Here is a 230,686-nt window from a genome sequence, read left to right as displayed (position 1 = left end):
TGCGCAGGTTTATACCTTTAACCTCCCAGCTATCCCAAGTTTGGGGACAGCCAGTGGTTTTGATGCTTATCTGGTTGACCGTGGTAACCAAGGTCATGAAGCTCTGCTCAATGCCCGTAACCAACTATTGGGTATGGCAGCGCAAAATGGTGACTTAACGTCAGTTCGTCCAAATGGTATGGAAGACTCGCCACAATTTAGAATTGATATCGATTACGAAAAAGCGATGGCAATGGGCGTCGCGGTGAGTGATATTAACTCGACGCTTTCAACCGCTTGGGGTTCACGTTATGTGAATGACTTTATCGATAATGGTCGTATCAAGAAAGTGTATGTTCAGTCTGATGCGCCTTACCGTATGGATCCAGAGGACATGAAACTGTGGCACGTACGAAATGCTGACGGCGAAATGGTTCCCTTTGAGGCTTTTGCGTCTTATCACTGGACTTATGGTTCGCCACGTCTTGAACGTTTCAACGGGTCGCCATCAATGAACATTCAAGGCTCTGCCGCTCCGGGTAAGAGTTCTGGTCAGGCGATGGAAGCGATTGAACGCCTCGTGCAGCAGTTGCCACCTGGTTTTGGTGTTGAATGGGGAGGAACATCGTTCCAAGAGAAACAATCGTCTTCGCAAGCCAGTTTACTCTACGGCATTTCATTGCTGATTGTATTCTTGTCCTTGGCGGCGCTTTATGAAAGTTGGAGTGTTCCATTCTCCGTCATGCTGGTTGTGCCACTGGGGATTCTAGGGGCGATTGTTGCTGCGACGTTGAAAGGGCTATCGAATGATGTCTACTTCCAAGTTGGTCTACTAACCACCATTGGTTTGTCTGCGAAAAACGCCATCTTGATTGTTGAGTTTGCGAAAGCGCTTTATGACGAAGGAATGGATCTGGTTAAGGCGACTATCGAAGCGTGTCGTATGCGTTTACGCCCGATCATGATGACATCGTTTGCGTTTATTCTTGGTGTACTTCCGCTGGCTCTAAGTTCTGGTGCTGGTGCTGCAAGTCGAAATGCGATTGGTTGGGGGGTTGTTGGCGGTATGTTAGCGGCGACCTTGCTGTCGATTTTCTTTGTTCCGGTGTTTTTCGTTATGGTCATGAAATTGTTCCGTACGCCACCGCAGAACCCGTCTTCTCAAGAGGAGAACACGGATGCAAACTAAGTTACTCTCTGTTCTCATTGCCGGCGCGCTCGCCGGCTGTAGTATGGCGCCAGACTACCAACGCTCATCGACCGATGTGTCGACATCAGGAGAAGGTTGGTCAGAGTCCACTGTTACGCAAGTAACCAACGAGACCGTGCTGCCCGAGTGGCGCACGTTCCTTGCGGATCCCAAGCTGCAATCGATTGTTGAGCTTGCACTTGAAAACAACAAAGACTTACGTCAAACGATTTTGAATGTAGCCGCGCTTCGTGCGCAATACCGCGTTCAAGATGCTGATCGTTACCCTGGGTTGGATGCAAATGCCTCGGGGAACCGTACCCGCTCGTCCGATGCTCTAACCGGAAACGGGGAGCAATACAGTTCGACTTACAGCGCGACAGTCGGCGTGACCAGCTATGAACTTGACCTTTTCGGGCGAGTAAAAAGTTTAAGCGATCAAGCGCTTGAAACGTATATGGCGGCAGAAGAAGGTCGTCGCAGTGCGGTGATTGCATTGATCTCTGAAGTGACGTCCAGTTACATGACTTTAATGGCGAATCAGGAGCTTCTTGCATTAAGCGAAGATACCGTCAAAGCCTATGAAGAGACATTGGAACTTGTCCAAACTCGTTATGATGCAGGTTTTAGTGATGCACTGACATTGGCGCAAAGTAAAACTGCATTACACAGTGCACAAGCAACCGTCTCTCAATACAAACTGGCGGTGGCACAAGGTTACAACACCTTACGCCAACTTGTTGGTGCTCCGATTAAAGCTCGTCTAGAAGGTAAGTTGCCGACAGAAGAGGGCAGCATCTTGTCGCAACTTGAAGTGGGAAGCACTTCTGCGCTGTTGCTGTCTCGTCCTGACATTATGGCGGCAGAGCATACATTAAAAGCAGACAATGCAAATATTGGTGCTGCACGTGCCGTGTTTTTCCCGCAAATTACTTTAACGGGTCAAGCTGGAATCAGCTCAAGTTCTTTGGATAGCTTATTTGGTTCTGATGCGACTTACTGGAGTTTCTCACCTGCGATCACAATGCCGATCTTCAACTGGGGAGCAACGTCTGCTCAACTAGATATTGCTGAAATCAGTAAAGAGGCATCGATCATTGCCTACCAACAAGCCATCGAAACGGGCTTTAAAGAAGTGTCGGATGCGTTGCTCGGCCAACAGTACTATATGGAAGAGTGGAACGCGCAAAAAGCGAACTTAGATGCAAACGAAGATTATTATCAGCTTGCAAAGTTACGCTTTGAAAAAGGCAGTGACAGCTACTTTGATTTGTTGGATGCACAGCGTTCACTGTTTGCGGCGCGTGAAAGTGAGTTGTCATCTCACCTTAACTTGCTGACTAGCCGCGTGAACCTCTACAAAGCGTTAGGTGGTGGCTGGCAAGCGGCCAATGAAGAGCAATCAACGTCTGTGAAGCATGCGCTTGAGACGATGGAAGCGCGTCAAGATGCTGATGATGAGTAATCTCGCTATATAAACGTTGAAGCCTCACTTCGGTGGGGCTTTTCTTTATTTTTTGCGTGTGACGTTGTCACTCGGGGTTGAGTAAACAAAAAAGCAGACCTAAGTCTGCTTTTGAAATGGCGGTTCTAATCGAGTTATTAAGCCCAGACGTCTTGGGCGATATCATTGATCAGACGAATTTTATCCCATTGGGCGTCAAATTCGATTTTATTGCCTTCCTGAGTCGAAGCAAATCCGCATTGTGGGCTAAGGCACAAATTATCGAGTGGTACAAAGGCCGTTGCTTCTTGAATTCGGTCCTTAATGTTTTGCTTGTCTTCCAACTCGCCAAACTTTGACGTCACTAAACCTAGTACGATTTTGCTATCTCGGTTTTTCCAGTGGCGTAGCGGAGCAAAATCACCCGAACGCTCTGAATCATATTCCAAGAAGAAACCATCGTAGTTGGTGGCAAACAGCGCCTCAGCCACTGGTTCGTAACCCCCTGAGAATAACCAAGAAGACGCATGGTTACCGCGACAGATATGCGTCGTGATCACCATGTCATTCGGCTTCACTTCCAGTGCTTGGTTGATGATTTGGGTACAAACTTGGGCAATACTGTCAGGGTCGATGCCTTTCTCTTTCAATTGTTCACGCTTTTGTGAATCAATGAGAAATGCCCAGTTGGTATCATCAAATTGTAAGTAGCGACAACCTGCATCGTAAAACGCTTTGATCGCATCTTGGTATGTGGTGGCAAGATCGGCGTAAAATTGCGTTAAGTCAGGATAAACTTCATCTATCTTGGATGTGCCATCATTAGCCAACACTTCTTGGCGAAGAATCATGGTTGGCGCAGGAATTGTCGCTTTCGCTACACTGCCATCGCCTGTCTCTGCGACTTTCTTTAAGTAGGCAAAATGTTCGATAAATGGATGCGACGAATCAAAGGAGACTTTGTCTACCAATCGAATGTTATACGCTGGCGCTGCTTTGCCTTGGAATTTTTGGTTGTAGCCTGTGTTTGGAACGTAGCCTTCTATGCCATTTAGGTTCTCAAGAAAATCGATGTGCCAAAAACCACGGCGAAACTCACCGTCAGTAATCACTTGTAGCCCAGCTTTCTTTTGTTGTTCGACAAGCTCGTTAACCGCTTTGTTTTCAATTTCTGTCAGTTGCTGCTTATTGATATTCCCTTGTGCAAAATCACGGCGCGCTTGATGCAGATAATCAGGACGAAGATAACTTCCGACAACATCGGAACGAAATGGAGGACGAATGGCCATGACAAAACCCTTTTAATGACGACTAAATTGAGAGTTCATAGTAATAGATGGCTAGATGTCTGTTAATGGAATTATATTCATCATTATCATGAATATAATTCAAGTTCGGATAATAATTCACCAACGGTGCTCAAGACGATAACAAAGATGGGTTTAATCCCATTTACCAAAGTAATATGGTTTTACCGAAGTAATAAGGTTTCAGGGGAGCGACCATCGCCACTGCGCGTTAGTATTTTAGTAATTCGTTGATTCTCATTTAAAAGATTATGAGAAAAACCAACAGGAACGAGTCTTAAAAAATCATACTTACAGAAAAGTACGTACTTATATTTTTTCAGTGCTGCTGGCAGACTGCTTCTACTCATCCTGATATGAGTATCGAACTTGAAGACCATCAGTGACTCTTGCCGATGATTGGTGGTTAAACTGAGGAATCCTATATGCGTAAAATGCTCCAACTCTTATTACTCTGTGTTGCACTTTTCCAACTCTCTACCGCGGCTTATGCTGATGAAGCACTGTCTCAAAAAGAGCAAAATCGTCAAACAGTACTCAATTTTTATGAAGCCGGACTCAACAAGAAGGACGCCGATGAGGCACTAAAATACGTCGGTGACGTTTATATTCAGCACAACCCTCATGCAGCTGATGGGCCTGAGGGATTTCGAGGTTTTGTCACCTTTTTACGCGAGAAGTATCCGCAATCGCATAGTGAAATTACTGCCAGCTTTGTTGATGGGGATTATGTCATTCTTCACGTTCATGCGGTGAGAAGCCCCGGAACAAGAGGTGTCGCGATTGTCGATATCTTTAGGTTGGATAATGGAAAAATCGTTGAGCACTGGGATGTAAGTCAAGAAGTGCCAGAAAAATCCGCGAACAACAACACCATGTTTTAACACTTGTTACCGATAAAATTAGCCAGCACATAGGTCTGGCTAATTTGTCGTTACTCGCTGTTGGTATCAATTACGCGTTGGCAAATAGATAAGTGCGGTAGCCTCCGATCAAATTACGGGCTTTGTAGCCGTTATTCACCAATTGACGATAAGCAACATTACCACGTAGGCCGACCTGACAGTAAATGATGATCTCTTTGTCTTTTGGCAGTTCGTGCATACGCTGACGTAGCTGGTCAACGGGAATATTCACAGCACCGTCTAAGTAACCATTTTTTAGCTCGCCAGGGTTACGCACATCGAGTAATAATTGGTTGTCGTTTAAATCATCGATTTGGTCAAAATAGATAGGCGTAGAATCGCCTTTAATAATATTATTTGCGACAAAGGCGGCTTGGTTGATGACATCTTTCGCACTGCCATATGGAGGCGCATAGGTGAGCTCAAGGTGTTGCAATTGTTCGACGGTCATTCCGGCGCGTTGTGCGACAGCCAGAACGTCGATGCGTTTATCGACGCCGTCTTTACCAACAGCCTGAGCACCAAGGATCTTGCCCGTTTGCGGCGTAAAAAGAAGCTTTAATGACACAACTTGAGCTCCTGGGTAGTAGCTAGCGTGGCTCGCGGTATGAACGTAGGCTTTTTGAAAATCAATGCCATCCCGAAGAAGTTGTTTCTCATTTTTACCCGTCGAAGCAACCGCTAAATCAAAAACCTTGCAAATCGCGGTTCCTTGAGTGCCTTGATAGGCTTCACTGCGGCCAAGCATGTTGTCTGCGGCGATTCGTCCTTGGCGGTTAGCGGGCCCTGCAAGTGGCACAAGTGTCGATTCGCCTGTCACGAAATCCTGCTCTTCGATTGCATCGCCAACCGCATAAATCGCTTCATCGTTGGTTTGCATATAAGCATTCGTAACAATCCCACCCAGTTTACCGATATCTAATCCAGCTTGCTGAGCGAGTTGAATTTCCGGGCGAACACCGATAGCCATAATTAAAATACCGGTGGTGATTCGTTCATCATTGCTTAATGTCAGTTCAAGTTGTTGCATAAATATGCATTTTGTTCTTGTTCACTGATCACATATATTTTAGATCTGTCCCATATTTTATCATTCTGAATCGATTAGAGTGGCATCTTTAAAGGCTACGATTAATTCATCTACGTGATAGTTTTCTTGCCCTCCTATTTTGTTGTAGAGATATATTTACAACACACTCATAATTTTTGGTAATTGTAATATTTTATTTCTTTTCTGTAGGGTGAACTCAAGAAGTATCGACTTGCGTCATGGTTTTCTAGCGATAAGAGATCATATGAGAGGGGTTTGTCACATAAATGATTTTTTAGTATAGAGCTTTATTTGTATTATTTTATTATTTATACGGTTGGGTTTAACGAAAGTTAATCATCACAAGAAAAACTACATAACAAACAATAATTACTAAGTGCTATGTATTTTAAGTACTTAGGTGAAAAACTGGATAAAATTATGAAGTATAAAAATCTCGCTTTAACGATCTCTGCTGCCCTTCTAGCAACTAGCGTATCTGCCGCCTCTTTGGATTTTAGACAAGAATATAAACATGAGTCTGAAAGTTACTCGAGTCGTGTAAAAATTGGCGGTGCAGCAGGAAACCACTATTTTGGCGTTGAAGCAAAGCAAAAAGGCAATCCTTTTGACGAAGGTTGGGAGTCTGGAGACAACGAGTTTGACTATGGTTATAAGCTAAAGTTGGATGAGCACTGGTTGTTGCAACCTGGAATGCCAGTTACTTTTGGTAGCGACAAAGTGACGTTCAAACCACAACTTCGAGTTCAGTATTCATTTGACTCAGGGTTAAAAGCGAAGCTTCGATACCGCCATGAGATCAGAAAATATACTGATGACGCTGGTACTGATACAGAGCAAAAAAGTAAATTAACAGCGAATCTTGATTATGGTTTTGAAAATCTAGCTGTGGGTTTGGAAGCCAATTATGAAAAAAGTTTAGATGACGTGATTTTCTTTGATAATAAAGATAGCAACTGGGATGTAAACATGAAGATCAGCTATAAGGAAGCTGATTGGGCATGGAAGCCGTATGTAGAGTTCGGTAACGTATCTGTTTCTTCAACGAGTGGAGACCGACAACTAAGAAGTCGTGTCGGTTTAACTTATAGCTTCTAGTTTTCACCTTTCAACAGTTGTTTATGCCCTTCAATAATCTGAAGGGCATTTCTATTTATAAGTTTAAATACTTAGACGGTACATTGTACCAATGGTCGAGTTGCCCTTAGGTGTCACTCTGGCTAGTTGTGCAAGCAATAATTCCGCAGTTGCTACTGCATCCGCTAATGCGTTATGGCCGTTGTACTCCGGAAGGCCATACCTTGAACGGGTCGCGGATAGTGTGACGTCTATTGGCTCTCCAGAGCTTGCAGTCTTTGAAAGGCGTTTTTCTATTGTTAGTGTATCTAGCCACATCAAAGGGGGTGGGTTAATACTGAATACACTGTGTAGATATTGATTTAGAAAATTCTTTTCAATCATGCTTCCATGCGCTACCAATAGCTTTCCCCTAGCGCTAGACAAGAAATGTTGAATGGCATCATGAATTGACACCCCATCAGAAAGCATCTGAGGTGTTATGTGATTAATAATTGCCGTCTCAGGTTTTATTTGAGAATCACTGTCGATGTACATGTGTTGAGATGTTGATAGATCGACTTGGTTACCGATGATTTCTACCCACCCAATAGATAGAATGAGGTCTTCTTCTGAATCTAAGCCGGTTGTTTCGATGTCTAAAACTATTAACGTTATTTCAGACAGGCATTGATTTACTGAGAAAGCATCGTACTTAATGAGATCTTTAATCGGGTCGGGTAAAACGTTTTGCTTCAGATAGTTAATACGTCTGCGATTTAGGCGGGCACATGGATGAAAATGATTGATTAAACACCTCATTGAGTCGCTCCGAATCGTATTTTTGCGGCTTCTTGCAGATCGGCGATGATGCGGAAAGCGTCCTTTAAGTGTTTACGTTCAAAACTTCCGAAGGAGTTTGGGTCGATATGATTGTCGGGAACGCCACCACTTTTAAGTGCCTCTAGTTGATGAGCAAAGCGAAATGATGAAATAAACTGGTACGCGTTAGTTATATTTTTATAAGCGTCATCACTTAGCATACCTTTTTCGTTGGCAGTTTTAAATCGTTCATCAGTGCCTGAAGAGTTGCATGCGACTGAAAGACCATAGATACGAGCTAGATCTATTATTAAATTGATAGCGTATTTCTTAACATTTAGGGTTTTCTTGTTCTCTCCTGACTTCTCCAACACTAGGCTGTTAAATATCCCTAAAGGAGGGTTTACTGAAACAGCTTCATTGACAAGCATAGATAAAAATTCTTTGTTTTCATTAATATCTGAATGAAGTTCATTTCGTAAAACTTGTTCGAAATTCTTGTTACCGAAAACTGTCCGAATTTCAAGAAAAACGGTTATGTTCAGCAAGCGCTCATATTCCGGGTTAGCGACCCATTTCTTGTAATAGCTTTTCCATACGTGTAATGGCTGACACCATTGAGGAGTGACAGCCATGAACTTTCCGGTACACAATGGGTAATCACAACTAGCGAGTCCTTTTGATACCATCATTGCTAAGTGCTTAAAGTAGATTTTATCGTTTGCCGTTGCGTTATCAGCTAGGACAATCGCACTATCTTGGTCAGACAACATATGAACTTCATTTCGCGCGTGCGAACCTGCGACTATCCAGGAAAAGTCACACGGGGGAGGGCCTAATTTATCAATGGCTATTTGAATGAGTCGACGAGTGTATGCATCCATGATCATTGTCATTACTCTTCCTATGATTTCTGGAGACACTTTGCCTTCAACTAAAGCCTCAAATATGGCCTGACGCTCTGGTGTGTAACTTGACAGCGACTTTACGCTACCAGCGTATTTAATTTTTTCTATTAGAAATACCGCTTGAACCCTATGATTTTGTACTAAGTGACTTGTCGTTAAAATTCCAACTACCTTATTGTCTTTTACGACAGGCAGGTTGCGAATATTGTGTTGCATCATGATGGAAGCTGCATGTAGCACCAAGTCCTCTGGATGGACAGTGAGAGGGTCTTTGGTTATGACGGTAGATATTGGATTATCAATGCTTACACGTTGTGATATTACTCGCTTTGTCATATCGCGATCTGTAATAACGCCTATGATGGTTTCATGGTCATAAACAACGGCGCAGGGAGAACATTTTATCATCATTTCAGTAGCAACAGCTTGAATCGATTGATTAGCTTGAACGACAGCAACTTGTCGGCTTGCGATGTCACTTACTTGTTTTATAAATAGCCCTTTTTCTTTATTCGACCATACAACATCTAAGGCAGATTTCAGGCGAAGTTGAGCTTGAGAAGCGAAATGCTCAGCAAGTTCCGGGTGAACAGAGAAAAGCCTCTGTAAAGCACTGTTAGGTACTACGTATACTAATGAATTTTCAATAGCGATTGCTTTATACTGCTTACTTGGTTCGATATTATTTCCTAGAAAAGTGAATCCAAAAAGATCATCTGCTCCAAGTTTTGCTCTTAGTACACCATTGTTTTTACGTTGTTCAATCGAACCTGTACGAACAACATAAAGACATTTTTCTTGGTCACAGACGTAAGGTTCAATTACTTCACCTTTTCTCAAGTATCTGATTTTGATATCTGATGCTAGGTTGCGTAGGGATTTCTTTGGTATTTTGTCGAAAGGATCTATTTGACTAATGAATTGTAAAATATTGGGTAATAAGGATTCAGTCATCAGGAAAGTCTCTCGCTTGTTAATTGTATTATTATATACTTAATTCAACGAGGTTTCTCTGAAGTAGGCTACATTTTTACAATTGGTGGACTATTGATACTGTTCGATTGGTCCAAATAAAAAAGCACGTGATGTCCACGTGCTTTTGCTATTTTTAAGTCTATTTAACCACCTTCCGCCAATCTGTGTTTTGAATCTAACAGATGGTCGATTGATGCCTGACGGGCTTTTTCAGCATTGCCTGCCATAATTGCTTCATAGATATTTCGATGCTCATTGATACAAGTGCTGCCTTCTTCAGAGGAATGGGCAATGAAGTTAATGAACATTGTTGTTAATACATGACCAAATGGTAAGAAGAAATCATTACCTGTTGAGTTAAAGATAATACTGTGGAATCGAATATCTACATTCATCCAGCGTTTTTTATCTAGCTCATCTTCATTGGCAACTTCTAACATGTCTTGAAATGCTTCTGATAGCTCAATACGTTGCTTTGCTGTCGCATTTTTAGCGGCCAGTGCGCAGGCTTCAGGTTCAATAGCACGTCTTAGACCAAGGAACTGATGACAAAATTGATCTATTTCAGTTAGGCCATCCATCCACTCGATGAGCTGAGGGTCAAGAAAATTCCAGTAAGCTCTATCGATAACGCGTGTACCTACTTTAGGGCGTGATTCCAATAGTCCTTTTGACGTTAACAGTTTTACCGCTTCACGAAGAGCTGTTCGGCTAATACCAAATTGTTCGCAAAGTACCATTTCACCTGGAAGTATGGAGCCTTGGGCAATTTTGCCAGATAAAATATTACGAGCAATTTCACGCGCAACTTGAACGTGAAGGCTACGTTTTGAACCGGATATAGAGTGGAATTCGCCAGACATAAAATCACTTTTCGCTAAATATGTATTATTTAAGCCGTAATATATCACTAGTGATAGAAGTCACCAAGCAGATGTTTGTGTTTCATGTAGCAAACAGAACTTAAATCTAGGTATTGCTTATCATGGTTGGCTATGCAGTTTAGCTTAGTCACATGGAATACGAGTCTAAATACTATAAATTTCACTAGGGAACATTTAAAACTAATTGCCAACTTCTGGTGTTATTGTATTATTTATTTAAATGAAAAAGAACTGATGTTTGAGCTTGAAACAAACATTTGGAGAGTGTTGGATGATCGAGTATTCAAGTTTAAAACAGTCGGGTTGCAAGCTTCATGTACAAATAGCCACAGAAATTGCGTGTAAAATTCTTTCTGGTGAGTTAACTCCTAACGAGAAGTTACCAAGTGAAATGGAATTGTGCAGCACTTTTGGTGTAAGCAGAACTGCATTGCGTGAGTCTTCTAAGTTGTTGTCTGCCAAAGGTTTAATTGCAGCTAAGCCTAAGATAGGCACGATCGTATTACCCAGACACCATTGGCACTTTCTGGATCCTCAGCTCTTAGAATGGATAAAAGGGCTTAACGATAATCAGAGGTTTTTGGCTCAATTTTTGGGACTCCGCAAAGCTATTGAGCCTGAAGCCTGTGCGTTGGCAGCAAAGCATGCAACAGTTGAGCATAGAAAAGAACTTTCTGTTATCTTTCAACAAATGGTGTTGGCTGCTGAACAATTTAACTATGATGAATGGATTAAAAATGATCATTTATTCCATCAAACCATATTCTTAGCAACTCAGAATCACTTTTTTCTACCATTTAGCAATATCCTTTCAACGATTTTTAAGCTGTTCATCAATCACTCATCAGAGGGCGGCCGCTTCTGTTTGGACGAGCATCGAGTTATATACGATGCGATTATGGCTGGTAACAGTATTCAGGCCAGGTTGGCGTCACAAGCGCTACTTCAAGATGATAATCAAAAGTTGTCCCGGCTAGGTGTCGTGTGACATATAGCGAAAGGATACTAACAACACTCAATGTAATCGCAAATAATTCTATAGGAAGATGTCTGTGCTCCTTTCTCCTTATGTGAAAAGAAATTTATCCTTAGCCTGGCCACTTGCGTTTAATGCATTATTGATGCAATCCGCATTAATGATTGATACCTATTTAGTGACTCCTCATGGTGAGATTTCACTTGCGGCTCTCGGAATTGCAACCACGATAATTTCATTCATTTTGGGTATTCAAATGGCGTTAGCTAATGGATCTCAATTGGTGCTAAGTCGTTCGGTTGGGGAAGGAACAAAAGGAGCAATAGATAAGGGATTTTGGGCCGCATTGCTTATCAATATGTCTATATCCGGCTTGTTCTACTTAATTTTAATGCGATATAGCGATGTTCTGATTAGTACTTTAACCAACGAAGCCGACATTCTTTCTGAAACGAAAAGCTACCTGAGTGTAGCGAAGTATATAGTCGTCATTAATGCAGCTACGCAAGTTATGATTGCATTGTTTAACGCTCTTGGCAGAACCAAAGTTCCTTTTAAAGGTTACTTATTTGAGCTTCCTGTTAATGTTATAACTTCTTACGTGTTAATTAACGGTGTCGGAAGCTTCGGTGGGATAGGCGTTACCGGTGCTGCCGCGGGTAGCTTAATCGCAATTGTTATCCGACTACTTTTTTTAACCACTTGTATTTACTTTGAATCGGCTCTGACTCTTCGCTTTACAATCATTAAAAGTGTAATGGGGTCTAATGTTGTTAGTCACTTTAAAGAGATCTTTCCTGTAGCAGCTAATGTAACCATGCTTCAAATTGGAGCGACGGTATATATGTTGCTGTACTCCCAATTACCGATAACATCTTATATAGCTATGACGATAGTGATGCCATGGATTAAAGTTGGTACGCAGTTCATAACAGCATGGGCGTTAACATCCGCTATTACTATCAGCCAAGCCATAGGCTCTCGTGACATTTCAGACTTACATAAAAATGTGAATGTAAGTATCAGGATGGCGGTTCTTATATCATGTCTTTCAGCTCTGTTTTTTTTGCTGCTTAGCATGTCGTTACCAAGTATTTATCCAGACTTAGATACTTCTATCTATGACGCTATTTCTATCATTGCACCATTATATATAGTTTTGCCGATTGTTCGGGGTTACAACACCGTGCATGGGCATGTGCTCAGAGCTTTAGGTAAAACAACGGAAGTTTTTAAGGTCAATTTCACTGGGCAATGGGTTATTTCAATCCCTTTGTGTGCCCTTGCTATCTTATATTTTGAACTGTCGATATTTTGGGCGTTTGCTGTTATGCCGTTGGAAGAAATCGTTAAGGCATACCCATTCAGGTATTTGGCTAGAAAAACTCTCAATGGTTTTACTTTAGAGCAAGCGGATAACCTTATGTATGATTAATTACTGTCATTGATATGATTTTTCTTACTTTTTAAAACCTATGCATAGATCGTAAAGGTTTATTTTGTATTATAAAATAAACCTTTTTTTGTTTTCCTGTAGGCTGTTTTGTTTTTTGTTTAGTTATTGTTTTTATTGTTTTTGTATTCTTTTTTCCTGATTTTTAACTAACTATTTATTCTTTGTTCCACCTAAGTTGTATGATTTTTTAGAATGACATAAATTTTACCCACATCACGAAATTGAAGTATTGTACTACAAATAGGCGATAGCCTTGGCTATTATCCATTTCGACATAAAACATATTTAAAAAGGTCGAGAATATGGAACTCAATACATTAGTTGTTGGCATCTATTTTCTATTCTTAATTGCGATAGGATGGATGTTCAGAACATTTACAAGTACTACTAGTGACTACTTCCGGGGCGGCGGTAGCATGCTATGGTGGATGGTTGGCGCTACAGCCTTTATGACACAGTTTAGTGCGTGGACATTTACTGGTGCAGCCGGTAAGGCATATAGCGATGGTATGGCTGTAGCTATGATCTTTGTAGCGAATGCGTTTGGTTACTTCATGAACTATGCGTACTTTGCTCCTAAGTTCCGTCAGTTACGCGTTGTCACAGTAATTGAAGCAATTCGTATGCGTTTTGGTAAGCACAATGAGCAGGTTTTCACTTGGTCAAGTATGCCAAATAGTGTTGTGTCTGCGGGTGTTTGGCTAAATGCGCTGGCAATTATTGCCTCAGGCATCTTTGGTTTTGATATGAACACAACCATTATTGTTACTGGTTTAGTTGTTCTAGTCATGTCTGTAACAGGTGGATCTTGGGCGGTTATCGCATCTGACTTCATGCAGATGGTTATCATCATGGCTGTAACTGTAACTTGTGCTGTAGTTGCGATTATCCAAGGTGGTGGTGTTGGTGAAATTGTGAGTAATTTCCCAGTCGATGAAGGTGCTTCGTTCGTTTCAGGTAATGACCTTAACTATTTGAGCATTTTTGGTATCTGGGCATTCTTTATCTTTGTGAAGCAGTTCAGTATCACAAACAACATGCTTAACTCTTATCGCTACCTTGCGGCTAAAGACTCTAAAAATGCTAAGAAAGCTGCTTTGCTAGCATGTGTATTGATGACAATGGGCCCAATGATTTGGTTTATGCCTTCTTGGTTCATCGCAGGTCAAGGTGTTGATCTAGCACTTCATTATCCGGAGGCTGGTTCAAAAGCGGGTGATTTTGCGTACTTGTACTTTGTTCAAGAATATATGCCAGCAGGTATGGTCGGCTTATTGATTGCGGCGATGTTTGCAGCAACCATGTCTTCTATGGACTCTGGTCTAAACCGCAACTCAGGTATTTTTGTTAAGAACTTCTATGAACCGATTCTTCGCCCACAAGCAAGTGAGAAAGAACTGGTTGCGGTTTCAAAAGCAACTTCAACCGTGTTCGGTGTGGCGATTATCCTAATTGCACTGTTTATTAACTCGTTAAAAGGGCTAAGTCTGTTTGATACCATGATGTACGTTGGTGCCCTAATTGGTTTCCCAATGACAATTCCGGCTTTCTTAGGCTTCTTTATTAAGAAAACACCTGACTGGGCTGGCTGGGGTACACTATTGGTTGGTGCTGGTGTTTCTTATGTTGTTGGTTTTGTAATCAATGCTGAAATGGTAGCGAGCTGGTTCGATCTAGAAACTCTAACTAAACGTGAATGGTCTGACTTGAAAGTAGCACTGGGTCTTATTGGTCACATTGTGTTTACTGGCGGATTCTTTATCCTATCAACGCTATTCTATAAGCCACTTTCTGAAGAGCGTCAGAAGAATGTTGATAAGTTCTTTGAAAACCTAGATACGCCGCTTGTTTCAGAGTCTAGCGAACAGAAAAAACTGGATAACAAACAACGTAAGATGCTTGGTTCCCTAATCGCTGTTGCAGGCCTAGGTATTATGGCGATGTTCTTACTGCCGAACCCATTATGGGGACGATTCGTGTTCGTACTTTGTGGTGCAATAGTTGGTGGTGTAGGTGTCCTACTGATGAAAGCTGTGGACGAGAAGTCTGAAGTAGCACAAACAGCTACTGAAAGCTAAGTTGGTGAGTAGTTATAAGCGGTCATAATTATGGCCGCTTTTTTTTGCTTTTTCGAATTTTAAGAATGAGAAGTGGAATGAATATGAAAAAGAAAAACACAAAAAGCGCTTTATCTTTAGCCATTACCTTCACTTTGATTGGTGCTGGTTGTGCAACCCCTGTTGATCATCAAGGACGAACAGAGATTCTTTCTCCAATAAATATTGAAGCAAGTGGACATGATGGAAATGGTCCTGAAAGGCTGTTTGATCAAGATATAAAAACGCGTTGGTCTGTAAATGGTGTCAATGAGTGGGCTATTTATGACTATGGCTCAGCGTATGAATTTAATGCGATTAGAGCCGCTTTTCATAAAGGAAATGAACGCAAGACTAAGTTTGATATTCAAGTCAGTACGGATGCGGAATCATGGACAACTGTACTTCAAGCTCAGGACAGCTCAGGTGGTGTGATAGGTTATGAGCGTTTCGAATTTGCCCCAATTAAAGCTAGGTATATTAAGTATGTAGGGCAAGGTAATAGCAAAAATAACTGGAATAGTGTCACTGAATTTGCTGCTTTAAACTGTGGTATAGATGCCTGCCCGACGGAACATATCATTACTCCAGAAGTGATTGCCGCTGAGCAAGATATGATCGCAAAGCTTAAAGCAGAAGCGAAAGCGAAAAAAGATGCGAGAAAAGACCTGCGTAAAGGTAATTTTGGTGTTCCTGCTGTTTACCCTTGTCAAACTACGGTGCAATGTGACGTTAAAAATGCATTAGTAACGCCAAATATTCCTAGTGAACCTAAATCCGGTAATGTACCAAGCGAGAATTTTGATTTAACGGAATGGTATTTATCTCAACCATTTGATCACGATGAAAATGGACGTCCAGATGATGTGTTCGAATGGGACTTAGCAAATGGTTATCAACACCCCGAGATATTCTATACTGCCGCTGATGGGGGACTTGTATTTAAGTCGTTCGTTAAGGGCGTTCGTACTTCTAAGAATACCAAATATGCCCGAACAGAATTGCGTGAGATGCTTCGTAAAGGTGACACATCGATATCAGTTAAAGGGGTAAACAAAAATAACTGGGTATTCAGTTCTGCGCCTGTTGAAGATCAAAAAGCGGCTGGTGGTATTGATGGTGTATTGGAAGCGACTTTGAAAATTGACCACACAACATCTACCGGTGAAGCAGGCGAAGTCGGTCGATTCATTATTGGTCAAATTCACGACCAAGATGATGAGCCAATTCGTTTATACTATCGCAAACTCCCGAACCGTGAAAAAGGTACGGTTTACTTTGCTCATGAGAATACTCTGAAAGGAACTGATACATATTACGACCTTGTTGGTGGAATGACAGGTGAAATCGGTGATGACGGTATTGCCCTTGGCGAGAAGTTTAGTTATCGCATTGAAGTTGTTGGTAATACGATGACCGTTACGCTCATGCGGGATGGTAAAACTGATGTTCAACAGATTGTAGATATGAGTGAGAGTGGTTATGACGTAGGCGGTAAGTACATGTACTTTAAGGCGGGTGTTTATAACCAGAATATTACTGGTGACCTGGATGATTATGTTCAGGCAACTTTCTATCAATTAAAAACTTCTCACGATACGTATTAATTCTCTCATTTAACTAATACTCCTTCATATTGTTGAAGGGGTATTAGTGTTTTTAAGCCCGACATAAAGATAGTAGGTAAATAAAATATGACAAATTTAAGTGAACAAGCGGCTTCAGAGTTATTAAACCGCCGTGTAGCAGGGATTAAAGCCCCAAGGCTTGATGAAAAACTTCGTCCAGCCTGTGTTGAAGATGCGGTTAGAATTCAATCTTCAATGATCGATTTACACTCTGATAAAGTTGGAGGATGGAAATGTTTGCAGCCGCTTGCGGAAGACAAATTTGTGTTAGCTCCAATTTTTTCTAATACCGTTCAGCGTGGTGATTGTTGCGAACTGTTTAAGGACAACGGTGTAGTAAGAATAGAGCCTGAAATTGCATTTGTTCTAGCTAAAACGTTACCAGCGAATGAAGAGGGTTATAGTGAAGAGCAAATTAATGAAGCTATTGGTTCTTGCCATATGGCTTTAGAACTCATGCAGTCACGATTTGCAGACGATAGTGGTGCCGAGTTTTTAGAAAAACTTGCCGATGGCTTGATGAACCAAGGGTTGTTCATCGGTCCTGAGATTGCTCGCGACAAGGCGTTCGATGCAAGTACAATTGATATTACCGTTGCACAGGAAGGAAATATTCAGAAATTCTCTGGCAAGCATCCTAATAACCTAGCGCAAACACCGATCTATTGGTTTATTAATTACATGACTCGCCGAGGTGTTGAGTTTCAAGCTGGGGAAGCGATTATCACAGGCTCATACTGTGGAATCGTTGAAGTTGAATTTGATAAGCCAACCACGATTATGTATGACGGTATCGGTGAATACACGGTAGAGTTTAAAGAAAAGAACGATTAATAAGCTTAATTTATAATCCAAACAGCAATGCCCACGATAGTTTCTTTCTATGGTGGGCATTTTTTATAGGTTAACTTTAAATCCAAACTATTGAATTAGGCCAAATGCTCGCGGCAAGCTTAAACTGATTTCAGGAATGAAGGTAATCAGTAGAAGCGTCACAATAAGTACGGCACAGAACGGCAAGATGGATTTAATCACATTTTCAATTCTGGCTCCGCTGACACTGCATCCGACAAACAGTGCTGTACCTACCGGTGGGGTGGCAATGCCAATACATAAGTTAAAAATCATCATCATTGCGAAATGGATAGGGTGCATTCCTAACTGGGTTGCAATTGGCATAAATATCGGTGTGAATATTAATACCGCAGGTGTTAAGTCCATAAACATACCGACAATCAACAAAATAATATTCATTAGTATCAAGATGATGATAGGGTTATCAGAGATAGAAAGCATCCAGTCACTGATCATGCCCGGTAAACCGGTGAAGGCCATTGCCCATGACATGATGGTTGAAGCGCCAATTAGAAACAGCATTATTCCGGTGATTTCCGCTGTTTCAACGCAAATTGTACGTAACGCTGAAGTATCTAACGAGCGATAAATCAGAGAAAGAAAGAATGCATATAGAACAGCAATACATGCCCCTTCTGTAGCGGTAAATATCCCACCAATAATTCCACCAATAACTACTACAACTAAGCCAAGACTAGGTAAAGCACGCCAAGTCGTTGTTAACGCCTCTGATAATGTTGTTTTTTCTGTAACGCTTTTATAGCCTTTTTTCTTGGCAATAAAATAAGCGACAATCATACAACTAATACCCATTAATATGCCTGGTACGTAACCAGCGATAAATAGGGCTGCAATCGAGGTACCACCACTCACTACGGAAAAAACGATCAGTGAGTTACTTGGTGGAATAAGTAGTCCAGCGGGACAAGATGCCACGTTCACCGCTGTTGAAAAAGATTTGCTATAACCTTCTTTTTCCAGCTCGGGTTCCAATGTTTTTCCTACGGCGGCAGCCGCTGCAACGGCAGAACCGGACACTGAGCCAAACAACATATTTGCGATTACGTTGACATGAGATAGTGAGCCAGGAAGGCGTCCAACTAATAACTTTGCGAAATCAACCAAACGTTTAGCAATACCGCCTCGGTTCATAATATTACCGGCCAGTATAAAAAACGGTATTGCGAGTAGACTAAAACTGTCGATACCTGTTACGATTTTTTGACCAGCGGTCATAAGTGCAATATCAAATGGCATGATGGTGCACATGATTACAAGGGAAGATAAAGCAATAGCTATGGCAATAGGAATACTAAACGCTATTAGAAGCATAAACAGGCATAATAGCCAAAAACCGACGGAGATATCCATACCGCTTATCCTCTCTCGTTAGTAGGTGTTGTTAATAAATTAGCGATATTAATGAGAATATAAACACACATCAGAGAGCCAGCTAACGGCAATATGAAATATACATATGACATTGGTATTTGCAGTGCAGGAGAATATTGCATTGTAGTTCTTCCCATTAATTGCATACCGCCTTTTATCATCGCTAAAAAAACAAAAGATAGTGATGTAAGGTGAATTAAAATATAACTAATTTTTTGAAATTTTTTGTTTATTGAGTGTATGAACAACGTAATAGCTAAATGTCCATTCTTACCAAATAAGTAACTAGCGCCGAGTAACCCAAACCAAATCATAAGATAACGAGCCAGTTCATCGGTAAACGAACTTGGATCATTTAGTACGTAACGACTGAACACTTGCCACGTAACTGTAATGACAAGGAGAACAAGAGAAATACTACAAAATGTTAGAATTACTTTATCTAATAAACTCTTGAATTTTATTATATTAGCATCCATTTTTTTGCCTTAGATAAACGTATTTATTAAAAGAGCTGAACTTGATAAGCTCTTGTTTTTGCTAATGAAATGATATTGCGACTTGATAATATTAAAGAATCAAGTCGCTATTTTTATTGATGGTGAATAGAGTTTAATTACATGTTCTGTATAGCTTCTACGTAATAGCTTAATTTTGGATCTTTCTGTGCATCTTCAATCATTGGCTGTACTTTAGCTCGGAATTTTGACTTATCGACCTCGACAAACTTCACGTCAAATTTTTTGGCTATTCCCATATTTTTGCTATCAGTTTCAGCCCAAATCTTAATTTCTTCTTCTCTTGATTCAGCAGCCGCTTCTTTAACGATAGTTTTTTGATCATCAGACAGACTGTTCCAAGTAGATTCTGAAATCATGATTAGATCAGGTGTCATCATATGTTGATCCATAGAGTAAAATTTGGCTACTTCGGAGTGTTTCATTTCAACAAGGCTAGAGATGTTATTCTCTGCTGCATCAATCACGCCTTGTTGTAACGCTGTATATACTTCTGTGAAAGGTACAGGCGTAGGCTTAGCACCCAGAAGACGAACCATTTCCATCATTGTTGGTGATTCTGGAACTCGGACTTTAAGCCCAGTTAAATCATCAGGCGTCTTGATAGGCTTTGAACTATAAAAGCTACGAGATCCTGAATCGTAAAATGTCACGCCAATGAAACCTTTACCTTTACTTGAAAGCAGAAGCTTTTCAGCCGTTTCACTACGCATGAATTCATGCATGTGGTTTGAGTCTCTGAATAAGAATGGAATTGAGATAGCTTTAAATGTTGGTTCAAATGATTCTGCAAGAGAGCCGTTAATCTTTGCCATATCAATGGCACCTGTGACTACTTGCTCAGCCTGATCTCTTTCAGAACCTAATACGCCATTAGGAAATATTTTTACGTTCATTTCGCCATTCGATTTTTCTTTTACTTTTTCGGCAAAAATTTGCATACCCGCATGCGCTGCACTTTCAACATTCATGGCATGGCCAAGCATAAGCGTTTTCGCATTAACGGAAAACGCCATCATGACAGAAGCCGCTGCAAGCGTAATTAGTTGTTTTTTCATGTTCTTCTCCAGAATCGTTGTCATTTTCCAAGGTACAAGCAGGATCTAATCATTTATCAACCCTGACTATAATTTTTACGCCTTGCTAATTTGTAATACAATAATTCAATAATCCAAATGTGGAGATCTGCACAGTTTATGTAACGAAATGTATATATTGTGTGATTGCCTTCACTTCATTGATACGGAAGATCAATATGTAATTTGACGCGAAAGGAACGTTAAGTTGGAGAAGGTTTTTTGAAGCAAAGAAAGGAGAATTATTTTAGGAAAAGGAGAGGTAGGGGACTTATTATCGCCCCCCTTTTGATAGTTATATTAATTTTCTAACATCAACCCAACGGTCATTTTTTCTGATTAAATCGATGATTAACTGATAACGGCAGCCATCTTCAAATGTTTGATAAGGTTCGACCTTCTCACCCGATAGATCTTTAACGAGTTGAGTGGCTAAATGAGTCCAGCTCCTTTGTGTATCACAGTCAATATCAGGTAATTGACTGGAGATCTCATCAGGAAGAGGAACTTCGTTCCATTCATTGTTTTTCCAAAGATAAAGTGGCCCGCTACCGTAATGTCCTTTGATGTAGATGGAGCCTTTTGACCCATGAAATACAATGTGGTCGTCATTGAAGCGTGGCGTTAATCCCCCGTGCTTAAATAGAACAGAGACGGGTTGTTGAGTTGGTATTTTGCTTTCAATCTGAGCGAGTACTGTATAAGACCATTCAACATCGCAATCGCGCCATTCTAAGCTTGGATCATTAATATCTTTTGGAATAAAGTTTCGACGCTCAGTAAAATTATGTACACCGTCTACAACCGGAGCTTTAGGCATGTCGTTACGCACTTCACCTGATACGGATAGAATATTTTCTCCGATAACTGACGTTACGATGGATAGCAAATGCGTAAAGTTGTTATTGAGGCGACCACCTCCTGCTTCACAAGTATGTGACCAGCCAAATGGAATATTTCTGTCTAAATTGAAGTGTGAAATACATTCAACTTCTGTAGGTTCACCGATAGCTCCCGACTCAACCAGTTGTTTTGCATGGATAATTTCTAGCATGTATCTGAAACTAGATGCAAATGCGGTTTTAACATTATGTTCTTTAGAGAGGTTGTAAACTTCTAGTGCCGTTTCTCCGTTATGTGTCAAAGGCTTGTCTGACATTACGTGGCAACCAAATTTAATAGCTTGTTTGATCGGCTCTAGGTGCGCACCACCAGGGGTGGCAATGGACACAATGTCAGGTTTGCATGTTTCTAATGCTTTTTGCCAATCGGTTCCCGCATAAGGTATTTTCAAGTCGTCAGCGACTTGTTTTACTACACTTTCGGTGCGTCCCACGATCCCTACTACAGTAGCTCCTGCATCTCGAAATGCTTTTGTATGCCCTTGTCCCGCAAAGCCGGTACCATGTATTAGAACTTTTTTCATGTTTCTGTTTTCCATTTTAGTTGTTATATGAGTTGCGTCGTGTTTACCAATGCCAAAGCGTTCCGTCTTCTAAACGGCTTACTGGCAAGTAAGACCGTTTATAACTGTATTTGCACGCTTGTTGCTCATCGAATTCAATACCCAATCCTGGTGCATCACTGACGACTATCATTCCGTTTCCTAGTTTCATATCGTGTTTGAAAATGCTTTTGCTTTCTTCATTGCCAAATCCGACAAATTCTTGAATACCAAAGTTATGAGTTGAAATGTTTAGATGCATATGTGCAGCGAAGCAGATAGGGGATAGATCTGGTGCACCATGTGGTGCAGTTCGAATATTATAAATAGCAGCAAAGTCAGAAATTTTTCTCATACCTGTTATGCCACCTGCGTGGGTGGCGGCTGCGCGAATGTAGTCTATCCACTGGTTTTGAATCAGGTCCTTACAATCCCAAACGGTATTGTAGGTTTCTCCAAGCGCTAGTGGGGTAGTGGTATGATGACGAATCAGCTTGTAGTTTTCTTGATTCTCAGCGATGGAGGCATCTTCTAAAAACAAGAGGTTGTATGGTTCGAGCAACTTACCCAGTTTCGCTGATTCAATCGGTGTGAGCCGGCTGTGTGTGTCATGCAGTAAATCGATATCATCACCTAAACGAGCTTTCGCTTGAGCAAATAATTCAGGAACGAGTTTAAAGTACTTGCTCGTTGACCATTCTTGCTCTGGGGGAAGAGGACGATTTCCCTGTAGTTCAAAGTAGTCTTTTTTATCGCCTAATACACCATAAGTTTCCTTTAGACCCGGAATGGCAGATTGTAGACGTATCGCTTTAAAACCCTGTTTCACAAGGTCTTCAGCCTTGCATAACGTATCGTCGATTGTTTCACCGTTTGCATGTGCATATAAGCTGACACTATTTCTACATTTACCGCCCAATAATTGGTAAACAGGTAACCCCGAGACTTTTCCTTTGATATCCCAAAGGGCCATATCGATACCTGCAATAGCCGCCATATTTATCGGGCCTCGACGCCAATAAACACCCATATACAGGTATTGCCAGATATCTTCAATTGCATGAGGATCTCGTCCAATAAGGCATGGGATAACATGCTCTTCTAAGTAAGTCACCACAGCCATTTCTCGGCCGTTGACTGTGGCGTCACCTAAGCCATAGACACCATTATCAGTAGTCACCTTAACAGTGACAAAGTTTCTTCCAGGGTTGGTAACAAAGACTTTTATATCTTTTATTTTCATTGAAATAATCTCTGATTAGCTAACAAGTAAATCGGTTTAGTAAATCGGTTTACTTGTTATGTTCTATGGATCCGAATAGAATGTCAACGATCCCATTTTGAAGTGGTTAACAGTTTTAAGAAGCCTGTATGAATAAAATTAGAATTATTGATGTAGCGACACACGCTGGTGTTTCTAAAAGTACAGTATCTCAGTACCTGAATGGTCGTTTTGGTCATATGTCTGGAGACACAAAGCAGAAGATCGAGTCATCGATTAAAGAGCTAAATTATGTACCAAACCACAATGCTCGTAGCCTTAAAGCTGATAAAACGAAAACGTTAGGTGTTATTGTGCGTGATGTTAGCGGATATAATACAAGCAGAGTTATCCGCGGAATTGATGATTATTGTAAGAAGCATGGATACAACGTTTTAATCTATAACAGCGATTTTGATGCGGAATCAGAAAAACAAGCCTTGTTATCTTTAAGCCAAATGCGGGTCGATGCTATCGTCATTGCGTCATCTGGCCATAATGCTGAGCTAATTAACCAACTTATGTCTGGTGGTACTCCAATTGTTCAGTTTCAATTAGAGTACTCTGAAACGCGAAGCCATATTGTGCTTTCGGACTACAGAGACGCGGCGTTTATAGCAACGGAGTATTTGATTAAACTTGGACATAAGCGTATTTGCTTTATGGGGCAGGATATAAAGCAAGACTTATCTCGTCGTTCTCGTTATCAGGGATATTGCGATGCTTTATCTAAGCACGGTATTGAGCTTGAAGACAGGTATGTCCAATATTGGAACCGAGAAAAAGGGTTCGAGGTATCTCCTGACGAACTCATTCAAAGTGAAAATGGCCCAACAGCAATTTTTACTCAGCACCTTGCAATCACTACCGATTTACTCACAGAGCTAAACTTAGCCAATATTAATATTCCAAAGCAGGTATCAATAATTGGCTTTGATGAAATCCCCATGGTTGAACACTTCAAAGTGCCTATCACAACGATTAAGCAAAATGCCCACCAAATTGGCATAGAGAGTGCGCAACTAGCCATTGAAGCTGTATTGGGTATATGTAATGGGATACAGAGACTCATTGTTCCCTCGGTGTTGATGGAACGAGATTCTTGTTCAGAGGTAAAGTAGATATAACTAAATTAGAATTAAAAAGCCAAGCAATTAGAAGCTGCTTGGCTTTTTTACTTTCTATTTCGTTTGTTCTAAATTCGCTTTCTTCTTCATTTTCATTGTTGAATAAACTGAGAATGCAGCTAGTAGGATAAACCCAAGAGCGATAGGTCTTTCATACAAGAATGACCATGAGTTCTCATACATCAGAAGTGATTTCCGCAAGTTAGTTTCTGCCATTGGGCCAAGAATAATCGCGAGAAGAATCGGGGAGGCGGGGATGTCCAGTTTTCCTAACACAAAACCCAGTATACCGAATGCGATAGCAATACCAACATCAAACATTGAGTTGTTGATTGCGTAAGCACCTACGACGGACAGGAAGATAATGATTGGAATCATTAGAAGCTTAGGCACTTCGATGATACGACAGAAGAAGCGGATTCCAACAAGACCCACAATAAGCATTACTACGTTTGCTACAAGCATTGAGCTAAATACGCCATAGACTACGTCAGGACTATGAGCAAACAGTAATGGGCCGGGAGTTAAACCTTGCACAATTAACGCGCCAAGCAATACTGCGGCTACAGCATCTCCTGGTACGCCAAGAGTGAGTAGGGGAACAAGCGCACCGCCGGTAACTCCGTTATTGCCTGCTTCGGCAGCAGCTAAACCACGGATTGATCCTTTACCAAATTCATCAGGATTTTTTGAAACTCGTTTCGCTTCGTTATAACAAACGAATGCAGAAATGTCAGCTCCCGCCCCCGGCACTGAGCCAATAGATGTCCCCAATACGCCACTTTTTATAGCCGTCGGCATCATGCCTTTTAGGTCTTGTTTACTGAGCAATTTGTGGTCAAATTTAGGAATCTCAGTGCGTTTTTCTTTGATTACCTTTTCTATTTGGTTAATGGCTTCAGAAAGTGCGAATAGACCGATAAGAACTGGAATAACATTGATACCACTGTAGAGATCCATAACGCCAAACGTAAAACGAGGAACACTACTGATAGGGTCTAATCCTACCGTTGAGATGAGTAGCCCAATAGTACCCGCTAGTAAGCCTTTCAGAATATTCTGCGCCGATACACTGGCAATGATTGTTAAGCCAAATAGTGCTAACGCAAAGTACTCTGGAGCATTAAATCGTAGCGCAAAGTTGGCTAATAGTGGGGCAATAGCAATAAGTACGATAGTACTAATTAGTCCGCCAACAAAAGACGCGACTGCCGAAATACTCAGTGCTCTAGCTGCTTGCCCTTTTGCTGCCAGAGTATGGCCGTCAAGAACTGTTGCGGCAGATGCAGGGGTTCCAGGTGTTTTCAGCAATATTGCTGCAATTGAACCGCCGTATATACCGCCGATATAAACACCAATTAGCATAACAAGAGCGGGTGTTGAACTCATTCCAAAAGTAAAAGGCAGTAATATTGCAACGCCCATGGTTGCAGTTAACCCTGGCAATGCACCAAGTACGATACCCCCGACAACGCCAAATATTAGTATTGGTAGAACTTCCGGGCTAAAAGCTGTCAGTAAGCCATTAAATAGATGTTCGATCATAATGCCTCTCTAAAACATAATGCCTTGAGGAAGTGATATGTACAACACTTCACCAAAGAGGTAATAAACAGAAAAGACGAATACCCAGGCAACCATATACATGAGAGGTTTTCGAACTTTGAAAAACAATAGATATCCAGTGAATGCGATCAGGCTAGCGAATAAGTAGCCTAATAAATGAATTAAAAGGGCGTAGCCAAATAGAAATCCAACAGCAAACCAAGCCATTTTAGAAAAAATACCTTCTTGCATCTCAGGATTCGATTTCAACTTGCTTTGAATAATAAGCGCAATACAGATCGCGATTTGAAAAATGGCAATGACGGCAGGGAAAAACTTGGCATCTACGCTTGCATCTTGGAAGCGTGGTTCGGCAAATTGAGAGACGACAACTAGCGTAATTGCACTGAGAATGATTATTAGAGATGGAAAGACCAAATTTCTATTGAACATATTGCTGTCCTATAAAACTTAGAGCACCCCTAAAAGGGTGCTCATAAAAGAACGATATTAATTAATGAGAGTGCCTAAGGTTTTAGCGTCTTGCTCTACAAACTTAGTAAATTCTTCAGCTTTCATGTTGTGGATAGTCATTGCACCTTTCTCCATGAAGCCTTTAAATTCTTCAGAAGCCATCGCTTTATCGAACGCTTCACCAAGAGTTTCAATAATTTCGTCTGGTGTATTTTTAGGAGCACCGATGCCACGCCATGTCCCTGTTACTACATCCACTCCTTGCTCTTTCAAAGTAGGAACATCTGGAATGTACGAAATTCTTTCTTCAGACATTACGCCTAGAGCTTTTAACTGACCTGAACGTAACTGAGAAATAGCTTCACCCGGAGTTACCATAGTTACATCAGTGTGCTTTCCAAGAACCGCTGGAATGGCTTCAGATGCACCGTTGTAAGGAATAGCATTCAGTTTGATGTTTTGATTCTTCTCTAAAGTCATCAAATAAAAGTTAGGGGCAGCCGTTGACGCAAATTTAACTACGCCATCGCCTTTTTTAGCTTCAGCAATAAGATCGTTGATGGTGTTGTATGGGCTGTCTTTGTGGACAAGAACGACCGCTGGGTCAAGGTTAACCATACGAATTAATTTAAAGTCGCTTGCGTCGTGTTGCATTAAGCCCATTTGAGGCAGTGAAGCAATTTCACGAGTAACAACGGTTAGCGTGTAGCCATCAGGTCGCTGTTGAGCGCCAAAGCTCATACCTACAGCACCAGCGCCACCTGTACGGTTCATCACTGAAATGTTCTGACCCAGGATATCTTTTGCAGAGTTTGCCAGAGTTCGACCTACTGCATCCGTACCACCACCGGCACCAAATGGCACAACAAGGCGAATGTTTTTAGTAGGGTAATCTGCTGACATTGCTGAAGCAGAAGCCATGATACCTGCACTAACAAATAGGGTTTTTAGTAACTTATTCATAATGTAGTCATACCTTTTGTTTTTGGTTTATTGTCTGAAAGTTTGTGTTGGGTTATTTATTTTGTTTTTCTGATATTCACTCATGCATAGCTGTTCTATAGCCACAGCAATCCAGCCACTGATAAGCATATCGAACCATTGCTCTACGCCACTGCATGCAACAACAACATCGCCGTAGGTGAATGAGCCATAGAACAACAAGTCATCTTCTCTTAATGAAGATGTATGCTGTGATTGGTTGATTAAGTTTGATTGGTTGTTTCGCCATGCCTGAAGTGCTTTTTTGCGAGCAAAATCATCGAAGGGAATAGTCCATTTCTCGGGAGTACCCAGTGATGCTTCAAATAGGATGCTTTCTTCAAAAGAGCTTTCCCACGGCTTCACGCGAGGATCCATAATGACGATATGAAGTTCTTGTCGGTTTGTTTGCTCAAACAGCTTATGAATTGATGGTGTTACCAATTCAATTGCTTCTTTAGCGATGTCCAAATGACTTTTCATTTATTGCTTATCCGTTTATCTCTGAATATTTTTAATAAATGATATTGTATGATTTATTGTTGGCTAGGTAGTAAGGTTTGGAATGTTACGTAGATCACTGTGAACGTCTCTCTGCTGTGCGCTGTCTCTTTATTTTGCTAGCTTCAGTGTGATTTTTGATATCGTTTTGAAAATTCAGGATTGACTTTATGTATTACAATATTGGTTTGGTTTTTCGGGGGGGGTTTGTAAGTTATTTGTGGGAGAGGAATTAAATTTTATACTAATTTGTACAACCGAATTTAATCGTGCTGCCGCTGAGTATTAAAGTATCATTCTGGTTGTTTTGACCATTAAACAGAACACGTTTCTGGACAAAAATGAGTTGGGTGATTCGGGCGGAATCTAACCATCGAATCACTTTTGATATCCCATAACGGAACCAGCCACCGCCTTTTGCGGGGACTGAGATGCACGGTTCTGGACATTTTCTGTCACCAGCGATCTGTCACACCAGACTGAGTTTATGCAGTGATTATTAGAAAGTATACAATAACTCATCAGCCCCGAAGCACTTCTGCCCCCATGTTTGTTCGCGTGGAGCTTTTTACTTTATGGGTTACCACTCAATCGAAGAACCATCAAATACGCGAAAACTTCCTGAAGTTTCTAGCGTCATAGATTCAGCAACATTAATGATTCCAGTAACACTTTCTTGAGGTGTGAATGTCGCGTCTTTGCCACCCATATCGGTTTGTATCCAACCAGGGTGAACTGCTACTGTTTTAACGCCTTGCTCGGCTAAGTTTTTCGCCGCCGATACTAGGATTTGATTAAGCGCCGCTTTTGATGTGCGATAGCTGTACATATTACCTGAACCGTTATCACCAATACTTGCAACTCGAGTCGAAATACCAACAATGGTTTTATGCTCACTAGCTGCTACATTTTCTCTTAACGCTTGAATAAGCAGAGCTGGTGCTACGGTGTTAATATTCAGAACTTCTAACCATTTTGATTGGGTCATTTCGCCCAGTTTTGCACAATCGTCACCTAGTACACCTGCATTTAGGATCAGGTGATCAATTGCTCTACCATCAAGGGTTTTATCGAGTGCGTTGATGTCTTTCTCTGAAGTCACATCAAGCTTTAGTAGCTCAACATGACCTGCATTCGACAGCTCGATTAACTCGCTCGCTTGTTGCGGATCACGACAAGCAGCCAGCACTTTCCAGCCTTTATCAAGGTACTGACGAACGAACTCTAAACCAAGACCACGATTTGAACCTGTAATAAGTACTGTTGACATTTTTCTTCCTCATCTATTTGGATGAGGCAAGTGTAGAATGCCTTACTCTTAATGGTGCATAATGAAGAAGAATATCCAACAAGATTCGACATTGTCGAATTTTGAGTTACTTATTGAGGAACACGGAAGCAAAATGCTCAAGGCGAGGTTGATTTAGCTCGTTTGCATGACCACTAACGCCCGCGACCGCGGCCAGACTACCATCAATGTATAACGGGATTGCTAAGCAATTGAGGTTAGCTTCTGCTTGCTCTAGATCAAGTGCAAAACCTTGTTGTTTCACTTTTAGTAGCTCTCGTTCAAGCGGATGATCGATTTGTTCTTTTGTACGTAACTCACGCAGCAGATCGTCATCGAATGCTAAGAACACTTTACCAATAGCAGAAGAGGTAAGCCCTTCACGCCGCCCTCGCGGGCTTCGTATAGTTAGCGGATTGTTTCGTTCTATAGCATCAATATACAAATACTCTTGTGCGCCACTTTTCACGGCTAGATAAGCGGTGTTATTGGTAAGGCTCGCCATACGATGGAGTAGATAAGAGAAGTGGGTACGAATCGCTTCATCGTTTTGTTCAAGCGATTTAGATAGCTCACGTAAACGTAGACCTAGACTGTAACCATGTTTGCTCTTTGTGACATACCCAAGCGAGCGTAGAGTTGCTAGTAGGCCATGAACAGTGGTCTTACTTAACTCTACTTGTTGACTAATATCTTGCAGAAAAAGGGGCTGATTATGCATAGAGAGCGTCTCGAGAATAGCAAAGGTGCGCTCGACAGACTGAATGTTACGGGTTTCTTTCGCCATGTGGTTACTGTGTGTTGGATAGAGACCTAGAGTATACCCTCGGTTATATGTACAAGCAGTATTTTAATAGTTGATGTATCGTTAAAGGATTCATTGGATGAGTGAAAATTTCACTAAACTCACGTGGATTGGTCACAGATATAGAGCCTTCCCATATATTTTCTCATCCTAACAGAGTCCATACGGATTACGTTCGTAACTTGAACTTGCCCCAAAAGAAGTTATAGCCATGTATTGTGACGAGAAAAGTTAGTCGAATTGGCCGAAGAAAAATTAATAGTACGGTCTATTAATGGAGATTTTCATGTTAGTTGTTTCAGCTAGGTATGAACTAGGTTACTAAAAGTATACTGATTGCATTCAATCTCTAGGTAACTAAAATATACCGCAAGACGCTCGCCATTAGGTGCCCACTCTTACACCTAAATTGCTGTGAGTATTCAATCACTATGAGTGACGTTTTTATTGTCAGAGCTGATTAGCTACGTTACTTCTCAAAATGACGCGGAGCTGTATGAAAGCAAAAGTTGAAGTTGATCCAAAAGGGCGTAAGAGCGTTGTCGACGCTTGTAACGAGCCTTGTGCGATCGAAAAAGGCATGAGGATTTTGGGCTCCAAGTGGAAGGGCTCCATCATCTACCATCTGAAAGATGGCCCTGTGAGATTCAATGATCTTTCCAGAATGTTGGGCGGTGCAAGCAAGAAGATGGTCGACCAGCGTCTAAAAGAACTAGAAAGTGAAAACATGGTAATACGTCGTGTGCTCAATGAAAAACCGCTGGCAGTTAGCTACGAACTCACCGAGTTTGGACGCAGTGCGTTAACGATTCTCGATGAGTTGAGAAAATGGTCTGAAAGTAACAATGTGCAGCTAAAATAGCGTGAGCAACATTCATCCATCTCCCTCTTTTACGTAACAAGGCAACCAATATGGTTGCCTTGTTGCCTTTCGAGCTGAAGATTCAATAATCTAGCGTGCCACGGATAGGGTAGTGGTTTTCTGGGTTACGAATCCATGCCAAACCTCGGGTCAGTGCACCGAGCTCAGGTCTGACAAACGGGTTGTTGGACAGGTCAACCACGTGTAAGTTGCCGTGTTCATTGATCACAAACAACCCCGGCTCTGAAAAGTTATGGTCGGTTTCAGCTTCGGAGCGTGGTAGCGATATGTAGAGCCCCAGAGTCTTCATTTGTTGCTCAGTAAGACCATAGGCGATTGGAAAACTGACATCGAGCTTTTCTAGGTGTTGCTCCAATTGTTGCTTCGAGTCAGCAGAGACAGCCAGAATATCAACGCCCGCCTCACTAAAGGCCTGCTTATAGGTCTCAATTTCATTGAGGTACTTGGTGCAAAGTGGACAGTGTTTGCCACGATAGACAAACACCGCTTGCCATGTTGCATCACCTTGAGGTTGACCTAGCTTGACTTTGGTTCCATCAAGCTTTGTTGCCTCTAATGTAGGAAAAGCGTCACCCGCTTTGAGTTTTTGTGAGTATGTCATCTCGGCTCCTGGGATTGAGGTCACAACGAGTTTAAAAAAGATATGCCACTAAAAAACAAGTTGCAACCAGTATACTTTTAGTAACCTAGCTTTGATTTGTCTGAGCCATTAACTCAGTTAAGATCTGTTTGTAGCCTTCTACGGGATGCGCCCCTGAAACACCATGTTCTCCATTAAAAATCACCGTTGGTACACTCGATACGCCCATTTTTTGCCATTGTTTCTCTGTACTACGGACTGAACTGCGTCGTTGTGCGTCATTTAGCCAACGCATTCCTTCTTCTGGGTCTAGGCCCACAGAAATTAGCGCTTGCTTAAGAACTTCATGGTTAGAGACGTCTTTCTGCTCACTGAAAAAGGCGGTAAAGAAATGCAATTTTAGTTCAGTTTGCTTGCCCATACTCTTGGCGTAATCAAGCAAAAGGTGTGCGTCAAAGGTATTCACCATCTTCATTTCATCAAAGTAGTTAAACTTGAAGTCATGTTCAGCGCCAATGCTGGCGATACGAATGCGCGCGTTTTTACTTTCCTCTGCGCTACTGCCATATTTACGAGCAACGTGATCTCGAAGGTTTTCACCTTCGGCTGGCATATCAGGGTTCAGTTCAAAAGGCTGCCACTCAATCTCGATGCGATCTTCGATGCCAAGTTGTTTGATAGCCGCTTTTAAATGGTTATATCCGATGATGCACCACGGACAGACAACATCACTAATAATGTCGAGCTTAATAGTATTATTCATATGAGTCCCCTACTTAAAGCACTGTGCTCACGCGGCAAACAGTGCTTTAAGTTGTGCTTGCTTGTTCTTGACGGAGTTTAACGCTCGCTAGGATGCGTCCACGCAAACTTCTGGAAGGGCACATCTGGCTGAGTATGTGCCAGTGCGTTAGTGAAGTTTGAGATAAGCTTAGCAGACAAGCCAGTCAGTACTTCCAGCGCTTGACGTTTGGTAAAACCGGCGTTGAGGAATGCTTGCAGTTTTTCATCACCGATATGGCCACGGTTATCGAGCAGTGCTTTGGTAAAATCATGCAGTACTTGCAGCTTTGCATCAGGAATGACAGTGCCTTCACGCAATGCTTCAATCACCTCATCTGGCATTTTTCCCGCCTTCATCATCCATGTATGACCGGGGACACAATAGTGACAGTTATTTTCAAAGTTTGCGGTCATAAAGACCACTTGCTGCTCCAATGGACTGAACGTTGTGTTTTTCATAAACAGGTCAAAGACCGTGTTGTAGGCTTCGTAGGTAGCCGGGGCTTCAGCAAGGACCGCGTGCAAGTTTGGTAGCATACCGAAGCCTTTTACTGACTGAGCGACCAGTTCTTTAGACTCTTCAGGAGCCGTTTCTGCAGTGTAATAAGTAAATTCAGTACTCATAAAAACCCCCTCAAAAGTGTGCGTCTAGGTGTGCTTCAAAGCGAGCAAAGTCGTTCTCAATGTCCGCGTTTTTCATAACGTCGTAACAAGCAAAGGTTGGCAGTGCCGACATGCCAAAGAAGCGGAAGTTGGTGTGCATGTGGAACATCAAGTCATCCACACTGCGACCTTGGAATAGGTACTCACTATCATCATTAAATGACTCTTCTGGCGCATTGAATGTCAAAGACAGCATGTATTTCGTATTGGTACGAGTACCGCCTGTTCCATAGTTTTTCTTTGGCTCTTCCGGCGTTCTGCCATCAAAGGCACACAGCGCCCCCCTCATCCCCGCCGTGAAAACATCATCCATGTACTTTTTGAAAGACCACGGAATCGTCATCCAGTTGACAGGCGATTGAAGTATTACTCGGTCTGCCCACTCAAAGTTCGCCAATTGTTCATCCACTACGATGTCGTCTCGCATTGTGACAACGTGCACTTCGTGCCCCTTTGATTGTAACTGGGTGCGAGCTTTCTCTACTAAAGCCGCATTGAGTTTTCCTTCAGAAAATGGAGATGGCTCGTGTGCGTTAATGATTAGAACGTTACTCATGATAATAACCCTTCAATATTTGGATGTTTACAGAGCGAATAATGATTTCGCTGTCTTGCGGTTTATTATGGTTACCTGCATTTCTAGTGCAATTAGTTAACTTTTAGTAACCACCATAAAGGTCGAGAGAAATGGCATTAAGCCCATGTTTAATGTGACTTTTATTTTTTACATTGGAGTGGGTATATGAGGGGATAGGCGGTTAAAGGTTACCAAAAGTATACTAGTTGATTAATGTCGTGTGGCTACCATAATACACCACAACATTGGACACCCTCCTAAGACTGTGCCGATGATTTTTTCTGAACTAACTCGGTCCCCCGAACATGAAAGCACCAATCACAAATCAATTAACCAACAACAGAAAGACGGCACTAGCCCTGGTCCCATGGATTTTTGTGTTTCTGTGGAGTACAGGTTTTATCGGTGCAAAATATACGGTTGCCTATAGCGAACCTTTCTATCTGCTGTTTCTGCGTGGAATGCTGTCTTGCGTAGCTTTCGCAACTTTAGCTTTTTTAGCCAAAGCTAAATGGCCAACAATAACAACAGCTATAAAACAATTAACAACCGGTCTGTTGATTCAGGCAATGTTCCTTGGCGGTTGCTTCAAGGCAATTGATCTTGGTATGCCTGCGGCATTTGTTTCGCTGATAACTGGAATGCAACCAATTCTTACTGCTGTAATTCTGACTTCACTATACAGAAAGAGATTTAGCACCATGCAGTGGATTAGTATGGCAGTCGGCTTTGTAGGTGTATTTCTGGTACTCAGCCCAGATAGGGAGCACGGCTCTTCCATTCAGATCACGGCCATTCTCGCTTCAGTTGTTGGTCTGCTAGGCATGACTATGGGTAGCATCTACCAAAAACGCTTTAAAGGGGACGGACATATTCTGACTCAGGTGTTCTTTCAATACGTCTCGCTAACACTGATTATGGGGATTCTGACCCTTGTGTTTGAGAAACAGCAAGCCAATTGGAGCATGAGCTTTATACTGGGACTTGGCTGGTTAGTATTTGTCGTCTCCGTCAGCGCGATCCTTCTTTTGATGTTTATGATAGAAAACGGAGAGTCTACCAAAGTTGCGACATATTTCTATCTGGTGCCTGTGTTTACGGCTATTGAGTCATGGTTGCTATTTGATGAAAGCATACCTGTAATGGCGCTAACTGGAATGGGTTTATCTCTTAGTGGGTTACTGCTATTCCTCCGATCTGCTGACTAGCTAGTTCCCCCCTAGTAGACATGATCTGCTTTAATCAAACCGGACACTTTGATAATGGAATATAAATTGTATTGGATGAGTGAATGTGGCCAACTACATTTAGGCTGGCCACATTGTTTTAATACTAAATGTAATCCGAAAAATTAGAATGTTCGAAAGGTCGTAACTCGGAAATGTCCAGAAACGTGTTACTGATCACCGAGCGATTCTGCCAGCGAACTTGCATAAAGATGCAGGTAAAAGTTATTGATTGAGAATCCCGTCAATGTAAGCTTTTGGGAGAAACCGTTCACCGAATCTTTGCTTCCATTCGCTCGGGCAGTGCCGATAAATCAGGGACAGAATTTATCGGCTTAAATTCAAGTTATCGCGGAAAGGGGCACAAATGAGTCAGCTCAGACCAAGCTGACTCGAAGATGAACATAAACGTTTTAGAAATGGCAGTTTAGCAATAAAGTCGCTGCTATTTTAGAGTGATATTTTAATACTCAGTTATTACTTTCCAAAAAAGCCGAACGCATAAGCGTTCGGCTTTAAGTGAGTTAGGTTTTAAGTCTGTACTAAATTAGCGCGAACGGGCCTTTCCAGCGGTAAGTAGTGCCGTTGAAAGTGACATCGTGGTCATTTTCGTGTTGTTCTTCATCTAAGTTGCATATTGCTACTTGATAGTTCTTGCCAGTCGTTGTTTTGATAGATACAACGGTTCCCACTTCATTGCTTCCAAGAACACTGACCGAATCAACCAAACCACGCGCTCCTATAGAGGCTTCTATCGACTCGTTGAAGTACCCATGTGTTTCTAGCACTGATGCGAATACCTGATTTTTACCAGTTTGGCGGACGATGAGTGCGGGTTCACTTTTTAGGTTAAAGTCCGGATCGTTTGCGCCTGTACGCGCAAATATTACTTCGCCACCGTTTTGAGCACTGGTTACTAGAGAATAGTAGCTAGAGTCATGTAGCCAGCTTACTAATGAACTGCCTGCTACTGTCCCTGAAGCTAAATTCCACAAGTGCTGATATCCGTTGTCTGATCCTAATGGTTTTAACGTGGTTTCCTGCTTGTATTCAAAATCTGTACGAATAATTTGGCCGGAGTAATGGAAAGGTAAGTCGTATTGGTGCTCTTGCTCTGATTCGATCTTGTAAATATCGATAATCAGTGGTTTCTCGAATTCTTCTAGATCAGCAAGAATAATGCTCCGTTGCATATCAACGCCTTCGTAGTAGCCGGAAATTTGGCCACTCATACCTTGTAATTTCTCATTCTCTGCATTGAAAAAGTGCTTTGTGCCAAATTTACTTTCTGCTAATGCGGTATTGAAATTATTCTGTGTTTTTTGATCAACCGTTACCGTATTGTGAGCAACAGTTTGTTTACAGTAGGATTTGTTTTCCGGGATGTAGCGTCCACCAAACTTTGGTTCTACATTAACCCAACGACCAAAACCGTAATCGTGAAGTACTTCATGCCCACGGTTGAATACACTAAGGTGCAGCCCATCGTAATGTCCATGGTCTAGTGCTGAGTGATATTGGTGATCTGAACCATGTTGTCCGAACCAAATTAGGGACATTGTGTCATCATCCTGATCATCACGATGACGTAAAATAGTCAGGCCACCTTTTTCACCTTTTGGTCCATCAGTAACATATAAACTTCCCCAGTTGAATGGTTTGATGTCATCTGTTTTTTCTACCGCATCAGAAAGCGTTTTCCCTGAAATATGAACCCATACATTTTGTTGGTGGTTTGCCATTCCTAATAATGTTTCTGCTTGCTCATAGCGATGGAAGCATACCGACGTAGCCATAATTACGCCTTCGTCATTGATTGAAATGGTTTTTGAAGAGTCATTTAGTGCGGGTAAAGTGCCATCCGGAAACGCTGTCTTAAATACCGAGTATGACGTTGTTTTAATCACTGAGTCATTGAACTCATAGATTTTCAATTCAGGTTGACGACGCTCGATTGCTTCTGCAAACAGGTAAATAGGGCGTAGTGAGAAACGGTGGTAGTAAGGCCCTTCCATGTAATAGCCATCAGGTGAAAACAGTTGGTCTAATTGCGCTAGAAAGCCACCGCTGACTTTATCTAATTTTAAGCCATAAAGAGCTTTGTCTACGGATTCTTGATCATTAATGGCATAGCCACAAATACCAACAGCGGCCACAGCCCATAAACCGTGATTGTGAACAATATCGAAATCATGGCCGTAAGTGACTACGAACAGTTCGATCATCCGTTTAAACAAGTCATTCTCAATTAGCGATCTTTGTTCTTTTTCTAACGTGTGATAGATACAACTGTAGGCACAAGAAGCGTAGAGCATCCACATATTTTCGTTAAGAGTCTGATGGAATATTTTGCCTGGAGGGTTTGAGTCTCTACTGGTGTTACTTTCTAATGTTGGGTACACCTTTGCATAGGCAGTAAGCATTTCAACAATGTAATTACGGTATTTTTGCTCGCCAGTGATCAGAAATAGTCTGCCTGCTAGATCCATATGAATGTAGTTTTGTTTGTGACGATTATGTTCATAACCACCGCCTTCACCATGGCCCGGAACTTCAATACCGATGTTAGTAATATAGTTGTCCGTTTGTGCGATATCACGAGAGAGAGCTTTTCCCAGTAGGCTATCTGTTCCCAGTGCGGTACTTAACTCTTTCGCCTCTTCAAAACTGATTAATAGTGGTTGATAGCTCATCGTTATTTCTCCTGCCCGTTTGGCTGAATTTCAACAGAATGCGAGCCAGTCCATTGATATGTTTTATTATTAATTTTCATTGTGTTATTCGTTTGATTATCAACGTATGGGTTATTGCTAACCATTACCGTAACGGTTGATTTTTCTGTTTGGATTTCGATAACACTTGCGGTTTCATCGTATCCAATGATTCGTATATCACTTACCAACCCTCTAGCATTGACGGATTGCTCAAACTCTTCGTTAAAATAGCCATGTGTTTCAAGTGTTGATACGAATAAGCTTGATTTCCCTAGAGTGCGTAAGATGAATGCGGGTTCACTTCTTAGATTGAAACTAGGGTCATTTGCACCCGTTCTAGTGAAGATTATTTCACTGTCGGTATTGGAACTTGTGCCTAACCAAGAGTAGTACGAATTATTTTGTAGCCAGCTAATGAGTGCTGTGCCTTCTGTTTTACCGCTTGCCGTTTTCCATAGGTGTTGATACCCATTTTGTGCACCTAAAGTATTTAGCTCGCTGTCTGCTTTATAGGTGAAGTTCGTACGAATCAGTTGGCCATCATATTGGTGTGAATAGTCGTATTGATGTTCTGTTTCACTATTTATTCTGTACAAATCAAGTAGCAAAGGTGCTTCCAACTCTTCAATATTCAGCATGAACACGCTTCGCTGCATTTTGATGTCCTTCTGGTGGTCATTGGCAAAAGCACTCATACCTTTGACCTCTGAATGATCAACCTGGAAGAAGTGTGGGGCGCCATGCACAGAATCAGCACGCTCTATATCAAAATTATTCTGGCACTGCTCATCAATAGTGATTGCATTGTGGGCAATTGTTTGACGTGCGTACGATTTGTTTTCATCTAGGTAACGTCCGCCAAATTTCGGTTCGACATTAACCCAGCGGCAGTAGCCGTACTCACGCAAAACTTCTTGGCCTCGATTGAAGAAGGTGATGCCTAAAGTATCGAAATGGCCATGATCCATACCATGTTGGCCATAATTCATAACGAGCTGAGAGACATCCCCGTTATTGTCTCGCATTCGAATAAATCCTTGAGCACCTTTGTCACCTTTAGGACCTTCACTGAGTTCAATACTCGGCCAGAAAGGCATACCGATCTCACGACTGTTGGATGCCTTGTCATAGGCATGGGATAGTTCAAGTCCACATGGGTGCATCCAGACAGAATCTTGGATCTTAGCCATACCCATAATATTGTCGTTTAGACCGTAATGCTTACTGTAAACACTAACCGCTATTTGAACACCCATATCGGTAATGCCCATCGTTTTTGAAGCATCGTTGAGAGCCGGAAATTGTCCGTTTGGATAAGCAGTAGCTAATAGAGCCTGAACAGTGTTACCAATGACCTTGTCTTTGTAGCTATAAATATCTATTTCAGGCATATGTCGATGCAAGACTTCAGCAAAGATACAGGTCGGCTGAATAGCATAACGATGATAGTAAGGGCCTTCGATGTAGTAACCGGAAGGAGAAAATAGTTGTGACATTTGAGCGAGGAAGCCGCCAGTGTCATTACGTTCCTGTCCGTACACTGACATCTCTAAGTACTCGCGTTTACCAACAACGAGACCACAAATGCCAACCGCAGCCACAGCCCAGATACCATGGTTATGGATACGGTCAAAGTCGTGGCCGTATTTTTCTATAAACATAGCAAGCATCGGCTCAAATACACCGTCAATCACTGTGTTTCTTTCCTGCTCAGTCATTGTTGAAGCAACGCAAGAGTACGCAAGGCTAGTGAACAATAACCAGCAGTGCTCGTTGAGTATCTGGTGAAATAAACGTCCGGTAGGGTTGGTGTTCTTTTGAACATGAAAGTCGAATGTTAAGTATTTATCTGCATAAATTGCTAATAAATCTCTAACAAATTTTGCATATTTTTTATCCTGAGTAATTAAAAACAACTGACCAGCGGTATGCATGTATAAGTAGTTTTGTTTGTGGCGATTATGTTCATAGCCGCCTGCCTCACCATGGCCTGGTACATCCAATGGTAAACGCATGAATGCATCTAACTCTTTGATGTTTCGGTCTATCGTTTTGCCCATGAGGCTTGTTGTACCAAATTCCTGTTGTAACTCCGCGATTTCCGCTTCATTCATGAGTATTGGTTTCGTCGTCATTTCAGTCACCAAGATTAAAAATAATGAAAATATCTTATCATAAAGTAATACAATATATTTGTGATTTTGGCATGTATTTGAAGAAAAAATCAAATCAAACTTGGTTGGTTTATCTAGTTTTAATTTAGGGTTTGTATAGGTTCGGCTTGTGTTTGGCGATGTTTTTTGCCCAGCGCTTTATAAAATTCATGATGATTAAATATGATTTTTATCACACTTATAAAGTTGTATTGTATGACAATTGAGTTAATTTAAGTATTCTAAGGCCATTCAAATAGAAAACAACATCAAGTAAGCGTATTTGCGATACCGTCTTAACGTTGAGCTGTACTTGCGTTTCTTTGATTTATTAGGAGCAAAAAATGAATCCATTCTTTAATGCAGATGAACACCCATGGGAAGAGCTAGGTGATGGCTTAAAACGCAAAATTATCGGCTATACCGATGACTTAATGGTGGTTCATGTTCAATTTGATAAAGGTGCTATAGGCCATCCTCATTCACATGAAATACATGATCAGATTGGCTACGTTGTTCAGGGCAGTTTTGAAGATGAAGTTGATGGTCAAAAGAAAATCCTAAAGCCTGGTGATGCTTATATCGCTCTTAAGCATTTTGTTCACGGAGCCGTGGCGCTAGAGCAAGATAGTATTTTGCTAGATGTGTTTAACCCTGCGCGTGAAGATTTTTTGAAATAATTTCTAAATGCAGTCGGATTGAAGATTAGGATAACTCTATGAAAACAATCAACATAGCCATTATTGGCGAGTGCATGGTTGAACTGCAAAACAAGAATGGTCAGATTCAGCAGTCATTTGGAGGTGACACTCTAAATACTGCTCTCTACCTTTCACGTTTGACAAAAAACTCGAATGTAAAAACTAGCTACATAACCGCTTTAGGTCATGACCCTTTCAGTCAAGAGATGCTTAATGCTTGGCAAGAAGAGGGTATAGATACTGGACTTGTACTCAAGTTAGATAATAAGCAACCGGGCATTTACTGCATTGAAACTGATAATACCGGTGAGCGCTACTTTCATTATTGGCGTAGTGACTCAGCAGCAAAATACGTATTTGAACAGCCAGAATCGGATTCATTGATTGAAAAACTGTTGTCTTTCGATGTTATCTATTTAAGCGGTATTACCTTAGCAATCTTAACGGAAAGCGGGCGTGCGGAGTTGTTCTCACTACTTGATAAATTTAAGCAGCAAGGTGGCAAAGTTGCTTTTGATAACAACTATCGTCCTAAGTTATGGGCTGATTCCGAAGCTGCAATGAAGTGCCATCTAAAAGTACTTACATATACTGATATTGCACTTTTGACTTTTGATGATGAACAAATGCTGTTTGGTGATGAAAAGCTTGAACAGTGTATTGAGAGAACTTCTTCCGCTGGCGTTAGCGAAATCATTATCAAGCGCGGCAGTGAAGAATGCGTTGTTGTATCTGAAAGTGACATTCAGCACGTAGCTCCGAATAAGATAGATAAAGTGGTCGATACGACAGCCGCCGGAGACTCGTTTAGTGCTGGCTTCTTAGCCAAGAGGTTAGTTGGTGGAACTGCTTGCGAAGCTGCACATGCTGGCCACTGTATGGCAGGTGCGGTGATACAGCACAAAGGTGCCATTATTCCTCAAAGTGCGATGCCTTTATTCACAGATTAATGCTTTCCAATCACTCTGGCGGCTTAGTTTAACGCCAGAGTAAACACCCAAATTTTATGAGATTGTATTTATGAAAACGCTTGATGAACAACTTGCTGAATTAAAAGTAATCCCTGTTATTGCAATTAATAAGGCTGAAGACGCGATTCCTCTAGGCAGAGCTTTGATGGAAAACGGCATGCATTGTGCTGAAATTACACTTCGTACTAGCTGTGCTATCGAAGCTATTCGCATTATGCGCAAAGAGTTTCCAGATATGCTTATTGGAGCGGGCACCGTCATAACGAACGAGCAAGTTGATGCTTCTATTGATGCTGGTGTCGATTTTATTGTTAGCCCTGGTTTTAACCCAAGAACGGTTCAGTATTGCTTTGAGAAAAACATTCCAATTGTTCCTGGGGTTAATAATCCAAGCTTAGTGGAGCAGGCAATGGAAATGGGGCTTCGTACGCTTAAGTTTTTCCCTGCTGAACCCTCTGGTGGTGTGGGAATGCTAAAAGCATTAACCGCGGTTTATCCAGTTAAGTTTATGCCAACTGGTGGTGTAAGTTTAAACAATGTTGACGAATATTTGTCTATTCCATCGGTATTAGCCTGCGGCGGAACCTGGATGGTTCCAACGAAGCTTATTGATGAAGGCTTATGGGAAGAATTAGGGAAACTGGTGCGTGATGCTGTTGAGCATGTAACGAACCTGTAGCGCAAAACTAGTAGTAGGCGAGCATGTGCTCGCTTTATCTCTTTCTATTATGCAATACGTAGCGTCGTTTAAATCAGGAAGAACTAACGGTGTGTCATTTGCTGATTTCAACAAAGTAGAACATTATGCAAAACCAAAAATCTCTTGATGCAATTAAAAAAATCAAGCTGGAGAATGATACTTCAGCCGGTAACTTAGTTGATTTACTGCCAATTAAAGTACAGAAGCGAGACTTTGATTTATCATTTTTGGATAACTTAAGTGTGGAGCGTCCACGCCTTCTAGTTCAAGCACAAGATCTTGAAGAGTTCCAAGGTAAAGTACAGAAAGATGAATCGTTCTGTATGTTTGACGATTTTTATGTCAATTCAACAGCTAAATTTTTAGATGTTGAACCTTATGAAGAACCGCAACCATATCCAGAAGAGACGGTTGGAAAAGCTTCATTATGGAGACCATATTGGCGACAAATGTATGTTGATTGCCAGATGGCTCTTAACGCAACACGCAACCTAGCGATTGCTGGTGTTGTTAAAAAAGATGAATCTCTTATCCTAAAAGCGAAAGCATGGACGTTGAAGCTCGCTTCTTACGATCCAGATGGCGTTACATCTCGTGGTTATAATGATGAGGCCGCTTTCCGTGTTATCGCTGCTATGGCATGGGGTTATGACTGGCTTCATTCATACTTTTCAGAGCAAGAACGTGAGATTGTTCAAACAGCACTAGTTACTCGCTTAGATGAGATTATGCACCACCTGAAAGTGACGGTTGATTTGCTTGCGAATCCACTAAACAGCCATGGTGTTCGTTCTATCTCATCCGCTGTTATTCCAACATGTATAGCTTTATTCCACGATCATCCTAAAGCTGGTGAATATTTGTCATATGCTTTGGAATATTACGCAGAACATTATCCACCATGGGGTGGTGAAGATGGTGGATGGGCAGAAGGTCCGGATTATTGGAATACTCAAACGGCATTCTTGGGTGAAGCATTCGATTTATTGAAGGCTTACACTGGCGTAGATATGTTTAATAAAACTTTCTACGAAAATACGGGCGACTTTCCACTGTACTGCATGCCTGTACACTCAAAGCGTGCAAGCTTCTGTGATCAGTCTTCGATTGGTGATTTTCCTGGCCTTAAACTGGCTTACAACATCAAGCATTATGCAGGTGTTAATCAAAAACCAGAGTATGTTTGGTATTACAATCAGCTTAAAGGTCGTGATACAGAAGCACATACAAAATTCTACAATTATGGCTGGTGGGACTTTGGCTATGATGACTTGCGTTTCAACATTTTATGGGATGCTCCGGAAGAAAAAGCACCATCAAACGACCCTTTGTTGAAGGTATTCCCGATTACGGGATGGGCTGCTTTTCATAATAAGATGACTGAGCGTGATGAACATATTCATATGATCTTCAAGTGTTCACCTTTTGGGTCTATCAGCCATTCTCATGGTGACCAAAATGCCTTTACGTTGCATGCCTTTGGAGAAACTCTAGCCTCTATTACTGGTTATTACGGTGGTTTTGGCGTAGACATGCATACTAAGTGGCGTCGTCATACGTTCTCTAAGAACTTACCGTTGTTTGGTGGAAAAGGCCAATACGGTGAGAACAAAAATACAGGCTACGAAGGTCACCAAGATCGCTTTTGTATCGAGGCTGGTGGCCGTATCGTGGATTTTGATACCGACTCCGAAATCAAAATGGTGGAAGGTGATGCGACCGATTCATATAAGCATTTTGTGCCAGAAATTGAATCATACAAGCGTAAAATTTGGTTCGTAAAAGGGAAGGTATTCGTTATTCAAGATAGAGCTGCTCTTTCTGAAGAGAAAGACATGACTTGGTTAATGCATACTACTTATACGAATGAAATTGCTGACAGATCATTCACTATTCGTGGTGAAAAAGCCCATCTGGATGTGAACTTTATTAATGAAGCACAAGACAATATTGTTTCGGTAGAAAACGTTGAAGGCTTCGGTGATGTTGACCCATATGAATACAAAGATCTAGAGGTTCACCGCCACGTTGAAGTGAAGTTTAAACCTACGAAGCTGCATAATGTGTTGACATTGTTAACCCCAAATAAAAATGAGGGAGAGCAACTGACTGTTACTTATGAAGTTGAAGGTAATACTTTGAAACTTGTTGTTGATGGTGATGCGGTTCAAATTAAATTGAACTGAGTTAATTAATTATTAAATAAATGCCCAGCTTCGGCTGGGCTTTTTATTACTAATACGAACATAAAGTTTGGTGTAAGCCACTTATGTGGTCAAGCAATAGGGAAATAACAAATCTATGTTTAATATCAAATCGCCACATTTACTCGGGTTTAAGAGCAAGTTAATTCTGGTTGTAACAATTGTAATTTCTTTAATTCTTATCAGTTCAAACTGGTATTCATTCGTTCAGATAAAACAAGTACACAAGCAACGGATTGTAGACAGAATTGAAGCATCGTTGTCCGTAGAAGCGAAAAAATTGAGAATGACGTTCGTCGAACTGTAGAAACGGTAAATGCAGTGGCAAACACGTTGAAGTCTCAAAATCTTTCTGTCCCGCAAGAGGAGCTAATGCGTTATGGGGCTACTTTTGGTGGTATAGCAAAAATTATAGTCGGCTATGATGATGGACGGAGCTATACATCTCGTCCTTCTGACTCATTTCCTGGTGGGGTAGGGATCCCCGAGAAGTATGATCCAAGAACACGCTCTTGGTATAAGCAGGCGAAACAAACTAATGGACTTTCTTTTAGTAAATTATTTTTTACCAAAAGCAATCAAACGCCAATGATTGGTGTTATGTATTCGCTTGGAAATAGTGTGGTTTTAGCTGATATTCGATTTGATAAACTGGGTGAACAACTTAGTGGTCTTGAACAAATCTACCAAGCTAAAGGAATAGTAGTAGATGAAAATGGTATGGTAGTTGCGTCCAACTTCGATGCAATACATTCGCAAGACCAAATAAGTTCATTGCCTCAAGAATACAATATTCCAAATATAATTGAACACATTGGAGAATTGTTTCCAAGTGAGGTTGGAGGACAACCAATCCTACTAATGGCAAAAGAAATCAGAATTAGCTCAGGTAAAAAATGGTCAATGGTTTCGTTTATCGATCCTAAGATCGCATATTCTGAAATGGACGAACTTATTGTTAGTGAAGTACTAAAAATAATATGTACGATTATTGTCTCAATAATCATTATGTTATTAGTGATGAACTATTTATATCAACCTATAAAATCACTTAGAACCATAGTCGATGAATTATCAAATGGTGAGGGAGATTTAACTCAAAGGTTAGTTGTAAAAAGCGATGATGATTTGGGAAAGATAGCGGATGGAATCAATAAGTTTATAGAGCAGATACAATTTTTGATGTTAAAAATCGAAAGCGCCTCTACATCTTTAAAGGAAAATGTACAGCAACTTGAAGTACAAGCTGATGAAACCAGCTACATATTAACTCAGCATTCGAAAGAAACAGAACAAATTGTTACTGCGATAGAAGAGTTGAATTCTACAGCCGAAACTGTTGCACAGAATGCAGAAACAACAGCTAATTCAACCAACTCTGCTTCAGAATATGGAAAGCTATCTAAGACGGCTGTATGCAGCACACAGGAACAAGTAAGCCAATTGGCTACTGAGGTAGAAAATACAGCAGCTAGCTTACAAAATATGAGCAATGAATCTAAAGAAATTAGTAATATTTTGACAGTAATTGGAGAGATTGCAGATCAGACAAATTTATTAGCACTAAATGCTGCTATTGAAGCAGCAAGAGCTGGTGAACAAGGTCGAGGCTTCTCGGTTGTGGCAGACGAGGTACGAACTCTTGCAAGTAGAACACAAGATAGTACGGAAGAAATAAATCAGACACTTAAACGGTTATTATCCATTAATGATGAAGTCGTGCGTGCAATGGAGAACACTAAAACCAAGGGTTTTGAATCTACGAATAATATTGTTAGTGTTGGTGCTAGTCTTGATAATTTAACGGAACAAGTCTCGTGTATTAACGACTTAATGGCTGAAATAGCTACGGTGGCTGAGCAGCAAAGTGGAGTTACCCAAGAAATTAGCCTAAATATGAATGCATTGAGTAGCTTAGTTGGTGCGTTATCTCAAAACGTAGAGAAAACGATGAATCAAGCTGGGTATATATCTCAAATTAATTCCAATTTAGTTCTAGTGGTAAATCAGTTTAAGTTGCGTTGAATTTGCTCTGTGTGAATTAAACAAACTTTGATGGAGTTGTTCGTAACATTCTTCATTATTGCAAACCCAGTTTAGGCTGGGTTTCTTTGTTACATATAAACTGTGGGGATAATGACTCTGGTGTTTTAAGAAAGGTGTATAGTATCCATTGATTAATTTCCAATTCACTAAATTGCTCTATATTGAGTTGAATTTCGAAATCTCTATTCATCAATTTCAAGTATATGCTCGATATTGAAGCAATATGCTAGTCCAATAGTACAAATTGATAGATTTTGCAATTTCCCCAATGAAAGTAGGTATTTATGAGTCGTAGGAAGTTAAAAACACCTAGCCCTAGAACGTTTATAGGGGGGAGATCCATTAAGGCTAGGTGAAAGAGCCAGTAATTTATCGTTACTGGCTCATAAACTGTCATGCGTTTTACGAGGACGAGACAGCTTAAATTTGATTATCACTTATTAATTGAGTGATTTATTTTTTTAGGTTCAGGAAATAGTCAAAGATTTCTGGTACGTTGCCGTTACCCATACCGGCTTCAAACGCCGCTTGTAGGTTAGCTGATGAACCTTCTGCAATTTTAGATTCTGTTCCAAGGTCAGAAACCATTTCTAAGAAGTAACCCAAATCTTTATTTGCATTTGCAATTGAGAAGCCTAGATCACTCACACCATCAACAGCGTAATTCTTACAGAAGTGCATAAATGGTGAGTTTGAAGGGCCAGTAGACATGATGTCGAATAGTTGCTGACGATCTACACCCGCGCGGTCAGCCACAGCAAAAGCTTGAGACATCGCACAAACGGTTGTCATACCCATAAAGTTGTTCACTAGCTTGGTTGTGTGACCAGCGCCTAGTTCACCTAGATGGAATACGTTTTCACCTTGCTCATCAAGAACAGGTTTAACTTTGTTAAATGTTTCGATGTCGCCAGCAGCCATGATATTTAAGAGACCATCTTTAGCGTGAGCAGGTGTACGGCCTAATGGAGCATCGATCATGCCAGCGCCTTTAGCCGCCAAATCTGCACCAATCTTACGAGTAGAAGCTGGGATTGAAGTACCGAAGTCGATTAATACTGAACCTTCTTTTATACCTGCCAGAATACCGTCATCAGCATAAACTAATTTTTCTACAACGGCAGAAGTGGTTAGACATAGCATAACAATATCGCTTGATTCTGCTAGCTCTTTAGCTGAACTCATTTTTTGAGCGCCACGGGCAACACAAGTAGCTACTGCTTCAGTGTTGAGATCCATAACGTTTAGCTCGTATCCACGTTTTTGTAGGTTTTCAACCATATTGCCGCCCATTAGACCCAGTCCAATGAAACCAATAACAGGTTTAGTCATATCTTACTCCAAATATACTATTGTATGATTATATGGTTTGATGTTATCGCTATATAAAGGATTTGGCAATGACTTAAGGACAGAGCTATTTCGGGTGGTGTATAAGTGTTATGTAACAAAAGTCGTTTATTATCATATATTTATATTTATTTTCTGGGATTGGTAGATTGATTTGAATATTTTAATTGTATGACAATTATGTGCGAGCGCTCACACAAATATCGCAAAAAATGATGTTATGGCTAGTCAAATAAAAGCCTGAGGCGCAGGTGTCACGTGATCAACTTCTGTTTGGATAGGTCATCGACCGCAGTAATGTGTTGATTTTGGGCTGTAGATCAGATTAAAAAGCCAATAAATGTGAGTAATCAAACAATTCTATTAGTTGATAGTACATCTAAAAACAAAACTGGATTATATGTATGACAATAATACATATAAGGAGTTGTTAGATGAAACAAATATTAGTTCTTACCAGTTCTCTTCTTTTGTCTGTGCCTGCTTTAGCTAACATTGCTAATAATGGTGTTGATTATCCAGTACCTGCCGACAAATTTGACATGCGTAATTGGAAAATTACCATTCCTTCAGATATCAATGAGGATGGTCGAGTAGATGAAATTGAAGGGGTAGCGATGATGAGCTACTCTCACTCAGATTTTTTTCATTTAGATAAAGACGGCAATATTGTGTTTGAAGTTCACAATAAAGCAATTACGACAAAGAACTCAAAGAACGCCCGTTCAGAGCTGCGTCAGATGGCTCGTGGTGCAGACTTTTCGATTGATACTCACGACAACAAAAACAACTGGGCGCTTTCTAGCCACCCTGATGCTGATTCCTTTAGTTCGGTTGGTGGAACTTTAGAAGCAACGCTTAAAGTTAACCACGTATCTTTACACGCTAAGTTTCCAGAGAAGTATCCGGCGCATTCTGTAGTTGTTGGGCAAATTCATGCTGAAAAAGACAATGCTCAAATAAAGGCAAAAACTGGATTTGGTCATGGTAATGAGCCAATTAAGATTTTCTACAAGAAATTCCCAGGCCATAAAATGGGGTCTGTGTTTTGGAACTACGAACGTAATCTAGAAAAGAACGATCCCAATAGAGCTGACATTGCTTATCCGGTGTGGGGACGTACATGGGAGAACTCAGAGGAGCCGGGTGACTCTGGAATAGCATTGGGTGAAGAATTCAGCTACAAGATTGATGTACAAGGTACAATGATGTACCTGACATTTGAGACAGAGCGTCATGACGCGGTGAAATACGAGATTGACTTAAGCAAGGGAGTTGACAGTAAAGATTCACCACAGGGATATGCGAAAGATGCATTTTACTTTAAGGCTGGCGCCTATGGTCAGTGTAGCGTTCAAGAATCTCACCCAGTCTGGGGGCCGGGTTGTGAAGGAACTGGTGACTTTGCCATTGATAAAAAGAATGGAGACTATAATAGTGTAACGTTCTCTGCTTTGAAACTGAATGGACACTAATCAGTCTTAAGCAACTAAGCCTCCAACTGCTAAATGTGATTGGAGGCTTAATTGTTTTGGTTATTTGCTAACTCGGCTATGGGCAATGGACAGATGCTTCACAGTTAGCGGCTGTAACTCGTCAGCATAAAATGACTTTGATAAAAGGGAGCTTCACGATTAGTAAACATATTTAACAGACTTGTTTTATTTGCGATGAACTCTGATTGCGTATTGTTAACTTGTCGCGTTGTCAAAATTGTACGTAGAGAGTACGTAACATCAACATACAAAGGTGCGAGTGATTCGCAATTAACAAACCACAACAAAGATTTTTACTTCCATCTTCGATGGCTGCAAGGAAGTCTGAATTCTCATTTGCAGACAACGCTGATGATGCAGTGTCGTATTTTGAAAAATCTAAATAGTGAACATCTATATTTTTTGCTTGGCTAGTAAGGTGACATTTTGAATAAAATCTGCGTGAAGTACGTCAGAATCAGCAACAGAAATTCTAAAGTCCATTTCCCACGCAAATCGCACGAAGTTATGGGGAGTTATATGCTTCTTGGCTAAGACGCTATTTTTACTATTGTTCAATATAAACTCCGAATTGCCTTTCAGGACCTTTTCTAACGAACTAACGCCATAATATATCAATGTACCATAATCACCTGATTGTTCAGTTCATCGTGTCTGTTATTCCAAGCGTAAATCATCCAATCTTTGTAATGCGCAATCAGAAGAAATACGCCTTAATACTCTACTTTTTAGGCAAAAAAAGGGTCTGTAATCTAATATCTTAGCCTTTCACTGAACTGTTTGACGCGATGCAGATGAAACTCTATATGAATCGATGATCTCTCTAAGCTATAGCGACTTAAAGCGTGGTTTTATCTATAATTAAAAAATTATCGAAAATGCATATATTAATAATTATTGGTTTCTAACTATGCTTAATCCTATTTGGCTAAACACTTTCAAAACACTGGTTGACGTTGGACATTTCACTAAAACGGCAGAGTTACTCCACATGACGCAACCAGGGGTAAGCCAGCACATAAACAAACTAGAAACTGCGTGTGGTTATCCTTTAATAAAGAGATTTAACAAAAAATTTGAGTTAACAATCTATGGGCGTAAAGTTTACGATTATGCTGTCAAACATTTTGAAGAAGAGTCTGAACTATTACAGAGTTTGGCACACGATGAACCTTTCCGCGGTCGCTGTACTATTGGCTGTTCGGGAACTTTCGCCTGGTTGATTTATTCAGAATTACTTTCTTTGCAAACGAGTTACCCAGACTTATCCATTGAGTTAGAAGCAACACCAAACCAACGTATATTTGATCAGATACTCCAGGGAAAATTGGACATAGGTTTAGTGACAAAAGCACCTAATCCTAAATATTTTTCGAGTCGTATTATTGGTGCGGAGTGTCTTGCTCTTGTACTGCCGCTTTCCGCAGACGAAAGCTTACCTATAAATGAATTGTTAATGGAGTTGGGAGTAGTCCGTCATCCAGATTTAGCTCATTATTTTCAAACTTATGTTAATCAAGCCTACAACGATTTGCTACGTTTGGTCGATTTAGAGGATGTTTCGACACAAAGCTACATTAACCAAGTGCATCAAATATTGGTTCCTATAGCTAAGGGAATAGGCTTTACGGTGGTTCCTAGATGGTGCGTTAACCTTTTCTCGGACAAAGATCAGCTAAAAATATTCGATGTTGCCACAAATATACAAGAACCTGTTTACTTGGTTAGCAAGCTGAATTCACCTCTTGCTAAGCGTTACGAACAAATTATTAAAGTTATCGAGCACTCTTTTGATATAGGTTGATGTGAGTAAAGAACAACTATTCAGAAGATATTAGCTTTTTGGGTCTTATATCTGCCCTAGGAATGAACTCAAAAAGGTTGGCATTAGAGCCAACCTTTTGTTTTATTTATTCATAGCCTGAAGAGTAAGTGTCTTCATAAGAATGTGAGTAGAACTCAAAAAGGTTGCCAAAAGGGTCTTCCAGATAAACCATTTGTGCTTGTTTTAGCTCCTCTTCTGGATGGTAACGCATGATGTCCATACGAACTTTACCGCCATACTCTTCGACACGCTTGATTGCTGTATCAAACTGCTCTTTAGGTAGCTGTAAGCAGAAGTGGAAAATACCCAAACGAGAGAAGTCTACTTCGTGACGTTCTTGACGATCTTTCATCTCAAACAGTTCAACGCCGATACCATCTGTTGTTACCAGATGAGCGATGTTAAAACCTTTAAAACCTTCACCGAATACCGCAATGCACATACGGCCAATCGCAGATTCTCGTTCTTCAATCACTTTAGTGTTGTTCATTACAATACGAAAACCTAACGCTTTAGTATAAAACTCAACCGCTTTGTCCATATCACCAACCATGATGCCCACGTGATTCATTTTCATAACTTGCTCCCAATAACTTTCATGTTGAAACTATCGTTTCGATGAAAGGAAGTATATGGGGCTATGATTATTAAGTTAAATTATCGATATTTATAAAAACAATAATTTTAAATTATAGTGGAGGTAAGGTGTGACATACCACCAATTCAGCGCGATCTAGGCTAGCAAGAAAATACCCCATTCCTTCTCAGCGCGAAAGTCTACTCACAATCTGTGATTGTACGTTTGCCTTACCTGTAGTTATTCGAGTAAGTGCCGAAGTAAGCTTTTTAAACATTATGCGTCATTTTGCATTTTAATACCCTAACATCTCATTAAACTATTGATTATTAATTGAACTGCGATTGGAAAGGCTGCATGATAGGAGTATGAAAAGCGGCTAAAAACCGTATAGAAAACGTTATGTTTCACTTTGAGTTAAAAGAAATAAAGGGTTTCTGGGCGCTTATTTCTTTGGTCTCTTTGGCAATTCGTTCGAGTTGCCTCAGCAGTTTAATATTGCCGTCCTAAGTTCTTGAATTTCTCAACTCGTTTTATGCTTCAAGGTTCGTGGGTTGCTTCAATTTGAAATTGCGTCTGCGTGTTGAAAATTGGTTTGGCTTAAAGTCGCTTTGGTTCTATTTCCCAATTAGCAAATCGGCAGCGGGGCTTTCGGCAATTTGAGTTTTGTTTTTCGCTGTTTTGAAAGGGATGCCGTCATTCGCTGAAAATCATCAGAGTTGCCTCAATCAAATTCCTGAGTATTACACGTTTTGTATTTATCGTTTTTGTCGGACTATTCCACAACGTCGTGTGACGCAAGTTAAATAATTCTTTATGCAATTCAGTTCTTTGCCAAGTATGCGAGTCAGTTGTGGTAAAACATAACAAAGTGTTTAAGAGGGATTCGTCAACGCGTGGCGATTTCACTTCAAATCAGTTTAAGTGATTAAGGCTGTTATATCCGCTTTGGTGGTAGCGTTGTCTCACCCCTTAACACGGCGTTAGTTTTGCCATGCAACTAGGATAACTCCGATGGTGATCAGAATAATTCCAAACCAGTTGGTTGTGCTTAGTTGCTCTCCTAATAGTATTACGCTGAACAGCGCAACTAAAACTACGCTCAATTTGTCTATTGGTGCTACTTGTGAAGCCTGACCAAGGTTCATTGCTCTAAAATAGCACAACCAAGACGCTCCTGTTGCTAATCCAGATAAGATTAAAAATGTAAGTCCCTTACCGGATACAGAGCTAATAGGCTGAAATTGCTTAGTTGCAAACGCTATGATTGTTACTAAAACAAGGATTACGCAAGTTCGAATGAAAGTAGCGAAGTCTGAATTAATGGTATTCACACCCAGCTTTGTAAATACAGCGGTTATCGCTGCAAACACGGCCGAAAGTAAGGCCCAGAAAAGCCATGAAGTATGTGTCATTGTATGTAATCCATGTAATTGTATGGGAAACAAGCGTATTTTAGATTACTAGTAAAATACGTGATACTTGATTAATGAATAGTTATTGTTCTCAATTGTAATGCAAAGCTAACAAAGCGTTCAAGATGGATTCTGAACGCTTGGCGGCTTCAGTTAAAAATTTAGCTTTTGTGTTTACGGTACAATGACTTAAATTAGGTGGCATCGCGGTGTCAACCGCTTAACATTGCGTTATATTCAAGGAGAAAAAATGAAAGGTTGGAGTTTACCATATACTTTTGAGTATAAAGATAGGGAAGTGAAATATGGGGTTGAAGGAAAGGGAGAACCTCTTGTCTTGGTTCATGGCACTCCTTGGTCATCATTCAATCTTAGACATTTGATTCAAGCGCTCTCGGGTCATTATACAGTCTACTATTTCGATTTATTGGGTTATGGTGAATCGGATAAAAGTGACGCGGATGTATCTTTAAAAGTACAAAATCAGTTACTGGACGCTTTGATAGATCATTGGCAATTGAAATTACCTTTTATTATAGGCCACGATTTTGGGGGAACAACAGTACTGAGAAATTACTTATTGAATCAACGAAAGTATAAAAAGATAGTACTAATTGACCCTGTAGCACTGTCTCCATGGGGCTCTCCATTTTTCAAACATATTGAGAAACATGAGGCAGCTTTTGCAGGAGTTCCCGATTTTATCCATTCAGCTATTGTTGAAGCATACATAAAAACAGCTGCATTTCAGCCATTAACTTCAGAAACAGTTGACGGTATTCTTGCTCCATGGTTAGGAGAACGTGGTAAAGCAGCCTTTTATAGGCAAATAGCCCAAGCCGATTCAAAATACACGGATGAGTTTCAGGATAAGTTTGCTAGCTTTAATGTGCCGACATTAATCCTGTGGGGGGAAGAGGATCAATGGATTCCTGTTGAACAAGCTCACGTTCTCCATAGTAAAATTAAAGGCTCTAAGTTAGTTACTATCCCAGAATCTGGGCATTTAGTTATCGAAGAAAAACCAGAAAGATTGGTCAAAGAAATCCGAGCGTTTATTGAAAATTGAATATGACACGAGACTATAGCCTCAGCATACTTTTTCTAACATGATAGAAATTCTGTCAAGCATAAGCTCCGAAACTCTAAACAGCTTTTGTCCAAATTCTGTTAATGGATCAATATGTCTAGCGTTGACCATTCATTAGATATATGTGCATCTAATGATTCAGTGGTTATTCACTTACGAAATCCAGTGTCTAAAAAAACGCGTTCCATTTCCCCGTATTTTCATCAAAAATTATCACTAGCGATACTTATGATTGATTTCAGGTCGTCTGCGTTTGGAATATACTTATACTAAATTTAGTATTAATTAGTCGGTAATTCTATGAAGAAACAAATGATTTTGGCATCCATATGCATTTTAATTTTTAATATCTCAAATGCGGATGAAGTTTTGGTTGGAAATCAGAAAAAACCAATTACCAAATCACAGGCAGAGGAAGCCGCAAAACTACTTATTTCAGCCAGAAAGCAGAATGAACTTATTGAATTACCAAACATGGTAAAACCGAACACATTAGAAGAAGGTTATATAGTTCAAGACCAAATTATTAAAAATATTGGTATTCCTCTTATAGGCTGGAAAATTGCGATTACCAGTGACGATCTCATGAAAAAGGCTGGTGTTAGTGAGCCAGTTTCAGGACCACTATTCTCACAGTGGGCATATCCTGAACCCCAGACCATAAACAATGGTTTTCCAACACTGTACGGCTTTGAGTTTGAATTTGCTTTTAGAATGGCTGAAACACTACCGTCTCGACAAGAGCCTTATAGTAAAGAAGAGGTAAAAGCAGCAATCGGTAGCATGCATTTAGCGATAGAACCTGTTGGTACGCGATATACCCAAGGCCCAGTTAAATCTGGTTTACCTCAGTTTGCAGCAGATCATGGGGGTAACTTCGGTTTTGTTTATGGTCCTCCTATAAAAGATTGGCAAAGTATAGAACTGGCAAATGTTATGGTAACCGGATATATGAATGATAAGAAAGTGGGTGAAAATTTAGGTAAGAACGTAATGGGAGATCCGCTCAATTCGATAACTTGGCTCGCGAATCATTTGCAAAAGCGAGGTTACGCTTTAAAAGCTGGTGAATGGGTGACGACAGGGGCTGTAGTTGGACCTGTACCGGCTGCACCTCCAATAAAGGTTCGTGGTCATTTCGGTTCGCTTGGTAGTGTTCATGTAAATTTTGAGGATTAGGAAACGAATTGACAGTTGTAGATTTGATTTATTCACAAAAGGACCATCTGTTCAGTTTAAGTACGACACCAAATTTGGGGATCGTGTTACGAAGACTACAAGCTTTTCCAATACTGAGCTGTACCACTTAGATTGAACACTTCATCTAGCGAGTTTGCTATACCTGACCTAATTCATAAATTGCTAATTTAGCAAAGTCACTGACACGTTTCTGTCCAAAAGTGTTTTAAGTAGTAGTTGAGACCTTCAGGTCTCACTTGTCGGTGATATCAAATTTATCCATTAGATTTTGAATTAAATCAGGTGAAACCCCTCCGATTCCAGCGTCAATGAAACGTTCGGGGAATTGAGGTTCTATGAATGCTTTGTCGTAATCATCACTTACAAAGTACCAATCCGCATCAATTGCGTGCGCATGCGAAATTTTATGGTTCACTTCATTAGTGTCGCCGTACCTAACGGTATATGAGGCGTCTGGAGCCAAGACCGACTCATCAAATCCTTGTTCGATTAAAAACTCTCGATTAAAGCGTTTCTGTATAGGGTAAAGGAGAACATCAGCTTTTTGGCTAAATTCAGTTAACAATTCAATTGCCTCTTTGTCTAAAGAGATATAGTCAAAGAACTCTGGACCAAATTGACTAATACAATCGAATGTTTGTTGCACGTTTGGTGAATGTTCTCTGTAAGGGACAGACAGCAAAAGGCTACTGACATCAAAATACAATACGCGATTTCTCAAACTTTCTCCCTCCAAGATCATTACACATTCAATACATATTAGATAAATCCATTATGGCGACTGTGCAAGATATATCTATCCCTAATATAAAAAAAGACCAGCACATGTGTGCTGGTCAATTTCTAGTTTATAGAAGCTAGTGTTCTATTACGCTTTAGCAAACAGGTAAGTACGGTAACCACCGAGTAGGTTACGTGCCTTATAGCCGTTGTTCACTAGCTGACGGTATGCTACGTTTCCGCGTAGACCAACCTGACAGTAAATGATGATCTCTTTGTCTTTTGGCAGCTCATCCATACGCTGACGCAGCTGGTCAACTGGGATGTTAACCGCACCAGATAGGAAGCCATTTTGTAGCTCACCCGGGTTACGTACATCAAGCAAGATTTGATCGTCAGTTAAGCTGTCTAACTCATCAAAGTGAATCGCTTTGGTATCGCCTTTGATAAGGTTGTTCGCAACAAACGCCGCTTGGTTGATTACATCTTTCGCACTGCCGTATGGTGGCGCGTAAGTTAGCTCTAGATGCTCAAGTTGATCAACGGTCATACCTGCACGTTGAGCAACAGCCATTACGTCAATTCGCTTGTCGATACCATCTTTACCTACGGCTTGTGCGCCGAAGATTTTACCGGTTTTAGGGGCGAACAACATTTTGAACGAAACGACTTCCGCACCAGGGTAGTAGCTAGCATGGCTTGCGGTGTGGACATAAACTTTTTGGTATTCCACGCCATCACGTTTCAGTTGTTTCTCGTTCTTACCGGTTGATGCAACCGCTAAGTCGAAAATCTTACAAATCGCTGTGCCTTGCGTACCACGGTAAGTTTCTTTACGACCAAGCATATTGTCTGCTGCCATACGGCCTTGACGGTTTGCAGGACCAGCCAGAGGAACCATTGTTTGCTGACCGGTCACGAAGTCTTTCTCTTCGATAGCATCGCCTACTGCATAGATGGATGGATCGCTGGTTTGCATGTATTCGTTAGTGCAGATACCGCCTAGCTCACCAATTTGTAGGCCAGCTTCTGAAGCTAGTTTGGTTTCAGGGCGAACACCGATAGCCATGATTAGGATATCAGTGGTTAGTGTGTCACCATCGCTTAGAGTAAGTTCAAGCTCACCATTAATATGTTGGTGCTCTGATTGGCCTGAATCCATGCTTGCAAGTGCCGTTGTTGGCTTAAACTCAACAGATTGAAGGGCAGTGCTTAAACGTAAATCGATACCTTTAGCTCGAATTTCTGCATGAGCAAAACCTGCCATTTCACGGTCAACGGGCGTCATTACTTGATCAGCCATTTCCAGCAATGTGGTTTTAATACCTAGCTGATGGAAGGCTTCCATCATTTCCAAACCGATAAAACCACCACCCACAACTGTTGCGTGATCCACTTGGTTGGTATTAATGGTTTGGATAATCTTATCCATGTCTGGAATATTACGCAGTGAGTGCGTTAATGGATTATCTAGACCTGGGATAGGGGGAACAACAGGTCCAGCACCAGGGCTTAGAAGTAGGAAATCGTAGCTTTCTGTGTATTCACTTTGGTCAAGAAGGTTGCGAACTGTGATGGTTTTTTCTTCACGGTTGATGGTCAGAACTTCGTTCATCACGCGAACATCAACGTTAAAACGCGCTAGGAAACTTTCAGGTGTTTGTAGAAGAAGATTACCACGCTCTTTGATGTCTCCACCAATGTGGTACGGCAACCCGCAATTAGCAAACGAAACGAAGGGACCCCTTTCAAACATGATAATTTGTGCATCTTCACTAAGACGTCTTGCGCGAGCTGCTGCTGATGCGCCACCTGCAACACCGCCGATAATTACGATTTTGGTCATGTTGATCTCCATAAAATCAATGACATAGATGAATTAAAAAAGAAAATTTAAAAAAGTGGTTAATCATCTATTTCACTAACGACACAAAAGGCCCGCGCTCAAGCATGATGATTTCTGCGTCTTCACTTAAACGTCGCGCTCGTGCAGCGGCTGATGCACCGCCAGCCACGCCGCCTATGATCACTATCTTCGTCATAATTTACTCCAAGTTTCTGCCTATCACATTGCGAACTTTTACGCGGGTGTGAAGGAGGGGCTAATTTAAATCCGTTGGTAAAACATACTCTGCTGGGCGGACGCTAATTGACACTCTTCAGTGATGATTAACATCGTCAACGCCGCTAATTGGAAAAGGGCAGAAGATAAAAACGCGTGATAATACAGTGACTAGGTTTACGCTTCCAGCATTGACGCCTATCTTTCGTCCGTACAGATTCATGCTTATACCAACGACTATAAAACTTTAAATTAGCAGTGTCTAATGTTAAATGTTCTAAATTTATAATCACTAAATAAGCATTGACTAATTTAGATTAATTAGTAAGCTCTAATGTGTTTGGTGGCAAGGAGATCTTAGGTGCATACAACAGACATGAATACCATGAGAGAAAATGCGGCTGAAGTCGCTGACTTACTAAAAATTATGGCTCATCCAGAGCGATTGATGGTGTTATGCCAGTTAACTCAGGGGGAAGTTGGTGTTGGTGTGCTTCAACAAGGTTCGTCACTGAGTCAATCCGCCTTTTCGCAACATTTAACGGTTTTACGTAAGTACGGAGTCATTCGAGCGCGAAAGGCATCGCAGCAGGTTTTTTACTCCCTTGCCGATGGGCGCATTGCCTCATTGATTGAGACGTTACAGACGCACTTTTGCCGTTAATTTGTGGCATTTATGAGCGTATTCCATTTTTATTTTCAGAGGTGAATTATGACATTCTCCATACCTTGGGCATCACTAGCAGGCGGTATCTTACTGGGCCTTTCCGCCATTTTGATGTTGTTACTTAACGGCAAAGTTGCCGGTATTAGTGGTATTTTGGCTGGTCTCTTAAAACCTAAATCGGCGGATTTTAGCTGGCGGTTGTTATTTGTTGTTGGATTGATTTCTGGCGGCATTTGGGCCGCGAGTGTCTACACCACCGCGGTGCCAATTGTCTATTCAAGTTCAATGATGATGCTGGCCGTTGCTGGCTTTTTGGTTGGCGTTGGTACTCGTTTAGGGAATGGGTGTACGAGCGGTCATGGCATCTGCGGTATAGGGAGATTGTCAAAGCGTTCTATCGTTGCAACTTGTGTGTTTATGGGCGTAGCGGCGTTGACCGTTTTTTTTCGCCTCCATGTCATGTAGTGGTTCGAGGTATTTTTGATGAGTAATTGGCTGTACAAAATCACGGCGCTGCTTTGTGGCGTGCTCTTTGGTGTTGGTTTAGTGATATCGGGTATGGCAAACCCTGCCAAAGTGATTGGTTTTTTGGATGTTGCTGGGCAATGGGATCCTAGTTTGATGTTTGTCATGGGTGGCGCGTTGTTGGTATTTATGCCTGGGTATTTTTTTATTATCAAGCCAAGAGTTAAACCGTTGAATGGCGATGAATTTTGCCTAACCACGAAGCAAACTGTTGATTGGCGTTTAATTACTGGCGCGGCGGTTTTTGGTTTAGGTTGGGGGATTGCCGGTATTTGTCCAGGGCCCGTAGTGGCAAGCCTGGGGTTAGGCAACCTCGGTGCTTGGCTATTTTTTGTTTGTCTCATGCTTGGATTAGCCCTTCCCAATTTGTTCGTAGCAAGCGCAAGCAAGGCTTAACCTGCAACTATTGCTATAGCATAGGTTTTTACCACTGAAACTCAGAGCGAACAGGGCAGTGGTCGCTCAATTTATAAGTGAGCACATCTTGTGACGTATAGAGCAACTGCTCCGTATTTTGCGCTGTTGTAGCTAATTGTTTGCTGGCAACAATATGGTCAATTAACGAACGAAATTGGTGAAGCTGATTCGGTTTCTTGTTTGAACGGACTTTGCACTTGGCTGGTGCCGTCTGGGTGAGCAGCTGTGCTTGGCTATTCGCACTCATGGCGCGCCATAGCCAATCACCGGCATAGGCAAGGTTGTGGTTGAAATCGCCCATGATCAAATACTGATGGCCCGCCGCTTCCTGCTGTAATATCCAAGCATTAAGGTACTTTGCTTGTTCGAGTACTTTAAGGCATGAACGTTTTTGTCGATATGCGCCGCTACAGCCGGCTTTTAAATGAATGGATAGTGCATGGATGGCTGGCTTATTTTCGGGTTCGAGTACGATATAAGTGGCAAAGCGTAAACGACTATTTTTGTCTTGTTCAAGTTTAATGTCGGCAGGGTCGTTCGTCGAAATCGTCGATTTTATTGCAAAGCCAGTGTATTGGTTTGCATCATCAAATTGATTGAAGTGGAATTGAGGTTTGGCGCGATCGGAGAGAATGATTTGGTATTTATCGCCAAACACGCGCTTTGCCAATGCGACGGATTCCACTTCCTGAAAAGCAACGACATCGGCATCGAGCTGCTTTGCGTAAAACGCTAATCGTTCCAAGTCATCATTGTGGCGTGCGGAAGTGGATGATTTTGGTATGGGTTGCTCGGTTAGCCACTCAATGTTCCAAGTTGCGACGCGATATTGGGCAATTTGCGCAGCCTGTGAACACACAGAGCTAAGTAAACAAAATGCTGCGATACACAACCTAAGATTAACATTCCGCATGACGTCTCTCTCCTCATCCTCATTCAGCCTTTATCCTACAAGACTCCAAAAAAATTCAAGTGGTCAATGCGGCTTTTTCAACATTTTCACCTTTTATTTTCTATCTGAGATCAATCCCCATAACTTCACGATCTTATTAGTGAATCACCTAACTTTGTTGATCTAAATCAATACTCTCATTTGGGTGTTTTCGTTAAATACGCCACAATATGTAGTGTCATAAGAACAAAAAATAACCCTATATAGTGTATTTGTGGATAACTCTGTGAGTATCGTTAGGGTAAGGAGAAACAGTGAAAACTCGAGTAATTAAACGTGATGGCTCTAAAGCCCCGTTTTGTCGTGATCGCATCCAAGCGGCCGTTGAAGCGGCTGCCGATCACGTGGATAAAGAAACCGCCATTTATGCTCTCAATGTGGCGTTGGCCGTCGAGTTAAAGTTAGCCGAACAGTCGGAAGTTCATATTCATGAAATCCAAACGTTGGTCGAAAACGAACTGATGCAAGGGCCTTTCAAGTCATTGGCGCGTGGCTATATTGAATATCGCCATGACCGAGATATTGCACGTGAAAAGCAGAGTGCGCTTACGCGTGAGATTGAAGGCTTAATTGAAGAAAGTAACGTTGAACTGATTAACGAAAACGCCAATAAAGATGGCAAAGTGATTCCAACTCAACGTGACTTGCTGGCGGGTATCGTTGCAAAACATTACGCAAAAACTCATATTTTGCCGCGTGATATTGTCAATGCGCATGAGCAGGGTGACATCCATTATCATGACCTAGACTACGCGCCGTTTTTCCCAATGTTTAACTGCATGCTTATCGATCTTAAAGGTATGCTTACGCATGGTTTTAAAATGGGTAACGCAGAAATTGACACGCCGAAGTCAATTTCGACGGCGACGGCCGTCACAGCACAAATTATCGCTCAAGTGGCAAGCCATATTTATGGTGGGACCACGATTAACCGTATTGATGAGATTCTTGAGCCTTATGTTTTAGCCAGCTATGAAAAGCATCTGGCTGTGGCTCAAGAGTGGGATATCCATGATCCTGAAGCGTTTGCGACTGCGCGCACTGAAAAAGAGTGTTATGACGCATTTCAATCACTGGAATACGAAGTGAATACACTGCATACGGCGAACGGACAAACACCGTTTGTTACCTTTGGTTTTGGGTTAGGTACTTCTTGGTCATCGCGTCTGATTCAAACTTCTATCCTGAAAAATCGTATTGCGGGGTTAGGTAAAAACCACAAGACAGCGGTGTTCCCGAAATTAGTCTTTGCGATTAAAGATGGGCTGAATCACAACCCGAGCGATCCAAACTACGACATTAAACAACTGGCTCTCGATTGCGCGTCTAAACGCATGTACCCAGATATCCTCAATTATGACAAAGTGGTTGAAGTGACTGGTTCATTTAAAACGCCTATGGGATGTCGTAGCTTCCTCGGTACCTATGAAGAAAATGGTGAACTTGTTCATGATGGGCGTAACAATTTAGGTGTCGTTAGCCTGAATTTGCCGCGTATTGCTATCCAAGCGCAAGGGGATGAAGTTCGCTTTTATCAATTGCTGGATGAAAAACTGCATCTGGCCCGCCGAGCACTCGAGACGCGAATCAGCCGCCTTGAAAACGTCAAAGCACGTGTTGCGCCTATTTTGTATATGGAGGGAGCGTGTGGTGTACGCTTGAAAGCCGAAGATTCTATCGCAGATATCTTCAAACACGGCCGGGCTTCAATTTCTCTGGGTTACATCGGGTTGCATGAGACGATCAACGCGTTATTTGGCCATCAGGTTCACCTCTATGATGACGGTGAATTACGCCAAAAAGCGGTAAATATTGTGGCGCGCCTCAAACAAGCGGTCAACACATGGACCGAAGAGTCAGGCTATGGATTTAGCCTCTATGCCACACCAAGTGAGAATTTGTGTAACCGTTTCTGTCGTTTGGATGCAAAAGAATTCGGCGTTTTAGAAGGGGTAACGGATAAAGGCTATTACACCAATAGCTTCCATTTGGATGTTGAGAAAAAAGTGAATCCGTACGACAAAATTGATTTCGAAATGCCTTATCCAAGTTTGTCGAGTGGTGGTTTTATCTGTTACGGCGAGTTTCCAAACATGCAGCGTAATATCGAAGCGTTAGAAAATGTTTGGGATTACAGCTATAGCCGTGTGCCGTACTACGGTACCAATACACCGATTGATGAGTGTTACGAGTGTGGTTATACCGGAGAGTTTGATTGTACCAGTAAGGGCTTCACCTGCCCGGCGTGTGGTAATCATGATTCAAGTAAGGTCTCGGTAACTCGAAGAGTATGTGGCTACTTGGGGAGCCCAGACGCAAGGCCGTTTAACTTTGGTAAGCAAGAAGAAGTTAAACGCCGAGTCAAACACTTATAAACCGACAACATCAAGAGCAGTTTCGGCTGCTCTTGCCTAAGAACACTATGAATTTTCATCAATATTATCCCATCGATGTTGTTAACGGCCCGGGGACTCGCTGCACCTTATTTGTGTCTGGGTGTGAACATCAATGCCGAGGCTGTTATAACCAATCGACGTGGCGCCTCGACTCTGGCTCACCATTCACTCAGCAAGCCGAAGATAGAATTATCGCAGACTTGAACGATACGCGAATCAAACGCCGTGGGCTTTCACTCTCAGGCGGTGATCCGCTTCACCCGGCCAATGTCGAAGCCGTATTGAAATTAGTGAAACGTGTTCGTCGAGAGTGCCCAGGGAAAGATATCTGGCTATGGAGTGGTTATCGTATCGATGAACTCTCAACACAGCAAAAGGAAATCGTCAGTTTGGTTGATACATTAATAGACGGAAAATTTGAACAAGCTTTGGCAGATCCTCGTCTCGAATGGCGTGGAAGCGCGAATCAAATCATTCATTACTTTGAACATCACACAATTAAATAGCCATACTCAAAACGCAAAATAAAAACTGGTCAAAAAGTGTTCTTATCCTGGGTGGTTTTGTTGATCAAGCTAACAACCTGTTGGTTTTTTAGGCGAACAAACAACCAAAACATCAATTTTTGCCGTGTAGACTAAAAAGACGTTTCTTTCTTGAGAACTATGGTGTTTACTTGAGTTTCCTCATCTTGAATTTCAAAGGGTTGTGACTTTCATGTTCTCTCGTTTACCTGCTCCTGCTTTAGATCCCATTCTGTCTCTTTCTGCTGCTTATCGTGTTGATGAACGCCCCAACAAGGTTGACCTTGGTATTGGCGTGTATAAAAACAGCCAAGGTGAAACGCCTATTATGCAAGCGGTTCAACGTGCGCAAGATAGGGTGGTGGCGAGCCAAAAAACCAAAGCGTATGTTGGCTTAGCTGGCTGCGAGGAGTTTAACCAATCAATGGTGGATCTTCTTCTAGGCGGCACATCGGTTACTGACCGTGTTTCTGCAATTCAGACGCCTGGCGCCAGCGGTGCGCTGCGTATGCTGGCGGATTTATTAAAATTTGCAGAGCCAGAAACCACGGTTTGGATTTCCAACCCGAGCTATGTTAACCATAAGCCAATCATGGAGGCCGCAGGCCTTAAAGTTCGCTATTTTGATTATTTTAGTCCAGTAACCAAACAAGTCGATACCGAAAGAATGTTGAGTTCGCTTGCCGAAGCGGGAAGTCAAGATGTCGTGTTATTACATGGCTGCTGCCACAATCCAACGGGGGCGGATATCGATTTCGATACTTGGAAAGCGATTACTGAATTGTCACAGAAAAACGGGTTTACTCCGTTTGTCGATATTGCGTATCAAGGCTTTGGTGATGGTTTAGATGAAGATGCTCGCGGGCTACGTCATATGGCAAGTCATGTTGAAGAGATGCTTATCACTACGTCGTGTTCTAAGAACTTTGGACTCTATAGAGAGCGAACGGGTGCTGCAATTGTGGTTGCGAATACGCTTTCTGATGCCAACAATGCCAAAGGCAAATTGCTGACTCTGGCGCGTGCGACGTACACAATGCCACCGGATCACGGCGCAGCGTTAGTCAAAACTGTGTTGCAAAATCAAGAGCTAACGGCGATCTGGAAGCAAGAATTAAGTGAAATGCAGCAGCGTTTGTTAAACCTTCGTCAAACTCTTTGTAACGAATTGAGAAATAAACACAATACTTCACAATTCGACTTTATCGCGAATCACAAAGGGATGTTTACTGTGCTAGGATTTAGCCCAGAACAAATGACCCAACTTCGCGAGCAATATGGTATTTATGGTGTTGGCGACGGGCGAATTAACATCGCAGGTCTAACGGAGAAAGATATTCCGTATGTGGCTCAAGCGATGATTGCAGTCAGTTAGCGCACCTTTCAACAGAGTGAGTAAGGCATGAACAAGAACTGGAAAGTATTGATTCCTTTGATCTTAACAAGTGGTCTCGCAGCCTGTTCCACAACACCGGAAACCACAGGCAGCGAACAATCACCGGAAAAAACCACAACAACGGAACAACCAACACAGCCTGAAACGTCTTCTGCGACTCAAGAGGCGGAGCAAGCAAAAGAGACCAGTTCAAGTTCAAAAACGGGTGTATCAGAACAAACGAAGTTGAAACTTAAGGCTAAGAAGACGGAAGATGGTCGGCTTATTCTAGGAGCTCAAGAGTGGGTATATGTGCCAGGCCTTGAGCAAAATTTTGATGCGCGAGTCGACACTGGTGCGACGACCTCTTCAATCAGCGCGGTTGATATTGAGCCGTTTGAGCGTGATGGCAACGATTGGGTTAAATTTAAAATCGAGCATGAAGGGGTTAAAAGCCGTGATATTGCTTTGCCAGTCGAGCGTTGGGTGAAAATTCGTCAGTCGAGCAGTAATGGTACTGACCGCCGAGCGGTTGTTATGGCGTGGATTCAAATTGGTGATTTAAAAGAAAAGACCGAATTTACTCTCGCGGATAGAACCCATTTATCTTTCCCATTGTTACTCGGACGTAGTTTCTTTAAAGATGTCGCCGTTGTCGATGTTAGCCAAAAATACATTCAAGACAAGCACGACAGTCAATAATCACATCGAAGATAAAAAAAGACCGCACAATGCGGTCTTTTTTATGCAAAGAGATAGTGAGAATCAACGATCCCAGTATGCTTCTTCAAGGCTATCTTCTCGTTCTGGTAGTGCACGAGATAGGCGAGGAGAGTGCTGTGTTAATACTTCATAACTGACGCGATTGGCGTACTTACAGACTTGCGATAGCGATGAATAAGTTAAAAATGGTTGAACGTGTTTTGCTGAGTTAGGCACATTTTCCGCGTGATAACGATTTGCCGCCATATCATGCAGCAACGCAGAAAGCGCACCATCGGTGTTTTTAATTTCCAGCGGACCGCCTAAGTAAGGGCCAATATGCGAGTAGACTTTGAGCGGCGTTTGGCAGTCTTCACGGCGCATTGCTCGGCTAAACTCATACTTGTTAAATTCAGCGATATTGCCGGGTAGCAGCGGCAGTTCGGTTTCACGTTTGGCTGAGTCATCAGTGTAACCTGCCATATACAAGCCAATTGGGCCGGCAGTGCAAAGTACCAAATCGACCCAATCTAAGGCTTTATTGGCGGCAACGAGTGGGTCACTTTCGCCAGTCAGCGCTTGGCCTTCTTCTTCGTTCATGGCGACCACCGTAATGTTTTGTTTTAAGTAGTCTTGCCACCATGATGCATTTCCTTCAATGACCCATTTGGTTCCTAAGGTCAGGACCACAGGAACATGGTGCTTCTTCGCCAATTCGACTGCGCGAGCCACCGCTTTCGGCATCGGGTCTTCAGGTTTACCACGCATCAAATAAGAAGAGACGACCAACGCGGATGCTTTCTCAAACACGTTTTCAGGGATGCTATCAGGGCGTAACTGATTCATATCACCTTCATTAATCGCAAACGTACGTTCGCCATCTTGAGAGATGAGGGTGTAACAGCGACCAATCGAACCCTCAACGGTTTGCAGGTGATTGAGGTTCATACGTGAAGAGGTGCGACACAAATAGCGATAGGCGAACGAGCCAACTTCGATGTTGCGTGACATCACACCAAGTAACACAGAGTTGCTGTCTGCCAGTACCGAATAGTTGTGTAACGTGTTGCCAATCGTATCCCCAGGGTGCTGGTGGGTAATCAGTTGGCGATCAACAAGTTCTTTATAAAGTGCGTTGGCTTTACTCTCTTCCAGTACCAAAGAGTGGCCTTTACTCAATTGGTATCGCTCAAGGAAGTCATCATCGACACGAGCTTCTATATCAACAATGGTTTGACCAATTCCGACAATCGTAGGACGTTGCAGCTTTGGCGTTTGCTGGATTTGATTAACAAGTGGATCGCGAGCATGGGTCGGGAAGTAGTGCTTGGATTTGCGCTGGCCTGGAAATTTCATTAGCAGTGATCGGTGAAAAATTTTTTAGAATAGTATCACATTTGCTGCGACGCTATTGCATTTTATTGCAGGGAATAGCGCGTCCATTGAGAACGCGCTCAGGCACAAATTATGCCCTTATTCTGCGGGAATCGCTTGGTTATAAGCTTTGGTTCCCCATAATGGCACCGTTGATAAGCTATGTTTGAAGCTACCGTTGGTTTCTTTCGTTGAGTAGGAGAGATAAAGCAGAGTTTGGTTTTCTGAGTCATAAATTCGGCGCACTTTCATTGACTTAAAGAAAATGCTTTTGGATTTTTTAAACACCACATCACCAGATTTACTCTTATCAATTTTACTGATCATCTCTGGTGTAATATCTCCAGTTTGTCGACATGAAATAGAGCCATCACTTGGGTCGGAAAAACTTAAATCAGCTTCGATCGATGCGATATGGCAGGTGACACCCGTTACAATTGGATCCTTCAGTGAACCAATTTTTATGTCGTTCATGGTAAACATACCAAGTGATACATCACCGACTTCGTTGTTATCACAAGCGGTTAAGCCAAGTGCAAGCAATAAGCTAACGGCCAACTTTTTATACATAGTTCTTTCCTCTAACGATTTCGCTCGCATGATAACAGGTTTAGTGTCGCAAAACATTGACCAACCAACGCCTAGTGGTAACTGTCCGTTTTACAACATATTATTTAAATAAACCTTGTTACGCCTATACGGTGTGGGTATCCTAGCGACAACGTCATACCAAGGAATTTGTCATGTCTCCATCTTCTCACCCACTGATGGCTGCTAAGCAGCAATGGTTGTTTCAACAAGTGGAGGTTGAGTTTCCCACTAAAGAAAGCCTAGAAGGTAGGGCGTTGTATCTTGAAAAAGAAGCGGATGTCACTATGTGGGAAACCTCTTCTATGGCATCGACCTTTGCCAGTGACGATATTTTTTTGGTCGATTTTCATCGATTGACGATCCTATTTGCTCAATTGCAATCAATGCGTTGGTCGGATGCCGAGCATCAAGCTTTGATCATCGAGTTTTTGACTCAAATTATCTACTCGCCACCTTGTGAGTTATATTTGGCCTGCCAGCAAGGCAGACCGTTAGCTGGAGCAATCGTTACTCGTTTAGACAACGAGGTGCTCATTTCAGATTTGGCGTTTGCACAGCCAAAGACCGAGCAGGTGAAACAAGACTGGGTGCAAGGGCTCATCCATCGCTTAGGCATCGACTGCCAGTCTTCGACAATCTATATTGCGGATTAATGTCATTCATGCTTTTTTGCTACGTTATTCGTAACCTGCTAATTCTTCGTTATTTTTAATACTTTTCTTGATCTTGTTCTCATCAGCGCTGATCACCAAGTGCTGAGTGACCCAGTCGATATTTTTGCACTTTAATCTGGTTAAAGTGCACGCTTTCCGCATTTCATCCTCATTAGCCTGAAAATCGAAATATAGTATTTGTAAAAGCAAATACAAAAAACAAAGAGTGGCAATGAATCAAATCCAATGTGTGATCTTTGATTGTGATGGGACATTAATTGATAGCGAAAAATTGTGCTGCCGTGCCTTAGCAACGGTGTTTAACCATTATGGCGCACAAATGAGTGTTCAAGATGCCTTGGCCCATTTTGAAGGCGGTAAGCTTGCGGATATCCTATTCACGACAGCGGAGCGTTTAGGCATTAGCGTGTCGCTCGACGAACTTGAGCCTTGTTACCGACAAGAGGTCGACCGGCTGTTTCGTCAACATTTGAAACCGATGTCAGGCGCCACCGAGCTTCTTATTGAGCTCAAGGCTAGAGGGATTGAATATTGTGTGGCGTCGAATGGTCCGCGAGAGAAAATTGAACGTTCACTGTTTTTAGCCGGATTATTACCGTATTTTCAAGGGCGTATTTTCTCTGCGTTCGATGCAAACAGCTGGAAACCAGAGCCCGATTTAATCCAATACTCAGCGATGAATATGGGATTTTCTTTGTCCCAATGTTTGTATATCGATGATACGGCGAAAGGGCTTGAGGCAGGGCTTCGTGCTGGGGTCGAGACGATTCAACTATTAGGCATCAACTCTCAGCTTTATTCCAAAGACGTCACCGCCATTGGCAACTTAAAAGAGTTGAATGCCTTAATTCCCGTTTAGTGACACAAACTACTGGTCATGATTGGCGTGATGCGAGTAAAGCGTTTCGCGTTGGCAACATCGGTGACGGCTTTGGATACATCATCAAGAAAAGTGCCGCAACCTGCGCACAAAAACTGATTTTTGTCCGACAATAGATATTCATCGCTACCGCATAGCGGACAGCATAATGAGCTTTGGGTGTCTGTCACTGGAGTCTCCGTTAACAAGCGAAAAAAGAGTAGGGTGTGATTTATTTTTTATAGTTAGGCTCATGATGTTGTGTATTGAGCTCATTGCCAGTGTAGCGTAAATTGATTTAGCAAGAAGTAGGATAATGATTTTCCGACTAAATAGTTCGAGTTAATTATCATTTTTCGCTAAGGAGTGTTTATGTCGTCAGGTTACTGCATCGTGTTAACCACCACCAACGATCAGCGAAATCGTCAGCTGATTATTGATTCCGTTTTACAGGAGAAATTGGCTGCATGTATCCAGGCCATGCCAATTGAAAGCAACTATCTGTGGCAAGGTGAAACTTGCTGTGATCACGAAACCTTGCTGATTTTCAAAACCACCGACCGATGTTATCAAGAATTGGCAGATTTAATCGCCCAACTGCATGATTATGAAACACCTCAAATTGTTAAAATCCCGTTTTCAGATGGTGCTAATCCTTATCTGCAATGGCTTTCTGCCTCGACAAAAGCTTAAGTTAGGTTGTTTACCTTTTTCTAACTTTCTTGAAAAGTGAAACGTACACACAGTTCTCGAACGCTCACTATAGTTTGTAGCGCAAATGTTTGCGTTGGTTTTACAAGCTGATTACAATTCTACGCCTAACGATTACTACGATAAAGTCACGCCATGGAACTTAAAACAGTCGATTTTCTTGCTGAAGATGCTGCTGAGCAATTTGTTAAATCACTTCACGAAACCGGGTTTGGGGTCCTTAAAAACCATCCTATACCGAAATCACTTGTTGAATCGATTTACCACAATTGGCAGGGGTTCTTTCTGTCAGAGCGTAAGCACCAATTTCAATTTAATGTTGATACACAAGATGGTTACTTTCCTCCCAGTGTATCTGAAGTGGCAAAAGGCCACTCGGTAAAGGACCTCAAAGAGTACTACCATGTCTATCCTTGGGGACAAATTCCTCAAGAGTTATCGGAGCAGATTTTAGATTACTACCAACAAGCTAATGCGTTTGCAGAAACACTGTTAGGCTGGGTTGAGGCGTATTCCCCACAAGACGTACAAGAGAAATTTTCAGTACGTTTATCACAGATGATTCACCAAAGTCATAAAACGCTGCTGCGTATCTTGCACTACCCGCCGATGACGGGCAGTGAAGAGCCTGGAGCGATTCGAGCGGCCGCACACGAAGACATCAACTTATTGACGGTCTTACCAGCGGCCAATGAGCCTGGCCTGCAAGTGTTAAGCAAAGATGGCACCTGGCTTGACGTACCGTGTGATTTTGGCAATTTGATCATTAACATTGGCGATATGCTGCAAGAGGCATCTGGCGGCTATTTTCCATCAACGACTCACCGGGTCATTAATCCAAGCGGTGAGCGTCAAACCCATTCACGCATTTCATTACCGCTATTTTTGCACCCCAAGCCTGAGGTTGTGTTATCTCCGCGCTATACAGCACATGACTATCTAATGGAGCGCTTACGCGAGTTAGGCGTCATTTAATTCGGCCCGCGTTTTATAAACCGATGAAAAGAGCGGTCTCGGGCTGCTCTTTTGTCGCAGAGATCAATTCCTACGCTCTTTTATGGTCTCGTTTCTCGACAAATCTCCAACAATAGATTTGAATTATATCCATGGGTCATCATTTAGTATGAGCAATGGAAGAGCAAAACGCGGTTCGCGCACAATTTCAGTCTTACATGGAGAATCCTTTGGTTTGGCCAACACTTGAAGTGTTGCGTAAGCAGCCCAGAGGATGGAAAGTTCACACGCTCGCAGCTCATTTACGTGATATGGAGCTAATTCCGGTTTTAGATGAAGCCGCGGATAAAGACCTTTTCAAGCGTAACTTTCTGATAATGAATGCACTCTATCAACTTCAAGAAACCTTGTATCCTGATAACTGGGTTCAGGTCGAAGCCATGGATATTGCGTTGTTACCGGTTCATCATGTTCCAGGCCATTCCATAGATAACGAAGACCCGCTTCGTGACTATTACACCCATTGGGAAAATTACGAAGCTGAAGAAGGCGAAGTGAAACGGTTGCTCAATGAGTTTTGGACGCGCTATCACGATTTTGTTGGTGGCAGCAGTAATGTCGTGAGCATTGATCGGCATCGTGCTTTGAGGTTATTTAATTTACCTCAGGATGCCAGTAAAACTGAAATTCGCAGAACATGGCGCAAGCTGGCTTTAAAATGGCATCCAGACAGAGATAACGGTGACAGTGAACGCTTTCGCGTATTGTGTGAAGCATGGAATGTGCTTCGTCAATGTGAACATATTTAATGAACATTGGTTAAAAGTAAAAAAGCGCCATTAGGCGCTTTTTTTGTTATGTATTGAGTCGTGTCTTTAACACTTTGACGCTGAAAACTGAGCTTTGCGCATACGATTTAACGTGGCGAGTACATCGAGTACACGCGGCTTTGCCAGGTCACCTTGTTCAGGCATCTGATGGTGCCATTGCTCGTGCAGCTGGCGCTCAACAAATTCAGCAGGATTTTGTGTCCAGCCCGGTTGCTGCGCTATCTGGAAGCAGAGCCAACCGATCGCATTGACTTGATTTGAGGATTCTAACTGTTCCAATGCACTTAAATCCGTAAACTCTTTACCAAGCCTTAGCGACTCCTTTCCTTTTGCCGTCACGCGATATTTACCGTCAACCAAGACTTTCTGAATGGCAGCGCCATTTAACGCTCGTGGCGTAAAGTCCAGCAGTGGTTTTTCACATTCATTATGGCGTTGCGTCGGATGCTGAGCGATGACTTGCTGCGCTTTCTCCGTGACATCAATGGCTTGATAATCGTGCATTTGAATCACAGTATCGGCGACATCAAGGTAGTCACCTGAGCCTCCCATAACAATAATGGAAGAGATATCGAATTGGTCACGCAATTGACCGATACGATCCACTAGTGGAGTAATGGGTTCATCAGACTTGGCAACTAACGCCTGCATGCGTTCGTCGCGAATCATAAAGTTGGTGGCGGAGGTATCTTCATCAATCAGCAGAGCCTTCGCGCCGGCCTCAATCGATTCTTGTAACCAAGCGGCTTGCGATGTAGAGCCTGAAGCATCCTGAGTGGAAAAGTCATCGGTTTGTTTATTATGAGGTAAGTGATTGATGTAATTTGATAAATTGAGGCGGTGAACACAGCGTCCATCTTCCGCGCGAATTTTCATCGCTTGAGAGTTGGTCACAATCGCTTCTCGACCATCACCGGGAATATGGTTATAGATTGAACGTTCAATCGCGGTCAGCAATGTCGATTTACCATGAAACCCACCACCCACTACGAGAGTAATCCCTTTCTTGATGCCAAGCCCCGTCACCGGGCCTTGATTTGGGGTATCCAATGTGGCCGATAAAGACTCAGGCGCGTTAAACGCGATCGCGTCTTTCATTGGTAAGTCGCTGTTACCAGCAGCTCGTGGCAGTATTGAACCGTTTGCGACAAACGCGGAAAGTTGCAGTGATTCAAGTTGTGCACGCATTGCTTCTTGATCCTCGATCACTTCACAATGGTGTTTCAGCGCCTCAATATCGAGCTCTCGTTCGATGGTGCAGCGACGGATGAATTTAGGTAAGTGGAAGGTTAAAAGATTAAGCGCTTTTTTTCCGAGTACTGAGCGACCTTCGGCAGGCAGGTCGACTCGAAAACGCAGCTCTATTCCCGACTCCTGAAACAGTATCGCTGTGTTATCCAATACCGTTTGTCCTGTGGTCGCGATATTAATGTGGTTGTCTTGCTTGGCAAAGTTTGCAAATTGGCGTGCGATAAAATCACGTGCCGCCACTTGGTAAGCGGGAGATTTTTCTTTGAGCCAAGCGAGGTCGGTCAACGGCCAGGGGCGTAAGGCGCGTAAACGTGAGGAAGAGGCATACGGATCGCCTTGGACATGATCAATAAAAAGCGTGAAATCTTTAAAGTCATACTGACCTTTGATCTGCTGATATGCGCGATAATTTTGTTTTTCGATTTTTTTCAAAATCGCAGTAAGTTGATCCATAAAAGGTTATCCACTTTGAACAGAAGTCGAGGATTATAAGAAGCCAATCCACTTCCGTAAAGCATACATCACGATTCAACCATCGGTGGTGCACTCTGGTGCTGAATTTGATTGAGCAGGGAGTATTCAAACTGTTCCGCTGTCATTGGTTTGCCATAATAAAAACCTTGCCCGTATTCGCAGCCTTGTTGAATGATAAAGTTCTCATGAAATGCGCTTTCTATACCTTCAACGGTCACCGCTAAATTGAGTTTTTTGGCCACATAGATGATCGAATGGACAATCTCTCTGTCGTTGTCACTACTGTCGAGATGCTGGATAAAACTTTTATCAATTTTTAGTGCATCAAATGGGTATTTTTTTAAATAGTTGAACGTTGCGTAACCGGTACCAAAATCATCTAAAGACAGCGTGACTCCAAGTGTATGTAAAGCAGTCAATGTGCTGTGTGCCGCGTGCTCATCGGCTATCAAGCTGCTTTCTGTTATTTCAAGCTCGAGGTTTTTAGCGGGAAACTGATGTTGTTTTAGTATCGATTCGACATGTTCGGCAAATTGGGGGTTACGTAACTGCACCGCAGAGACGTTGACGGAGATTTTAAAATTCGGGCGTGAGTTTATCCATGGCGCTGATTTTTTTATCGCCGAATGGAGCACAAAAGTGCCAACTTCAAAGATCAGCCCGTTTCGCTCGGCGATATGGATCAGCGACTCGTTGGAAAAATCACCTAATACAGGATGACGCCAACGCAGCAGGGCTTCTGCTCCTATCCACTGTTTTGTGGTTGGAGAGACCTTGGGTTGAAAGTACAGTAATAGATCTTCGTTACGTAATGCTTTTAACAGATAACTTTCTAGATGGTTCAGTTCTTGTTGAAAATCCGCCAGTGCTTGGGAGTGATGATTAAATTTATGACCCAAATCCTTACAAGAACGCATGGCTTCTTGTGCTTGTTTGAGCATTTGCATTGGGTTATTGCTCATTTCACTGGTGGTAATGCCAATATAAGCATGCAAATGAATGCGCTGCCCTTCAAGTTCAAATTCCGATTGGCTGACATTGATAACGTGGCGACATACTTCTTCGGTGAGGCTGTCGAGTTGATTCGTCGCGACAGTGACGGCGATGACTAAATCATTACTGGCAGGGCGAGCGGTAATAAAATCAAGATGGGATAAATTGTTTAAGCGCTGACGAAAGTGAATCAGTATCTGCTCCCAAGCAACATATCCATGTTTGGATTGCAATGTCGCGCCATTGGCAAAGCCGATATAGAAAACCAATATCGCGCATTCCGGTTTTTTGTGATCAAGAAAGCTTTGCAAACTCTGCTCTAAACCCGGCCGGTTAAGAAACCCAGTGCCTGAGTCATGATGATTTTGATAACGTACTTTTTCTTCAGCAGCAATACGTTTGCCGATTTCTTGATTGAGTGAGTAATTAAGCTCAACAAGGTCTTTGGTGCGAGTTTGAACGCGATTACTCAGCTCTTGATTAACTGCTGTAAGCTGCTCTTTTTGGTACAGTGTGGTCATTTGAGACTCGATGGCATCACGAAAACTTTCCATCAAGTTTTGAAAGGTGGTATCAAAGTTGTTTGGTGATGTATCTAATAGACATAACGTGCCGAAAATATCACCTGTAGGCCAGCGAATAGGAATACCTAAGTAAGCGATATAGCCTTCTTGCTCTAAAGGCGTTTGACGCCAATATAAATCATCACGTGCGTTAGCTATCTTAAGCGTCGTGCGCTGGCTTATTACATGCTCACAATACAGCCCTGAGCCTAAATTGTGCGTATCTCCGACCTGAAATTCACTTGGCGAGCCATCGCTGCAGCAAAAAATTTCCAGATGTTGTTTATGAGCTCGAACAATCATTGCAGCAGGGACAGAGACTAACTCAGTGAGCAAGTTGGCAATGGTTTGCCAGCCACAAACAACTTCGATAGGAATATTGATTTGGTTTACATTTACTTTAGGCATCATAAATCGAGTCAGCTCACTACTGATGCAACTTGCGTGTTGCAGCGAATTAATAATCTGACTCAATGTACCAAAGAACCGCGTGTTGACCACGCAACCGCGGTTCCATTCAGTGCAGCTGTCTCACACTTGACACGCTCTACTTATGAAAAACACTCAAATCAACGGGCGCTGAGTAGTCTATGTTGTCAAAACCGAACCCATTAAGGTTTAGGAACTCGGTTTTTACGCCTTGGTAGTCAGCCAGCTGCGCAAAGTTATCTTTATTCAACTGAGCGAGTAAGGATTGAACACGCTCCTGCGTATCAACATTCATCTCCCAGTCATCCATGCGCACTAAACGCTCAGCATCAACAGGAACACTGTCTTGCGCATAGAGTTTATCGCTGAATAAACGTTGCATCTGCTCGATACAGCCTTCATGCGTTCCTTTCTCTTTCATCACTTGATATAACGCGGTGAGGTAGGGGGTTAAACCCGGAATAAACACGCTGGCTTTGGTGACTAACGCTTTACACACAGTGGCGTAAGCATTGCCCTGATAATTGGCGAGTTTAAGGTTAAGAGAGTGGCTGGTTTGATGTAAATCGACCTTGGCTCGGCCGAGAGTACCATCTAGGTATATCGGATGGGTGACTTCCGATCCAATATAGGAAAAGGCAATGGTTTTACAGCCCTGCGCGATGGACTCTACATTAATCAGTGCATCGACCCAGGCTTCCCAATCTTGTCCGCCCATAATTTGTAAGGTTGCGTCAATCTCTTCTTCAGTGGCTGGAGAAATCGTTTGTTGTTGCCATTGGTCATTTTCTAACTGAATGGTTGCGCCAGAGAACGATTGCCCTATAGGTTTGATGGCAGAGCGCAGCATGTCGTCACTGCCTTTCGGATCTGGCCGCACGCCTGCGGCAACACTATAAATAATCAGATCAACTTCACCTTCAAAGTAAGTCTCAATCGCTTCAATGACCTCTTCTTTAGTTTGATCAGAAAAGGCGTCGCCTTGAATATTGACAGCAGTATGGCCTTCACGGTTGGCATATTTCTTAAAAAAGTGGTTGTTATACCAACCCGCAGAACCGGTTCCTTTATCGCTGGGGCCACGTTCAAAAGACACACCAATGGTGTCGGCGTTGCTACCACCAAACGTTAATGCGATGCGCGCAGCGAGTCCAAATCCAGATGAAGCTCCGATGATCAACACACGTTTTGGACCAGCTTGGATCGATTTTGCTGATTTTACGTAATTAATTTGTTTAAGGATGGATTGTTCGCATCCGTAAGGGTGAGAGGCGCGAGCAACAACCCCTTTAATCACCGGCTCTATTATCATGTTATTTTCCTAGTTTAGCCAAACTAGGAAATAGAATAACCGAAAAGAGCTTGCCAATTATTGAGCTACGGCAATTGAAGGTGAGTTATTAACTGATCAGCAACAAAATTTGCTATCCACGGTTGTGCCTCTGCTCTTGGGTGTAAGCCATCGTCTTTCATCCACTCAGGACGCGTAATGACATGCTCAAGAAAAAAGGGAATCAAAGGCAGGTCATGGCTGTCTGCAAGTTTGGGATAAATGGCTGAAAATGCTTCGGTATAGCGTTTACCGTAATTAGGCAAAACGTGTATTTGCATCAAAACTGGCGATGCGCCGTCTTGCTTGATCAGCGAGATCATCTCTGTGAGGTTACGTTCTATTACATTGGGTGGGAATCCGCGTAGGCCATCGTTTGCGCCTAATTCGATGAGCACATAATCTGGGTGATGTTGACTTAATAAACTGGGTAGTCGCTCTAGACCATTGCCGCTAGTGTCACCGGAAATGCTGGCGTTAATAACTGTAACATCATGATTTTTATCAGCTAAAACATCAGGCAACAAAGTTGGCCATGCTTTTTCGATTGGCATTTGATAGCCTGCACTTAAGCTGTCGCCAACAATCAATAACTTAGTCGCATAAGCTGGTGCTGTTACTAGGAAAATTACAACAAGGGAAAAGAGTCTAAACATGCAAACATCCGTAATTAAAGCCGTTTCTTTGTCTAAAACAGTCTCTACCAAAGAAGAGCAATTGACAATCCTTGAAGACATTTCTTTTGATGTGAAGGAAGGGGAAAGCATCGCGATCGTCGGGACATCAGGCGCGGGTAAGTCAACATTGATGACCTTATTAGCGGGCCTCGATGTTCCATCGCAGGGCGTGGTTGAATTGCTTGGTAAAGATTTGGCGCAACTTGATGATGAGCAGCGTGCGGCCATTCGCGCTGAATCAATTGGATTTGTGTTTCAAAGTTTCCTTCTTATACCCAGTTTAAGCGCCATTGATAACGTGACTTTGCCTTGTTTACTGCGCGGTGAGAAAGAGGATAAAGCGAGAGCCTTAGGGCTGCTTAAATCTGTTGGTTTAGAACACCGTGTTGAACATTCACCCGCTCAGCTTTCTGGTGGTGAGCAACAGCGAGTAGCGATAGCGCGCGCATTTATGATTCAGCCGAAAATTTTGTTTGCCGATGAGCCAACGGGGAATCTTGATGAGCACACGGCAGAGCGTGTCATTGAACTTCTTTTCGAGCTCAACAAACAACATGGAACCACCTTGGTGTTAGTGACGCATGATATGGCACTGGCAGACCGCTGCGATCGCCGCTTACATATCTCAGCAGGTCATTTGGAGGAAGCGTAATGTCCTACAGTACGTTTGCATCACCAAAGCTCTGGTCTTGGAGCTGGAACGAAATTCGTCATGGCCAACTTTGGCCAGTGTCTGTTGCGTTAACGTTAATTATTACCTGCATCTTCGCGTTGACCGCGCTTACCGAGCGTATGGAACAAGTCATTGTGAAACAAGGAAAAGAAGCGTTGACGGCCGATTCAGTGTTCACGTCCAATAATCCGCTGCCTGCGCCTTTATTAACGACAGTTAAAGAGAGTCAGTTAACCTCAGCTCAGCGCGTGCGTTTTCAAACGATGGCATTTAGTGATAATGGGATGAAACTGATTACCGTTAAAGCGGTGACCAATAATTATCCACTGCAGGGCGACATGGTGCTCTCTGACGGGGAGTCACGTTTTCAACATGTTGGGCCGGGGCAGTTGTGGCTCGATGAGCGTCTGTTCAGTCAACTGGATGTTGAAGTGGGTGACGCTGTCACAATTGGAGATGCTGATTATACGATTACCGGAAGTGTTCTTGAAGAGCCGGGCCTGAGTTTTAATCCATTTCGACAAATGCCTTCGGCCTATATTCATATTGGTGATGTAGACAAAACGGGCGCGGTGCAACTTGGCAGCCGAGTACGTTACGATTTGTATCTCAATGGTGAAGACGCGCAGCTTAAACCCGTTCAAGAATCGATTGAGTTGACACCGAGTGATCGCTGGCGGAATGAAGATACCGCGAGCCGTACCAGCGATGTGTTTAGCCGTACACAACAATATCTGTCTCTCAGTGTTGCGATTGTTATCATTATGGCGGCAACGACTTTGGTACTCACATGCCAACATTATGTTTCTACACGTATTCGTACCATTGCTATGTTGAAAAGTTTGGGGGCAAACAAACAATGGGTCACGCGCTGGTTGCTGCTTCAGTTACTGATTTTATTTGTTATTGCATCCGTATGCGGGCTAGGGCTAGGGTTATTGCTCGAATACTTACTACGTATTCCCCTCAGTGACTTATTACCCAACCCTTTGCCAAGTTTTGGGATTAAACCGTATTTGTTTGCCATTTTTACGAGTGTTCTGATCACTATTCCGGCTCTAGGGATGCCACTGCTTGGGCTTATCAATGTCAGTGCTGTCAACGTATTGCAGGCACAAAATAAACCAGTTGCGGTAAAGAAATACGTATGGTTATTGCTGTTCCCCTTGATTCCGATGCTTATTCTTTATTGGGATAACAGTTTGGTGTGGATGATGCTTGCTGGGATTGTCGGGTTATTTGCCGTGTTGGCGATAATCAGCCTTCTCGTTGCGAAGTCTTTGACTCGCCTGCCTTTATCCACGGCTTTTCAGTTGGCGCTAAGTCGCATTAACCGCTCGTCTTGGAACACTGGCATCCAATTTGGCGCATTAGCATTGTCGTTAATGCTGTTAGCCACTATGTGGCTAGTTCGAACCGACCTGCTGTCTGATTGGCAAAGAACCATTCCTGAAGATGCTCCTAATGCATTCTCACTTAACATTGCGTCTTATGAAAAAGACCAATATCTCGAAACGTTAGATAACAATAATATCGACCGTTCTGAAGCGTATCCGATTATTCGGGGCCGAGTCAGTCAAATTAATCAACAAGATGCGAAGCAATATGCCGGCAATTCAGCTGATACTGATGCGTTAAGCCGTGAGATTAACTTTACTTGGAGCGACCACATTCCCGATTACAACCAGCTTATCGATGGGCAATGGACTCAACGTGATGGTGTGTCGGTTGAGTCTGAAGTAGCGAGTGAATTGGGGCTAAATGTTGGCGACTCTCTGACCTTTGTCATTAACAGCCAACAGGTGACCGCTACCGTGAACTCAATTCGTGATGTTGAGTGGCGAGATATGAAACCGAACTTTTATTTCATCTTTACGCCAGATGTGCTTGAAAATATACCATCGACATGGCTCGTGAGTTTTCGATTAACGGATCAAGACGATGCCTTGGTGAATCAGCTATCTCGCCAACACCCGACGGTGAGTTTGCTTGATATTCGTTCTATGGGAGCAAAAATTCAGGAGTTGTTAACTCAAATCGTCTGGGCAATTACGTTGTTGGCTGCATTGGGAGTGTTGGCTGGGCTATTGCTTATCTTCACGCTACTCAGATTAAGCCTGAGCCAGCGCCAGCAAGAAATCCAACTATATCGTACGCTAGGAGCAAGTAAAAAACGCGTGACAGCGACGGTCTGGGCGGAATATGGATTGATGGCATTGATCGCTGGTGTGGTGGCCAGTTTTGGTGCAGAAACGGTCGTTGGAGGGATCATGAAATATGGATTTGATCTCGCGCCTAGCTTCCATTTTGAGCTTTGGCTGTTACTGCCGATCATCACTTTTTGCACACTTTTTATTGTTGTAAACAGTCTGATTAAAAAGCTGTTAAGGCCTATAAATAAAGCGTTTATATGAATTTATGACGCTTTATTGATTCAGTTATCCACAAAATCAGTGGATAAAGTTTGGGATAACTTTGCCTGTAGATAACTGGCTAAATCGGTCGAAGCCATACAAGACATAGGATTGGCAAAAATGGTTATTCACAATCGACCGATTAGCGGTTTTTGACAAGAATTGAGTCAAGCATTTTTTTGATTTTTTGTTCTCAATTTTTGCGTGCGGATTTTCAGTGTTACGACAAGGATTTGGAAAAGGCCTTTTCCGGTTTTTTTGAGCCTGAGAGTTCGAACGACTCGGTCTGTCATTGGTTTCAAGCGCACATCAATTTATTCTCTTTTACGATCTTGATATGAGATCGTCACTGCACCAAGTTAGCACGCAGATAGCGTGCTTTTGGTGCTAATTGGATTTTGGCTAGCGCTTTTATGGAAATAGTCGGGAGGTTTTTCGTTAGGGTCTATCTATAGGTCTTTGTAATATATGGATTTGCATTCATTATCATCGTAATCGTTATGTGCGTTGGTAGAAAACTTGCTGTAAAATAAGCATCTTGGTTGATACGTATGATCTTGGCGTTCGTAAGATTAACGCGAGATAGTTTAAAACCGGATGAAAAATGTGATTTTTTTAACAGTTTTAAATCAGTACACTTATTGATGTTTCATTGGGGAATATAGCGGGTCACATTAATGTTATTGAAAGAATTCACGCACGAACCCAAATCTGTCGCCATTATTGGCGGTGGTGTGGCAGGCGCAACGGCGGCTGTCCATCTGGCTGAGCTTGGCTTAAAGGTCACTTTGATCGAGCGCGGTGAAGGGCTTGTGAATGGACCGCCTATTTGTCACTTGCATGCTGGGGGAAACCTATATCGTGAAATCTCGACCCAGCAGTGCATTGAACTTCTTAAACAGTCGATTGAAACGGTTAGACTGTACCCGCACTCTCTTAACGTTCGTCCAACGGTCATAGCGGTGCCGCAGTCGGATGCGGGAAACCCTGACGATCTCTTACCTCGGTTGGAAATCATTAAACAGTGTTATCAAGAATTTGTCGAAGCGGATTCAGCGAATAAGGTATTGGGTGAACCGGGAGACTATTATCAGTTGTTTTCAAAGCAGCAGCTCGAAGCGTTGGCGAATAAGACCCAGCCAAGTCATCCCAATACGATAGAACACTGGTTAATACCATTTGCAAAGCACAGTGACCTCGATGCGTTAAAATATCCGGTGATTGCGGTTCAAGAGTATGGTTGGAGCGTATTTCGTCTAGCCTCAAGCGCGGACTTAGTGCTTGAACAGTTACCAAATAGTCAAACTTTGACCCAAACAGAGGTCTATGCATTGGAACGTGCAGGGGAACAATGGGTAGTTGGGTGCCGACGTCAAGATGACAGTCGCTTTGAAGTTCATGCCGATTACCTGATCAATGCCTGTGGCTATGAGACGGGTATGATTGACGATCTCGTCTCTGAGCATCGTACTCGCCTAGTCGAATTTAAAGCGGCCTATGTGACGCACTGGGATTGCAATGAGCAGTGGCCGGAAGTCGTTTTTCATGGCCCAAGAGGGACTGAGCAGGGCATGGCTCAGCTAACGCCATACCCAAATGGTGTATTTCAGCTGCATGGCATGACCAAAGATATTACGTTATTTAATAATGGCCTCGTTGGTTCGACGCCCGAATCCTCTCAACCTAAGTTACCTTCCGAGTTGGAAAGTAAAATTAAGCAAGGGTGGCTTGAATCTGAGCGCATTGAACGCACGCATAAAGCGATCAAACACATGAGCCAGTTTATTCCTCAGTACCAAACTGCTACTGAGTTAGGAAAGCCGCTGTTTGGCGCCCAGCAGATCCCAGGTGAAGATGACACACTACGAGCTGCAGACGTGACATTTGCCGGAGACAATTACGCGAGGGTGGAAATTGTTAAAGGTTCTTCGGCATTAGAAGCGGCACGTAAGATTGTTGAGCAGTGGGCTTTATATGAATATAAGGGTCAGTCAATAGAAGCGCTTCATCCACAGAGTATGACGTTATCGGCGCAAGCCGTTGAAACACGCGCCGAGCAAATGGCAGTGGCTCGAGAATATCCGATCGAGTTAGCGCAGTATTTTGGTCAATAACATACGATATTGCGAAATAGCATCAAATGATTCTAGCAACAAAATTCTTCTTGCAACAAAGCGCTGAACTTCAGCGCTTTGTGTCGTTGAGCACACGACGCAGCTTATGGATAATATCTACAGCGTGTTGACTGTCGCCATGGACACAGATGGTGTCGGCTTCTAAGGCAAGATCGGAATTGTCGATGGCTTTTAAAATACCGAAATGAGCGAGCAGGTAAGCTTGGTTGAGAATATCATCTTCATCAGTAATGATTGAGGCGGCTTCGCTGCGAGAGACTAACTGACCATTAGGTGAGTATGCTCGGTCGATGTATGCTTCAAATAGCAGTGGTAACTCGTAGTGATCAGCGATGTCTAATACCATTTGATTGTCTGGTTGTGCTAAGACCATTAAAGGGACATTAAAACAGGAAACGGCATCAGCGATAGCTTCAAACACATTCATATCGCTCATCATATCGTTATAAAGTGCACCATGGGGTTTGACGTATTCTAATTGTGTATTTTGACTCTCACACATTGCATTCAACGCGCCAACTTGATAAATAACCATTTGAGTGATTTCTTCAACGTTCATCGTCATATGACGTTGCCCAAATCCCTGCATGTCAGGATAACTCGGATGAGCACCAATTTTTACGTTGTGCTGCATCGCCAGCCCGACGGTATAACTCATTATCATCGGATCCGAAGCATGGAAGCCACAAGCGATGTTCGCCATATCAATAGCAGGCATCACCTTGATATCGTTACCCATTGTCCAAGGGCCAAAGCTTTCACCCATATCGCAATTGATGGTAATTGTCCGTCGTGTCATCGTCTTGTCCCTAATTTGCGAAAATCATTAGTAAATTCAATAAATAGTGATCCAATTCATTGTTTAGGCTTAATCGCATTATCCACCCTTATCATTTCTATACATTTATATACCCAAATGAAATAATGCTTCATTATATGAATTTGGGTTCACTTAATGAAAAAGCGTCGTTATCTTTTACCATCTTTAGTTTTAGTCTGCGGAAATGTCTCTGCATCTGATGATATTCAACACCTTATGTCGATGTCACTCGAAGAGCTTTCAATGCTGCAAACTGAGATGCAAACGGCGTTTCGTTCTAGCCACAAACTAACGGATACTCCTTCCTCAGTTTATGTACTAGGTTCAGAAAGAATCAAGCGCAGTGGCGCACGCTCTATAGCAGAAGTGCTGGCATTGGTTCCAGGTATTACAGTTACCAATGTGTCTAATACCCAGCAAGTTGCGTCAATTCGTGGCTTTCACGACGGTTTGTACAACAAAATGTTGGTACTGCTTGATGGGCGCAGTCTGAATAACTCAGTATATGGTGGTATTTACTGGCCAAGTGTGGATTACAATTTGGCTGATATCGAACGTATTGAAGTGCTACGCGGCCCTGGAGGGACGATGTGGGGAGGCAATGCACTCAATGGTGTGATTAATATCATTACCAAATCGGCTAAGCAAACGCAGTTCTCGATGTTAAATGCTACCTTTGATGAACACGGTGACTATATTGCAAGTGGTCGAACTGGCCTTAAGTTAGATGATGATATGTATGCACGTGCCTTTTATAAACGGCGTGATGAGGAAAACCATCATTCAGGGCGTTATCAGAATCGTTGGCTGCGTCAAACCGCGGGCATGGTGGTTGAGTCTTACGAAGGCGATGATAAATGGACTCTGCGCTTGGGAGGGCATCGTAGTCAATATCGAATCAATCACTCTAATTATAGGATTGATCGTATTGTTGGTGCTGTCGATGACATCAGTGAGCAGGCGACGACCATTGATAGCCATGGTGAATACTTTCATTTCGATTTTGATCAAACCATCAACAGTGAGTGGCAAGCGAAATATGCGGCTTGGTACCAGCACAGTCGAGACCAACGGTTTGATGCTCCAGCCGAATACTCGGATGTGAATCTCGAGGCTAATTTTAATTACGGGTTAAGTGACCGTGTCACATTTTCATTTGGTGGAGGGGTTCGGCGCTATGATATCGATTTTTCGACAACCCACTCGCCGGAATCGCAGTACATATATCCGTATATTCTGCGTACTTATGATGTGAATAAAGTGGATGATGTGATCAGTAATGGCTATGTTCAGGGAAATTGGCTCCTTACAGAGCAGTGGTCGTTATGGGCTGGCGTTAAAGCCGAATACTTTAGTGCGACTGGAGATACGGAATTTTCGCCACAGCTTCGCGCGTTGTATCATTTCGATGATGGGCGAAATACGCTTTGGGCAGGGGTAGCTCGCGCGGTAAGCGCGCCTTCGTACCTTAGTCGTAACAGCGATTATTACTTGACGATTGATGACCCCCAACAGAATCGAACTGTATTTGTTAAACGCGATTCAAACCCTAACATGGATATAGAAAGTGTAATTACCAGCGAAGTCGGGCATCGTTTCGTGGGGGAAAACATTGAACTGGATACGACGGTATTTTTCAGTGAGCACCATAATGTTCGCGGGTCCCAGTATAAAGGCGCAATTGAAGGCGTAAACAGCAGTTATCAGTTTCAAATCAGTGATGACTACAACATGAAATCTTATGGCGTTGAAGTCGCCGCGAGGTGGCAATTCAGTTCCACATACGATATTTATGCGAGTTATAGCTATTTGCATACGGACTACTACTTGCAAATGGACACTATGCAGCAAGTGCAAACCACTGATGCATTTTCTATTGAAAATCAACATAATATTAGCCTGCAAAGCCTGTGGGATATCAATGAGCAGTGGAGCTTCGATGTAACTGCGATGGCTCAATTACTGGAGTACCCCCCAGATTCAAACTATTCCATTCCAGATTATTTAAGTTGGGATGCGCGATTGGCGTGGCAATATAATACTCATTGGCCAATGGTCGAGTGGATTATCAAAGATATAGGTCGGCATGGATATTATCAAAATACCCTTCAACAATACCCAAGTGAGCAACAAAGTTATCTAAGGATTTCGTATGTTTTTTAAAACGCTTGGCTTACTGTTTTGGTCAACGTTATTTTCTTATTCTGTGTCAGCAGCCTATACCCCTGAGCAGGTAAAGGCCGTTTATCTGTTTCGTATTGCCAATTTTATCTATTGGAAACATGAACCTCAGATGAAATCAGTAGAGTTTTGCCTGCCAGATAGTCCGGAAGTTAAGAAAATTTTACAATCAATTGTCACGAATAAGACCGTGCGCCATCTTCCATTACATATCGCTGATAGTGACTGTGATATCTTGTTTGTGACTAAACAGGAGAATCTTCACTACGTTGAAGCCGCAGGAGCGAATACGGTCACAATAGGGGATCTCGAACAATTCACACGATATGGTGGAGTGATAGAGTTGTATAACGAAGATGGACGAATCAAACCCAAAATTAACCTAGACAATATAGGTGACTACTCTGTTTCATCAAATTTACTGCGTATCGCGAAAATCGAGGGCAATAAATGATGAGATCTGTAGGTTCAATATCGCTAAAAACAAAGTTGATGCTGCCGATCATCTTTTTTACGACGTTGATCTTTGTTGTTTCGCAGTTGTATAGCTTTTTCTTGGCCTATGAAACGCAAAAAGAAAACCTACTAGGGCGAGTTTCCGTTTTAGCTAACGGCGTTGCGTATAACCTGCAAGCAGCAATTATTTTTAATGACAGTCTGGCGGCCAACGAAGTGTTATCGGCCTTTTCTGCAGATGAAGAAATTTCGCGCGTTAAGCTCTATACCAAAGAAGGACAGTTATTTGCAATGTATGAGCGTGAAGGAGCGAACGCGCCCATTCCTACCGTCAGGCAACAAGAGCAGATGGAGTCGCAGCAGTACGCTTTTGCCGATAAGCACATATTCCTTAATATTCCGGTTAAAGTTGAAGATGATGTTATCGCCAAGCTGAGAGTCACCATCTCCAAATCCTCATTAACTCAGCTTTACGAAAAAGCGCTCAATAATGCGTTGATTTACTTTTCGCTGTTAGTGGTTGCGGCCACCATTTTGTATTTAACAATACAAAAATTCATCATTGTCCCGGTATTTTCCCTTAACCAAGGGATGCGCAGTTTCATTAGTCATAACCAGCAGATGAAAATTAAGCCGGCAGCCTACGATGAAATTGGTGATTTGGTGGATGCATTTAATACCATGATTGAACGTTTGCGGCTTCGTGATAAGCAGGTTTCGTACACCCTAGATAAACTTGAAGAAGAAAAAGCCTTTGCGAATGAAGTGGTCGAAACGGTGCAACACGCGCTTATCGTTGTCGATAATGAAGGTGCGATGGTGCACTTTAATGTTGCGGCCTGTGATATTTTCAAATGTACGAAAGCGTACCTGAAAAGCTCAAAAATCACCGATATCATTCGTACGGATGACGAGCTGTTTAACCAAGCATTTCGCAATAATTCCGAATTCTTTGACCGCAAACTGTGGATTAAAGACGCGTTTAATTGCCCTCAATTATTAGAAATTACCAGTACAACGTTATCAAAAGCGGGTCAAACTCTGTTTGCTATCCAAGATATCACTGAGTTTGAAGCCGCCCAAGGGCGTCAACGGTTGGCGGCAGGCGTATTTGAAAATAGTCATGATGGCCTAATGGTTATAGACCATAAAGGTTACATCACGATGGTCAACCCGGCAGTGACGACACTACTGGGTTACTCACAAGAGTTGTTACTCGATAATCAACCACAAGATATTCTTGATTGGAAGCAATTCTCCTCTTTGATGCCGGCAATTAAAAATAGTGTGTTCAAGTTCAATCAGTGGCAGGGAGAGATCTGGGAGAAACATCTTGATGGCCACATGGTGCCAATGTTCGTCAAAGTGAGTTGTATACAGAAGCAAGATGGTGAGCCCGGATATGACCTAGTGTTTATTCTGTCTGATCTATCCAACAAGAAAGAAATGGAAAGGCTAGACTATCTTGCCCATCATGATTCATTGACTGGGCTTGCAAACCGAGCGAAGTTATATCGTATCTTGGATGATATGTTGGAGACTGACGCCTACCTCAATGGTGCCGCACTGCTGTACATTGATTTAGATGGTTTTAAAGAGGTGAACGATACCTATGGTCATGACGCCGGTGATGAAGTGTTAAAACAAGTAGCGGAGAGACTGCTATCACAGGTGCGCTCGATTGATTTAGTGGCTCGTCTTTCTGGTGATGAATTCGTTGTTTTAATTCGTTCGTCAGAGCCGGGTGATGCAGAACTTCTTGGTAACCGGTTGATAAATCTCATTAATCAAGATGTCGTGTACAAAGGACGCATTCTCAATGTTGGTGCGAGTGTTGGGGTTCATCCGATCATTCACAAGCAAGAATCGCTTGATACCATCTTAAAATCGGCAGACACGGCAATGTATAAGGCCAAAAGTTCTGGCAAAGGACGAGTGGTTGTCACATAAACACTTGGCTCGTTGTCTCAAAAGTTATCCTATATTTTTATATTGCAACTCAGTAGCATAGATATAAATTTATCGTTAAAGGTTAGAAATGATGAACGTTTTAGTGACTGGCGGCATGGGTTACATCGGTAGCCACACTTGTATCCAAATGATTGATGCGGGAATGAATCCTGTGATTTTGGATAACCTCTACAACAGTAAAAATACAGTACTCGAACGTATTGAAAAAGTGTCTGGCGTGAAGCCAACGTTCATTGAAGGTGATGTACGCAATAAATCACTTGTTGTTGATGTATTGAAGGCACACAACATTGACGCAGTTATTCACTTTGCAGGGCTGAAAGCTGTTGGCGAATCGGTGCAAAAACCGCTTGAATACTATGACAACAATGTAAATGGCACATTGGTTTTAGTTGATGCTATGCGAGATTGTGATGTCAAAACCTTAGTATTTAGTTCTTCAGCGACGGTATATGGTGATCCAGCATCGGTGCCGATTACGGAAGATTTTCCGACCAGCGCAACCAACCCATATGGGCGTAGTAAGTTGATGGTCGAAGAGTGCTTAACGGATTTCCAAAAAGCCAATCCAGATTGGAGTATTACGCTACTTCGCTACTTCAATCCTGTTGGTTCTCATCCAACAGGCGAGTTGGGTGAAGACCCTCAAGGGATTCCAAATAACCTAATGCCATTTGTATCGCAAGTGGCCGTTGGACGACGTGAATTTCTATCGGTCTTTGGTCACGATTACCCAACCAAAGACGGCACGGGTGTCCGTGATTATATTCACGTGATGGACTTGTCAGATGGACACGTTGCTGCGCTGCAAAAAGTGGGTAGTAAACAAGGGCTACATGTCTATAACCTAGGCACTGGTAATGGCTACAGCGTGTTGGATATGGTTAAGGCATTTGAAGCCGCGAGTGGTAAAGAGGTGCCTTATCAATTAGTGGACCGCCGCCCTGGCGATATCGCTGAATGTTGGGCTGATCCGGCTAAAGCAACAAAAGAGCTGGGTTGGCAGGCCATTCGTACGCTCGAGGAAATGACTGCAGATACCTGGCGTTGGCAATCAAAAAATCCACAAGGTTATCCTGAGTCGTAATTATTACGATACGTAGAAGTAAAAAAGCAGCCATTATTGAATGGCTGCTTTTTTATTGGTTAAATTTCTTCACCAAATACCACATTTTAGTGCTAGATTCCAAGGCGTATTCTATATTCATATTATGTTAGACTTAGCTTATTCGATATTTTTAAACTCTATAAACAGCCAGTTAGAGCTAAGAGTAGAAGGTTAGTCAGCCTCATCGAATAACTTTTGTCATACCTGGAGCAGTAACAAGTGATGTCAGATCGCTCGGTTATTGCGATACCTAAAGGATATCAATAGTTATGAGTATAAATCGTAAGTTTATCGTTGCTATATCAGCGTTAATCTTGGTAATGGCCATTGCGCTCGCATCCATTCAAGTTTCCTCACAAATCACTCAGATCAATCATCAAGTCACAGAACAAAGTGATGATGCTGCTCACGATGTCATTAGGCTGCTTAATGTAACCAACGGCATTATGTTGGAGCGAGTAAAAAGCAGTATGAAACTGCTCAAAGAAAGGGGGCTTGCTATTGGTAATCCGACGTTAGGTGAGCGTGTGGATGTGGGGAGCAGTTCAGCGCCGAACCTAATTTTGGGCGATAAGCCTCAAGCCAATCAATTTGAGCTGGTGGATAATCTAACGAAACTTGCAGGTGGCACGGCAACGCTGTTTAGCCGGGATAATAGCGACTACATACGTGTCTCGACCAATGTAAAACGTAATGGCCAGCGGGCGATAGGCACTAAGCTTGCGCCTAATGGCAAAGCGATGAAGGCGATCCAGCAAGGTAACGCCTATTATGGCGAAGTTGATATTCTTGGAAATCCCTATTTAGCGGGCTATGAGCCGATTCAAGGTGATAATGGGACGGTTGGTATCTGGTATGTGGGTTACTCAGCGGATCTGAGTGAACTGAATGATGCCGTCTCGAATGCCAGAATTTTGGATAATGGGTTTGTGGCTTTGCTCGATGGCAAAGACCAATTGCGCATGCACTCGACGAATATCGAACGTTCTGCGGTTGAAAATGCCATGACCAGCGATGAATGGGACATAATTAAAACGCCATATGAAGCATGGGGTTACACAGTCGTTGTTGGTGTTTCTAAGCAAGAAGTTAGCGACTTGGTGTTTGGGGCGGCATTAAAAAGCATTAGTTTTGTCATTGGCATGGGCGCAGTTATCCTTTTGGCCATCTCTTTATTGATAAAAGTGCTCGTGGGGCGTCCTCTGGAGACTTATGTCAAAGCGATTACCGATATTGCAGAGGGTGAAGGCGATTTAACTCAGCGATTTACTCAAAAGTCGAATGATGAACTCGGACAAATGGCTATAGGATTTAACCGGTTGCTTGATCGTATTCACGAGACGATTAAACAAGCGAAAATCTCTGCAGAGAATGTTTCCGTCGCGGCAAACGCGCTGTCCAGTTTAGCGACCAATTCGAGTCATTCAGCGAAAGAACAGAGCTTAAAAACCGAGCAAGTTGCCTCTGCGACACATGAGATGTCAGTGTCAGCGCAAGAAGTCTCGCGTAACACAGCGGAGGCAGAGTCCTACAGCCATGAAGCCAATGAACAAGTAACCAAAGTGGGGACAACACTGAACATCACCATTACCAATATCGAGCAGCAAGCGACGACCATCGAAACATCAAGTACAGTCGTACAGGAACTGGTTGACGCGAGCTCGAGTATTAGCAGCGTCCTTGAGGTGATCAGTGACATTGCCGACCAAACAAACTTGTTGGCATTGAATGCAGCGATTGAAGCGGCTCGAGCTGGAGAGCAGGGGCGTGGCTTTGCGGTGGTGGCCGATGAAGTTCGTTCATTGGCAAGCCGTACTCAGGTTTCTACCGAAGAAATTCGTAAAACGGTCGCGCGTTTGCAAAGTAGCGGGAAGGAAGCCTCTAAACAGATGGATGAAAACCGTAAAGTGGCCCTTAATAACCTGGAACATGCCAAGGTAGCGGGTGAGGCGTTGCAAGATGTGTTGGCAGCTGTTCAGAATATATCTCATCGCAATACCGATATTTCCAGCGCTGCAGCTCAGCAGCATCAAGCGTGTTCTGAGGTGAGTGAAAGTATTGAAGGAATCAAAGATATTGGCTCTCAAAATACCAATTACGCTCAGGAAACATATGATGCGTGCTATAAACTAAGCTCCATGGCGCAAGAGCTATCTGATAAATTGTCGCATTATAAAATTTAAGGCATTTATAACGTAAAAGGCGGCTGTGAATAACAGCCGCTTTTTTATGCTAACGGGCAACTTTACTTTATTAGGGCTGTTTGTCTTTAGTTAAAGATAAAAGCCACACCGAGACAATCGCCACGCCGAGAAATCCACCAAGAATGATCACTGGCATCGCACTGTAACCTAAAATATGCCAGATGACGGACTCTAATGTACTCATAGTAATGCTCCTTATTGCCAGCCTTCAACGCCATGCATGTCAGGTAAGTTATGTGCAATTCCTTTGTGGCAGTCGACACATGTTTTATCTCCAGAGGCTAGAGCTGTGGAGTGTTGCCGAGCACTGCGAGTCGCTTGCTCTGAAAAATCCATGTACTCAAATTCATGACAGTTGCGACACTCAAGTGAGTCATTTCTTTTCAATCTAGCCCATTCCCGCTCAGCTAAGTGCGAACGACGCGCCTGAAATTTTTCTGGCGTATCGATAGTTCCCATAAAATGGAACAACAATTCTTTTGACGCTTGTACTTTACGTACAATCTTATCTGTCCATTCATGCGGAACATGGCAATCTGAGCATATCGCTCGAACGCCTGAGCGGTTAGAGTAGTGAATGGTTTCCTGAATTTCAGCTACGATGGGTGCATGACACCCAGAGCAAAATTCTTCAGTGTTGGTGGCTTCCATTCCAGTGTTAAATGCGCCCCAAAAAAGAAGACCACCTGCAAAGCCCATGAAAAGTACTAAGCCAACGGCGGCTTTACTTGGGCTTGTTAATCGTTTCCAAAACGCTTTGAGTAATTTCATAATTCGCCTCTATTTAATATCTAAGCGCTTGACTAACGTAGTGAATCAACACTTTCGTATTCGTTCTCAACTAATGGCTTTGCATCGGCCTGAGGCACGTGGCATTGCAAGCAAAAGTAACGACGTGGGGAGACGTCGGCAAGAACCGCATCTTGACGGTTGATAAAGTGCGTTACACTGATTTTGGTGGCGCCCATCTGCTTGGCGTTTTTCCAGCTGTGACATGAAAGGCATTTGTTGGCATTCAATGACACTTCATAGTTACGGATGTTATGAGGGATAAGAGGAGGCTGATAGACAAAATCACTATCAAGAGCCTGCTCGCGTGGGTATTTTTTCATGTTGTCACTAGCGCGCGTGTCCTCGATAGGCGTTGTGCCTCGCAATGATTCAAGGCCGCCAACACCACCAGGATTGTCAAGCTCAGCTTGAGCGAGACCAGTCACCAGCGCACCGATTGATAGTAATGCAACGAGCAATTTTTTCATGAGTAAATTCTCCGCCGTCATGGCTTAATTCGTTCACAGGGCAATCGAAGAGATTGCCCATTAATACAGTGATAACTAGGCCTGATTTACCTTAGTGATTTTTACTGGGCACTTCTTGAAGTCGGTTTGCTTAGACAGTGGATCCGTTGCATCGAGAATCAGTTTGTTGATCAAAATACGAGCATCAAAGAAGGGAACAAATACCAAGCCTTTTGGCGGTTTGTTGCGCCCACGTGTTTCTACACGCGCTCGTACTTCGCCGCGTTTATTGGCGATAACGATTTCATCGCCGCGACGTAATCCTCGTGATTTTGCATCCTCGTGATGCATAAAGCACACGGCATCTGAGAATGCTTTATACAGTTCAGGAACACGTCGAGTCATGGTGCCTGTGTGCCAGTGTTCAAGTACGCGTCCGGTGCAGAGCCATAGATCAAACTCTTCATCCGGGGACTCTGGTGGGGCTTCATACGGCGCGGAGATAATCCATGCTTTACCATCGGGCTTGCCGTAAAAGTCCCATCCTGATCCTTTCTTAGCGTAAGGGTCGCTGCCTTCTTTATAACGCCAAAGTGTTTCTTTACCGTCGACAACGGGCCAGCGTAACCCTCGCACTTGGTGATAGGTATCATAAGGAGCGAGGTCATGACCATGACCTCGACCAAAGCTGGCGTATTCTTCAAATAAGCCTTTGTGAACATAGAAACCAAAGTGATGAGCATCGTCATTGAGCTCACGAGCTTGTTCCAATGGGAACTGGTCGACTTGTCCATTTCGATACAGCACGTCATAAACCGTTTTGCCACGATATTCTGGCATTTTGGCAATCAACTCTTCAGGCCAAACCTCCTCTACTTTAAACCGCTTAGCAAACTCCATAAGCTGCCAAAGATCAGATTTTGCCTCGCCTACAGTACCAACCTGTTGGTACCAAGCTTGGGTACGACGCTCTGCGTTGCCGTAAGCCCCTTCTTTTTCTACCCACATTGCGGTAGGAAGAATCAGATCCGCGGCTTGAGCGGTGACTGTCGGGTAAGGATCGGATACTGTGATGAAGTTTTCAGGACGGCGGTAGCCTGGCAAACGCTCAGTGTTGATGTTTGGACCTGCTTGCATGTTGTTATTACATTGCACCCAGTAGCAATTAAGGACTCCATCATTGAGCATACGATCTTGAAGTACCGCGTGGAATCCGGGTTTGGGAGGAATTGTGCCTTCTGGCAATTTCCAAATTTGTTCGGCGATCGCACGGTGTTTTGGATTGGCAACCACCATATCTGCTGGAAGACGATGAGCAAAGGTACCCACTTCACGGGCCGTTCCGCAAGCGGATGGCTGGCCGGTCAATGAAAATGGACTGTTACCTGGTGTCGCAATCTTACCGGTCAGCAAATGCAGGTTATACACCAAACTTTGCATCCATACGCCGCGCGTATGCTGGTTCATTCCCATGGTCCAAAGTGACATCACTTTGGTATTTGGGTCGGCATATTGTTTCGCAAGCGTGATCAGTTTCTCTTCTGAAACCCCAGATAATTCAGAGGCTTTTTCAACAGTATATTCTGCGACTGAGGCTTTATAAGCCTCAAAATCGATCGCATCCATTTTGCCAGAATTGGCATTTTTCGCTGCTTGTTGCAGTGGATGTTCGTCACGCAATCCGTAGCCAATATCAGTGACAGCTTGTTTAAATTTTGTATGTTTATTAACGAAATCCCAATTGACCGCATTGTTTTGAATAATGTAGTTGGCAATAAAGTTCGCGATCGCAAGATCAGATTGAGGATGAAAAATGTATCCGTGATCTGCCAGTTCAAACGAACGATGGTAATAAGTTGAAAGGACGTTGACTTTAACATGAGGGTGGCTTAAACGGCGATCCGTTAAACGTGTCCATAGCACCGGGTGCATTTCGGCCATATTCGACCCCCAAAGCACAAACGCATCAGCGTGTTCGAGATCGTCATAACAGCCCATGGGTTCGTCGATACCAAATGTACGCATAAAACCAACCACGGCAGACGCCATGCAGTGGCGCGCATTTGGATCAATGTTATTTGAACGAAAGCCAGCTTTCATTAGTTTAGAAGCCGCATAACCTTCCATAACCGTCCACTGGCCAGAACCAAACATACCGACGCTGGTCGGGCCTTTTTTGGCCAGTGAGGCTTTCCATTTTTCAGCCATGACATCAAAGGCTTTATCCCAAGAGACGGGTTGAAAATCGCCATCCTTGTGGTATTCACCATTTTTCATTCTTAGTAAAGGCTGAGTTAAACGGTCTTTGCCGTACATAATTTTTGATAGAAAGTAGCCTTTGATACAGTTTAGGCCTTTATTGACCGGAGCTTCAGGATCACCTTGTGTTGCGACAATCTTGCCATTTTGAGTACCAACGAGTACCGAACAACCGGTACCACAAAATCGGCAAGGTGCTTTGTCCCACGTTATTTTGGTTTGATCTGAGGTGGTAATTAAGTTCGCGGCACTGGCTGGCAGTGTTACGCCTGCAACGGCGGCGGCTGAGGCTGCTGCGTTTGCTTTCACAAACGCTCGTCTTGTCATTTTCATACATCGCCCTCAATATGCGAGTTAGTCGTTCCAGTGTTATTGTTATTTTCGTCGTCGAGTTCAGTCTCGATCTGGTGGTAAACCAACACCGTACTCAAGACGTTCGGAAAATTGTTAATTGCATCAATGGTATCGGTAATAAAACCCTGATTTTCTGTTTCCAATACCACAATGATCTTGCCTTCTGGGCTGTCACCGTAGATTTCGGCGTTCTCAAATTGGTCAATTTGCGCTTTTATTGATGTTAAGTGTTCAGGTAACACATGAACGACTAAACTAGAAATGTGCACTTCATTCAGTGACATAAAGTTCCCTCTATGGGTTGTGAACCAAAATCGCTGAGGTAGGGCAAGTGGAGACACATGCTCCACAACCCGTACACTGCTGGGTGTTGATGGTCGGCTGAGCAACTTTGCCAACCATCAGCTGAAATTGAATTGCCATCACTTCGCAACTGTCTGAGCAACTTCGACAATCGATGTTGCTGAACGCGAGACATGCGTTGTTAATATTGGCCTTAGCTCCCCAGGGAAGCTGGCTTTGTTCAGCAAATAGTGACTCTGGGCAAACTTCGGCGCACTGGTAGCAAAAGCTGCACTCATCAATCGAGAAATCGATGCGTGGAAAGCCACCATCGCTTTTTACGATGATTTGGGTGTCGCAATGCGCAATGCACTTACCACAACGTGTGCATTGGTCAGTAAACTGTTCTGGTTGTTTCAACCAGGGAAGACGTGGCGATTTATCATCGGTTTGAGTTCGACTGAATAAGCGCCTTCTCTTAAAATCAACCACTTAACACCTAGTTTATGAGCTTTGTTTTATAAATTATGAGTAAAGCGTAGTTTAAAGTCGTTAATCTGTAAGGTGCTTTACCCATAGAGAAATTGTAGTTTTTGTCTCAATGGGATAAATACCCCCTTAGGGGTAATGAAAGGTCGAGTTGTTTTAGATCAATAAATGACTTGGTGAGTGATCACATATTGTTATTTGTCTGGGTTGGAAGTCGCAGCTGAGACGGCTTTTTCGCCTATAAGGAATAGATTTGCATACAAAAAATCAGTCAGTGACGAAAACAATCGCGTTATCACTGCTTTTTATTCTACTGTTTTCGGTAGCAACGACAGGCTTTGCTATTTTTACTTTGGCGTCGAGTTTGGATGATGCGGAAGCGGTAAATGTATCTGGCTCTATGCGTATGCAAAGTTACCGTTTGGCGTATGACATAAGGAGCGAACTGCCTGACTATTTACCTCATGTAGAGATGTTTGAACAATCCATTTTTTCTCCATCAATGAAAGCACTGAATCATTGGTCGGTGCCCAGTGACATTACTGAGGACTATCAAAGCTTGATTAAGCGCTGGTTTGAATTGAAATCAGTGATTTTAAGCGACAATCAAAAGCAATATTTGGCATTGGTTGAAGGATTTGTCGATCAAATAGACGACTTTGTTTTTAAATTGCAGCAATATTCAGAGTTAAAGTTGATCAAGCTTGCCTGGATTGGCGGAATAGGCCTTGGGGTTATCTTCTTGATTAGTGTGTTTGTGGTGCGATTTATACGCAAAGAGATTGTGAGTCCTCTCAATGCGTTGGTATTAGCCAGTGAACAGATTCAATCCCGCTCCTTTGATATTGAGCTGAGTGTGAATAGTCATAACGAGATGGGGATTTTAACGCGCACGTTTAATAATATGGCGAGCGATCTTGGTAAGCTTTATCGAGGTTTGGAGCATGTGGTGAATGAGAAAACACAACGCCTACAAATCGCCAACCAGTCTCTTGAAGTGTTATACCGCTCATCACAACAACTCACCGCATCATTGATTACCGCTGAAAATTTTCAAGCGATTTTGGAAAATATGGTGAGTTTGGAAGGCATTAAAGCCGCAAGATTAAAAATTGCAACGCCAGAAGAACGTCCGTTAATTTTTACTCAAGGTGATATTCAGCCTAGTGATGAGATTCAATCCAAAGCATTGGTGTTAGACGATGTGCAACTTGGCACATTATTTTGGAAACCAGGGTTACCTTGTCCCGATCCAGAGTTGATTGATAACTTTGTACAAATCCTTTCTAGAGCGATTTACTACAATCATGCCCAGCAACAGGCAAGTCAGCTGTTGCTTATGGAGGAACGGACGACCATTGCTCGTGAGCTTCATGATTCGCTCGCCCAATCCTTATCTTATTTGAAGATCCAAGTTGCGCTTTTGAAAAAACAGCTGTCGTCGTTTCCATCGACAGAGACGAGTGCGCAAACAGAGCAAGTCATTGCTGAGCTCGATACAGGCATATCATCGGCTTATATCCAATTGCGCGAATTATTGACGACCTTTCGATTGTCGTTAAAAGAGGGGAGTTTCGGCGCGGCGTTAAGTGAAATGGTTCAACAACTTGATCAGCGTTCATCCAGCGTTTCCATCGTATGCCAAAACCAGCTGTCTTCCATGGAGCTCGATGCCCATCAGCAAGTTCATTTACTGCAATTAATCCGTGAAGCAACGCTTAATGCCATTAAGCATGCCCAAGCGACCAAAATCGATATCAACTGCTATGAACAAGACGATCTGATCGTGATGTCAGTCAAAGATAATGGTATTGGTTTCGACGAGTTGGAGTTGAAACAGGATCATTATGGAATGAGCATTATGCAGGAGCGCGCCTCACGCTTAAATGGTCAGTTGAAGGTGACATCCTCTGCTGATCATGGATGTGAAATCGTCTTAACCTATCCAAGAGTAAAGGAATAATATTTTGTCTATATGCCGTGTTCTGTTAGTCGACGATCATCCTTTGATGCGTCGAGGATTGAATCAGTTATTAAGTTTCGAGCAAGATTTTGAAGTCGTGGCCGATGTCAGTAATGGCAGCGATGCAGTGGCGAAAAATCATGAGTTATCACCAGACCTGATTCTGCTTGATCTCAATATGAAAGGAATGTCGGGTTTAGATACGCTGAATGCGCTACGTGCGGATGAGTGTGATGCCAAAATCGTTATCCTCACCGTATCGGACAGCCCTGCGGATATCGAAGCGATCATCAAAGCAGGTGCCGATGGATACCTACTAAAAGATACCGAACCGGATGAACTGATTCGGCTACTTCGTGGCTCATTACAAGGAGAGCAGGCATATAGCCGTGAAGTCGCCCAATATATGCTGACACGTAGTCATCAGCATGATGTGTTTGAAGAGCTTACAGAACGTGAAAAGCAGATATTAAAAGAAGTGGCTCGAGGGTATCGCAATAAACAAATTGCGGATCGATTGTTTATCTCGGAGTCGACGGTGAAGGTTCATATGAAAAGTTTGCTCAAAAAGCTGAGAGTGCCATCAAGAACGGCCGCTACCGTGCTGTACTTGGCTCGCTACGGTGATGTTAAATAAAAAGCGCCTGCTATGGCGCCTTTTCTGCCTTGATCCGCAGAGCTAACTTGCTTCTACAAAGATTTTCGATTGTAGCGCCTCTGGAACCCCAAGATAATAACCTTGGAACATATCGATATCCAATTCATGCATGGCATCATATTCATCCAAGGTTTCTATGCCTTCAATGACGGTCTGCGCGCCAACACGCTTAGCGAGACGAAGTCCATCAAGTAATCGAAAAGGCTTACCGCACATGTACTCAGCCAGCAAGCTGCGATCCAACTTCATGATATGCGGCCTTAGCATTTCTACTCTTCGCTGATTAGATGCTTCACTACCGAAATCGTCAATCGCGATATTCACCCCGTATACGCTTAAGCGATTCATACCCACTTGCAATAGTCGTTCGTCTTTGGCTTGGCTCTCAACGACCTCCATGACTAACTGATCACTTCTAAGGTGCAAATTACGTAAACGTTGATACAAATGATCTTTATTTAAGCCGTTTGTTGCGTAATGTTCACCGACGGTTGGAAGCAGATTGAGAAACAATTTTAAATCACGAAACTTAGATAATGAGAAGTTACGTAGGTGGATAGCTTGGCTTAACCGTTCGACGTTTTGTTTGTCTGCTTCTTGAGTGGTTTTTGAATGGAAGAAATGATCGGGCTGAATAATCTGTCCTTCCAAATCAGTAATACGCACTAATGCTTCAGCACCAATGACATTGTCTAATTTATCAAAGATAGGTTGGAAAACGCTGGTGAGTTTCCATTGCTTGTAATTAGCAATAAATTGCAGATTGCTATTAATATCAAGCCATTGTGTACATTGGCTGATGTCGTGTATCGCCATACTGAACCCACCTTAAACATTTGTTTGTTTATGCTTGTTCGTTTCCTGACATTTTATTGACAGAAACCTGTCAAAGTCAATTCACTGACACTTGAATCTTGATGCACGCTTACAAATTGGTAAGTATAACTAATTGATTTATAACATTCGAAGAATCAAAAGCCGTTTAGGCTTTTTAGGCGACGTCCTAAACTTCTGCATTAAATGTCAGTTATAGACTACTGTACGATATGAGTTGCCGCTCATATTTAATGAAATGTTAACTTAGTATTTTCAGTATAGGGTGATATTAGGCAAGGTTTTGAACTTTACTTCAACGTTCGTCAAAAAAATCCTTATTTCGAATATATTTGCTCATTAGGTGATAAGAAAAAGGGCGAATCACCCAAGAGGTGAGTGAACGCCCCAAACGTATTAGCGTTGAGGTATTTTCATAAATACGTCCGTTATACAGCCAAAGAATTTTACCGATGTGCCAATAGACAAAGGGCAGAGGAGGAAGGAAGGTGACGACATCCAAATCGCAACAGACGCGATAAGTCTTATGCCCAAGTTGATAATGACGTTTCATGCTCCATCCACCAACCGCGGGTTGCCCAAACGTCACCACGCGTTTCACTGAGCGTGGAAAATGCGCTTCTATCGCGTCTGCGAGTACACATGCTACTGCGCCTCCTGAAGAGTGGCCGGTAAACGTAATGCGTTTTTTCTGCTGGTTAATTAATGGGCTAAGAATCTCAAGCAGTCTCTCAAATACGTTAATGCCCAGATGATCATGTTTATGCGACGGCATGCTCTCTTGAGAGATCAACTTGTGGTAACCGCTGTGAATTGAGTAGTTCAATCCCCACTCTCGACATGAGGTAAACCAGCAATGTCCATTTAGCAACCAATCCCAAACGTTATGGGAGCCTTTGATAACCACGATAACTTCATCATTATGGTGCCCCCAAAGTACTCGAATCATCGGTTGTCCAAATCGATTCGCAATCACTCTTTGACCATTTGGAGCAAAGCCGTAGCGGGTTTGTTTTAAGACTCTTTGATAAGCCAAATTACACAACACGGCATAGCGTTCATATTGATAACGTTTAAGCTTTTTCACGTCGTTCGATAACAGATGTAGGCAACGTTCAGCATAAGACAGTGGGATGAACAAAAGATGACAAGTTTAACTGAGTTGAATCACCGAATACAGTTGCAGGTATTTGCGTACCAATTGTTGGTTGGTCGAGCGTTTTAGTGGGTGAGTAAACTTGACATAATAAGGGCTAAGCCCGAATTGTTTTTCTAACGTCGTTGATAATTGCGAGTCACTTTCATAAAGGCTGATGCCTTGTGCGTTGTACTGATCAATTTCATCGGGAAGATGGCCTGTCCACCAGTGAAGTAGCTCCCGGCTTTGTTTGCTACGAGATATCCAATGATCCGTGAGAAGAAGCAAAAGATCATTTGGTTGAATGGCATAACTGTACTCCGATTGCCATTGGGCAACCGATTTGAGCAACTTATTTCTATACGTTGCATTGGCACTGACGAGGTGACCCGTAAGTATCCATACAGTACCCACATCGGAACTGACTCGGAAATGATGAGGTAGATCACTGGGCTGAAGGGCACTTTCGATCGATGTATACTCACATTGATGCCCAAACTCCAATAACGTACGAGCAAGTCGCCGCGCAAACGCAAGCCCCAAATGATGTTCGCTCATTCCTTTATTATGAATGGTTGGGTAGTGTTTTTCACACAGTTTCATGCAATCTGCTTGAAACTCATTGACACTCTGAATGAGCAGGTCGAGTAACAATCAATTTCTCCTTGTCGATAAAAAGCCCGCTAAGCCTACCACAATCCTTGTTATCTCCCATTGAATATTAACAACTTCATGATCCTGACCACTTTTCTCAATGCTACAGCCCAAGGCTCAGTTTAACTTGATAAGATTTGTTACACATTAAATAGGCCTTCTTTTACCTCAATTTCATGCTCAAATACGGTATTTGTCCCCATCGCTTATGAGGAAGTGTTAGTGGGTTATTCATCAAATAGCGTCGGAATATAATGGGTTGTGTATCAACTTTTGGAAAAGAAAATCATTGTTTAACAATTGGTTAACCTAATGTTCGTGTGGAGCGATTATACTCTCATAATGGTGGGTATATTAAGTTTGCGTAGCGCTACCGGCAGTGGAAACCATTACGTATTAATGCATGTTGTTCAAATTTTTAGAACAACATGAACAGTTCTATCACGGTGGTCGCTGAACGATTCTTGATAACAATTATTTAAATTCTACGCTGATGTTTCAGCTCTGGACATAGATACAAGTACTTGGTTGAGGACCAAAATGGACACAGAAATTAAACGATACAACCGTACAGCGAGGATGATTCACTGGTTATCTGCCATTATCATCATTGGTATGTTTGCTGTCGGACTATGGATGGTAGACCTCAGCTACTACAGCGAATGGTATCGAACCGCGCCACACTGGCATAAATCAATCGGTCTATTGCTGACTGGATTGACGTTATTCCGTATAGTTTGGAAATTTGTGACAACGTCACCAGAGGTAGAAGGCGCGTTGCTTGAAAAGCGCCTGGCTATTCTTGCTCATGGAGCGATTTATCTATTATTGCTGACTATATTCACCTCAGGGTACTTGATTTCGACTGAAGATGGACGCGGAATTGATGTTTTCAATTGGTTCTCCATTCCAGGCGCTGGCGCATTATTTGATGGCCAAGCTGACAAAGCCGGTGTGATTCACAGTTACGCCGCATGGGGACTCATCATCTTGGCTGCAGGACACGCTGCAGCTGCTTTGAAACACCATTTTATCAACAAAGACAACACGCTACGCAAAATGATAGGAGCTTCAAAATGAAAAAAACGTTATTGGCGACAGGACTAGTAATGGCAACAATGATGCCTTTGGGCGCCAGCGCAGCGGATTATGTGATTGACACGAAAGGTGCTCACGCTTCCGTTAACTTTAAAGTGAGCCACCTTGGGTACAGTTTCATTAAAGGTCGCTTTAATACCTTTGAAGGTAATTTCTCTTACGACCCTGCGGATGTTGCAGCATCTAAAGTGTCAGTCACTATTGACACAACAAGCTTAGACTCAAATCACGCTGAGCGTGATAAGCACATTCGTAGTGGTGACTTTATCAATGCCGGTAAGTTCTCAACGGCGACGTTCAATAGCACCAGTGTGAAGGACAAAGGGGATGGCCAGCTGGAAATTAACGGCGATCTCACTTTGCACGGTGTGACGAAACCTATCACGATTGACGCAGAACTGGTTGGTGCAGGTGAAGACCCATGGGGCGGTGAGCGCGCTGGATTCACGGGAACAACTCGTCTTGAACTGGCCGACTTCGATATTCCAGTCATGGGCGCGTCAAGCTATGCTGATATGGAATTACATGTTGAAGGTGTTAAGCAGTAACGCTTAGACGCTATAGTCTATAGTTCGAAATACGAGAAGCGCCTCTGATGTCGATCAGAGGCGCTTTTTTCGCAGTAATGACCATCAAATACTGTTGTTTTATCGCTTGCATCACATTATTTGTGAAATTGATTGTAATTATAAATTCCAAATGTGACATAAATCACTAGATAATTTCCTCCAGATCGCTAATATCACGCCCTTGATTTCGTGCGGTATAAATGGCCGCCAAGCTGACGAGGAAACCATGAGTACACTTACTGCTATTGCATTGACGACAGGTATCTTATCCGGCCTTTGGGGTTGGATTGCGGTTTCTCTCGGGCTATTGGCTTGGGCTGGTTTTTTAGGCTGCACCAGTTACTTTGCATCACCTAGAGACGGCGTTCGAGGACTAATAGAAAGTCTTGTTACGAATCTAACCGGTGTGTGCTGGGCTCTGGTTATTATCGCCAGTTCACAATACGCTGCGCTGGATATTGTTGGTTATATCATCACCGGTTTAGTGTCTTTCTTTATGTGCGTTCAGGCGAAAAAGGCCTGGCTATCCTACATTCCTGGTACGTTCATCGGATGTGGTGCGACGTTTGCCGCTAGCGGTAATTGGCAACTTGTAATTCCATCTTTGCTCTTTGGTGGCGTTTTTGGGTACTTAATGAAAAGCTCTGGTTTGTGGTTAGCACAGCGTAAAAAACAAAGCCCAGTGAACGCATCACAGCAGGTTGTGAATCGCTCTTAGACCACTATGTATTGGCGTTGGCCATGGTTACAATGCGCTTGAGTGTCCAGCGAAGCAATAACGGAATACATTCCTTACCATAGGATTCACAATGTTCCACAATGGCCAAGGCTAAATCGGGTTTAGCGTATTTCTTAAGTACTCGGTTCACCACTTTTTTGGCTGGAATAGGGTGGTCATGGGGGACTTTCACCATATCTTTAAAGAAAAATTCAAAGCCATTATTGTATAGATAATGCTCAATATCGCGGTCGGGAAGCTCGGTTAAACGATGATTCTCTTGTTCGTTATCTAATTGACTTTTCACGGTCGCCGCGTATTTTTTGCCAGCTGCGTCGCCATCCGTTACAACATGCCAATCGATACCAAACGCTTTGGCTACTTTAATTAAAGCTTTTAATCCCGATTGAGCAAATTCAATAATATGTACACCTTCTGCTGTTAGGTTATAGCCACATTGGTTAGCGAGTTCATTAAACAGCCATACCTCAGTTTCTCCCTCAACAAACAGCCAGCAGCGGGCAAACAGTGCACTCGAACGATGAAATCGAATATGAAAGCCAATACGTCGCAATTCGTCGTGTCCCAACATGTGTTTGGGTAAATAGTTGGCAACCGTTTTATCCGAATGTCTTACTAAGCGTCGTAAGCTGTGCAACGGAACTTGACCGAGAAGATCGCCACTATTGGTCGTTAGGATCTTTTGCATGGGCAGCAGTTGCAGTAAGCTCCAAGCCCTTGCCATATGTGTGGGATGAAGACGCCCTTCGGGATCTTCAATAATCAATAGTGGTCTAGCGCAGCGGCGCAGATCACTATTGCCTTTGGCTTGCAGATAAGCATTAAGTAACCCCATAAACAGCAACTTGGTTTGTCGACTACGAGTTTCCTCCATGGCCTCCAATACATTCTTATCACTACCAGAATTAGTAAAAAAAATGCCGTCTCTTGGTGTTCTGGGATTATTTTTTGATTTGGCACTGCCTTTGAAAGAAAAATAGTGTTGGATAAGCGTATGCATTGAATTCAAACTGCTGCGCATTTCTCCTTTATTAACATGACCAGGAATGGCCATCAGTCGACGGCAGGTATTATTGATCCGCTTTTCAGTACGAGTGCTTAAAGCTGGGTTCTCTTTTGGTTTATCGACCCGTCGCGAGTCTTTAATTCGAATCACCGGATGCAATGCCATCAGTTCTTGAGCAAGCTTTTGAGAGTGATGAAGAGCAAGAGGGTTACCCTCGGCATCGAGAAATGCATAGCGAGTAGAAATATCATAGCGCTCACGAGAGGCGCTTAATCGGTAATATATTTTTTGGTTACCTTGAGCATCACTAATCCATACAGGCTTTATTTTTCGATAACGGCCACTCTTATGTTCATGTTTATCTGAAGCGCCAAACGTTAGAACGATTTGCAAGTGTTGAGTTTGTGGATGAGATATCGCGTAATCGACGTGGAAATCCAGCATTTCAAATTGATACGGTATGCCGTCAGATGGCAGTGCTACAGATAATGCGTCAAGCAGAGAAGATTTGCCCCATGTGTTTTCACCAATGAGCGTTGTTAGCTCATCAAAGGCGAGAGACAAGCGCTTAATACCGCGAAACCCTGAAATCTCGATTCGCTCTAAATTCATAGGCACACTCCCAGTTGAGCCAGTTCAAACCGCCGTATGCTAAGCATAAACGATTATTGGCGATTGAGATAAACGCTAACTCACAGTAATTCTTTAGAAAAAAACATGGGATGGCTCTTTGGTTATAAAATGATCAGCCTTATGTGTGCTTGAAGCATCGAACCAGAAATTCGTCTTTCAAACGTATTTCATAAAAGTAACGAATCTGTCATCATTTCCAAGCTACAATGAAGTATGGAAAGAGATGAAGACATAATGAAAAAGCACAATAACAGACCAGTGAAAATTACACTGGCACATATCAACGATACCCATTCCTACTTCGAGCCAACGTCATTACCTTTAAACATTGAACTTGATGGCAAATCGGTTAACCCGTTCGTGAGTGCGGGTGGATTCGCACGGATAGCAACTCGAGCCAAGCAACTTCGGGAGCAAGCTAAAATGGCATCCCGTGGCTTTTTGTTTCTTCATGCTGGCGACTGTTTTCAAGGCACATTGTATTTTTCTATCTTTAAAGGTGAAGCTAATTCTGAGCTGTTAAACGCGCTCGAAATAGATGCGATGGCACTGGGCAACCATGAATTAGATATGGGTAACTTACCGGTGGCACAGTTTGCGCAGCGCATCGATTTTCCGCTGTTGGCAGGCAACTGGGATCTAAGCCAAGAGAATGGTGAAAAACCAGTGACACTCAGTGGCAATGCTTATGTTAAAAGCTACAGTGTCACAAAGTCCTGTGCAACTTGGATTACCAAAGAATTTGATGGTGAACCCATTGCGATATTCGGTTTATCGCTCGATAAGATGACCGATATCGCCAATCCCGATAGCGATACACCCTTTGTCGATGCGCTGACAACGGCTAAAAAGACAGTGCAAGACATTCAACGAACGGGCATCAATAAAGTGATTTTGCTCAGTCACTTGGGCTATGAAATGGATCTCGAAGTCGCCGAGAAAGTCGCTGGTATTAGTCTTATTGTTGGCGGTCATAGTCATCGCTTGCAGGGCGACTTCAGTTCTCTAGGGTTAGAAAAAGACGATCCTTATGGCGTGTGCATTAACGATACTTACGTTGTTCAGGCCGGTTTCCATGCCTTGAGTTTAGGTCATGCGGATATTCATTTTGCGGCTAATGGAAAAATTACGCAGTTTGAAGGACGGAATGAACTGTTGCTCGGCAGGCGGTTATTCTTAGATGCAAGTATGAGTGAAACTGGCGAGGGTCAGCATCATCGTCAGGCTTGCGAGTTTATCCATCAGCACCCTAATGTTGTTGTATGTAAAAAAGATCCTCATGTTCAAAGTATTCTCGCGGATAAATACATTCCTCAAGTGAGAAAGCTGCAATCAGAAGTGGTGGCGATTTCCGAGCAGCCGCTTCGTCATATTCGTGTCCCGGATGAAAAAGGTCCTAGCCAAGTAGCGCCTTTAGTAGCCGAGTCGTTTGTTCACGCGTTAAATAAACGGGGTCATGAGGTGGCGTTTGCGATTCATAATGCCGGAGGCGTGAGAACATCCATTCGAGAAGGGGAAGTGTCCGTTGCTGATGTTGCCGGAAAACTGCTTCCGTTTGTGGTTCCGATTGGCCACTATGATGTAAAGGGGAAAACCATTGCCGCTATTTTAGAAGGGGCAATCAACAACGCAACCAACAATGATGTTCAGGGCACAGGGTCAGGATCCTATCCTTATACCTACAACCTTAAATTTGATTATCAGAGCGATGCGCCAATGGGCAGTCGAATCACCGGGTTGTCTATTTTTACTCTCGAGAAAGGCTGGCAACCTGTTGAAAATGAAAAAATTTATCGAGGCACTTCATCGGCTTATACCATGAAAGGTAAAGAAGGGTACGAAGCGATACTGAATATGGTCAGTGACGGTTTTGTCTCCCAGCTATCGATGGCAGATTGCTTCATTGAGTTGCTCCAAGAGCGCCCTGGCTTACTGACCAAAAGACATTTGTTACAAAACCAAATCTAATGGCATAAAGGTTGCTAAATCTTCTAAGTATTCGGTCGCATTTATAAACTGATGCAATCACTTAGGGGAACAAATATGTGGAGTAAAGATTGGGCCGATGTGGCAATCGTTCTATGCTGGGTCGCGATTTGGGCCGCGTTAGTTTACTTTACACCGATTAGCGGTGTATGAGATGCGAATGAAAGGAGCGACAATGAGACTATCGCTCCTTTTGTTTATTTCCATTCGCAGGACTAATAACGTTTGAGAGTCCAGACGTTTAATTTTATAATTAGCTTGTTTTGGGGAGTAGTCGCCTCAGTTTATTTGTCGTCATCTCGTTAGGTTGTTTCCTATCCGGCAAATAAGAGTCAGTCATCGCCTTGATGTTTGACTTCGACGAGACCAACGCGCACAAAGCCATCTTGTTTGATGGTGTTATTTGTATGCGAAGGTCTATCTATTTGATTCTTACCTTCGCTATGGAGGATAAGAATGCCAGCAACGACTTATTTTGCTTTTTTCCTTGGGACTGTCCTTATGGTTTGCCTCGATATTTGGCAAACACGCGGTGGCGTCATTAGTGTAAAAAAAGCAGCCTTATGGAGCGTGTTTTGGGTTGTGCTAGCGGCGCTATTTGCTGCCAGTATTTACCAGTTTTGGGATTTCTATGCCCCTTATAGCCCGTACACACCACACCAAGCCGCGATGGCATTTACCACAGGGTACCTGCTTGAAAAGTCATTAAGTATTGATAACTTATTTGTCTTTGCGATTATTTTTTCTCAATACTCGGTTCCAACCAATGTGAGACCAAGGGCACTATTGTATGGTGTCATCGGAGCATTGGTGTTGAGAATGATGATGATCGTACTCGGTGCCGAGTTACTTAATCGCTATCATTGGACATTATACCTATTTGCCGCCTTCCTAATTTGGACCGGGATATCCCTGTTTAGAGAACAAGACCAGCAAGAAGAGGTCAACCCTCTGCCTGAAAAGCTGATACGGAGCTGGTTACCAATGACTCGAGATTTTCACCAACATCACTTAACAATGCGATTGAGTAACGGGAAGCGCATGGCGACGCCTCTGGTGGTTGTCATTGCGGTTATCGCATTTATGGACGTGTTATTTGCGTTAGATTCCATCCCCGCTATTTTTGCTGTGACCAGAGAGCCTTTTTTGGTTCTTGCGGCGAATGTCTTTGCGCTTCTTGGATTAAGATCGCTGTATTTTGTCCTAGAAGGGCTAATCAGTCGCTTCGTCTACCTCAAACCCGCACTTGCGGTCATCATGCTATTTATTGGTGTTAAAATGCTTCTGAGCACCACGGCGTGGGCAATCGAGACTCAGTGGTCATTAGGGTTTATTGCTTGCATCATGATGCTCGCTGTCATTGCCTCTATTTTAAAAGAGCGCAAGTCGTCTGATGTTGAGCACAAAGAGAATCAAACCAATCAAGTATGATCTTGGTCTGAAAAACGCGTTGTAACTGATTTGTTATAAGTGGTGGCGGGTCTGGTAGTCTAATGAGAAAGTATTCAATAAAGTGCATTTAAAGTAGTTAACCATGCACTGCAACAATGCATTTATATTTTAAAGTGTTATCGAGTTGTTTCATTAGTTAATCTAATCCAAATGGAAAAGATTTGTCATTAGGGGATTGAGTTTGATTCACCTAAACTCTGCGCTGTAAATACGTTTAACCCTTTATTGAGAGAGGCTGCTGTTATGGCTCAAACACTTCAATTTGATTCAGTTGCAACAACCCACTCTATGGATAGAAAAACCTATTCGGTTAGCGTCAAAGGATTGATTGCGCACCTTATGGATATTTTATTTACTGACACTACTCCTCGATCTTATTACACGAATGAGTTGTCTGGACATATGCAAAAAGATATCGGTGTTTACCGTTAAGTGCTCATGTAAAAAAAGCGCCTTTACGGCGCTTTTTTGTTACTTTTCCAATCAAAAGGATTAGATTAATTTATTTTTTTCGACAGTATTCAGCAATAACGTACATCGCTTGCCCATTCACTTTGCCTTGAATGTGAGTCGGGTCTGTGTCTGATACGTTGATATTGCGAACCACCGTGCCTTGTTTAATGACCTGGCTAGAACCTTTGATGGGTAGATCTTTAATGACGGTTACGTCGTCACCTTTTTTAAGTTCAACACCATTAACATCTAGTGGCTTGTCGGCGTCATCATCCATACCGATTTCTGCCCACTTTGCTGTCTCTTCTTCCATGTACATCATATCGACAAGATCTTGAGCCCAGCCTTCTGACGCTGAAAGTTTTTTCAGTTGACGCCATGCAAGAACCTGAACAGGTGGCTCTTGACTCCACATACTGTCATTAAGACAACGCCAGTGATTTACATCTACGTTTTCTGGATTTTCGATTTGATCTTTGCAAGTACTGCAAATCATGACGGCATGGTCAACGGTTAGCTGGGTATGAGGGCTAACAACAAATGGCGCTAGAGAGTTTTCAGAGCCGCATAGTTCGCATTTTGATTGGCTGCGTTCAAGCAAAGTTGCTTCAGTAGACATCGTTCTCACCTTAGGAAAAATTGTGAGCGCGTATTATCCACTTTATACACAGAAAATAAAGGGATTAGCCCCAATTACCAAAGAAAGAGTGGGGTTTTTGTGCCTTTTACACAAAATGCGGCGTGGGGTAACGAAAGAAGACGGTTAAGCTTAGGCGCCATTTTAGCGCCTAAGCCTCCGACACACTATGACTGACATGTGGGATGGGGCACGTTGTAGCTCGGCATCGCCTTCATTTTATTGGTTAGATCTTTAATTCGAGTCTGATGTGAAGGGTGAGTAGAAAGTAATTCCGGTGGTTGTTGTCCTTTTGATGCCGCTGCCATGTTTTTCCATAACTCAATACTTTGTTGAGGGTTAAATCCGGCTTGTGCCATTAAATCTAAGCCCAGCATATCGGCTTCGGACTCTTGAGTTCGTCCATAGGGGAGCATGACGCCGTATTGTACACCCAGACCAAGCGCCGCCATGGTCAGATCAGAGTATTGCGCATAATCAGAAGCGCCAATCGCGACATTCGTGATTTGTAAGCCCGCATTGGTGATCTGATTTTGTGATAAACGCTCGTTACTATGGTCCGCTAGGACGTGCGCAACTTCATGGCCTAACACGGTAGCCAATTGATCCTCATTTTCAGCAACATCTAACAAGCCAGTATAGACACCGATTTTACCGCCGGGCAAAGCAAAAGCGTTGACCTGTTCACTGTCAAATACCACCACTTCCCATTGCTGAAAACCTTTACTTTGAGGTACATGGTCGGTGATATGCTTTGCGACACATTGTACATACCGATTCACGCTCGGATCCTTTTCAATCTTCAATTGTTGCTTCATCTGCTCGAACGATTGTGAACCCAAGTTATTCATATCTGAATCTGAAAAAAGAATCAGTTGGTTGCGTCCTGTTGGGGACGAACTGCACGCCGCTAAGCTTAATAATACGGCTGAAACCCATGACGTTGTTTGCCATGCTCGCATAGCATTCTCCATTTATTTGATGTAAAACATCTTGTTAAAATTACTTTGCCTAACTTGTTAAAATTACTTTGCCTAACTTGTGGAATCCTAATATGGCTATATGGAAACGTCCAATTGATCTGGATACGTTAAATCGTACTTCTGAAAATACATTAATTTCCCACCTCAATATCGTTTATAGCGACATCGGCGACGATTACATTTGCGCGACCATGCCTGTGTGCCATTTTACTCATCAGCCACTTGGAATGCTACACGGCGGTGCTTCGGTGGTGTTGGCGGAAACCTTAGGGTCGGTTGCGGCTAATTTTGCAGTTGACGATGATTGTTATTGCGTGGGATTAGATATTAATGCAAACCACATACGTTCCATGCGTAAAGGTACCGTTACCGGCAAAGCAAGTCCGATTCATCTCGGGGTGTCGACGCAAGTGTGGCAAATCAATTTGAACGATGAGCGAGATCGTTTGGTGTGCAGCAGTCGGCTGACCATTGCGGTCAAACAAAAGCGGAATCAACAGCATGCTATCAAAGGGCTGCAAGCATGATCATTCCTATTAGCATTGGGAAAGTGATTGTGACCCCGTTTGAAGTGGTGATAAAGCTTGAAGGTAGCCAAATGGTGACGCTGCAAGCAAGCCGTGACACCTTAAACTTAATTGGTCGCGGTGCAAATGTCGTTGCGTGTAATACAGGTGAAGCAAAGTGGTCAATTAAACTCGATAATGAACAGCAATTACAGGTACTGTCCCAAGAAATTGGTGTTGAAATAGACTAACTGCAAGATGAGACTTGCGCTTTGCCAGAAAATACGGAAACTTAGGGGACGTGTCGTTTTAGAAAATTTCCCCTTTATGAGTAGCCCACGTTTACGGTCACAATTTGAAACCTTGTTCGAACATTACCATGGCAAAGATTGTGGTGTTCAATTGGATGAGATTACAGACATTCTATTTTGTACTCGGCGTAATGCTCGTATCGTACTGAATAAACTTGAAGAAGAAGGATGGATTGAGTGGCACCCAGCGCCTGGGCGCGGCAAATTGTCTCAACTCATCTTCAAACGCAGTCGTAGTGATGTCAGTGAGAACCTCGCCCGGCGTTATCTCGAAGATGGAAAGATTGCTCAAGCACTCAATGCTTTAGATGGTGATACCAGTAAACTCGCCCAAGTGATCGAGAGTTACTTAGGTGTCGTGCAGCGAGAAGGGCAACATGTTATACGCTTACCATATTATCGCCCTCTATCAATGCTTAATCCGCTCAAACCCATGCGTCGTTCAGAACAACATATTGTGCATCAAGTCTTCAGTGGGCTTACGCGGCTTGATAGTCAGGAGCAATTACAACCTGACCTCGCTCATACTTGGCACGCACTCACTCCGCAGGTTTGGCGTTTTTATCTACGCCCGGGTGTGCGATTTCACAATGGTGACTTACTGACAACTCAAATGGTGGTTGAATCATTACTCGCTTTGAAGTGTAAAGCGTTATTTGATCATATCGCGTCGGTGACGTCGCCAAGTGACCTGATTGTCGATATTCAACTGAGTAAACCAGACACTAAATTGCCGTTTTTCTTATCGGAATCATGCGCAAAAATTTTGCCAGCGGCCTCGCTAAGGGGGGATGATTTTGATTTGCTGCCAATTGGGACTGGACCTTATCGCGTTGTGCGTAACGATGAGCAACGCTTGGTACTCAGTGCGTTTGATAGCTATTATGGCTTTCGTCCTCTGATGGATAGTGTGGAGGTCTGGGTTATTGACGATCAGCATTCATCGTTGATTTTTCCAAGCTTGGCTAAACCCATCAAACATACGACCACAGGCTTGGTTCACGACGACGTTGAGCTGGACCCAGGTTGTTCGTATCTGTTGCTCAATCGGTCTCACGGTTTACCAAAAGATCCCGCTTGGGCTGAATACTTCTCCCACACTCTCAGCTCACTGAATATCTATGGGCAATTGCCGCAAGATAAAATTATTGAACTTGGTGTATTGCCAGCCCACGGCTTAAAACCAGGCTGGTATCAGCAACAACCTTCCGCTAAGGCGACTCATCCTCCGCATAGTGGCCGAGTGAAAATTGCTTGCCACGCGCAGCACCCGATGTTTGCGACGGTAATGAAAGCGATGAGCAATCTGCTTAAGGCTGACGGTTTGGATGTGGAAGAAATTACTTATGAGTTGGCGCCTGAACAGCTAGATGATATCGATATCTGGATCAAACCGATGGGAATCAGTTCAAATCGTGATGATGCATTGGCGGGATGGTTATTAAATACCAGTGATATCGAGCAGTTTAGTCCGCAAGCGGATTTTATTGAGTGGACGGCGCTGGTGGAAGATTGGATGGCAGATGAGTCTAATGAGTTTCCCGCTAAACACCTCAGTCGCTCGTTAATCGAGAGTCGACAAATTATTCCTCTCTTTCATTGCTGGCTAGGGATCAGTAAAGATCAGTGTGGATCGCTGCAAAATGCCAAATGCAACGCTTTAGGTTGGTTTGACTTTAGCCAAGTGTGGGTAAAACCAGAAATATTAGAGTCAAGCCATGGCCAAACCCAATAAAAAACTGCCGACAAAAACCGTCGCTATCTACTGCTCTCAATGCCGCGCGCTTTTGTATAAATACGCAAAAGGAGGAAAGGGGGCGTTGGTCAAATGCTTTAAGCAGAGAATTCTTGACGATCACACTCAGACACCGTGTATATGTCCTAAATGCCAGAATGTTTTTGCTCGTGACACTCTCGTCCGCGGGACGCCCGCGTATAAAATCATTGGCGGCAAAGTCGTGGTGAAATAGAGAATGTGATGACGACTTTATAAACTGCGGTTAGTGGTTAAAAACATTTCGTTAATCTCACTATTTAGCACCGGGACAGAGTTGATCTAAGTCGATAAAATGTACGAAATTCGAATAATTCACTATCAACTTGTGCGAACACTGGTACAATTACCGTGCTTAAAGTTCACTTTTTCCTTAAAGAAGCTAATAGAGGTACTTCATGGAACTCGCACTCATCGTCGCTTTTATCGTTGCTGCAGCAGTAATGGTTAAAAAAGAGATGGCAACAAACTAAAAAGCCAACACCGTATTCATTCGTGTCTTTTGCTAAACCGTTTTTGAATGAATGACAGTAAAAAGCCAGCGTATGCTGGCTTTTGTCGTATTGGTCAGATTTAAAATTGATACATCACAGACAACGAGTAATTGCGCTTCGCTTGTGAGTCATCTTTGAACAGGTCGCTATCACCGCGTACATCATTCCACAAGTAATATTCCTCATTGGTGAGGTTGAATACACCTGCACGAATCGTTACGTCTTTGATTGGCTTGTAGTAAGCCGTTAAATCGATAACCTGTGAGCTTGGTAAGGCGGTTTGACTTGAGCGTGCACTCTCACTGATATCCTTACTTTGCTTACTGGCGGTATAGTTGAATGTTAAGCTTGTTCCCCACAGACCTTGGTCATCATCATAGTTAAGTGCGATAACACCATTCCACGGATTGACACTATCGATCGGGCTACCATCGCCATCTTCGCCTTTGGCATAGGTCGCCGCTACGCGGGTAGATAGGCCCGAATCATACCATTGGATACTGTTGGCTAACTCAACGCCTTTTATCGTCGCTTTATTGAGGTTGTCGTAATACATATTTTGAATGCCTGAAGGCAGGACTTCTACGGTTCTCTCAATAAAGTCATCATAGTCACTGTAGAACATGTTGAACTCTGTTGAAGAGAGAGCTCCACGGTAGCGATAACCCAGTTCGTAAGCGATACTTTTCTCTGCGTTTAAATCAGGGTTAGGAGTATTGATATAACCGCGAGTGGGGTTATCGTACGTATAGTACAGTTCGTCAAACGCAGGCGCTCTAAACCCTTGGCTTATCTGCGCATAAACAGAGTTTTTCGCGTTCAAAGCGTAGTTAGCACCAAGACGAGCGGTCAAAGCCGAGTCACTACTATCTTCAAATGATTCGGTCGCGGTAGGTGATGGTTCAGTCGAATAGTAGTCGTAACGAAGACCAGGAATAATTTTCAGCGCATCATCAAAGAGATAGATCTCATCCTGAATAAACAGTCCAGCCGTTTGCTCTTTTGCTTTTGGGGTATATATCAGCTGTTGATCAGCAGAAGAGGTGTTGTATTCGTTATTGGTGTTATCAATGTCATTATGTGAGTAGCTAAATCCGTAAACGATGTAGTGATTATCCAACGCTTTATCAAATTGAGATTCGACTTCTATCTTACGCTCTTTGTAGTAATAATCTTTACGCTGCGTGTTAGAGCTATTACTTCTATTTGTAACGGCAGACTGATCTCTGTCCAGCCATGAGACTTGCGTGTCGATGGTATCTGCAAACGCGTAGGGTGTTTGCCAAATGTGCTTCAGGGCCAAACGGTATTGTTTGGTTTCATCATCGCCCTGATACTGAGGGTAGAAGCTGTTTTGTACGTCGCCAGTGCTGTCATTATGGATAGCTTCACCGGTCCACTCTAAGCGATGACTTGGGTTGACTTGGTATTGGAGCTTGACCAAAAGATCATTGTTTTTCGTGTCTTTTGATTTCAACGAATAGTTTTGAAGATCGTTGTTATCAGCAAAGTTATCTGTTTCTTCCCCGTCGCGACGGGTATACGCCACCAATGACTCGAGATCACCCGAGCGGTTTGCTAATGCAACGTGTTCACTGAAAGAGTTGTCTTCTGACGAGTAGGCCAGTTTAGCCTGACCACCAAAGGTTTTGTTACCCGCCAGGAAGTCACTTGGATCTTTGGTCTGAAATGCGACCACGCCACCCAAAGCGTTGCTTCCTTGCAAACTTGATGCAGAGCCTTTTACCACCGTAACCGATTTAACCATATCGGGGTCGATAGTGACGGCGCTTGAATTGATAAACTCATAACGTCCGCCATCAAATTGGCTTGGTTGAGAGGTTCCATCAACAATAATCTTAACGCGCTTGCCTTCCATTCCGCGAATATTGATACTTTGAACACCTTGTCGACCTGCATTGTTTAAAGTAACACCTGGTGTATAGTCAAAGAGGTCGTTAAGATCTTTCGCCATCCGTTTTTCAATGTCTTGGTCGCTAATGATGGCGACGGACGCGGCGGCGTTATCAATGGTTTCATTTGAACGAGTGGCAAATACCACCACATTTTCAGCGTCGCTGTTTGAGTTTTCTTCCGCCAGCGCAGGGAATGATAGCGCAGCGACAATCGACGCAGAGAGTAGACTGACTTTATACATAGACAACATACCTAATTATGTTTTTGATTTATTGAACTATTTGAGCAGCACGGATTCTAGTGGATACAAATGATAATTACTATCATTTGTATTAACAAATAAATTGTGGTTAATCGTATTGAATGCTTGCTTTTTATTATTGTTTTTCTTACTTTACAGTTAGTTAACTTGTTTATGGCTCGGCTAACTGTTGAGTTTGTAGATTAAAATTTGTGAAGCGTGTCACGTAAATTACTCAACTAAGGAGCATTTGAGTGCAAAGTCCAATCACACTAGAGGCGTTACATATTCTCGATGCCATTGATAGAAGAGGCAGTTTCGCCGCCGCCGCCAATGAGTTGGACAGAGCGCCTTCATCGCTGAGCTATCAAATTCAAAAGTTAGAGCAAGATTTAGATTTGATGATTTTTGACCGTTCTGGTCATAAAGCGAATTTTACTGATGCAGGAAAGCTTATTCTTGAACGTGGTCGGGCGATTTTAGTCGCCACCGAGAAGTTGGTGAACGATGCAAGTTTACTCGCTAATGGTTGGGAGTTAGATATTACGCTCGCTTTTGATGGTATTATCCCGATTGATAACTTTTTCCCGATGATAGATGCCTTGGGTAACGTGAGTTCAACGCGCGTCAGGCTGCAGGAGGAAATCCTCGCTGGCTGTTGGGAATCGTTGGCAGAGGGAAGAGCTGACTTGTTGGTGTGTCCAAAACCAGAAAGTTACCCGCATGATGTCAAAGCAGAGTCGATTGGGACCATGTCGATGGTTTGGGTCGCGGCAAGTGACCATTACGTCCATAAGCGGACCGGGGTTTTTGATGAAGCAGCGCGTGAAAAATATCGAGTGATCGCTATCGCTGATACGGCGCGTGAGCAACCTTCACTGAGTGTGAACATTCTCCACAAGCAGCCTCGACTGACCGTCACCAATTTTAGCGCCAAATTAGAAGCGTTAAAACAAGGTTTGGGGATTGGTACATTACCAAAACAAGTGGCTGATCCTTTAATTGAACAAGGCATACTGAAACCCATTAAAGACACCCAACTTACGGATATGGAGATAATCCTAGCTTGGCGACGTAATAAGTTGGGCGAAGCAAAATCTTGGTGTATTCAATATTTGAAGAAAAACTGGAAACTTAAGTGACAATGTCACTTAAGTGTTGGTGTTGACTCGTGAGGCGGCGTTGTAAGCAAGGGCAACACCATGTCTGCAACGCCATCTTCAAATTGAATATCAACCTTAAATCCTAACTTTCGAGCCAATCCGAGCATGCCGCTATTACTCGGCATGGTCATTCCTGACATTTGTCGAGTTCCTTTCTGTTGGCAGTAATCAATGATTTTACGCATCAACAATTGACCAAGGCCTTTCCCTTTCTGATCAGTTTGAATCAAAATGGCAAATTCAGCGTCAGTGTTGTCTGGGTTAATCAGTGCGCGCGAAACCCCAATAATGGAACGTTCACCGCCTAGATCGGCAATCGCAACAAAAGCCATTTCCCGGTCATAATCAATTTGGGTTAAATTCGCGAGGGCTTCATGATTGAATTCTCCCACTTCCGTAAAAAATCGGCGATAGAGATCTTCTTTTGATACATGATGAATAAAATCGGCATGTTTGGGCTCATCTTCGGGCAAAATCGGCCTGAGTAGAATTTGTTCATCGGAGCGTAATGTCACCACCTCTTCATACTCGACAGGATAGGGCCGAATGGCCAGTCGTTGATGCGCGTCCCCTTGATAAGCATGAAGAATTAAATCGGCATCCAGAATAGTAAACGCCTTGCCATTGACTAAGAGTGGATGAATATCCAGTTCATGGACTTGAGGAACATCAATGACCAGTTGGGAAATGCGCACCAGAAATTCTGCAAGCCCGTCGATATTTAATGGCTCTGGCTGTTTATGGGGGCGAATGTGTCCTTGTTTGATGGCGCGAACGATCAGATAGCGAGCAAGTGTCATGTTTAAAGGAGGAAGTGCTGAGCTGGCATCTATGGATTCATTCCATTCGGAGCCACCTTGTCCAATTAATATCACGGGGCCGAACAGTAAGTCGGTTTTTACTTTGATGCGGATTTCTTCGCCTCCGGCGGATTTTGCCATTCCTTGAACCAATAAACCGTGTATGTTGGCAGAAGGATAGGAGAGGTGAGCTCGGTCTAATATCGCTTGAGCTGCATTGGCAACTTCGTGGCTGTTTCTGAGGTTGAGCATGACACCGTGGATATCCGATTTGTGTGCGATATCAGGTGAACGAAGTTTGACGGCAACGGGATATCCGATCTGTTCTGCGACATGGACCGCTTCACTTGGGTCAGAAGCGAGCCAAGTAGGCAGTACTTTAAAATCAAAGCACTTCAAGAAATTACCCAACTGATGTGTATCCAACGCGATGTGGTCACAATGCGCTAATGCTTGATTGACCCAATGTCTGGCTGCATTGAGTTCCGTGCTTTGAACCGGTTCTGCGGTCGTTGGTGTTTCCATTAACTGCTTCTGGTTTCGTCTGTACTCGACAAGATGCATGAATGCCACGACCGCACTTTCAGGAGTGCGGTAGGTTGGAATGCCAGCTTGAGTAAACATTTGTCGAGCAGGGCGGGCGGTTAACTCGCCGCTCCAGTTGGTCAGTAGATTGAATCGGCGGTGTCTCGGGTGTTTTTTGAATGCTTCTATCACCGCGTTCGCGGTTTTCTCAGATTCAGCGACCGCGGATGGGCTATGCATGACCAAGATCGCGTCTGCGCAGTCATGATCCAAAATCGCGTTTAAGGTTTTAACATAGCGGTCATCACCAGCATCGCCGACCATATCGATGGGGTTACCCCGGCTCCAGCTCGATGGCAAAAATTGGTCAAGTTGTTCAGTTAACGCGTCATCAAATTCCGCTAATTTTCCGCCACGTTCAATCAGTGTATCCACTGCCATGATGGCAGGCCCTCCACCATTAGTGACAATGGCAAGACGCTCTCCGCGAAGCGGCACCGAATGCGTCAATGTCTCTACAGCCGCAAATAATTCATGAGTATCGTTAACTCTCAGCATGCCAGTACGACGAATCGCCGAGTCATAGACCACATCAAGGGTGTTGTCTCCACCAGTATGGGCATGGGCAGCCTTGCGTCCGGCTTCGGTTTTCCCGCCTTTTAATACGAGAATACGTCGGTTGCGTGATGCGGCCCTTGCAGCGGACATAAAACGCCGAGCATCTTTTATCGTATCGACGTACAGCAGAATTGCATCGGTGTGACTATCTGTACTTAAACAGTCGAGTAAATCGGCAAAATCGATATCGATGGCGTTACCGAGTGAAATAAAGGCTGAAAACCCGATATCTTTGTCGTTCGCCCAATCAAGGATGGTGGTACATACCGCCGCCGATTGTGAGATAAAGGCGATCTTTCCTTTACGTGCGGGAGAGGGGGAAAAGGTCGCGTTTAAGTTGATCCATGGCAGCATGATCCCCAAGCTATTCGGTCCAAACATTCGGATATTGGCTTGTTTAGCGATTTCGGCGCATCGCTGCTGTATCGATGTGGTGTTGTCTTGTGAGGTGGCGTACATATCCGATGACAAGACGATGGCGCATTTGGTTCCTTTTTCTGCCAGTTGTTCAAAGATTTCGATATTTCTGGAGGCGTGAGTACAAAGGACGACCATGTCTGGCGTTGCAGGGAGTTCAGCAACACTTGGATAGGCCAAAACCCCGCAGACCGAAGAGTATTTGGGGGTGACCGGCATGATAGCGCCCTCAAACCCGCCTTGAAGCAGGTTTTTCATCACCACATTGCCTGCTCGCAATGGCTTGGTGGAGGCACCAATGACCGCTATAGAGCGAGGTTTCAATATTTGAGTTAAGCTATTCATGCACGAGCACCATTAAAATGCGAAAAGACAGAATATGTAATAATAAAGAGTATTCAAAATTATCGGTTTTGACTGTGACAAATTGAAAGCGTTTGAGCGAACAAACAGTGAGAAAAGAGACTTTGTGCCTCAAATCACAATGTACTGACATATAATTAACCTGTTTGCTTGATTCTGAGCCTCTCTAACGGCATGATTTACAGTAATTTCTACATAAGGCGTGTGATTACCCATGAAAAAAATAGCAATTGTTGGCTTATCGGCTCTACTTTCTGCATGTGTCTCATCAGACTATGTCACAGATGTTACTTCGGAGAGTTACCAAGAAGATTATCAAACCGCAGACAGCACAATTGAACAGCCAGTGGTTTCCTCTCAAGGCACAGCGGATGGCATTTCAGAACAAAATGTTGAACCGACGGTTGTTGCTATGTCGCCTAAGTCAGATACGATTAACGTTAAGAAAGAGCCTAAACCAGCGGTCGCCATTTCCGCGCCTTCAGAGAAGCAAGTCGCAATGAACCCACGATTTGGTTATACCATCCAAGTGGTCGCGGTAGGCTCGCAAGCTAAAGTTGATCGTTTTGCTAAAAAATTGCCGGCGAATGGACAGCCAATTTGGGAAAACTACAAAGTGATTAATGGCACAAAATGGTATACCGTCCTATTCGGTGACTATGCATCGCGTACCGAGGCTAAGAAAGCGATTTCTCAACTTCCAGAAGAATTTCAATCACTTAAGCCTTTTGTCAAAAGCATTGATAAAATTAAGAATTCTGAATTCCCAGCGCTTAATAAGCTAAATTAATTTGAATTTGAATGAAAAAGGGGGCGAATGCCCCCTTTTTGTATTTTTAGTGTCAAATTCGTTTATTTCCCCACCAATTGGTATCCACAACACGTTTTTATCAGCTCAAACTCGTGTAACTTTCACGCTTATTGATTATGATTGACGTATCGTTTTTAAAATCCAGTTTCATGGAAAGCATTCAATGACTCAAACTACCATTCTTTTATTATGCGGCGGCGGTTCCTCGGAACACGAAGTCTCACTAGTTTCTGCCGATTTTATCCAACAACAACTTGAACTGACTAATGGCTTTGAGGTTGTGCGTGTTGAGATGAAAAAGGATGGTTGGTATACCCAGCATGGCGAACTGGCTTATTTGGATACAAATAGCGGCAGTCTGAACTTCGCCGACACGTCATTACACATCGATTTTGTTGTGCCTTGTATTCATGGTTTCCCTGGTGAGACGGGCGATATTCAATCGATGCTCGAGTTAGCTGGGATTCCTTACCTAGGCTGCAGAGCCGAAGCCAGCACCAATAGCTTCAATAAAATTACGTCCAAACTTTGGTACGATGCGATTGGTATCCCGAATACGCCTTATCTCTTTTTGTCACAAAATAGCCAGAACGCATTTGAGCGCAGCCGCGATGCATTGAACGAGTGGGGCGCGTTATTTGTGAAGGCTGCTTGTCAGGGATCTTCGGTTGGGTGCTATAAAGTGACGAATGAGCAACAATTGAAAGATGCCATAGACAGTGCGTTTGGTTTCTCTGAGCAAGTGTTGGTTGAAAAAGCGTTAAAACCACGTGAACTCGAAGTGGCCGCATATGAGATGAATGGCGAATTGTTTGTCACCAAGCCTGGAGAGGTCAAGGCACCAGCTGATGCGTTTTACACTTATGAAGAAAAATACAGTGCAGACAGCCACTCAACAACGGATATTGAAGCTCAAAACCTCACCGAGCAACAGGTCGAATTGATTCGTCATTACAGCCAACGCGTTTTTGAGCAAATGAAGCTTCGTCATTTATCACGTATCGATTTCTTTATGACCGAGAAGGGTGAAATTTACCTGAATGAAGTCAACACATTTCCTGGAATGACGCCGATTTCGATGTTCCCTAAAATGCTTGAAAACAATGGTCATAAGTTTAAAGACTTCCTTGCAGGGTGCGTTACGTCGTCACTTTAACCGAGGGGTTTAAAACGTTTAAAGACCATTTTCTCGAGTTCTGCTTTGCCAATATTACCGAGGTATTGGTTTGGCATCGCAGGGCTTAGCCATCGTCCGTAATGTTGAATGTCTCTAAGCGTCATTCCTTGCTTTGCTAAATCCTTTACTTTACCAACTCTTGACGATTGACCGGAAAACCCGACTTTTAATCCCAGCAAATCACTTGCATAGCGTTGAATGCGATAAATCGATGAATCGTCGAGTGGGGCTGAGTTAATATTGCCATGACGATCAATGGCTGAAAATAATGGGAGATAGTTTTCTATGGAAGGTAATAAACTCATCCACTGTTTGAGTGAACGCTGAGCTTGTTCACTCAAGTCATAACGCTGAGCACCGATATACACAGCCAGCTGTTCATTGCCTGTATCGAAGATAATGTCGTTAACCGTAAGCGATTTTAATTCTGAACGTTTCAGAGCACACTCAAACATTATGTAATAGACCGCTAAGTTGCGTCGCTCAATCGGGTGCGCCGAGTCCATTAGCTTAGCGCTAAGCTTTTCTAGGTGCAGCTTTTCGAATGCCACGGTATCTTTGGTATCATTTTTCTTTTCAACTTTAAAAAAGTTCATAGTATGAATAACTTGAGGATTGGCAGTGGGGTCCTTTAACGATAAAATACGGTGTACTAGTCCGATTGTGACATTGTAACGCCTAATGGTGGCAAATTTACGGCGAGCCGCTTCATGTTCGATAAATAACCGAACAGCGGTAACGGAAGCGGGAAGAGAAGACACGTGTTTTTGTGTGCAAAACTCAATGAACAAGTTCCAATCTTTAACCATCGCCAGAAGCGAATTTTTCGAATATTGACCATCGGTAAGTTCATCAAGAGTATCGATTGTGGCCTGTTTTTTAAGTTGTTTGATAAATGTCGCGATGGTCTTTTCATCGCTGATTTGTAAGATTTTTTTTCGCATGGCGCTGTAATCGCTTTTCACAATTGCTCAGATAAACTTGATAACACATAATATCGAATTATTATTAAAATTAACCTTTGATTTAATTGATTATTACTATGCCTGTTGCAACATACCGAGGTTTTACCCTCTCTACAGCCGGATCATCCACTGATGTATGGCAAGTTAAAATCAAGAAACATAAGCTTTCTGGTAGCATGGCTGCGGTTAAAAAAAGTATTGATTGGTTTTGTGATACCGCCAGTATTATCGACCCCAAAGAGTTCAGCTCTTTGGAAGCTAAGCGTCAAGAGCCTTCTCAGCCTGCTCAAGAAAATTTTCACGGTCATGTTTTAAAAAATGACACGGGAGATCCAAAAGCTTGGTACTGTTTTTTTAACGGTCGATTGCTTAAAGGTAACAAAATCGCAATTCAAAAACACATCGAACAGCAGTTACTTGCTCAGCAGGCTGCTGCGAAACAAATGAAGAAGTAGTACGGTTATGGCATTAGTTTACTCTACCGAAACTGGGCGCATTAAGCCCGAAGAAGAGAAGGTCGAACGTCCGAAAGGCGATGGTATCGTTAGAATACAACGCCAGACAAAAGGCAGAAAAGGCAAAGGTGTTTCCATCGTTACTGGTTTGGATATGGATGATGCACCATTAAAATTACTTGCAGCGGAGCTTAAAAAGGTATGCGGCTGTGGTGGTGCTGTGAAAGAAGGCACTATCGAAATTCAAGGCGATGCCAGAGATAAGATTAAAACGCATTTAGAAAAGAAAGGGTTTACGGTTAAATTAGCAGGTGGCTAATTCTGTCTAAACTCATCTCATCCTGAGTAGCGCGGTTATCTGATACCGCGTTGCTCATGTTCTTCTCGTTCTTGTATTCTCCCCATCTATCACATGTTTGATTGTGGCACTGAATTCCAAACTGTTAGGAATGCTGGTCACTTTATTCTTGATATCAAAAGTTTCATAGTAACTGTAAAGCTTTACACGACAATTGGTTAGCCAAAGAGTACCGTTATTATGTCTTCTCTATTTTCTCCTATTCAATTAGGCCATCTGCAACTTAATAATCGCGTCGCCATGGCGCCAATGACTCGCGCTAGGATCCAAAACGCGCAAGACGCTGCCGATGAAAACACTGCAATCTATTATCAACAGCGAGCTTCAGCCGGACTTCTGATCACTGAGGGATCGCCGATATCCCGTCAGGGGCAGGGATTCTTGTATATTCCGGGGATTTATAATCGCCAACACGTGCACGGATGGCAACAAACCACAAAAGCCGTGCATGAAAAAGGAGGAAAAATTTTTATCCAACTTTGGCATGTTGGTCGAATGTCGCACACCAGTTTGCAACCGGAGGGGCAATCTCCCGTAAGTTGTGTTGATACTCAAGCAAATGGTACATGTTTTGCGTTCGATGAGAATGTTGAAGCAGGGCGTGTTGCGGTGTCTCGTGCGAGAGGACTGACGGTAGCTGAAATTAAAGATGTCATTGCGGATTATGTGAAAGCGGCGAAGTATGCGATAGAAGCCGGGTTTGATGGCGTCGAGATTCATGCTGCTAACGGCTATCTGATTGAACAGTTTATCAACGCAGGTATTAACACTCGTTCGGACTCGTATGGCGCTCAGACGATAGATAACCGATTAAGGTTCGCACTTGAAGTCACCGATGCTGTATGTAATGCAATTGGAAGCGACCGTACCGGTATTCGAATTTCGCCTTTTGGCCGTTTTAGTGATATGCCTGCTTTCGATGATGAAGAGCTTACATGGACGACTTTAGGGCAAGAGTTAGCAACACGAAACCTCGCTTATGTCCACCTTAATAACCAAGATGTTCCAGACGGCTCAACGACGTTACCAGATGGGTTTGTAGAAAAGTTCCGCGCTGCCTACAAGGGCGTGCTAATGATTGCGGGAGGTTTTGATAAGTCGTCTGCTGAACGGTATCTGTCTTCGGGGATGGTTGACATGGTGGCCTTCGGACGTCCGTACATTGGTAATCCAGATTTAGTTGAACGTATGGCCAACGGTTGGCCTTTAAATGAATCGATCAGAGAGTTTTTCTACGGTGGTGATAATCGTGGATACATCGACTATCCATACTATCAACAAAAATGAACCAACTATTTTAGTTATATAGAGGTATCTATGAATCGAGTTGTGATTGTTACTGGAGGAACGCGGGGAATCGGTTTGGAAACGGCGAAAACGTTTCTCAATAACGGCGATAAAGTGGTTGTTGCCAGCATTGATTCTCCCCAAGTGATCGAACAGGCGATGAGTGAGCTAAAAGCAATCGGAGACGTGATATTTACGGAGTGTAATATTGCTGATCCTGCTCAGTGTGAATATGCGGTAGAGCAAGCTGTTGAACAATATGGACAGCTTGATGTTGTCGCCAATGTCGCTGGTGTGGTCGGTAAGCGTGAAGAACTGATTGAAGCCGACCTCGATGATATATTTAACACCATAAACATCAACCTGATGGGCACCATAAATTTGGGTAAGTTTGCAGGTAAAGCGATGGTCGAGAAAAAATCAGGGGTGATTATTAATGTCGGCTCTATTTGTGGCACGATAGCAAATACTGAAAATATGGGCTATCACGCCAGCAAAGGTGGAGTGAAAATGGTGACTCAAGCGTTAGCACGTGAATTATCTCCCCATGGAGTTAGAGTGTTATCCGTTGCGCCTGGCTGGGTGAACACCGACATGATCGACGCGCCCATTGCCGAAATTGGCGGAAAACTGCACATGAAAGGCCGAATTATTGAACCAATGGAAATTGCCAACGCGATTTACTTAATGTCGCTGCCGGAAGCCAGCGCGATTAACGGAACGACGGTAATGGTTGACGATGGTTATTCCGCATTCAAAGGTGTGGATGGTTACCAAGCTTAATTTGCTCATTATTTTTTGTGACTGAGTTAAAGCCGGTTTGCTTATAAATAGATAAGCCTATAGAGATACGACACCTAATAATCAGGATGAGATTCGAAGATTAACACACTGGTTATTAGGTATTTTATGGTAAATAGTTATGTTTAACGCACATAGTATTTACCAATTTTCAGACATCAACCAAGAAGAGGGAACAAAGACAGCGATAAAGCCGCTTATTAAGCCTTTATTTAACATAATATATATAATGCGTATTTAGGTGTTTTTGTTAAATGTCTATAACGACTTTGTGCTCATCGACATTATTCTGTTTGTGTTAGCGATATTTTAAATATCGATGTCTTTTAAACATGAGCAGCTTGAGCTTGATAAACGGTAGTTTAACTTAAGAGTTCATCGTAAAGCGATATCATTCGATACAAATAATCCGTTTCCTCTGGCAACTCCATTCATTGCGCTTGAACTCAAAACTAACGCAATTGTGCGTTGCATTGATGCTCTGACATTTCGCGTCTACAAAACAGAATCGACCCAATCGTCTACTTGAGCGACTGTAACTGCCATGCATTTAGGTTTGGCGCAAACCTGTCATATCGAAAGCGTGGATTCGACCCGCATCCTAACAGTGACACTGTCACTAGAGTGAATTACTAATCACGTTTCAAGTTTCTTACAAAATAAGCCGTATGAGATTAATGTGCCGGCGCCATATTGATGAGTTCTGTATAAAAAGAATAATATTCTGCGTCTTACAGGTTGCAATACCACCATCATATAAACTGTAATTTTATTACAGTTTATTCATCATCGATAACCTCAAATATCAGCCTTTAGCACAAAACTCTAAGACAATTATTTGATTTTAAATGAATATTTAAATTGCCATAGTACTCTGGGTGTATTTTATGCGTCTTTATTTTTAGGTTTGTAAAGGTAGTATATTATATTGTTCATCATGAATTTTAGTTATAGTGCATTATAGGTTATAAAAAAGGACCATGTTGATTCATGGACCTTTTCTTATCTCACTATTGCTCGTTTTGAGCTCGTTCTCTTATCCGTTCAGCGACAACTTTTATCGCTTGGGCCGTACTCATACCTTCAGCCATGAGCTTTTGGATTTCTTCTACAGCCTCTTGTTGCTCTTGGTGAGAAAGAGTCGGTAAATCATCAAACATAGTCACCTCTTTATTTTCAATCGGCGACTATATTATGAATCGTTAATAGCTCGCAAGGAAATTTATGTACCCGCCCATCGCATCGGCGCTTGTATAACTTGCTCCGACATCTAATTGCATCAAACCAAGTAAATTTAATCCTATACCTGCGGTGAGCGTATCTTCACTGTCACTGTAAGCTAGGTTTCGATTCCAACCAGCTCGAAGCTTTAATTGACGGAGCAAATCTAATTCCCCCCTACCCTTAGCATCTGTTTGTTATCGTTAAAGTTCGTAAAACGATCTTCTTCTCGTAAATCATAGTCCACACTCAAAGTGAAGTAATCTGCGACAATGCCAGCCCCCAACGTGAATTGTGGCCGCATTTTGTAAGCGTAAGAGAGGTCTAAACTACGTGATTGGCTGTTATCTAAGCTTGAAGTGAGTGTTTCGGTAACACGCTTCGTTTCTATATCACGAGAAAATAGGTTTTTGCCGGAAACCCCGACGCGAAATGGACCATAAAACCAGATCATACCGGCGTCCATGTTAAACATAGTTTCGCCTTTTTGGTTTTCTCCAAGGTCGGAAATATCGTAGTTATTGAGGTTTGCTGAATAAACAAAGGTGTATATGCGTTGAAGCTTAGGTGCGATGCCCAAAGCCATGTGTTGGCCTAGAAAAGTTTGGTATTTGGCTAGTGATATCCCTGCTTCTGTCACACCGAGCGAAACTGCATTCACCGCACTTAATTCAGCATTTACCGCAGTATCAACTTGCGCGTTACCGGTATTTGCTCCGTCATAAACGTCCGCTTGCACAACCGATTGGGCATAGGCTTTACCAAATATATTCATAGAAACAAATTGGTTTGGTATCGCGAAGGATACAACACCGCCAAAATCTAAGCCAATGGTATCACCATTGATATCATCAAGGTGCTGCTGTAATTGGCCAACATTACTGTAATTGCCATCAGATGCTTCAGAAATCAAATCGGAGATGGCGTCGATGCCGTCAACCATCTGATCCTCATCGTTATAACGGACACCAACACTTGGCAATATCATGCCCACGTCGTCATTACGTCGATAAATGGCGGTTAAAGCGGGATTATAAAATGGTGCGGTAAGAAAACTGCCGGAAACAACACCAACACCACCCATCGCATCGCCTCGAGCTTCGATTGAATAATTGGTGGCGTAGACACTAGAACTCGCAAGCGCGAGTGCAAAAGTAAGATGTTTTAATTTTAGTTGGCTCATGTCGCTATAGTTCTGTTAATTATCTCTTTAACTATAACGACATAAAACACGGTAACTTTAACTATTCATCCGCAGATACATCGTAGGTTTTACTGATTATTTGAGATTCCTCAACAATTATCGGCCCTTGCCAACGTTGGTGAGTCATCGAAACCGCTAATACATAACGATCAGGTGGAATGGCGCTGGTATCTAAAGAGGTGGGATATTCCGTTTCATAGTTGTGGCTCCATACCTGATTATAACGACCATCAACATAGTCATAGACGGCTACATTGAGCTTTGGTAAGGGGCAGGTTGGATTAAGTAACGCCTTTTTTTCTACTTGCCACTGATCTTTGGTTGCCCAGCGTACGGTTTGCTTGGCTTTTTCCTCACCAATCACCAGCCAAGAACTCCAAGAGGTTTGGTCTGCTGCGGTCACATCAATACGATACAGCCCCATAGGCATTCGGCTGTTGAGGTTGTAGCGTTTAATGTATTTTACCTGACCTTCTTCATCATTAAGTGGCTGCGAAATCAAAGAATCATCACTAGATAGAGACTTAACAATCCAGCGAGTCAATGACACATCCACCAATTCCTTGGTTGAGTTAACTTCAACCACTGCTCGGTAGGCGTCGCGTCCTGGACTTTGAATGTCAGAGCGTCGAACGGTCACAGACTTTAACCACAGAGGGAGCGCTTTAGTATCTAACCCTTTTCCGCAATCGGCTTCAAGGGACATTAAGAACAGGTCATTAAGGTGTGGCGTAAGGTTTTCGTTTTTTTCTAGCTGCCAGACTTCCACCAACGATGAAAACATCGCTGGTAAATTGCCGTTGAGCAAATTTTGGTGCGCTTGAGTTAAAGGCGTATTGCTTTCAAACCAAGGCACATTTGCTGAAAAGCAAGGCGCACTGCTAACAAGCAGTGCCCCTAGAATAGAAACCGTTCGCTTCATTATGCTTTCATTTTGTAACCAACGCCGCGCAAGGTTTCGATCTCAAGCCCAGGAAGCTTTTGACGAAGTTGCAAAACGTGGGTATCAACAGTTCGAGTGGTCGGGAAATGATTATATCCCCATACGTGATCAAGCAGTTCATCACGAGTAAACACACGCCCTAAGTTGCTAGCTAAAAACAGCAGCAAGTCGAACTCGGTACGGGTTAAGGTAATGGACTCTTCTTTATAAAACACTTCTCGTGTAGATTTATCAATCACAAGGTGTTCAGTACGAACCTTGGAGTCATCTTCCATATCAAGTTCAGGTGCGCGAAGTTGTGCTCGAACACGGGCAAATAGCTCTGCTTCGGCAAATGGTTTAGTTAAATAATCATTTGCGCCAGCATCAAGCCCCATGACTTTATCTTTCACTGTCACTAACGCAGTGAGCAAAATAACCGGTACGTCTTTAAGTTGTCGCCACTCTGGTAAATGTACGACTGAATCGCCATCGGGCAATTGACGGTCCAAAATGACGAGATCCGCTTTTTCCCAATGCTGAGCAACTTCAGCAATTGTTTCAGCGTGAAAACATTCATATCCCGCTTGTTCAAGGCTTACTAGTAAGCCATCCGCTAAGTTTTTATCATCTTCAACGAGAAGCAACGTCTGTTTCACAAGGTATCTCCAATATAAATGTTGTCGGTGGACCAATGAGGGACATTTTTCCGCCCATCCGACCAACCATTGATTCAACGATCGTTAAACCTAAACCAAGTCCACTTTTACTCACGAATGGCTTACGAACGTTTCGCCAATCTTTTTGAGTCAGTTCCCCTTGGTCGATCACTTTAACCGTGAGGTTTGTTTGTGTTGTTGTTACATCAATCGTAACGGGAGCAACGCCATATTTCATCGCATTGCGGATTAAATTATCGATACATGTACCTAACCAGTACACATTCAACTTAGCAGCAACATCTTGATTTATCTTAAATTCGATGTCACCTACAAATTCTTCTTCTACTTTAAATGCTAACCATTCTTCAACCGAGGGCACCCATTCCGTTGCCAAAGGTTTGTTGTCTGATTGCAAATAGTCCTTACTGGCTTCTGCAAGTTGTCTCAATCGACGGGAATCTTCACATAAACGTCGAAACTCGTCGTATACCGATTCCGGAAGATGTTCGAACTCACGGCGAAACCCTTCCACGGTCAATGACAAACTTGCGATTGGCGTTCTCAACTCGTGAGTCAAGATTTGAAGGATTAACATACGGCTCCGCATCTCCTGCCGTTTGCTATTCCATCGATAAATTGACCAACCAATCACCAATAAGATGTTGGCGATAACCAACACGACCATACTGATTCTTAACAAATCAGAGTGGTCTTCTACGCCCCAGCATAAGTTACCGCGCTGAATAAAACAGGTACTTGCCTCACTCTCTAGTTGATAACTTAGCCCTGCTTCATCTTTATTTGCTTGCCAAACGCTTTCCGGAAAAACGTAGTAACTGTCGTTTTTTCTTAACCAGAACTCATCATCTTCAAGGAACATACTTGAACCTGCGATTAACGAGTTCATTGATTCTTCACTCATGCGTTGCAGACGACCGAGTAACGAGTTTTCTGACGCAACCGGACGCTCTTTGACATGCATGTACTGCTGAAGTTCAATCGCCTTATCAGGATGAACTAAAACATAACGGTGCGCGTAAGAACCACCACCTGGGTGAATCAATGCGCTTCTTGCAAACCATCGTTGAGACAAAGTTGTCCCGTTACATATGGCGCGAGTGAAAACCAAAGGCTCTGTTACCAATGGGTTCAGAGGCAAGTTTCCAGTACAGTTCTGTGCAAGTTGATACAAGCGCTGAATATCTCGCAGTGGATATTCTGCCGTCTGCGGCAACATTGAACTTGGTTCGATAAGGCGCGTCGGGTAGTCCGATTGTAGCGCCCTGACGTCATACGAAACAATGGCATTTGATGTATCAAACAGATCGATAAATAGATCAATTCGCTCCGGCAACGAATCCGCTCTTGCCAGCGAAGACACCAGTAGACTGCAAGTTATCAGGGTTCGTAATACTTTAGTAATCAATGTATTTATTCGTCATATCAGTAATTTATACAAAACTTGGCGCATTATGACAGAATGAGGTTTCTCAAATGTAATATAAATGTCAACAAGACCGTTCTCGAAATAAAAGAAGCCAGCATGATACCATGCTGGCTCCATTTATAAACTAATCTTAAAGTTTATAGCGATTTAGAAATCGCGTCGACGCTATCTTTTGCATCCCCAAACAACATATGCGTATTTTCTTTAAAGAATAGTGGGTTTTGAACCCCCGCATAACCAGTGTTCATTGAACGTTTAAATACAATCACATTTTGTGCGTTCCAAACTTCTAACACAGGCATTCCAGCGATTGGGCTATTCGGGTCTTCTAAGGCCGCCGGGTTGACCGTATCGTTAGCTCCAATGACTAACACGGTATCGGTACTTGAGAAATCATCGTTGATCTCATCCATCTCCAATACAATGTCATACGGGACTTTAGCTTCTGCTAACAATACATTCATGTGTCCAGGTAAACGACCAGCTACTGGGTGAATCCCGAAACGTACGTCAATCCCTTGCGAGCGAAGCTTTTCAGTAATCTCATAAACCGGGTATTGCGCCTGGGCAACCGCCATTCCGTACCCTGGCGTGATGATCACGGATTTAGAGTTTTTCAACATGTCAGCCACATCTTCCGCGCTGATTTCACGATGTTCACCCTGTTCCTCATCCCCTGAAATAGAAATTTCTTGGCCAAACCCGCCAGCAATAACACTAACAAACGAGCGGTTCATCGCTTTACACATGATGTACGAAAGTATCGCACCAGAAGATCCAACCAACGCACCAGTTACGATAAGCAGGTCATTAGCAAGCATGAAGCCCGCGGCTGCGGCTGCCCAACCTGAGTAAGAGTTCAGCATTGACACAACTACAGGCATATCTGCACCACCGATTGATGCAACCAAGTGATACCCAAAAGCAAATGCAATTAACGTCATCACAATCAAGGCAAACATGCTGCCGTCAGCACTGACAAAGTGGTACATCAACAACAGAGAAACCACAATCGCGAGAAGATTCAATTTGTGCTTATGAGGAAGGTTAAGCGGAGATGAAGAAATCACCCCACGTAATTTTCCAAACGCAACAATGGATCCAGTAAACGTCACAGCACCAATAAACACGCCGAGGAAAACTTCAACTAAGTGAATCACATGTTCCGCGTGCATTCCGGCTAAGTCAGTTGAAACGGGTACTGGCGGTTCTAAAAAGCTGTTGTACCCCACCAACACTGCGGCCATCCCGACAAAACTGTGCAAAACGGCCACCAACTCTGGCATTTCGGTCATTTCAACTTTTTTCGCGTAGTAGATACCGATGGAACCACCGATGATCATCGCTAAAATGATCCAACCAAACCCTTGTGCTGATGGAGAGAAGATCGTCGCGATCAGCGCAATGGTCATCCCTGCGATGCCGTAATAGTTACCGGACTTTGCGGATTCCTGTTTTGACAAACCCGCCAAGCTCAAAATAAAAAATAGCGCAGCAACAATATATGCCGCCTGTACTAATCCTGCAGACATTCGTTACTCCCTATTAATTTTTTCTAAACATTTCAAGCATACGTTTCGTGACAGTGAAGCCACCAAAAATGTTTATGCTTGCGATCAACACCGCGACAAAAGACAACACTGTGACTAATCCGTTGCCTTGACCAATCTGCAATAACGCGCCCACAACAATAATACCGGAAATGGCATTTGTAACCGACATTAACGGCGTATGCAGAGCATGAGTTACGTTCCACACAACGTAATAGCCGACAACACAGGCAAGAACAAACACCGTAAAGTGCGCAAGAAACGCAGCTGGCGCGACAGACGCAACCCATGCAAATGCCCCAACAGCCACGACAAGCCCAGCTAATTTCTTAACTGGCGAAACTGGCTGTTCAATTTTTTGCTCAGGAACTGGCGCTGATTGTGGTTTGGCTTGTGGCTGCGCCGAAACTTGAATCGGCGGCGCAGGCCAAGTGACTTCACCGTCTTTCACCACCGTGATACCGCGTAACACCACATCGTCAAAATCAATATAAATGGTACCGTCTTTTTCTTTACACAGCAGTTTGAAAAGGTTAACTAAGTTTGTCGCGTATAACTGAGACGATTGGGTGGGAAGGCGACCAACCATATCTGTGTAACCAACCACTTTAACACCGTTGGGTGTCGTGATGACTTTATCAGCTTGAGTATATTCGCAGTTTCCGCCGTTTGCAGCCGCAAGATCAACGATGACACTCCCCGCTTTCATGCTGTCGACCATCTCTTTGGTGATAAGCTTCGGTGCGGGCTTACCAGGAATCAGAGCCGTGGTAACTATGATATCGACATCTTTTGCTTGCTGGGCATACAACTCAGCGGCTTTGCGGTTAAATTCATCAGACATTTCTTTGGCGTAGCCATCACCAGAGCCTGCTGATTCTTGATAATCCAGCGTTAAAAATTCGGCGCCCATAGATTCAACTTGCTCTTTGACCTCAGGACGAACGTCAAAAGCACGAACAATAGCCCCTAAGCTACCTGCCGCTCCGATCGCTGCAAGACCAGCCACACCGGCACCTGCAACGAGCACCTTGGCTGGTGGAACCTTACCCGCGGCGGTAATTTGACCTGTGAAAAAACGGCCAAATTCGTGTGCCGCTTCAACCACCGCGCGATAACCCGCGATGTTGGCCATTGATGATAATGCATCTAACGCTTGTGCACGTGAAATTCGTGGCACGGCATCCATTGCCATGACATTAATTTTTTTGGTTGCCAGCGCTTCCATGAGTTTCGGGTTCTGCGCAGGCCAAATAAAACTGACTAATGTTGCGTCATCTTTAAGTAGTGCTATCTCTTCTTCTGACGGCGCATTGACTTTGAAAATAATGTCACTTGCCCAGACTTCTTCCGTTGAAGCGATAGACGCCCCCGCTGTGACGAAAAGCGTATCGTCAAAACTGGCAAGAGAACCAGCACTTGACTCCACGACCACCTCAAACCCTAGTTTGATTAATTGCTCCACTGATTTAGGCGAAGCAGCCACCCGCGTTTCTCCCGCAAGTGTTTCTTTTGGCACACCAATTTGCATAGCTATTCCTTGACGATTGGCACAATGAATCACTTTTTTAACTAACCATTACTGCAACCGCAAGCCCTTCACCGCATAAATACGAAATATCATTACTTATAACTTTAAAGTATGAATAAACATGCGCATATTCACGATTGTAAGACAAGCCCAATCGTAATTCAGAGGTCAAACCAGTTGCTTGTTTTTTCTTTCTAAACAATACATTAGATATAAAAAGAGCTATAAGCATAACGTCTTATAGCTCGATAAAATATGATAAGAATCAAGAAGCATTAGGATGTGCTAGAAAATTTTCCCACCCATTTGGTCGATAAACATTTGTGCCTTTTTCAGCATTAAATCGTTTGCATCAGTTTTGGATGACAACACGTCAGAACGGATAAACTCGTGCGTCTTGAGCTCGCCTTCGACTTCTTTTGTTATTCTTCCCGCAATACGATATTGCCCTCCCTCCGCAATGGCGGAAGGATAGATATGAAACCCTTTATATTCTTCTGGTTCTATTTTTTCTGGTTCGCTTTTGCTACCACCAAATAAACGCGAAAATAAACCCACTTCAACTCCTTAAATTACTTTGACCCAATGAGCGGCTTTTCATACCACTCTAATTCACTGTCTTCTTCAGCGTATTGGCTACCGTGTATCACTTCTATGCCGTCATCATCGCGATTTTTACGGCGATCATCAACGATCATTTCCGTCGCTGCCGCAATCGCCTTATCGACATGCTGCTTAAGGACGACAAGACGCTCTTCTGGTAACGCAGAGAGAAAATCGATGTCGTACCTAATATACACAGGTCTAACCCTATTTAATGCGAGGCATGCCAAATCAGACAGTTGTTCATGAGTAAAGCGCAGAACATAGTCGTCACCAGCTAACACTTGCCCAACTAAAGTTTCCATATAATTGTGAACGTCAGAACCAATTTGCATACGCTTTTCCTTTGACTAACAATGAATAAACATCACAACCTTGTATTGAGTATAGGATTAAATTTGATGGAAAAACTAGCGACTGTTTTGCAAAATTTGCGCTAGCGAGTCCATATTCGGGGCTAGACTCCATTTTTCATACTCAAGTATGGTAAAAAGCTTGGAAATTCATTAAATCGCGTTATTCTTGTCTTCCTAACAAAATTATGAAAAGTTATTAAAGTCACGCCTAATACATGTCTTACTCAATAGTTACCTCATACTGGTTTCGACTCACATTTCCAATCTTGCTGCTTTGTCTAGTGACGCTGGGAATGAGTAACGTCATTATCGTGACTCAAGCCAATTTAGGATTTGCATCTAACCTGCCATTTGTCCTATTTGCTGCTGTTATCGCGCTTGGACATGCTTTTAAGCAAAGTCGTATCGCCATGATATCCACGGCTATGTTAGTGGCGTATTGGGTCATTCAGTGGCGACTCCAGGTCCCACTCGCAACAGGCACCACCTTGCTTGAATTGGCGTTGCTTGCGTTTCTGTTCCCCATCGCGGCCATGTTAGTGTACTCGATGCGAGATACCAGCCTACTCTCAAAAACATACGTTGCGTTTTTAGTGACGCTGTCACTATTTTGCGGCTGGAGTTATCTGATTCTCGACTATTTTGCCGCTGGTGGCTTTACCAACGTCAATGAAACCTTTTTATATATCGAGCCCGTCATATCAAAACTGCCACTGATTCTTGTGCTCTATTTATGTGCGGTCATTGGTATCGCAGCGATTCTGCTCCTGAAACATAACCGTATTATCGACGCTGTTGCTTATAGCTCTTTAGTGCTAGCCAGCACAACATTTATCTTTTTTCATGTGCCCTATATTTCAGTCACGATGTTTTCTATTGCGGCGATCGTTCAGATTATTTATCTATTGTCAGCCAGTTATGAGCTTGCATTTAATGATCGATTAACCAATATTCCCGGGCGATTGGCGCTGGATTCAGACCTCAAGCACTTAGGGCGAAAATACGCTATCGCAATGGTTGATATCGATCATTTTAAAAACTTTAATGACTCTTATGGTCATGATACGGGGGATGACGTCCTTAAGCTGGTTGCAGCTAAGCTACAAGAAGTCGGAGGGAAAGCTCGCGTATACCGTTATGGCGGAGAAGAGTTCACGATTTTATTTAAGGGCAAAACAGTGAAAGAGGCAAAGCCTCACCTAGAAACGTTAAGAGAAAACATCGCGGGTTATGAAATGACGCTACGTGATACCAATGCTCGCCCTAAAAACAATCGACAAGGCACCCGCCGCAGAGGTAAAAACGCTAACAATCAAACGGTAAATGTTACCGTGAGCATTGGTGTTTGCGATAATCGCAAAATAAATAAAGTCGAAGACGTGATTAAAGGCGCCGACCGCGCCTTATATAAGGCCAAAGATGGGGGACGAAATCAGGTTGCTGGCAATTAGTCTTGATTGAAAAATAAGACGATACTGCCCCCTTTGATCGCACTGCCGTAATTTATACTTAATCCCAAACCGATGTTATCAATCCAACGACGCAAAAATGGCGAGTCCATTAGCCAACCAAACGAAGATTCATAATAATAATTCGTCCCAAACGGTTGGCTCGGGTCTCCTCCTATATCAACTCGGCGTAACGTTCCATACAGTGAGTGAACTGACCCACTCCACTCTTTTAAGTGATACATAGCCTCAACACCGTTAGACAAATACCAGCCTTCAGGGTTACCAACATCGCCATCATTGGCATTCCCCCAACCAAACCCGTAGAAGTAATGCGCGGTACTGTTAAGGTTCCATTTCCCCCAAGCTTCATTGGCTTGGTATTTGATTTTAATCGTTGGCTCCAACGTTATCGCGTAGGCATCTGTATTATAGATAACGCCGTCTAGAAGCGGTTTAACTAAACGCCGAGACAACTCACTTCGGTACTCGTGGTGATTACGATAATATTGAAGATGCGCGGCAAGCCCCGGCGTCAATGACCAGTGTGGATCCGCTCGGTAGCGTAATTGATAGCCGCTCATAGCGCCTACTATTAGTTGATCTTGTTTATCACGTTGAGGATGTTGGCGAATACGCACCGAATTATCACCAGATAGAAGCGAAAAGCGCGTGGTGATCTGGTGTTGAATTTGATTACTGCGATCATTGAGTTCGAATGTGTAGGGTAACGACGTTACCGCCAATTGCTGACGAAGTTGTAACGCTTCTTCTGAGCCAATGTTGTCATTATGAATGTTAAATAATTCGTTCGGGTCGAAGTCATGTAAACCGAAACTCAGAACTTCACTATCTGAAAGGATAATCCCCGTTGACAACGCCCGCTCAAGATATTTTTCTGCAGGCGGATAAGACGCAGCCACTGCCGGAGCAACAATGATGAACTCAACGATAAGTACGCTTTTCACCCCTAATCGCACTAACTTAACCTAACTAATCGATTGAACCTGTCTATTGGTTAACAATTAAACGTAAAATAACCAAGCGCTTTATTCACCATCGAGTGAAAGGTCACCAAGATGATACAGTTTTTTTGTATTTTCACACGATTTGGCGATGGCGCACAAACCATACAGTGACAACGTAACTCAATCGGCAAATAGCGATGATAAATAATCTATAGTGTTCATATTGAGCGAAATTGAGTACAGACCCGAAAAAGCTTTATACAATAAACAATATGCTAAAAAAGGCTTGAATAGCAGTTGACTTTCAACACGTTTTTTTTAGCATATCGGCTCAATTTACTATGAGAATTATCAGATGACTGACTCAAATAATCCTGAACAAATGGATATTACTCTTGACCAACTATCAGCCGAACTTCGTCAAGTGGTTGAGTTCGATGATGTGCCAGAGTCCATGTACAATATGGTTGCTTCCATTCACGAAGTAACAGAAGAGTCGGTTCGTGAAGCTTGGGATTCCCTTCCAGCAAGCGCTCAGAATATCGTGGATAGCTTCGAGCAATTTCATGCTCTTATTTCCGTGAGCCAATCTTTTGCCGGCATCAATGTGATGGAGGAATTTCCAAATTTGAATTTGCCAGAATCAATGTCTGACGATGAAAAAGAGCAGTATCGTGCAGAGCTACTTGATAAAGTACTGCATGATTGTATTAAAGACATGGTTAAGCAAATCAAAAAAGCGCGCCGCGACCCATTACTAAAGAAAGACTTTCGCGACGTGTTTGCGAGATAATCCCGCAAACCATTCCGTCATAGTCAATATAACGACGATCAAAAGCCGCATCATGGGCGGCTTTTTTCATGGAGCAGACTAATATCTTGTTGCGAGATGCTCACACCTTTGATCTGAGCAAAGACAAGATCGCCCTTATTAAGGACGAGATCATCAACAGCCCATTTCGTTAACCTCGCCCATAAATAACTCTTAGGCGCTAATTCAACCTTAACCGCGACGCTCTGGTTATCTTCAGCGGATTCCATCGCCTCAATCTCTAGTACCGTTGCAGGGATCACATTTCGAATGGACGTTTGGTTGGGCTCCGATTTGGTTAATGACACATCATTAGCACGAATTTGTACTCGAACAGATGATTGCAGCGGCATATTTATATGCTGAATCCACAGTGACACACCGTCGCTGATCATCACTTTACTCAGTGCGTATTTTTCCCATTGCTCAACCAAGGTGCCGTCAAACAATGAACTCTGTTCTGAGTAAGATTGCCAAGGCCTCATCGCAGCAGACGCCCATACGTCTTCCAAGCGTCCATTGACAGCGACCTTGCCATTATCAATAACAACAAGGTGCGAGGCTAAGCGTAGAACCTCATCAAGACTATGTGATACGTAGATGATTGGTAATTCGACCCGTTCAGCGAGTTGCTCTAAAAACGGAAGCACTTCACGTTTGCGAGGTAAATCTAATGACGCCAACGGTTCGTCCATCAGCAGAATATCAGGTTTACTCAACAACGCTCGCCCAATAGCAACGCGCTGTTTCTCACCTCCCGAGAGTTGATGTGGGTACCGTGAAAGTAAAGGCTCTATCGCAAGCAAGGATATCACTTGCTTAAAATACTCTTCGTCTTTTTGTCTTACTCCGTAGAGTAAGTTTCCTTTGACACTGTAATGAGGAAACAGTCGCGCCTCTTGAAATACATAGCCTATTTTACGCTGATTAACGGGCAAGTTGACCCGTTCTTGACGACTAAACAGTGTACGCTCTTTAAATACAATGTGACCAGAGTCTGGGCGTACAAGCCCGGCTAATACATTGATGATAGACGTCTTTCCTGCGCCCGAGCGTCCAAAAATCGCAGTGACACCTCGGCCAGGTATCGTTAGGTCAACATCGATGTAAGTATCACCTAATTGCTTCGTAAAGCAGACAGCAAGTTGATTCATCGGGTCACTCCTAACCTGCTGATCATGCGGCGTGAAATCCACTCAGAGGTCATCAAAGACCCTAGAGCGATAACAATGGAAATCACGCACAACCGCGCAGCCTGCGCCTCTGCGCCTGGCGTTTCGATGAAGCTGTACATCGCCAAAGGGATGGTTTGTGTTTCTCCAGGAATATTCGAGACAAAAGTAATGGTGGCACCAAACTCACCCAGAGAACGAGCGAATGATAACATCGCCCCGGTAATCAAACCGGGGATCGTCAATGGTAATGTGATGGTAAAAAACACCTTCACATTTGATGCACCAAGTGTTTGAGCGGCCTGCTCTAGTTTTACGTCCACATTTTCTAGGCTCAAACGAATGGAACGTACCATCAAAGGTAAAGAGACAACAACACATGCGATCACTGCCCCTTTCCAGCTAAAACTGAAAACTAAACCAAACTGTTCATACAGCCATTTGCCTATAATGCCCTGCCTGCCCATTGTCACCAGTAATAAATAGCCGATGACAACCGGAGGCATAACAAGCGGTAGATGAATAATACTGTCCAACAAACTCTTGCCAACAAACTGAGTTCTGGCCAATATCCACGCTAATATCAACCCCAAGGGAAGCAGCCATACAAGTGCGAACAACGCAACTTTAAGGCTGATAATAACGGCTTGGTATTCGTAATCAGTAATTAAATCCACGTTAAAACTCAGTTAAATCCGTAGCTGGCGAGTACTTCGCGCGCTTTTGGGGTATTTAAAAATTCTTTAAAGGCGTTCGAGGCATCTTTATCATTTAACGTCGCCATTGGATAACGAATTGGAGTATGTAATTGGTCATCAAACTCAGTCACGACGCCAACATTTTTCGATTGCATCGCATCGGTTTTGTAGACAATGCCGAGCTTTGACTCACCGCGTTCTACCAACGCAAGCGCGATGCGCACATTATTGGTTGGTGCAGTGTGCTTTTGGACTTCAGCCCAAACGTTCAGCGCTTCCAATGTTTCTTTACCATAAATGCCGGCGGGAACCGCTTGAGTGTTACCAATAGCCAAACGCGTTCCCTCTAAAGCCGAAACCCAGGCATTAGCATCCTCGAAATCAAACGCTTTCTCTTCACCCTTTGGGGAAATGAGTACCAATTTATTGGTGGCCAGTAATCCAACATGGTCAGGTTCGATGATCGTTTTATCTTCTAGGTATTTGACCCACTTTTCATTTGCTGAAATGTAAATATCAGCAGGTGCGCCATTTTCAATTTGACGAGCGAGGGAAGACGAACTGGCGTAAACCGGTACGATATGGGTATCTGGATACTGAGCTTCAAATTGCTCTGCCAGTTCGCCAACCGCATTTGTCATTGAAGAAGCAGCGTATACGTTGAGATCAGCGGCGAACGCTGACATAGAACTCATTGCGATAGCAATAACAAGGCTGTGTTTGATCATGGTAAATCCATTTGTGGTTGAGTGGGCCAAATAAGACTCAGATCGAGGAATTCTTCAATCGCATCGGCAATTTGATTAATGGCGCGTTCTTGAATCTCGTGATGGGATTGATTACTAATATCACAATGCCCAAGCCATTGACAAATCAAATGAAAAGCGTCGCTGTTATCAAACAAACCATGTAAATAAGTCCCAAAGACCTGATTATTGCTATCAATCGCACCATCCAATCGTCCATTTTGTAACTCAATCGGAGGCATGTTTGTCTCATTGATGCAGGTTTGACCGACATGAATTTCATAGCCACTTACATCAACCGTTTGCTGGTTTAAAGTAAGTCGCCCATCAACATTGGTTAACGCCTTCTCTTGAGTCAAAACCGTTTCGAGATTGAGCAGGCCAAGGCCTTGTGAGCTTCCAGCACTTCCTTCCACCCCATCAGGATCGGAAATAACGCTTCCGAGTATTTGATACCCGCCACAGATACCAATAACCTTCCCACCATAACGTAGGTGACGGAAAATATCCTGATCCCAACCTTGCTCACGGAGAAACGCTAAGTCAGCGCGAACAGATTTAGTGCCAGGTAAGATGACGACATCAGCATGATCAATACGCTCGCCTTTACGTACATATCGAAAATTGATGTCTGGGTTATGGCGAAACACATCAAAGTCGGTGTGATTACTGATACGCGTCAATACAGGGACGACAACGTTTAATTTGCTTTCCCCTTGCAGCGTCTGTTCTGACGTGATCGCATCTTCTGCTTCAAGCTGGAAACCATGCAAGTAGGGCAATACCCCAAGCACGGGTTTGCCCGTTTTTTGTTCTAACCAATCTAATCCAGGTTGTAAAATGGTGACATCGCCGCGAAAACGGTTTATCACAAAGCCCCGCACCCGCTTTTGTTCTGATTCGGACAACAACGCCAACGTCCCATAAAGATGGGCAAAAACGCCGCCACGGTCGATATCAGCGACAATAATCACTGGGACATCTGCTGCCTCGGCAAACCCCATGTTTGCGATGTCGTTATCTCGCAGGTTAATTTCAGCTGGGCTCCCCGCGCCTTCTATCATCACACACGTATAGTCACGGCTGAGTTGATTAAAGGATTCAAGCACGGAAGGGAGCACCACCTGTTTATAGCCGTGATATCCCCAAGCCCCCATATTAGCGACCGCTTTACCTTGTACAATCACTTGGGCCCCAGTATCCGAATTCGGTTTAAGCAATACTGGATTCATGTGTATCGTCGGCTTTATTCCACAAGCCTGAGCCTGAACAGCCTGAGCACGCCCTATTTCTCCACCATCTTCCGTGACAGCGCTATTTAAAGCCATATTTTGTGGTTTAAAAGGCGCGACGTTAACGCCTTGTCTTTGAAGCACTCGGCACAACCCTGCCACCAAAGCGCTTTTGCCTGCGTCGGATGTCGTCCCTTGCACCATCAAATGGGTCGGCTGAAGCGTCATAAAATTCTCGAATCAATAGTTGATACGCTATCATACTCCTTCTTTATCGCTATCCTCAATAAAATGAACAGGATATGAATAGTAGGCTCATCAAAGGTTCAAGCCCAAGTTGGTTTAATAACACTCGCAAATCAGGAGAAAGTTATTAAGCAAAACAAGAGAGAGACAAGCGATGAAAAAACTATTTGTTGGCGTAGTTACTGTATCAATGACGTTACTTCCTGCACTCGCTTTAGCTGATGACAAGCAACAGCAAGTTAACCGTGGCATCCAATATAACGGAGATATGCAAGTTGAACGCTTATCTGATTTAGTCAGTGAAGCCCCGAATCATATAGAGCGAGATGTGATTGTGGAAGGCATTTTGGTCAGACGGATTAGCGATGAACGTTTTGTCTTTTCTGACGGAAAAGATCAAATTGAAGTAGAACTGGATGACGACATTCATTTAGAGCAACCTATCGATAATAAGACCAAGGTTCGATTATTTGGTGAATATGAAAACGAACATCAGCCTGAAATTGAGGTCGACCACATACAAATCATATAAAAACTTCGCAAAACCGCGCAACGAAAGTTAATATATGGCTTGCTATTTGCAAGCCTTTTTTATTATTTAAACCCGTTGTTATCGGAGTCGATTTTGAAAAGAACACTCGTTGCAGGTCTTCTCGCGTTCAGTTTTCTACCCAGTGCCTATGCGAACAATTTTAATTACAACTATTTCGAAGTAAGAACTGCTGTCAGTCCCGAGACCACAGGACTTGAGTTGAGTACCTATTTAACCGATAACTCACACCTTTTGGCTCGAGTCGATAGTGGCTTTAATGGTTATTATGATCTTGCGGCTGGTATCGGCTTTAATGGCCCGGTCACCGATTTTGCAGATGTGTTCGGCCAATTTATCTTTCATGGTATCCGCTATTCCGATGAAGAAGACAATAAAGACGATGAAACCAAAAAAGAGATGAATATCGGCGTTCGACTGTGGTTAACCAATCAAATCGAGGCGGAAGTGTTGGCTGGGACGAATGATGATAACTCAGTGTTCCGTGCGGGGGCTCGATTCCACTCAACGGATCAATTAACCATTGCGGCGCAAGCGCGTAATGATGGTACGCTCGGCCCGCAAATTGTTATGTCGGTACGTTTCCAGTTTTAATCTTTTCACTGAAAGCCTCTATCGAGGCTTTTATCTCACCACTAATTTCCTTGGTATTAACTCAATCCCCGATTGATACCGTTTCGCGGCCGCATTCAGCGCATGCTCTAAGGCACTTTCGGCAATAATCTCAAACTGTTGTGGAAGTGAGTTAATTTTGATCGGGAGAAAATCGAGCAACCGGTTATCACCAAATGTACCGAGCCGAATCTTATTGGTTAACTCAGGGTATTGAATCAACACATCCAGCACACCTTCAAGTAAGGTATACGACGTGGTGACAATTGCTTGAGGCAGTACTTTTCCGTCTACCCAGCTTTTGAATATTCGGCGCCCTTCTTCACGATGAAAGTGATGGCCATAGTCAACCTGTAAGCTGCCTTTGGCTTCCTTAACTGCTGATTCAAAACCAAGCTGGCGCTCACGTGACACGTTAAGCTCAGGGAGCGCACCAATCAACCCATAGCTGACGACATCTTTAGTCGTTAATGACTGTGTTAATTCGTACGCGCCACTAAAATCTTCGCTGATAATGCATGAAAAGTGTTCGTCATCTAGCGGGCGGTCTATAGCGATAACTGGCGTACCTTGTTGCTGCAGTGATAGATAAAAGCTATTCGCATCTAAAATACAACTTGCGACAAACAATGCGTCGATTCGTCGGCTTAGTAGCGCATCAACCACACTTTTTTCCGTGTCCGGATTGTCATCTGAACATCCGATAAGAATTTGATAACCCGCAGTCCGAGAGTGCTGTTCGAGGAGCTTTGCCAAACGTGCATAACTGGTGTTTTCCAAGTCGGGAATGATCAAACCAAATGAACGACTGCTACCTGCACGTAAAGAACTCGCCGCTAAATCAGGGCGATAGTTGTACTCCTCAACCACAGCCATCACTTTTAGCTGAGTCTTCTCGCTGATGCGGTATTTCTGTGATTTGCCGTTGATCACATAACTCGCTGTAGTCTTAGACACGCCGGCTAAACGTGCAATTTCATCTAGTGTCATATCTCCACCATCAATATGTGCTGTCGATCAAATATCCCTAACTTTGATCATTGATTTGTTTGCATTATAAGCTGAAACGTTTCAGCATTGAAAGCTGAAAGGGTTCAGCAAAATGAGACTTATAAAGCAGATTGAGATATTTGCTCTAAACTTACAGCAATAGGATGAGTAATTTTCCTTTTGCTGAATTTTTTAAACTTTAGCTGAAACGATTCAGCTAGCATCAAATAATAAAATTATCGATGGCATCATCGTTAGCACATGAAGAGGCACTTATGCTCCAGTTAACTACGCAAGACATCACACTCAACCAATCGTATCAATCCAAGCAAGATGCGATTCGCTCTTTAGCTTCACAACTCGCGAATAAGGGTTTAGTTAAAGAGGGTTATGTGGAAGGCATGCTTAACCGTGAACAACAAAACTCAACGTTTCTCGGAAGCGGTATTGCGATTCCACACGGCACTACCGACACTCGTGACCAAGTCAATGAGACCGGTGTGACTGTACAGCATTTCCCAGAAGGCGTTAATTGGGGCGATGGAAATATTGCTTACTTAGCCATTGGTATCGCAGCAAAATCAGACGAGCACTTGGGCATTTTGAAGCAACTGACCAAAGTGCTGTCTGCTGATGGTGTTGAAGACAAGCTAAAGCAAGCAACCAATGCCGAAGATATTATTGCCCTACTCAACGGCGATGTTCAGTTCGAATGTGATTTTGATGCTTCATTGATTCAACTAGACTTTCCAGCCAGCGATATGGTGCAAATGGCCGCCGTTGCCGGAGGCCTATTAAAAAATACCGGCTGTTGTGAAGCGGAATACGTCGGTGACCTTGTCACAAAACAGCCCACCCATGTTGGCAATGGCCTCTGGGTTGTTAGCTCAAATAAGTCTGTGAAACGTACAGCAATGTCGTTCGTTACCACAGCAAACCACTGTGAATACGAAAACCTACCTGTGAAAGGTTTAGTCGCGTTTGCTGCGTGTAACAATGCGCACCAAAAGACGCTGGCGATATTGAACCAAATTATTTTTGATGGCCAGCAAGCCAAGCTGCTTAACGCTTCGGTAGAAAACCTGATTGCTCAATTTACTGGCGAAGAAATCGCGACGACCCATTCAGATAACGCCGAGCAAAGTGATAGCAATACTGCAGTATTTAAAATTAAAAATGCCCACGGTTTACATGCCCGCCCTGGAGCGATGCTGGTTGCAGAAGCGAAAAAATTTGATAGCACAATTAAAGTGTCAAACCTTGATGGTGACGGAAAAACGGTTAATGCAAAAAGCTTAATGAAAGTGATTGCGCTTGGCGTTAAGCATGGACATCAATTGCAGTTCACCGCGGAAGGTGCGGACGCAGAGCAAGCTCTCGCTGCTATTGGCGCGGCTATCGAGTCTGGCCTAGGTGAAGCTTAAGGAGCCGAAGATGACCAATAAAGTCGTAACGATTACGCTAAACCCGGCATTGGATCTCACCGGCAGTGTCGACACGTTAAATGTTGGCTCAATTAGCTTAGTGAACCACAGCTCACTGCATGCCGCGGGTAAAGGCGTCAACGTTGCTAAAGTGCTCTCTGAGCTTGGAGCAGAGGTGACAGTAACGGGATTTCTTGGCGCAGATAACCAAGAGATGTTTAGTCAACTGTTTAGCGATATGGGCGCCAATGATCAGTTTATTCGTGTTCAAGGCTCAACACGAATCAATGTGAAATTGGTGGAGGCGTCGGGTGACGTCAGCGACATTAATTTCCCAGGTATTCATATCGATCAATCTTCAATCCAAGCATTTGAAGCGAAATTGGATGAGCTGTGCCAGCAACATGAATTTTTTGTCTTTGCCGGCAGTCTTCCTCGAGGCGTTTCACCTGAGCTATGTGCCCAGTGGATAGAGCATCTACATAAGCAAGGTAAAAAAGTGCTTTTCGACAGCAGTCGCCAAGCTCTAGCCGCAGGCATTGACGCGAAGCCTTGGTTAATTAAGCCCAATGATGAAGAGCTCTCTGATTTTGTGGGTAAGAAACTCACCACGCCAGAAGAGTGCCAATCCGCCGCTCAGACACTCGCCGACAAAGGCATCGATAATATCGTTGTATCCATGGGAGCTGATGGCGTTATGTGGCTTAATCAAGACCAATGGTATCGAGCCCAACCTCCCCGCATGGAGGTAGTGAGTACCGTTGGCGCCGGAGACACTTTGGTTGCCGGTCTATGTTGGGGGCACATGCAGCAGCTCCCGAAACCCGAATTATTGTCATTTGCTACCGCTTTATCTGCGCTCGCTGTTACGCAAGTCGGAGTCGGTATTAATGACATTAACGAAGTGCGAACCCTACAAAAACAAACCACAGTGGAACAACTTCCTTAACAAGAAAGCCAATAAAGACAAAGGTTAATACTATGAATATTGCAATTGTTACAGCCTGCCCAAGCGGTGTTGCAAACAGCATCATCGCTGCTGGCCTACTCGAAAAAGCCGCTGCCGCTTTAAACTGGACTGCTCATATTGAGTGCCAATCCAGTGTGCTTGACGGAAGTCAATTAACACAACAGCAAATTGATCAAGCTGATGTTGTGATTATCGCAGCAAACAGCGACGTCGACGATACTCGTTTTATTGGCAAGAAAGTATATCGCTCTGATATCAATGCGTGTACCCAAGATCCAAAGGCCTACCTAGAGAATGCCGTTACAGGTGCAACAGTGCTTGAATCGGCATCAGCACCGGCCACTACCAGCGTAGCCCCTTCTGGTGCGAAAAAAATTGTTGCGATTACTGCTTGCCCGACAGGTGTCGCCCACACGTTCATGGCAGCAGAAGCGTTGGAAGAAGTCGGCGGTCGCCTTGGCCACCAAATTAAAGTTGAAACTCGTGGTTCAGTTGGTGCAAAAAACCAACTAACCGCCCAAGAAATTGCCGATGCTGATCTGGTGATTATTGCAGCGGACATCGAAGTGCCACTCGACCGTTTTGATGGCAAACCCATGTACCGTACCAGTACAGGTTTGGCGTTAAAGAAAACAGAGCAAGAGTTCGAAAAAGCGTTTGATAACGCGAAAACGTACCATCACAGCGCATCGCAAAATACATCTGACTCATCAGGAACAGAAGAGAAGAAAGGCGTGTATAAACACCTAATGACCGGGGTATCTCATATGTTACCCGTTGTGGTTGCTGGTGGCTTGATCATCGCCCTATCCTTCGTATTCGGTATTGAAGCGTTCAAAGAACAAGGCACACTTGCGGAAGCACTAATGACCATTGGTGGTGGTTCAGCATTTGCGTTGATGATTCCCGTGCTCGCAGGTTTTATTGCATTTTCAATCGCAGACCGTCCTGGTCTTGCTCCTGGTTTGATTGGCGGTATGCTCGCAAGCTCAACAGGTGCGGGGTTCTTGGGTGGTATTGTCGCCGGTTTCCTTGCCGGTTATTCAGCAAAACTGTTGTCCGATAAAATCCAACTTCCGCAATCAATGGAAGCCTTGAAGCCGATTTTGATCATTCCGTTTTTGGCAAGTTTGATCACGGGTCTAGTGATGATTTATGTCGTGGGTGGCCCTGTGTCCGCGATCATGAACGCACTAACCACATTCCTTGAAAATATGGGGTCGGCCAACGCAGTTCTACTTGGTGTTATCCTTGGTGCGATGATGTGTTTCGACCTTGGTGGTCCAGTAAACAAAGCCGCTTACACGTTCGGTGTTGGTCTACTCGCATCACAAACCTACGCGCCAATGGCTGCGATTATGGCTGCAGGTATGGTTCCTGCGTTAGGTATGGGGCTCGCAACCTTCCTTGCGAAAAGCAAATTTGAAGCGAATGAACGTGAAGCGGGCAAAGCCTCTTTCGTACTTGGTTTATGCTTTATTTCGGAAGGTGCAATTCCATTTGCCGCGAAAGATCCGGTTCGTGTCATTCCGTCTTGTATGGTTGGTGGTGCGTTAACAGGTGCACTTTCAATGCTGTTTGGTGCCAAACTCATGGCTCCTCATGGTGGTTTGTTCGTATTGCTTATTCCTAATGCGATTACACCGGTATTCATGTACATCATTGCTATTGCTGCAGGTACAGCGGTCACCGGCTTTACTTACGCATTTTTAAAACAGCGTGCAGTTAGCGATAAGCAAGCGGCTACCGCTTAATTATTTATGCCTCACCCTCAATTTGGCATTTGGGCCCTCCATTTCGGAGGGCTTTTTTATGCCATAGAACTAGTTGCATATATTTACATTCAATAATTTGCGCTGTTACACCAAGTTTTACAGGACGACCTACGTAAAAAAAAGATAATGTAGAAATACTACTAAGGGATTATAACAAGACGCAGAATGTCGAAAAAAGAGTATACTTTTATCACTGAATTTACGCTCGTATTCTTAGTGCTGGCGCTGCTACCTTCTTTATATTTTCTCAAAGCAGAGTCACGAGTTAGTGAACAGGTCGAACAAAACGTTAAACAACAAACTCAAAGTCAAATTGCATTTAGCCAGCGAGCATTAACGGGCAATTACGAAGCGTTTTCTCAGACATTTAATCGACTAGCGCACAACGGCTTTGTGCATAATGCTCTTCAAACTCCCTCAAGTAACACCCTTAAGATGGTCGAGGATGTTTGGTTATTGGCCATTCGCAACCAATCCTTATACACCAACATTCGTTTGTTAGACGAGCATGGTAATGAATTGGTCGGTATCAATAATCACAATGGCTACAGTATCGTGGTTGCACAAACACAACTCGAAAATCAAAGCCACACGACTTTTTTCCAAAAGGCGCAGCAGATTAAGCCGGGAGACAGCAGCCTTCACGCTTTAAAAGCTGACGATTCGCCAACAACCAACAATCGCGGCCCTCTACTCCAAGTCATTACACCGATCGATTTTATGCTCGAGCGCAAAGGCTACGTATTAGTCAACTTGCAATTTAGCCATTTATTGGAAAGTGCCATGTTTGCTCAGCAAGGAGCAACTCGTCCTCATGTGGTGGCAGACGATGGCTTGAATTTATTCATACACCAACTGAATACAACGGAACTCAACGCAGATCTCAACTCATTATCCACTCGCTCTCCCCTGCTTTGGCAGGCGATGCAACAAAAAGCAATGGGTATGGTGTATGAGCATGGTTTTTGGACCATGTTCCATCAAGTAAAATTAGACCAATTTTCACCAGACATTACGCTGTATTTATATGAGAGTGTTGGCGCTAACGATTTAGCACCACTGATCAAATCAGAAGTCTCCGATTTAAAAATTCAGGCGACAGGCATCTATACATTGATCTTTATGATGTCCTTAGGCTTTGTTGTCTGGCATGCGCATCATGAGAAAAACAGTTTAGATAGCCGTATCGCGCGTGCCACGATGAATGGTATTTCCGCCGTAATCATCACAGATCGAGCCAATCGCATCGTGTCTATCAATGATGAATTCACCAAACTCAGTGGGTTTTCATTGCAGGAAGTGAAAGGACGACGCCCCTATATGTTTGCTGCCAGTAAATACCCCCAAGAATTGTATATTCAAATCTGGAAAACACTCAAAAGGCGTGGGCTTTGGCAAGGCGAAGTCGTTAATGTCAAAAAAGATGGCTCGCTACTCACTCAAATTATGCGAATTCAGTCAGTTAAAGACTCCAACGATACCGTGCAATTCTACGTATCTTCGTTTGTTGATATCTCAGAACGTAAAGAGCTGGAACTCCGGCTTAGAGATCTTAGTGAAAAGGACACTCTTTGTAACCTATGGAATCGACGGAAATTTGATACTCAGCTTGATGACCATTGCCAAAGAGTCAAACGTTACCCGGAAAAAGAAACAACGTGCCTTGCATTATTCGATGTCGACAATTTTAAAAATGTAAACGATGAGTTTGGTCACGATGAGGGTGATAAAACGCTTCTTTACATTGCACAAATGTTATCCAAACACAGTCGTAAAGCCGATTTCGCAGCTAGAATTGGTGGAGAAGAGTTCGCGTTAATGATGCCTTATACCGATCTAGAGACCGCTTGTCGCGTGGTTGATCGAATTCGTCGCGTGATTCAAGACAACTATGTCAGAGAGACAACAGTCAGCGTTGGTGTCACGCAACTCTGTGTGTCGTCAGCTCATTCTTATAAACGAGCCGACCAGGCGTTATATCATTCAAAGCAGAATGGAAGAAATAAAGTGACATCTATAGAAAATGACACTCACTTGGTCACGGAACAGAGCCAAATATTGAGTGCTTAAGTTGTTTAAATCCCCCGCTGTTGATTGGTTAGAAAACCAATGGGGCTACTAGAATAAAGTTGTATCGGTAACACCCATATTTTGCTTTCCGCCCAGCAAACCATGCATCGTTTCAGGGAGAATACTATGCAAGATACATTGACCGTCTTACTCGCCGGCGGCGTCGGCTCAAGATTGAGCCCGCTAACGGATGACCGAGCGAAACCCGCAGTCCCCTTTGGCGGTAAATACCGTATAATCGATTTTACCCTTACTAATTGTCTTCACTCAGGCCTCAGGCAGATCTTAGTCTTAACGCAGTACAAATCCCATTCGCTTCAAAAGCACTTGCGTGATGGCTGGTCTATATTCAACCCAGAGTTGGGGGAATACATTACGGTGGTTCCGCCACAAATGCGCAAAGGGGGTAAATGGTACGAAGGCACCGCTGATGCCATTTTCCATAATTTGTGGCTTTTAGAGCGCAGCTCAGCGAAGTACGTGATTGTCCTTTCAGGTGACCACATATACCGCATGGACTATGCCGCCATGTTGGAGGCGCATAAAGAAACAGGCGCTGAAATGACTGTCGCCTGTATGGATGTCGCTCGCGAAGAAGCGACAGAGTTTGGCGTTATGGCAGCCGATAGCGAAGGTCGCATTTCATCGTTTGTTGAAAAACCCGTTGACCCACCGTCAATGCCAAACAACCCAGAACGTAGCTTGGTCTCTATGGGTGTTTATATCTTTAATATGGACGTTTTAACCTCTGAACTACGCCGCGATGCCAAAGTAGAGAATTCAAAACATGATTTTGGTAAGGACATCATTCCCAAGCTACTGCCAAATGGAAAGAGTTTTGCCTACGAATTTGCCAGTGATAGAGGACGGGTTGCCAAAGACAGCTATTGGCGGGATGTGGGCACCATCGATGCATTTTACGAAGCCAATATGGACCTACTTGAACCCGTGCCACCAATGAACCTTTATCAAGCAGATTGGAAAATACGGACTTACGCCTCTCAAAATCCCCCTGCCCGCACAGTCTCCTCGGCAACCGGAAACGAGGGAATTTTTATTAATTCGATCATCTCCAACGGTGTGGTCAACTCTGGTGGCTCCGTTCAGCATTCTGTGATTTCGTCAAATGTACGTATCAATGACAGCGCAACCATCGTCGACAGTATTTTGTTTGATGATGTAGAAGTCGGTAACGGATGTCAGTTAGTGAATTGCATCATCGATAAACATGTAAAAATTCCGCCCCACACCCAAATCGGTATCAATCGAAACGAAGACGCAAAACGGTTTCATGTCTCAGAGAAAGGCATCGTTGTCGTTCCTGAAAGCTACAAGTTCGATTAAGCCAACAAAACTTAAAAAGGCCTTAGTTCAATACTGAGGCCTTTTTATATTAGTGCCGACGGCGAACACGATAGACATAGACCAGTTCATCGTGCCACTCACCACCTATTTCAAGGGATAAAGGCTCGACATCTTCAAGGTCAAATTGCGCTTTGTCTAAAATCGCACATGACGCTTCATTACCATCAGTCACGACTGCTCTGACTTCCATAACCGGCAAATAGTGTTCGATATAACTGACTAACGCCATCAAAGCTTCGGTCCCCAACCCTTGATTCTGAAATTCTTCCAGTAGTAAATAGCCTATTTGGACGCTGGTTTGATCATCATTTAATTGCAGTCCACATATACCTAGCCACTCCCCGGTCAATTTGTGGCTGATAACAAGACATAACCAATGCCCGTCTCCCCAATGCCATTCCACTAACCGTTCATCGAATCGAGCTCTAATTTCGACAAGGTTTGGTTTGTCAGAGATATAACGAATAACCGCTTCGTCTTGATGCAAGCGTCGAAATAGCGACCAATGGTCCATTCTAATGGGGGACATTCTCAGACGTTGAGATTCGATATAGACCATACTTATCACTCTTATCTAAGTCTGAATTGTAAAAAAAACACGTTATATCAGTAAGTTCTCATATGAGTAATTACTCAATATTAAGAACGATTAACTCTATTTATTGGATAAAGGTCAATACATCAGCTCAATTTAATTACCCGTATGTGTAGTAAAATCACATAATGCATGATGTTTTGTATATAAAACAAACCGATAGATAAGCAGATTCTTAATAACGATGGATAAAAACCATTGTGTTTGGTTTAGTGATTATTTTGAAAATAATCTAAATTCATTATCACAAACTCGATGAAATGCGTATGCGAAACAATACGTTTAATGTCAAAATAGTCGTCATTATTGATGTCGACTTTCTAGGGAAAAATAATGAAAAAGACGAAGCGGACAATGCCGGCTCATAAGCACATTGCGCTTGTTGCTCACGACCACTGTAAATCCGAGCTGCTGCGTTGGGTAAATGAAAACATTGAAAAGCTACAACGTCACTTTCTGTATGCTACAGGAACGACAGGGCATATGCTGAGCAAAGAAACGGGCTTAGCGATTAAAAGTATGATTAGCGGCCCTATGGGCGGCGATCAACAAATTGGCTCACTGATCTCTGAGGGAAAAATAGACGTGCTGATTTTCTTCTGGGATCCATTGAATGCCGTGCCTCACGACCCAGATGTTAAAGCGTTACTGCGAATCGCCAGTGTGTGGAATATTCCCGTCGCCACTAACCGAGCGACCGCTAAGTTCCTATTTGCTTCTGACCTCATAGAACAAGAAGTGGATATTGAGATCCCCGATTATCAATCGTATCTATCTGAGCGCATCTAAACGTCACAGTGTGTATGTGTATCGATAAAGATAAGAAAGCCCGCATAAAGCGGGCTTTCTTATCTTTGTTTGCTCACCGGATAATTTTCCTCAAGCAGTTCTTTCACAAACACTGAACCAGACCCATTATACGTTACCCAAGCACGTTGTTTAGCTCGAGTTAATGCCACATAAAATAATCGACGTTCCTCAGCGAATTCGTAGTCGTCATTTCCTTGAGTTAAGGCGCCGTCCATATGTACGTTTTTGACTTTAGATGGAAATTGCCCTTCATCAACGGATAACACAAACACGTAATCGGCTTCTTTGCCTTTACTCGCGTGACAGGTCATAAACTCAATGCTCAGCTTAGCAAACTGTTTTTTCCAATCAGAAAGTAGATCCGGCTTATGGTAGTGATTTCTGCCAAGAAGTAATACGCTCTTATCGTCTTTCGCTTTACGGTTGAGTTGGTCCAATACTTTTTCGATGCTATTTGTCGGCGTTAAGCATACCGATCGCTGTTTCTGCTGTTTATGACTCTTGAGTTCTTTAGGTAACTGATGCGGGTTGCACTGAATAAACCGGTTGGCGACTGCGCCAAGCTGGTCGTTGAACCGATACGTTGTATCCAAGTAATGAATGGTTGAATTGGGGAATCGGCGTGCAAAACCCGTTGTCAGGTCCACGTCCGAACCTGCAAATTGGTAGATAGACTGCCAATCATCACCGACGGCGAATAATACACAAGGCGTCTGTTGCTTTTTGTTTCGTTCACATAAGGCTTCAACCAAAGCCAGACGCTGAGGAGAAATATCTTGATACTCGTCGATCATGATAAATGTCCATGGCGGAATGAACTTACCACGCTTAACGTACTGGGTGGCACGAGTAATCATCACATTAAAGTCGATATGACCCGTTTCTTTTAGCATTTGCTGCCATGCCTGATAACATGGCCAAACCAAAGAAAGCTCACTATTTAAGCGCGTGTATTGGTCATGATTAACCAATTTCTCCTGAAGATCTTTTTTTCCTAGCCCCATCGCCGCGAGTTGCATTAGTTGGGTGTCAAGCCAGGCAATTAGTTTTGGATTTTCGACTTGGCTGCCGAGCTCATCATCGCCAGCAAGGTACGCAATCGGCCATTTCGCCAAATGCTTTTGCCAACGTTTGAAGTTCGTTGGGGTCATCCAATGCTTTTTAAGCCAATCAATACACCAAGCATGCCGCTGATTATCATCAAGCGCGAGCGGTGAAATTGTGACTTCTGGTCCATCCACATGTTTTAAAATACTCAAACCAAGCTGGTGGAACGTATTGACGGTAACCCCTTCCGCACTCATACCGATACGCTGTTGAAGACGATCACTCATTTCAGACGCAGCATCTCGACCAAAGGCAAGCATTAAAATTTGGTTCGACTGAGCGAGGTGACTTTGTAACAGATAAGCGACGCGCGCCATCAGCACGCTGGTTTTTCCAGAACCTGCGCCCGCGAGTACAAGGTTGTTATCGTCGTTAAGTAACACCGCTTGTTGCTGAGAAAGATTAAGTGGCGAAGACTCGAGCTGGGAAAACAACACTTCCCAGTTGCTGCGCTCACGCTCTATCCACTCGTCATTGCGGGCTTTCAGTGTTTGGTCTGTATGCTCTATCCAAGGCAACATTGGCGTAATACGTTCAGGAATACGATTGCAAGCTTCTTCGAGTGACATATTCATCAGTTCAAAGTCACGGTATAGCAGCTTAAGCCATTTCTCTACCTGTGAGTGCGATAGAAAAAACGGCAGGCGACGCAAACGGTAAAGCTCTTGCTCCCACTCAGGTAAATATTTATTGAGTTGTTCGCATTGGCGTGTATGCCAATGCTCATAACGTTCCAACGCATACTGTGCGAAGCGTTGACTCTCTTCCCAATTAAAACCTTGTGCCATCCAAGCACGCTGAGTGTTATTGGATTCCGTATTGGCAAAAAACTGTAATCCCGTCCATATTAAACCGCGTTTTACCTTAATTTTCCCATTCCAGACATTAAATGGAATACGTTCTTCATAGCGGTCGGAAGCAATAACCAGTACATCATGATCAAGCTTGACCTGATGGTACTCATTTTGAATGAAAAACTTTGCAGTCTTATTGGCACTTAGCTGCATTGTTACTAGCCTTTGTTTGCAATTATGGCCATCATAGCCTAACAAAAAAATAATATGAAAAATTTATGTCAATCATTGACTGAAAATTCATTCCACTTACAGTATTGTTTCTTTATCTGGATCAGAACGTTACTATACAACTCAAGTAATATCATTGATTGCCCATTTATCACTTCAAGAAGCTAGCGACGCGTGCAAATATCCAAACAAATTCGTCTTTACTGGTCAAACCGAGCCGTCAACTACAGTATTCTGATACTGATTACTTTAGCGGGTATTGCCATTCCTGCTTGGTACTTCCAGCTTAATTCACTGATCATCCCGTTGCTGCTGGGCGTGATCGCGGCGGCTTTGGCTGAAAGCGATGACAGCTTCACAGGTCGGCTAAAAAGCATCACCTTAACGCTACTTTGTTTCGCTATCGCCACATTTTCTATCGAAATTCTTTTTGATCATCCGCTGCTATTTGCGCTGGGATTGGCCGTTTCGACTTTCGGGTTTATTATGCTTGGCGCCATCGGCCCACGCTATGCAAGTATCGCTTTTGGCTCGCTTCTGATCGCAATATATACCATGCTTGGGGCTCATCAGAGCACAGATTTGTGGGTCCAGCCAACGATGCTATTGATTGGCGCTGGGTGGTACTATTTAATCTCGATGATCTGGTACCTAATTTCTCCACTCCAGCCAGTGCAACAAAGCTTAGCTAACGTCTATTCTGCGTTGGGCGATTATCTGGAAGTAAAAAGTGAGCTATTTCACCCGGTAACTAACTTGACGCCTCAGCCTCTGCGTTTAAAAGAAGCTGCACTCAATGCTGCGACCGTCACTGCGCTTAATTTGTGTAAAATGACCTTTCTCAATCGCTCTAAACGGGGCCACGTTGATAGCACCAGTGACCGGTTTCTATCCATATATTTTCTGGCTCAAGATATCCATGAGCGAGCAAGCTCGACACATTACCGTTATCAAGAGTTAGCCAATCACTTTGAGCGCTCTGATATTCTATTCCGCTTCAAACACTTAATGAGCTCTCAAGCGCAAGCTTGTCGTGATATTGCCGCATCAATTCGTTTAGGGAATGCTTACGAACACAGTGATGTCAGTGCGCTCGCTCTCGAAGAAGTACACAACGCTTTAAGCCACCTTCAGCAGCAACATAAACCTGAATGGCGTCAGTTGTTGGCTCAGCTCGGTTATCTGTTTAACAATTTAAGTACCGTTGAGCGTCAATTGAGTAACGTCAACAATCCGGATGTAAATCAACTTGAAGAAGGTCAACTTGACGATACAGAAGCACATACACTCAAAGTGATGTGGGGGCGAATCCGAGCTAATCTCAATAAGCAATCGTTACTCTATCGTCATGCTGTAAGGTTATCCTCGGCATTAGTTGTAGGGTATGGAATCATTCAAGGCTTTGGATTAGAACGCGGCTATTGGATATTACTAACTACCCTGTTCGTTTGCCAGCCGAACTATAGCGCTACGCGGCAAAAGTTGGTCGCACGTATTATTGGCACCTTGGCGGGCTTGCTGATTGGTGTACCACTGCTGACGCTCTTTCCTTCCCAAGAAAGTCAATTGGTTTTAATTGTTATTTCTGGGGTTTTATTCTTTACAACTCGGTTAAACAACTATGGCTACGCCACAGGGTTTATTACGGTCTTTGTTCTATTTTGTTTCAACCAGTTAGGCGAAGGATTCGCGGTCGTGTTGCCCCGTTTAACGGATACCTTAATTGGCTGCGCACTGGCAGTTGCTGCGGTGGTCTATATTTTACCTGATTGGCAATCAAAGCGGCTACATAAAGTCATGGCCGACTCTATACTGACCAATAAAGATTACCTAGCTCACGTTATTGGCCAATACCGTATCGGTAAAAAAGACAGCTTGAGCTATCGTATTGCTCGTCGTCATGTCCATAATTCTGATGCTAACTTAACGACAGCAATCAGCAGTATGTTGGCAGAACCGGGGCGATACCGTTCAGCGGTTGAGGAAAGTTATCGTTTTCTTTCACTTAACCACGCTCTGCTAAGCTATATATCCGCGATTGGTGCGCATAGAACTCGCATTGATGATAAGCAAACCCATCAATTAGTATTAGATACTCATCGAGTTATCCATCACCATTTAGACATCTTGGGTCAACAATTAGAGCAGCACAGTCCCGATTGCGATACGAGCGAGATTGACGACCCTGGTTTGGAAAGTCGGTTGGCCGAATGGCGCGATGACGACGACAGCTCAGCACGGATGGTACTTCAGCAACTCTATCTCATTTATCGTATGTTACCGGAGCTGCACTCTTTGGCCAGTAAACTCGCTGCACGCGTCGAACAATCTGAAGAAGAAAAGGCTAAAAAACGAAAGTATGAGTCTTAAAATTAACATTACCAAAGCCTTACAGTGATTGACATTGCCCAGACAATTGTAAATAAGACAAACCTTACACTGAGTTAAGTCATTCATTGTAAGGTACACAATATGGGTCAGGCATATTCAATTAGTGCAGATTACCACACCAAAAATGTGGATCCTGCTTTGATCAATGGTTCTCAAATGCTTGAGAAGCTTAAATCCCAACTCAAATATCTTTCGCCATCTCAGCTAGAGTCTTTAAAAGGTGAAATTAATCATCAACTTAAACCAGAGTGTGATGAGTTGTTATCATCAGAAGAACTCGATTTAATCAGAACGCTGTTTGCTTAACGGTTCACTGATAATGGATGAGTGAAACCGTTGGCTAGATTTTATTGATTATTTTTTCACCACAAAGTACACTCTAATCAATTAGGAGTGTTTCTATGTCGATATCATCTATCCCCGCCGGTTATTCAATTCTTGAGCAGTCTAACAAAATGGCTGAAAGTGCTGCGCGTGATATTCAACAAATCGCTTCGACTTCCCCCTCATCTAAAGACAGCGAATCGCTCACCGTTACAGCGCCGGAGCAGGACGCAGCTCAAGACAAAAAACCGTCGATGACAAGTTCATATACTGATCCCCTCATCGAACTCAGTCAGGCATCCCAATATAGTCGTGTCGGTACAAATGTCATGCAGCGAGATCAAGAAATGCTCGGTAGCTTATTAGATATTCACATCTGATTGACACTCTGTATTAATGTCCAACTCTTTCCTGGCTGATTCATTATTACTTCGTAAAATATCCCAAGCTTGAAGTAAATGGCATTGCGATTTCCCCCTTAGCCGTTATTATCCCTCGATGCTGTTTATAAACCATTTTCTATGCCTAAATTAAATCTGTCTCACACTGCTGAATATCCGATTTGGGATGCTCAACATACACCCCGTTACGCGCCTGACCATGAAGATTTTCCACCCAGCGCCACCACAAACTTAGCCATGATTGAAAAACGCTGGCAAGCGCTCAGCAGTAGCGTGGATAAGCGGATACTGCTTGACACACAAACTGAGCAAACACACGGGCTGTATAAACGAAATATCGAACATTTTATTGGGACGGTAAAAGTCCCGGTGGGTATTGCAGGCCCGCTACGTATCAATGGAACACATGCTCAAGGTGATTTCCGAGTGCCTTTAGCTACTACAGAGGCTGCGTTAGTTGCGTCCTATGCTCGCGGCTCAAAAATAATAACAGCCGCTGGCGGTACAAATGCGATGTTGATCAATGAAGGGGTTACTCGCACTCCCGTATTTAGCTTTGAAAACGTTTCTCAGGCTGGTCAATTTGTTGCCTGGGCTGTCACCCAATATGAGCATTTTAAACAGCTTGCTCATAGCACCACACAACATGGTCAACTAAAAGATATCAATGTTCACATCGAAGGCAATCGTACCTATCTCGTATTTGAATACTTGACCGGCGATGCCAGCGGTCAAAATATGGTCACCTTCGCCACCAACGCTATCTTTGAATATATTGTCAGCCACAGTCCAATCGTTATTTGTTCGGCGTATCTTGATGGCAACTTATCTGGAGATAAAAAAGCCAATAGTCATACTATGCGTAGCGTACGCGGTAAAAAGGTAGTCGCAGACATCACCCTACCCGCAGATTTTATTAGCCGTTATTTGCATACCTCGGTGGATGAAATGGTTGAATTTGGTCAAATGACGACGACGGGAGCGCTAATGAGCGGTGGTATTGGCGTAAATGCGCACTATGCCAATGCGCTGAGTGCGCTTTACATTGCCTGCGGTCAAGATGCTGCCTGTGTCGCGGAATCAGCAATCGGCATCACACGAATCGAAAAAACAGCCAAAGGTCAACTTTATGCCTGCGTAACCTTACCGAACTTAATGGTGGGTACCGTTGGCGGTGGAACCGAACTTCCTAGTCAAAAAGCGTGTTTAGATATTTTGGGGCTAGCGGGTAGCGGAAAAGCGAAAGCGCTCGCTGAAGTAGCGGCTTCGTTGTGTCTTGCTGGCGAATTATCTATCGTCGGCGCGTTTTGCGCAGGTCATTTTTCTAAGGCTCATCGCAAACTCGCTCGCCGCTAATCTTAATTACTCACAAAAAACCGTAAAGCTCACGTTGTAATCGTGAGCTTTTTTGTATCTAACGAAAACATTTGATGATCAATCTCAAATTTAACGAACAAATTTATAACATTATTGGCTATATTTTAGTTACAGTGAGCATATAAATAGCGCGAACGAGCATAAAGGAACAAAAATGACCAATTCAAAAACATCCCCTTTGCATCATGAAGACGACACGTTGCTCGACCTCATTGTGGTCGGCGGTGGTATTAACGGTGCTGGTATCGCGACCGATGCGGCTGGTCGCGGGCTTAGCGTTGGCCTGTACGAGGCGCAAGATTTCGCGAGTGCAACGTCATCAGCAAGCTCTAAACTCATTCATGGTGGGCTGCGTTATCTTGAGCATTATGAATTTCGTTTGGTCAGTGAAGCGCTTGCCGAGCGCGAGACTTTACTGGCTAAAGCCCCACACATTGCTTTCCCAATGCGTTTTCGTCTCCCTCATCAGCCATACTTGCGCCCCGCTTGGATGATTCGTATCGGTATGTTCTTATATGACCATCTTGGTAAGCGTACTTCACTTCCGGCAAGCAAAAAGGTTAAGTTAGCCGCAGGCTCAGTCACCAAACCTGATCTCAAAATAGGATTCGAATATTCTGATTGCTGGGTCGATGACGCTCGCCTTGTCATGCTCAATATTATGCAAGCAAAGCAGCAAGGCGCAGAGATCGCAAACTACTGTACGGTTGAATCAGCAACGCGTGTCGGTGACCATTGGCAGGTGACCCTTTTTGACCATCGCACTCAAACACAGCACACTCGTCGTAGTCGAGCGCTGGTGAACGCGACAGGCCCTTGGGTAAAATCATTCATTCAAGATTCTATTCAAACCACGTCACCTTATGGTATTCGTCTGATTAAAGGTTCACATATTATCGTTAACAAGATTCATGATGAGCCACAGGCTTATATTCTGCAAAACGAAGATAAACGCATTGTCTTTGCGATTCCTTATTTAGATAAATTCACCATGATTGGCACAACAGATTTGGAATACCATGGTGATCCAAGAATGGTCACTATCGACAGTCAAGAAACTCAATATTTGTTGGATGTGATTAATAGCCACTTTATGAAACAGTTGACTGTAGATGATGTCGTCTCAAGCTTTAGTGGTGTGCGCCCACTGTGTGATGATGAGTCAGATTCACCGCAAGCAATTACTCGTGACTATACGTTGTCTTTACAGTCAGAGCTGGATGAAGCTCCCCTGCTTTCCGTGTTTGGCGGTAAGCTTACAACGTATCGTAAATTGGCCGAATCGGCCATGAAACAGCTCAGCCCATTCTTTACCAACATGAAACCAGCTTGGACAGCAAACTCTGTATTGCCCGGTGGTGAAAATTACGATCCGCAACGCTTACTCGCAACTTATAGAGCGCGCTTTCCTTCCTTAGATGTCTCCCTGATTAAACGCTGGATGCACAACTACGGAAGCAATATCAACAAGCTGCTAGAGCACGTTAGCAACCAAAGCGAGTTGGGGCACAAATTCGCAGATGACCTTTACCAAGTTGAAGTTGATTATTTAATCGATCATGAATTTGCATTGAACGCCAAAGACATCCTTTATCGCCGCAGTAAATTACATTTACTGATCAACGATGAACAAGTTGAAGCTGAGCTGCAACGCTATATTGAAAGTCGTGATAATCATAACGTCGAATCGATGCAGCAGTATGCTTGATAGAAAAAACCATTGAATACTAAAAAGGAGCCTAAAGGCTCCTTTTTAGTATTCAATGAATATCCCCACTAATGGGCTCGATTTTCAGAGGATAAAAACGTGTGTTTGTAATGGACAAACGCCTGATTCAAAGCAACTTCTTTAATCGGTTTGACCAACACATAATCGGCCCCAACGGCGAGAAAGGCTCTTTTTGTATCTTGCATCCCATCAGCCGTGCATGCATAGATCGGCACCGATAAACCGAGATCTTCGCGAATGATTTTAGTGGTTTCAATACCACCAAGCTGTGGCAGTTGGTTATCCATCAAAATCAAGTCGATGTGGGTATCTCGCTTGAGAAAATCAATGGCATTATAGCCATCCTGGACCCAATGCACTTTCATGCCATACTTTTCGCAAAACGCCTTAGCAATAAACGCATTGGTGTGATTATCTTCGACCAATAGCACTTGTAACTCATCATCAAACATCAACGCAGGGTCTGATACCAAATTGTAACTGTTTGATGTCTGCTTATCCGGTTTGACTTCAACAGGGATAAGCACGTCAAAGGTCGCACCATGGCCGGGACGACTCTGCAACGAGATGTGACCATTCATTAAGTCGACCAAGCTTTTCACGATGGCAAGCCCTAGCCCACTCCCGCCATATTCTCGCGTAGTCGTTGATTCAGCTTGAACAAATGGCTCAAAAATCGTTTCCTGCCGGCTGTAGTCGATACCAATCCCGCTATCCTTTACCGCAATATGCAAGGTAGCATCGTTTCCATCTGGTTCTTCAATACATTCTATAACGACTCTAACTTGACCTTTACTGGTGAATTTCACCGCGTTACTGACTAAATTAAACAAAATTTGATTAATACGGACTAGGTCACTAAACACAATAAACGGGTCATCTAATTTGCTCACGACATCAAGCGCCACCGATTTCTCATCACACAATGGGCGATAGATTTTATCAACCGTTGTCACGAGTTCAGTTAAGTTGAAGTCGGCGCATTGAATTTGAAATTTACCCTGTTCAATCTTCGAGAAATCAAGAATATCATTCAGTACGGCGAGAAGATGTTCGCCGCTGTGGCAGAGAATGTCGATGTGCTCTTTGGTATTTGGATCCACCATTTTGTCACGGAGTAATTGTGATATGCCTAGAATGCCATTAAGCGGTGTTCTCAATTCGTGACTCATTTTCGCCAGGAAGTCAGCACGAACACGGGCTGACTCTTCAGCTTCTTCGCGGGCTAATGCACTCTGACGCTGCGCTTCAATAAAGCTCGTAACATCTTGTCCTTGAGCGATGATGTTGCGAATTTCGTTATCAATAATGATGGGAGATAAATTCCATCGATAGGTCGTTTCACCAATAGGAATCGTTACGCCAGTAATTGTCGCACCGTGCGCGCACATATGGATTTGTGGAATGAGCTTTTCAACTAAGATACTGAAGCCGTTGTCATCAAGATTTCCTGTTTTAAAACTGCGCTCAGCAGCAGGATTCATCTCAATTAATTTGCCTTTGTTGTCCCACAACGTAATGGGCGATAGCGAATAGTTAAAGAGATCGACAAACAGCTTTTCTTGCTCCTTAAGACGCTGAAAGGCAGTTTGGAACGATTCTCCGATCTGATGAAATTCCTCAATCGAAGAGCCACAAAATTCACTGTCTTTCTGCTTTTCTGCAGCCACGGTAGTGTATTTGGTTAAACGTAATAATTCTTTCGAGACGCGCTGACCTAGCCAATGGCGACTAAACAGTGCAATCAATAAAATACACACCAAAGCAATAATCACCCACATATAATGGCTACGCATCATCGTCACGATATGAGCATTATTTTGAATGGTGTAAACCGAAAGGAAGGTTGGATTGCCGTTAATCGTCAAATCAGTACGAGAGACCATGTACTCGTGATTTTTGAGCACTGAGGCATATTCATCCAGCCATTTCAAATGACGAAAGTCATCGGTTTTTGTCGTCGCGGCGATAATATTCGATTTGGCGGCCAACAAGATGTGGTCGACATTGGCGCCTTTGAGCAGCGAACTTACCAAAGAAAAGTTACTATTGAGAACCAAACCGATATGGATGTACCCCAAGACTTCGCCGCTGTCTAAATCAATCACCGGAGTTCTTCTCAGTAGTAAATAGCGTGGCCCCATCATGGATGAAACCTCCTCCACATGCCAATTGGTTCCCATCGACATGTTATGACCGATTTCAAGTAATGCCTGTGGTTCAATACCATAAAATTGGGCATTAGCGTCTTCCCACAGCAGCTCTTCGTCGTCAATAATGAAACGGAAATCGGGAGTGACGGCCGGGCTGACTTGATCAACGCCATTAAAAAAAGCATCGATATCAGAAGCATTTAAAGACATCAACGCACTGGTTAGCGACAAGTTTCGACTGTAGCTATCCTGCTGAATTTCAAGAGATTGAAGACGGTAATTAAAAATTTGCTGAACAAGACTGGAGGTTTGAAGTTTAGAACGGGCCGCTTCTTGAGCAACAACCTGCTGATTAACCTGATAATTTTGAAGTAAGACGATCACCGTCAGCACACTGATGGTGATAAATATAGAACGAGTAATAAGCGACGCCAGACGTCGCCGACTATATTTTTGAGTCTTTGTCATAAGCTTAGTTGTCTGAGTACCTAAATGCCCGCTGTTTTAACGCATTAAGCTTTTGTTGGTCATCGCTAGACGTAACCAATTCAAAGTCGCCTGAAAATACCGTTGGAACCTCTTTCCCTTCAATATCAAGCTTAATCGCCTCTGCCATCGCAATCCCCGTATCATCATTCATACGCATAACGGTTACACCCAAATCGCCATTTGCGATCGCCTCTAATTCAGCCGTTCCACCGCCCCAACCATTGAGCAAAATATCTTGGCGTCCGAGCTCTTTTAATGCTTCCGCAGCACCTAATGCAACATCGGTAGAACAGGCATAGATAAAATTAATGTTTGGATCATTTTCAACCGCTTGTAGTGCGGTTTCATAACCAGAGCGGCGAGTCGCTTTGGTATAGTAGGCAGAAGCGAGCTTGTAATCGTTTTTATGCGACATACTTTCTATAAAGGTATTTCCTCTCGCATCACTGACATAACCTTCTGAAAAATAGAGAACCGAATAGCGGCTCTCGGGCGGTTCATGTTCTAGGTAATACTGACTTAAAACTTGCGTCCCTTTAATATGATCGAAACCAACATACATAAATGGCTGCTGCCCATCCCATGCTCTCACCGGGGTAGTAATGTTTTGCAAAATAAGTTTGGTATCGGTTGAACTCAAAACATGTTCAATAAATTTGCGATGACGCGTGGTATCCAAGGTGAAAATTAAATAATCCGCTTTGTTATGAATGGCATCAAGCAAGGACACACTCTGCTGGCGGAAATCAATATTAGGGCGTGTAAATACCTGGTTAATTTCATAAGCGATCCCCAGCTTTTCTAGCCGCATTTCAAATGCTTTAATATTGCGCACCCAGTAGTCTGAAATTTGTTGTCCTGGATAAACAACAGAAATGGAGATCGGCGGCTTGGGAGAAGAAGAGAGACGGACAGGATTTCCTCGAACTAATTGGGCTAACTGCTCTGTTAAGGCCTTCTGCTTAGGGTGTGTAGATAGATATTCATCATACTGCCAGTATCCACTGAGCAGTTCACTTGAATAAGCCAGCAGCGGCACCAACCAAAGCGTTACTATTCCGAGCAAAATTTTCATTGCTGTTTAAAGCCCTTTTTTGTTCTTTACATAAATAATAGTATGGCTTGGGAAGGAGTACGATAAAAGAAAAAGATCTTTTTTTTTAATAGGTTGAGCATAAATTCGGCATAACCCCAAAGCCTAGCCCGACATTATGCTCAACCTAATGTTTTTAACCGATGATTTAGAAGGTTAAAGCGAGATTCACTGAAGCACCAAACTCATTCTCGCCGGCATAAGCAGCGGAAACGTCTAAGCTCACCACATCAGCAGGGCTAATACCAATACCAGCCGTTACCGTGTTATCTAAGGTATCTTCGGTATCAATTTGATAACCCGCACGCAACTGCGCCCAACCCCATGCGTTTCCTTCCACCCCAACTCTCAAGAAGCGGGTATCGTCATCAACGCCAGAGAACCGAGTTTGCTTGGTTAGATCCCAATCAAGCGTGGCGGTGAAAAATTCACTAACGTACGCACCAGATATCGTCACTTGAGTATCTAACTTATACTGATTTTGCTTATCGATAGTGTCGATCTCTTGCGAGAATAAATCTTTGACGGCCAGGCCCGCACGGAATTCATCGAGTAACCACACTGCGCCCAAGTCCATATTAAACGCAGACTTTGACGTTTCGCTTTGGTCGAAATCTTCGATGTCATAGTCTTGAACAGAAATATCTTCTTTGTAGGTTTTCATTTGTTGGTATTTCGGCGCTACACCGAACGAGAATTGCTGCCCAGCAATCATAAATTGCTTGGCCATGGCTGCGCCAAACTCACCGTAGCCAAACGCAATGGTTCGAACTGACGAGCTTTCGTAACGAGTTCGCACATTGATTGGGGTATCGCCTAGGTCAGCCGTGATATTGGGAATCGCGATAATTTCAGCGTAACCACGAGCAAACAAGTTGACCGACAGCATGCGAGTAGGAACGGCTACCGCCACACCCGCGCCGACACTCGCATTCAAAGCGGAATCATCTTCGAGCTGATTTAAGTAATCGTTAAGTGTCGCTGCGTCAGAGGGATCAACACTGCCTGAATTTTCAAAGGCATCGATCGTATCTTGCAGATCATCTAAGGTGCTTAACGTATCATCACTGTCCCTGACACTCGCCCCGACAGCCGGCAATAAAAGACCAAAGTCGTCGTTATCCCGGGATACAGCGGTGAGCGCTGGGTTGTAGAAAGGCGCGAGGAGAAAATCGGCGGTGGTAACGCCAGTGTTCCCCATCCCGTTACCGCGCGCGTCAGCGACGGTCGATGCAGCCATTACCGAGAGGCTCGGTAGTGTTGCTGCCACTGCTAAAGATATTTTTGTTAGTTTGTTCATGGCTGAATAGACCCTTTTTATTATTTCCACAAAAAAGGTTAATACAGTTTTTTATAACTAACACAAAAGAACTAAACTTCTTATACTGAAATCACATCTTGAAGTTTCAGTTTATGGCTTATTAGCATTTCCTTACTAAACTTGGGCAGTTTTTTAAGTCGAAGCTCTAATTTGGACGCTAAACTGCGTCCACCATCCACTTGTTGATACCAACTCAACTCAAGCGGACCTTTTCCTCTGAGTGCCTTTGCCCCCTTACCTGTCTGATGCTGCTTAAAACGTCGTTGAACATCAGTAGTGATTCCACAATAAAGCGCACCCTTATGAGTGCGCACTAGGTAGATAAACCAGACTTGGTCGATATCGCTCATTAATCTAAAAACTGCTCAACGCGTTCGCTTAACGCCGCCAACTGCTGCTTCAAATTTTCTACTTCTTGTTCGAGCGCTTCGATGCGCTCCACACTTCCGCTCGAAGCACTGACTGGCGCTTGTGCAAAGCTTTCTACATCCACCTCACCCGAGAAAAGATGTTGGTAGCGAGACTCTCGCTTGCCCGGTACTCGAGGTAGCTTCACCACGAGAGCCCCATCTTCACGCGCTGCCATGCTATCAAGAGTTTGCTCAACTTCTCTCACATCATGAAACTCAGCAAGGCGATTGGTACGGGTACGAATTTCACCGGGTGTTTGTGGACCACGCAATAATAAGCAACATACAATCGCTTTTTCCTGGGGCGTTAGCTTTAAATCACCAAATTCAGTGTTACAGAAACGGTGTTGAAACTTACTCACTCGACTATTAAAGCTGCTTTCATCGCTGACAAGGCGGCGAGCAATTAAACCATCCACGGCTTGTTGGACTTCACTATCTTCATACTCTGTCACTGGATCGCGATTGCTCTTTTGATTGCAAGCGGATGTTAAGCTATTGAGTGTTAATGGGTAATAATCTGGCGTGGTCACTTCTTTCTCAAGTAGGCAGCCGATAACTCTCGCTTCGATGGGCGTTAATTCAATGTTCATCTTGTATCCTTAGCGTGTGTTGCTGAAGTTAATGCTCAGACAGCAACGAAACCCGTTTAATATTACCATCTTGGTCAATCATGAAAATTTTCGAACGGTTTAATTCTACTTCAGTTAGTTCAAGCTTTTTGCGTTCGTTTTGATAAGCGTGACGAAGTCGCTGACTTTGTGGGTCACCACTAGGTTCTTCCTGCGCTTTTGAAACAACGATTTGAGAAGGTTGCATGTTCAAATCAATAAAAAGTCCTCAATAATCAAATATTATCCCTATATCTGTCGAGGACTCAACTTCCTGAGCACAGTCTGGCTATAAAAGCGTCAACAGTATGTAATGATTGATTTTAAGACTGTAAAGCCAAGGAATGTTGTGTTTTAATCGAGTTAGTTAACGTTAGAAAATAGGACAAGAACTCTATGAGTGGTGTATTCGAAATCGTGGCAAATGCACGCCGCAAAAACAAATTGAAACGTGAATTGCTAGACAACGAAAAGAAAGTTCGTGACAACCGCAAGCGTGTAGATCTACTCGACAACTTACTTGATTACATCAAGACTGATATGTCACACGATGAAATCGTAGAAATCATTAAAAACATGAAATCAGACTACGAAGATCGCGTTGATGATCACATCATCAAGAGTGCCGAAATTTCAAAAGAGCGCCGTGAAATTTCACGCCGTATCCGCGAACTGACTGAAGCCGAAAAACAGCACGTTCAGACCAAAAAATAAGCATTCCAGCCTCCTATTTTAAAGCCCACATTATTGTGGGCTTTTTTGATCAATACACTTTCCATAGGTTGTCGAGTATTAAATTTCGTCGCTAAACGATTGCGTAATCGCTAACCTTCTCCCTTCATTAATTTGTGCTTTTCTCGCTATACATGGACTGATATATTGCCAGCCGTTGCTTAATTTAGACCATTCGAGGCAAGGAGCTTCCTCACTAATCTCACGATGAGAAGTTTGGTAACGCACATAACGTGCGCAAATGATAGAGGGTCAAATTATGGACATGAATATGGTTGAAATGATCGGTTACGCTGCATCAATCATGGTGGCACTTTCGCTCACAATGAAAGACATTAAAAAGTTGCGTGTCATCAACTTTATTGGCTGTGCCTTATTCGCAGCTTACGGATTGATGATTGGTGCTTGGCCAGTCGTGGTAACGAACGGATTTATTGCCTGCGTTAACGTGTACTTCCTAACCAAAATGCAGCAAGAGAAAAAAGCGCAAAGCAAGCTGCAAAACAGCGCCGCTTAAACCAATAACTCGATAAAAAGCCCCGAAATTTTTCGGGGCTTTTTTGTGTTTAGCGTAATTTAGTTATTAATCATCGTCTTGACACTCCGCCCAGTATTGCGCGCATTTCACCGCACGCTTCCAACCACGGTAGCGACGATTTCGTTTCTCTTCGTCATGATGAGGAACGAAAGTACGGTCAAGTTCCGCTTTATTTTGTAACTCGTCTAAGCTGTCCCAGAAACCGACGGCCATCCCAGCTAAATACGCCGCGCCGAGAGCGGTGACTTCAGTGACTTTAGGACGTAGCACTTGTGTATCAAGGACATCTGCTTGGAACTGCATCAAAAAGTTATTTGCCACAGCGCCACCATCGACACGCAGTGCTTCCAACTTGATTCCAGAGTCTGCTTGCATCGCATCAAGTACGTCACGGGTCTGATAAGCAATACTTTCAAGTGTTGCGCGGATTAAATGGTTGGCATTCACGCCGCGTGTTAGCCCAACAACCGTACCGCGTGCATACGCATTCCAATACGGCGCACCAAGGCCAGTAAACGCAGGCACAACATACACGCCATTTGATGTATCCACCTTAGTCGCAAAGTATTCCGTATCATGGGCATCGTCGACAAATTTCAGCTCATCACGTAACCATTGCACAGATGCTCCGCCCATAAAGACCGACCCTTCCAATACGTAAGCTGGCTCGCCGCTTGGCCCACACCCAATGGTGGTGACCAATCCATTATGAGAAGTGACTTTCTCTTGACCCGTATTCATCAGCAAGAAACACCCAGTACCGTAGGTATTTTTGGCTTGGCCTGGTGTCACACAAAGCTGTCCATACAGCGCAGCTTGTTGGTCACCGGCAATACCCGCAATCGGAATACGTGTCCCGCCCTTACCACCAATATTGGTCTTACCGTATACTTCAGATGACTTACGAACTTCAGGCATCATGCTAAGTGGAATATCTAGCGCTTTGAGCATTTTTTCGTCCCACTCAAAGGTATTGATATTAAACAGCATAGTGCGCGATGCGTTCGTGTAATCAGTAACATGCACACGCCCTTGAGTCATTTTCCAGACTAACCAAGTATCGATGGTGCCAAAGAGTAATTTACCTTGATTGGCCGCTTCTCGCGCCCCTTCAACATTATCCAGAATCCATTTCACTTTGGTTCCGGAGAAATAAGGGTCGAGGACTAACCCAGTATTTTCACGAATGTAATCTTCAAGACCTTTATCTTTCAGTGATTTACAAATATCGGCAGTACGGCGACATTGCCAAACAATGGCATTGTATATGGGCTTTCCGGTTTCTTTATCCCACACCACCGTGGTTTCACGTTGGTTGGTGATGCCTATCGCGGCTACTTCATCACTACGAATTCCGGCTTTACCCAGCGCTTCGACGAGAGTTGAGCTCTGCGTTGCGTAGATCTCCATTGGATCATGTTCTACCCAGCCATCATCCGGATAGATTTGAGTGAATTCGCGCTGCGATACACTAATGATGTTCGCATCATGGTCAAGAACTACAGCTCTAGAGCTTGTCGTTCCTTGGTCCAAAGCAACAATATATTTCTGTTCACTCATGGTGTATTCCTTATTCTTTCATCGTCAATTGAAGTATGGCTTTAACTTAAACGTGTGCTTCTTGGTTTTCGTTGCTATCGTCACACTGATTTGGAATGGTGCATCCTGTACCCACTGTTGGCAAATATGCACCGATAAATTTTGGATAAACCCAAGCACCAAAACACGCACCGCAGATGGGCGCCAAAATCGGCACTATAAAGTATGGAATGTCACGTGCGCCCGTTAAGGCATAATCCCAGCCAGCTAAGTAAGCAAAAAGCTTGGGTCCGAAATCACGAGCAGGATTCATTGCAAATCCAGTTAATGGGCCCAACGAACCACCAATAACGGCAATTAAAATGCCGATCAACAGTGGGCTCATAGCGCCCCTTGGTGCACCATTGTTTTCATCGCCCAGCGCTAAGATCGCAAACATCAGTACTGCGGTGATGACAAATTCAACTGCAAAAGCGCCAAAGAATGAAAGCGCAGCGTTAGGGTAAGTAGAAAAAATACCTGCCGTTGCTAATGCCTCTGGGCTACTGCGTAGCATATTGTGGGTCACTTCATACTCGGTAAACAAGTTACTGTATAGTCCGTAGATTAACGCTGCTGAGCAAAACGCACCTAACACTTGAGAAAAGATGTAAGGTAACACTTTAGATTTATCAAAACCGTGAAAGGTGGCAAGCGCAATGGTTACCGCTGGATTAATGTGAGCCCCAGAAACGCCAGCGGTACAATAAATCGCGATAGCGACACCAAAGCCCCACATAATACTGATTTCCCACTGACCAAATTGCGCTCCCGTCAGCACAAGTGCAGCAACACACCCGACACCAAAGAAGATCAGTAGTCCCGTTCCTATAAACTCAGCGATGCACTCGCCAAGTAATGTTGGCCTTTTAGTTCGCGTCATGTTCAAAGTCCTTTGTATTCACGTTAATGGATTATGTTTTGTTGTTATTCAAACTGGATTTTCCATAAATTTACGTTAACGAAAACTCAACATGAGCATAAATGAGCGTTCGAGCACATTTTGTTTATAAAATGGTTACCTTTTTGTTAATCAAATCAGCTTTTCAGTGATTTATAATTAACACATATTTAGCCAAGAATAAAAACAAACGTAATATTAATAGGTTAAATAAACTTAAGAATGAATGCCGATTATTCGCTTTGGTAAAAATGTTCGTTTCTGCGCGTTTAGCATTTCGGTTAACGGACGTTGGATATAAAAAAAGCAGCTCTAAGAGCTGCTTATCAGACGGTGGACTTTGTTAATCATCGGGTAGTGTCGGTAACTTTGTTGTCCCACCATGGATTTTCTCTCGCCAGTGTTGAACCACGTTAAACAGCCCAGGTATCAACATGGTTCCGGCGATGAGTACACACAGTAGCCCACCAATTAGAGCAATTCCCAATGAATTTTGACTAATATGCCCAGCACCTGACGCCACCACCAGCGGTATCATGCCAAGAATAAACGACCACGAAGTCATATTGACGGCACGAAAACGCAGCTTACCACCGAGAATGGAGGCAGTTTGAATATCTTGCTCACTCTCTTCTCGCTGATTTTTGGCAAATTCAACGATTAGAATGGCATTTTTCGCCGCCAAGGCAATCAACAACACCAATCCTATTTGCGCGTATAAGTTGAGCGGTGTTCCTGTCAGGTTTAACGCCAGATAAGACCCTAGGGTCGCAATCGGAACCACCAATATAATGGCGATAGGCACACTCCAACTTTCATATTGCGCCACCAAAAATAGGTAGATAAAAATCAGCGCCAGTGCAAAGGCATATACGGCTTGGTTACCGGCAAGAATTTCTTGGTAAGCCATCCCGGTCCACTCATACTGATAGCCATGCGGGAGTACTTGCGCAGCCACACGCTCCATCGCATTAATCGCGTCGCCACTTGAATAGCCAGGCGCTGGTTGACCTTGAATCACCGCACTGCGATACATGTTGTAACGCCATGCAACATCTGGCTCAAAGACCTGTTGGTAAGTCACCACGGTACTCAGTGGAATCATCTCACCCGTTTGTGAGCGTACATGAAAGCGTTCAAGATCATCGATGCCTTGACGGTATTCACCGTCTGCTTGCAAAGTCACTCGGTAGCTCTTACCAAGCATGGAGAAATCATTAACATAAATAGAGCCTAAGTTACCCTGTAATGTTTGGAAGACTTCCCCCAATGACACACCCAACTGCTTAGCTTTCTCACGATCAATATCCAGATAGTAATGCGGAACGTTGGCTCTAAAGGTACTGAAACTGGCTGCAATTTCAGGCTGCTGGTTTGCCGTTGTAATTAACTGGTTCATCACATCCGCAAGCTCGGTGCGACTTCGCCCTAAAGTATCTTCTAATACAAATTCAAATCCTGAAGCTGCTCCCATTCCTGGCACCGCTGGCGGTCCCATCGTAAAGACAACCGCCTCGGGTAAACTGACGGCGGCCCGCTGGTTGATACGCGTCGCGATAGCATTGGCACTATTATCACCTTCAAGCGCCTGACGGTATTGCCAGTCATGCAGCTTAATAAATAGCGATGCACCATTCGAGGCTGCCGCGCCCGTCATAAACGCAAAGCCATTTGCCACGCTCACACCATCAACCCCTGGCTCTTGTTCAACTAACGCCATTAATTGCTGTGTGACGTTTTCGGTACGATTCAGCGAGGCAGAATCCGGAAGCTGAACATTGGTTAGCAAAATGCCTTTGTCCTCTTGGGGCACAAATGCCGTTGATGTCGTTTTTGCAAAATAACCAATGGCGCCCACTGAAACGACTAACACACAGCCCAGAACCACAACCTTCTTCACTAAAAAACCAGCCAAGGTGCCATAGCGCTCCGTCAAGCGACCAAACATTCGGTTAAATGCGTTAAACCAACCCGCTGTATTGCCACCGCCACGTTTTAATACCAACGAACACAGTGCCGGAGACAATGTCAGTGCATTCACCGACGAAATGATTACTGAAATACAAATGGTCAACGCAAATTGGCGATACATGATGCCAGTGATACCGGGTAGCATTGAGACTGGTATAAACACCGCCAAAAGGACCAGAGTCGAGGTAACTATCGGACCGGTAACCTCTTTCATGGCCTTTAAGGTCGCTTGCCGAGGTGTGAGGTCTGGGTGATTAGACATGGTTGTATCAACATTTTCGATGACCAAAATCGCATCGTCCACAACGATACCTATCGCTAGGATTAAGCCAAATAGGGTAACGGTGTTGATGGTAAACCCAGCTGCCAACATAATGGCAAACGTCCCAATCAAAGAAACCGGAATGGCAACCACGGGGATTAAGGTTGAACGAAAACTGCCTAAAAATAGATACGTCACCGCAATAACCAATAATACGGCTTCAATCAGTGTCTTAACGACACCTTTAACGGATTCAGACACAAATACCGTCGTGTCATAACTGGTCTCATAACTCAATCCTTGTGGAAAATTCTGACTTAGGGACTCAAGTAAGGTCATCACAGCTTGGCCACTCTCGAGTGCATTGGCATCCGATTGTAACGAAAGCGCGACAATCGACGCATCCTGTCCTCGAAACTGACCATTTCCGTCATAGAATTTTTTACCTAACTCGACACGTGCAATGTCTTTCAAATACACGCTTGAACCATCTGAATTCGCTCTGAGAACGACATGCTCAAATTCACTGACCGTTTCTAAACGCCCTTTCGTCACTAGGTTGAATTGCATTTGTGAATCGGTATGAAAAGGCGCAGAACCAACGCGCCCTGCAGCCACTTGAACGTTCTGCTCTGCTAACGCTGAATACACATCGGATGTGGTCAATTTAAGGTTGGCCATTTTCTCAGGGTCGAGCCAGACACGCATCGCGTATTCCCCTCCCCCTATGACATTCACTTCACTGATCCCCTTCACGCGAGCCAATTGATCTTTAATATTGAGATTGACGTAGTTGATCAAGAATCGGTCATCGTATTTCCCCTCAGGCGAATAAAAGTTCAATACCATAAGCATGTCTGGCGACCGTTTTTTTACCGTGACGCCAACCGCTCTTACCTCTTGAGGAAGCTTGGCTTCAATTTGCGCCACGCGGTTTTGCACATTCACTTGTGCCATGTCGGGATCGGTGCCAACATCAAACGTTACATTTAAGCTATAAGAGCCATCATTAGCACTTTTTGAAGACATATAAATCATGCCTTCGACCCCATTCACCGCGGTTTCTATTGGGTCAGCAATCGCCTGCTCGACAACCTCGGCACTTGCCCCTGTGTAAAATGCAGAAACACTCACTGAAGGTGGGCTAATTTTTGGGTACTCAGCTACCGGTAGCTGTGTAAGCGCAATGCCACCAGCCAGCATCAAGATAATTGAAATGACCAAGGCAAATTTGGGGCGCTGAATAAAGAAACGACTTAGCATACCTGACTACTCCTGATTAGGCTGAATGGTGACAGGCATCCCATCTCTTACACGCTGAAGCCCCTCAGTGATAACCTGCTCGCCGGCCTTAATACCGCTGCGGACAATAATGCCCTGTGGTGAAATAGGCCCAAGAGATACAAGACGGCGATGCGCGTTGCCATCGGAGTCAACGACGAGAACAAAACTCCCTTCTAAGTCCCTTTGTACTGCCTTTTCTGGTACTGTCAGTACCGAACTTGGCTCTGCTTGTTTAATAATCACCCTTGCATGTTGACCGGGTATTAAATGATGCTGATGATTCGCAAAGCGCGCCCGCATGGCCAACGTACCCGTGGTCAGGGAAATACGGTTATCAACAAATTCAATATCGCCCTTTTCGGCATAACGTTGGCCGTTTTCCAATTCGAGCTCAACAGTGGTGTTTCGATTCGCACTTTGAGTTTCGCCTTCAATCTTGAATTGCAAACGCTCACGTTCGCTGATGTTGAAGGCGGCAAGCACAGGATCAAGACTTACGATTGTCGTCAACACGCCCATATTGGGGGAGAGTAAGTCCCCTTTACTGGCTTTGCTGGCGCCGATACGCCCACTGATAGGCGCCACTATTTGCGTATATGAGAGCTGGGTCTTTGCCAAATCTCGTTGTGACTGTGCGGCTTTTACCTGAGCTTGCGCACTCAGCAATGACGCAGAGAGCGCATCAAATTCGGCTTGTGAAATACTGCCTTGAGGAAGAAGTCGCTTTCCGCGCTGGTGATCGAGCTCAGCTTTCTTTAACGCTGCATTTGCTTGCGCAACCGCCGCTTCCGCGCTGGCAACTTGTGCTTCAAACGCTGACGGCTCAATGGAGTAAAGCCGCTGACCCGCTTCTACGATTTGCCCTTCTTTAAAATGACGTTCGGTCAAATAACCGGTTACCTGGGCACTAATATCGGTGTCTTCAACGGCTTGAATGCGGCCGGTATAGGCTTTTTGAAAGGCATAGGTTGAGGTTTGAGCAGTGCTCACAGTGACAACTGGCGAAGCAGAAGGTGACATGGTGCGCTGTTCACCGCACCCTGTGAGCACAAGCACGCTCGACAGAGTAACGGCAGCAAGTCTGGCGTTCATAAAATACCCGCTATTAAAGTAAGGCTTTAAAGGATGCTCAATCTAAATAACGGCTTGCGGAGGAATGTCCGGACAGTGTCAATCCGGATTTGTTCTTTGTATCAAGGTGTTTCTAATGATAAAGAATCATGTAGACCCAACTTTTGCATCAGAAAACACGGCGACTTCCAAGCGTAAATCAGTTCTTCGACAACCGAACCACATGGTGCTGTCCATTGACGTGACTGGGAGAACTCTCCACCAATATGCTCATAAAATTCGATGGCTTGCTGGTTCTTCGCCAACACTTCGAGATAAACGCCTGAATCTTTAAAAAAATGTTCCAGCCATTCCGCCATGGCCGTAAGTAATGTTGTAGCGATGCCTTGATGTTGATAATCAGGATCAACGTGAAGCGCATCCACCATGCTGCCACGTAAAAAGTCATGATTGCCAAACACACAGACAAAACCACACAATTTGCCGTTATCTTCGAGCTTAAGTATATGTTGATTAAATGGGGGATTAGTAAGACGCGTCTGCCAAATTGCTCGGCGTTCAGAGAGAATCTCATCATCGAGATAGTGTTGCTTAAGTATGCCCTTGTAATATTTCTGCCAGCTTCGAGTATGCAACTGGGCGATGGCTTCAAAATCGTTATATTCGGCTACATTTATTTCCATTCTTAGTTCCTTATTACTTCCTGTAAGGATAACTTGCTTATTCATACTATTCATTTGTTAAGCAAAAGCCAAACAAACTTAGTGTTTATCACTATATTCATTTGACTTAGTGATAAGCACTGATATTCTAGCGCACACTTGTAAGCCCAAAATTAACTTTTATGACGACTTCGACCAACACTAAGCCGCCGATAATTTGGCAAAACGTGATACTGTTTACTCTGTTGTTTGCAATCAGCTGTGGTGTCGTACCTTGGTACGCATACCAATATGGCATCGATGCGAAACACTGGGTTTGGTTACTCATTACTTTTAGCTTTTGTAATCTCTCGATCACGGCCGGATATCATCGCTTGTGGTCACACAAAACCTATGAAGCCCATTCGGCACTCAAGGTTATCTTCGCTTTAGGTGGGGCTTTTGCCTTACAAAATAGTGCGCTGCACTGGAGCTCTGATCACCGCGTGCATCATAAGCACGTCGATAATAATGATAAAGATCCCTATTCAGCCGGACGTGGTTTTTGGTTTTCCCATATTGGGTGGATGCTAAGAGAATACGCGACCAATCAACATATTGATTACACCAATTGTCGAGATCTACAAAAAGATAAGGTTGTGATGTGGCAACATAAATACTATCTACCACTGGTGCTACTTACCAATATTGGTATACCGCTATTACTGGGCATTATTTATCAAGATATTTGGGGGATGTTACTGGTTGTGGGCGTTCTGCGTTTATGTCTCAGCCATCACTCGACATTCTTTATCAATTCGTTGGCCCATGTTTGGGGGTCACAACCCTATACAACAAAAAACAGCGCCCGTGATAACGCCGTACTTGCCGTGTTTACTTTCGGTGAGGGTTACCACAATTTCCATCACATCTTCGAAAACGATTATCGTAACGGCGTTCGTTGGTGGCAATACGATCCAACCAAATGGTTGATTAAAAGTTGTTCATGGGTGGGGTTAACGACAAAGCTAAGAAGCGTTTCTGATTTGCGGATTGAACTGGCGAAAGCCAAGGCCAAGCTTCACTATGCCCAGACGCGATTAAGTGCCGATCCAACCCAGCAAGAACACAGTGCAAAGCTTGCCCAAGAGTTTGAGCGTCTAACCCAAACGTTAAATGACTACTATCAAACACAAAAGCAGCTACTGGAAAGTAAATACGATACCGTCATGAAACAGTACGAGCACTCGCTGTTACAAATGAAATATACGCAGCTCAAGCAAGAGTTAAAACAGCAAAGACGCAATTGGCATCTCATGACAACGCGTATTGCCTGAGACAGAAAAGCCCCGCTGATTAGCGGGGCTTAATTTTTTAGCACTGACATTGTTATTCGTTGTTCAACGTTTTAATCCACACATGCATTAAATACCTTGGTACATGTGTGATCGGTAATTTGCTTATAGACTTCAATCAAGGACGCGGAGATTTCAGAGCACAGACCATAGAGATGCTGCTGAAATTCGACGCTGCTCCCCATATTTTCAATTTTGGTGTAATGCTCGAGTTCAATCATGCACTCTTCCAATTTGCGGTGATATCCTTGGTAGCATGAGCTGACTTTGACCATTTTTTTGTGCAATAGCTTAGCGCGATTAACCAACATATCATCACGCGGATCAAGGTGCATAGCGACAATCGACAAGCGATATTGGGTAAGCGCTTCAACAGCGCTCATTACACTTTGCCACTGATCGTTATAGTCCCCCGCCATATTTAACTTATTGGCTTTGGTCATTGCGGTTAACATCTGCTCATCAATTTGGAAAATCATTTCACGGATGACTTTGCCATGCACCACCAAACTCTTAGGAAGTGAAAGCTCACCGATGGAATCAACAAGATGAAGCATGTGGTTTTTTATCGCGATACGGTCAACCTTTTTACCGATGACTCGGTTTTTGACGATATCTTCTGCGCTACGTTTGAGGTTGCCTTGCAAATGGTTCAGCGCCTTACGACTGTATGCCTCACCACTTAATGCTGCATGCGTTAAAGCACGATGATGACGTACATATTCGATCGCCTGCGTTAATTGGTTGATCGAACCTTGGTACTTCATGATGTCGTGTTTGCTGCTTGTATACAGTAATGCCGAAACATCACCCACCAAATGATTAAACGAATGATAGTTGAATGCATCCATAACATTCTCTCCTCTATACCCACCTACCTATGCATACAGCACAATATATGCCACTTATTTAAGCAGTTGATTTATTGAGAAAAGAACATCTCAGCTTCACAAAAACACGCCTTTTTGTGAGCTATGTGCACTTTTTTGGCGCTATATATGAAACCAAATCGTAGTTTTGGTGCATACCAGCGCCAATGCCAATACCAATGAATAAATTTACCGAGCGTTACATCACATTTTGATAATCCTAGAAATTAGAAAAGAGATATCAGTCACTTAGGCGTACATAATAAACCGCTGCGCTTTAAACGCTGATATTAGTCTTAATTAAATAAAAAAGCCCAAGGCCAATCGGACTTAGGCTTACCCATGCACGATGCAAGCACGGCTGTGCTCTAGGGGGTACGCTCAATGAATATCGCGTTAGAGCGGCAAACGCCTTTCATACGTCCATCGGATAGGTGATTACTGTTCTGGGACAGTGACAAAAGAGCTCGCTTCAACCCCTTCAGGTAATGCAAACGCACCAGGCGTCGTATCACTGACGACAATTTCACTCGCTACACTAAACGTAATCGGCGCGACATCGGTGATATCAGACGATGGTGCGACATACACCGAATAAGTGCCTGGCTCAACGATCCATTGGTTGTTCTCTGGATCAAAACTTGCCAATACACTCGCCGGTACGTTAAAGCTCAATGATTGTGATGCGCCCGGAGCCAACTCATCGGTTTTAGCAAAATCTTTAAGCTCGATAGTCGGTTTCATTAATTTCACTTCTGGCGCGCTGACGTACAGTTGGGCGGCCTCTTTACCTGCTACGGTGCCAGAATTGGTGATGGTTGCAGTAAAAGAAATCGCACCATCCGACCCTGAAGAAAGCGTATTTTCGACAATCGTTGGCTGACCATAATCAAAGGTGGTGTAAGATAAACCATACCCAAACGGATACGCCACATCGACGTCAAACGACGTGTAGTAACGATAGCCGACATAAATACCTTCATTCATATGCGTTTCATCGATCACACCATCATCATTGGTATCAAGCCCGCTGAAGGTTTCTGATGAGGGAACATCGCTGTACGCTTTTGGAATCGTTTGCGCCAATTTACCGCTTGGGTTCACCGCACCGCTGACCACATCCGCAACGGCATTTCCTGCTTCTTGCCCCCCCATATACGGCAATAAAATCGCATCGGCTAAGTCCGCCCAATCACTGGTATCAATAATGCCGTTGACGTTGAGTACCACGATAACTTTCTTATCTTGCGCATGAAACGCATCAGCCACTTGCGTCAACATGTCAAGTTCCTGAGTACTTAAGCGGTAATCCCCTTGCTCAGGTGAACGGTCCCCACCCTCACCCGCTTGACGTCCAAATGTCACAATTGCTGCTGCATTATCTTGCGCCGCTTGCGACACTAACGCCTGCAGTTCTGGATTATTGGTCACTGGTGCGTCTTCACACTCGTAGTTGGTGCCAAGTAAATTGCCGACCTCCACGCGATTTTCGACAAAGTAATTTTCGTAATACTCAGTCAACGCGCTATTGATTTGGTATGTTTGCTCAAGCCCTTCAATCAAGTTGACGGTATACGCAGCGTTGACATCACCGCTGCCTGTTCCACCTTTGTAAAAATTGACTTGATTGACACCAAAGGTTGCCAGTGAGGTCCCCGAAGTAATCGGCAGCGCAGCGTCATTGTTTTTCAACAAAATGGTTCCTTCTGCTGCTGCTTGGCGGGCAAGCGTGGCGTGAGTATCTAAATCAGGTTGATTCGAATAGTCATAGCCACGATACGTCGGCATTTTCTGTACTTGAGTTAGGATCTCTACAACGTTGCGATCGAGCACCTCATCGGTAAGTTCTCCTGCATCATAAGCTTGCTGTAGACTCTCTTTGTTGTTTCCAGGTTGAATCAAATTGTTTCCCGCGATTTGCTGCTTCAATGCGGAATCTGGGTCAACAGGGATTGCATCATTTATCTGCATGATATTACCAGCAAACCAGTCTGACATGACTATGCCATCAAAGCCCCATTCGTTGCGAACGATATCTATCAAGGCATCTTCACGCTGATTAACATACGTTCCGTTCACTAGGTTATAAGACGTCATGATAGCCATCGGTTCGGCTTCATCCGCAGAAATCTGAAACCCTCTAAGGTAAATTTCGCGCAAGGCACGAGGCTCAACGATATCATCGACATAGTAACGGTCGGTTTCTGAGGCGTTGGCCACAAAGTGCTTGATGGTTGCCCCCACACCTTGGGACTGCATCCCCTCGACCATCGCTGCACTCATTCGCCCACTGAGTACCGGATCCTCTGAATAGTATTCAAAGTTTCGACCGTTTAGAGGGTTACGCTGAATATTCATGCCTGGTGCAAGAATGACATCGACCCCATACTCAAGGGCTTCATTGCCTTGCCCTTCACCCACTTGCTCAACCAGTTCTTTATTCCATGAAGAGGCGAGAACCGAACCGATCGGCCAAGCAGTCGCATAATAGGTATTATCGTCACCATCACGGGTTGGTTCGATCCTTAGCCCAGCAGGGCCGTCACTTAACTTGGTGGCAGGAATATTTACATCATCATTGACGACACCATTAATGTAACCCGCCACCCCAGGTACATCTTGCAATAAATTCACCGCGCCTTCTGGGTTATTCATTCCTGGGCCAGTGACGATATCCAACTTTTCACTGACTGACAGTTGCGCCACCATCTGCTCGGCCTGAGCACGATAATTGGTGGTTTCTCCGTTAGATGGCGGCTGAGGATCAGGATTCGTTGAATCATCATCGTCGTTACAACCAACGACCGTAACCGAGATAGCTAATGCAAGCATGATAGGGTTGAACTTAAAATGCTTCGTTTTCATGTTCGTTTCCTTTATTTATTAACCCCTATAAACCAAAGACATAATAAAAATATCGACAGAAGGTATGTCCATTGGCACCGCATTAACTTTAATAGTCAAAATAAATCTATTCTTACCTCACCGTTGCGATATTTTAACTCTTGGTAGCAGTAATATTCATTTGTGACTGTAATCAAAAATAAAACTTTAGAATGATATTTATCAGGATAATGTCAGAAAAATGCAAGCGTGAAACGAATCACAAACCTAGCTAGACTTGATTATTATCATCAAACAAAAAATGAATAATATAACGATGAGAAATATATCAAACCGCGTAGTGGCTAATATATTCAAATCTTTATCCGAGCAAGGTAAAGATGTGGATCAACTAAAAAGTACCTGTCATATCTCTGAATATGAACTGGCACTTCACCATGGAAGAATAGATAAAGATCCTTATGGAAAATTAATGGTTCTCCTCTATAAAGACCATCGCCAGCTCATGCTGACCGAACTGATGCAAGACCCTGCCAAAATATTAGCAGGGTTCTATGCCTCGTTCCCTGAGCTGGTCAGCTACTGCATAAACAGCGAATCAATCTTTGAACTATTAACACGTTACCTTGAGTTTAGGTTTATTGTCGGCAGTTGTGATGAGCTCACCTGCCAATCGGAACAGCAGTATACTCGGCTACGCTATACCGACGAATTCATTAGTCATAAAACCAGTTATTCCGCCTTAGCCAACTTTATTAATCTTTATGGAATGGCAAAAATTATCGACCCAAATTTATCAGTTGAAATTAAGTTAACAGGAAATCCAGTACTAAAGAAGAGTATTTATGAAGAAGTATTTAACACAAAAGTCATTTGGAACAGCCCGTATAACGATATGTATTTTTTAAACCACCAGGTAAAAAAACGCTCACAAATATATAATCCAAATATCATTAAAATTCAGCGTTCGGCGTTAATAGGCATTGGTTTTGAAATAGGACAAAAAAACTATTTTTCTACAATCATAAAAACAATAATTAGAGATAAAGTTGAGAAAAACAGACCGAGTAACGAATCTAATTTATTAAACTCAGTATGCTCTGAAGTTAATATTAGCCGATGGACTTTATATAGAAAACTATCTCAAGAAAATACAACATTTTCAGCGCTTTTAAAATCAGTTCGCTTGGATATGTCATTGCACTTTTTATTACATTCTCGTTGCAGTGTTCAAGAAATTAGCGATCGCACCGGGTTTGGCTCGTCCAGCGCATTCTCTCGTTTCTTTTATACCAATATGGGGATGGCGCCACTTAACTACCGCAAAGTAAAATCTCAAATAAATTAGAATGCCGCGGTGTTACGTTCGAACACCGCGTCAACTCTATGATTGAGATTCAGTCTGTCAGCAGGGGAAAGGTGCATTCTGCTTAAGCCCACATAGCACGGTAAATTCTTTCACCGTCTCCTCTGTTAATGGCTCACCAGTTTGAGCAAGTAGATACTTTTTATTGTCCCAGCCATATTTCGCCATAGTGAAACAGTAACTCGGGTCACTATCGTGTTGGCATAGCTGATTAGCGCGCTGAAACGCCATTTTTTCAATCTGACATTCATCGCTTTTTTGAGAGCGAGAACACAGTCTTTCGGGTTGAGAAGCTTTAGAGAATTCGTCCCAGGTTGGAACCGCTGAGCAGCCGCTAAGGGCAAGAACGGCAATAATCGCCACTCCGTGGATGAGTTTCATATTAAAGAGATAACTCCGGATTAAACCAAGACTTCAAACTACCTAGCCTGAAAAGTGCGCACCATCACAAGCCGCAACTTTTTACATCAATCTCTCATCTTGAAACCGTAGCTTGCGACTTTACTTCAAACTCTCTAAACGCAGGTATACAGCCAAAGCATCAGCAAACAGACGACGAGCATCACCAAAATATAACGCCAATTGAGTGCTAACAGCGTCTTTGCTGAAATTGCGTAACGAGATTGAATACTAAGCTGAATACCTGAAAACGGTGATAACGTGATGCCCAGAGACCAACCCATAAGCAACGCCAACCCAAGTAGATCTGGGTCAGACGCATTGGGAGAGAGTATACTGCCAGCCAGCACCACACTGGTGACCGGGTGCATACCTGTCATCGCTAAAACCACCAAAGCAATAACGGTCATACCCGCTTCGAAAGCACCGAAGTCAGCAGGCGCTAAATCAATGTTGAGAGAGCTGAGCAACGCCGCAACACCGGATGCCAATAATGCTGCAGCCGAGAATAGAACCACTTCTCCTCGCGAACTGGCAATCCCGCCATCGATATGATGGCGAATTTTTCGTATTCCGATTCGGCCCTGTGCGATTGACATCCACAAACCAATAAATGCCAGCGATATCAAGCTAACTAAAGACAACACACTGATTTTAGGCCAAAAATGGTGAGAAGCCATAACAATCACCGCCAGTAATGCCGGCATCCATAACGAATACAAAGTGATGGGATAACCCAATAATTGTTCGACATCCGGGCGTTTGGCGAGCTGCCAAGCACTGAGAAGCAGAGCGACGATACTGACGGGAATGCCAAATAAGACCAATGTTGAGAGCTGTGCACCCGGTGCGCTCACCAAGGTTAAACCCATTGCAGCAAAAAATGGCGACCAAAAAGCGCAAATCGAGAAAGCGCGTAACAACATTAAGCCTTGTGTCGGGACCAATTTTCCGTTGCTCGCCAGTTTATCTCCAACAATAACCACTGAAGACATATTCAGCACGGCACCAAATAAATGGGCGCCAAACAAAGTCCGAATGATGGCCCATTTGCCTTGGGGCAAACGTTCTTGTTGACGCATTTCATCGACCGCAAATAGACGCAAGAACCCTACGGCAATCAACATATAGACAACAACTTGGTTGGCGGCTAACGCGCGAATAAAGAACTGATGCTCAATACCATGAAAAGCGCCATAGAAAAGGCCGGTTCCTCCCAACGCCAGCAGGACGATGATCTGCTTTTTTTGCGCTGGTCGCACATCAGGAAAAAACAGAAAAGAGGCAATCCAAATTGGTATTCCTGCATAATAGCCTGGGATCCAATGTGTGAATCCAGCTACAAGCGAAAGAATTAATCCGAGAAATAGCAGCCAGCCACTAAAAACACCTTTTAGCCCCATAATCACCACAGTCCATGTTGGTTGTCGAATGCGTGTTACTTACGCAAACAGGTTTGAAAATAAGAAACTTGCTCACTGGCAAGTTGATAAACCGTCGCGGGTTTACCTCCCTTGCCCTTACACGAGGCGGCCATTTTATTTGCGCTGACAATAACACCTGTATCAATCAGGCGACGCTTGACGGTCATTCGATTAACTTCCACTCCAAATTTGGCATAAGCGTCGATGATATCAGCGACCAAAAATTCTTTATCTAATGAAAACAGGACAACGGAAGTGTATTCCACGGCCGCACTGAGTTTTTTCCATGCGTGGTTAACTTGAGCAACATGGTCAAACGCCAAATCAAACTTTCCCGCGAGAACATCCGCCAAGTTAAACCAATTGGCGCGCTGTTCGCTCATTCCCGCATTACTGATTTGCTGAACATTCGCAGGATTAAGCAACGCATAGTGAGAAATACTCACGCTCCACCCGTCTGGGTCGCGCTTTGGGTTACCGTCAACCAGAGGGTCACTAATAAAGTTGGGGTAAGTATGAATTTTTTCGCGGCAAATGCGGCGGCGCGCGGAATCAAAATCCTCATCAGCGGGCTCTCCGCCTTGCGCAGTCATGTCTTCATCATAAACCAGCCCACCAGGCAGAGCCCATTTTCCGCAATCGGGCCGATCTGGATTGCTGCGTTTAATTAATAAGGCTTTGATCCCCTCTTCGTCTAAACGTAAACAGACGAGATCAATAGTGACTATCATAGTGAATTCCTTACGATGTTATGCCGCCATTCTAGGTAAGCTCGGTTTTGTGGTCAATTGAAAATCACAAATTGTTATTAACCTTCATGACATCAACCATACAAGCGTTTGGAGTAGTTGGTGGCTTAATATCGTTTCTTATTCAGGTGTTACCTTGTCTCATAAGCAATTTATCAAATTGATCTATATCACAGTCGTTGACAAATTAAACGTAGTGGATTAATTTTACCGAAAAGTTAGGAACGAAATGTTACTAACGTAGTTTTTGATTTGAAGGAAAGGCTTATGAGCGCCAGTCTATTCTCACCAAGCATGATTCGTAGCTTACTTGATTTGGACGCGTATAAAATCACCATGATGCAAGCGATTCACTCGCTGTATCCTGACGTTCAGGTACGTTATGAATTGATTGTACGTAGCGATGAGGACGTCAGCACATTACTTGATGACGTGCGAGAGGAAGTAATGAAACTTGCCTCTTTGCGCTTCTCTGATGCCGATATCCTTTATTTGGAGAAAGCATCACCCTATCTGCAGCCTTCTTTTCTTCAGTCATTACGCTATTTTCATTTTCAGCCTGAGCATCAAGTTGAGTTTGGCGTCATTAAACATGACAACAAATCCCAGCTGCGGATCGGTATTCAAGGTACATGGCGCGATACGATTCTTTACGAAACCATCGTTATGTCGATTCTTTCTGAAGTACGAAGCCGTCGCCACTGGCAAGATGTCCCCGCTCACCTTCCAGTCGACATTCTGGATAACAAGGTGACTGCGCTCAAACAAGCACTCAAAGAACGTGGGATTAATAATTTCTCATTAACAGAAATGGGCACTCGCCGCCGCTTCTCGGGCCAAGTTCAGCGTGATGTGATGGCTCATCTGAAACAGACGATGCCAGAACTCTTGCTCGGTACCAGTAACTATCACTTTGCTCGTGAGTTCGGATTAAAGCCGATTGGGACAATCGCTCATGAATGGTTCATGGCCCACCAAGCCTTAGTCAATGTTGGAGATTCGCAGAAGATCGCGCTTGAGCAGTGGCTGCGTGTGTTTGACGGGCAATTGGCCATCGCACCAACTGATACGCTCAATGCCGACGCTTTTATTAATGACTTCAACACGCACCTTGCCAAAGCGTTTGATGGTATTCGGCATGACTCTGGTGACCCATATCGTTGGGGAGACCGGATGATCGCCCACTATGAAAGCTTGGGCATTGATCCAAACACCAAGCTGTTCATTTTCTCTGATGGCTTAAATTTCGATGAAGCGCTTAACTTGTGTGAGTATTTTGCAGGACGAGTCAACATTTCCTTTGGTATCGGCACCTTTTTAACCAATGACCTCGGTGGGTGGAAAAATGCTCAAGGCAAAACTTATCAACCTTTGTCTATCGTCATTAAGCTGACTGAATGTAATGGACGCCCTGTGGCGAAAATCAGTGACGAGCCTGAAAAAGCGATGTGTGAAGATCCAATCTTCCTCGCCAATTTAAAGCGCCGCTTTAATATTGAGTTGGACATGGATGCATTGCTTGATGAATTAGACAAGCAAAAAAACCAAAAGCGTCAATACATCTCTGCGGCTTAGCGTGACGTTAACAGCAAGCTACTTCCAAACCCGATAAATATTCCGCCAGTGATTTGATGAAATCGCTGGCTTATTTTTGGCCGTAACAGATAGTGCCTAAAGTGGCGAGCGAGCAATGCGTACTCCGCTAATACTGTACAAGAGCACAAGGCAAACGTCGTCGCAAGCACTGATAGCTGTAGTCCTAGTGGCTGACTAACATCAATAAATTGAGGAAACAGCGCAGCATAAAAGGCGATAGCTTTGGGGTTACTCACACCCACCAAAAATGCTTGGGTGTATAAGCGTCTGAATTGTGAGTGAACCTTTGCGGTATTCTGTGTTTCTACTAGCCGGTGTTCCGGCTTTTTCGCTCTCTTTAGTGAGCAAAACCCAAGATAAATCAAGTACGCACCACCGACGAATTTAACCCCCTGAAACAGCGTGTCCGACGCCAGCAAAAGCGCGCTTAGCCCGGACGCTGACAACATCGCGAGTAGTAGCATGGCGCTTATGTTGCCAGCAATCCCAACCAATGCCCCTTTCATTCCTTCAGTTAACGCGTTTTGTACCGCTAAAAGAACCGCTGGGCCCGGCGCAACAACCGCCGCCAAGCACACTAAAACATATACCCCGTAGTCCATTATTGCCTTCCTTGGTATAGATTGGATATTGACCCTAAATACGTTACACCTGCGGTTTACTTACCTGGACACTCCGCAAATATCTTTTTATCACAATGTTGGCAAATCGATTGGTCTAATTGTGGGACCACTTCTTTTATCGCGATCCCTTTAGCCGGATAGACATTGTTTTCACCAACCTGATGAATAAAACCAAACGTCTCCAGTCGTTGGCGCTTCCAAAACGAACGCACCACAAAATGTGCTTTACCATTGCTGCGCTGCTTACTATGCACCACCTCGGTCAGCATATGGCTACCATGCATATCAATATCTGAAATCCCGATCCCAAGAACAATCCAGTGCGATTTATCATCATGTTGCTGAATGTGTTCAAAACGCTTTTCAAGATAGTCAACGGCCCCAAAAAACACCGGTCCGTCCAAACTAATAAAGTGAATTTGAGGGCAAGTGGTTAAGTTAAAGCGTTTGGTATTATGAAAATAGGTGCCTTGCTCGGTCTTCATAGGCGCGAGAATTCGTACCGTTGGCTTAATCGACTGTTTCAGAAACAGCGCCAACGATAGCCCGATACCTGCGTATAAACCAAACTCTAAACTTACCAGCAAGGTACCAAATAAGGTTGTCGCCGCAATCGCCGTTTCCGTTTTACTGCGCCGAAGATAGAATCTAATCTCCTCAAAGGCAATCAGTCGCCAACCGACCAAGATAATAATACTTGCCATGGCACTGAGCGGAAGATGAGCAAACAGAGGCGCAATGGTTTGTAAAATAATAAATAAAAACAGCGACATAAATATCACCGCGAGGGGTGTTTTTGCGCCGGATTCAACATTGACACCACTGCGGGTAAACGAGCCTGAACTCATATAAGAAGAAAAGAAACTGCCGACAACATTTGATAACCCCTGGCCGATAAACTCTCGGTTTGCATCCAGCTTCTGCTCGGTTTTCAAACTGATGGCTTTTGCGATAGAAGCGGCTTCAAGTAGGCCTACAAACGCGATAGCTACCGCACCAGGCGCGATTTGTTGAATCAAAGGCACACTCAAATTAGGCGTAGAAAACGGTGGAATTACCCCAGGTAAACGGCCAACAGTGACTAAATCGGCACCTTGAGACTGAAAATAAGCACCGATTAACGAACCGAGCACTAAGGCGATAAGATAATGTGGCAGTGCCGCATGGATTTTCTTAATGATGATTGCGCTAATGAGCGTCACACCAGTTACCGCCAGCGCGTAATAGTCAGTATGCATCAATTGAGCGGGCAGCAACTGTAGGTAGTCAATAAACTGCTCTGGTCTGGGCAAGTCAATGGCTAAGGCATACTTAACTTGGCTTAGAATAATCAAAATCGCTGCGCCCGTGATAAAACCCGCCATCACAGCATGTGACACAAAATGTGTCACACTGCCAAGACGGGCAATACCTAACGCAACCTGCACTAAACCGGCAATAAACGTTAAGGTAATCGCCGCTTGAATGAATTCAGCGCTCCCTACAGCAAAATCACTTTGTAACGCGCTAAAGAGTAACGCCGAGATCGCCGTTGTCGGCCCACATACCATATGCCAAGAAGAGCCCAGTACAATCGCGATGACTGGCGCGACCAATGCGCAGTAAAAACCATACTCAGGCGGTAATCCCGCAATAGTCGCAAAGGCAACACCTTGCGGAATCGCAAGAGATGCCCCTGTCAGTGCCGCGAGAATATCGGCGCGAAAAGTGGTCGGCGTGACATGCCCTAACCAAGGAAACCAGATTTTCATCGCCTTCAACGCGGCACCACCTTTTTAACTTAATATTTCCATTTTTAACTAACGACGATTAGATACCGAGTGATTGTTTCACTGCTGGTTCACCAGGCTCGCCATGATAGGTTGTAACACCGTCAAGCCATGAATCAAGCACTTGTGGGTGCGATTGAATCCATTCTTTCGCAGCTTGTTTGGCTTGCCCCGCCCCCTTACCCGACGCTGAATCAATCACTTCATTTTCCATCGTGAGCGTAAATTTTAGATTAGTCAGCAGCTTAGCAACATTACCACATTCATCAGCATAACCTTTACGCGTTAATGTATGAATCGTGGCACCACCGTAATTCGGCCCAAAGTACTTATCGCCGCCGCTTAGGTATTTGATATCATGATTGACGTTCATCGGATGCGGCTCCCAGCCTAAAAACACAATAAATTTATTGCGGCGGATAGCTCGATCAACTTCTGAGAGCATTCCCTGCTCACCAGACTCGACCAATTGCCAATCTTGCAGATTAAAATCGTTGCTATCGATCATTTTCTGCAAGTTATCATTCGCTGGCGCCCCGGGAGCGATGCCATAAATACGCTCACGAAAATCATCCGCAAACTGATTTAAATCACTGAAATCCTTAACGCCTTGCTCATAGACATAACTTGGTACTGCTAGGGTAAACTTCACCCCTTCTAAATTAGTACGCACAACATCAATATCATTTTGATACTTTTCGATAAAGCCTTTTTGCGCTGGCATCCAATTTCCCATAAACGCATCTATTTCGCCGTTTTTGAGACTTTCAAAGCCCACCGGAACACCGAGCAAATAAACTTGGGTGTCATACCCAAGCCCTTCAAGCAACGTCGTCACAACGCCGTTGGTAGCACCGATATCCGTCCAGCCAGGATCACTTAATGTGACTTTTTTACATTGAGCCGGCTCAGCAGCAGCGGCCCAATGACTGGACATAAACAGCGTGGTGGCACAAAGCGCACCAAGCCAAGACGGCTTACTTAATCGAAAAGACATGAATTGCTCCTGTTATCGTGGTTATTTCCTTTACGTGATGACTGACATTATTCCGGTTTTGGGAACCGAGAACGTGCCTCAAGATCATCAAGATCAATGTGATTACGCATATACATTTCGCTACTATCAAAAATCGGCTGATGATCCCACGCCAGCTTTTTACCGTTCTCCATGGCTTTCACCACTAAACGTCGGCGGCGCTGACTGACTAAAACATCTTGAGTTAGTTGGTGAGAATCCCAACGTTTCAGGGCTTCGGTGCGAAATGAACCGGCGACATCGGCATAAGTAGGGTCATTGGCGAGATTAACCAGCTCAAATGGATCGGACTCTAAATCAAACAGTTGGTCTGGGTCGATGTGACAATGGATATATTTGTAGCGCCCACGTCGAATCATGAATACTGGCGCAATGGCGCCTTCGCCAAAGTATTCACCAATCACTTCATCATGCGCATTAATGCCGTCGGTCAAATGAGGAATTAAGCTGCGACCTTGAATCGGCATCGGTAAATCACTGACTGGTTGCTCTGTCACCATTTCCATAAATGTCGGTAGTAAGTCCATAGTAGAAACCGATTCTTTCACGCGTTTCGGTTGATAGCGCTTTGGATAGTGAACAATCATCGGAACGCGTGTTGAACCTTCAAAGAACGACATCTTGTACCATAAGTTACGTTCACCGAGCATATCGCCATGATCGCCAGAAAAGACAATAATGGTGTTGTCATCCAACCCGGTCTCTTTTAGCGCTTTTAGCAGCATTCCAATCTTGTCGTCTACATAGCTGATCGCCCCGTAGTAAGCGCGGCGGGCATTACGGATATCTTGTTCGCCAATCGGTTGGTCATAGTAGCCATACACGTCTTGTAAACGCAGCGAGTGTGGGTCTTGCTCTTCGCGTGCAATGCTCACTTTTGGTAAATCTATTTCGTCATTGTCATAGCGGTTCCAATACTCTTCTGGAATCGCATAAGGGTCATGAGGATGGGTCATGGATACCGTTAAGCAAAAAGGTCGGTCATCACCTTGACGCACATGATCGTATAAGTAGCGCTGAGCATGAAACACCACTTCATCATCAAAATCGAGCTGGTTGCTCCGGACACAAGGACCCGCCTGAGTCACTGAAGACATATTGTGGTACCAGGTCGGCTTGCTACTTAGATCATCCCAGTTAGGGAACCAACCATAATCAGCAGGGTAAATATCGGTGGTGAGTCGCTGCTCGAAGCCATGCAACTGGTCAGGTCCACAGAAATGCATTTTGCCGGAAAGCGCGGTCTTGTAATTTTGAGCTCGCAAGTAGTGAGCAAAGGTTGGAATATCCGCTGGAAAATCGGCGGCGTTATCATACGCGCCAATCATGCTCGGTAATTGACCGGTCATCAATACGTAACGAGACGGCGCACACAGTGGACTATTACAATACGCGGAATCAAACACAACGCCCTCTTTAGCGATACTGTCCAAATGTGGCGTTTTGACAACCGGATGCCCATAAATTGGCAACGAATTGGCTGCCATTTGGTCGGCCATAATAAAAAGAATATTGGGCTGTTTAATGGACATTTTTCCTCCCTGTGGATTTGACCAACAATAAGTACGGCTGATGTTAAAAGTGTAAATATCTCGTGAGCCATTACCTTGCACTTTGAAATTTGGGATGTAAACTAACTGAAAACTTATGTATGGGATAAGTTAAGCTTATGTTATCCAAAAACGACCATTTACCCTTACAAGCCTTAGTGGTATTTGAAGCCAGTGCAAGGCTGCTCAGTTTTACTGCCGCAGCGCGAGAGTTAGGCACCACTCAGCCTGCGGTCAGCCAGCAAATTCGAGGATTAGAGAAGGAGCTTGGTGTCGCTCTATTTGAGCGAATTTATCGAGGGGTTACCCTGACAGACGACGGCCATGTGCTACTGGAAACGACACAGCAAAGCTTGGGAGATTTACGTAAAGTTTTGCAAAAAATAATGCAAAACAAACAGTCACCTCGAATTAACTTCGCCACTGACTTTGCATTTGCATCTTATTGGTTGATGCCAAAACTGGCAGAATTTCGACGACTGCATCCAGAGATCGACATTCGAATTCAAACCTCGCAATCAGCCATTGACCTCGTTTCAACCGAAGCCGATATCGCCATTTTATTCGGGGATGGGCATTACCAAGGTTACAACAGCGAAAAGCTGTTATCAGAAACAGTCTATCCGGTATGCAGTCCGAAATTACTTGAGCACTATGCTGGATTCACCACCATTGAACAATTAAGCCACGCACCGTTACTCAAGCTCAATGCTGACCTCGGTCAAAAATGGATCGACTGGGAAACGTTATTTACCTCTCATGGACGGCGCTGGACACCACCGGACTCATTAATGGAGTTAGATAACTATACCTTAGTCGCTCAAGCCGCTATCGCAGGTCAAGGCGTCGCCTTAGGATGGTCACCGCTACTCGATAATTTTATTGACAGCGGTGTGCTGGTTGCACTGAAGCAGTTCAGTGTCAGTACCGACCATGGTTATTACATTGTCACTGGCTCTGGGCACGCCCCCAATGAACATGTTGCGCATTTCCTGTCATGGATGAAGAGTCAGTCCGCGGCGTTATAACTCGTAAGCATTTTCGGAGTGCTGACTGTAAATAGCTTATGGGAAGCGCCGCCTCGATACGTTCAGTAGCCCTGACTTATCGTGCCTCAGTATAGTGCCCTCTTTATGTCACTACCTAAAAGCTTTGCCCAAAAACAGTGCCTAGCGATCATTTTGAGTGCACAAATTGCACCTTAAAGGTGCTTTAATTTAATAAAAATTTGATTTAACAATGAAGCAACATGACATTAAGTTATTGAAAAGTAATTATTTAAATATAAATTAATCTCCTTTTTTAATTTTGGAATAGTTATTGCTGTTAGAGCAACAAATTATAAAAATCACCAAATTGGTGAACCTAAGATAAATTCAGCACCGTATCAGTGCGATAATTATTTCTAATGGAGTTTAACGAGAATGAATGACACCGTAAGTCAGGTACAAGGAGCTGTACAAACCCTGACCCAAAGTTCCGATACACTTTTTCTACTGCTTGGCGCCATCATGGTCTTTTTAATGCACGCTGGCTTCGCCTTTTTAGAAGTGGGGACCGTGCGTAAAAAGAATCAGGTTAACGCACTCGTAAAAATTTTGACCGATTTCGGTATCTCTACCATCGCTTACTTCTTCTTCGGTTATTGGATTGCCTATGGCGCAAACTTTTTTGCCGATGCTGCCACCCTGTCTCAAGGTAACGGTTATGAACTCGTCAAGTTTTTCTTCTTACTGACTTTTGCCGCCGCGATCCCTGCCATTGTTTCAGGTGGCATCGCCGAACGCGCGCGGTTTTATCCGATTCTCATCGCGACGTTTTTCACTGTTGGCCTTGTCTACCCACTGTTTGAAGGCATGATTTGGAACGGTAACTTTGGTTTACAAGCTTGGTTTGAATCTCAGTTTGGCTATGCGTTCCATGATTTCGCCGGCTCGGTCGTTGTCCATGGTGTGGGCGGTTGGATTGCCTTGGTCGCGGTGATTTTCCTTGGAATGCGTAACGGACGAATTCGTGCTGGTAAACACACTAACTTTGCGCCTTCTAACATTCCATTCTTAGCTCTCGGCGCATGGATTCTGTGTGTTGGCTGGTTCGGATTTAATGTTATGTCAGCACAAACGCTTAATGGTATTAGTGGCTTAGTTGCCATGAACTCGTTAATGGCAATGGTAGGCGGTATTATCGCCGCGTTGATCGCAGGTAAAAACGACCCTGGTTTTATCCATAACGGACCGCTAGCAGGATTAGTTGCGGTATGTGCAGGCTCCGATCTCATGCATCCACTAGGCGCATTAGTCACAGGGGTGGTCGCGGGTGTTCTCTTTGTATGGCTATTTACGCACTTACAAAACAAGACCAAAATTGATGACGTATTAGGTGTGTGGCCTCTGCATGGCGTGTGCGGTGCATGGGGGGGAGTTGCAGCAGGCATATTTGGACAAACCGCATTAGGCGGATTGGGCGGTGTGAGCTTTATTGTGCAACTGATGGGGACCTTGACGGGGATTGCTATTGCCCTAATCGGAGGAGCGATTGTTTACGGTAGCCTGCATAGGTTAACAGGTCTTCGACTCTCTGAGGAAGAAGAATATAACGGCGCGGATCTCTCTATTCACCAGATAAGCTCAATGAGTGACGAGTAACCATAAAAAGGGTTTGGATTTTCCAAACCCTTTTTATTTAGCGCTTACTTTTGCTCTCCAAGCCAGCGTGGTCATACTGCACCAAAATAACGCGCCATGCACTTCAATACATCAAGGTCTAAGCTGCTGTATCGCACCACCTAGCTCTTGGTACACATAAAACCCATTTGGTTGTACCACATGCCCAATTTCTAATTTTTAAAACATGGCACAAACATTGTTTAGGGGACTGAGACTCTTAATAAAGGACGAACACGATGCAAGGAAACAACGACTATCCGCTCAGTGAAGTGCCGGAAGAAAGCCGCAAAGGCTTGATATCTATGGCTGCGGTATTACTCGGATTTACTTTTTTTACCGCGACAATGTGGGCAGGAGGAAGTTTAGGTACGGCGTTTAACTTAAATGAACTGATGGGCATTATTGTTATTGGTAACCTTTTACTCGGTATCTACGCCGCAGCGCTGGGTTACATCGCCTATAAAACCGGACTTAATACAGTCCTACTCGGACGTTATTGCTTTGGCGAGCATGGCAGTAAACTGTCAGACTTCGTGCTGGGTTTTACGCAAATTGGCTGGTATGCCTGGGGCGTTGCCACCATTGCGATTGTGCTCACCACACTGCTCAATATCAGCGAAAGCTGGCAAATTCCATTGATGATTATCTTTGGATTTGGCTTTTGTATCACTGCGTCAATCGGGTTCCGCGCCATGGAACTGCTTTCTAAGATTTCGGTGCCTTTGATGCTTGTGTTTATCGCGATCAGTTTTTATCAAGGCCTCGTCGATGTCGGTGGGATGGTCGCACTCATCGGCCTGGAGCCGACCGATAGCATGCAATACAGCGCAGCCATTACGGTTGTCATCGGAACCTTTATCAGCGGTGGCACACAAGCGACTAACTGGAGCCGTTTTTCAAAAACAGGTCGTATCGCGGTACTAGCGACGTTAGCGGCATTTTTTATCGGGAACGGTCTAATGGTGTTTATCGGTGCCTTTGGCGCTATGATTTATCAACAAGCGGATATCGTTGACGTACTGGTCGCTCAAGGATTTATGGTCACGGCAATCTTAATGTTATTTGCCAATATTTGGACCACGCAAGACAATACGATTTATAACTTCGCCGCCGCGGGTTGTAATTTATTTCGCACCAAGCAACGTAAGCTAATCACGATTGTCGGCGCAGGTATTGGCACTCTGCTCGCGATTTTTGGCATGTACAATTTGCTCATTCCTTTCTTAGTGCTTCTCGGTACCTTTATTCCACCTATTGGTGCCGTGATCATGGCTAACTTCTGGTTTGTCCACCGCGCTGCGCCACCAAAGCTTAATGACATCTCTCTACCCACGTTTGATTATTGCGGGTTGGCGGCGTATTTCATTGGCTCGCTCACCGCGTACCTATCTCCTTGGATGCCGCCGATCGTTGGCATGATCGCTGCTGCCGCCAGTTATATGCTGTTGGTTACGATCACCGCAAGCCATAAACAAGCAGCCAAAGTGAGCTAATCCTATGCTGACGGTCTTTGATCTCCCATCCATTGACCAGCTTGAGTCAATGGTCATCAAAACCCAAAGTGACACAACAAAAAGGGCCATTCGTTGGCCCTATGTGGCAGAAGATTCGCAGTTAAAGCCGTGGCTAAAAGGCGGAGAAGTGTTGTTCGTCACGGGTATTAATCGCCAATGGGATGATGATGAATTTCAACAACTGATCGACGTTGCCAATGAATGCCATGCCTCAGCGATAGTGGTTTTAACTGGCTCAAAGCATATTCCGTTTTTACCACCAAGGTGGATACAGCTCTGTGAACAGGCTCTGATGCCACTGCTTGAACAGCCCTACTCGCTTCCTATGGTCACCGTTACCGAGCGTTTATCAAACGCCATTATTCAAGATGGCTTTGCCCAGCGCTCTAAGCAATGGTTTATCCAGCAGCTATTAGAGAGCAATACCACGCTCCAGCCTATGGCTTTGGCCCAAGCCAAAGAATTAGCATTAAGTGATGATGTGCCGCTGACTGTCACAATGGTGCTTCCTCTTGATGAACACCACACCGCAAAAGACAGTCATCGATATATTTATATTCTGCGCGAATGGCTAGTGCGTTATGACAGTCGATTCCCTGTCACTGACTATCGTGGCGGCTGGATACTGGTCATTCCGACCAACAACTTGAGCCACACTCAGCACGGCCCCAAAAGCATATGGCACGCGCTACATACTCAACTCCTAAACCAAGCAATGCCAGTGGCTATCGGCATAAGCGATGGCGCGAATTTGACTCAACTAAATCGTTTGGGATATCAGGCGAAACAATGCGCTGAATTTGCCGCTAAATACCCTAATCAGCCGATTTATCATTATAGAGCGTTGGGGTTACAGCAGATTTTTGCCGCCATTGACGATGACAGCATAAAGTACGACTTTTGTTCGCGCTATTTGGGTCCACTCTTTCACACAGAAAAACGTGACCTTGTCACAATAAAGCACACGCTGCTCACGTATTTTTCTCAATTAGGCAGTCTTCGCAAGACCGCTGCCACCCTCGGAGTGCATCGTAATACCATCACCTCTCGTTTAAGCCGCTTTGAAACGTTAACCGGGCAGTTAATCAATGATCCCACTCACCGACTGGCGATTCAAAATGCGCTTATGATGGAGCCGTTCCTCACCCCGAATCAAACACCATACAAGGATGATTATGAAAATTATTAATGCTCGTCTCAGACATCAGGAAACGCTATTTACTCTCGAGTGTGATAACGGCGTATTCACCCAGATAACACCACAATCAGGCCATTGTGACGAGCCCTGCGATATCGATGCGAAGCAAAAGTTACTCTGCGCACCGTTTATTGAACCTCACATTCATCTCGATGCGGTGTTAACCGCGGGAGAACCACGCTGGAACAAGAGCGGCACATTGTTTGAGGGGATCGAGTGCTGGGCCGAGCGTAAACAGCTGCTCAGTGAGCAAGATGTTCAGTCACGGGTCTTAAAAGCAGCCAGTTTACTGATAGAAAATGGCGTCCAGCATATTCGTACTCATGTCGATGTCACCGATCCAAGCCTTACGGCGTTAAAAGCCATTGTACCACTCAAGCAGCGCCTCGCCCCCTACCTGGATTTGCAGGTGGTCGCCTTTCCTCAGGAAGGTATTTTGTCTTACCCCAATGGCAAGCAATTAATGCAACAAGCACTCGATATTGGCGCAGATGTGGTGGGCGGAATCCCCCACTTCGAATTTACGCGTGAATACGGTGTTGAGTCGATGCGCTGGGTGATGGAATTGGCAAAGTCACACAACAAACTGGTTGATGTTCACTGTGATGAAATCGACGATGGCAACTCACGCTTTTTGGAAGTGCTCGCTACCGCAGCATTGGAGACGGGAATGGGAGATAAAGTGACCGCCAGCCATACTGTCGCGATGCACTCATACAACAACGCCTACTGCTCGAAACTTTTTCGATTACTGAAGATGTCTGGCATTAATTTCGTCTCCTGCCCAACAGAAAATACCCATTTACAAGGTCGGTTTGACAACTTCCCCAAACGACGCGGTATCACGCGAGTCAAAGAGTTGCGCAATGCTGGTATTAATGTCGCGCTGGCACAAGATTCTATCCAAGATCCTTGGTACAGCTTAGGGAACGGTCGCTTGCTGCGCCAAGTCGATTTTGCACTTCACGCCTGTCATATGATGGGTTACGACGACTTTAAAGTGGCGCTCGACTTTATTACCGATAATGGCGCCAAAGTCATGAACATTCAGCAGCATTATGGTATTGAGATAGGCAAACCCGCCAATTTTATCATTTTGAATGGTTGCGATGATGTTGAGGTCATTCGTGAACAAGCGGATGTGTTGTACTCTGTTCGCGGCGGAGAAATTTTGGTTGAGCGCCAACCGGCCTCTATCACCAAAACGCCAATATTATAAGGCTTTAAAACCCGCTTCAAAGCAGACTAATTTGGAGTGGGTTTAAATGTGCTAACACGCCAAACAAACTGTCACCCAATGATTGGGCGCGATAGAAAAACGAACAGGGAAAATGCAAGAAAATCTTAGAAAGAGATTGGAGCGTACTGCGGGAATCGAACCCGCATCATCAGCTTGGAAGGCTGAGGTAATAGCCATTATACGAAGTACGCTTCGTCGTGGGACGCTTATTAATATGCCACAGCCATTTGAAAAGAAAAGCACTTTTTTATCATTTTCGGTCTGTTCGTACAGATAACAATCAAAATGAATTCAAATGCTTAATTATTAGCCTCTCACCTTTATCAATAAAGAGCCTACGACGTGCATACTTCATCTTTTGGTTTAGTGCTGCGCACTGTATTTTAATGTGCAGGCAATCAACTCTGTGATTGTGGCAGGCTCACCGCTTTGCTGACAATAATGAATCACCGGGCCACAAATATCATCGATTTCCATCGGACGTCCTTTTTCACGGTCTACCAACATTGACGTTTTGATTGCGTCAAATCCTTTGATCAGTTTGAACATATCATCCACATCAGACGCCGCAATCTGTACTCCCGCCTGATTAGCGGCGCGCGCCGTTTCAATCATCATTTGGTACACATTTTCACTTAAGGTCGAATCATTAAGCAGCGACTGCGTATCCAGCCAAGTGAGCGCCGACAGCGGGTTAACCCCATTATTGATGATGAGCTTACGCCACAAAGCATATTGGATATCATCAAAATTGGTGGTTGGAATACCCGCTTGATTCAACGCCGCAACCCATTGGTTTAATTGTGATTGCGAAAATGCGTTCTCTTGACAAGTCGGCCAAGCGCCAAGCTCGATATGGGAAGCACCCGCAACTTCAACCAATCCGGGCTCTACAATATGCCCTCCGATCAAAACGGCTAAACCGCCCAGTGTTCGGTGCCTTCCAAGCAGCTTATCAATTGTAACTTCGTTCATGACGCCATTTTGGATCGACAATACCGGCGCTTCACCAGCGAGAATCCATGGTTTCATCTGTTCAATCGTCTGTTGTGTCGTGCCACTTTTGGTCGCCAGAATAATCAGGTCAAACTCTCTGCACTGACGTGTCGATAACAGCTGCTGTAATGACAACGCGTCCACCGCTTGAGAAAACTGGAAATCCTCATGCCGAACCACTAAGCCATCGGTTTGCATCGCCTTCAAATGGGCGCCTCGCGCGATAAAGCTCACCTTATGACCGGCACTGACCATTCGTGCACCGTAATAGCAGCCAATCCCCCCAGCACCAATTATTGCTATGTTCATCTTACTTCCTTGCCGACAATAAAGAGTTCACGTTAAGGCGTAAACCCGGTGATGTCTAGAACTAAAAAAGAGGGCTTTAGCCCTCTTTTTTCTCTGCATAGCGATTAAGATGCGACGTTAAAATGCGCCATTTCTTGGGTTAAATCGGTCACTTGGCTGCGGACTTGCTCTGTGGTTTGGTTGGAGCTGTGAGCGAGCATCGTCACTTCATCAATGGTTTGAGTGACCTTGTTCATCTCTTGATTAATGGCTTGAGTGGCAGAGGATTGCTGATGAGCTGCCTGCGTCAAGCCAGCCATTTGCTCGCCTAACACTTCAATTTGTTGCGACGTCAAAGACAGCGTTTCCACCGTTTGCTCAGTTAGCTGCGCGCCTTGCTCTGCGAGCATAAGGCTATCTTCAATTTCCGTCACCACGGATGACGTTGCCAACTGAATCGCGGTAATAATGTCCGTAATTTCGGAGGTCGATTGACTGGTGCGTGACGCCAGCAAACGCACTTCATCAGCCACGACAGCAAACCCGCGACCAAGTTCTCCGGCTCGCGCCGCTTCAATCGCTGCATTCAGTGCCAATAAGTTGGTTTGTTCTGCAACGCCTTGGATCACCTCTGTGACTTGACCAATTGCTTGGCTCTCGCGACTCAGATCATTCACTTTCTGACTCGCTTGCTCTATAGCTCGGTGCAAGTTTTGAATCACATCTCGATTACTATTCAGTGCTTCGCTGCCGTTGGCCAACTGTTGCTTTGACTCGGTCAACACTGCTGAAGACTCTTCAGCACGCTCCGCCGTTTGGTCAGCAGATTGCGCTACGTCAGCCAAGTGATGCCCAGCTAACTCGAGCGCGACTTTTTGCTCGCTCAATTGGCTGGTTGTGGTCTGATTCGCCGTCACCAAACTGCCCATACTGTCATTCACGGTATTGGCCTTTAATGTCACGCCCTGCACAATATTCGCTAACGACTGGTTCATTTGATTGATCGATACGGTCAAGCTCGCCAGTTCATCTTGCCCTTTAACGGCGAGTGCCGGCTCTGATATATCCCCTGACGCAATCTGCTTCGCACGCTGCGATAACTTCGCGACTCGCTCACCAATACTTTTGCCAATTAAATGCGAAGCTACCACTGCGGCGATAAACAATACGATCACTGATCCCACTAATAATGTGCTGACGTTCTGTAATGACAAGAAAATGCCTTCGCCACTGCGCTTGGCTTTCTCTTGCTGGGTGGCAACTTGGCTATCAAAGGTGCGCTGAAGTTGGGTAATAGCAGGCAGCAGTTCTCTCGCCATCTTTTGGTTTGCTAAATTCCATCCAGAAGATTGACGAAGTTCAATCACTTGTTTTTCCAACGGAAAATACAGCGCTTCCATATCTTTAAATAGAGACCACAATCCTTGGTCATCGCTTGTCATCAATGATTGCTTTTCTTCAATTTCTTTAATGTATTTGGCATGGGATTTCAAAAAATCATGGTATTTGTCTAAATGTGATTGATGACCATATTGCAAGTAATCTCGCATTGATGACAACGCATTGGCTAACGAGGTGTAGCTGTCGGCATAGAGGCGAAACAGGCGCTTACGCTCACCACCTTCCTTATTGCTCGACTCGGCATTGATAAGCCCTTGCAATTGATCAAGCGCCACTTCGGCAATTGGCGCTGCTTCGTTAATAAACAACGCATGGGCAGGCAGATTCCCTTCATCTTGACTGAGCTTCGCCGTTTGTATTGCAAGCGCTTTTACTTGTTCCCATTGCTGCTCGACCTCAATGAAGCTCTCTTCACTCAACAACGTATTGAGTGTTGGTAAAGACGCTTCAGTGGTCTGCACAACGCGATTCAAATGTTCTAATTCCCCGGGGTCGCCGAGTAATAGATACGAGCGTAATAGTGATAATGTCTCTTGAATCGATTGCTGAAATGAACGACTGGTATCGACGGTCGGCAGATCCGTTTGAATCAACGACCCGGTATGTTTTTCAACGATCGTCACGCTTTTATAGATAAATGACGCAGAAACGATAAAAAGTACCGCAAGCGACAGAAAACTTAACTGTAGCTTCCTAGATATCGAGAGTCTCATCCTTTTAACTCCTTTATTTATGTCTCACTCAATATATAGGTAATCGACCTTTTGTTGAATATATGTAGATGAAAATGATAAATATTTTTTGCTTTTTAGCGCGACAATCTCAGATGATATGAACGGTTTATATGAATTACCGCGAAATCATTCAGCAAGCGGCTAATTTATGGTTTCTCGCGCTGAATACCACTGACTTTGCGAACAGCAGAAAACCTCGGTACTCTATCGACATTAAACGTTAAAGCGGGTTTATTTTGCAAAAGACAGAGCCGAATCTCACACTCACGCCAGATTATTACTTAGATAATTTTTTAAAATTGCACCAACATGCAACTGAGTGGTACAGCGATTTACTCTCAGCACAGGAACAACATTGGCTTGATGCATTCAGTCAACTCTCTCATGCCAGCCAATGTCTACTGGTTCGCATGCTATCACGCAAAGGCCATTGGTTTCGCAGTGATAAGCTCAGTTACGCTGAAATCGGCGAGTTGCAACACCCCCTGAGTCAGCTATCGCAGTTTGAATTTATAAGAGTCAATCCAAGCATAAGCCGCGCTGACTTGGCGCAGTCATTGTTGACTAAACCTGAACTGCTTACACTGGATTCAAGTCTTGATAAACGGATGACCAAGCAACAGGCGATTGAGCAATTTTCAGAAGGTACCGACATAGAGCACCCAGAATCGCTAGCGCTTAATTTTCAAATCATTGAACTTCTTCATCCACGAACCATCGATGTTCTTTTACTGCTATTTTTCGCTAATACGCATCAGGATTTAAGTCAATTCGTGCTTACGGACATAGGTTTACATCGTTTTGAAGCTTATGATTTAAGTAAAGAGCGACGCTTTTTTAAAAGCCATGATCATATTGAACAACGGCTCAGCCTTAGTGAGCTTTACGCAAACTATCAACTGACAGAAAAGCGCAGCCTTGCACTTATCGAACTCCTCGAACAACTACCTGAACAAGGCCCGTTTAAGGATGTGAATCGCCGTCGAGAGCAAATCATTAATCTCATTGCGCGAGATTTAGAGCGGCTTGGCGAGGTAGACCAAGCACTAAAATGGTTCCAACAGAGCACCCTTCCTCCGAGCCGTGAGCGGCAAGCTCGCATGTTAGAGCCACTCAATCAATTGGATATGATGCAAGCGATCATCTCCGACATGCGTACAAATCCCAAAGATATCGGCGAGTGGGAGGTGGCTGAAAAACTTCAGCACCGGCTAGACCGTAAACGCGGCCTAAAGGTGACACGGTCACAAAAACCAAAACACACTACTCTGCATCTGGATGATTTAGACCTCTCACAAACGCGCGTAGAGTTAGCGGTATTAAATCGCCTCACGCAAGATGGTTGGCGCTGCTTTTACAGCGAAAATACGTTACTCAATGGGCTGTTTGGTTTGCTGTTTTGGGAGGTCATTTTTGCGCCGGTCGAGGGGGCGTTCATTAACCCCTATCAGCATCGACCTCTCGATCTTTATCACAGTGATTTTGTCGCCAAACGTGAAGCGATGGTTCAACATGCATTGGACTCACTAGAAACATTAAGCCATCAGGCATGGGTTGACCGTTATCACCGTAAGTATGGAATAAGCAATCCTTTTGTTAACTGGAACCTTTTCTCGCAAGATTTACTCATTGAGGCCATCACCTATATACCAACGTCAACACTGCGTGGGTTATTTGAAATCCTGCTCACCGACCTCGCGCGCTATCGCAGTGGGATGCCGGATTTAATTGCCTTTAAAGATGGGCAGTATCAATGGGTTGAAGTCAAAGGGCCCGGAGATAAAGTCCAGGATAATCAATGGCGATGGTTTCGTCACTTTGAACAGCTAGGCGTGCCATTTTCTGTTTGTTATGTGAATCAGGGTGCGAAAAGTCAGTAAGCCCAAGGCAATGATGTCCTTGAGCTTAGCGGCGTTTATACCTGAAGTTGCGTCGAATATTGTTGGCGCTTTTTCGCCCCCAAGCCTAAGCAAATAAGCGCAGCGCAAGCAACCAGTGAACACAATCCCATGATAAGCGCAACATAGGCTAATACATCACTAAGTGGCTGACCTTGTTCGAAACCTTGCTGCATAAGGACGCCTGCAAGCCAAGGAGCAATAATGGCGCCAGCCCGCCCGACACCAATCACAAATCCAGTCCCTGTTGCTCGTACGTGTGTCGGGAAAACGGTGGCTACAAGCGTGTAAATACCTGACACGCCAGCATTAGCAAAGAACCCCACCAAGGTTGCAACCAAGCTTAAGTGCATCAAATCCGGCTTGGATTGCCCAAACAAAATAACGGCAATGCACGTCAGCAGCAGCGTGCCAATCGTCAATGGTTTTAAACCAACATAGCTACTTAACACACCAAACAGTAATCCACCGATTACCCCGCCGACATTCACCCAAAACAAAACGCCCGCCGCCGATGCCGCGCCGATGCCCATCTGAACAACAATGGTTGGTGTCCATTTTAATACGTAATAGAAGGTGATCATTTGAAACAAATAGGCGGCGGTCATCAATAAGGTTGCGACCAACAGTTGCTTGGAAAAGATATCCCAAATTGAACCTTGTACTTGGCTCTCTGCGCGCTGCACCAGTTGCGTAATCGGTAAATGTTGTATTTTCTTAAGTGAAGCATTGACTCGCACGAGTGCCTGTTTAGGCTGAATTCGCGTTAGCCAATCTACCGACTCAGGAAGCAGCCAATAACTAAGAGGAATCATTGCCGCCGAGACAAGTGCACCAACCACAAACATATCTCGCCAATTGGTCGCGCCTTGTTCAAGTATTGATGCGCCTACCGCGCCGCAAATAATACCACCGAGTGGATAACCGATAACCATTAATGAGATGCACAGTCCGCGCCGCTTTTCATTTGAGAATTCTGCGGTTAACGCATTGGTGGTTGATAGCAAGCCGCCAATGCCCAGCCCCGTAAGGACACGCCAAGCACACAGCTCGGTTATCGATGTAACATGAGCGACCATCCACATACCTATAGTCATCACAAACAGGCAGCCAAGCACCATCTTTCGGCGGCCTAATTTATCAGCAAATCCCCCGAGCAGGATAGAACCTATCGCCATCCCTACGAGCTCCATAGATAGCGCAGCGCCAAGCTCCGCTCGACTAAGACCAAATTCAGCCATAATCCCAGAGCCAGACACACTAATCGCTAGGACGTCAAAGCCATCAACCGCACTAAAGCATACCGTCATCGCGATGACGACCATTTGCATCAGCGTCATTGGAGACTGATTAATACGAGCACGGGGGTCAACTGCGGATTGATTCATCTAAGGGCCATCCTTTATCTCTATGCATTCGCTCCAACGGCGGCGCAAATTACTAAATACGTCTAGATGTCCAAATAATCATATCAACGCTAAATTCGAGCAACTTCAGTTTACTCATAACGATCATGAAATTCTTTCATGTTATCAGTGTCGTTGAGCCAACGTAGTAGAGATGGGGAAAGTCATCGACTCAAGAAATCAAAAATAGCGCCGGACGATAAGCCGGCGTCGAAACAAAACACGGCGCTGTAAAACGCCGTGGAACACTTTCTATTCTGAGTGGAGCACTTTCTATTCCGAGAGGGAGATGGCAAATGTGCCTTGCGGCACGACGGGAAGATACTGTTTATAAAAGTCGATATACGCTTTTTCAGGATCTAAATCGGCAAATAAATCTGGGTACAATGCTTTGGCCATGTATTGCACCATCGTGTAGTCAACGATTGAGCGTGACGCGCCCTGATAAATGCCATAAACACGCTGCTCAGCCACTGCAGGTAATTGTGCCCACCCCGTGCGATGCGTAAAGCCTTTTAAACGAGATTGTGCTTCTTCACGTGTGACGTTTTGCCCCATCAAAATGGCGCCGTCAACACGGCGAGATTCCGTCCCCGCTAAGAAAATGACTTGAGGTTCGGAAACCAATACCTGCTCAGGATTGATCGGCCCCCACCACTCGACAAAAGGCGCAGCTATGTTTTCGCCGCCCGCTTGTTTGAGCATCGCTCCCCACATATTTTTACCATAAGTAAAACTGTACTCTTTGGGACCTTTGTTACCAAATTCAACGTAAGCGCGAGGCTTCGGGACATTAGCTTGTTGAATGCGGCTTTGAACCAATTCAATTCCCTGTTGGTATTGTTCGGCGATGCGTTCTGCACGCTTCGTTTCTCCGGTAAGCTTTCCGATCACACGAGTACTGGCTACATGCTTTTCTAGCGTTTGCGCATTGTAATCAATGACAACAACGGGAATCTCTGCCTCTTTCAGTCTCTGTAAATCGACATCCATTGCTTTATACTGCCAATCTGCCAAAAGTACCACGTCAGGATTTAAGTTCAGGACTTTTTCAATAGAAAACGTCTGAGCTTCCACTTCTCCAACATCAGGAATGTTTGCCAAACTGGGTCGATAGCTCGTATACAGTTCCCAGCTTTGTGGACGCCATGACTTCCACGTATCTCTTGATAGACCAACCACATGATCAAAGGCTTTTTCACTTCCTATAGCCATATAATCTTCGGCATAGAAGCCCAATACCACGCGCTTAGCAGGAATATCGACCTCCACGTGGCGCCCAAGTACATCTTCAATCTGGGTCATTTCGGCGTTAGCACAAAATGATAAACTGGCACAAATTAATGGCATTAGTAATGAATTTTTATTCATAATCCTATTCTTGTTTTATTTATACAGAGTGATAAACGGTTAATTATTCAATTGGTACGTTTTAAAGCGCGGAGATTACCAGAAAGTCAAATGATAACAACTATCATTTTCAAGGGAGATGTAAATAAAGTGATCAGTAACAACAAATGGAGTGACAAAAGAGGTTTTAATGCTGTAAACAAGCAATTAGCAAAACGCGATTGCATAACAACAAGGTTCAGTAATCGCGTTTAGCGCTGGTTTAGAATAATTACGCCCAATAATGATGGGATGACGTTATTATTCTGTCGCTTCGTGAACGGCTTCTTTACTGTCGTTCCAAATTTCAGATGAGTCGTCCTTCACACCATTCCAAGTATTTGAACAACCACCCAAGACAAACGCAATGGCGACAACTAACAATGAAATTCTCATGCTCTTTCCCCTATTGATTGAAGATTTTAATAATGCTCAATTAAACAACTCGTTAATTGTGTTACTGCATTCCACCACGTTTGTTACCTTTGTATAAGTAAATTTATTGTTAGGGACTCGATGTACCTGCTCAATTACAGTCAATACTGATTAACCTTGTTCGCTTTTAAATTCTGCATAAATAATTGATTTTAATAAACAAACCAAATCAGACAGACGTAATCAGTAATGTATTCACCAAATAAATTCTCTTTATTTTACAGGCGGTCAATCTCTCTATTGTATCACAATTAAGACACTTTAAATCGCTTGCTTGATTGTCAATATGGTGGTGATGCGCCAGTAAATTTGAACCAACCCAAAATTCACTCAATAGAAAAATTGACCTTACGTTGCTTCTATGGCTATTCTGGGCTTGCTATTTATTTCAGGGATCGAAATTATGGGAAACCATCTACCAAAAGCCTTCACGCGAATCTTTTTGAAGATCTACCATATGATCGAAGCAGTATTGCTTGTTGCGATTACACTCGCGACGTTGGTCGCCATAGGCAATGAATTCATTCATGTGTTCACCGAGCAAAGGGTCATGCTCACCGACATATTACTGATGTTTATTTATCTTGAAGTCTTGTCGATGGTCCAGCAATTCGTCACAAACGGAAAAATCCCCGTTCGCTACCCAATTTATATCGCAATTATGGCTATCGCCCGCTATATCACCTTGGGAATGAAAGAGCTCGATGGTGTGTTTGTGGTATGGCTTTCACTCGCAGCACTGATTCTCGCCATCGCCACCTTAGTGATTCGCGCAGGTCACTACTACTGGCCTTATGAAACCATCGTGCGCCGCAAAAGCTGGTGCGGAGATAAAGTCAAATCGGTAGACAAAGCCGATAACTAATCCCCCACTTCAATCCATGAACAAAGGCGCTGAACTCAGCGCCTTTCGTTTTAAACTTTGCTCTATTTCAGCGATTTATCTTCCTTTATCAAAGGACATCAAACCTTAAACTAACGGCTTAATCGAGCGTTAGATCCTTTTGACATCGCGGCGCGAATTTCAGCTTCAGTCACTAAATTCAGATCGCCACTAATCGACAGCTTCAAGACGCTGGCAGCGATAGCAAATTCGATGGTTTCTTGTGCCGGAAGTTGATGATTCAAACCATGCAAAAGACCCGCGCCAAACGCATCGCCCGCAGCCACACCTTCCATCACATTGATATTGTGCACTGGCGTCTCAAAAAACTCGTTATTTTGGTAGAGAATCGCCATCCAATCACTCTGCTCTACACAGTGAATATTACGTAATACACTGGCCACGGTTTTGCAGTTCGGATACCGCCTAGTGATTTCTTGCATGCCACGCTTAAAGTCATCAATTTGATCAATACCGCGAGAGAGATCGCCATCAAATGCTTTAATTCCGAGCATGGCTTCAAAGTCTTCATCGTTTGCGATGCAAACGTCAACAAACGGCATGATCTGGGCCATGACTTTTTGCGCAACCTCAGGTTTCCACATTTTTCCGCGATAATTGAGGTCACATACAACGGTAATGCCCTGCTTTTGACAGTAGCTTAACGCCGCCTTAAGCGCGATTTCCAATTCACTCGAAATCGCGGGCGTAATACCTGAAAAGTAGAAAACGCCCACGCCATCAAGCAGTGAAGGCCAATCAAACTCTTCAGACAATGCCGTTGCAATTGAACTACCCGCTCGGTCATAGACAACGCCTGTCGAACGTGCACCGTTGCCTTTTTCGAAAAAATACATACCCAAACGTAGACCGCCGCGCAGGATGCGTGAGGTGTCGACGCCAAACTTTCGCAGTGTGCCAATCGCCGCCTCACCTAATGGGTTTTCAGGTAACTTGGTCAAATAGCCTGAATCATGTCCAAGTTGAGCCAGCGAAACTGCCACGTTTGCTTCCGCCCCGCCATAAGCCGCTTCAAATCCATTGGTTTGCAAAATTCGCTCAAAGCCCATCGGCTTTAAGCGCAGCATCATTTCACCAAATGCGAGTGTTTTCATTCATTTATTCCCTTTACTTACCGATGCAAGATAAGGCGACATGGCCACTGTTAGTCGCCACGTCACCTCAATTAAACGCCAATATTATTAATATGCGTGGCATGTATACTGCGCTGATTACGCCATGTATTGACCGCCGTTGACATGGATGATTTGCCCTGTGACATAACCAGACATCGCATGCGATGCCAAATAGGCAAACGTCGGCGCCATCTCTTCCGCGCGCCCTAAACGCCCCATTGGAATTCCTTGACTGATTCGAGCTTTGGCTGAGTCATCTTTATCGGCGTGAAACGCGGTATCGACGGTTCCCGGCGCCACAACATTAAAACGGATGTTGTCTTTGGCGTACGTCTTTGCCCAAGCGCGATTAACACTATGAAGCCAACCTTTTGAAGCGGCATAAAGCGATGCTCCAGGGCCGCCACCGGAATCCGCCGCTATTGACCCTACATTGATCACTGATGCACTCCAAGCCTCTTGCTGGGATGACTGTTTAAGATACGGCAGGGACAAGCGCACCATGGTTTGAGCGGAGCGCATATTGAGATAAGCAACATCGTCAAAGAACTCAGCATCAATCTCTTCTGTAGTCTTACGCCCAACAAGGCCACCAACATTATTAATCAACACATCAATACCACCATATTCAGCGACAAATTCGTTGATAAACCGTTGGCAGTCCTCATCATTCGCAAAATCCACTCGGTGAAAGCTAGCACTGCCACCCAGCTCTGCTATCTGGCTGATGGTCTGTTCAATATCGTTATGTTCACGGTATGAGGTTAGTGTGACGTGAGCGCCTGCCGCTGCAAATAATTTTGCCACCGCAAGACCAATCCCCCCTGTTGAGCCAGTGATCACCACACGCTTGTTGTTTAAGTCATTAAACATGATGTTACCTTGTGATTAATTTATAGAACGAACCGTTAGTATTATTATATTAAAACGCGGTTTCAAATTTAAATGTGAGTTTTGTAGCGGTTTTCTAAGATGTGGCTAAGTACGCAAACATTGGGTACTGACAGATTAGGCACCATGCCTTTAAACCCGGGTTATATGCGGCAGCGAAAGAATAGCGTTTAAATGACGAGAGAGCATGATGAGCCATATCGGCTCTGTATACGGAAATGAAGCAAAGTCACTTGTGGAAGTAAATGATAATCTTGGCGATATTAAAAAGCCCTCTTACGAGGGCCCTTCAGAGAACTAGTGTCACCAACAATCAGCGTAATCCGTGTAAAAACTCTGCACGAGTCGATGGGTTAGATTTAAAAATCCCCCCAAGTGCTGTGGTTGTTGTCGTGCTGGTTGCGTCCATGACACCTCGAGATTTAACGCAGTAATGCGTCGCATCCATCGTGACCGCAACATCGTCAGATTCAAGCAGGGTTTGCAATGCGACCAAAATTTGCTGAGTCATACGTTCTTGCACTTGAGGGCGCTGAGCAAAGAAGCGAACAATACGATTGATCTTTGAAAGCCCAATAATCTTGCCACGGGGAATATACGCGACCGCCGCTTTACCATCGATGGTGACAAGATGATGCTCACAAGTACTCGTCACAGTAATATCTTTGACACACACCATTTCACTGACATTCATCTTATTTTCGATGACCGTGATTTTCGGGAAGTTTTCGTAATTTAATCCGGAGAAAATTTCATCGACGTACATTTTGGCAATGCGATGCGGAGTTTCTTCAAGGCTGTCATCGGTTAGGTCAAGCTCTAACAAATTGAGGATTTCACGCATGTGATGTTCAATTTTTTGCTTTTTCTCATCACGACCGATGTTGTTTGGACGCATCGGCGTTTCTAATCCACGACTTTCTAGCGCATCTTTTACTAACTTTGCCGAATCGCTAAGACCTGTCATTCCGGTTCCTCTATGAATTACCCCTATCGGATGGCAGACAAGGATACTCGGATTTTTTAATAATTACATCCCTATTTTAACGGCGGTTTTTCTCTATTGCCTTTCTTATGTGCTAGAGTATCTCGCAAAATACAGCAGTAGGATGAACGAATGAGTTGTTGTGACGTTCCTGGTTTAATGCCAATCGAAGATGCCATCGACAAGATGTTGGCCAACATTATCCCCATTCAACAAACATCGAGCTTGCCGTTGCAGCAAGCCCTCGGTTATGTGCTTGCCAAAGACATTCTCTCACCCATCAATGTTCCGCCATTCAATAATTCAGCGATGGATGGCTACGCGGTGCGCCGAAGCGATTTAAAACAATCCGCCACCCTTCCCGTCGCGGGTAAATCGTTTGCTGGGCAACCTTTTGAAGGCGAATGGCCTCAAGGTACCTGTATTCGAATCATGACCGGCGCGCAAATTCCACAAGGGTGTGACGCGGTTGAAATGCAAGAGAATACCGATACCAACGAACAGGGTGTCACCTTTCATCAAACAGATTTAAAACCAAATAACAATATTCGTCCTATTGGCGATGACATTAAGCAACACGACGTCGTTTTGGAAAAAGGGGCGCGCCTGACGCCGAGAGATATTCCGATGATTGCCTCATTGGGTATCAGCCACGTGGAAGTTGTGCGTAAACCTAAAGTGGCTTTTTTCTCGACTGGCGATGAACTGCAACCACTCGGTGAACCGTTGAAGCCGGGCAATATTTATGACAGCAACCGTTACGGAATTAAGCCGCTGATTGAAAACTTTGGCTGCGAAGCCATCGATTTAGGTATCGTACCCGACTGCCCTGAAACCTTGAAAGCGACCTTTGAGCAAGCACAATCACTGGCGGATGTGGTCGTGACATCAGGTGGCGTGAGTGTCGGCGAAGCGGATTATACCAAAGATATCTTAGGGCAATTAGGTCAAATTGGTTTCTGGAAACTGGCGATTAAACCCGGGAAACCGTTCGCGTTTGGTGAACTTGATAACGCGTGGTTCTGTGGTCTTCCGGGAAACCCCGTCTCTGCAATGATCACGCTCTATGTGCTGGTTCAACCGCTGCTAGCCAAATTGGGTGGGCATACACAATGGAAAGCGCCAGAATCAATCCCTGCGATAACCAAAAACGCCTTTCGAAAATTTCCTGGTAGAACCGATTATCAACGTGCCATTTATCGTATCGAAAATGGGCAATTTGTGGTTGAAACCACAGGCAACCAAAGTTCCGGGGCGTTTCGCTCGATGAGCCTTGCCAACTGCTTTGTGGTGTTAGAGCGTGAACGCGGCTCAGTAGAAGTGGGTGAAACCGTTCAAATTCAGCTGTTATCTCCCTGCTTATACTAAGCATTAGTGACGATTTTGGAGCGAAAGTGGATATTCTGTCCGATCAAGAAATGCTGCGTTATAACCGGCAAATCGTACTAACAAACTTTGACTTTGAAGGTCAAGAAGCACTTAAACAGAGCTCAGTTCTCATCCTTGGTGCGGGAGGCTTAGGCTGCGCAGCCAGTCAGTACTTAGCGGCAGCAGGGGTTGGTCAACTGACGATCATTGATGATGATGTCGTTGAACTTTCCAACCTTCAGCGCCAGATCTTGCACCGTGACGCAACTATTGGTGAACCTAAAGTCTCCTCGGCTACAGCGATGCTGAACACCGTCAATCCGCATGTGTCCGTCACGCCGATTAATCAGCGTTTAACGGATCACGAATTGAATTCGCTTATCGAAACTCATGATGCAGTGCTGGATGCCTCAGATAATGTCGAAACCCGCAATCAACTTAATCGACTGTGCTTAAAGCATAAAACCCCTTTGATATCTGGCGCCGCTATCCGTATGGAAGGTCAAGTCAGTGTGTTTACTTATCAAGATTCACACGCGCCATGTTACCAATGTTTAAGTGCATTATTTGGTGATACGGCACTAAGCTGTGTCGAAGCTGGGGTCATGGCACCTCTAGTGGGCATTATCGGCAGTATCCAAGCGTTGGAAACGATTAAAGTATTGTCAGGCTACGGAACACCGATACAAGGAAAAATTTTGCTGCTTGACGCACTTACAATGAACTGGCGAGAAATGAAGCTCAGCAAAATGCCAAGCTGCCCAGCATGCGGTGAGAACTAAAAACTTCCTATTCCAATCCTGAAAAGCCAAGCCTCATAGTGACTTGGCTTTTTTAGTTAATTACCAATTTATCCTTCATTTCTAACGTCATTCACTTTTATACTGAACGCCGACTTCCCATCAATAAGGAGCACATGTCATGACTCTTGTGACCGCCGAATGGCTCGCTGACAATATGGAAACCCCGAATCTCGTGATTCTGGATACCAGTATTGAATTTCAAATCCCTGCCGAGCCGACGAAAGACACGACCAACATTATTCCTAACGCTCGTCGTTTCGATTACGATCATGTCTTCTGCGATAAAAATGCTTCTTACCCACACATGATGCCAAGTGAACAAGAGTTTAATCTACACGCGCAAGAACTGGGACTGAATCAAAACTCGATCATAGTGGTTTACGATAATAGCGGCACGTTTGCCTCGCCCCGGGCATGGTGGATGCTAAAAGCCATGGGCCACGAGAGTGTCTACATTCTCAATGGTGGCTTAAGTGATTGGAAAGAAAAAGGTTACCCACTCAGCGATCAATACCAGACCGTCACTCAACGTGGAGATTTCTGCGGTAGCCTGAATCCGAATCACTTTTTAACCGCAGAACAAGTGGCAGACCAGATCGATAATGCCAACAGCTTAACGGTTGACGCACGCAATCAAGCGCGGTTTGCGGGTACCACGCCAGAGCCCCGTGAAGGCCTACGTTCTGGTCATATTCCACAATCCGTCTGTATGCCGTTCGCCCAATTGATGGATGGCGCAAAAATAAAGCCTGTCGATGCGCTCAAACCGATTATCGAAGGCGTGATCGATAAAGCCCAGCAACAGACCATTTTTTCCTGTGGTTCGGGGGTGACGGCCTGTATCGTACTGCTGGCGGCCCACCTGTGTGGGTATCGAAACTTAGCCGTTTATGATGGTTCTTGGACCGAGTGGGGCTCTAGATCCGATTTACCGATTGCCACCAGCGACGCCTAACACTGAACGTTAAGACCCGATAAAAAAGCCGAGCATTATGCTCGGCTTTTGCTTACTTCGACGCAAGTGTTACACCTGCGTCAACGGTTTATCAGGCTGGCGGTAATTGAGCAGGCAAACCACCACAATAATGGCCAGCGCCACTAAGCGATAGACATCAGACAAAAACAGTACGCCAAGTGCCATCACCAGTAAGACCGCACGTTGCCAAAGCGCAAGTGGCGCAAATAAACGTCCTTCAATACCGCCGGCAAAGGCAATAAACAAGCTGATGGTCGCAATCACTCCGATCACAAAATGCGTGGGTTCACCGTCAATCCAAATAAGCCCTGAAAAGGCCATCATGGCTGGAATTAAGAAAAAGCCTTGCGCCAACTTAAATGCTTGTACCGCCGAACGCATCGGCGAAGCATTGGCAATTCCCGCCCCTGCAAATGCAGCTAAGGCGATCGGTGGCGTGACATTGGAGGTTTGCGACAACCAAAACACAATCATATGTGCAGTTAACAAACCGAGCCCAAAGTCCATCAATGCTGGGACGGCCATGATCGATAACACAATATAAGCAGCGGTCACCGGAAGCCCCATTCCCAAAATGACGGCAGCAACCGCGATAAGCGCCAATGCTGACCACAAATGACCACCAGACATAGCAATAAGGAACTGGGTAAACTGCAAGCCAATTCCTGTTTGACCCACCACGCCGACAACGATCCCAGCCGTCGCACAAGCAACGGAGATCGGTAGTGCCATCAAAGCACCCTCTTTCAACCCCTGAAAGAATAAGCCAAACCCAATGCGGCTATGTTTACGGGTTAGCGATGCGAGCAAAATCGCCGCGCAGCCAATCACCCCAACCAGAACGGGTGAATAGCTCATCATTAATAGAACGGTGATTAGAATCAGGGGAACCAAGAAATGCCAACCACTTTTCAGGACGGTAAAGACCTGCTCTGTTGCGCTCATCCCTTGTAAATTGAGCTTACAAGCCATGAGATGCACATAGAGTAAAGTGCAGGCGAAATACAAAATCGCTGGCGCGATCGAAACCAACAGGATGTCACTGTATGGAATCCCGGTAAATTGCGCCATCACGAATGCGCCCGCGCCCATGACCGGAGGCATAATCTGCCCACCCGTTGAGGCAGCCGCTTCAATCCCTGCGGCTTGCTCAGACTTATAGCCGAGCTTTTTCATCATGGGGATGGTTAAAGCGCCAGTGGTCACCGTATTGGCAATAGCCGAGCCTGAGATAGAGCCCAAAGCTGCTGATGCGATAACACTGGCTTTGGCCGGTCCGCCACGATATTTACCCGCGACCGCAAACGCCATATCGATAAAGAATTGCCCCGCTCCCGTCACCTGCAAGAACGCGCCAAACAACACAAACATAAACACCACACCGGCTGCGATTGCCAGCGGCGCGCCGTAAACACCATTGGTCGAATAAATATGGAAACGAACCACCTCTTCCAACGTAAAGCCTTTACTGGCGACGTTATCAGGCAGGGCATCGCCAAATAAGGCGTAGGCTAAGAATAGCAAAGCAATGACCACCATCACTAAGCCAACGGTGCGTCGTGTCGCTTCCAAGAGCAGAACAATCAATACCACACCAGCCGCTTGTTCTACAGAGCCTAAGCCATCAAGTAAAAAACTGATATCGTCATAGTCAAACAAGGCGATTTGCGTCGATGCCCAACACGTAGCGGCCACCAGAATCAAATCGACAATACGCCCGCAAAGATAAACCGGAAACGCGCGTTTCGCACTCAACGTTGGATAAACGAGAAACACTAGCGCCAACACCCAACTAACGTGAACAGGGCGAAAAACGGGTGCCGCCAAATTCGCGACAATCCCCTGCCAGATTTGAAATACCGATAAAGCGATAGCCGCAACAGCGGCTATCAGCAAAATGGCATCGGTCATTTTTTGGTTACTAGGATGAATTTTACTCATCACTTACTCCATGTAACGTCAACCTCAAGCTGATTGCACTTGAGGATTACTTCATTTGTTCTTGACGATATTTCTCCGCACCAGGATGCAAATCAATGCCCTGTAATTTGGTCATATTCTCAAGCGTGGTAAACTTAGTCACGCCAATGACCTGTCGAATTTTATCCATATTGTCAAACGCAGCTTTCGTCATTTGGTAAGCCATGTCTTCGCTTAGATTTTTGTTGACCACCAAAACGTTCCAAACCGCGGGGGCTTTAAACGCAGGGACTTTATTGTACGACTCCGCGGGCACATCGATTTCAATGTAAGAAGGGTAATCTTTGGCAATCTTCGCCAGTTCATCAGCGCTAAAGCTCAAGATACGAACATCACGGGTTAACGCAAGCTCTGTAATCGCACCAACACCCAAGCTGCCGACAATCACCCCTGCATCAATTTGGTTATTGGCTAAGGCGCTGGTTGTCGCGGTGTAGTTAAGAGATTGCGCTTTAATGTCACTCTCTTCAATGCCCAACGTATTAAGAATATTCACCGAACTGACTCGCGTGCCTGACCCTGGAGCGCCTAATGAAACACGCTTGCCTTTCAGATCGGAGATAGACTGAATATCTGAGTTCGCAGGGACAATGAATTGAACAACGTTGGGATACAAAGCAAATAGGACAGAGACGTCCATTTTACGTGGAAAAGGTTTGGTGCCGTTAAACGCTTGTAATACCACATTACCTTGGGCAATCCCCGCAAGTTGTTTATTGGTGGACACTTTAATGGTGTTTTCAACGGAAGCCGCTGTTACTTCAGCACGCATATTGAAATCGGGGAGGTTTTCACTCCAAATTTTGGCGAACATACCGCCAAGTGGATAGTAAGTACCGCTTTGGCTGCCGGTGCCGATTGTGTAGTTCTCAGCCATCGCTGGGACAGAAAACGCAACCGCCAGTGCTAATAGCCCATTCCTTAACGCTTGATACATATGTGCTCCTTATTATCTATCGTTATTTATTTGTTTATCATTTTGTTTCCATAATGTTATGAGATGGATAGGACGAAATAGCAATCATGCAATGAATGAAATGAGAGTTGAATACGCGAATCGCGCAGCGAGGAGACAAGGGCGTGATTTTCCGCTCACTCCCTGAACGCTTGAATCAACAAATTGAAGTCAATGCAACCATCTTCATGATGGTGACTTCGCATACCGAACAGATTCGGAAATTATCCTCCTATCCTTGGAGAACAAAAGTGATCGACTGCATATTTATACAAATTATGAATATTTGCAATCAATAAATGACAGTTTCATTGTTGGCTAAGTTATTTACTCCTCAAGGTTTTCCTTTTACTCAAGCGGCTTAATTTGGCGTTAAAACTGAGTAAACATGATTACCGCTCTGCGATTAAGCGAGTGATCATCTGGCGTATTTTCGTCGCTCAATAACGCATTTTCTCCAAAGGCACTGACCTGCCATTGATAATCCTCCGTCACCAATCTCGTTGCTAAATAATCCCTCACTGAATACGCCCTCGCTTTCGCCAGTTTTAGATTGTAATCGTCACTTCCTTGGCTATCTGTATGACCTGCAATCAATATTCGGCCTTTTAACCCCGCGATTCGCTCGGCGAATTCATTCAATGAGGCAATAGAACTGGGTGTGAGTGCCGCTTGATCAAAATCGAAGTGTGGCGTGATCGCAACGGAAACTTTGCGCTCCGGTTTTATTGGTGGGCATGCGGGCTGTTGATTCTGCTTGGCTCGCGTTTGTTCAAAGATGATATAGGCACGGCGGTTTTGCGCATGCGCCTCTGGGCGGACACTCGTATTCACCGGACGCGCCTTTCCGTAATACTCCACTCGCCACTGATAATGTCGTTCATCAATCCGCTGGCGAAGGTGTTTCTCTACCGACTGCGCTCGGCGGTCAGAGAGTGCCAAATTATAAGCCTTAGAGCCGCGGATATCCGTGTGGCCGACAATCGTGATTTGCCCACGCAATGGTTTGATTTGTTTGATGAATGCATTAATCGCGTCTTGGTCGACTTGAGTAAGAGCCGCACTATCAAACGCGAAGTGTGATGCCATGGCGACACGGACTTCCGGCTCGAACAGTCGACATTCCTCAATAACAAACTTGCTCAGATGGACCTGTTCAAAAGCCCGTGTATTTTCATTGCTCACGTAGGTGTTCGTCGAACACCCCATAAGTAAACTGCCGGCCAGTAACCCTGCGATGATTATTCTTTGCTGCTGCATAATAGGCCTATAATTTACCGACAACATTGACGAAAACGCCCTGCGCATCGTAGTCATCTCGATTGGCTAAGTTATTGTCAAAACCAGAAAAGTTATACCCAATGCCGACTTTGAAATTATCAGTCACGTGCTTGTTGAACGACACCACCGCGCCATGTTCAAGTTGGTCATTGATGGTATCGGTTTTCCAGTGGTACTCACCGGTCACATCCCAATTCTTCATCACTGAATAGGAGGTGCTGATGGCATACAAATTGATGTCACTTTTTGCGGTGTAATACCGCCCAGACGCTCGCTCGTAGGCTTGAGTTTTATCTTTATGGGCGTATTTCGCCCCTACATCCACTTTGGCATTCAGCGAATAAATCCCCTCAACTTCGACGATTTTGCTCCGCTCGTTGGTGTAATTCACCTCTCGATCCAGAGCATCTTTATCACGCAGGTACGTGTAACGACTTAACAGGTTTAATTTGTCGTGATAGATGGGGCGGTAAGCTAAGCCCACACTCGCTTCAACAAAGTTTTCCAGTGTTTCATCGGTGACTTTACTCACCGTATTGGAATAGTTGTACTTACCAAATAAGGTGTATTCATCGGTCAAATGATGTGTATAACGATTTGTCGTCACTACTTGATCAATTCGTCGACGGCTCGGGTCGACTTGGTCATTGCCTTTATCAACACGATATTCCAGCTTGTGTTTGAACGTGACGTCTGAGACGTCGACCTGCGCACTAAAAGTCGTCGCTCGACGCTCAGTGACTTCGACGACACCATGACTATTCGGTTTTTCAATCTCACCTTGCTGATAACCGATACCAAATTCCAGCTCATCAGAAAGATCATAACCAAAGCCAAAAGAATCGATTCGGCCTTTGCCACTGTTTTCATTTACAAATTGATTTTCTTGGTAAAAATCAACATTTGACGTCAGGTCGGCACGTTGACCGACAATCACATTGTTACTGCCTTCATAATCATCGTCTAAGTAAGTCAGGTAGGTGGAATAATCACTGGTAATATCGTAGTTGACTGTCGCTTGGGCCGCATCTCCCCGACTACCCGTTGTATATTCAGCGCCAAGCGTGATGTCATCCATTACCCGCGCTTCGCCGCCGAGCGTGACGCTATCATTCTCATCGTAAGCTTGACTTTGGCTTAAGGTTTTCTGGCCTTTGAGATAAATACTGTTGTCAGAGTTCCAAATATAATCAGCTCTTAGCCCTGCCAGAGATCCCGTCCCGCGCTGTTTATCTGGATTTAACTCTTCAATTTGTTTACCCGCCGCAGACAGTTTTATATGGTCGGTAAGTTTGAATTGTCCTTCGAGCTCTGCTTGGGTGGTATCGGTTTCTCGTATACCTTGTAAGCTGGTTTCCTGAAATTCGGTAAAGCGTGTCAGTATCGCGATGCGATCGCTCGCCTGAAGACGTAATTCGGCGCCGTAAGATTCTTGTTCTACATCGTCATCTTGACTGGCATCACTGTAGTGAGCATCTTTCGATTTATACCAAGCCTTGATGTCATTCCCGACAAGAGAAAATACATTGGGCGCTACATCGTGCAGATCCGCGACCGCTTTAATTTGCAGCGCATCCCCTTCTCTCTCTTCCAACGCCCGTGACAATGAATTGAAGGTTAAACCGCCGTCATAGGAGACAAAGTTAGAATCGGTTTGCGTGCCTTGGCTATGACCAAACTCGGCTTGCAAATATGAGCCTTCACTGGCGCGTAAGGTGATGTCTGCGCTGTAGTTTTGGTAATCTTGTTCATCACGCGCTTCCGTGGCGTAGCTAGCCCCTAGACCGACGTAATCATTCACCCAGCCTTTAGCACGGCCGCCAAAGGTTAAGGCGTCTTTTGCTTCACTGCCTCTCGGAACATATTCATAATCCACAGCCAAATAGTTTTCATACCCATCGCCAGGCGTGTCATCGATCACCGTCGAGAAGTTATCGCGCAAAATGTTAGTGAGAGGACGTGTTAAAATAATCCGTCCTTGATAGGCATCGATCTCGTAGTCGCGCCCAGATTGCAGCGCAACTTCACGCTCAGCGATGCCGCTATTTTGGTTGATGACTTTGACCGACACCTTATCCGACCCCGGCACCACTTCGCCATTTTTCAAAAAATACAGCGAGCCGCCAGTACCAAGAAATTCATCGTGACCAAACAATGTATCCGAAGAAGCCGCAAACCCAACCACGTTGAGTTTATCTTCACCGTATTTTGTCGTACCGCGAGTTCGAAAATCGCCTTTCAAGCCATATAAACTTCGATTGTAATCGCTATTATCGGTACCAGTTAATCCCGTGTTGTAATTTCCCCATAGCAACTGGGATTTATCGTATTGGAGATCGAGATAAACTTTACCTTTGGTATTCACCACCTTACGAATATTGGCATTATCACCATAGTGGCCGTAATACAGCTCGTCGTCATCTTCCAATAGTTCAAATATATCCGAACTGTCGGAAGCAAAAGGATGTTTAAACAGGTCTTTGATTTCCCCTTCACGAGAATCAAAATGGGTGGTAATCCTCAGTTTGTCACCAAACTTACCTTGACCAAAATAAGCGATACGGCCCTGATTATAGAGATTATCTTGGTATTGCTCGTCTACGTCTAAAGCACTGCCATTACCAGAGACAAAGTTTCGACCAACATAGAAATCGGCTAATCCCGCTTGCACGTAGTAATTTTCCGGCACTCGCGCAAACAGTTGGTAGTCACGCTGTTCGCCATCATCAAAAATGACTTTCGTCGGTAACAGGTAGGCATTGGCAGGTAAGAATTGTTCAGCGTATAGCGCGTCATCTTCTACATCAAACTCATCATCACCAATGACAACTTTATCTACCCCTTTAAGACCATTGCCGATAAATTTAATCAACCCTGCGTAAGTAGGAATGTTATGACGCATCAATTGGGCTTGACCGAAACGGCGACTTAATTGTTGTTCGCCATCATTTCGCTGAATATCGACTTCTGATTCGCTGGCAGTTAAATCAATCACGCCAAGGGTGGTTAAATCCATATTCCCAGATTGGTCCCAAGCTTTTAGTCGAAATTGTAGCTGGCCGCCAGCAGCCAAAGGCGTTTTCGACGCTTGTTCGACACTCCAAACGACATCGCTATCATTCGCCAGCTGATCCCCTTCAAGCACAGCAATCGGTTGGCTCAAATGCACATCTTGGCCATCAAAGATCTCTAGCTGGTAGCGTGCAATGTAATAACTAAAGTTGGTGGTGATGGTGAAATTAATTGCTGAGGTCAACTTTGCCTCTTTAACTTCAATGCGATCACTCGCGCGCACCGTCAACACGGGGTCAAAGCGGGTAATATCGCGACTCGCCCAGATCGCACCTTGCTCTAAATAGATCCTCGAATTGTCCTTTTGTTTGCGTTCTACCGCTTCCGTTGGCGTCGTATGAGATTCAATCTTCTCTAGTTCACTGACATCGACCGCCCAAGTTGCGCTGGATAAGCTTGTGACCACCGCGATGGCGACAGACGATAAGTGAGGTACCTTGCGCTGCGCTGCGCACGGCTTTGTGTTGACATTCAACATGCTACGTTACTCCTCTGTCACCACGCTAAAGTTGAACTTACTAAGCTTGTTGGCAGAGATCCGCTGCACTTTGGGGTTCTCGCTGATAACACTCATCCCCGTAGGGAGTGAGTCAGTATCAAGCTTGACGAGAAATTGTTTGCCTTTTTTATTGAGAACCCATTGGTCAGGCACGTGGTAGCGCCCGTACTGGTCGGTCTCAATCACAATGCCTTCAACGGTCAGTAAACGAACGCCAGGTACACCATCTTCATAAACACCGCGGTTTTCAATCACAATTTCCCACACATATTCATTGCCTTTTTGATACAGGTGGCGTGAGACATGTAATTTCTCGGCCGCAAGGCCACGCTTCACATCGCCATGCACGACCGAATGTGCGTGACCACTGGCATCAAATTGAATTTCGCTGCCATCTCGACTGACCACACTAAAGGCAAATCCCTGACGCGATTTAGTCTTAAACAAATACGCGATATGGTTGGATTTATTTAATGTTCGGTTCAGTGATAATCCACGTAATTTGCCGTGGCTCACACCATAAATGAGCGGTGATGTGTTGTCTGCATCTTGCAACGTACGGGTTACGCCCTGCTCTCGAATGTGGGTGGACTGTGCAATATAATCGCTTGGGTCTAGATCTACCTTTAATCGCACATCAAAGGCGGTCGCATCTGCTTGGTAACCATCTTGGTTATGGTCTTCAAACACTTTGCCAATGATCGATGCAGTATCAAACAACTTATCGGGCAGGATATCGACCGTCGCAGTCGCGGTATTCGATTTAACCGTCAATGCGCCCGAGGTGTGCCCAGCTTCAGGCGCTAACGCCCAAGCACTATTCACATACTGACCAAATGTCGCACCGATTCCTACTCGTAACAGGTAACGCACACGAATTTGTTCCGTCGTCGTCTCCGATGAAGCGCCATACGCCAGCATATCGCCTAGAGTAAAGCTCAGTTGATTGGTGACGCTGGGTTCACTGGAGATGATCACGTCATCCGCGGTACCAAACTCTCCATCAGGCCCACTATTCGTGATTTCAGTTGAGCCTTCAACATACTGAAAAGCGGATGGGTATCGGTCAATCAGTTTGACATTTTTAAACTCTGACTCATTGTTGTTTTGCACCAACACTTCATATTCGATCACATCCCCCACTTGCGCATCGGTCTTTAACGCTTGCTTCGAGACACTGAGTTGACCCTCATTGTCGGCAAATTTTTTAACGTGTACGGTGACGCTGTCCGAGCGACTGGCGCCCGTGGCAGGGTCGGTTACCGTAAATACATTGGTAATATCATCATCAATGCCTTTATTGATGTCACCGGTGATGGTGAACTGATAACCGTTAGCCATATAAGGTTGCAAATCGAGCGATAATCCCGCAGATGGCAACATCAGATCTTGATTGTTTAGCGTCGCCACAGGGGTATTGCTTGGCCATTCATTAATTTCAATCGTCCAATTGCTAAACAACGGATTGCCATTTGCTCCCATCAATTTCGATACTTCATCCACCATTTGCGCACCAATGACGGCATCTGAGCCCCGATTCGCCACGCGCAAAACATAGGTGATTTGCTGATCGTCATTGGTGTATTCAACGTCATCGCCTTGGCTGGTGGTCTTGTCGACCACTAGGTCGACAGCACGGGGCGTCATTCTCACCGACGAACTTTGTACCTGAGCCGCATTAACACGTTGCTGAGTCTTTATCTCTTCGCCGCCTCGAGCAGTGCTTGATGCTTGAGAGACTTTAAAGGCCGTATTGACGATTTCACCCAGAGCACGGCTGTCGGTTTGGGCACGTATAATAAATTCCACCGTGTCATGCGGTGCGATGGTCAACACACTGTTTAAATCTTCGTTATTTGCCCCATGCTTACTGTTAATTTGTGTTCGTGAATCAGTATACTTTTCTTCAATCGTCCATGAAGTAAAAGCATTGATCACCCGACGATTTCCAGTATTTAAATCAGGTGCGGTTTGTACTTTAATCCGTGAAAGTACGTCTCGCACCACCACATTCTGGGCAAAACCTTGGCTATCGTTGAATAAGGTTATGTGATAGACCGCAATGTCTCCTGGTTCATAGACCGTATTTTCAATTTGTTTTTCAAATGAGACGTTATCGGCGGCTGGCGTTAACGTCGCATTGGCTTGAAACCGTTGAACCCCCGATTGCTGGGCATAGACCATGGTGGCCGTATTTTCGATCTCACCAAGCGCAAGAGGATTCACCTTTCCACGCACGGTAAACACCACGCTGTCATGCGGGGCTAAATTGATCACGGCATCGATGTCGTTATTAACGCCAACAGGCGTAGGCGTCACGGTGGTCAGTTCGTTGCCAAATTCAACCTCAACGTCCCAACGTTCAAACGCACTTTGTTGATGCCCTTCAATGGTGCTCACGCTCAGTTCAGATAACGTATCTTTCAGTTGAATACCACTGGCAAACGCACTGCTGGTATTAGTCACTACAATTCGATAAACACTGTCGGAGCCCGGTTCATAGACGGTTTGCGTCTCACTGCCCGCCTCACCGACAAACTTATCGAGCGTCAGCGATACCGTTTTGGGTTCAATGATCGCAGTCGCGTCACTGCGTTTTCCATCAAACGTTAGGCTCGCAGTATTGCTGATAATGCCCGTGGCCTCGGGGTTAATTTCACCCTCGATGGTAATGGTTAAGGTGTCATTTGGCGCCAAATCCACCTGATAGTTCGCATCGTCATTCCAACCCGCGACATGGTCAACATACGTCCCTTCACTGCCATACGCCACGCTTTGATGCCAACGGGTAAAGGTTGGACCTTTGTCCCCATCAAGTAACTCGACATCGAGCGTAGTTAATAGATCTTCAATCATCACGTCATTGGCATAAGAAGCATCGTGGTTAGTAACGGTGATGACAAAGCCATTTGCAGTTGCGGGTGCATAATGGTCGACTAACGGTGTTTTAGTTATGGTCACGTTAGGTATAAGCGGCGTTGTGGTGACTTGACTTTGCTGAGTCTCACCATCAAATTCGGCACTGAACGTATTGGTCACGTCACCAATAACTTGCGCTTTAAGTTTGCCACCAATGGTTATTGTCACCGTGTCATTTGGCGCAACATCTAATTGGTGATCAACATAACCTTGTGACGATGAAGGCAATAGTGTCATGCCCGTTTTAGATACGGCTTGAATCGTGATGGAATTTGGCTCAAACGCGGTGATCGTGTCACCAAAAATCGACTCTGACGTGACTCGATTAGCATAATCGACAACATGAACATCCGTTGCCCAGGCTCCAGTCGTGTTAGTTAACGTCAGTGTATACGTTAGCTCATCACCACTCTCATACACGCTTTTATCTACCTGTTTATCAATGACGATATGAGCGTCAACAGGCAGATAACTGGCACTGGCCTGAGTCCCATCAATATGGTCCGCACTAACTTTAACTTGGTTAGTAATTTCACCAATCGCATTGTTTGCCACAACGCCTACTAAGTGCAGTTTAAGATGAGCGCTGGGCGCTAAATGGTAATAGCCGATAAAACCCTCTGGGTCGTCAAAATCGGTTTGTTCCAACGTGACACTGCGGCTCACACCGCTATCCGTGAGGTTGATGTAACTGCCTTCTTTAAGCCAGTGGTCGATGACTTTTTGCTCTCCGATGCTATCAACAACCTGTGACTTGATATCCTTGGCAATATCATGAATCGTCAGATTCTGCACATACCCCGCGCCGATATTCTCAATCTCAATATCAAAACCGATGGTATCGCCCGGTTCATAGGTGGCAGGTGTCGAGCTAGCCACCTTGCTGACTTGTAATTCGCCCGCCTGCGGATAGATAAAATGCTGCTGCAAATCATACTGCTTATTGTTGACATACAAGACATTGCCAAACTGACCGACCGCGTCGTCACGCACATGACCCACTATCTCTATTTTTAGCAGTGTCGGCTCATCCCCTTGCGCATGAGCCAATTTCACGACGGCATCAATATCGCCAGAGGTCGGAAGCATACTAATGTCGTTATAATCCGCCGATGCATTCCCAACAATTTGCGATGAAATCGTCCAGTCACTGAGCGCTGTTTGTTGCGCACCATCTACCGTTTCGACCGTATACTGAGACACCGTATCCACAAGGTGAACTTCAGCGTTAGACTCCGAGGTATTGGCAATTAGCAAGGTATAACGAACTTCTCCCCCGGGCGTATACGTTGGTGTATCGGTTGACTTATTGGCAATAATTTGAGCTTCGCCTTGTTCAACGGTAATGGGATTGGAGTCAACACCACCGACCTTAGCAACATTGGTGATAGAGCCAGAAGCACTATCATTGACCGTCCCGGATACCACAAACACCACGCTGTCTCCCGGCATCAAATCCATAGTGGCATCGAGAGGCACGCCGCCTTGATATTGTCCGCTGATCGAGAAACGCTCGCCAGCGGGCTGTTGAGTCATTGAGACAGATTGACTGGTAAACGCAATGTCGCCTGTCGACGTTTTAATGCTGCTTAACTTATCAACGACCGTAACGTCGTTGGCAATGCCTTCACCTTGGTTGGAAATGATAACTTCATAGCTAACCTGACCGCCCGGGTTGTATAAGCATTGTTCTCCACTCGATGATGGAAAGGTGCACGCGCCGTTGTCATCTGCCGTGGTATTAATTAGGCGCTTTTCAAACTCAATTTGCGGTGCAACCGATGGGATTGACGGTGTCGCCACATGATCGGTTCCTCCTTGTGCTTGGTTAGCATCAATCTCTCCTAAGGCGTCTTGGCGTATCGTACCCACAATCGTGAACTCAATCTGTTCGCCTGGCGCAATGTCAGTTACAAGATTGATATCGCCGGAAGAATCGTACGTCGGTAAATAGGTATCGACTTTATTGTCGATACCACTCGAAATCGTATGAGTCACTTGCCATTCAGAAAACGCGGATGCCATCGCGCCACCAAGTACCTCAACTTTGATATCTGAGATCGCATCTTTGATTACTGCGTTGTCATACCAAACGGGTTCAGTATTGTTTACGGAGAGGCGGTAAACCACACGCTCTCCAGGGCGATAGCTATCACCTTGGTGATAGGCTCTACCGCCAATCGAGACAATCGCTTTCTCAACATCGAGCTTGGCGTCATCGACGGCAAGTGTAGAGCGTGAAAAATTCGCACCACGATATTTAGGGGTAACTTGGATATCACTAAGCGCATCCGGTCGAATCTGGGCATTGACGGTAAATTCAACCCATCCACCCGGAGCAATCGACAAGTTTGGAATATCGATATCCACGTCTTGCCCACCCGAAAATTCGCCAATCTGGGTTGTGGTTTCATCGGAATGTTCGACGCTTACAGTCCAATGGTGTGGCTGATATACCACGCCATGTCGCTCATCACTTTCCGCTGCGGCTTGCTGCGCCAACTTGGTGGTTATGGCAGAAAACGTCTCTTGCAACGACGCGCCATATTCCGTCCCTTTGCCTTGGTTTTCCACTCGAAGGCGATAAACAACAGATTGCTCTTCCTCAAGGTGGTTATAGTGACGCTTTTCTTGATTGAAACCAGCATCGCTATACGCTTTGTGTAACTTCGAGATATTGGCGCCGAGCATGGTTGCTCGCTCCGCACTGAGAGTGTGAGCGCCATTAACGTAAGCGGTATTTTGAATCGCGCCCACTGCTCGCTCGTCAACTTTGGCATTAATTATGTATCGAACAAACGTTTGACCAGAAGAAAAGCTACTCGCCGCAATATCAAACTGAGTATCAATATCCGCGTTGTCGGCCACTTTTCCTGCATCACTTAGCCCGCTTTCATCTTGCTGAGTTTCAACCGTCCATTCGCTGAATGCTGGCCCTGTCGTGCCATCAAAATACGCTGTGGTTATCGAAGAAAGCGCATCCTTGATCGACATACTATCGATGTGGGAGTTGTTCTCGTTGACCAGATCAATCTGATAAACGATATAGCCTCCCGGTGTATACCCCCCTGACAGTACAGTACGGCCATCACTGTCTAAGTACTGGGTCAGCGTTTTGGCAAACTGATACTTTTCTGTTGCCGCGCTGCTTTTGCTGCTGACGTAATCTCCGTCGACTTTGAGGTAGTTATAAATGTCACCGACCGCATTGGCGTTGACTTTGGTCGTAACGACATAATCTAGGGTTGCACCCGCGGGTAAGGAAAAGTGGGTATTAATATCTTTCCCATCACCAAGTTGGCTATCAAGGTCAGTCTGCACCGCGTCACTGCCAGAGACATTCGCCACCACCGTCCAACCAGGTTGAAACGCACTGCCGTTCGAACCATCAAGCAAACTCACGTTAACCTTGGAGAGATTGTCTTCAATTGGAATTTGATAGGCTGGGCCTTGCCCATCATTTTTTATCGTCAGGTGGTATGTTAACGTCCCATCGGGTTGGTAACTCGCCTGTTCAACTGTCTTGTTGAAAGCAAGGTGATAATCATAGGGTTTGATGGTGATGCCACCGATAGTTATCTCACCAGCGGCATCAGCCCGCGTATCCCCTTCAACGGTATAAGTTACTGAGTCTTTACCTGCGATATCAATCACCGTATCGATGTTTTGATTATTTGCAACCGTGCCATCAAGAACGCCGTCGGTGGTCCCTTGCCCACCATGACTGTCTTGCTTATCGACTGTTACTGTAAAGTTATCGCTAAAGACATGGCCGAGATTACCATCCATCAGTAGTACATTAATGTCTTCCAAGTTTTCTTGGACCACACGGTTATTTTCGTACCCGACGTTGGAAGAATGGGTCACGGTGTAGGTTATGTGATCGCCCGGTGTATAGTACTGACTCTCTTTTCCATTCACATACACTTTGCGCACTACGTCCGCGCCATTGTGCGCTTTACGCATTTCATGATGAGAGACGTGGGACTTCTGATTGACTAACTCAAAATTCTGATAGATATAAGCATCGTTGGCGATGATACTGTGCAAGCGGCCAGACTCATCACGCGTTCCAACAACGTTATCTTTCACTCGCGCTCGAATTTTAAATTCTCTTTGCTCACCGGCATCAAGTGTGAACGTTTCACCTTGCGCCGCTGGATAGATCAAATTTTCATTCGTGACAGCGCGCCAACCACTCCCGTCCCCATAGTCAAATTGCCATGAGACAAATGGGTTTTGGTCTTCAAGTTCAACGTAATGACCCTCTTTTTGGTTTGCTAGCACTGAACGAATTTGTGTGAGCGGATCGACCAATTTGAGCCCGGATACAGGCTGCGAGCTGTTGTTAAGAACGGCAATGGTATAAATAGCGTCTGCGCCTGGCGTAAAATAATGGCTATCCGCCGTTTTAACGATCGACACATTCAGGTTGTCAATTTGATCACCGACCTCCGCCGTCGCAGACATATTAAGAGCGTTAACCGGGTCATAGACTTCAACCGTATTGCTAACTTCTGTTCCGATATAATCTTCTTTTACCAACCCCCGAACATGAAAAGAAACGTGCCCAAGCCCTTCACTGGTTCGTGGGTCAATATCAATATAGGCATTGATATTATTATTATCGGGGTAACCACTCGCTTGCCCCGCATAACTGCCGCTGGCAAAAGGGGAATGATGATCGTCTGTCGCGGCGGTGATGACCCATTTAGAAAAGGCGTTCATCCCTGCAATATCATCACTAACATGCACTTCGTTGGCATAGCCAGAGCCACGGTTGTATACCGTAATATCGAAGTCCACCCATTCTCCGGGCCTAAATGATTCAGTGTTAGAGAGCTTGACCACAACCACATCAGGCTCACGCGGATAGACGACTGCCGAATCGCTCGCGCTGGTTTGCGATTTCGAATCTGGTGTTTCTATCGTGACTTGGTTGGTAAACGCACCATAAAGGATTTCATTGTCAATGCTGCGGTCAAGCTGCGCTTCAATGGTATAGACAACAGTAGCGTTTGGTGGAATCTGAGCCAGAGTATCGAGGTCACTATTGTCACTAAACGTCCCGACATCGGTATAGGCAATTAACTCTGGATTGTCAGATTCCGCCTCAGCGCGAATCGTCCAATGGGTAAACGCTGGCTTTGTTTGGTTATCCGGCTCCAAAAGTGACGCCGTCACAGAGGAAATGGCATCTTTCACCACGACATTGGTCGCATATCCATTGCCTTTAGGATTGGTGACACGAAGCTGATAGCTGATGGTATGTTCTTGTTTTGCGTAGTA

189 protein-coding genes, 1 tRNA gene and 3 pseudogenes (2 of these 193 running past the window's edge) are annotated in these 230,686 nt (G+C 44.0%); 90 read left to right on the top strand and 103 right to left on the bottom strand.

All coding sequences use genetic code 11. From position 1 onward, the window contains the following. A protein-coding gene (locus M1D72_RS04130) for an efflux RND transporter permease subunit (protein ID WP_456294627.1) crosses the window boundary here: on the top strand, positions 1-1,168 show its end. 1,979 nt of this gene lie to the left of the window's left edge; the window shows 1,168 of its 3,147 coding nt (coding positions 1,980-3,147); its start codon lies off the left edge, out of view; the stop codon is at positions 1,166-1,168. Next, on the top strand, positions 1,158-2,633 hold the full coding sequence (locus M1D72_RS04125; protein WP_456294626.1) for an efflux transporter outer membrane subunit: 1,476 nt from the start codon (positions 1,158-1,160) through the stop codon (positions 2,631-2,633). Before M1D72_RS04130 ends, M1D72_RS04125 begins: the two co-directional genes overlap by 11 nt. Before the next feature lie 137 nt (positions 2,634-2,770). On the opposite strand, the gene M1D72_RS04120 is transcribed toward M1D72_RS04125, so the two are convergent. Then, positions 2,771-3,901 carry a 5-methyltetrahydropteroyltriglutamate--homocysteine S-methyltransferase gene (locus M1D72_RS04120; RefSeq protein WP_456294625.1) on the bottom strand — a complete coding sequence of 377 codons (1,131 nt, stop codon included), beginning with the start codon at positions 3,899-3,901 and terminating at the stop codon, positions 2,771-2,773. 443 nt (positions 3,902-4,344) lie between these two features. On the opposite strand from M1D72_RS04120, the gene M1D72_RS04115 reads away from it, so the two are divergent. Next, positions 4,345-4,803, top strand: coding sequence for a nuclear transport factor 2 family protein (locus M1D72_RS04115; protein ID WP_456294624.1), 459 nt, complete (start codon positions 4,345-4,347; stop codon positions 4,801-4,803). A gap of 70 nt (positions 4,804-4,873) precedes the next feature. Here M1D72_RS04115 and M1D72_RS04110 read toward each other — a convergent pair. Continuing rightward, a pseudogene (locus tag M1D72_RS04110) lies at positions 4,874-5,848 on the bottom strand (rhodanese-like domain-containing protein); the annotation flags it as partial. Positions 5,849-6,292: 444 nt separating this feature from the next. On the opposite strand from M1D72_RS04110, the gene M1D72_RS04105 reads away from it, so the two are divergent. Beyond that, the gene (locus tag M1D72_RS04105; protein ID WP_456295601.1) at positions 6,293-6,973 is read left to right on the top strand and encodes an oligogalacturonate-specific porin KdgM family protein; all 681 of its coding nucleotides are present in this window, start codon (positions 6,293-6,295) and stop codon (positions 6,971-6,973) included. 63 nt (positions 6,974-7,036) lie between these two features. Here M1D72_RS04105 and M1D72_RS04100 read toward each other — a convergent pair whose 3' ends face one another. From M1D72_RS04100 to M1D72_RS04090, 3 genes are all read right to left on the bottom strand, one after another. Next, a complete protein-coding gene (locus M1D72_RS04100) occupies positions 7,037-7,753 on the bottom strand; it encodes a 3'-5' exonuclease (RefSeq protein WP_456294623.1) in 717 nt (238 codons plus the stop codon). After that, positions 7,750-9,615 (bottom strand): DUF294 nucleotidyltransferase-like domain-containing protein, encoded by a 1,866-nt coding sequence (locus M1D72_RS04095; RefSeq protein WP_456294622.1) that lies wholly within the window; start codon positions 9,613-9,615, stop codon positions 7,750-7,752. Before M1D72_RS04095 ends, M1D72_RS04100 begins: the two co-directional genes overlap by 4 nt. A 164-nt stretch (positions 9,616-9,779) precedes the next feature. After that, positions 9,780-10,499 carry a FadR/GntR family transcriptional regulator gene (locus M1D72_RS04090; RefSeq protein ID WP_456294621.1) on the bottom strand — a complete coding sequence of 240 codons (720 nt, stop codon included), beginning with the start codon at positions 10,497-10,499 and terminating at the stop codon, positions 9,780-9,782. A gap of 292 nt (positions 10,500-10,791) precedes the next feature. Between M1D72_RS04090 and M1D72_RS04085 the strand changes: the two genes are divergently transcribed. The 5 genes from M1D72_RS04085 (at position 10,792) to M1D72_RS04065 (ending at position 17,510) form a co-directional block, all read left to right on the top strand. Further along, positions 10,792-11,508: a FadR/GntR family transcriptional regulator gene (locus M1D72_RS04085; protein ID WP_456294620.1), complete on the top strand. Its 717-nt coding sequence runs from the start codon at positions 10,792-10,794 to the stop codon at positions 11,506-11,508. Between the two features lie 133 nt (positions 11,509-11,641). Further along, complete coding sequence (locus tag M1D72_RS04080; protein ID WP_456295600.1) at positions 11,642-12,931, top strand: MATE family efflux transporter; 1,290 nt, start codon at positions 11,642-11,644, stop codon at positions 12,929-12,931. A gap of 323 nt (positions 12,932-13,254) precedes the next feature. Continuing rightward, the gene (locus M1D72_RS04075) at positions 13,255-15,030 is read left to right on the top strand and encodes a sodium:solute symporter family protein (RefSeq protein ID WP_456294619.1); all 1,776 of its coding nucleotides are present in this window, start codon (positions 13,255-13,257) and stop codon (positions 15,028-15,030) included. Between the two features lie 83 nt (positions 15,031-15,113). Then, on the top strand, positions 15,114-16,655 hold the full coding sequence (locus M1D72_RS04070) for a polysaccharide lyase family 7 protein (protein WP_456294618.1): 1,542 nt from the start codon (positions 15,114-15,116) through the stop codon (positions 16,653-16,655). Positions 16,656-16,742: 87 nt separating this feature from the next. Beyond that, the gene (locus M1D72_RS04065) at positions 16,743-17,510 is read left to right on the top strand and encodes a hydratase (protein WP_456294617.1); all 768 of its coding nucleotides are present in this window, start codon (positions 16,743-16,745) and stop codon (positions 17,508-17,510) included. Between the two features lie 87 nt (positions 17,511-17,597). On the opposite strand, the gene M1D72_RS04060 is transcribed toward M1D72_RS04065, so the two are convergent. From M1D72_RS04060 to manD, 5 genes are all read right to left on the bottom strand, one after another. Then, complete coding sequence (locus M1D72_RS04060; protein WP_456294616.1) at positions 17,598-18,902, bottom strand: TRAP transporter large permease; 1,305 nt, start codon at positions 18,900-18,902, stop codon at positions 17,598-17,600. Positions 18,903-18,907: 5 nt separating this feature from the next. Then, positions 18,908-19,402: a TRAP transporter small permease gene (locus M1D72_RS04055; RefSeq protein WP_456294615.1), complete on the bottom strand. Its 495-nt coding sequence runs from the start codon at positions 19,400-19,402 to the stop codon at positions 18,908-18,910. 137 nt (positions 19,403-19,539) lie between these two features. Continuing rightward, complete coding sequence (locus M1D72_RS04050; protein ID WP_456294614.1) at positions 19,540-20,499, bottom strand: TRAP transporter substrate-binding protein; 960 nt, start codon at positions 20,497-20,499, stop codon at positions 19,540-19,542. A 313-nt stretch (positions 20,500-20,812) separates the two neighbouring features. Next, positions 20,813-21,943 carry a Gfo/Idh/MocA family protein gene (locus M1D72_RS04045; protein WP_456294613.1) on the bottom strand — a complete coding sequence of 377 codons (1,131 nt, stop codon included), beginning with the start codon at positions 21,941-21,943 and terminating at the stop codon, positions 20,813-20,815. Positions 21,944-21,986: 43 nt separating this feature from the next. After that, the gene (gene manD / locus M1D72_RS04040; protein WP_456294612.1) at positions 21,987-23,204 is read right to left on the bottom strand and encodes a D-mannonate dehydratase ManD; all 1,218 of its coding nucleotides are present in this window, start codon (positions 23,202-23,204) and stop codon (positions 21,987-21,989) included. 128 nt (positions 23,205-23,332) lie between these two features. On the opposite strand from manD, the gene M1D72_RS04035 reads away from it, so the two are divergent. Further along, the gene (locus M1D72_RS04035) at positions 23,333-24,343 is read left to right on the top strand and encodes a LacI family DNA-binding transcriptional regulator (protein ID WP_456294611.1); all 1,011 of its coding nucleotides are present in this window, start codon (positions 23,333-23,335) and stop codon (positions 24,341-24,343) included. Between the two features lie 60 nt (positions 24,344-24,403). Here M1D72_RS04035 and M1D72_RS04030 read toward each other — a convergent pair whose 3' ends face one another. The 6 genes from M1D72_RS04030 to M1D72_RS04005 all read right to left on the bottom strand — a co-directional run bounded on the left by M1D72_RS04030 (position 24,404) and on the right by M1D72_RS04005 (position 29,925). Then, positions 24,404-25,894, bottom strand: coding sequence for a tripartite tricarboxylate transporter permease (locus M1D72_RS04030; protein ID WP_456294610.1), 1,491 nt, complete (start codon positions 25,892-25,894; stop codon positions 24,404-24,406). A gap of 9 nt (positions 25,895-25,903) precedes the next feature. Then, positions 25,904-26,347, bottom strand: coding sequence for a tripartite tricarboxylate transporter TctB family protein (locus tag M1D72_RS04025; protein WP_456294609.1), 444 nt, complete (start codon positions 26,345-26,347; stop codon positions 25,904-25,906). A 57-nt stretch (positions 26,348-26,404) separates the two neighbouring features. Further along, complete coding sequence (locus tag M1D72_RS04020; RefSeq protein ID WP_456294608.1) at positions 26,405-27,331, bottom strand: tripartite tricarboxylate transporter substrate binding protein; 927 nt, start codon at positions 27,329-27,331, stop codon at positions 26,405-26,407. Between the two features lie 27 nt (positions 27,332-27,358). Then, positions 27,359-27,832, bottom strand: a complete 474-nt coding sequence (locus tag M1D72_RS04015) for a hypothetical protein (protein ID WP_456294607.1) — start codon at positions 27,830-27,832, stop codon at positions 27,359-27,361. Between the two features lie 598 nt (positions 27,833-28,430). Next, positions 28,431-29,120 carry an SDR family oxidoreductase gene (locus M1D72_RS04010; protein WP_456294606.1) on the bottom strand — a complete coding sequence of 230 codons (690 nt, stop codon included), beginning with the start codon at positions 29,118-29,120 and terminating at the stop codon, positions 28,431-28,433. Positions 29,121-29,226: 106 nt separating this feature from the next. After that, positions 29,227-29,925 (bottom strand): IclR family transcriptional regulator, encoded by a 699-nt coding sequence (locus M1D72_RS04005; protein ID WP_456294605.1) that lies wholly within the window; start codon positions 29,923-29,925, stop codon positions 29,227-29,229. 514 nt (positions 29,926-30,439) lie between these two features. Here M1D72_RS04005 and M1D72_RS04000 point away from each other — a divergent pair. After that, on the top strand, positions 30,440-30,805 hold the full coding sequence (locus M1D72_RS04000) for a winged helix-turn-helix transcriptional regulator (RefSeq protein ID WP_454449342.1): 366 nt from the start codon (positions 30,440-30,442) through the stop codon (positions 30,803-30,805). Between the two features lie 82 nt (positions 30,806-30,887). Here M1D72_RS04000 and M1D72_RS03995 read toward each other — a convergent pair whose 3' ends face one another. The 4 genes from M1D72_RS03995 to M1D72_RS03980 form a co-directional block, all read right to left on the bottom strand. After that, positions 30,888-31,427, bottom strand: a complete 540-nt coding sequence (locus M1D72_RS03995; RefSeq protein WP_456294604.1) for a redoxin domain-containing protein — start codon at positions 31,425-31,427, stop codon at positions 30,888-30,890. Positions 31,428-31,512: 85 nt separating this feature from the next. Then, positions 31,513-32,169: a DsbA family oxidoreductase gene (locus M1D72_RS03990; protein WP_456294603.1), complete on the bottom strand. Its 657-nt coding sequence runs from the start codon at positions 32,167-32,169 to the stop codon at positions 31,513-31,515. A gap of 77 nt (positions 32,170-32,246) precedes the next feature. Beyond that, positions 32,247-32,813 (bottom strand): carboxymuconolactone decarboxylase family protein, encoded by a 567-nt coding sequence (locus M1D72_RS03985; protein WP_456294602.1) that lies wholly within the window; start codon positions 32,811-32,813, stop codon positions 32,247-32,249. 10 nt (positions 32,814-32,823) lie between these two features. Next, positions 32,824-33,408 (bottom strand): NAD(P)H-dependent oxidoreductase, encoded by a 585-nt coding sequence (locus M1D72_RS03980; protein WP_456294601.1) that lies wholly within the window; start codon positions 33,406-33,408, stop codon positions 32,824-32,826. A 326-nt stretch (positions 33,409-33,734) separates the two neighbouring features. Between M1D72_RS03980 and M1D72_RS03975 the strand changes: the two genes are divergently transcribed. Beyond that, positions 33,735-34,637 (top strand): DMT family transporter, encoded by a 903-nt coding sequence (locus M1D72_RS03975; RefSeq protein WP_456294600.1) that lies wholly within the window; start codon positions 33,735-33,737, stop codon positions 34,635-34,637. A 560-nt stretch (positions 34,638-35,197) separates the two neighbouring features. Here the strand turns inward: M1D72_RS03975 and M1D72_RS03970 are convergent. Together M1D72_RS03970 and M1D72_RS03965 are read right to left on the bottom strand one after the other, a co-directional pair. After that, positions 35,198-37,348 (bottom strand): heparinase II/III domain-containing protein, encoded by a 2,151-nt coding sequence (locus tag M1D72_RS03970; protein ID WP_456294599.1) that lies wholly within the window; start codon positions 37,346-37,348, stop codon positions 35,198-35,200. 2 nt (positions 37,349-37,350) lie between these two features. Next, entirely contained in the window at positions 37,351-39,504 is a 2,154-nt protein-coding gene (locus M1D72_RS03965; RefSeq protein ID WP_456294598.1) for a heparinase II/III domain-containing protein, read from the bottom strand. Positions 39,505-39,866: 362 nt separating this feature from the next. On the opposite strand from M1D72_RS03965, the gene M1D72_RS03960 reads away from it, so the two are divergent. The 5 genes from M1D72_RS03960 to M1D72_RS03940 all read left to right on the top strand — a co-directional run bounded on the left by M1D72_RS03960 (position 39,867) and on the right by M1D72_RS03940 (position 46,123). Continuing rightward, positions 39,867-40,202, top strand: a complete 336-nt coding sequence (locus M1D72_RS03960; RefSeq protein ID WP_456294597.1) for a cupin domain-containing protein — start codon at positions 39,867-39,869, stop codon at positions 40,200-40,202. 38 nt (positions 40,203-40,240) lie between these two features. Beyond that, positions 40,241-41,173, top strand: a complete 933-nt coding sequence (gene kdgK / locus M1D72_RS03955; RefSeq protein ID WP_456294596.1) for a 2-dehydro-3-deoxygluconokinase — start codon at positions 40,241-40,243, stop codon at positions 41,171-41,173. 70 nt (positions 41,174-41,243) lie between these two features. Further along, positions 41,244-41,873: a bifunctional 4-hydroxy-2-oxoglutarate aldolase/2-dehydro-3-deoxy-phosphogluconate aldolase gene (locus tag M1D72_RS03950; protein ID WP_456294595.1), complete on the top strand. Its 630-nt coding sequence runs from the start codon at positions 41,244-41,246 to the stop codon at positions 41,871-41,873. A gap of 125 nt (positions 41,874-41,998) precedes the next feature. Beyond that, positions 41,999-44,080 (top strand): DUF4962 domain-containing protein, encoded by a 2,082-nt coding sequence (locus M1D72_RS03945; RefSeq protein ID WP_456294594.1) that lies wholly within the window; start codon positions 41,999-42,001, stop codon positions 44,078-44,080. A 339-nt stretch (positions 44,081-44,419) separates the two neighbouring features. Further along, a complete protein-coding gene (locus M1D72_RS03940; RefSeq protein WP_456294593.1) occupies positions 44,420-46,123 on the top strand; it encodes a methyl-accepting chemotaxis protein in 1,704 nt (567 codons plus the stop codon). Between the two features lie 474 nt (positions 46,124-46,597). On the opposite strand, the gene M1D72_RS03935 is transcribed toward M1D72_RS03940, so the two are convergent. After that, complete coding sequence (locus M1D72_RS03935) at positions 46,598-47,476, bottom strand: NAD(P)-dependent oxidoreductase (protein ID WP_456294592.1); 879 nt, start codon at positions 47,474-47,476, stop codon at positions 46,598-46,600. Positions 47,477-47,928: 452 nt separating this feature from the next. Here M1D72_RS03935 and M1D72_RS03930 point away from each other — a divergent pair, with 452 nt between their 5' ends. Together M1D72_RS03930 and M1D72_RS03925 are read left to right on the top strand one after the other, a co-directional pair. Next, positions 47,929-48,969 carry a polysaccharide lyase family 7 protein gene (locus M1D72_RS03930; RefSeq protein ID WP_456294591.1) on the top strand — a complete coding sequence of 347 codons (1,041 nt, stop codon included), beginning with the start codon at positions 47,929-47,931 and terminating at the stop codon, positions 48,967-48,969. A 931-nt stretch (positions 48,970-49,900) separates the two neighbouring features. Then, positions 49,901-50,794 carry a LysR family transcriptional regulator gene (locus M1D72_RS03925; RefSeq protein ID WP_456294590.1) on the top strand — a complete coding sequence of 298 codons (894 nt, stop codon included), beginning with the start codon at positions 49,901-49,903 and terminating at the stop codon, positions 50,792-50,794. Positions 50,795-50,900: 106 nt separating this feature from the next. Here the strand turns inward: M1D72_RS03925 and M1D72_RS03920 are convergent, their stop codons facing one another. Then, a complete protein-coding gene (locus M1D72_RS03920; protein ID WP_456294589.1) occupies positions 50,901-51,392 on the bottom strand; it encodes a VOC family protein in 492 nt (163 codons plus the stop codon). A 983-nt stretch (positions 51,393-52,375) separates the two neighbouring features. Next, positions 52,376-52,807: an EamA family transporter gene (locus M1D72_RS03915; protein ID WP_456294588.1), complete on the bottom strand. Its 432-nt coding sequence runs from the start codon at positions 52,805-52,807 to the stop codon at positions 52,376-52,378. 250 nt (positions 52,808-53,057) lie between these two features. On the opposite strand from M1D72_RS03915, the gene M1D72_RS03910 reads away from it, so the two are divergent. Further along, positions 53,058-53,876 (top strand): alpha/beta fold hydrolase, encoded by an 819-nt coding sequence (locus tag M1D72_RS03910; protein ID WP_456294587.1) that lies wholly within the window; start codon positions 53,058-53,060, stop codon positions 53,874-53,876. Positions 53,877-54,197: 321 nt separating this feature from the next. Next, positions 54,198-55,076, top strand: a complete 879-nt coding sequence (locus M1D72_RS03905) for a 2-keto-4-pentenoate hydratase (RefSeq protein WP_456294586.1) — start codon at positions 54,198-54,200, stop codon at positions 55,074-55,076. 253 nt (positions 55,077-55,329) lie between these two features. Here M1D72_RS03905 and M1D72_RS03900 read toward each other — a convergent pair whose 3' ends face one another. The 3 genes and pseudogenes from M1D72_RS03900 to M1D72_RS03890 form a co-directional block, all read right to left on the bottom strand. After that, the gene (locus tag M1D72_RS03900) at positions 55,330-55,818 is read right to left on the bottom strand and encodes a hypothetical protein (RefSeq protein WP_456294585.1); all 489 of its coding nucleotides are present in this window, start codon (positions 55,816-55,818) and stop codon (positions 55,330-55,332) included. A 147-nt stretch (positions 55,819-55,965) separates the two neighbouring features. Next, positions 55,966-57,663: an FAD-dependent oxidoreductase gene (locus M1D72_RS03895; protein WP_456294584.1), complete on the bottom strand. Its 1,698-nt coding sequence runs from the start codon at positions 57,661-57,663 to the stop codon at positions 55,966-55,968. Positions 57,664-57,742: 79 nt separating this feature from the next. Then, positions 57,743-57,859: pseudogene (locus M1D72_RS03890) on the bottom strand (pyridine nucleotide-disulfide oxidoreductase); the annotation flags it as partial. A gap of 396 nt (positions 57,860-58,255) precedes the next feature. On the opposite strand from M1D72_RS03890, the gene M1D72_RS03885 reads away from it, so the two are divergent. From M1D72_RS03885 to M1D72_RS03875, 3 genes are read left to right on the top strand one after another with little or no spacing between them, the layout of a single operon-like run. Further along, complete coding sequence (locus M1D72_RS03885; protein WP_456295599.1) at positions 58,256-58,543, top strand: metalloregulator ArsR/SmtB family transcription factor; 288 nt, start codon at positions 58,256-58,258, stop codon at positions 58,541-58,543. A gap of 48 nt (positions 58,544-58,591) precedes the next feature. Next, positions 58,592-59,011 (top strand): YeeE/YedE family protein, encoded by a 420-nt coding sequence (locus tag M1D72_RS03880; RefSeq protein WP_456294583.1) that lies wholly within the window; start codon positions 58,592-58,594, stop codon positions 59,009-59,011. Between the two features lie 18 nt (positions 59,012-59,029). Beyond that, positions 59,030-59,467 (top strand): DUF6691 family protein, encoded by a 438-nt coding sequence (locus M1D72_RS03875; protein WP_456294582.1) that lies wholly within the window; start codon positions 59,030-59,032, stop codon positions 59,465-59,467. Between the two features lie 28 nt (positions 59,468-59,495). Here M1D72_RS03875 and M1D72_RS03870 read toward each other — a convergent pair whose 3' ends face one another. Continuing rightward, a complete protein-coding gene (locus tag M1D72_RS03870; protein WP_456294581.1) occupies positions 59,496-60,401 on the bottom strand; it encodes an endonuclease/exonuclease/phosphatase family protein in 906 nt (301 codons plus the stop codon). Positions 60,402-60,694: 293 nt separating this feature from the next. Between M1D72_RS03870 and nrdD the strand changes: the two genes are divergently transcribed. From nrdD to M1D72_RS03850, 4 genes are all read left to right on the top strand, one after another. Next, positions 60,695-62,815, top strand: a complete 2,121-nt coding sequence (gene nrdD / locus M1D72_RS03865) for an anaerobic ribonucleoside-triphosphate reductase (protein ID WP_390195507.1) — start codon at positions 60,695-60,697, stop codon at positions 62,813-62,815. 47 nt (positions 62,816-62,862) lie between these two features. Beyond that, positions 62,863-63,342 carry an anaerobic ribonucleoside-triphosphate reductase-activating protein gene (gene nrdG, locus M1D72_RS03860; protein ID WP_456294580.1) on the top strand — a complete coding sequence of 160 codons (480 nt, stop codon included), beginning with the start codon at positions 62,863-62,865 and terminating at the stop codon, positions 63,340-63,342. Between the two features lie 211 nt (positions 63,343-63,553). After that, positions 63,554-64,735 (top strand): amino acid aminotransferase, encoded by a 1,182-nt coding sequence (locus M1D72_RS03855; RefSeq protein WP_456294579.1) that lies wholly within the window; start codon positions 63,554-63,556, stop codon positions 64,733-64,735. A gap of 27 nt (positions 64,736-64,762) precedes the next feature. After that, a complete protein-coding gene (locus M1D72_RS03850) occupies positions 64,763-65,437 on the top strand; it encodes an ATP-dependent zinc protease family protein (RefSeq protein ID WP_390195498.1) in 675 nt (224 codons plus the stop codon). 63 nt (positions 65,438-65,500) lie between these two features. On the opposite strand, the gene M1D72_RS03845 is transcribed toward M1D72_RS03850, so the two are convergent. Beyond that, entirely contained in the window at positions 65,501-66,793 is a 1,293-nt protein-coding gene (locus tag M1D72_RS03845; RefSeq protein WP_456294578.1) for an inosine/guanosine kinase, read from the bottom strand. A 117-nt stretch (positions 66,794-66,910) separates the two neighbouring features. Continuing rightward, a complete protein-coding gene (locus tag M1D72_RS03840; protein WP_390195492.1) occupies positions 66,911-67,381 on the bottom strand; it encodes a CreA family protein in 471 nt (156 codons plus the stop codon). Between the two features lie 173 nt (positions 67,382-67,554). On the opposite strand from M1D72_RS03840, the gene M1D72_RS03835 reads away from it, so the two are divergent. Together M1D72_RS03835 and M1D72_RS03830 are read left to right on the top strand one after the other, a co-directional pair. Next, positions 67,555-68,055: a flavodoxin gene (locus M1D72_RS03835; protein ID WP_456294577.1), complete on the top strand. Its 501-nt coding sequence runs from the start codon at positions 67,555-67,557 to the stop codon at positions 68,053-68,055. Positions 68,056-68,287: 232 nt separating this feature from the next. Further along, a complete protein-coding gene (locus tag M1D72_RS03830) occupies positions 68,288-68,935 on the top strand; it encodes an HAD-IA family hydrolase (protein WP_390195484.1) in 648 nt (215 codons plus the stop codon). Here the strand turns inward: M1D72_RS03830 and M1D72_RS03825 are convergent. Continuing rightward, positions 68,932-69,126, bottom strand: a complete 195-nt coding sequence (locus M1D72_RS03825; RefSeq protein WP_456294576.1) for a hypothetical protein — start codon at positions 69,124-69,126, stop codon at positions 68,932-68,934. The genes M1D72_RS03830 and M1D72_RS03825 overlap by 4 nt on opposite strands. Before the next feature lie 181 nt (positions 69,127-69,307). On the opposite strand from M1D72_RS03825, the gene cutA reads away from it, so the two are divergent. From cutA to M1D72_RS03810, 3 genes are all read left to right on the top strand, one after another. Then, positions 69,308-69,628, top strand: coding sequence for a divalent-cation tolerance protein CutA (gene cutA, locus M1D72_RS03820; RefSeq protein WP_456294575.1), 321 nt, complete (start codon positions 69,308-69,310; stop codon positions 69,626-69,628). Positions 69,629-69,781: 153 nt separating this feature from the next. Then, the gene (locus tag M1D72_RS03815; protein ID WP_390195478.1) at positions 69,782-70,621 is read left to right on the top strand and encodes an isopenicillin N synthase family dioxygenase; all 840 of its coding nucleotides are present in this window, start codon (positions 69,782-69,784) and stop codon (positions 70,619-70,621) included. A gap of 155 nt (positions 70,622-70,776) precedes the next feature. Beyond that, positions 70,777-71,409 carry a DNA-J related domain-containing protein gene (locus tag M1D72_RS03810; protein WP_456294574.1) on the top strand — a complete coding sequence of 211 codons (633 nt, stop codon included), beginning with the start codon at positions 70,777-70,779 and terminating at the stop codon, positions 71,407-71,409. Between the two features lie 66 nt (positions 71,410-71,475). On the opposite strand, the gene M1D72_RS03805 is transcribed toward M1D72_RS03810, so the two are convergent. The 4 genes from M1D72_RS03805 to tesA all read right to left on the bottom strand — a co-directional run bounded on the left by M1D72_RS03805 (position 71,476) and on the right by tesA (position 77,126). Next, positions 71,476-73,134: a P-loop domain-containing protein gene (locus M1D72_RS03805; protein ID WP_456294573.1), complete on the bottom strand. Its 1,659-nt coding sequence runs from the start codon at positions 73,132-73,134 to the stop codon at positions 71,476-71,478. 68 nt (positions 73,135-73,202) lie between these two features. Next, complete coding sequence (locus tag M1D72_RS03800; RefSeq protein ID WP_456295598.1) at positions 73,203-75,119, bottom strand: sensor domain-containing phosphodiesterase; 1,917 nt, start codon at positions 75,117-75,119, stop codon at positions 73,203-73,205. Between the two features lie 139 nt (positions 75,120-75,258). Continuing rightward, positions 75,259-76,452: an enoyl-ACP reductase FabV gene (fabV, locus tag M1D72_RS03795; protein ID WP_456294572.1), complete on the bottom strand. Its 1,194-nt coding sequence runs from the start codon at positions 76,450-76,452 to the stop codon at positions 75,259-75,261. Positions 76,453-76,517: 65 nt separating this feature from the next. Further along, entirely contained in the window at positions 76,518-77,126 is a 609-nt protein-coding gene (gene tesA, locus M1D72_RS03790; RefSeq protein ID WP_390195467.1) for a multifunctional acyl-CoA thioesterase I/protease I/lysophospholipase L1, read from the bottom strand. Between tesA and M1D72_RS03785 the strand changes: the two genes are divergently transcribed. From M1D72_RS03785 to M1D72_RS03775, 3 genes are all read left to right on the top strand, one after another. Then, entirely contained in the window at positions 77,125-77,799 is a 675-nt protein-coding gene (locus M1D72_RS03785; protein WP_390195464.1) for an ABC transporter ATP-binding protein, read from the top strand. The two genes, tesA and M1D72_RS03785, sit on opposite strands and share 2 nt — an antisense overlap. Continuing rightward, positions 77,799-80,234: an ABC transporter permease gene (locus M1D72_RS03780; protein WP_456294571.1), complete on the top strand. Its 2,436-nt coding sequence runs from the start codon at positions 77,799-77,801 to the stop codon at positions 80,232-80,234. Before M1D72_RS03785 ends, M1D72_RS03780 begins: the two co-directional genes overlap by 1 nt. Before the next feature lie 677 nt (positions 80,235-80,911). Further along, positions 80,912-82,348, top strand: a complete 1,437-nt coding sequence (locus M1D72_RS03775) for an FAD-dependent oxidoreductase (RefSeq protein WP_456294570.1) — start codon at positions 80,912-80,914, stop codon at positions 82,346-82,348. A 70-nt stretch (positions 82,349-82,418) separates the two neighbouring features. Here the strand turns inward: M1D72_RS03775 and M1D72_RS03770 are convergent, their stop codons facing one another. Further along, positions 82,419-83,168: a 5-oxoprolinase subunit PxpA gene (locus M1D72_RS03770; RefSeq protein WP_456294569.1), complete on the bottom strand. Its 750-nt coding sequence runs from the start codon at positions 83,166-83,168 to the stop codon at positions 82,419-82,421. A gap of 156 nt (positions 83,169-83,324) precedes the next feature. Between M1D72_RS03770 and M1D72_RS03765 the strand changes: the two genes are divergently transcribed. From M1D72_RS03765 to M1D72_RS03745, 5 genes are all read left to right on the top strand, one after another. Next, a complete protein-coding gene (locus M1D72_RS03765; RefSeq protein WP_456294568.1) occupies positions 83,325-85,352 on the top strand; it encodes a TonB-dependent receptor plug domain-containing protein in 2,028 nt (675 codons plus the stop codon). Continuing rightward, positions 85,342-85,824, top strand: coding sequence for a YfiR family protein (locus M1D72_RS03760; RefSeq protein ID WP_390195449.1), 483 nt, complete (start codon positions 85,342-85,344; stop codon positions 85,822-85,824). The genes M1D72_RS03765 and M1D72_RS03760 overlap by 11 nt, the downstream gene beginning before the upstream one ends. Next, complete coding sequence (locus tag M1D72_RS03755; protein ID WP_456295597.1) at positions 85,824-87,776, top strand: diguanylate cyclase; 1,953 nt, start codon at positions 85,824-85,826, stop codon at positions 87,774-87,776. The genes M1D72_RS03760 and M1D72_RS03755 overlap by 1 nt, the downstream gene beginning before the upstream one ends. A gap of 91 nt (positions 87,777-87,867) precedes the next feature. Further along, a complete protein-coding gene (gene galE / locus M1D72_RS03750) occupies positions 87,868-88,884 on the top strand; it encodes a UDP-glucose 4-epimerase GalE (RefSeq protein WP_390195550.1) in 1,017 nt (338 codons plus the stop codon). A gap of 290 nt (positions 88,885-89,174) precedes the next feature. Beyond that, entirely contained in the window at positions 89,175-91,088 is a 1,914-nt protein-coding gene (locus M1D72_RS03745) for a methyl-accepting chemotaxis protein (RefSeq protein ID WP_456294567.1), read from the top strand. A gap of 70 nt (positions 91,089-91,158) precedes the next feature. On the opposite strand, the gene M1D72_RS03740 is transcribed toward M1D72_RS03745, so the two are convergent. The 6 genes from M1D72_RS03740 to napF form a co-directional block, all read right to left on the bottom strand. Then, positions 91,159-91,293: a TIGR02808 family protein gene (locus tag M1D72_RS03740; RefSeq protein WP_390195444.1), complete on the bottom strand. Its 135-nt coding sequence runs from the start codon at positions 91,291-91,293 to the stop codon at positions 91,159-91,161. An 11-nt stretch (positions 91,294-91,304) separates the two neighbouring features. Next, on the bottom strand, positions 91,305-91,880 hold the full coding sequence (locus M1D72_RS03735; RefSeq protein WP_456294566.1) for a NapC/NirT family cytochrome c: 576 nt from the start codon (positions 91,878-91,880) through the stop codon (positions 91,305-91,307). Between the two features lie 32 nt (positions 91,881-91,912). Beyond that, entirely contained in the window at positions 91,913-92,368 is a 456-nt protein-coding gene (locus M1D72_RS03730) for a nitrate reductase cytochrome c-type subunit (protein WP_390195440.1), read from the bottom strand. A 75-nt stretch (positions 92,369-92,443) separates the two neighbouring features. Beyond that, on the bottom strand, positions 92,444-94,939 hold the full coding sequence (gene napA / locus M1D72_RS03725; protein WP_456294565.1) for a periplasmic nitrate reductase subunit alpha: 2,496 nt from the start codon (positions 94,937-94,939) through the stop codon (positions 92,444-92,446). Continuing rightward, positions 94,936-95,244 (bottom strand): chaperone NapD, encoded by a 309-nt coding sequence (locus tag M1D72_RS03720; protein ID WP_390195435.1) that lies wholly within the window; start codon positions 95,242-95,244, stop codon positions 94,936-94,938. Before M1D72_RS03720 ends, napA begins: the two co-directional genes overlap by 4 nt. 10 nt (positions 95,245-95,254) lie before the next feature. Next, positions 95,255-95,734, bottom strand: coding sequence for a ferredoxin-type protein NapF (gene napF / locus M1D72_RS03715; RefSeq protein WP_456294564.1), 480 nt, complete (start codon positions 95,732-95,734; stop codon positions 95,255-95,257). Positions 95,735-95,984: 250 nt separating this feature from the next. On the opposite strand from napF, the gene narQ reads away from it, so the two are divergent. Both narQ and M1D72_RS03705 read left to right on the top strand, forming a co-directional pair. Continuing rightward, positions 95,985-97,694: a nitrate/nitrite two-component system sensor histidine kinase NarQ gene (gene narQ, locus M1D72_RS03710; protein ID WP_456294563.1), complete on the top strand. Its 1,710-nt coding sequence runs from the start codon at positions 95,985-95,987 to the stop codon at positions 97,692-97,694. 4 nt (positions 97,695-97,698) lie between these two features. Continuing rightward, the gene (locus tag M1D72_RS03705; RefSeq protein WP_390195426.1) at positions 97,699-98,331 is read left to right on the top strand and encodes a response regulator; all 633 of its coding nucleotides are present in this window, start codon (positions 97,699-97,701) and stop codon (positions 98,329-98,331) included. Between the two features lie 42 nt (positions 98,332-98,373). Here M1D72_RS03705 and M1D72_RS03700 read toward each other — a convergent pair whose 3' ends face one another. The 3 genes from M1D72_RS03700 to M1D72_RS03690 all read right to left on the bottom strand — a co-directional run bounded on the left by M1D72_RS03700 (position 98,374) and on the right by M1D72_RS03690 (position 100,978). Continuing rightward, complete coding sequence (locus M1D72_RS03700) at positions 98,374-99,168, bottom strand: EAL domain-containing protein (protein WP_456294562.1); 795 nt, start codon at positions 99,166-99,168, stop codon at positions 98,374-98,376. 313 nt (positions 99,169-99,481) lie between these two features. Further along, positions 99,482-100,273: a lipase family protein gene (locus M1D72_RS03695; RefSeq protein ID WP_456294561.1), complete on the bottom strand. Its 792-nt coding sequence runs from the start codon at positions 100,271-100,273 to the stop codon at positions 99,482-99,484. A 66-nt stretch (positions 100,274-100,339) separates the two neighbouring features. Further along, a complete protein-coding gene (locus tag M1D72_RS03690; protein ID WP_456294560.1) occupies positions 100,340-100,978 on the bottom strand; it encodes a hypothetical protein in 639 nt (212 codons plus the stop codon). Between the two features lie 540 nt (positions 100,979-101,518). Between M1D72_RS03690 and M1D72_RS03685 the strand changes: the two genes are divergently transcribed. The 3 genes from M1D72_RS03685 (at position 101,519) to M1D72_RS03675 (ending at position 103,363) form a co-directional block, all read left to right on the top strand. After that, the gene (locus tag M1D72_RS03685) at positions 101,519-102,058 is read left to right on the top strand and encodes a cytochrome b (RefSeq protein ID WP_456294559.1); all 540 of its coding nucleotides are present in this window, start codon (positions 101,519-101,521) and stop codon (positions 102,056-102,058) included. Further along, positions 102,055-102,624 carry a YceI family protein gene (locus tag M1D72_RS03680; protein ID WP_456294558.1) on the top strand — a complete coding sequence of 190 codons (570 nt, stop codon included), beginning with the start codon at positions 102,055-102,057 and terminating at the stop codon, positions 102,622-102,624. Before M1D72_RS03685 ends, M1D72_RS03680 begins: the two co-directional genes overlap by 4 nt. A 247-nt stretch (positions 102,625-102,871) precedes the next feature. Then, positions 102,872-103,363 carry a DUF1097 domain-containing protein gene (locus M1D72_RS03675; protein ID WP_456294557.1) on the top strand — a complete coding sequence of 164 codons (492 nt, stop codon included), beginning with the start codon at positions 102,872-102,874 and terminating at the stop codon, positions 103,361-103,363. A 4-nt stretch (positions 103,364-103,367) separates the two neighbouring features. On the opposite strand, the gene M1D72_RS03670 is transcribed toward M1D72_RS03675, so the two are convergent. Further along, the gene (locus M1D72_RS03670) at positions 103,368-105,002 is read right to left on the bottom strand and encodes a DUF2813 domain-containing protein (protein WP_456294556.1); all 1,635 of its coding nucleotides are present in this window, start codon (positions 105,000-105,002) and stop codon (positions 103,368-103,370) included. A gap of 255 nt (positions 105,003-105,257) precedes the next feature. Between M1D72_RS03670 and M1D72_RS03665 the strand changes: the two genes are divergently transcribed. The 3 genes from M1D72_RS03665 to M1D72_RS03655 all read left to right on the top strand — a co-directional run bounded on the left by M1D72_RS03665 (position 105,258) and on the right by M1D72_RS03655 (position 108,893). After that, positions 105,258-106,991 carry a bifunctional metallophosphatase/5'-nucleotidase gene (locus tag M1D72_RS03665; protein WP_456294555.1) on the top strand — a complete coding sequence of 578 codons (1,734 nt, stop codon included), beginning with the start codon at positions 105,258-105,260 and terminating at the stop codon, positions 106,989-106,991. Positions 106,992-107,465: 474 nt separating this feature from the next. Next, complete coding sequence (locus M1D72_RS03660) at positions 107,466-108,440, top strand: TerC/Alx family metal homeostasis membrane protein (protein WP_456294554.1); 975 nt, start codon at positions 107,466-107,468, stop codon at positions 108,438-108,440. 264 nt (positions 108,441-108,704) lie between these two features. After that, positions 108,705-108,893, top strand: a complete 189-nt coding sequence (locus M1D72_RS03655; RefSeq protein ID WP_456294553.1) for a hypothetical protein — start codon at positions 108,705-108,707, stop codon at positions 108,891-108,893. Between the two features lie 70 nt (positions 108,894-108,963). Here M1D72_RS03655 and M1D72_RS03650 read toward each other — a convergent pair whose 3' ends face one another. Both M1D72_RS03650 and M1D72_RS03645 read right to left on the bottom strand, forming a co-directional pair. Then, complete coding sequence (locus M1D72_RS03650; protein ID WP_390195388.1) at positions 108,964-109,533, bottom strand: PhnA domain-containing protein; 570 nt, start codon at positions 109,531-109,533, stop codon at positions 108,964-108,966. Positions 109,534-109,718: 185 nt separating this feature from the next. Beyond that, entirely contained in the window at positions 109,719-110,513 is a 795-nt protein-coding gene (locus M1D72_RS03645) for a M48 family metallopeptidase (protein ID WP_456294552.1), read from the bottom strand. A gap of 92 nt (positions 110,514-110,605) precedes the next feature. Between M1D72_RS03645 and M1D72_RS03640 the strand changes: the two genes are divergently transcribed. The 4 genes from M1D72_RS03640 to M1D72_RS03625 all read left to right on the top strand — a co-directional run bounded on the left by M1D72_RS03640 (position 110,606) and on the right by M1D72_RS03625 (position 113,321). After that, positions 110,606-111,061 carry a hotdog fold thioesterase gene (locus M1D72_RS03640; RefSeq protein ID WP_456294551.1) on the top strand — a complete coding sequence of 152 codons (456 nt, stop codon included), beginning with the start codon at positions 110,606-110,608 and terminating at the stop codon, positions 111,059-111,061. Further along, positions 111,058-111,291 carry a DUF3389 family protein gene (locus M1D72_RS03635; RefSeq protein WP_390195381.1) on the top strand — a complete coding sequence of 78 codons (234 nt, stop codon included), beginning with the start codon at positions 111,058-111,060 and terminating at the stop codon, positions 111,289-111,291. The genes M1D72_RS03640 and M1D72_RS03635 overlap by 4 nt, the downstream gene beginning before the upstream one ends. 76 nt (positions 111,292-111,367) lie before the next feature. Continuing rightward, entirely contained in the window at positions 111,368-113,086 is a 1,719-nt protein-coding gene (locus tag M1D72_RS03630; protein WP_456294550.1) for an SgrR family transcriptional regulator, read from the top strand. Further along, entirely contained in the window at positions 113,070-113,321 is a 252-nt protein-coding gene (locus tag M1D72_RS03625) for a hypothetical protein (protein ID WP_456294549.1), read from the top strand. The genes M1D72_RS03630 and M1D72_RS03625 overlap by 17 nt, the downstream gene beginning before the upstream one ends. Before the next feature lie 377 nt (positions 113,322-113,698). Here M1D72_RS03625 and M1D72_RS03620 read toward each other — a convergent pair whose 3' ends face one another. Next, positions 113,699-115,777 carry a TonB-dependent hemoglobin/transferrin/lactoferrin family receptor gene (locus tag M1D72_RS03620; protein ID WP_456294548.1) on the bottom strand — a complete coding sequence of 693 codons (2,079 nt, stop codon included), beginning with the start codon at positions 115,775-115,777 and terminating at the stop codon, positions 113,699-113,701. 254 nt (positions 115,778-116,031) lie between these two features. Between M1D72_RS03620 and M1D72_RS03615 the strand changes: the two genes are divergently transcribed. Beyond that, entirely contained in the window at positions 116,032-116,919 is an 888-nt protein-coding gene (locus tag M1D72_RS03615) for a LysR family transcriptional regulator (RefSeq protein WP_390195372.1), read from the top strand. Positions 116,920-116,924: 5 nt separating this feature from the next. On the opposite strand, the gene M1D72_RS03610 is transcribed toward M1D72_RS03615, so the two are convergent. Next, positions 116,925-119,645, bottom strand: coding sequence for a bifunctional acetate--CoA ligase family protein/GNAT family N-acetyltransferase (locus M1D72_RS03610; RefSeq protein WP_456294547.1), 2,721 nt, complete (start codon positions 119,643-119,645; stop codon positions 116,925-116,927). Positions 119,646-119,877: 232 nt separating this feature from the next. On the opposite strand from M1D72_RS03610, the gene M1D72_RS03605 reads away from it, so the two are divergent. Both M1D72_RS03605 and M1D72_RS03600 read left to right on the top strand, forming a co-directional pair. Next, complete coding sequence (locus tag M1D72_RS03605) at positions 119,878-120,453, top strand: SPOR domain-containing protein (protein WP_456294546.1); 576 nt, start codon at positions 119,878-119,880, stop codon at positions 120,451-120,453. Positions 120,454-120,637: 184 nt separating this feature from the next. Further along, a complete protein-coding gene (locus M1D72_RS03600) occupies positions 120,638-121,630 on the top strand; it encodes a D-alanine--D-alanine ligase (protein ID WP_456294545.1) in 993 nt (330 codons plus the stop codon). Here the strand turns inward: M1D72_RS03600 and M1D72_RS03595 are convergent. Next, the gene (locus M1D72_RS03595) at positions 121,627-122,595 is read right to left on the bottom strand and encodes a tyrosine-type recombinase/integrase (protein WP_456294544.1); all 969 of its coding nucleotides are present in this window, start codon (positions 122,593-122,595) and stop codon (positions 121,627-121,629) included. The two genes, M1D72_RS03600 and M1D72_RS03595, sit on opposite strands and share 4 nt — an antisense overlap. Before the next feature lie 98 nt (positions 122,596-122,693). Between M1D72_RS03595 and M1D72_RS03590 the strand changes: the two genes are divergently transcribed. The 4 genes from M1D72_RS03590 to M1D72_RS03575 all read left to right on the top strand — a co-directional run bounded on the left by M1D72_RS03590 (position 122,694) and on the right by M1D72_RS03575 (position 125,499). Continuing rightward, positions 122,694-123,071 carry a DUF3319 domain-containing protein gene (locus M1D72_RS03590; RefSeq protein WP_390195548.1) on the top strand — a complete coding sequence of 126 codons (378 nt, stop codon included), beginning with the start codon at positions 122,694-122,696 and terminating at the stop codon, positions 123,069-123,071. A 7-nt stretch (positions 123,072-123,078) separates the two neighbouring features. Then, positions 123,079-123,390, top strand: coding sequence for a stress response translation initiation inhibitor YciH (gene yciH / locus M1D72_RS03585; RefSeq protein WP_390195362.1), 312 nt, complete (start codon positions 123,079-123,081; stop codon positions 123,388-123,390). A gap of 219 nt (positions 123,391-123,609) precedes the next feature. Further along, entirely contained in the window at positions 123,610-124,716 is a 1,107-nt protein-coding gene (locus M1D72_RS03580; protein ID WP_456294543.1) for an alkene reductase, read from the top strand. A 30-nt stretch (positions 124,717-124,746) separates the two neighbouring features. Further along, positions 124,747-125,499: an SDR family NAD(P)-dependent oxidoreductase gene (locus M1D72_RS03575; RefSeq protein WP_456294542.1), complete on the top strand. Its 753-nt coding sequence runs from the start codon at positions 124,747-124,749 to the stop codon at positions 125,497-125,499. A 1,028-nt stretch (positions 125,500-126,527) separates the two neighbouring features. Here the strand turns inward: M1D72_RS03575 and M1D72_RS03570 are convergent. The 9 genes and pseudogenes from M1D72_RS03570 to M1D72_RS03530 all read right to left on the bottom strand — a co-directional run bounded on the left by M1D72_RS03570 (position 126,528) and on the right by M1D72_RS03530 (position 134,992). Further along, the gene (locus M1D72_RS03570) at positions 126,528-126,677 is read right to left on the bottom strand and encodes a YoaH family protein (RefSeq protein ID WP_390195336.1); all 150 of its coding nucleotides are present in this window, start codon (positions 126,675-126,677) and stop codon (positions 126,528-126,530) included. Between the two features lie 42 nt (positions 126,678-126,719). After that, positions 126,720-127,921, bottom strand: a pseudogene (locus M1D72_RS03565) (conjugal transfer protein TraF). 61 nt (positions 127,922-127,982) lie between these two features. Then, positions 127,983-128,864: a DUF2861 family protein gene (locus M1D72_RS03560; RefSeq protein ID WP_456294541.1), complete on the bottom strand. Its 882-nt coding sequence runs from the start codon at positions 128,862-128,864 to the stop codon at positions 127,983-127,985. Then, the gene (vxrB, locus tag M1D72_RS03555; protein ID WP_390195330.1) at positions 128,864-129,523 is read right to left on the bottom strand and encodes a response regulator transcription factor VxrB; all 660 of its coding nucleotides are present in this window, start codon (positions 129,521-129,523) and stop codon (positions 128,864-128,866) included. The genes M1D72_RS03560 and vxrB overlap by 1 nt, the downstream gene beginning before the upstream one ends. After that, positions 129,498-130,952 (bottom strand): sensor histidine kinase VxrA, encoded by a 1,455-nt coding sequence (gene vxrA, locus M1D72_RS03550; RefSeq protein WP_456294540.1) that lies wholly within the window; start codon positions 130,950-130,952, stop codon positions 129,498-129,500. The genes vxrB and vxrA overlap by 26 nt, the downstream gene beginning before the upstream one ends. A gap of 158 nt (positions 130,953-131,110) precedes the next feature. Continuing rightward, positions 131,111-132,505 carry a Re/Si-specific NAD(P)(+) transhydrogenase subunit beta gene (gene pntB / locus M1D72_RS03545; RefSeq protein WP_456294539.1) on the bottom strand — a complete coding sequence of 465 codons (1,395 nt, stop codon included), beginning with the start codon at positions 132,503-132,505 and terminating at the stop codon, positions 131,111-131,113. Between the two features lie 13 nt (positions 132,506-132,518). Further along, positions 132,519-134,054: a Re/Si-specific NAD(P)(+) transhydrogenase subunit alpha gene (gene pntA, locus M1D72_RS03540; RefSeq protein WP_456294538.1), complete on the bottom strand. Its 1,536-nt coding sequence runs from the start codon at positions 134,052-134,054 to the stop codon at positions 132,519-132,521. 285 nt (positions 134,055-134,339) lie between these two features. Continuing rightward, complete coding sequence (locus M1D72_RS03535) at positions 134,340-134,612, bottom strand: HlyU family transcriptional regulator (RefSeq protein ID WP_390195321.1); 273 nt, start codon at positions 134,610-134,612, stop codon at positions 134,340-134,342. Positions 134,613-134,626: 14 nt separating this feature from the next. Then, the gene (locus M1D72_RS03530) at positions 134,627-134,992 is read right to left on the bottom strand and encodes a late competence development ComFB family protein (RefSeq protein ID WP_390195319.1); all 366 of its coding nucleotides are present in this window, start codon (positions 134,990-134,992) and stop codon (positions 134,627-134,629) included. A 236-nt stretch (positions 134,993-135,228) separates the two neighbouring features. On the opposite strand from M1D72_RS03530, the gene M1D72_RS03525 reads away from it, so the two are divergent. Then, positions 135,229-136,464 carry a GGDEF domain-containing protein gene (locus M1D72_RS03525; protein WP_390195317.1) on the top strand — a complete coding sequence of 412 codons (1,236 nt, stop codon included), beginning with the start codon at positions 135,229-135,231 and terminating at the stop codon, positions 136,462-136,464. Here the strand turns inward: M1D72_RS03525 and M1D72_RS03520 are convergent. Then, entirely contained in the window at positions 136,461-137,429 is a 969-nt protein-coding gene (locus tag M1D72_RS03520; RefSeq protein WP_456294537.1) for a Solitary outer membrane autotransporter beta-barrel domain, read from the bottom strand. The two genes, M1D72_RS03525 and M1D72_RS03520, sit on opposite strands and share 4 nt — an antisense overlap. Before the next feature lie 355 nt (positions 137,430-137,784). Here M1D72_RS03520 and M1D72_RS03515 point away from each other — a divergent pair, with 355 nt between their 5' ends. Beyond that, positions 137,785-138,222, top strand: a complete 438-nt coding sequence (locus M1D72_RS03515) for a DUF3069 domain-containing protein (RefSeq protein ID WP_456294536.1) — start codon at positions 137,785-137,787, stop codon at positions 138,220-138,222. Positions 138,223-138,272: 50 nt separating this feature from the next. Here M1D72_RS03515 and modC read toward each other — a convergent pair whose 3' ends face one another. The 4 genes from modC to M1D72_RS03495 are packed head-to-tail and all read right to left on the bottom strand — an operon-like array spanning position 138,273 to position 142,316. Further along, positions 138,273-139,394 carry a molybdenum ABC transporter ATP-binding protein ModC gene (gene modC, locus M1D72_RS03510; RefSeq protein WP_456294535.1) on the bottom strand — a complete coding sequence of 374 codons (1,122 nt, stop codon included), beginning with the start codon at positions 139,392-139,394 and terminating at the stop codon, positions 138,273-138,275. Continuing rightward, positions 139,391-140,080 carry a molybdate ABC transporter permease subunit gene (modB, locus tag M1D72_RS03505; RefSeq protein ID WP_456295596.1) on the bottom strand — a complete coding sequence of 230 codons (690 nt, stop codon included), beginning with the start codon at positions 140,078-140,080 and terminating at the stop codon, positions 139,391-139,393. Before modB ends, modC begins: the two co-directional genes overlap by 4 nt. Before the next feature lie 17 nt (positions 140,081-140,097). Further along, complete coding sequence (modA, locus tag M1D72_RS03500) at positions 140,098-140,838, bottom strand: molybdate ABC transporter substrate-binding protein (RefSeq protein WP_456295591.1); 741 nt, start codon at positions 140,836-140,838, stop codon at positions 140,098-140,100. Then, the gene (locus tag M1D72_RS03495) at positions 140,835-142,316 is read right to left on the bottom strand and encodes a cobyric acid synthase (protein WP_390195307.1); all 1,482 of its coding nucleotides are present in this window, start codon (positions 142,314-142,316) and stop codon (positions 140,835-140,837) included. Before M1D72_RS03495 ends, modA begins: the two co-directional genes overlap by 4 nt. A 172-nt stretch (positions 142,317-142,488) precedes the next feature. Here M1D72_RS03495 and M1D72_RS03490 point away from each other — a divergent pair, with 172 nt between their 5' ends. Continuing rightward, complete coding sequence (locus M1D72_RS03490) at positions 142,489-142,866, top strand: YgiW/YdeI family stress tolerance OB fold protein (protein ID WP_456295590.1); 378 nt, start codon at positions 142,489-142,491, stop codon at positions 142,864-142,866. 90 nt (positions 142,867-142,956) lie between these two features. Continuing rightward, positions 142,957-143,478, top strand: a complete 522-nt coding sequence (locus M1D72_RS03485; protein WP_390195542.1) for a hypothetical protein — start codon at positions 142,957-142,959, stop codon at positions 143,476-143,478. Between the two features lie 30 nt (positions 143,479-143,508). Here M1D72_RS03485 and cra read toward each other — a convergent pair whose 3' ends face one another. Continuing rightward, a complete protein-coding gene (gene cra / locus M1D72_RS03480) occupies positions 143,509-144,486 on the bottom strand; it encodes a catabolite repressor/activator (RefSeq protein WP_390195303.1) in 978 nt (325 codons plus the stop codon). Positions 144,487-144,761: 275 nt separating this feature from the next. Between cra and fruB the strand changes: the two genes are divergently transcribed. From fruB to glgC, 5 genes are all read left to right on the top strand, one after another. Further along, positions 144,762-145,910 (top strand): fused PTS fructose transporter subunit IIA/HPr protein, encoded by a 1,149-nt coding sequence (gene fruB / locus M1D72_RS03475; protein WP_456295589.1) that lies wholly within the window; start codon positions 144,762-144,764, stop codon positions 145,908-145,910. A 10-nt stretch (positions 145,911-145,920) separates the two neighbouring features. Continuing rightward, positions 145,921-146,859, top strand: coding sequence for a 1-phosphofructokinase (gene pfkB, locus M1D72_RS03470; RefSeq protein ID WP_456295588.1), 939 nt, complete (start codon positions 145,921-145,923; stop codon positions 146,857-146,859). Between the two features lie 32 nt (positions 146,860-146,891). After that, entirely contained in the window at positions 146,892-148,634 is a 1,743-nt protein-coding gene (gene fruA, locus M1D72_RS03465) for a PTS fructose transporter subunit IIBC (protein WP_456295587.1), read from the top strand. A gap of 186 nt (positions 148,635-148,820) precedes the next feature. Then, on the top strand, positions 148,821-150,725 hold the full coding sequence (locus tag M1D72_RS03460) for a sensor domain-containing diguanylate cyclase (protein WP_456295586.1): 1,905 nt from the start codon (positions 148,821-148,823) through the stop codon (positions 150,723-150,725). A 126-nt stretch (positions 150,726-150,851) separates the two neighbouring features. Further along, positions 150,852-152,069: a glucose-1-phosphate adenylyltransferase gene (gene glgC, locus M1D72_RS03455; RefSeq protein ID WP_456295585.1), complete on the top strand. Its 1,218-nt coding sequence runs from the start codon at positions 150,852-150,854 to the stop codon at positions 152,067-152,069. 49 nt (positions 152,070-152,118) lie between these two features. Here the strand turns inward: glgC and M1D72_RS03450 are convergent, their stop codons facing one another. Further along, a complete protein-coding gene (locus tag M1D72_RS03450; RefSeq protein ID WP_456295584.1) occupies positions 152,119-152,619 on the bottom strand; it encodes a GNAT family N-acetyltransferase in 501 nt (166 codons plus the stop codon). A 399-nt stretch (positions 152,620-153,018) separates the two neighbouring features. Between M1D72_RS03450 and M1D72_RS03445 the strand changes: the two genes are divergently transcribed. After that, positions 153,019-153,474 carry a methylglyoxal synthase gene (locus M1D72_RS03445; RefSeq protein ID WP_390195289.1) on the top strand — a complete coding sequence of 152 codons (456 nt, stop codon included), beginning with the start codon at positions 153,019-153,021 and terminating at the stop codon, positions 153,472-153,474. A gap of 59 nt (positions 153,475-153,533) precedes the next feature. Here M1D72_RS03445 and helD read toward each other — a convergent pair whose 3' ends face one another. Further along, positions 153,534-155,609: a DNA helicase IV gene (gene helD, locus M1D72_RS03440; protein WP_456295583.1), complete on the bottom strand. Its 2,076-nt coding sequence runs from the start codon at positions 155,607-155,609 to the stop codon at positions 153,534-153,536. Positions 155,610-155,801: 192 nt separating this feature from the next. On the opposite strand from helD, the gene yccS reads away from it, so the two are divergent. From yccS to glpD, 5 genes are all read left to right on the top strand, one after another. Then, on the top strand, positions 155,802-157,997 hold the full coding sequence (yccS, locus tag M1D72_RS03435) for a YccS family putative transporter (RefSeq protein ID WP_456295582.1): 2,196 nt from the start codon (positions 155,802-155,804) through the stop codon (positions 157,995-157,997). Positions 157,998-158,099: 102 nt separating this feature from the next. After that, positions 158,100-158,324, top strand: coding sequence for a hypothetical protein (locus tag M1D72_RS03430; RefSeq protein ID WP_390195282.1), 225 nt, complete (start codon positions 158,100-158,102; stop codon positions 158,322-158,324). A 95-nt stretch (positions 158,325-158,419) separates the two neighbouring features. Next, positions 158,420-158,722 carry a hypothetical protein gene (locus tag M1D72_RS03425; RefSeq protein ID WP_456295581.1) on the top strand — a complete coding sequence of 101 codons (303 nt, stop codon included), beginning with the start codon at positions 158,420-158,422 and terminating at the stop codon, positions 158,720-158,722. Positions 158,723-158,863: 141 nt separating this feature from the next. Continuing rightward, a complete protein-coding gene (locus tag M1D72_RS03420; protein ID WP_456295580.1) occupies positions 158,864-160,099 on the top strand; it encodes a hydroxymethylglutaryl-CoA reductase in 1,236 nt (411 codons plus the stop codon). 175 nt (positions 160,100-160,274) lie between these two features. Next, positions 160,275-161,828 (top strand): glycerol-3-phosphate dehydrogenase, encoded by a 1,554-nt coding sequence (glpD, locus tag M1D72_RS03415; protein WP_456295579.1) that lies wholly within the window; start codon positions 160,275-160,277, stop codon positions 161,826-161,828. A gap of 68 nt (positions 161,829-161,896) precedes the next feature. On the opposite strand, the gene luxQ is transcribed toward glpD, so the two are convergent. The 6 genes from luxQ to M1D72_RS03385 all read right to left on the bottom strand — a co-directional run bounded on the left by luxQ (position 161,897) and on the right by M1D72_RS03385 (position 168,134). Further along, positions 161,897-164,470, bottom strand: coding sequence for a quorum-sensing autoinducer 2 sensor kinase/phosphatase LuxQ (luxQ, locus tag M1D72_RS03410; RefSeq protein ID WP_456295578.1), 2,574 nt, complete (start codon positions 164,468-164,470; stop codon positions 161,897-161,899). Between the two features lie 4 nt (positions 164,471-164,474). Next, positions 164,475-165,566, bottom strand: coding sequence for a substrate-binding domain-containing protein (locus M1D72_RS03405; RefSeq protein ID WP_390195271.1), 1,092 nt, complete (start codon positions 165,564-165,566; stop codon positions 164,475-164,477). A 166-nt stretch (positions 165,567-165,732) separates the two neighbouring features. Then, complete coding sequence (locus tag M1D72_RS03400; protein WP_456295577.1) at positions 165,733-166,884, bottom strand: conjugal transfer protein TraF; 1,152 nt, start codon at positions 166,882-166,884, stop codon at positions 165,733-165,735. 80 nt (positions 166,885-166,964) lie between these two features. Beyond that, complete coding sequence (locus M1D72_RS03395; RefSeq protein WP_456295576.1) at positions 166,965-167,255, bottom strand: GIY-YIG nuclease family protein; 291 nt, start codon at positions 167,253-167,255, stop codon at positions 166,965-166,967. Continuing rightward, the gene (locus tag M1D72_RS03390; protein ID WP_456295575.1) at positions 167,255-167,908 is read right to left on the bottom strand and encodes a YceH family protein; all 654 of its coding nucleotides are present in this window, start codon (positions 167,906-167,908) and stop codon (positions 167,255-167,257) included. The genes M1D72_RS03395 and M1D72_RS03390 overlap by 1 nt, the downstream gene beginning before the upstream one ends. A gap of 28 nt (positions 167,909-167,936) precedes the next feature. Continuing rightward, positions 167,937-168,134: a hypothetical protein gene (locus M1D72_RS03385; protein ID WP_390195262.1), complete on the bottom strand. Its 198-nt coding sequence runs from the start codon at positions 168,132-168,134 to the stop codon at positions 167,937-167,939. Between the two features lie 188 nt (positions 168,135-168,322). Between M1D72_RS03385 and M1D72_RS03380 the strand changes: the two genes are divergently transcribed. Further along, a complete protein-coding gene (locus M1D72_RS03380; RefSeq protein WP_390195259.1) occupies positions 168,323-168,640 on the top strand; it encodes a DUF496 family protein in 318 nt (105 codons plus the stop codon). A gap of 277 nt (positions 168,641-168,917) precedes the next feature. Next, on the top strand, positions 168,918-169,175 hold the full coding sequence (locus M1D72_RS03375; protein WP_390195256.1) for a YgjV family protein: 258 nt from the start codon (positions 168,918-168,920) through the stop codon (positions 169,173-169,175). Between the two features lie 66 nt (positions 169,176-169,241). Here the strand turns inward: M1D72_RS03375 and glpK are convergent, their stop codons facing one another. From glpK to M1D72_RS03350, 5 genes are all read right to left on the bottom strand, one after another. Next, on the bottom strand, positions 169,242-170,756 hold the full coding sequence (gene glpK, locus M1D72_RS03370; protein WP_456295574.1) for a glycerol kinase GlpK: 1,515 nt from the start codon (positions 170,754-170,756) through the stop codon (positions 169,242-169,244). A gap of 46 nt (positions 170,757-170,802) precedes the next feature. Next, positions 170,803-171,657, bottom strand: a complete 855-nt coding sequence (locus tag M1D72_RS03365) for an MIP/aquaporin family protein (protein ID WP_390195252.1) — start codon at positions 171,655-171,657, stop codon at positions 170,803-170,805. Positions 171,658-172,018: 361 nt separating this feature from the next. Beyond that, positions 172,019-175,171 (bottom strand): efflux RND transporter permease subunit, encoded by a 3,153-nt coding sequence (locus M1D72_RS03360; RefSeq protein WP_456295573.1) that lies wholly within the window; start codon positions 175,169-175,171, stop codon positions 172,019-172,021. Between the two features lie 6 nt (positions 175,172-175,177). Beyond that, on the bottom strand, positions 175,178-176,284 hold the full coding sequence (locus M1D72_RS03355; RefSeq protein ID WP_456295572.1) for an efflux RND transporter periplasmic adaptor subunit: 1,107 nt from the start codon (positions 176,282-176,284) through the stop codon (positions 175,178-175,180). A 101-nt stretch (positions 176,285-176,385) separates the two neighbouring features. Continuing rightward, the gene (locus M1D72_RS03350; RefSeq protein WP_456295571.1) at positions 176,386-176,946 is read right to left on the bottom strand and encodes an N-acetyltransferase family protein; all 561 of its coding nucleotides are present in this window, start codon (positions 176,944-176,946) and stop codon (positions 176,386-176,388) included. Positions 176,947-177,107: 161 nt separating this feature from the next. On the opposite strand from M1D72_RS03350, the gene M1D72_RS03345 reads away from it, so the two are divergent. Continuing rightward, positions 177,108-178,241, top strand: a complete 1,134-nt coding sequence (locus M1D72_RS03345; protein ID WP_456295570.1) for an acyl-CoA desaturase — start codon at positions 177,108-177,110, stop codon at positions 178,239-178,241. A 71-nt stretch (positions 178,242-178,312) separates the two neighbouring features. On the opposite strand, the gene M1D72_RS03340 is transcribed toward M1D72_RS03345, so the two are convergent. Together M1D72_RS03340 and M1D72_RS03335 are read right to left on the bottom strand one after the other, a co-directional pair. Next, positions 178,313-179,110, bottom strand: a complete 798-nt coding sequence (locus tag M1D72_RS03340) for a hypothetical protein (RefSeq protein ID WP_456295569.1) — start codon at positions 179,108-179,110, stop codon at positions 178,313-178,315. A 456-nt stretch (positions 179,111-179,566) separates the two neighbouring features. After that, positions 179,567-181,993, bottom strand: a complete 2,427-nt coding sequence (locus tag M1D72_RS03335; RefSeq protein ID WP_456295568.1) for a beta-glucosidase — start codon at positions 181,991-181,993, stop codon at positions 179,567-179,569. A gap of 361 nt (positions 181,994-182,354) precedes the next feature. On the opposite strand from M1D72_RS03335, the gene M1D72_RS03330 reads away from it, so the two are divergent. Then, the gene (locus tag M1D72_RS03330; RefSeq protein WP_456295567.1) at positions 182,355-183,320 is read left to right on the top strand and encodes a helix-turn-helix transcriptional regulator; all 966 of its coding nucleotides are present in this window, start codon (positions 182,355-182,357) and stop codon (positions 183,318-183,320) included. A gap of 57 nt (positions 183,321-183,377) precedes the next feature. Here M1D72_RS03330 and M1D72_RS03325 read toward each other — a convergent pair whose 3' ends face one another. The 3 genes from M1D72_RS03325 to M1D72_RS03315 all read right to left on the bottom strand — a co-directional run bounded on the left by M1D72_RS03325 (position 183,378) and on the right by M1D72_RS03315 (position 185,892). Next, positions 183,378-183,719, bottom strand: a complete 342-nt coding sequence (locus M1D72_RS03325; RefSeq protein ID WP_456295566.1) for a hypothetical protein — start codon at positions 183,717-183,719, stop codon at positions 183,378-183,380. A 134-nt stretch (positions 183,720-183,853) separates the two neighbouring features. Beyond that, positions 183,854-185,140, bottom strand: a complete 1,287-nt coding sequence (locus tag M1D72_RS03320) for a hypothetical protein (protein ID WP_456295565.1) — start codon at positions 185,138-185,140, stop codon at positions 183,854-183,856. 35 nt (positions 185,141-185,175) lie between these two features. After that, complete coding sequence (locus tag M1D72_RS03315; RefSeq protein ID WP_456295564.1) at positions 185,176-185,892, bottom strand: NUDIX domain-containing protein; 717 nt, start codon at positions 185,890-185,892, stop codon at positions 185,176-185,178. Positions 185,893-186,177: 285 nt separating this feature from the next. Between M1D72_RS03315 and pncB the strand changes: the two genes are divergently transcribed. Next, the gene (gene pncB / locus M1D72_RS03310) at positions 186,178-187,485 is read left to right on the top strand and encodes a nicotinate phosphoribosyltransferase (protein WP_456295563.1); all 1,308 of its coding nucleotides are present in this window, start codon (positions 186,178-186,180) and stop codon (positions 187,483-187,485) included. Here the strand turns inward: pncB and M1D72_RS03305 are convergent. The 4 genes from M1D72_RS03305 to betC are packed head-to-tail and all read right to left on the bottom strand — an operon-like array spanning position 187,482 to position 192,466. Continuing rightward, positions 187,482-188,108, bottom strand: coding sequence for a LysE family translocator (locus M1D72_RS03305; protein WP_456295562.1), 627 nt, complete (start codon positions 188,106-188,108; stop codon positions 187,482-187,484). The two genes, pncB and M1D72_RS03305, sit on opposite strands and share 4 nt — an antisense overlap. Before the next feature lie 56 nt (positions 188,109-188,164). Then, the gene (locus M1D72_RS03300; RefSeq protein ID WP_456295561.1) at positions 188,165-189,880 is read right to left on the bottom strand and encodes a SulP family inorganic anion transporter; all 1,716 of its coding nucleotides are present in this window, start codon (positions 189,878-189,880) and stop codon (positions 188,165-188,167) included. Positions 189,881-189,938: 58 nt separating this feature from the next. Beyond that, entirely contained in the window at positions 189,939-190,895 is a 957-nt protein-coding gene (gene choX, locus M1D72_RS03295) for a choline ABC transporter substrate-binding protein (protein WP_456295560.1), read from the bottom strand. 47 nt (positions 190,896-190,942) lie between these two features. Beyond that, complete coding sequence (gene betC / locus M1D72_RS03290) at positions 190,943-192,466, bottom strand: choline-sulfatase (RefSeq protein ID WP_456295559.1); 1,524 nt, start codon at positions 192,464-192,466, stop codon at positions 190,943-190,945. 137 nt (positions 192,467-192,603) lie between these two features. On the opposite strand from betC, the gene M1D72_RS03285 reads away from it, so the two are divergent. The 5 genes from M1D72_RS03285 (at position 192,604) to codA (ending at position 199,081) form a co-directional block, all read left to right on the top strand. Next, complete coding sequence (locus M1D72_RS03285) at positions 192,604-193,512, top strand: choline sulfate utilization transcriptional regulator (RefSeq protein WP_390195213.1); 909 nt, start codon at positions 192,604-192,606, stop codon at positions 193,510-193,512. A 396-nt stretch (positions 193,513-193,908) separates the two neighbouring features. Further along, positions 193,909-195,129, top strand: a complete 1,221-nt coding sequence (locus tag M1D72_RS03280; RefSeq protein WP_456295558.1) for an ammonium transporter — start codon at positions 193,909-193,911, stop codon at positions 195,127-195,129. A 257-nt stretch (positions 195,130-195,386) separates the two neighbouring features. Then, a complete protein-coding gene (gene codB / locus M1D72_RS03275) occupies positions 195,387-196,643 on the top strand; it encodes a cytosine permease (RefSeq protein WP_456295557.1) in 1,257 nt (418 codons plus the stop codon). A 4-nt stretch (positions 196,644-196,647) separates the two neighbouring features. Further along, complete coding sequence (locus M1D72_RS03270; RefSeq protein ID WP_456295556.1) at positions 196,648-197,853, top strand: PucR family transcriptional regulator; 1,206 nt, start codon at positions 196,648-196,650, stop codon at positions 197,851-197,853. Beyond that, positions 197,840-199,081, top strand: coding sequence for a cytosine deaminase (gene codA, locus M1D72_RS03265; protein WP_456295555.1), 1,242 nt, complete (start codon positions 197,840-197,842; stop codon positions 199,079-199,081). Before M1D72_RS03270 ends, codA begins: the two co-directional genes overlap by 14 nt. Positions 199,082-199,218: 137 nt before the next feature. On the opposite strand, the gene M1D72_RS03260 is transcribed toward codA, so the two are convergent. The 3 genes from M1D72_RS03260 to M1D72_RS03250 form a co-directional block, all read right to left on the bottom strand. Continuing rightward, positions 199,219-199,293: transfer RNA gene (locus M1D72_RS03260), tRNA-Gly, on the bottom strand. 172 nt (positions 199,294-199,465) lie between these two features. Next, positions 199,466-200,407 (bottom strand): ketopantoate reductase family protein, encoded by a 942-nt coding sequence (locus M1D72_RS03255; RefSeq protein ID WP_456295554.1) that lies wholly within the window; start codon positions 200,405-200,407, stop codon positions 199,466-199,468. 104 nt (positions 200,408-200,511) lie between these two features. After that, positions 200,512-202,500 (bottom strand): methyl-accepting chemotaxis protein, encoded by a 1,989-nt coding sequence (locus M1D72_RS03250; protein ID WP_456295553.1) that lies wholly within the window; start codon positions 202,498-202,500, stop codon positions 200,512-200,514. A 257-nt stretch (positions 202,501-202,757) separates the two neighbouring features. On the opposite strand from M1D72_RS03250, the gene M1D72_RS03245 reads away from it, so the two are divergent. After that, positions 202,758-204,401, top strand: coding sequence for a VRR-NUC domain-containing protein (locus tag M1D72_RS03245; RefSeq protein WP_456295552.1), 1,644 nt, complete (start codon positions 202,758-202,760; stop codon positions 204,399-204,401). A 35-nt stretch (positions 204,402-204,436) separates the two neighbouring features. Here M1D72_RS03245 and M1D72_RS03240 read toward each other — a convergent pair whose 3' ends face one another. The 3 genes from M1D72_RS03240 to M1D72_RS03230 all read right to left on the bottom strand — a co-directional run bounded on the left by M1D72_RS03240 (position 204,437) and on the right by M1D72_RS03230 (position 207,610). Then, positions 204,437-205,807, bottom strand: coding sequence for an MFS transporter (locus M1D72_RS03240; RefSeq protein ID WP_456295551.1), 1,371 nt, complete (start codon positions 205,805-205,807; stop codon positions 204,437-204,439). A gap of 291 nt (positions 205,808-206,098) precedes the next feature. Then, entirely contained in the window at positions 206,099-207,196 is a 1,098-nt protein-coding gene (locus tag M1D72_RS03235; protein WP_456295550.1) for an ABC transporter substrate-binding protein, read from the bottom strand. A 279-nt stretch (positions 207,197-207,475) separates the two neighbouring features. Next, on the bottom strand, positions 207,476-207,610 hold the full coding sequence (locus M1D72_RS03230; protein ID WP_390195190.1) for an entericidin EcnAB: 135 nt from the start codon (positions 207,608-207,610) through the stop codon (positions 207,476-207,478). Between the two features lie 442 nt (positions 207,611-208,052). On the opposite strand from M1D72_RS03230, the gene M1D72_RS03225 reads away from it, so the two are divergent. After that, positions 208,053-208,514: a phosphate-starvation-inducible protein PsiE gene (locus tag M1D72_RS03225; RefSeq protein WP_390195187.1), complete on the top strand. Its 462-nt coding sequence runs from the start codon at positions 208,053-208,055 to the stop codon at positions 208,512-208,514. Between the two features lie 110 nt (positions 208,515-208,624). Here the strand turns inward: M1D72_RS03225 and M1D72_RS03220 are convergent, their stop codons facing one another. The 3 genes from M1D72_RS03220 to folE all read right to left on the bottom strand — a co-directional run bounded on the left by M1D72_RS03220 (position 208,625) and on the right by folE (position 211,526). Further along, positions 208,625-209,647 (bottom strand): PfkB family carbohydrate kinase, encoded by a 1,023-nt coding sequence (locus tag M1D72_RS03220; protein WP_456295549.1) that lies wholly within the window; start codon positions 209,645-209,647, stop codon positions 208,625-208,627. Positions 209,648-209,764: 117 nt separating this feature from the next. Next, positions 209,765-210,541, bottom strand: a complete 777-nt coding sequence (locus tag M1D72_RS03215) for an SDR family NAD(P)-dependent oxidoreductase (RefSeq protein ID WP_456295548.1) — start codon at positions 210,539-210,541, stop codon at positions 209,765-209,767. A gap of 331 nt (positions 210,542-210,872) precedes the next feature. Further along, positions 210,873-211,526: a GTP cyclohydrolase I FolE gene (folE, locus tag M1D72_RS03210; protein ID WP_390195181.1), complete on the bottom strand. Its 654-nt coding sequence runs from the start codon at positions 211,524-211,526 to the stop codon at positions 210,873-210,875. A 150-nt stretch (positions 211,527-211,676) separates the two neighbouring features. Between folE and moeA the strand changes: the two genes are divergently transcribed. From moeA to M1D72_RS03195, 3 genes are all read left to right on the top strand, one after another. Continuing rightward, positions 211,677-212,912: a molybdopterin molybdotransferase MoeA gene (gene moeA, locus M1D72_RS03205; RefSeq protein WP_456295547.1), complete on the top strand. Its 1,236-nt coding sequence runs from the start codon at positions 211,677-211,679 to the stop codon at positions 212,910-212,912. 26 nt (positions 212,913-212,938) lie between these two features. Further along, positions 212,939-213,694, top strand: a complete 756-nt coding sequence (gene moeB / locus M1D72_RS03200; RefSeq protein ID WP_456295546.1) for a molybdopterin-synthase adenylyltransferase MoeB — start codon at positions 212,939-212,941, stop codon at positions 213,692-213,694. Between the two features lie 139 nt (positions 213,695-213,833). Then, positions 213,834-214,670 carry a sulfurtransferase gene (locus tag M1D72_RS03195; RefSeq protein ID WP_456295545.1) on the top strand — a complete coding sequence of 279 codons (837 nt, stop codon included), beginning with the start codon at positions 213,834-213,836 and terminating at the stop codon, positions 214,668-214,670. Positions 214,671-214,739: 69 nt separating this feature from the next. Here M1D72_RS03195 and M1D72_RS03190 read toward each other — a convergent pair whose 3' ends face one another. From M1D72_RS03190 to M1D72_RS03170, 5 genes are all read right to left on the bottom strand, one after another. After that, positions 214,740-216,632, bottom strand: a complete 1,893-nt coding sequence (locus M1D72_RS03190; protein ID WP_456295544.1) for a TRAP transporter permease — start codon at positions 216,630-216,632, stop codon at positions 214,740-214,742. 46 nt (positions 216,633-216,678) lie between these two features. Then, complete coding sequence (locus M1D72_RS03185; RefSeq protein ID WP_456295543.1) at positions 216,679-217,608, bottom strand: TAXI family TRAP transporter solute-binding subunit; 930 nt, start codon at positions 217,606-217,608, stop codon at positions 216,679-216,681. Between the two features lie 390 nt (positions 217,609-217,998). Continuing rightward, the gene (locus tag M1D72_RS03180; RefSeq protein WP_456295542.1) at positions 217,999-218,886 is read right to left on the bottom strand and encodes an OmpA family protein; all 888 of its coding nucleotides are present in this window, start codon (positions 218,884-218,886) and stop codon (positions 217,999-218,001) included. Between the two features lie 7 nt (positions 218,887-218,893). Next, positions 218,894-222,457: a hypothetical protein gene (locus M1D72_RS03175; protein WP_456295541.1), complete on the bottom strand. Its 3,564-nt coding sequence runs from the start codon at positions 222,455-222,457 to the stop codon at positions 218,894-218,896. A 6-nt stretch (positions 222,458-222,463) separates the two neighbouring features. Beyond that, positions 222,464-230,686, bottom strand: partial view of a DUF11 domain-containing protein gene (locus tag M1D72_RS03170; protein ID WP_456295540.1) — the 3' portion only. It continues 2,316 nt past the right edge of the window; 8,223 of the gene's 10,539 nt are visible here — the last part of the coding sequence; the start codon falls outside the window, past its right edge; its stop codon occupies positions 222,464-222,466.

Source organism: Vibrio sp. AK197, from assembly GCF_053903115.1.
The sequence above is the reverse complement of the archived record's forward strand: the minus strand, read 5'-3'. Positions and strand labels throughout refer to the sequence as shown.

What these genes read in the sequence shown, in the direction of transcription:
- M1D72_RS04125 (WP_456294626.1), top strand. Translation starts at nt 1,158, where the DNA reads ATGCAAACTAAGTTACTCTCTGTTCTCATTGCCGGCGCGCTCGCCGGC.
- M1D72_RS04120 (WP_456294625.1), bottom strand. Translation starts at nt 3,901, where the DNA reads ATGGCCATTCGTCCTCCATTTCGTTCCGATGTTGTCGGAAGTTATCTT.
- M1D72_RS04115 (WP_456294624.1), top strand. Translation starts at nt 4,345, where the DNA reads ATGCGTAAAATGCTCCAACTCTTATTACTCTGTGTTGCACTTTTCCAA.
- M1D72_RS04100 (WP_456294623.1), bottom strand. Translation starts at nt 7,753, where the DNA reads ATGAGGTGTTTAATCAATCATTTTCATCCATGTGCCCGCCTAAATCGC.
- M1D72_RS04095 (WP_456294622.1), bottom strand. Translation starts at nt 9,615, where the DNA reads ATGACTGAATCCTTATTACCCAATATTTTACAATTCATTAGTCAAATA.
- M1D72_RS04090 (WP_456294621.1), bottom strand. Translation starts at nt 10,499, where the DNA reads ATGTCTGGCGAATTCCACTCTATATCCGGTTCAAAACGTAGCCTTCAC.
- M1D72_RS04085 (WP_456294620.1), top strand. Translation starts at nt 10,792, where the DNA reads ATGATCGAGTATTCAAGTTTAAAACAGTCGGGTTGCAAGCTTCATGTA.
- M1D72_RS04080 (WP_456295600.1), top strand. Translation starts at nt 11,642, where the DNA reads ATGCAATCCGCATTAATGATTGATACCTATTTAGTGACTCCTCATGGT.
- M1D72_RS04075 (WP_456294619.1), top strand. Translation starts at nt 13,255, where the DNA reads ATGGAACTCAATACATTAGTTGTTGGCATCTATTTTCTATTCTTAATT.
- M1D72_RS04070 (WP_456294618.1), top strand. Translation starts at nt 15,114, where the DNA reads ATGAAAAAGAAAAACACAAAAAGCGCTTTATCTTTAGCCATTACCTTC.
- M1D72_RS04065 (WP_456294617.1), top strand. Translation starts at nt 16,743, where the DNA reads ATGACAAATTTAAGTGAACAAGCGGCTTCAGAGTTATTAAACCGCCGT.
- M1D72_RS04060 (WP_456294616.1), bottom strand. Translation starts at nt 18,902, where the DNA reads ATGGATATCTCCGTCGGTTTTTGGCTATTATGCCTGTTTATGCTTCTA.
- M1D72_RS04055 (WP_456294615.1), bottom strand. Translation starts at nt 19,402, where the DNA reads ATGGATGCTAATATAATAAAATTCAAGAGTTTATTAGATAAAGTAATT.
- M1D72_RS04050 (WP_456294614.1), bottom strand. Translation starts at nt 20,499, where the DNA reads ATGAAAAAACAACTAATTACGCTTGCAGCGGCTTCTGTCATGATGGCG.
- M1D72_RS04045 (WP_456294613.1), bottom strand. Translation starts at nt 21,943, where the DNA reads ATGAAAAAAGTTCTAATACATGGTACCGGCTTTGCGGGACAAGGGCAT.
- manD (WP_456294612.1), bottom strand. Translation starts at nt 23,204, where the DNA reads ATGAAAATAAAAGATATAAAAGTCTTTGTTACCAACCCTGGAAGAAAC.
- M1D72_RS04035 (WP_456294611.1), top strand. Translation starts at nt 23,333, where the DNA reads ATGAATAAAATTAGAATTATTGATGTAGCGACACACGCTGGTGTTTCT.
- M1D72_RS04030 (WP_456294610.1), bottom strand. Translation starts at nt 25,894, where the DNA reads ATGATCGAACATCTATTTAATGGCTTACTGACAGCTTTTAGCCCGGAA.
- M1D72_RS04025 (WP_456294609.1), bottom strand. Translation starts at nt 26,347, where the DNA reads ATGTTCAATAGAAATTTGGTCTTTCCATCTCTAATAATCATTCTCAGT.
- M1D72_RS04020 (WP_456294608.1), bottom strand. Translation starts at nt 27,331, where the DNA reads ATGAATAAGTTACTAAAAACCCTATTTGTTAGTGCAGGTATCATGGCT.
- M1D72_RS04015 (WP_456294607.1), bottom strand. Translation starts at nt 27,832, where the DNA reads ATGAAAAGTCATTTGGACATCGCTAAAGAAGCAATTGAATTGGTAACA.
- M1D72_RS04010 (WP_456294606.1), bottom strand. Translation starts at nt 29,120, where the DNA reads ATGTCAACAGTACTTATTACAGGTTCAAATCGTGGTCTTGGTTTAGAG.
- M1D72_RS04005 (WP_456294605.1), bottom strand. Translation starts at nt 29,925, where the DNA reads ATGGCGAAAGAAACCCGTAACATTCAGTCTGTCGAGCGCACCTTTGCT.
- M1D72_RS04000 (WP_454449342.1), top strand. Translation starts at nt 30,440, where the DNA reads ATGAAAGCAAAAGTTGAAGTTGATCCAAAAGGGCGTAAGAGCGTTGTC.
- M1D72_RS03995 (WP_456294604.1), bottom strand. Translation starts at nt 31,427, where the DNA reads ATGACATACTCACAAAAACTCAAAGCGGGTGACGCTTTTCCTACATTA.
- M1D72_RS03990 (WP_456294603.1), bottom strand. Translation starts at nt 32,169, where the DNA reads ATGAATAATACTATTAAGCTCGACATTATTAGTGATGTTGTCTGTCCG.
- M1D72_RS03985 (WP_456294602.1), bottom strand. Translation starts at nt 32,813, where the DNA reads ATGAGTACTGAATTTACTTATTACACTGCAGAAACGGCTCCTGAAGAG.
- M1D72_RS03980 (WP_456294601.1), bottom strand. Translation starts at nt 33,408, where the DNA reads ATGAGTAACGTTCTAATCATTAACGCACACGAGCCATCTCCATTTTCT.
- M1D72_RS03975 (WP_456294600.1), top strand. Translation starts at nt 33,735, where the DNA reads ATGAAAGCACCAATCACAAATCAATTAACCAACAACAGAAAGACGGCA.
- M1D72_RS03970 (WP_456294599.1), bottom strand. Translation starts at nt 37,348, where the DNA reads ATGAGCTATCAACCACTATTAATCAGTTTTGAAGAGGCGAAAGAGTTA.
- M1D72_RS03965 (WP_456294598.1), bottom strand. Translation starts at nt 39,504, where the DNA reads ATGACGACGAAACCAATACTCATGAATGAAGCGGAAATCGCGGAGTTA.
- M1D72_RS03960 (WP_456294597.1), top strand. Translation starts at nt 39,867, where the DNA reads ATGAATCCATTCTTTAATGCAGATGAACACCCATGGGAAGAGCTAGGT.
- kdgK (WP_456294596.1), top strand. Translation starts at nt 40,241, where the DNA reads ATGAAAACAATCAACATAGCCATTATTGGCGAGTGCATGGTTGAACTG.
- M1D72_RS03950 (WP_456294595.1), top strand. Translation starts at nt 41,244, where the DNA reads ATGAAAACGCTTGATGAACAACTTGCTGAATTAAAAGTAATCCCTGTT.
- M1D72_RS03945 (WP_456294594.1), top strand. Translation starts at nt 41,999, where the DNA reads ATGCAAAACCAAAAATCTCTTGATGCAATTAAAAAAATCAAGCTGGAG.
- M1D72_RS03935 (WP_456294592.1), bottom strand. Translation starts at nt 47,476, where the DNA reads ATGACTAAACCTGTTATTGGTTTCATTGGACTGGGTCTAATGGGCGGC.
- M1D72_RS03930 (WP_456294591.1), top strand. Translation starts at nt 47,929, where the DNA reads ATGAAACAAATATTAGTTCTTACCAGTTCTCTTCTTTTGTCTGTGCCT.
- M1D72_RS03925 (WP_456294590.1), top strand. Translation starts at nt 49,901, where the DNA reads ATGCTTAATCCTATTTGGCTAAACACTTTCAAAACACTGGTTGACGTT.
- M1D72_RS03920 (WP_456294589.1), bottom strand. Translation starts at nt 51,392, where the DNA reads ATGAAAATGAATCACGTGGGCATCATGGTTGGTGATATGGACAAAGCG.
- M1D72_RS03915 (WP_456294588.1), bottom strand. Translation starts at nt 52,807, where the DNA reads ATGACACATACTTCATGGCTTTTCTGGGCCTTACTTTCGGCCGTGTTT.
- M1D72_RS03910 (WP_456294587.1), top strand. Translation starts at nt 53,058, where the DNA reads ATGAAAGGTTGGAGTTTACCATATACTTTTGAGTATAAAGATAGGGAA.
- M1D72_RS03905 (WP_456294586.1), top strand. Translation starts at nt 54,198, where the DNA reads ATGAAGAAACAAATGATTTTGGCATCCATATGCATTTTAATTTTTAAT.
- M1D72_RS03895 (WP_456294584.1), bottom strand. Translation starts at nt 57,663, where the DNA reads ATGACCAAAATCGTAATTATCGGCGGTGTTGCAGGTGGCGCATCAGCA.
- M1D72_RS03885 (WP_456295599.1), top strand. Translation starts at nt 58,256, where the DNA reads ATGAATACCATGAGAGAAAATGCGGCTGAAGTCGCTGACTTACTAAAA.
- M1D72_RS03880 (WP_456294583.1), top strand. Translation starts at nt 58,592, where the DNA reads ATGACATTCTCCATACCTTGGGCATCACTAGCAGGCGGTATCTTACTG.
- M1D72_RS03875 (WP_456294582.1), top strand. Translation starts at nt 59,030, where the DNA reads ATGAGTAATTGGCTGTACAAAATCACGGCGCTGCTTTGTGGCGTGCTC.
- M1D72_RS03870 (WP_456294581.1), bottom strand. Translation starts at nt 60,401, where the DNA reads ATGCGGAATGTTAATCTTAGGTTGTGTATCGCAGCATTTTGTTTACTT.
- nrdG (WP_456294580.1), top strand. Translation starts at nt 62,863, where the DNA reads ATGAATTTTCATCAATATTATCCCATCGATGTTGTTAACGGCCCGGGG.
- M1D72_RS03855 (WP_456294579.1), top strand. Translation starts at nt 63,554, where the DNA reads ATGTTCTCTCGTTTACCTGCTCCTGCTTTAGATCCCATTCTGTCTCTT.
- M1D72_RS03850 (WP_390195498.1), top strand. Translation starts at nt 64,763, where the DNA reads ATGAACAAGAACTGGAAAGTATTGATTCCTTTGATCTTAACAAGTGGT.
- M1D72_RS03845 (WP_456294578.1), bottom strand. Translation starts at nt 66,793, where the DNA reads ATGAAATTTCCAGGCCAGCGCAAATCCAAGCACTACTTCCCGACCCAT.
- M1D72_RS03840 (WP_390195492.1), bottom strand. Translation starts at nt 67,381, where the DNA reads ATGTATAAAAAGTTGGCCGTTAGCTTATTGCTTGCACTTGGCTTAACC.
- M1D72_RS03835 (WP_456294577.1), top strand. Translation starts at nt 67,555, where the DNA reads ATGTCTCCATCTTCTCACCCACTGATGGCTGCTAAGCAGCAATGGTTG.
- M1D72_RS03830 (WP_390195484.1), top strand. Translation starts at nt 68,288, where the DNA reads ATGAATCAAATCCAATGTGTGATCTTTGATTGTGATGGGACATTAATT.
- cutA (WP_456294575.1), top strand. Translation starts at nt 69,308, where the DNA reads ATGTCGTCAGGTTACTGCATCGTGTTAACCACCACCAACGATCAGCGA.
- M1D72_RS03815 (WP_390195478.1), top strand. Translation starts at nt 69,782, where the DNA reads ATGGAACTTAAAACAGTCGATTTTCTTGCTGAAGATGCTGCTGAGCAA.
- M1D72_RS03810 (WP_456294574.1), top strand. Translation starts at nt 70,777, where the DNA reads ATGGAAGAGCAAAACGCGGTTCGCGCACAATTTCAGTCTTACATGGAG.
- M1D72_RS03805 (WP_456294573.1), bottom strand. Translation starts at nt 73,134, where the DNA reads ATGGATCAACTTACTGCGATTTTGAAAAAAATCGAAAAACAAAATTAT.
- M1D72_RS03800 (WP_456295598.1), bottom strand. Translation starts at nt 75,119, where the DNA reads ATGCCTAAAGTAAATGTAAACCAAATCAATATTCCTATCGAAGTTGTT.
- fabV (WP_456294572.1), bottom strand. Translation starts at nt 76,452, where the DNA reads ATGATAATAGAGCCGGTGATTAAAGGGGTTGTTGCTCGCGCCTCTCAC.
- M1D72_RS03785 (WP_390195464.1), top strand. Translation starts at nt 77,125, where the DNA reads ATGCAAACATCCGTAATTAAAGCCGTTTCTTTGTCTAAAACAGTCTCT.
- tesA (WP_390195467.1), bottom strand. Translation starts at nt 77,126, where the DNA reads ATGTTTAGACTCTTTTCCCTTGTTGTAATTTTCCTAGTAACAGCACCA.
- M1D72_RS03780 (WP_456294571.1), top strand. Translation starts at nt 77,799, where the DNA reads ATGTCCTACAGTACGTTTGCATCACCAAAGCTCTGGTCTTGGAGCTGG.
- M1D72_RS03775 (WP_456294570.1), top strand. Translation starts at nt 80,912, where the DNA reads ATGTTATTGAAAGAATTCACGCACGAACCCAAATCTGTCGCCATTATT.
- M1D72_RS03770 (WP_456294569.1), bottom strand. Translation starts at nt 83,168, where the DNA reads ATGACACGACGGACAATTACCATCAATTGCGATATGGGTGAAAGCTTT.
- M1D72_RS03765 (WP_456294568.1), top strand. Translation starts at nt 83,325, where the DNA reads ATGAAAAAGCGTCGTTATCTTTTACCATCTTTAGTTTTAGTCTGCGGA.
- M1D72_RS03760 (WP_390195449.1), top strand. Translation starts at nt 85,342, where the DNA reads ATGTTTTTTAAAACGCTTGGCTTACTGTTTTGGTCAACGTTATTTTCT.
- M1D72_RS03755 (WP_456295597.1), top strand. Translation starts at nt 85,824, where the DNA reads ATGAGATCTGTAGGTTCAATATCGCTAAAAACAAAGTTGATGCTGCCG.
- galE (WP_390195550.1), top strand. Translation starts at nt 87,868, where the DNA reads ATGAACGTTTTAGTGACTGGCGGCATGGGTTACATCGGTAGCCACACT.
- M1D72_RS03745 (WP_456294567.1), top strand. Translation starts at nt 89,175, where the DNA reads ATGAGTATAAATCGTAAGTTTATCGTTGCTATATCAGCGTTAATCTTG.
- M1D72_RS03740 (WP_390195444.1), bottom strand. Translation starts at nt 91,293, where the DNA reads ATGAGTACATTAGAGTCCGTCATCTGGCATATTTTAGGTTACAGTGCG.
- M1D72_RS03735 (WP_456294566.1), bottom strand. Translation starts at nt 91,880, where the DNA reads ATGAAATTACTCAAAGCGTTTTGGAAACGATTAACAAGCCCAAGTAAA.
- M1D72_RS03730 (WP_390195440.1), bottom strand. Translation starts at nt 92,368, where the DNA reads ATGAAAAAATTGCTCGTTGCATTACTATCAATCGGTGCGCTGGTGACT.
- napA (WP_456294565.1), bottom strand. Translation starts at nt 94,939, where the DNA reads ATGAAAATGACAAGACGAGCGTTTGTGAAAGCAAACGCAGCAGCCTCA.
- M1D72_RS03720 (WP_390195435.1), bottom strand. Translation starts at nt 95,244, where the DNA reads ATGTCACTGAATGAAGTGCACATTTCTAGTTTAGTCGTTCATGTGTTA.
- M1D72_RS03700 (WP_456294562.1), bottom strand. Translation starts at nt 99,168, where the DNA reads ATGGCGATACACGACATCAGCCAATGTACACAATGGCTTGATATTAAT.
- M1D72_RS03685 (WP_456294559.1), top strand. Translation starts at nt 101,519, where the DNA reads ATGGACACAGAAATTAAACGATACAACCGTACAGCGAGGATGATTCAC.
- M1D72_RS03680 (WP_456294558.1), top strand. Translation starts at nt 102,055, where the DNA reads ATGAAAAAAACGTTATTGGCGACAGGACTAGTAATGGCAACAATGATG.
- M1D72_RS03675 (WP_456294557.1), top strand. Translation starts at nt 102,872, where the DNA reads ATGAGTACACTTACTGCTATTGCATTGACGACAGGTATCTTATCCGGC.
- M1D72_RS03670 (WP_456294556.1), bottom strand. Translation starts at nt 105,002, where the DNA reads ATGAATTTAGAGCGAATCGAGATTTCAGGGTTTCGCGGTATTAAGCGC.
- M1D72_RS03665 (WP_456294555.1), top strand. Translation starts at nt 105,258, where the DNA reads ATGAAAAAGCACAATAACAGACCAGTGAAAATTACACTGGCACATATC.
- M1D72_RS03660 (WP_456294554.1), top strand. Translation starts at nt 107,466, where the DNA reads ATGCCAGCAACGACTTATTTTGCTTTTTTCCTTGGGACTGTCCTTATG.
- M1D72_RS03655 (WP_456294553.1), top strand. Translation starts at nt 108,705, where the DNA reads ATGGCTCAAACACTTCAATTTGATTCAGTTGCAACAACCCACTCTATG.
- M1D72_RS03650 (WP_390195388.1), bottom strand. Translation starts at nt 109,533, where the DNA reads ATGTCTACTGAAGCAACTTTGCTTGAACGCAGCCAATCAAAATGCGAA.
- M1D72_RS03645 (WP_456294552.1), bottom strand. Translation starts at nt 110,513, where the DNA reads ATGCGAGCATGGCAAACAACGTCATGGGTTTCAGCCGTATTATTAAGC.
- M1D72_RS03640 (WP_456294551.1), top strand. Translation starts at nt 110,606, where the DNA reads ATGGCTATATGGAAACGTCCAATTGATCTGGATACGTTAAATCGTACT.
- M1D72_RS03635 (WP_390195381.1), top strand. Translation starts at nt 111,058, where the DNA reads ATGATCATTCCTATTAGCATTGGGAAAGTGATTGTGACCCCGTTTGAA.
- M1D72_RS03630 (WP_456294550.1), top strand. Translation starts at nt 111,368, where the DNA reads ATGAGTAGCCCACGTTTACGGTCACAATTTGAAACCTTGTTCGAACAT.
- M1D72_RS03625 (WP_456294549.1), top strand. Translation starts at nt 113,070, where the DNA reads ATGGCCAAACCCAATAAAAAACTGCCGACAAAAACCGTCGCTATCTAC.
- M1D72_RS03620 (WP_456294548.1), bottom strand. Translation starts at nt 115,777, where the DNA reads ATGTATAAAGTCAGTCTACTCTCTGCGTCGATTGTCGCTGCGCTATCA.
- M1D72_RS03610 (WP_456294547.1), bottom strand. Translation starts at nt 119,645, where the DNA reads ATGAATAGCTTAACTCAAATATTGAAACCTCGCTCTATAGCGGTCATT.
- M1D72_RS03605 (WP_456294546.1), top strand. Translation starts at nt 119,878, where the DNA reads ATGAAAAAAATAGCAATTGTTGGCTTATCGGCTCTACTTTCTGCATGT.
- M1D72_RS03600 (WP_456294545.1), top strand. Translation starts at nt 120,638, where the DNA reads ATGACTCAAACTACCATTCTTTTATTATGCGGCGGCGGTTCCTCGGAA.
- M1D72_RS03595 (WP_456294544.1), bottom strand. Translation starts at nt 122,595, where the DNA reads ATGCGAAAAAAAATCTTACAAATCAGCGATGAAAAGACCATCGCGACA.
- M1D72_RS03590 (WP_390195548.1), top strand. Translation starts at nt 122,694, where the DNA reads ATGCCTGTTGCAACATACCGAGGTTTTACCCTCTCTACAGCCGGATCA.
- yciH (WP_390195362.1), top strand. Translation starts at nt 123,079, where the DNA reads ATGGCATTAGTTTACTCTACCGAAACTGGGCGCATTAAGCCCGAAGAA.
- M1D72_RS03580 (WP_456294543.1), top strand. Translation starts at nt 123,610, where the DNA reads ATGTCTTCTCTATTTTCTCCTATTCAATTAGGCCATCTGCAACTTAAT.
- M1D72_RS03575 (WP_456294542.1), top strand. Translation starts at nt 124,747, where the DNA reads ATGAATCGAGTTGTGATTGTTACTGGAGGAACGCGGGGAATCGGTTTG.
- M1D72_RS03570 (WP_390195336.1), bottom strand. Translation starts at nt 126,677, where the DNA reads ATGTTTGATGATTTACCGACTCTTTCTCACCAAGAGCAACAAGAGGCT.
- M1D72_RS03560 (WP_456294541.1), bottom strand. Translation starts at nt 128,864, where the DNA reads ATGAAGCGAACGGTTTCTATTCTAGGGGCACTGCTTGTTAGCAGTGCG.
- pntB (WP_456294539.1), bottom strand. Translation starts at nt 132,505, where the DNA reads ATGTCTGCAGGATTAGTACAGGCGGCATATATTGTTGCTGCGCTATTT.
- pntA (WP_456294538.1), bottom strand. Translation starts at nt 134,054, where the DNA reads ATGCAAATTGGTGTGCCAAAAGAAACACTTGCGGGAGAAACGCGGGTG.
- M1D72_RS03530 (WP_390195319.1), bottom strand. Translation starts at nt 134,992, where the DNA reads ATGCAAATTGGTTCTGACGTTCACAATTATATGGAAACTTTAGTTGGG.
- M1D72_RS03525 (WP_390195317.1), top strand. Translation starts at nt 135,229, where the DNA reads ATGTCTTACTCAATAGTTACCTCATACTGGTTTCGACTCACATTTCCA.
- M1D72_RS03515 (WP_456294536.1), top strand. Translation starts at nt 137,785, where the DNA reads ATGACTGACTCAAATAATCCTGAACAAATGGATATTACTCTTGACCAA.
- modC (WP_456294535.1), bottom strand. Translation starts at nt 139,394, where the DNA reads ATGAATCAACTTGCTGTCTGCTTTACGAAGCAATTAGGTGATACTTAC.
- modA (WP_456295591.1), bottom strand. Translation starts at nt 140,838, where the DNA reads ATGATCAAACACAGCCTTGTTATTGCTATCGCAATGAGTTCTATGTCA.
- M1D72_RS03495 (WP_390195307.1), bottom strand. Translation starts at nt 142,316, where the DNA reads ATGACGCTTCAGCCGACCCATTTGATGGTGCAAGGGACGACATCCGAC.
- M1D72_RS03490 (WP_456295590.1), top strand. Translation starts at nt 142,489, where the DNA reads ATGAAAAAACTATTTGTTGGCGTAGTTACTGTATCAATGACGTTACTT.
- cra (WP_390195303.1), bottom strand. Translation starts at nt 144,486, where the DNA reads ATGACACTAGATGAAATTGCACGTTTAGCCGGCGTGTCTAAGACTACA.
- fruB (WP_456295589.1), top strand. Translation starts at nt 144,762, where the DNA reads ATGCTCCAGTTAACTACGCAAGACATCACACTCAACCAATCGTATCAA.
- pfkB (WP_456295588.1), top strand. Translation starts at nt 145,921, where the DNA reads ATGACCAATAAAGTCGTAACGATTACGCTAAACCCGGCATTGGATCTC.
- fruA (WP_456295587.1), top strand. Translation starts at nt 146,892, where the DNA reads ATGAATATTGCAATTGTTACAGCCTGCCCAAGCGGTGTTGCAAACAGC.
- M1D72_RS03460 (WP_456295586.1), top strand. Translation starts at nt 148,821, where the DNA reads ATGTCGAAAAAAGAGTATACTTTTATCACTGAATTTACGCTCGTATTC.
- glgC (WP_456295585.1), top strand. Translation starts at nt 150,852, where the DNA reads ATGCAAGATACATTGACCGTCTTACTCGCCGGCGGCGTCGGCTCAAGA.
- M1D72_RS03450 (WP_456295584.1), bottom strand. Translation starts at nt 152,619, where the DNA reads ATGTCCCCCATTAGAATGGACCATTGGTCGCTATTTCGACGCTTGCAT.
- M1D72_RS03445 (WP_390195289.1), top strand. Translation starts at nt 153,019, where the DNA reads ATGAAAAAGACGAAGCGGACAATGCCGGCTCATAAGCACATTGCGCTT.
- helD (WP_456295583.1), bottom strand. Translation starts at nt 155,609, where the DNA reads ATGCAGCTAAGTGCCAATAAGACTGCAAAGTTTTTCATTCAAAATGAG.
- M1D72_RS03430 (WP_390195282.1), top strand. Translation starts at nt 158,100, where the DNA reads ATGGGTCAGGCATATTCAATTAGTGCAGATTACCACACCAAAAATGTG.
- M1D72_RS03425 (WP_456295581.1), top strand. Translation starts at nt 158,420, where the DNA reads ATGTCGATATCATCTATCCCCGCCGGTTATTCAATTCTTGAGCAGTCT.
- M1D72_RS03420 (WP_456295580.1), top strand. Translation starts at nt 158,864, where the DNA reads ATGCCTAAATTAAATCTGTCTCACACTGCTGAATATCCGATTTGGGAT.
- glpD (WP_456295579.1), top strand. Translation starts at nt 160,275, where the DNA reads ATGACCAATTCAAAAACATCCCCTTTGCATCATGAAGACGACACGTTG.
- luxQ (WP_456295578.1), bottom strand. Translation starts at nt 164,470, where the DNA reads ATGACAAAGACTCAAAAATATAGTCGGCGACGTCTGGCGTCGCTTATT.
- M1D72_RS03405 (WP_390195271.1), bottom strand. Translation starts at nt 165,566, where the DNA reads ATGAAAATTTTGCTCGGAATAGTAACGCTTTGGTTGGTGCCGCTGCTG.
- M1D72_RS03400 (WP_456295577.1), bottom strand. Translation starts at nt 166,884, where the DNA reads ATGAACAAACTAACAAAAATATCTTTAGCAGTGGCAGCAACACTACCG.
- M1D72_RS03395 (WP_456295576.1), bottom strand. Translation starts at nt 167,255, where the DNA reads ATGAGCGATATCGACCAAGTCTGGTTTATCTACCTAGTGCGCACTCAT.
- M1D72_RS03390 (WP_456295575.1), bottom strand. Translation starts at nt 167,908, where the DNA reads ATGAACATTGAATTAACGCCCATCGAAGCGAGAGTTATCGGCTGCCTA.
- M1D72_RS03385 (WP_390195262.1), bottom strand. Translation starts at nt 168,134, where the DNA reads ATGCAACCTTCTCAAATCGTTGTTTCAAAAGCGCAGGAAGAACCTAGT.
- M1D72_RS03380 (WP_390195259.1), top strand. Translation starts at nt 168,323, where the DNA reads ATGAGTGGTGTATTCGAAATCGTGGCAAATGCACGCCGCAAAAACAAA.
- M1D72_RS03375 (WP_390195256.1), top strand. Translation starts at nt 168,918, where the DNA reads ATGGACATGAATATGGTTGAAATGATCGGTTACGCTGCATCAATCATG.
- glpK (WP_456295574.1), bottom strand. Translation starts at nt 170,756, where the DNA reads ATGAGTGAACAGAAATATATTGTTGCTTTGGACCAAGGAACGACAAGC.
- M1D72_RS03365 (WP_390195252.1), bottom strand. Translation starts at nt 171,657, where the DNA reads ATGACGCGAACTAAAAGGCCAACATTACTTGGCGAGTGCATCGCTGAG.
- M1D72_RS03360 (WP_456295573.1), bottom strand. Translation starts at nt 175,171, where the DNA reads ATGCTAAGTCGTTTCTTTATTCAGCGCCCCAAATTTGCCTTGGTCATT.
- M1D72_RS03355 (WP_456295572.1), bottom strand. Translation starts at nt 176,284, where the DNA reads ATGAACGCCAGACTTGCTGCCGTTACTCTGTCGAGCGTGCTTGTGCTC.
- M1D72_RS03350 (WP_456295571.1), bottom strand. Translation starts at nt 176,946, where the DNA reads ATGGAAATAAATGTAGCCGAATATAACGATTTTGAAGCCATCGCCCAG.
- M1D72_RS03345 (WP_456295570.1), top strand. Translation starts at nt 177,108, where the DNA reads ATGACGACTTCGACCAACACTAAGCCGCCGATAATTTGGCAAAACGTG.
- M1D72_RS03340 (WP_456295569.1), bottom strand. Translation starts at nt 179,110, where the DNA reads ATGGATGCATTCAACTATCATTCGTTTAATCATTTGGTGGGTGATGTT.
- M1D72_RS03335 (WP_456295568.1), bottom strand. Translation starts at nt 181,993, where the DNA reads ATGAAAACGAAGCATTTTAAGTTCAACCCTATCATGCTTGCATTAGCT.
- M1D72_RS03325 (WP_456295566.1), bottom strand. Translation starts at nt 183,719, where the DNA reads ATGAAACTCATCCACGGAGTGGCGATTATTGCCGTTCTTGCCCTTAGC.
- M1D72_RS03320 (WP_456295565.1), bottom strand. Translation starts at nt 185,140, where the DNA reads ATGGGGCTAAAAGGTGTTTTTAGTGGCTGGCTGCTATTTCTCGGATTA.
- M1D72_RS03315 (WP_456295564.1), bottom strand. Translation starts at nt 185,892, where the DNA reads ATGATAGTCACTATTGATCTCGTCTGTTTACGTTTAGACGAAGAGGGG.
- pncB (WP_456295563.1), top strand. Translation starts at nt 186,178, where the DNA reads ATGAGCGCCAGTCTATTCTCACCAAGCATGATTCGTAGCTTACTTGAT.
- M1D72_RS03305 (WP_456295562.1), bottom strand. Translation starts at nt 188,108, where the DNA reads ATGGACTACGGGGTATATGTTTTAGTGTGCTTGGCGGCGGTTGTTGCG.
- M1D72_RS03300 (WP_456295561.1), bottom strand. Translation starts at nt 189,880, where the DNA reads ATGAAAATCTGGTTTCCTTGGTTAGGGCATGTCACGCCGACCACTTTT.
- choX (WP_456295560.1), bottom strand. Translation starts at nt 190,895, where the DNA reads ATGTCTTTTCGATTAAGTAAGCCGTCTTGGCTTGGTGCGCTTTGTGCC.
- betC (WP_456295559.1), bottom strand. Translation starts at nt 192,466, where the DNA reads ATGTCCATTAAACAGCCCAATATTCTTTTTATTATGGCCGACCAAATG.
- M1D72_RS03285 (WP_390195213.1), top strand. Translation starts at nt 192,604, where the DNA reads ATGTTATCCAAAAACGACCATTTACCCTTACAAGCCTTAGTGGTATTT.
- M1D72_RS03280 (WP_456295558.1), top strand. Translation starts at nt 193,909, where the DNA reads ATGAATGACACCGTAAGTCAGGTACAAGGAGCTGTACAAACCCTGACC.
- codB (WP_456295557.1), top strand. Translation starts at nt 195,387, where the DNA reads ATGCAAGGAAACAACGACTATCCGCTCAGTGAAGTGCCGGAAGAAAGC.
- M1D72_RS03270 (WP_456295556.1), top strand. Translation starts at nt 196,648, where the DNA reads ATGCTGACGGTCTTTGATCTCCCATCCATTGACCAGCTTGAGTCAATG.
- codA (WP_456295555.1), top strand. Translation starts at nt 197,840, where the DNA reads ATGAAAATTATTAATGCTCGTCTCAGACATCAGGAAACGCTATTTACT.
- M1D72_RS03255 (WP_456295554.1), bottom strand. Translation starts at nt 200,407, where the DNA reads ATGAACATAGCAATAATTGGTGCTGGGGGGATTGGCTGCTATTACGGT.
- M1D72_RS03250 (WP_456295553.1), bottom strand. Translation starts at nt 202,500, where the DNA reads ATGAGACTCTCGATATCTAGGAAGCTACAGTTAAGTTTTCTGTCGCTT.
- M1D72_RS03240 (WP_456295551.1), bottom strand. Translation starts at nt 205,807, where the DNA reads ATGAATCAATCCGCAGTTGACCCCCGTGCTCGTATTAATCAGTCTCCA.
- M1D72_RS03235 (WP_456295550.1), bottom strand. Translation starts at nt 207,196, where the DNA reads ATGAATAAAAATTCATTACTAATGCCATTAATTTGTGCCAGTTTATCA.
- M1D72_RS03230 (WP_390195190.1), bottom strand. Translation starts at nt 207,610, where the DNA reads ATGAGAATTTCATTGTTAGTTGTCGCCATTGCGTTTGTCTTGGGTGGT.
- M1D72_RS03225 (WP_390195187.1), top strand. Translation starts at nt 208,053, where the DNA reads ATGGGAAACCATCTACCAAAAGCCTTCACGCGAATCTTTTTGAAGATC.
- M1D72_RS03220 (WP_456295549.1), bottom strand. Translation starts at nt 209,647, where the DNA reads ATGAAAACACTCGCATTTGGTGAAATGATGCTGCGCTTAAAGCCGATG.
- M1D72_RS03215 (WP_456295548.1), bottom strand. Translation starts at nt 210,541, where the DNA reads ATGTTTAATGACTTAAACAACAAGCGTGTGGTGATCACTGGCTCAACA.
- folE (WP_390195181.1), bottom strand. Translation starts at nt 211,526, where the DNA reads ATGACAGGTCTTAGCGATTCGGCAAAGTTAGTAAAAGATGCGCTAGAA.
- moeA (WP_456295547.1), top strand. Translation starts at nt 211,677, where the DNA reads ATGAGTTGTTGTGACGTTCCTGGTTTAATGCCAATCGAAGATGCCATC.
- M1D72_RS03195 (WP_456295545.1), top strand. Translation starts at nt 213,834, where the DNA reads ATGACTCTTGTGACCGCCGAATGGCTCGCTGACAATATGGAAACCCCG.
- M1D72_RS03190 (WP_456295544.1), bottom strand. Translation starts at nt 216,632, where the DNA reads ATGAGTAAAATTCATCCTAGTAACCAAAAAATGACCGATGCCATTTTG.
- M1D72_RS03185 (WP_456295543.1), bottom strand. Translation starts at nt 217,608, where the DNA reads ATGTATCAAGCGTTAAGGAATGGGCTATTAGCACTGGCGGTTGCGTTT.
- M1D72_RS03180 (WP_456295542.1), bottom strand. Translation starts at nt 218,886, where the DNA reads ATGCAGCAGCAAAGAATAATCATCGCAGGGTTACTGGCCGGCAGTTTA.
- M1D72_RS03175 (WP_456295541.1), bottom strand. Translation starts at nt 222,457, where the DNA reads ATGTTGAATGTCAACACAAAGCCGTGCGCAGCGCAGCGCAAGGTACCT.